The sequence below is a fragment of the Aeromonas rivuli genome (assembly GCF_020149575.1).
In the GTDB taxonomy this organism is placed as follows: Bacteria; Pseudomonadota; Gammaproteobacteria; order Enterobacterales; family Aeromonadaceae; genus Aeromonas; species Aeromonas rivuli.
Genome location: NZ_CP079742.1, coordinates 619,146 through 842,257 on the forward strand (window position 1 = coordinate 619,146; position 223,112 = coordinate 842,257).

Genomic DNA, 223,112 nt, shown 5'->3' on the forward strand with positions numbered 1-223,112 from the left:
AGGCGCTCTACCGTGCCAAGTCAGCTGGCCGTGCCTGCAGTCGGCTCTTCGAACCGCAGTCGTTGCCCACGGAGCAAATTTCCACCGTCTAGGCCATGGCCTCCCGCTCAGGGACTGCTAGAATGACTCTCTTTTTCGATGCAGAGCTGCCCATGATCCTCTCCCGTTTTCAAGGCCTGGTCTTCGACCTGGACGGTACTTTGGTTGATTCCATGCCGCTGCACCTGGCGGCGTGGGAGCATGCTTCCCGCGAATTTGGTTTCAAGTTCGATGGTGACTGGTTTTATGAACTGGGCGGCATGCCGAGTCGCAAGATAGCCCTGCTGGTGGCCGAAGAGCAGCAGATAGCGCTGGACCCCCTGGAAGTGACGCGCTGCAAGACGGCCCACTATGTGGCCAACCTGCATAAGGCGACCGTCTTCCCCGCCATGCTTGAGCTGGTGCAGGCCCATCATGGTCATCTGCCCATGGGGGTGGGCACTGGCTCGCCCCGCATCAATGCCGAGGCCGTGTTGCGCAATACCGGCCTGGATCGCTACTTTCCCGTGGTGGTGACCGCGGATGATGTCATCCAGCACAAGCCACATCCCGATACCTTCCTGCTGGTCGCCGAGCGGCTCGGGGTCGAGCCTCGCGGCTGCCTGGTGTTCGAGGATACCGGCATAGGCCTGGCCGCCGGGCAGGCTGCCGGCATGCAGACCTGTCTGGTCAAGGACGGGGTGCCGGCTGCATTGCCGGACTGAGCCATATCGGATCGTTCATGGGATTGCTCGCTATCTTGAAAGGCAATGCGCGCGCAAGCGCACCCTCAAGGTGGTCAGGGTGTTGGATAACCAACGGGAGCGGGCTCGGTCATAACTGTCATGGTGGCGGCTCGGCCATCACACAGGGGCGCTGGGTGTGCAAACGATGCCGAGTCGACCCCGCCTCGCTGAGGGCGATAGGGGATCTCTGAGGGGAAACGGGTGGTCTACTCCCCGGCGGGACAGGTTGGGAGGGGAGTAGACATATCTGTCACGGATTGACGCAAGTCGCGACTGCGACCGTCACGCGGGCCTCTGTGACAGAGAAAGCTCTGGCTTACTGCTCGCTGCTGCCACCCTGATCGTTATTGTCATAACGGCCGGGGGCGCCATGGGGACGCGGTGCCATGGAGACACGGGGCTTGCGGGCGCGCTGAATATTGACCTGGGGGCGACCCGAGTGCATGGCGATGGTGGAGATCTTGGCCTTGTACACCAACTGCTGGTTGCCATGGGCGTCGGTCAACAGCACGCTGTACTGGTCAAAGCCACTGATGGTGCCTTCCAGCTTGATGCCGCTCACCAGGAAGATGGCAACCTGACTGCGGTTTTTACGAAGCCAGTTGAGAGCGGAGTCTTGCCCATTCCCGAGGGAGAAGGCCTGCTCTATGGTGGCGTAGCTGGGGGATTCGGTTGTCATAAATTATTGTCCCGCGGAAAAAAAGTGGCGTTTGATTGTGCTAAATGGCCACTGGCTTGTCAAAGTCATTCTGTTGCCACCTCAACTATGGGGTGAGATAGGGACTGGCAGCCTGGGCGCCCTGCTGCGATAATCGCGCTTTCACGGTCCGTGATGGACCCAGACAGAGATATTCATTTGCCATCAAGTTCCGAACTGAGCCCATATCGTGCCGATCCAACCGCGTGCGAAGAGTGTGATTTGCTGGCTCCCGCCACCGAGTTGGCGCTGGGCGAGACGCAACATTGTGTCCGCTGTGGTCACACCTTGACTAGTCACCTGCCGGATCAGGCGAGGCGACCGCTCGCCTATGGCCTGGCAGCCATCATCATGTTCGTGCTCACCAACTGCTTCACCTTCATGTCTTTCTCCGCCAAGGGGCTGGGCCAGGAGATGAGCTTCCTGCAGTGCATCACCACCCTGGTGAATGAAGGTTACCTGTTTCTGGCCGCAGTCCTCAGCATGACGCTGATCGGTCTGCCCCTCGTCTATATGGTGTCGACCATGCTGGTGCTGTGGCGACTCGATAAACCCATGCACAGCAACGCATTGCGCTCCCTCGGACGTTTGCTGTGCCGGATCAAGCCCTGGTTGATGGTGGATGTGTTCCTCATCGGGGTACTCATCTCCCTGGTCAAGTTGATGGGCATGGCCGACATCAAGATGGGCCTCTCCTTCTGGGCCTTTGTCGGTTATACCCTGCTGCTTATCAAGACGATTTCATCGCTGGATCGCATGTGGTTCTGGCAGCGACTGTTTGGCCCGAGCGAGCCCCGTGAGCTGGATCCCGCACTGGGTGCCCGGGAGGCGGGTCTGGTGGGTTGCCACGTCTGCGGTGCCCTCGGCGAATGGGGGCAGCATAGCTGTCTGCGCTGTGGTGCTCATCTGCACAGCCGCAAACCCGGTGGCATGGCACGTACTTGGGCGCTGCTCATCACCTCGGCCATTCTCTATATACCTGCCAACCTTTATCCCATCATGGACACCGTCTTCCTCGGCGATATCAGCCCCTCGACCATACTCGGCGGCGTTGTGCTGCTGTGGGGAATGGGCTCCTATCCCATCGCCGCGGTGATCTTCATCGCGAGCGTGGTGATCCCGCTTGCCAAGATATTGGCCCTGTTCTGGCTCTGCTACCGGGTACAGACCGGGGACGGTGCCTCGCCGCTCGGTAAACTCAAGCTCTATCGCATGACGGAGTTTGTCGGTCGCTGGTCCATGATAGATGTGTTCGTGGTGGCCATACTGGCAGGCCTCATCCGGCTCGATAATCTGATGACCATTTATCCCGGCCCCGCCGCCGTCGCCTTTGCTGGCGTGGTGCTGATCACCATGGTGGCCGCCATGAGTTTCGATTCCCGCTTGATCTGGGATTTACAACAAGGAGAACGCGAACGTGAGTGAGCGTAAGACAGTGAGAAAAGTCGGTTCCGACTTCCTCGGTTCGGCGGCGGCGATCTGGATGGTGCCTCTGGTGGCCCTGCTCATCGGTGCCTGGATGCTGTTTCAGCACTGGTACTCCCAGGGGCCAAGCTTCCAGCTGACCGTGGCCACGGCCGAGGGCATAGTCGCGGGCAAGACGGTGATCCGCTCCCGTGAGGTCGACGTGGGCCGCATCGAGGCGGTGGAGCTCAGCGATGACTACAGCCATGCCATCATCACGGCGCGTCTCTCCAACAATGCGGCCAATATGCTCAAGGGGGATACTCAGTTCTGGGTGGTCAAACCCAGGGTTGGCCGTGAAGGGGTCTCGGGTCTGAGCACCTTGCTGTCCGGCGCCTATATAGAGCTCTCTCCCGGCAAGAAGGGCAAGGCGAAGTCGCGCTATGAGATCCTCGACAAGCCGCCACTCGCCTCCCTCGATGCCAAGGGGCTCAGGCTGACGCTCAACAGCACCGAGACCCGCTCCCTCAGTGTGGGCTCCCCCATCCAATATCAGGGCTACACCATAGGCCAGGTGGAGGAGGTGAAATTTTTACCCGAGAAGAGTGAGCTGGAATACCAGATCTTCATCAATGCGCCCTACGATGTGCTGATCACCAACAACTCCCGCTTCTGGATGACTCCAGGCTTCGAGGCATCGCTGACCAGCGAGGGGATGAAGGTGAAGATGGACTCCCTGGAGGGGTTGCTCGATGGTGGCATTACCGTTGGCTTGCCGGCTGGCTGGGTTCCGGGCGGTGCGGTCAAGAGCAAGGACTCCTTCACCCTGTTCAAGGATCAGGGCAGCGTGTTGGCCGGTAGCCTCAATCAGTTCATTGACTATGTTTTCTTGTTCGAAGACAGCCTGGCGGGTCTGCATCCCGGGGCTGCGGTGGAGTATCGCGGCGTGCGGGTCGGTACCGTTATATCGTCCCCTTATCTCATCGATGACAAGGCGACCCAGATCTTCAAGAGCAAGGTGATCCCCGTGCTGGCGCGCATCGAGGTGCAGCGTCTCTCCCACCGTTATGCCAACGCCGAGCGGGAGCAGTGGCGCAAGCTGTTCAGCACGCAATTCAAGGAAGGGCTCAGAGCCACACTCAAGACCGCGAGTCTGCTGACCGGTGGCAAGGTGATCGATCTCAACTTCTACCCGGATGCCCCCGCGTTTGCCGCGCGCCAGATGGCAGGTACCGAGGTATTCCCCACCACCCAGGGCGGTCTGGATCAGATAGAGCGCAAGGTGAACCTTATCCTCGACAAATTTGTCGATATGGATATGTCCACGACCCTGGCTCAAGTCAACAGCAGCTTGGCGAACCTGGACAAGACCATGAAGAACGTCAGCTCCCTGAGCGCCAATCTGGACAAGTTGACCAGCCAGCAGTCGACCCAACAGTTGCCAGCCTCCCTCAACGAGAGCCTGCTACAGCTCAAGGAGACGCTGCGCAGCTACGATGGGGCCTCCCAGACCAATCAGGATCTGCGCCAGTCGGTGCAATCCCTCAACCAGCTGATGCGCGAGCTGCAGCCCCTGGTGCACTCTCTCAACGAGCAGCCGAGTTCGCTGATTTTCGATCGCACTCGCCCCCAGGATCCTGAACCCAAGCGAGGTACCGAATGAAATCACTCTTCATGGCCCTGGCCCTGACCGGTTTGCTGGCCGGATGCAGCAGCGCCCCGGCGCTGCACTACTACTCTCTGGATGCCGACGGCACACCTCAGGCCGCGCCAGTCAGCCGGCCTCAGCATCAGCTGGTGCTGCGCCCGGTTCAGCTCTCGGATCAGCTCGACAATGTCAGCCTGGTCTATCAGCTGGAAGGGAAGGAGCTGCTCTTTACCGAGTACCAGCGTTGGGCAGGCTCGCTGGATGGTCAGCTGAACCAGCTGACCCAGAATGGCCTGTCTGCCCGCCTGCCCGGCTGGGTGGTACGTCAGGATGGCGCTCGTCAGGGGCCTGTGCTCAGTATCAGCGTACAGCGCTTCCAGGGTCGTTTCGATGGCCGCGCCGTGCTGAGCGGACGCTGGCGCCTGCTGGCCGAAGATGGTCGGGTGCTGCAGGACAACCCCTTCCATATGGAGCGCGTGCTGCCCGCCGATGGCTATGGTACCTTGGTGGGAGAGTTGGGGATGGGTTGGCAACAGCTGCTCGATCAGATTGCTGCCGAGCTGCGCAAGGGCTGAGCTCAGCCACCTGTTGCGCAATCACAGAAAATAAAACGGGAGGCCAAGCCTCCCGTTTTTTTATCACTTCAGTCTGGCTTATTGTGCGACTTCCGAGATGCCTTCGACCTTGATTTCGACCCGGCGATCCGGGGCCAGGCAGACGATCAGTTCACGTTTGGATCCGCTGGCGCAGCTGTCGCCGGTGACAGGGTTGCTCTCACCCATGCCTTGTACTTGCACCTTGTCGGCGGGCAGGCCCTTGCCGACCAGGTAGTCGGCGACTGTGCGAGCCCTGTGCTCGGAGAGCGTCTGGTTGTAGCCATCAGCGCCGAGGCGGTCTGTATAGCCCATGACGGTGGCAGTGCCATCCTTGGGTCTGGCGGCTTCAATCTGGCTATAGAGGGTATCCAGAGCCTGGCTGGCTTCCGGCTTCAGGGTCGCCTTGTTGAAGTCAAACAGCACATCCGAGCTGAGGCTAAAGCTTTGTGTCACCGGGGTCGGCGCCGGGACGGGTGCGGGTACCACGGCGGCTTCGGGGGCCTCCTGGCCAAAGCGATACAACATGGCAACCGAGAGCAGACCGTTGTCGAGTTCGAGCCCGGTATGATCCATGTCCATATCACCCAGCGGCGTGGTGTATTGGTACTCGAAGCGGGCGGCCCAGTTGCGATCGATGGCGTACTCGGCACCCAGAGCGCCGACAAAGGCAGCCCCATCATCGTTATCCAGCTCTCTGCTACTGGTCCAGGCATAGGCGCCACCGAGGCGACCATACAAATCCAGGCGCTCGGCGACCGGGAAACCGATCTTCATGGTCAGCTGTGCCATCTGGGCCGTCACTTCATCATCACCCTTCAGGGTGGGATCTATCTTGTCGGCGACATCATATTTGTACTTGCCGAGCCAGTCGTACCCCAGCTCTATCCCGAGATTCTGATTGATCTGATAACCGGCGAAGGCGCCAGCCCCCAGAGCATCGTCGTCCTCATCGGTAATGTTGAAGTTATCTCTGATGGTGTCATTGTGATCGACACCATAGAAGTTGGACCAACCCAGCTTTGCGCCGCCATACCAGGTATTGTCTTGTCCTGCCGCCTGGGCGTTGGCCGCCAGCAATCCAGAAACAATCAATGTAATCAATGATTTATTCATATCGTGCCTCTGCAATTTCATGTGAGGGAGGTTTGCCTCAATGGCCCTCCCTTATGGGTCCGGCGGTCATGGCCGTGGGACAGATTAAAGTTAGTCGCTTTTGGAAATGTCGCAACTAACTGAAATAACAATAATTGTTAATGTGCGGGTCTGAGCGCTAATCAACAAACAGGGGGCTGGTCAGCCCCCTGTGTTTTACATCTCCGTTGGCGAGCGTCGCTGCTAGTTGGGCAGGAATTCGTACTGGCTCTCGATGAAGGCAGCGGCCCGCTCACCCAGGGCGGCATGGACGACTCGGGTGGGATGAACCTGATCCCAGTACATCTTGCCCTCGCAGTCAGGGGCGGTCGCCTTGCGCGCCATCGGGCTGGTGACGGCCTGAGCCAGCAGGGGGTTACCCGCGATGGCGATCCGCTCCTGCGGGCTGAATGCACTGAGGAGGGCGTCATCGCTTGCGCTGCTGGCGGCAAACGGCTTCCACACATAACCACCGTCGTAACAGGCGTGCTCGGTGTCGCTCAGCCCGAAATTCTGTGGCTCACGCAGCATCTCGTCGAACTGCTTGTCTATCTCGAACAGCCGTACCAGGCCGGTCGGTGCGAGCTGGCGCGCGAGATTAAGCAGCAGGGCGTTGTGGTATTGGGAGACATGGCTGGCGGCCTGGACGACCTGCTGGCTACGGGCCGAGGGGTTCTGACCCAGGTCCGGCAAGTTGAACAAAAGCACCTGCTTGGCACCATTGAGCACGATGCGGTTGGCGGCGTCACTGATGGCATCGCGCACCCGCTTGGCGTCGGTCTCACTGTTCCAGCCGTACGCGAGGTAGTCGTTGGCGCCGACCCAGATGATCACCAGATCGTCCGGTTGGAAGCCGTCTTTTTTCAGAAACTGGGTGACCTCGTAATCCAGGTTGTTGATCACCTGATATTGGGGGTGCCAGGAGATCTTGTTGTAGGCGACGGCGGTGGCGCCCCCTTCGGCCTCATTCGCGATCTTCAGGCCGGGAAACTGTGCATCCAGATGCTCAAGCCAGACGGGGCCGTTGGAGAAGCGCCCCTGATAATAGGGTGGGCTGGAGGGAAGATAACCGCGCATCTTGCCATACATCTTGCCGGTGTCGGACAGGCTGTCACCAAAGACGACAATGCGGGAGAAGGCGGGACGTGGCTCGGCCGCCTGGGCGGTCCAGGCCAGCAGGCCCAGCAGGCAGATAAAACAGGCTCTCATCATGGGGGTTCTCATCTCTGGAGGCAGGCTGTCCTGCGATAGTGCTCAGATCTCGCCATTTTGCGAGTCATTTGAGAATGATAACCCTGTCGAATTTAATTCAACAATCATTGATTTGTCCGCAAGCGATTGCGGTCACACCCCGATCCCCCAAATGGGGTGGCTTCACATATGTTTCACGCTCCCTCTGACATCATGCCTCCATAGCCGCTGTGGCAACCTGTGAAACCTGAGGAAACTGACATGAAAACATTGAGCGCTCTTACCCTGCTGGCCCTGGTCTCTGTATCCACCTCCACCCTGGCCGCCTACACCGGACCTGCGGAGCAGAATGTGGTCACTGTCATCCAGCTCAAGGATGTTGCCGATGACAGCTGGGCGACGGTGGAAGGCAAGCTGGTCAAGCACCTGGGCGGTGAGAACTATCTGTTCCGCGATGCCAGTGGCGAGGTGGAAGTCGAGATCGATGCGGACGTATGGCGTGGCCAGGAAGTTGGCCCGGATGACTCGGTGCGTCTGCGTGGCGAAGTGGATCACAGCTGGAACAAGACAGAGCTGGAAGTGGAGCAACTGGAGAAGGTGGGAGCCACCCCCCAGAGCAAGGGCGGTTTCATCTCCAAATAGTGCACGGCGCTGGCGATAAGTTGATGTTGATATGAAAAGGGCGCTCCTGGAGCGCCCTTTTGATGTTTTCAATCGTCCGGTTGGGGGATTGAGGGGTGGCCCCTTCAACCCGCCCGGCTGGGCACGGCTCGCTTGAACCCTTTCTCGGCCTGATCGACCTTGTAGAGGTAACGACGCGCTTCCGCTTTGGGATGCTGCTCGGTCAGGACCTGATAGACGGCCTCGGGGGAGAGGCGGTTGATCATGCCGGGTGCGGCCTTGCGGTCGCGGGAGAAGGTATTGAGTACGCCGCCCGCCCCCCCGTTATAGGCGGAGATCACGGCGTAGCGCCGCGAACGGGGATCGGCGATGTCGACCAGGTAGACGGTCTGCAACAGATGCAGATAGGCGGTGCCCACGTCTATGTTGTAGGCCGGGTTGAACAGGTCATCCCGGGTCGGTTGACCACTCTTGCCCTTGACCCTGACATAGACATCGCGCCCTGCGGTCGCGGGTATCACCTGCATCAGGCCATAGGCATTGGCATGGCTGACCGCATAGGGGTTGAAGCTGCTCTCCGTCTTGATCACCGCATAGATAAGGCTCTCGGCGACCCCGTATTTGCGGGAGGCATCGCGGATGATGCTGGCGTACTTGTAGCCACGCTTGTCTTCGTGGTTCGCCACCATGGGGATATCGACGTAGAAGATGTTGCGAATGCCGAGGGTGCGCTTCTTCATGGCGGTGCTGAGCAGGTAATCGGCATAGCGCTCGGCACGCCAGTCGAAGCGGATCGGCTGGCCATTGTTATCGAGCACCTGACCATAGAGGAAGGGCTCGCCGCCGGGCAGTATTTCTCTGTCCGAATAGAGATCCACCTCAGCCGGATCGTCCGGGGTGAGCAGTGTCTCTATGATGGCGCGGCGCAGATGGGACTTGGGATCCAGCCCCGAGACGGTCTCTATCATGATGTGGCCACTGGAGAAGTCGATGTGGGCACGGCTCTTGTATTCATCCGTGTATTTGACGTAGTCAAACTTGCCCGCAAACAGCGCCTCCCGCCCCCATATCTCGTTCACGTTATGGGAGAGGGCGCTGATCATGTGCTCGAAGCCGCGCACGTCCTTGCCGTTGACCAGGTTGTCATCCTGATCATCGCTGGATTTAGGGGGGGATGAGCAGGCACTGAGCAGCAGGGTGGCGCACAACAACCAAAAAATTCGGCCCATAGGATCCTCGAAAGGGGCGGCCAGGCCGCCCGTCACTCACTGGCTGTGGGCTAGGCGAGGCATCATCGCCGACACGTCACCGACGAGGGGGATTCCGCCTGGCTCACAGGTACAACACATTGGCTGCGATCTGGGCGAGGTGTCACCGTCAGCCTGGATCACAGCTACAGCATATTGGCTGTGATCCAGGTGAGGTGTCACCGACGATGGGTATTCAGCCCAGATCACAGGTAGCACTCACTGGCTAGGAGGGGTGTAACCTTCAATGTCGACTTCACCCGCTTCAAACAGGTAGCTCACCATCTCTTTCTCCAGCAACTGACGATGCTCGACGTTCATCATGTTGAGCTTCTTCTCGTTGATCAGCATGATCTGTTTGCGCTGCCATTCGGTCCAGGCTTCCTGGCTGATGTTGTCGAAAATGCGTTTGCCAAGTTCACCCGGGTAGAGTTGGAAAGCCAGGCCGGGGGCCTCTTTTTTCAGGCGTTGGCAAAAAACGGTACGGCTCATATGGACCTCTGTGGTTGCAAGTCGGGATAGCCCAGCAGGCGCGCGGTGGCGGCGGCCAGACCGACCTCATCTGGATGGCACAAGTTATACCAGAGTCGGGTATCGGCTTCCATGAGCGAGGCGGGTGGCGCCTGCTCAAGTTCGATGAGCAGGGGGCGGATATCCAGATGAAAATGGCTGAAAGTGTGGCGAAATCCGGCCAGCTCCCGATAGGGTTGCCCGGTCAGTCCCAGCCGGTTCAGGCAGGGGTCAACCGCCTCCAGGCTGTCAACCTGAGGGAAGCAGTAGAGGCCGCCCCATATCCCCTGGGGGGGGCGCTGCTCGAGCAGCAGTCGATTGCCCTGGCGGATCATCAGCATGATGCCGTTGCGGGCCGGGATGCTCTTTTTCGGTTTGCTGTTGGGGTAAGCGATGGGGTTGCCCTGCGACAGCCCCTGGCAATCGGCCTGCACCGGGCAGCGTTCACAGGCCGGTTTGCTGCGGGTGCAAATGGTGGCGCCCATGTCCATCATGGCCTGGTTGTAATGGGCGACCCCCAGCCGTGGTGTGAGTCGGGTCGCCAGCTCCCACAGATCATTTTCCACCGGCTTCTGACCGGGCCAGCCGGGCAGGGCCAGCCAGCGGGTGAGCACTCGCTTGACGTTGCCATCCAGGATCGCATGAGGCTGGCCGAGGGAGAGGGAGAGCACGGCGCCCGCCGTGGAGCGACCAATGCCAGGCAAGGCGACCACCTCGTCAAACTGTTCGGGGAACAGGCCCTGGTGCCGGTCGCGGATCTGCTGGGCCGCCTTGTGCAGGTTGCGTGCCCGGGCGTAGTAGCCGAGCCCGGTCCAGTGGTGCAACACCTCATCGATGGGGGCATCGGCCAGGGCCATCACGTCCGGGAAACGCCCCATGAAGCGCTCATAGTAAGGGATCACGGTGGCGACCTGAGTCTGTTGCAGCATGATCTCGGAGACCCAGACCCGATAGGGGGTCTTCTCCTGCTGCCAGGGCAGGGTCTTGCGTCCATGGATCTGATACCAGTCCAGGATACGGTTGGCGAAGGTGGTGTCGCTCGGTGTGCTCACATTGTGCTCATGTTATCTAGCTGAGAGCGGAAAGGAGTAACGGACGGCGGCCATGGCCGGAGCCCCGTACAAGGGCTGGCTGGTGCAGCGCGTTGACTCGCATTGCTCTCATCTTGTTGATTAAAAAGGGGAGCTCTGAGGCTCCCTCTCTTGTGTTTGCCGCGTTGAACGAACCTGACCCGGCAGCCTGGTCGCGGCGGACGGGATTACCCCAGCCAATCCTGCAAGGCCTTCAGGCTGACGGATTGGCCGGCCACGCCGAGGACTATGTAGTCCTGGGCAATGGCTTGCAGGATGACGCCGGGCGCCACCTCGTTGCCTTCCCGCACCTCACGGCCATTGATCACCACGCTGCGCTTGGCCGGATTGGAAGAGTAGAGGTGCGCCCCATAGGCGAGCCGAGGGATCTGCTGACGCAGTGCCGGAGGCAGTGCCGCAATGGGGACGACCTGGGACGCCGCAGACTGGGTCTGAAGCGGGGCGGACTCTGGCTCGGGCTCCAGCGGCACATTGTTGAGGGCGCTTTGCAGCAGCGCGGCGAGATCCTGGTTGCCGGGTTCGTGGATCACCTGTTCCTGGGCCGGCTTGGGCTGAACCACGGGTTCGGGCAGGGGGGGCGGCAGCGGGCGGGTGATCATCTCCCCGGGTTCGACCCGCATGAAAGGCGCCGTGACTATCTCCTTGACCTCGACTCTCTCTTCTATGGGGCGGTTATGAAGCAGATGCCAGCCATAATTGGCCGCGGCCCCCATGGCGATGGCCAGCGGTGCCAGCAACCACCAGATCCAGGCGCGGTTTGGTTCTTCTTCCCGGGTGACCGGCAGCCCCATGGCGGGAATATGGGGGGCGTGCTGGGGGGCATCGGCCCGTCGCAGGGCCTTGAGCAGGGTCGACATCAGGCAGTCACTCCAGGGAGAGGGCGGACGGAGGCAACATGGTTCGCTGCCAGGATGGCGGTTGGGGCTCGCATCAGGAGGCATCCTCCAGCTTGGGCATGGGTTCACCGGCCAGCACGTTCAGGTGCAGCAAGGTATTGCTACCGGCGATACCGTCCGGATTGAGCCCCTGTTCACGCTGGAACTGCTGCAGCTTGGCCTTGAGCGCGCCATCGAAGCGCTTCACCTTGCGCTCGGGTTGCTGCAAGGCCCGGCTCAGAGCATTGTCGAGCCACTGTACCTGCTCGGCGCCAGCGTTGTTGCCAATCAGGGCCACCCCACCCTTGGGCAGGCGCCACAGCAGGGTGTAACTGCCCCCCCAGTTGTCTTCAAGCCATTGGCGTTCCACCTGCCAGCGCTGCTTGCCGATCAGCAAGGATGCCTTGTCTGGGCCGAGCTGGGTGAGGGTCGCGTAATAGAGACCGCCGTTCTCATCATTCAGACTGATGAGTGCCGGGTATTGCAGGGCTTGCAGCTCCAGGAGGGAGGCCTCGCCCTCCTGGCAGCGCAGCCCGGCGCGGGGGGCATTGTCACAGATGGCCTCCTCCAGACTGGTCTGATAGCCCCACACCTTGAACAGATTCTGCATGGCGACATCGGGCTCGATGGCCTGATTGATGGCACGGGTCAGCTGCTCCTGCTGCTCGGCGCTGTTGTCGACCTTGACCGGCACTTCCACCTTGACCACGGGACGCTCGGGGAAGATGCCGACGAACTGCCAGCCCCACCAGCCGAGGGTGACCAGCAGGGCGCCAGCCAGGGCCACGGTCAGCCCGGATTGCCAGCTTCCTTCGTCGCGAATGCCACTCACTTCATAGGCCGCCACACTGATGTCCTTGTGGCTCACCTTGTGGCTGGCCCGGGCAAAGGCGCCGATCAGGGCGCGGTCGCAGATGAGGTTGATGAGCCGCGGTATGCCGCCGGAGAGCCGGTGCAGGGTGGCGAGGGCCTTGGGGGTGAAGATGGGTTGCACGCAGCCCGCGACCTGGAGACGAAAGCGCACATAGGCATCGACGTCCGTGGCCGAGAGCGGCAACAGGTGATAACGGGCCGTGATGCGCTGGGCCAGCTGACGCAGCAGAGGCTGGCGCAGCATCTGTTGCAGCTCGGGTTGGCCGATGAGTACCACCTGCAGCAGCTTCTTCTCGTCGGTCTCCAGATTGGTGAGCAGCCGCAACTGCTCCAGTACCCCGGGCAGCAGGTGCTGCGCCTCATCGACCAGTACCACGCTGCGCTTGCCCGCCGCCAGATTGGCGAGCAGATGGTCGCGGATCAGATCAAACAGTGTCTTGAGGCCGGCATCGGCGCCATAGGGCAACTGATACTCATCACAGATGGCCGCCAGCAGATCCCGTTCGGTGAGCGAAGGATTGAGGATGTAGGCTATCTCGGTGTCGGCGGGCAGCTGTTGCAGCAGGCAGCGGGACACAGTGGTCTTGCCGGTACCCACCTCGCCGGTGAGCAACACGAAGCCTCCGCCATCTTGCAGGCCGTAGTTGAGATGGGCGAGCGCCTCCCCGTGCCGTTCACTCATATAGAGATATTTGGGATTGGGCGAGATGGAGAAGGGCGCTTCCGACAGACCGAAGAACTGTGTGTACATAAGGATCCATTCCATTGTTATGGCGGCAGGTTAAAGCCTCACCGGGGTTATGTCAAAGACCCGAAAACCCCGGCAAGCAGGGGCCATCGTGCCCGAGGGGCAAAGCCGATATAATCGGGGCAGCATCCATGAGGGAGGGAGTCGATTTGCAGATCTATCTGGTAGGGGGGGCGATCCGGGATCGCCTGTTGGGATTGCCGCAAGGGGACAGGGATCATCTGGTGGTCGGGGCCACGGTCGAGCAGATGCTGGCGCAAGGTTACAGCCAGGTCGGTCGCGATTTTCCGGTGTTCCTGCATCCCAAGACCCATGAGGAGTACGCGCTGGCGCGCACCGAGCGCAAGCAGGGCCAGGGCTACACCGGCTTCGTCTGCCATGCGGCGCCCGATGTCACGCTCGAGCAAGATTTGCTGCGCCGGGATCTCACCGTCAATGCCATCGCCGAGGATGAGTCTGGCCAGCTCCATGACCCCTATGGTGGTTTGCAGGATCTTGAGCAGCGGCTGCTGCGCCATGTCTCCCCTGCTTTTAGCGAGGATCCCTTGCGCGTCTTGCGGGTGGCCCGCTTCGCGGCGCGCTTCCATGCCCAGGGCTTCGTGGTGGCGCCAGAGACCCTGGCCCTGATGCGCGAGATGACAGAGGCGGGGGAGCTGGCCCACCTGACCCCGGAGCGGGTCTGGAAGGAGCTGGAGCGAGTATTGATGGGGCCAACCCCGGCGGTCTTCTTCGAGGTATTGCGCTCATGTGGCGCCCTCAAGGCGCTCTTCCCCGAACTCGATGCCCTGTTTGGGGTACCGGCGCCCGCCAAGTGGCACCCGGAGATTGATACCGGCATCCACACCCTCATGGTGCTGGAGCAGGCTTGCCAGCGCTCCTCCACCCTGGTGGTGCGCTTTGCGGCCCTGTGTCACGACTTTGGCAAGGGGTTGACCCCCAAAGAGTTCTGGCCCAGCCATCATGGCCACGGTCAGAAGGGATTACCGCTCATTCGTGATTTTTGCGAGCGCTTCAAGGTGCCTGGAGATTGCCGGGATCTGGCGCTCTTGGTGAGCGATCTGCACACCCATATCCACATCGCCTTCGAACTCAAGCCCGCCACCCTGCTCAAGGTGTTCGACAAGGCGGATGCCTGGCGCAGGCCGGAGCGCTTCGCCCAGCTGCTCGATGCCTGCCGCGCCGACTTCCATGGCCGTACCGGCTTTGAGGAGCGAGTCTATGCCGAGCCGGATTATGTGGCGCAGGCGCTCGAAGCGGCTCAGGCCGTGCCGGTCAAGGAGATAGTGGCGGCAGGTTTCAAGGGGGAGGCGATCCGCGAGCAGCTCGCCAAGCGGCGGCTCGATGCCATCAGCCGGGTCAGGGACGAGTGGACCTTCCTGGACGAGACATGAGGCTGCCAGGGTCAGGGGAACGCTGATAGGGCACCGTCCCTGGAGAGTGGGAGATGAGGATAAAAAAAGCCCGGGTCATTGACCCGGGCTTTTTGCTGGCGGAGTGGCCTGTATCAGGAGAAACAGGCTTCCAGCACATAGAAGATAACGATGGCCAGAATGGCACCCGCGGGCAGGGTGATGACCCAGGAGACCACGATATTGCGCAGCACGCCCAGGTTCAGGGCCGCGATACCGCGGGCCAGACCCACCCCCATGACGGCACCCACCAGTGTCTGGGTGGTGGAGATGGGCAGGCCGGTACCAGAGGCGATCACCACGGTGGCCGCGGTCGCCAGCTGGGCGGCGAAGCCACGGCTCGGGGTCAGGTGGGTGATGCCGGTACCGACAGTCGCCATCACCTTCTCGCCCATGGTCGCCAGGCCAATGACGATGCCTATCCCACCCAGGGGCAGGATCCACCAGGCGATCGAGGAGTTGCCGGTGATCTGGCCTGCACTCTCGACGGTGGAGACCACGGCGGAGAGCGGGCCTATGGCGTTGGCGACATCGTTGGAGCCGTGGGCAAACGCCATGGCACAGGCGGTGATCACCATCAGGATGCCAAATACCTTCTCCACGTTGGCGAAGTGCATCTTGTTGTCATCGACCGGGTTGTAGTTCTGTCTACGAATGTAGAACCAACCCGCAATGGCCAGGGCGATGGAGATGCCCACGGAGAGCAGTATGCCCTCACTGTTGCTCAGATGCAGACCAACGTGGGACAGCCCCTTCTTGATGGTCACCAGACAGATGACCAGCGCGGTCAGAAACATGTAGAAGGGGACGTAGCGCTTGGCGTTGCCCAGGGGATCATCGGTGTTGAAGATGAGCTTCTGCACGCTGATGAACATGAAGTAGGCGATGACGCCGGAGAGCGCCGGCGTCACTATCCAGGAGCCCACTATGCCGCCGAACTTGCTCCACTGCACCGCTTCCGGACCGACGCTCACCACGGCAAAACCAACGATGGCGCCAATGATGGAGTGGGTGGTGGAGACGGGCCAGCCGAAGTAGGAGGCCAGGATCAGCCAAAGACCCGCCGCCAGCAAGGAGGAGATCATACCGAGCACCAGAATGTCCGGGCTATCGGTGAAGGCGTTGGTATCTATGATGCCATTGCGTATGGTGGCAGTGACTTCACCACCGGCCAGATAGGCCCCGGCGAACTCAAAGATCATGGCGATGATGATGGCCTGACGGATGGTCAGGGATTTGGTGCCGACCGACGTGCCCATGGCATTGGCAACGTCATTGGCGCCAATACCCCAGGCCATCAAAAAGCCGAACAAGGCCGCCACGATCACCAGAGTGGTGCCGTAATTCGCGATAATGTCCATTAGTAATTTTTACCCAGTCAGTCGATTAGGAACGAGCCAGCATCAGTTCCAGACGGGCGCCTACACGCTCAGCCTGGTCCGCCAGATCACCAACCCATTCGAGGATCTTGTACAGGAAAATAACGTCGATCGGATTGTAGTTGTGCTCCACAGTCTGGAGTTTCTGCCGCAAACCAATCTGCATGGTATCAGTATCGTCCTCGATCAAATCCAGCTGATGGATCATCTCGGCAACCATCTCAACTTCACGTCCCTTGAAGCCGGTTTCGAGCAGCTCATCGAGTTCTCCGATGGCTTTTTCGGCTTGGGCGGTCGCATCGATACAGCGTTTGAGATAGGCCATGACGTCGGCACGCATCTCGGTGGGGAATTCCATATGACGGCCCAACATGCGGCCGGAAATGTCCTTGGCACGATTGGCTATCTTGTCCTGTTGGGTCAAAAGCTCCAGCAAGTCGGTGCGCGCAACCGGCAGAAACAGACCGCGAGGCAGTTTCAGACGAATTTCACGCTTGAGGATGTCGGCTTCTTTTTCCAGTTGGGAGATCTGCTGACGAATGCGTTCGGCATCACCCCAACGACCATCGGCGATGGCGTCAAAGAAGGGGATAAGTTGCTGAGAACACTCGTGAACTTTCACAATGTGCTTTTGCAACGGCTTGATGGGCGACTTGGCAAAAAGCCCTAAAATAGTATTTACTGGCATGGTAAAAACCTGTGTCGGTGAAAAAACACTCGATACGATTCTATGAGGCGCGCATGGTAACCGAACTGCGCGACCAATAAAACAGCGAACTTCATCTTAACGTCACGCAGGCAGTATATCCGCGCCGTCTGGTGGCCGCCTCCCTAAACTCCCTTTTTGCCCGGAAAACCTATGCAAACCGAGATTGAAATCAAATTTCTCATCGCTAGCGCCCCCCATGATGACTTGGGGCATAAGCTGAATATCATTTTGAATTCACTCACTATTTTCTCTCACTCCCAGGCATTGCTCGGCAACACCTACTTTGATACCGCAGACTTGGCGCTGCGTCGGCTCGACATGGGGCTGCGTATCCGCCGCAGCGATGATTTCGCTGAACAAACCATCAAGTGTCGGGGCCAGGGAGTGGGGGGGTTGCATGCCAGACCTGAATATAATGCCCCTGTCATGGGGGACTCGCCGAATTTGGGCGATTTTCCTGCCACTATCTGGCCCAAAGGGGAGGATCTGGCCGCCTTGCAGGCTGCGCTGTTGCCCCAGTTTCGAACCGATTTCCTGCGCCGCCACTGGCTGATCGCCTATGAGGGAGCAGAGATAGAGCTGGCCTGGGATCAGGGGGAGATAGCGGGCAAGGGGGGATGTGAGGCTATCGATGAGTTGGAGCTGGAGCTCAAGACGGGGTCGACGGCGGCCCTGCTCGCCCTGGCAGAGCGCCTGGGGGCCATTCCCGGCTTGAGACTGGGCGTGCAGTCCAAGGCCCAGCGCGGTTATCGTTTGGCGGGGCTGGGCAAGGCGCTGGTGCCGCGCGCCATCCCCTCAGTGGCACAGTGGGACGCCCTGTCGCTGCATCAGCGAGTACAGGCAGGCCTCGAACATTGGCAGCATCATGAGCAGATCTGCGCGCTGCAAGAGGATGTGAGCGGCTGGCCCGGCCTGATGGCGGGTCTGGCGCTGATAGCCAAGGGGCTGGATGGCGCTCAAGAGCGTCCGGAGTGGGCCCAGCGTCTGACCGATACCCGGGCCGAGCTTACGAGCCTGGATGAGGCAGGGCAAGCGACCTGGCTGTCTCGGGCCGATTATGTACCGCTACAGCTTGCCATCATTGCCTGGCTGCAATCCTGAGCAAGGGCGTCCCCCGGGCGGCACTACTTTTCTACTCGCCGAGTTAATAGCCAGGCAGCAAAAAGGAGTGAGGCCATGCCCCACTCCTTTTGTCTGTCTGGAGCCGGTGTTGTCTGCCCGGATGGGGCGTTAGCGTACCTGGGTGTAGATCTTGGCGGTGCTGGTGATGCTGGCGCTCCCCTCACAGGTCTGATCGAGCAGCGTGCGCTCGCAGGGTTCTCCGTTGAGTTCGATGCAGAAATCGAAGCGGGTCTGGCTCTTGAGGGTTTGATGGCTCTTGTTGAATTCGGTCGGCTGCCACTGCCAGCGGGAGAGGGCCTCGATGGCGGCATCGGAGTAACGCTCATCGGTGCGTGACACTATGCGTATCTGGGCCGCCTCGCCGCTCGGGGTGATCAGATATTCCAGGGTGGTGCAGCCCATCTCACCGGCGGCGACCGCCTCCTTGGGATAGCGGGGCTCCACTGTGCGGCTGGGCTGCCAGTTGGCGGAGACTTCACTGGCCGAACTGAGTGGTCTTGGGCCGAAATCCAGCGATGGGGATTGCTGGCTACAGGCGCTGACTCCCAGTAGTGCGACGCTCAATAGAGTGATCTTGTTCATTTGCTTCCCTTCATGGGCCCTGGCGCCCTCTCCTGCTTATCATTTTGATTATTAATAAAATATCACGCTTCGATTGAAAACCTTTGGCTGTCAAAAATGATAAGGAAATCGTGAAAAGGCGGTTTTCCCAGCAGTTTCACATCAGTAATAACCGGGATCTTCCTTGCTGGGCCTGGTCTTGAAGCGACGATGCAGCCACATATACTGCTCGGGGGCTCGGCGCACGGCGGTTTCAATTTCCCGATTGACCCGCGCGGCATCCGCCAGCTCATCCCCACTAGGATAGTCCGCGAGTGGCGCCCCTATATTCAGTTCGTACCCCTTGGCGGTACGAATGTTGTAGCAGGGCAGGGTGACGCTGTTCTTGACCCGTGCCAGGGTGGCGGTACCTGTGATGGTGGCGGCCTTCTCGACCGCGAAGTAGGGCACGAAGACGCTGGCATGGCTGCCGTAGTCGTGGTCCGGTGCGTACCAGAGCGCATCCCCGTTGCGCAGCGCCTTGATCATCCCCTTCACGTCGGTGCGATCGACCAGGTACTTGTTGGAGGCGCAGCGGCCATGGTACTGGGCATACTCCAGCACCGGATTGGTATTGGGGCGATAGACGCCGACCCCGGGCCTGACCAGGCCGAAACAGCGGGCGTTGAGTTCCAGAGTCAAGAAGTGGCAGGAGAGCAGCAACATGCCCTGGCCCTTGGCCACGGCGTTGTGGACATGCTCTTCCCCCTTGACCGTCATCAGCTTGCGCATGCGCCAATCCGGCCAGAACCAGGCCATACCCACCTCGAAGATGGCGCAACCTACGCTGTCGAAGTTCTGCTTGAGCAGCACCTCGCGCTCGTCCCGGCTCAGTTCGGGCAGGGCCAGCTCAAGATTGCGACGGGCAATTTTCACCCTGGACTTGAGCAGACGGCGGGCGAGGGCGCCCAGGCCACGACCTAGCCACATCTGGGTACGCCATGGCAACAGGACCAGCAACCAGAGCAGGGAAAGCCCTAACCAGCTGCCCCAATAGCGGGGGTGAAATAGAGGAGGGGTGAGGCGGGGAGTATTATCTTGGGCCATGAAGATTCTCGTGTTCGCAAACTCAGTCGGGGGATTCTAGCCGAAAAATACGGCCGCTGGCGAATGGCGCGGCCAATGGCGTTGTTAACACGGCGCCAGAGACTGTGATAAAATCCTCTGCTGATTTTTCCGGTTGTGAGAGTCGATACAGATGAAGATCACCCTGCCCGATTTTGAAAAAGCCCGCGTACTGGTTGTCGGCGATGTCATGCTGGATCGCTACTGGCATGGCCCCACCGGTCGTATCTCGCCGGAAGCGCCGGTACCCGTGGTCAAGGTAGAGCACATCGAGGAGCGCCCGGGTGGCGCGGCCAACGTGGCGCTCAACTCGGCGGCCCTCGGCGCTCACGCCGTGCTGCTGGGCCTGACCGGGCAGGATGAGGCCGCCGATGCGTTGGCGAGCCAGATGGCCGGGGTCAAGGTGGCCTGCGACTTCGTGCGCCTCAGGGACTATCCCACCATCACCAAGCTGCGGGTATTGTCACGCAACCAGCAACTGCTGCGCCTGGACTTCGAGGAGGCCTTCCACGATGTCGACGCCTCGCTGCTGATGGGCAAGGTCGAGCAGGCGCTGCCTCATGCCGATGTGATGATCCTCTCCGACTATGGCAAGGGCGCGCTCAACGATGTGCCGGGCATGATAGCCCGTGCCCGTGCCGCCGGTATTCCGGTGCTGGTTGACCCCAAGGGGACCGAGTTCGAGAAGTACCGTGGTGCCACTTTGCTCACCCCCAACATGTCCGAGTTCGAGGCGGTGGTGGGCAAGGTGAAGAGTGAACAGGAATTGGTCAGCCGTGGCTTGGAGCTGGTCAAGCGCTTCGAGCTGGATGCCTTGCTGGTGACCCGCTCCGAGAATGGCATGACCCTGATCCGTGCAGGACAGGAAGAGTTGCATCTGCCCGCTCAGGCCCATGAGGTCTATGACGTGACCGGGGCCGGTGACACCGTCATCTCGACCCTGGCTACCGCTCTGGCCGCCGGCAAGACCCTGGACGAGGCGTGCGCCCTGGCCAACACCGCCGCGGGCATAGTGGTCGGCAAGCTTGGTACCTCCACCGTCAGCCCGGTCGAGCTGGCCAATGCGCTCTACAACGAGCACGAGACCGGCTTTGGTGTGCTCTCCGAGCAGCAGCTCAAGATAGCGGTCGATGCCGCTCGTCGTCGTGGCGAGAAGGTGGTCATGACCAACGGCTGCTTCGATATCCTGCACGCCGGCCATGTCTCCTATCTTGCCAATGCAGGCAAGCTGGGGGATCGCCTGATCGTCGCGGTCAACACTGATGAATCCGTGCGCCGCCTCAAGGGGCCGGGCCGCCCGGTCAATCCGACCGAGCGTCGCATGACCGTATTGGCCGCCCTGGGTGCCGTGGATTGGGTCGTGCCCTTTGCCGAGGATACCCCCCAGCGCCTGATCGCCGAGATACTGCCGGATCTGCTGGTCAAGGGGGGTGACTACCAACCCGAAGAGATCGCCGGTTATGACGAAGTGACCGCCAATGGCGGCGAGGTGCGAGTCCTCAACTTCGAGGATGGCTGCTCTACCAGCGACATCATCAAGACCATTCGCGAACGCGGATAAGCGATAGTCAGCCCTGAAAAACCGGCCAAGGCTGGTTTCTAAGGGCTGTTATTCAGCGCGGTTGTTCGCCCGGGATGGTGAGCGGCACTCATAAAAAAGGCGACCTCAGGGTCGCCTTTTTCGTTAGTGCAGGGTCAATCAATAGGTACGGCTGGTGCTCTTGGGGGCATCGGCTGGGGCAATCATCAGGCCCTGGTTGACCTCTACGATGTCTTTCTGTTCCAACACGCCAGCCGCCTGCTTGAGGGCGAGGATGCTGAGGATGTAGTTGTAACGTGCCTCGGAGAGCTTCTGCTTGGCGTCATACAGCTTGCGGGTCGAGTCGAGCACGTCGACTATGGTACGGGTGCCCACTTCATAACCGGCTTCGGTCGCCTTCAGGGCGCTCTCGGCGGAGATCACCGACTGGCTGTAGGCACGGACCGAGCCGATGCTGGCGTTCACGTTGTTATAGGAGGAACGCACGCTGCTCTGCACGGAGCGGAAGCTGCGCTCAAGCTGCTCGCTGGCTGCCACATAGTTGTATTGGGACTGTTTGACCTGGGAGGTCGTCGCGCCGCCGGTATAGAGCGGCAGCTTGAAGGTCAGCCCTATGTTGGCCTGGTTATCGTTACCGTCCGAGTTCATGGTCTCGTCCTTGTAATCGTAATAACCGGTGTTCAGACCGGCGCCCAGATCCAGGGTCGGCTCATGACCGGTCTTGGCCAGATCGATCTGCTCCTTGGCGATGTCTTTGCCGATGCGGGCGCTGTGCAGCTCCAGGTTCTTGTCCAGGGCAACTTCCAGCCACTTGTCAGAATTGAAACCGGTTTTTTGCGGCGTGAAGCGGTCGGTGTTGAGCACGTCCAGATTGCGGTGATCGACACCGGTTAGCTCACGCAAGGCTTCGTAGCTGTTATCCAGGTTGTTTTCGGCATTGATCTCGTCGGCAAGGGCCTGGTCACGAGAGGCTTCGGCTTCGTGCACGTCGGTGATGGCGGTCAGACCCACTTCGAAACGCTGCTGGGTCTGCTCGAGTTGACGCTCGACCGCGGCCTTGTTGGCGCGCACGAATTCCAGGGTGTCCTGGGCATTGAGCACGTTGAAATAGGCCTGGGAGGTCCGCACCATCAGACGCTGGTATTCCAGGTTGTAGGTGACGTCAGACTGGGTGGCGCTCTTCTCGGTCAGGTCCAGGTTGACCCAGTTGCTGCGACGGTAGATGGACTGGTCCAGAGAGAGGCTGCCGGTGGCATTGCCATTGGTCTGGGTGTCGCTCTTGTTGGCCAGGTAGTTGAGACCGGCACCCAGGTTGATCTGGGGCAGCAAGGAGGCGCGAGACTCATTGATCTTCTCGAAGGCCTGGTCGCGGCGGGCCTTGGACTCCAGCAGCTGGGTGTCCTTCTGTTGCGCCTGGGTATAGATGTCGAGCAAGTTTTCAGCGTGGGCACTGGCGCTGAGGCCGAGCAGGACCATGACTGACAGGAGTGTTCTGTTCATAGATTCTCTTAACCTTATGTATTAACTCGAAGCTGCCACTGGATGTAGGAAAGATATTGTCACCAACCAAACTGGATTTCAGCTTAATCGAGTCACTATCTGCAAAATTTCACGAAAGCCGTCCGGTTCTGACCCGAAGAAAAGGAACAAAAACAGCGGGGTTTTTCTCCCGCGAACGCCTAGCCAAATGCCCTGTGACTGCTAAAATCCATCGCTCATCGATATCAAGGATGAGTGAATGAATGTTCATTCATGAACTCGGATTTTATGGTCTAACCGGGCCAAGTCAAGCCGACGGGAGCAGCAGATGTCGCAGCAAGCCTTGCCAGATACCGTCCATTATGGCGTGGAAGATGTAAAAATCATTGAAAAATCAGTAGGGTATAACGGTTTTTTCAAAGTGAACGTCTATCGTTTGCAGCACAGGTTATTTGCCGGGGGCTGGAATGAACCCATAGTGCGCGAGCTGTTCGAGCGGGGTCATGCCGCCGCGTTGTTGCCCTATGATCCGGTGCGCGACGAGATAGTGCTGGTCGAGCAGTTCCGTATCGGTGCCATCGAGACCAGTCCCACTCCCTGGCTGCTGGAGCTGGTGGCCGGCATCATAGACGAAGGGGAGACCGCCGAAGTTGTGGTGCGCCGGGAGGCGGTGGAAGAGGCGGGCATCGAGGTGGGTCGCTGTGAGCATGCCATCAGCTATCTGGTGAGCCCCGGTGGCAGCACGGAGCGCATCGAGGTGTTCGTGGGCGAGGTGGATGCCAGTCAGGCCCAGGGTCTGCATGGCTTGGCCGAGGAGGGGGAAGACATCCGGGTGCACAGGGTGAGCCGCGAGCAGGCCTATGCCTGGCTCAAGGAGGGGCGTATCGACAACGCCGCTTCCGTCATCGCCCTGCAGTGGCTGGCCCTCAATCACGGTGAGCTGCGTGCGCGCTGGCTGGCTGGGCGCTAAGGTGGCGCTCACCCTGCAGCAGGCTAAGCGCTATGTGCCTGATTTGATGTCCTTGCAGCGTACCTGCGAGGTTAACTATATGGCGTTGATGAAGTTGCTGCCTCCCGGCGGCAGCGTAGGAGCCGAGCGCCGCTATCAGGTCGGCAATGGCCTGCGGTTCCAGCTCACCGTCAGCGAGGAGAGCCGGTTCACCAGTCAGGTGATCCTGGCTCAGCACAACCCTGAGTTACCGGACTATTTGCAGACTCGCATAGAGATTCGTTTGTATCATGATGTGCGAATGGCGGAAGTGTGTGCGGCGCAACAGATTTCCAGGTTGCAACCACGTTATGATTACCCCAATACAAAAATGCACCAACGGGATGAAAAAGAGCAGGTAAATCTGTTCCTCGCCGATTGGCTCAAGTTTTGTCTCAGGCACGGTACCAGTCTGATTAACATCCTCTAGTTGAACCAATAAAAAGAAGCGTGATCTTGGACACAGAGCTACCTCAGGCGCCCGACGGCAGTGTGCGCCTGTTACAGATAACCGATACCCATCTGTTCGCCAGCGGTGAAGGCAGTCTGCTGGCCGTGCGGACCGCCGACAGCCTGGCTGCCGTACTCGAACGGGTTCAGATCAATGCCCATCAGTTCGACCTTATTCTGGCGACCGGGGATCTCTCCCAGGATCACAGTCCGGAATCCTACCAGCGTTTTGCCTCCATGATGGCGCCCCTGTCGCGCCCCATCTACTGGCTGCCCGGCAATCACGACGACGGCCCCCTGATGACCGAGTACCTGCATGCGGCCGGGATCAGCGAGGCCAAGCAACTGGTGGGGGATCACTGGCAGATCATACTGCTCGACACCCAGGTGCGCGGCAAACCCCATGGGGTGCTTGGGGATCACCAGTTGGCGGCCCTGGATCTGGCCCTGCGCCAGCACCCGGAGCGCCATGCCCTCATCGCCTTGCATCATCAGGCGGTGCCGGTGGGCTGCGCCTGGCTGGATCAGCACAACCTCAAGAATGCCGATGATCTCTTCGCCGTACTGGCGCGCCATCCGCAGCAAAAAACCATCCTGTTTGGCCATGTCCATCAGGAGTTTGACGAGGTACACAGGGGAGTGCGGCTCATCGCCAGCCCCTCCACCTGCATCCAGTTCAAGCCGCTCTGTGAGGGCTTCACTCTGGATGAGTCGGGCCCGGGTTGGCGTTACCTGACCCTGCACCCCGATGGCCGTATCGCCAGCCAGGTGTGGCGCCTGCCCCTGGGCCAGTTTGTACCCGACCCGAATGCCACCGGTTATTGAGGGGCTGATATGAACGTGGTGCTACTTTATCCTTGGGATGTCAACGCGGCGCCAAGGTTGCTCGGAGGGGCACGATGAGTTCAGTGTTGCTTTATCTGCACGGTTTCAACTCCTCACCCGGTTCGGCCAAGGCGCACCAGATGGCCGATTGGCTCGCCGAACACAGGCCCGACATCGAGGTGCTGATCCCGGCGCAGCCCAATACCCCGGCAGCAGCCTGGGCGGCCATAGAGCAGACCATCGCGGCCGCGCAGGCCCGCCACGGCGACCGCCTCAGGCTCGGCGCCGTGGGCAGCTCCCTGGGCGGTTTTATGGCGACCCGGGTGAGCGAGCGCTATGGCTGCCGCGCCGCCTTAATCAATCCGGCGGTACGTCCCCATGAGTTGCTGCAAGATTTCTTGGGGCCACAGACCAATCCCTATACCCATGAGCGCTATGAACTGCTGCCCCGGCACATGGACGAGCTCAGGGCGCTGGCGGTGCCGGTGACGGCACCGGATCGGCTCTGGGTGCTGCAACAGCAGGAGGACGAGGTGCTCGACTATCGCAAGGCGCTGAGCGAGTACTCCTTTGCCCGGCTCTCCCTCGAGTGCGGTGGCGATCACAGCTTCGTCGGCTTCGAGCGTTTCCCGGCCCAGATAGTCCATTTTCTGGGGCTCTGAATCATGGCTCCCGACACCCACCCTCAGTCAGACCCCCAAGAGAGCCATCACCCGGACTCGCGATCCGGCCCAGACCAGCCTCGGCTGGCTTCTTTTCTGGAACAGGTACTGGCCACGGCCCAGGCCGGACTGACCTACTCCAGGGATCCCTTCGACATAGGGCGCTTTCATGCCTTGCGCGATGCCACCGCTGCCCTTATCGCCGAGCAGAGTGCGCAGGATCCTGTGCGGATTGCTGACTGGATTGCCCTGGATAGCGGCTATCCGACCCCCAAGCTGGATGTGCGCGCCCTGATCCTCAACGAGCAGGGGCAGCTGCTGTTGGTGCGCGAGCGCAGCGATGGTTGCTGGACCTTGCCCGGCGGCTGGTGCGATATCGGTGACTCACCGGCGGGGGCCGTGGTGCGAGAGGTGGTCGAGGAGACGGGCTTGGTCTGTCGCGCCGTGCAACTGCTGGCGCTGTTTGACAAGCTCAAACATCCCCATCCGCCGCAGCTGCCCCATGCCCACAAGGCCTTCTTCCTGTGCGAGGTCGTGGGGGGGCAACTGCTCACCGAGACGGACGAAACCCAAGACGCCGCCTACTTCCCCATCGACGCCTTGCCCGAGTTGTCGCGCCATAGGGTGGTGGCGTCACAACTGCGTACCTTGCATGCCCATGTGCAGCAGGGGCGGTGCGAGACCCTGTTCGACTGATCCGGGAGTCCATCCCGTGGCAAGGAGGCCATATGATCAAACGCATCGGCAATACCCCCATTCAAGAGAGACACAGGGCCAGCTGTCATTGCGGGGCCGTGGTGCTGGAGCTCAGTCTGCCGGACGGCGTGGTGGATCCACGGCGCTGTGACTGCTCTCTGTGTCGGCGGCGCGGCGCCATCGTCGCCTCGGTACCGCTCTCTGGCATCCGCATACTGCAAGGGGAAGAGGTACTGCGCTGCTACCAGTTCAATACTCGCACCGCCCGCCACTATTTTTGCGGGAGATGCGGCATCTATACCCATCATCAGCGCAGATCCAATCCAGCCGAGTATGGCTACAACCTCGCTTGCCTCGACGGTGTCAATCCGTTCGAGCTGGGTGAGGTGCCGCTGCGGGACGGGGTAAATCACCCGGCCGACCAATAAGGGTGCCAGCTGTTGCTGTAGCGACCCGAATGGCTGTGTTAACCTTGGCAAGCCTGCCCCGGTGCAGGTCATAACGGGTTTCTTCAGCCCTTCTTCGCCAAACAGGGAGCACGCCAGTGATGACCCCTTCAGCACTGCCCGATCTTATCCTCGGCGCCTCGCTCTATTTTCCGCCCCTGTTCAAGGCGGTGTTGCTCGGGCTGCTCGGCTGGCTGCCGCTGCATCGTCTGGTGCGCGACTGGCTCTATGGCGGTGATGTCTGGCACCCCATGCTGATGGATCTCTCCCTCTTCGTACTCGCCGTGTGCGGCGCTCTCTGGATCTTGCTACATGGCTAAATCACCGCTGGCGACCCTCAAATATCTATCTACCCTGCTGGTCTGCGCCCTGGCGCTGGGGGCCGCCTGGTGGTTGTGGAACTACTACATGCAGGGCCCCTGGACCCGGGATGGCAAGGTGCGGGCCGAACTGGTCAGCGTCACCCCCGAGGTGTCGGGCAAGCTGCTCGATATCCGGGTGCAGGACAACCAGTTGGTAAAGCAGGGAGAGCTGCTGTTTCGTATCGATCCCGAGCCCTATCGCATCGCCGAACGCAATGCCATGGCCGCTCTGAGCAAGGCGGAGTCCGACTTTGCCAAGGCCAGTCACGAGGCGAGCCGCAGACGCAACCTGGCGCGCAATGTCATCTCGGCGGAGGCGGTGGACGAGGCCAGGCTGAATCAACAGGCGATGCAGGCAGCCTTTGAGGTGGCCAAGGCCAACCTGGCCCAGGCGCAGTGGTCCCTGGCCAAGACGGATATCCATGCCAGCACCGATGGCTACATCACCAACCTGCAAACCCGGGTTGGCAACTATGCCAGTGCGGGGACTCCGCTGGTGGCGCTGGTCGATACCCACTCCTTCTATGTGCTGGGCTATTTCGAGGAGACCAAGCTGCGCCATATTCGTATCGGCAGGCGGGCCGAGATAGTGCTCTACAGCTCGGACAGGCCCTTGACCGGCACCGTGGAGAGCATCGGGCGCGCCATCCATGATCAGAGCCTGGCGTCAGGCTCCGGACTGCTGGTGGATGTCAAACCGAACGTGCCCTGGGTGCGCCTCGCCCAGCGGGTGCCGGTGCGCATTCGACTCGATGAGGTGCCAGCGGATGTCACCCTGATCGCCGGTACCACCGTCTCCATTGCCATCCATGACTGATATCCCCCTGCTTGTGCCCCTACCGGGCTGCTGCGCGGGCTTGTGCCCTGACGACGGCAGGAGGCGGTGGTGAGGCTGGCGCTGCCTCGCTGGCGCCAGAGCCCCTGGGGCAAGGCGAGCGCCGATCAGTGGCGTTATGCCCTGCGCAATGGCCTTGCCATGTGTCTGGCACTCTGGCTCGCCTTCGTGCTGCAACTCGACTCCCCTTACTGGGCCATGACCTCGGCCGCGGTGGTGAGTTTTCCCACGGTGGGGGGGGTCATCAGCAAGAGCCTGGGCAGGGTGCTGGGCAGCCTGATGGGGGCCATGGCGGCCATCCTGATCGCCAGTTATGGTCTGGCCGATCCCTGGCTGTTCAGCCTGCTGATCGCACTCTGGATAGGCCTCTGTACCTATATCTCCAACCACTATCAGAACAATGTCTCCTACGGCTTCGCCCTGGCGGGCTACACCGCGGCCATCATTGCGTTCTCCTGCGTCAACGTCGATGACTCTCTCTACATCTTCGACATCGCCCAGGCGCGAGTGAGCGAGGTGATCACCGGCATCCTCTGCGGCGCCTTCATGATGATGCTGCTGCCGAGTACCGGTGATGGCGAGACCCTGCTCGGCTCCCTGCGCCAGAGCCAGACCCGCCTGCTCGAACATGCCCAGCTGCTCTGGCAGGGGCAGAGCAATGCCGATATCCGCCAGGCCCACCAGGGCATCATCAGCCAGATCCTCACCATGAATGTGCTGCGTATCCAGGCGGTGTGGAGCCATCACAGGTTCAGGCGCCACAACCGGTTGTTCAACTTCCTGCTCCATCGCCAATTGCGCATGACCAGCCTCATCTCCGGGGTGCGTCGCCTGCTGCACAACTGGCCAGCGCCCCCTGCCGGGCTCAATGAGTTGCTCGCCGCGCTGCTCAAGGCCCTGGCCGCCCCCGATTGCGACAAATACCGCATCGCCCGCCTGCTGGCACCCCTGGCCGGGAGTGAGGATTATCGCACTCGGGTGTTCTGGCAGCGGCTGCGCCACTTCTGCTGGTGCTATCTGGAGGCGCAGCGCTGGCTGGACAGGCTGGTGCAGGCCAGGCAGAGAGGGCAGGAGGAGCCAGTACAATGGCCCGCCCCTCCCAGACTGGCTTCCCTGACCATGCACACCGACAGCTATGAGGCTGCCTATAACGGCGCGCGCACCTTTCTCTGTGTGCTGCTGGGCTGCATCTTCTGGTTCCAGACTCAGTGGGATGGGGGCAGCGCGGCGCTGACCCTGCTCTCGATCAGTTGCGTGCTCTATTCGGCGGTGCCTGCGCCTCTGAAAAGCGTGACCACCATGCTGCAGGCCATAGTGCTGCTCAGTCTGGTCTGCTTCCTGGTGAAGTTCGGCCTGATGATCCGGCTGGAGGCGCTCTGGCCCCTCATCTTGTTGCTGCTGCCCGTCCTGATAACCATGCAGCTCCTCAAGTTGCAGCGGCCGGCCAGCGCCGCGCTTTGGGGTCAGTTGATCGTGATGCTTGGATCCTTTCTCGCGATCTCGAATCCCCCCAGCTATGACTTTCTGGGTTATATCAACGGCAGTCTGGCCCAGATGCTGGGGGTGATGGTCGCCGGGCTGGCGTTTCAGATCCTGAGACCGAGCTCGGATGGCCGCAAGAGCCGCCGCCTGATGCGCCGTCTGCGCCGGGATTTCATGGATCAGCTGCGCACCCGGCCGCAGCAGAGTGAGCACGAGTTTGAATCCCGCATCTATCACGCCATCAGCCAGCTCAGCCAGAGCCAGGATCAGCAGGCCCGGCTCTGGGTGCTGCGCTGGGGGGTGGTGTTGCTCAACTGCAGCCACATCGTCTGGCAATTGCGGGACTGGCGCGGGCTCAATCCTGCGCTCTATCCGGTGCGGGATCGCTGCATTCGCAGCCTGAAAGGGATCTTGACCGAGGGGGGCGTGCAGCAGGCACACCTTGCCAGCACCCTGACCGAGCTGACGCGCCTGGATGGGCTGCTCGCCCGCGATCCGGACAGGGAGTCCCGGGCGCTGGCCGGGCTCATCTGGCGGCTCTCCAGCTCCCTCTCCCAGCTAGAGCAGGCGCTGCCCAGCGACTGAGTCGGGTCTGGGTCGGGACGGATTTTCCCTCCTGGCAGCAAGGGGGTTGCAAAGGGATGGCCTCCTGCCTTGGCTGCCATTTCTCTCGATCCGGTCACTCTTTGCCGTCGTCTCGTTTGTCCAAGGCCCTCGCAAGAGTTAAGATTCTCCCCAAACGTCAATTCGCAAGGCCCTCCATGTCCACTCAATACAATGCCGATGCCATTGAGGTCCTCAATGGCCTCGAACCGGTGCGTCGCCGTCCCGGCATGTACACCGACACCACCCGGCCCAATCACCTCGGCCAGGAGGTCATCGACAACAGCGTCGACGAGGCGCTGGCGGGCCATGCCCGTACCCTGGAGGTGACCCTGTTTGAAGACCAGTCCCTCGAGGTTGTCGATGACGGACGGGGTATGCCGGTCGACATTCACCCGGAGGAGGGGGTCTCGGGGGTGGAGCTGATCCTCTGCAAGCTGCACGCGGGGGGCAAGTTCTCCAACAAGAACTACCAGTTCTCAGGCGGTCTGCACGGGGTGGGCATCTCGGTGGTGAACGCCCTCTCCGATCGGGTCGAGGTGACGGTACGCCGGGACGGCCAGGTCTATGACATCGCCTTCGAGCGCGGCGACAAGGTGTCTGATCTGACCATCAGCGGCACCTGCGGACGCCGCAACACCGGCACAAGGGTGCGCTTCTGGCCAGAGGCGCGCTATTTCGACTCGCCGCGCTTCTCGGTCTCCAAGCTGGAACACCTGCTCAAGGCCAAGGCCGTGCTCTGCCCCGGCCTCACCATCAAGTTCCTCGACAAGAACACCGGTATCAAGCTGGAGTGGTGCTACGAAGATGGCCTCAAGGATTATCTGGTCGATGCGGTCAAGCAGTTCACCTGCCTGCCGGAGCAGCCCTTCGTCGGCTCGTTCAGTACCGATCAATCCGCCGCGGACTGGGCCCTGTGCTGGTTGCCGGAAGGGGGCGAGTGCCTCGCCGAATCCTATGTGAACCTGATCCCCACCGCCCAGGGCGGCACCCACGTCAACGGCCTGCGCCAGGGGCTGCTCGACGCCATGCGCGAGTTCTGCGAGTTCAGAAACCTGCTGCCGCGCGGGGTCAAACTGACCCCGGAAGATATCTGGGATCGCTGCGCTTACATCCTCTCCATCAAGATGCAGGATCCCCAGTTTGCCGGTCAGACCAAGGAGCGGCTCTCGTCCCGCCAGAGCTCGGCCTTCGTCTCCGGGATAGTCAAAGATGCGTTCAGCTTGTATTTGAACAGCAACACCGAGCTGGCGGAGCAGATCGCCGAGATCTGTATCTCCAGTGCCCAGCGCCGGCTGCGCGCCGCCAAGACGGTGGTGCGCAAGAAGATAACCCAAGGCCCGGCTTTGCCCGGCAAGCTCACCGACTGCAACTGCGCCGATCCCATGCAGGGGGAGCTGTTCCTGGTGGAGGGTGATTCGGCGGGCGGCAGCGCCAAGCAGGCGCGGGATCGAGAATTCCAGGCGATCATGCCCCTGCGTGGCAAGATCCTGAACACCTGGGAGGTCGAAGCCGGTCAGGTGCTCGCCTCCCAGGAAGTGCACGACATCTCTGTGGCCATCGGCCTCGATCCCGACTCCGAAGATCTCAGTGGCCTGCGCTACGGCAAGGTGTGCATCCTCGCGGATGCGGACTCGGACGGTCTGCACATCGCCACCCTGCTCTGCGCCCTGTTTGTTAAGCATTTCAGAACCCTGGTCAACAAGGGCCACGTCTATGTGGCCATGCCGCCGCTCTACCGGATAGATATCGGTAAAGAGGTGTTCTACGCCCTGGACGAGGACGAGAAGAACGGCGTGCTGCAGCGGGTCGAGGCCGAGAAGAAGAAGGGCAAGGTGATGGTGACCCGATTCAAGGGGCTGGGTGAGATGAACCCGAAACAGCTGCGGGAAACCACCATGGATCCCAACACCCGCCGCCTGGTGCAGCTCACCATGGGCGAGCTGGAGGAGGGGGACGAGACCCTGCAGCTGATGGACATGCTGCTGGCCAAGAAGCGCTCCGGAGATCGCCGGGAGTGGCTGGAAGAGAAGGGCAACCTCGCCATCATCTAAGCCAATGGTGTCCGTCGCCAGTCGACCCGAATTTCAGGCGCCCCACCCGGTGGCGCGCCCCAGCAAGAGCACAATCCTATGAGTGATGCTATCGAGCTCAGTCTGTTGGATGAAGTAGAGCGCCAACCGGCTCTATAACCGAAAGAGAACAAATCTATGAGCGATCTAGAGCTCAGTCTGGATGGGGTAGAGCGCCAGCCGATGCGCGCCTTCACCGAGCAGGCTTACTTGAACTACTCCATGTACGTCATCATGGACCGGGCTTTGCCCCACATAGGCGACGGCCTCAAGCCGGTGCAGCGGCGCATCATCTACGCCATGAGCGAACTGGGGCTCTCCGCGCTCTCCAAGCACAAGAAATCCGCCCGTACCGTGGGTGACGTGCTGGGTAAGTACCATCCCCACGGCGACAGCGCCTGTTACGAGGCCATGGTGCTGATGGCCCAGCCCTTCTCCTACCGCTATCCGCTGGTGGATGGTCAGGGCAACTGGGGGGCGCCGGACGATCCCAAATCCTTCGCCGCCATGCGTTACACCGAGGCGCGCTTGTCGCGCTTCTCCGAGCTGCTGCTCTCCGAGCTCGGCCAGGGTACGGTTGAGTGGACGCCGAACTTCGACGGCACCATGAAAGAACCCGTGGTGCTGCCGGCTCGTCTGCCCCACATACTGCTCAACGGCATCACCGGCATCGCGGTGGGCATGGCGACCGACATTCCGCCCCACAACGCCCGGGAAGTGGCCCATGCCTGCGTGGAGCTGCTCGACAACCCCAATGCGGGGCTGGATGTGTTGATGCAACACATCCAGGGGCCGGACTACCCGACCAATGCCGAGATCATCACCCCGCGCGATGATATCCGCAAAATCTACGAGACCGGCAAGGGCTCCATCAAGCAGCGGGCGGTGTGGAACGAGGAGGATGGCGACATCGTCATCACGGCGCTGCCCCATCAGGCCTCCGGCGCCAAGATCATGGAGCAGATCGCCGCCCAGATGGTGGCCAAGAAGCTGCCCATGGTCACCGACCTGCGCGACGAATCGGATCATGAGAACCCGACCCGTCTGGTGATCATCCCCCGCTCCAACCGGGTGGATGTAGAGGCGCTGATGGCCCACCTGTTCGCCACCACGGACTTGGAGAAGAACTATCGGGTCAACCTCAACATCCTGGGGCTGGACAACAGACCCCAGGTGAAGACCCTCAAGATGATCCTCGCCGAGTGGATTGTCTTCCGTCGCGAGACGGTGCGCCGTCGCCTGCAGTACCGTCTCGACAAGGTGCTGGCCCGCCTGCACATCCTCGAAGGCTTGCTGGTGGCCTACCTCAACATCGACGAGGTGATCGAGATCATCCGTACCGAGGATGAGCCGGGCAGGGTGATGGTGGAGCGCTTCAACATCAGCGAGACCCAGGCCGAGGCGATCCTCGAACTCAAACTGCGCCATCTGGCCAAGCTCGAAGAGTTCAAGCTGCGCGCCGAACAGGACGAGCTGGCCATAGAGCGCGACAAGCTGGAACTGCTGCTGGGCTCGGAGCGCCGCCTCAATACCCTGCTCAAGAAAGAGCTGCTGGCGGATGCCGAGAAGTACGGCGACGATCGCCGCACCCCGCTGGTGGAGCGTGCCACCGCCGTGGCGCTCACCGAAAAAGAGCTGACCCCGAGCGAGCCGGTCACCGTCATCCTCTCAAGCTCTGGCTGGGTGCGGGCCGCCAAGGGCCACGACGTGGACGTGGCAGGCCTCTCCTACAAGGCGGGGGATGGTTATCTGGCTCATGCATGTGGCCGCAGCAACCAGCAGGCGGTGTTCCTCTCAAGCCTTGGCAGAACCTACGCGCTGGAGGCCCATGGTCTGCCATCGGCCCGCAGTCAGGGGGAGCCGCTCACCGGCCGCTTCGCCCTGGGGGCTGGGGAAGAGGTGCGCCATCTGGTGATGGGCAACGAGGGTGAACCCTACCTCATCTGTTCCGATGCCGGTTATGGTTTCGTCTGCACCTATGACGATCTCATCGGCAAGAACAAGAACGGCAAGGCTCTGCTCAGCGTGCCGGAAGGGGGCCTGGTGATGGCACCCCAGAAGATCGGCTCGCCGGAAACCGATCTCTGCATGGCCATCTCCAACGAGGGGCGCATGCTGCTGTTCCCGCTCAGCACCCTGCCGGTGCTCGGCAAGGGCAAGGGCAACAAGCTGATCAGCATTCCGTCGGCGCGGGTCAAGGCGCGGGAAGAGTTTATGGTGATGGCCGCCATCATACCGCAGGGGCAATATGTCACCCTGTTCGCCGGCAAGCGCAAGCTGACGCTCAAACCCTCGGATCTGGACTACTACCGCGGCGAGCGCGGCCGCCGCGGCGCCAAGCTGCCCCGCGGCTTGCAGCGGGTGGACAGGATAGAGATTGAACCCGCAGCCGGTGAACCGGTAGTGGGGGAAAATCAGGAAGGGTAATTAGCAGAAAGGGCGCGAAAGCGCCCTTTCTCTACATTAAAAATCAAAAAATAGGTGTTAAGCTGTGTGGTTTAGACTTGAGCTGGTAGAACTCTGCGGTATAAACAGACCGTCTGCTATGAGCGAGAAATAGACCTAATACTTTCAAAACATGACAATATAGCCAAACAACATATCAAATAAACCCTAACTGATTAAAAATCTTTTTATAGATATCGCGTACCACTTTACTTTTATTTTCGTGATATTTTTGAATGTCAAAGCTGCAACCAGTTATTGCTTCAAATTTGGCATCAGCATATAGTTTGCAGTCCTTCTCTGACTGTCTAAGCCAATCTCGAAAAAGCAAGTGACGGACTGTTTCTGGAGTGTCACGAGTGAAAACATGTAGGTTAACTCTAGGATTATTATAATGAAAAAGACGATGACCATGAAAGCGGGGTTCACGAACGATTAGCCTATACCCAAGACTTTCAAGCGCTAATAGATACGTTTTTTCATCAGCAGCATCGGCAACCGTCAGATCAATATCAATAACGGGTTTGGCAGCGAGACCAGGTACTGCCGTAGAACCCACATGATCAATTTTTAGTAGATGCGAACCTAATTTGTTCTTAATTTTAGATGCCAGTGTTGAATATATGTTCGGCCACAAAGGATCATAAGCAACGACTACTACATTCTCAATCGGCGGTACGCCATTAACAAAATAGCTATCCTGAGGATCAATGACATAATGCTCCATTATCTCTTTTGGACTAACCATAAACGGATACCTATAGACCATACAAATTATAACGATAGCGTACCGGATATGAATCTGGATGTCTCTCAAACATCTGCTCATTGCACAGACCTGCCAGGGCCGTAGGTTTGATTAGCGAAGCGTAATCAGACGTTCGCGAAAACAGGTTGCCGCCATTCTGCTGGTAATTCATCTGCTCTCTATACCCATAATCACGAGACTGCGTTGTGGCCGATTACGCTTCGCTAATCGACCCTACTTGATTCAACTCTCTGCTGCTTGCCGATTGTTGCTGCCTTGATGGCTTGCTCCCCCTCATCCCCAGCCCTTCTCCCCTTGTTGATGGAAAAAGTGGGAGAAGCAAGTAGGGTGCAATGAACAACGTGAATTGCACCGCTATTGTTCGCTCCTATGTTGCCGGTGCAATGCGCTGCGCTTATTGCACCCTACGTATGGCTGTAAAGGCGGTAGGCTGATTTCTCGGAATGGAATCAGACGCCGGTGAAGATCAGCTGCCACAGTCCTGCTGGTAACCCTCCCTTTTCTCCCTCTTTGCCTATTGCCGCAGGTCAAGGATATGGCCGATTAGGCCTCGCCCATCCCCCCGCTCGCTAACCTTGAAGGAAGCAGCACAGTGCCAGGAGGCCAGACATGGAAACGGAGAAAGCCATAGGGCTTATCGAGGCTCACGGGGTCTTTCACGGGGATCACTACAGCTTCAACAGCGGCGAGTTCGTACAGTAGTGCCAGCAGGATGCCCATCAGACCCTCAGCCTGGAGCAGGCCAATCACGAGCTGCCCCCTTCTGCATCCGGGTCGGCTATGCAGAGCCGATCAGGTCGTGGCGTTACTATCTCACCTGATGCTCACGAAGCGGGCAGAGGCGAGGCAAGGGCCTCGCCTTTTATATGCGCTGGGTAATGGCGAAAGGAGCCAGCAAGGCTCCTTTCCTGTGATCATGCCCCGGCCTGTTGCTGGTCTTATATGCCAGCCTGGCCAGCACGCAGCAGCACCATGACGGTAAACAGCAGCCAGTCATTGATGATGTGTGCGCCGGTCGATACCCAGATATTTTTGGTGATGAGGTAGCCACTGAGCAGCACTATGCGGGCTGTGCCGATCACCAGAAAACATTGCAGAAAATTCCAGTCATAAGTGGGCAGGTGCATGGCCCCGAAGATAAGGGCGGTACAGAGCCAGGCTGCAAGCAGCGCCCGCTTGCGAGTCATGTTGAGTCTTTCGTGACAGAACCAGAGGACAGCAAGAAAAGGCAGTATGGAGACCACCTCCTCGCCAAAGAGCTGGGGCGCCGTTTTTACATAAAAGAGAATGCGCGCCGTATTAGAGGCCTCTGTCAGCATGGCGCTGACCGGGTTTTCACTCATCTTGAACAGGTGCTGCAGTACCAAGGCAACGGCGACCGAAACCAGGATGTTGACGCTGGCAATCGCCAGTATCAAGAGGAGATCCCGCCCCGTCGGCGTTCGAAACAGCGATCGCCATGCCTTCCCCGCCACCATGGCGAGCACGGCCAGGGGGATGAGAGGAAACAGGATGGCGGGGACAAAGTCGCCCACCGTGGTTTTATAAAACGCTATGGGGGCCGTCAGCACTGCGAAGCCCAGCGCTACGCCAAGCAGGATCAACACCCAGCCACGGGTGGATAATGCATGAGGCTCTTGGCGATAAAAAGGGAAGTCCCCGGCACTTCTACGCTCGAAACCAAAGCTATCGCCGTCGTTCAATACCGGCTTTGCTGCAGATTGGTGCTCACCCATGCTGACCCCCGATAGTTCATTCAGTTGGCATGGAGACAACCCTACACCAAGTGGGGCACCTGAGCGGCCACGCCAGCCTCTTTATTTAACGGCCAATCATCAAGCTGTTATTGCGGCCTTCCTGGCCGTCGTCTCTTCAGCCCCTGGCATCATGATGCGCTCCACCAATGTCACCTATGTTGCCGGTGCCATGGGCTGCGCTTATTGCATCGCCGAAGTATTAATTATTGAAATTCCAGGCGATGGGCAGCTCAAGGTCGAAGACAAGCTCATCCCCTCCCAGGCGAAAGGCCACCCTGGTCTGGTGCTGGTCATATTCGTTGATGATGAGGCAGCTCTCGGCGAAGTTGGACTCGTAGTTGAGGTGGGCCAGCCCCTTGCTGCCATCTTCATCGAGTTCGATGCTCAGCACCCGCAGCGGGTTCTGCTGGCTCAGGTTGACTCTGGTGTCCCCCACGTCCACCAGCCGCTCCAGCAGGGGGAAGAAGTCCTGCTTGTGGGCCTCGATGGCTTGGGCGATGGCCTGCTTCAACGCGGTTTGATTGGCAAAGGGGCCGAGGAGGCGATATTGAGTCTGGATGCGTTCCTGGGTCATGCTCTTCTCCTTGAAAGGTTGTCTTGAATGAGCTCGCGGGCTTGGGTTGTGAAAATATGGGTTGCGAAACTATGGGTTGCGAAACTATGGGCTGCGAACGTAGGGGCTCTGAGAGTATGCCCTAACCCTACGTAGAGTCCCATGTTGTGAGAGAAGCGTCGGTGTATGTGCGCTGTGCTCACAGGGTCGCGGCCCTGCATAGCAGACCGGCTGATGGCTTATCTTGTTGCAGCCTCACTGTTCTTGCGAGTCAACGCTGACAAACGGGCAAAACAACGCCCGGCGGGCCGGGCGTTGGGTGACGATGACATGGTGGCGGCAGTCGCCGTCAGAAGTCGTGGTAGAGCGGCCAGCCGAGCAGGGGGTGCTTGAGACCGGCGCGCATCTCGATATTGTCGAGCTTCTCCGGCGAAGCACCCTCTTGCTGCAACTGCTGGTACTGGCGCACGAAGCCCAAGGTATGGAGCAGGTTGGGGACAAAACCCCGGCTGAGATCCTGACGCAGCCCTGCGGTCAGGTCGCTGGGCAGTTCGCTCAGCAACAGTTCAAGCTGGGCGGCCAGATAGTCGGTATCGAACCAGCGCTCTTGCAGCACGATTTCCCGGGCCAGGCGGCGCTTGAGATCCTGCTTGACCTTCAATGGCGCGGCGCCGCTGCCCTGACCGCAGAGGATGCGGTAGAGCAGGGCCTCGGCCAGCTTGTCCTCCAGGGTGGGGTGGTCATTCTCGTAGGCATAGAAGTGGCTGTCCATCAGGGCCATCAGGCGGGCCTTGTCATGTTCCAGCTGCGCCTTCTCGTACTCCTGCCAGCCTTGCCACTCTTCCACATCCGGCGGGCTGGATATTTTATCGAGCAGACGGGCATCCACATCGCCAAAGAGGTTATTGGCGCCCAGTTGCTTGGGGCTGACCGAAATCAGCATGGACCAGCCTTTCTGGAACGGTTTGATGGGCCCTTCCGGGGCCTGCAGCAGGGCGAGCGCCCGGGCTGTGTCCCGCCCGGACAGCTCCTGCAGCCCCAGGCTGATGACGCCAATCACGTCGTGGGCGGCTTGTTCGAGCAGATGCATCTTGTACTTGTTGTAGTACTTGTCGGCGAATTTCAGGCTCATCAACACCGCCTTGCCCTTGATGGCGGCCAGTTGCTGGGGGCTCAAGCGTTCACTGTCAGCACCAAAGCGCAGTACCTGGCTGAGGAAGGGGCCCTGATTGGCCTCGCGAATGATTAGCTGCGTTACCTGTGACATCGAAACGTCCCTTAATCCAGAAAGCTGAACATGTCGTCCACTTCGCTGTACTCGTCGCTGACCTGGTTCTTGTCTTTGGCCTGCATCACCAGCTCGGCGGCAAACTTGTTGATGATGCCGTCCCAAGTGCTGTTCTCGTTGCGCAGCAGGGCCTTGATGGCCTGCTCCACCTCGGGTGCCTGCTGGCGGATCAGCATCAGCAAGCTGCGGGGATCGTCGAGGGAGTAGTCGTGGGCATCCTCGCTCAGCTGGCGGTCACTGTAGGAGAGTGCCTCTTCCAGATCTTCCTCTTCGGCGTGGAGCAGGTCCGTCATGCCCTCTTCATCATCAAGCTGCTCACCGCGGTAGAACTCGATGAAGGGGATGGCGAGGTAGAAGAGACCGGCGGGATCCTCGGCGATGCACTCGAGGATCTCGCGCTGTTTGGCCTCGCTCTCCTGGGTGCGGATCAGGTAGTTGAGAAAGTCGAAGGTGTGCTGTTGCAGCTCCTCGGCATTGTTCTTGATGGCCTCTTCCCAGTAGAGGGGCTGCTGGCAGACGATGTCGCGGATCCGCTCCGGGGTCATCAGCTCGGAGATGATGGACGGGAAGGAGATATCATGCTGGCCGTTGATCTGGGTCAGGGTGACGATATCAATATTTTCAATGACTTCGGCCAGCTGATCGTCGGACATTGTCATGGCGATCAGCTCGAATCTCTCGCTGGCCTGCTTGGGCTCGATCACGGCCAGTTCTTTGATCTCGATGGCGGCAATTTCAATCAGACTATTCATTCTTTACCCCAAGTTGCCTCAAATTAGAAACGCACTTCGTCGTACATATCCTGCTCGCCCTCTTCGTCGCTGCCGTCATAGTCAGCGTCGGCGTTTTCTCCCTCGTCCTCATCCTCATCGCGGGGCATGGCATAGTCGTCATCGCGGGCGCCACGGGGCAGGGGGTTGTCCAGCAGATAGAGCACGGCGCAGGCTTCGATAAGGGTATCTTCGCTCTGGGCGCGTACTGCCTTGACCAGGGGCAGGTCGGCGTTGTTGAAGGCAACTGACACCTTGAATTCGTCCCAGCTGGGCTGCTCCCCTTGGCCAATCCAGTTGCGCCAGGCGGGCTTGGCCTGGGCAGAAAACTGCACTCGGCCATAGAGGGCCAGTGGCAGGTATTCGGGCATGAATTCCAGCATGCTCATGTCGGCCAGCAGCAGCGCTTTCATCTTGCCGGTGAACTGTTCCAGCGCCTTGGGCTGGTCCACATCACGGTAGGATTCGATGTTCTCGCTGGCGTCACTCATCAGCGCCTTGATACGCGCCAGATCCAATGTCTTTTTCATACAGCCTCAGGGATAGAATTGATCCCATAACTCCTGCATGGCAGAGGTCGGGTCGGTCACAATGACGTTGTTAAAGTCTTTGATGAAGGCGGCTTTTTTCTTGGGGTCCGAAAGAACCTCGTAGGCCTGCTTCACCTGTTGCAGCAAGACGGCTGCGCGCGCTTGTTCTTCGTCGGTGGCCCCGAGCAGCTTGTCGGGGTGATACTGGTTCGACAGTCGTCGATACGCTTTCTTGATGTCGTTTTCGTTGGCGTTGGATTTTACACCCAGCACCCGAAAGTAGTTGTTCATGGCAGATCCTGCATCACTGGCAACAGAGAAGTCACAATGCTGGCCCTGGCTGGTCGCTGAGAAAACCAGGTACGGCGAAAAACCCGTCATTTTAACGGAAATAGCGCGGCACTGCCATGAATAGGATCTGATCGGCCAAATGAACTTGGCGCGGGCGGAAATTGGTCACTTGTCTCCCTTTGTGCCACCCGAAGAGGGGATGACCGGGCTGGCGACGGGGCGCGGGAACCTTTGCATTGGCCGAGGGTCAAATCGCGCAGGTCGTCTCAATGGCAGCGCCCCCGTCCGACCCGCCATCATTGGCCCGGTCGATGAGATAAAAGTGCAAATGAGGAAAACCACATCATGATGAAACGCTACTTTCTACCCCTGATGCTGCTCAGCAGCCTGGCGGTGGCCGCTGATGCCGTGCCCGGTGAGCCGCTCATCAAGGGGGAGATCAGCAAGGCCCAGTTTATGGCGAGTGCCGAAAAGCGCTTTGCCAGGCAGGATCAAAATGGCGATGGGGTGATCTCGGTTGCCGAGAAGGAAGCCACCCTGGCCAAGATGGAGGCGGCGATGAAGCAGGCTGGCAAGGCTGTGCCGGAGCGAGTGGGTAACATCAAGCCGAGACGGGAAACCACCAAGGCGCAATTTGTGCAGCGTCAGGAGAAGCTGTTCGCCCATCTGGACAAGAATGGGGACGGAGTGATCAGCGAAGCGGAGCGAGCGGACACCAGGGCCAGCTTGCAGAAACGGGCACAGCAGTCAGCCCCTTAAGCGGGTCGTCCCCAACGGATATAAAAAAAGAGCCCGGTTCATCACCGGGCTTTTTTATATTGGACTGGATTACCAGCTGGCCCACAGCAGCCGCAGCTTCAATCCCCAACGACTGCTCCAGCCAGTGGTAGTGCCGACCACCTTGCCATCCTTGAGGATCAGAAAGCTGGGGGTGACGCTCACCTGCCAGTGAGCGGCCTGTGCGCCCTGCTCGTCGTTATGGGTCGGGAAGCTCAATCCCTTGCTGGCCATGCCGCGGCGCAGTTGCTCATCGTTGCCCGAGCGCAGCGCCACCGTCAGCACGTTACCGCCGTCTTGCCACAGCTGCTCCACCGTCGGGGTGGTGAAGCGGCACACCCCGCACCAGCTCGCCCAGTAGTAGATCAGCAGCGGCTTGTCCCGGCTCAGGGCCTGCAAGTCCGCCGTGCTGCCATCTTGCAGGGTGAGAGCGGGAAGCGGGCTCCCCGCGGGCAGGGTCGGCCCGCGCCAGAGATCCAGCGCGGTCGTGAGGATGACGGCAAACAGCAGTAGCCACAGCGCCTCCTTGCCCCAGCGCCGCCAGCGTGAAGGCGGGTTGTTAGTCTCAGTCATGGGTCCCCTTAGCTCTGCTTGGCCAACTCGGCCAAGACCAGGTTTTCGAGCTCGTCATAGGAGATGGCCCCCGGCACCAGCTGGTTGCCAATCAGGGTGGCCGGTGTGCCCTGTACGCCGAGCAAGGTGCCCAGACGAAGGCTGGTGCGCAGCTCCTCGGTCGCCTTGTCTTCTGGCTTGAGGGTCACATTGCCGGTGGCGGCCAGGGCCTTGTTGATGTCCGCCTCGGTCAGCATGCCCTGCTTGCTCATCAACTTTTCATGGAGCGGCAGGAAGCGAGCCGGATCCTGCTGCCAGAGGGTCAGGCTGTACTGGGCGGCCTTGGCGGAAGTTTGCCCCTTGAAGGGCAGCAATTTGATCACCAGGCCGAGATCCGGATGCTCCTTGAGCAGACGGGTCAGGTGCGGATCGAACTGTTTGCAGTAGGGGCAGTTGTAGTCGGTGAAGGAGACCAGGGTCAGCTTGGGGTTTTTGGCCCCCAGGCGCGGGCTGGTCGGGCTCATGAACAGGGCCTGCTGGTTGCCCTTGATGATGTTGCCAAGCTGGGCGGCTTGATCCGCGGTGTTCTGTTTCTCCCAGGCATCGGCCGCCTCATCGAGGATCTTCGGGTTGGTCACCAGGGTCTCGCGGATCAGCTCCTTGATGCGCACCTCCTGTTCCGGGGTGAAGGGAGTGGCGTGCAGGGTGGGGGCGAGCAAGGCGCCGAGCAGACTCAGGGTGATCAGGGTAGGTTTCATCATCTTTTCCTTAGAAGCGAGTGGTGCCAGCCTTGATGAGGCCAGCATTGTGCAAGGTGGTGAGCAGGTCGGCTTTGTCGAGCAGGGGGGAGAGCACTTCCCCCTTGGGCAGGCCGGGACCATAGATCTGGTTGAAGGGCACGGCCACGGCGCCCCGGGCCCGCAGGAAGGCGGCCAGGCTGTCGTTGGGCCGGGTCCAGTCACCGCGCAGGGCAACCACATCCGGGGCCGAGAGGGCGCTTTGCACCTCGTCTCGTAGCAAGACGTTGTATTTATTGGCTTTGCAAGTCACGCACCAGTCGGCGGTGACATCGATAAAGACCCGCTTGTTATCCGCCAAAGCCCGTTGCAGTGCCGATTCCGACAGGGGCTGCCACTGCACCGTCTCCCTTTGAGGGCTATTTGGCGCCGTGAGGGCGCCGCCGAGCAGCAGGGCACCGCCAATCAGGGTCGAGAGTGCCAGGGTCAGGGTGACACCGCGCATGCCATGGCGCCAGCCGATGGCGATGAGCAGGATCAGCAGCACAGCGGCCATCAGCCAGCCGGTGGTGAGCGTGCCGAGGTGTGCGGAGAGCAGGCTCAGCAGCCAGAGGCTGGATCCCAGCATCATCAGGCCGAGCACTATGCGCAGTCGTCCCATCCAGGGGCCGGGTTTTGGCAACCAGAGTGCGAGGCGCGGCCAGGCCGCGATGGCGAGCCAGGGCAGGCTCATGCCAAGCCCGAGGGCGGTAAAGATGAGCCAGAGCTGAGCCAGGGGCGCACCGAGGGCAAAGGCGACTGCCGTGCCGAGGAAGGGGGCCGAACAGGGGGTTGCCAGCAAGGTGGCGAAGCTGCCTTGCAGGAAGTGGCCGCCCAGGCTGTTGTCGCCGGTGGTTGCGAGCCGGGTGTTGAACCGACTGGGCAGTCGGAACTCGAACAATCCCAGCAGGTTGGCGCAAAACAGCAGGGTCACCACCACCATGAAGCCGATAAACCAGAGGCTCTGGAACTGAATACCCCAGCCGACCGCCCCCTGAGTGGCGCGCAGCAGGGTGCTCATGAGGGCCAATGCCCAGAAGGAGACCAGGATCCCGGCACTGGCGGCCAGAAATTGCAGGCGAATGGGTCTGCGCTCCCGCGTCTCAAGCTGCAGCACTGACCCCAACTTGAGGGCCAGTACCGGCAGTACGCAGGGCATCAGGTTAAGGATGAGGCCCCCGAGCAGCGCAATGCCGACCAGCCAGAGTAGCGAGTGACCACTGTCAGGCCCGGCCGCTGGCAGCGCCAGGGGGGCGCTGATGGGTGTCTCCCCCTGCCAGGCCTGTTCGCCATCGACCAGCAGCACGCCCTGCAGCCTGCCTTTGAGATCCGGGGCATTGCCTTGCCAGCCATCGCTGACCGGGATGCGAGCCAGCAGACGCTGGCCTTCGACCTGCAGCTTGGGCTCGCCAAACTCGGCCTCTGCCTGACCGTCGAGGAAAATCGCCGGCTGCTGCCAGCCCTGGGGCCGCTCGGCAATGAGTTGCAGCTCATTGGCGCCATACCCGGCCTCGAGCCGGATGTCGCTCGCCATCGATTGGGGCAACTTGCTCATGGCCTGGGCATAGGCAAAATCAAAGCCCGCGGGGGCCGCCTCACCCAGCGCCAGCTGGAAGGGGAAGTCGGTCAGTATGCAGACGTTGCTGCAGGTGGAGAGGCGCAGTATGCCGCTCAAGGTGCTGCCTGTCGGCGCACTCAGGGTCATGGGGAAGCGGACGTCCCCCTGATAACCCTGGGTGCTGAGCCCGGCGACCTCGAAGCGCTGCGGGGTCGGCCAGTGCCACTGGACCTGGGTTGGCTCTTGGCCTTGCCAGAGGATCTGGGGGGCGATGCCACCCTGGCCCGGACTGCGCCAATAGCTCTTCCAGCCGGATCCGAGCTCGACCTCGAGCAGCAGGCGGCTCTGGGCCGGGTGGCTGAAATCCCCTTGCAGCCGGACTCGGGCGTGGTCGTTTTGTGGGCTGGTCAGCCAGCCGCTGTCAGCGGCGACGGCTATCGTCTGCCAGCCAAGGCAGATCAGCAGCAGCGCCGTCTTGATCAATCTAGTCATCGATGTGTCTCGCAATAAATAAGTTGGGATCCGTCTAAAGTGGCGGATAACTCATTCGCGCAGCACGCAGAGCTGGAGGTGCAATCGGAGTTTGGGGGCTCTGCCATTCCTGGGTGGCGGCAGGGGGGGGCTATAGCGCCACAGGGGGGGCAGAACGGCAATGATGAGGGCGACGACGAAAAAGATAAGCTCGGCGGCATTGAGCTGGGTGGCGCTGAGCCACTTGCCCTTGAGCTCGCAACTGCTAGGCTGCGGGCTCTCCTGGCTCTGGCCCGTTTCGTCGGGGGACGTGAGGGCCTGACAGCTGAGCGCCTGGTCGAGTTGGGCCAGTTTGAGCAGGGGCTGGGCGGCGCAGTTGAGCAGCAGTATGCACACCAGTAGCAGGAGTCGTGTTGCTGTGCGCTGTGGTTGCGTCATACCGGGCCCATCGTCTAAAGAGGGCCACATCCTAACGGGCCGCTCTTGTCGATACAAGCCGTTGGGTCATTTTGGCTTCATAAGAGGCTTTTTACGGTGTCAGACCACATGGAGAACGCGGCTGGGAGCAAGGTGACAGCGCCATGTGGTCACCCAGACGGGGCCCGGTTTTGTTTGGCTAACACTTGTTCACCCAAAGCGGCCTCAGTATACTGCGCCGAATCTTGTCTAGAGGTGTTCGATGCTCAAATTTGCCCGTATTCTGCTGCTTGGCCTGCTACTTGTCGTCTGGTTCATCCTGGCCCTGCTGCTCTGTCTGGTGCGCCCCGGTCATGCCAACAACGTCTACGTCTTCGCTCGCATGTACCATGCCGTCTGCCCGCTGATCGGCGTCAAGGTGACGTTGACCATGCCGGATGAAGTGAAAACCGTCGGCCCCGCCGTCTATGTCTGCAACCACCAGAGCAACTTCGACATCTTCACCGTGACTGGCGCGGTGCGCCCCGGCGTGGTGGCGGTGGGCAAGAAGAGCCTGCTGTGGCTGCCCTTCTTCGGTCTCATCTTCTGGCTGTCCGGCAATGTGCTGATCGACAGATCCAACCGCTCCCGCGCCATTGGCACCATAGGTCAGGTGGTGGATCGCATCAAAGGTCGTGGCACCTCCATCTGGATGTTCCCAGAGGGCACGCGTTCCCAGGGCCGTGGCCTGCTGCCGTTCAAGGCGGGCGCCTTCCACACAGCCGTGCAGGCCGAGGTGCCAGTGGTGCCCATCGTCTGTTCCAGCTACTTCGGCCAGATCGATCTCAACCGCTGGGACAATGGCGAGGTGCGCCTCGAGATGCTGCCGCCCCTGTGCAGCAAGGAGCATGGTGCCGCCGGGATCCGCGAGCTGTCCGAACAGTGCCGCGAGCAGATGAGCGCCAAGTTGGCCGAGCTGGATGCCGCCATCGAGCGGGATCGCGCCGCCTGATGAAGGTTCAGGGTGTAAAAAAGGGAGCCACTGGCTCCCTTTTTTATTGGTGATTTTCGCCATCTTTTTTGGTTAAAAACGCTAACCCATGGTTTGGTTTTCGGATCTTAATCCCATATCTGATTGTAAGTTAACGAAAAAATATTCTGGCACGGCTCTTGTAACACTGATGGCACGAGAAACTGAAACCAGGGGCCCAGGCCCATTCCATGACAAGGAGCCAGACCATGAGTGTATTTAGCCGCCTCAGCGACATCATCAACGCCAACCTGCACAGCCTGCTCGACAAGAGCGAAGAGCCCGAGAAGATGATCCGGCTCATGATCGAAGAGATGGAGCAGGTGCAAATTGAGATGCGCACCCAGGCCGCCCGTCTCATTGCCGAACAGAAACAGCTGGAACGCCAGCAGAGTGCCCTGAGTCAGCAGATGCAGGGCTGGGCTGCCAAGGCCGAACTGGCCATTGGCAAGGGCCGTGAAGACCTGGCCCGTGCCGCCCTTGGCGAGAAGCTGGCGGAAGGCAAGCGACTGGCGCAACTCGAACTGGATCAGGGGCGTCTGGCCGAGGTGCTGGCCCAGCTCAATGGCGACAGCGAGCGGCTGGGGGCCAAGCTGACCGAGGCGCGGGAGAGACAGAAGTTGCTGGTCCTGCGCGAGCAGACGGCCCACAGCCGGATCCGCGCCCGTGCGCAGATCGACCATAGCCGCATGCATGAACTGATGGCTCGTTTCGACGGCGTGCAGGGCCGGGTCGATCAGCTGGAAGCCCAGCTTGAAGCAGCGACCCTGGGTCAGAATCCGTCTCTGGAAGCGCAATTTCGCGAGCTGGAACTCAATGACGAGATAGAGCGTGAGCTGGCGCGTCTGAAAGGCCAGAAGGTGGAGGTGTAATCATGACGCCCTGGCCGAAAGACCTGGCACATCGCAAGTTGACCGGCGTCTGCGCCGGCATTGCCAATCGGTTGGGGCTCTCCAGAGTGACGGTGCGGATAGTGGCGCTGCTTGCCCTGATCCTGCTGCCGCCATTTGCCTTGGCAGCCTACCTGTTGGCGGTGCTGCTGATGCCACCGCGCCATGAACTGAAGCGCTGGCTGGATTGACCCTGCCCATACCCCATGAAGAGCAGCCCGGCTGCGAGGAGTAAATATGTTGGAATTTCTGGTGTTGCTGGCGGTGCTTGTCGTGATGGCCATGGCCGGGTTCACCGTGCTGGCCATGGTGGTGGTGAGCGGGGTCTTCATGATTTTCGGGGCCCTGGCAGGCATGATAGGCCTGGTGTTCAAGCTGGCGCCCTGGATATTGCTGGGGCTGGTGGTCTACTGGTTGCTGGGCAATCGGCGTCGCACCAGCCGCCCCAATCATTACCGTTGAGGCCTGGTTTGCGAAGGGCGATGGGGCAGAGACGCCCTGGATGACAATGCCTGGCGCAGAGCACTCAGGATACATGGTTGACCATCACTGGCTAAGCGTGCCCCGCCAGTGACAGCTCTCCTTCTCTGGCCACCGATAGCGGTGGCCTTTCTTATGATGGCAATCCATCCGGTGTGAGCGCGGCATCGGGTTCTCGCTTGTCTTCCCGTCGGGTTGCACTGGGCGAGGTGAGCAGCCACTGCTGGCTCAAGGCATGCCAGTGGTCGGGGTGCAGGATCAGTTGCTCCTTGATGGCCTTGTTCTGCTGCTTGAGCCGGTATTCGAGACGCAGGGCCGCGCCCCGCTCCCCGACCTCCTGTCGCCAGGCTAGGATGAGGGGGCCTTTGCCGCGCAGCGCCCGTGCCCCTGTCCCGCGTTGATGCTGGGTCAGGCGGCGATCAGGATCTGTGCTGATCCCTGTGTAGAGGCTGCCGCTGCGGGTGCGCACCATATAGATAAACCAGATGGCACTCGCCCCTGGGGGGGTGACATCGGCAGATGGATGTCCCCTGGTCACGCAGATCGCTTCATCAGCGGCGCTGTCTGGTTCAAACGGGAGGCGTTCACTCATCTTGTACTCTGCTCTCGAACAGCGTCATGGCTCTGGGTGAGGGCATTATCGCAGCGCACCCTCAGGGAGCAAGGGTTCCATGGCAGAGCAGGCCGCCGCTCAAGGGGCATGGGCCTTGCGGTTCAACCTGTGCAGGGGCAGCAGGCTGATCAGCAGACCCGCCCAGACGAAGGCGAAGCCCACCATCTTCACGGGGTCTGGCTGCTCCTGGAACCAGAAGATGGCAAGCAGGAAGGCAAGGGTCGGCTCAATGTATTGCAGCAGGCCCACGGTGCTCATGCGGGTGCGCAGCACCGCATAGCAGAACAGGCCAACCGGCACCAGGGTGGCAGGAGCGCTGCCCATCAGCAGCAGGCGATCTCCCCAGTCTCCCTGAATGAAGGTGCCCTGGCCCTGCCAGACGAGCCAGCCGATGCACAGCAGGGCCAGGGGCAGTTGCACCAGGGATTCGAGATAGAGGCTGGTGCTCGCCTCATAGTGCACCTTCTTCTTGAGCAGGCCATAGAGGGCAAAGTTGGCCCCCATGATGAGGGAAAACCAGGGCAGCTGACCGTAGGAGAACAGCATGTAGGCCAGCCCTGCCAGCGCCAGGGCAACCGCCAGGTGCTTCTGGGGAGTGAGCCGCTCACCGAGAAAGATCACGGCGAAGGCGATGTTGAATAGCGGGGTCATGAAGAAGGCGAGGCTGGTGGCCAGTACCTGACCCGTGGTCAGGCACCAGGTAAACATGCACCAGCTGACGGACATGATGGGACCGGCCAGCAGGATCAGACCGAGCTGGCGGGGTTCCTGGCGCAATCTTCCCCAGGGCAGCCGCTGGCCGAGCAGGCTAAACAGCAGGGCGAGCAGCACCACGGACCAGAGCACCCTGTGGGAGAGCAGCTCCCACATGTTGACCTCGGGCATGAACTGGTAATAGAGGGGCAGCAGGCCCCAGAGCGCGAACGACAGGGCCGCACAGCCCGTCCCCATCCAGCTTTTCATTCTCTTCCGTTTATTAAACTAAACAATCTGGGCCGCATGATAGGCTGCCTCTAGCGGGGCGGCAAGGGGCAGCCAGGACAAAAGATGTGGGCGAGAGGGGCGCTGGCACCATGGCTGCGCCCCCTGCCAGCAACTGGTATCATGGGGTCATGAACCGACTCGACGCGCTATTTGAACAGATCCGCGCCTGCCGCCTGTGCGAGGCGCATCTGCCCCTGGGACCCAACCCCGTGATCCGGGGGAGCGAACAGGCCCGGTTGCTCATCATAGGACAGGCCCCCGGTACACGAGTGCATGCCAGCGGCATCCCCTGGGACGACCCCTCCGGCGAGCGGCTGCGGGATTGGCTCGGGCTGGCCCCCGCCGATTTCTATGATGAAAAGAGGGTAGCCATCATGCCCATGGGCCTCTGTTACCCGGGGCGTGGCAAGTCGGGGGATCTGCCCCCTCGTCCCGAATGCGCCCCCACCTGGCACGACAAGGTGCTGATGCTGATGCCCCATGTCGAGCTGACCCTGCTCATCGGCCAATATGCCCAGCAGCGTTACCTCGGCAAGGCCCGCCATGGCACTCTGACCGAGACGGTGCAACACTGGCGTGACTATGGGGAGGCCTGGTTGCCGCTGCCCCATCCCTCTCCGCGCAACACCCTCTGGTTGCGCAAGAATCCCTGGTTCGAGACCGAGGTGGTGCCCGAGTTGCGCACCCGCATCCAGGCCCTCTTTCCCTGACGCTCGTTTCCCCTAGCTGACAGGCTCCGCCAGGGGTTTGGCTTTGCTCTTTCGCGCCATGGCAGCCAGGGGAATGATGATGCACAGACAGCCAACCAGCAGGGGCAGGCCGGGCTGCTCGTCAAATAGCCAGGCGCCGATGACCACAGCGGCCAGCAGGCCAGTGTATTCGGCGGAGGCAATCTTGCTCGCCTCCGCCTTGCGATAGGCCAGCACGCACAGACCCGCATAGACCATGATCAGCGCCGAAGATCCAAATGCGGGCCAGAGCAGGTGCCACTGCCAGGGGGTAGGATCCCAGCAGGCCAGGGCGAAGATGATGGGCATGCTCAACACATTGGTGAAGAACAGGGTCTGGGCTATGGGTTGCTGCAGGGGCAGGCGCTTGATCAACAGGTTGTTGAGGGCCAGGGAGAGCGCCACCCCGAGCGCCGCCAATGCGGCCCAGTTCACTTCGGTCGGGCGCAACACTATCAGCACGCCGATGAACCCCATCAAGGCGGTCAGCACTTTTTGCCGGGATATGGCTTCCCCCGCGATCCAGACCGCGAGAGGCACCATCAACAAGGGGGCCGCGTAGAAGAGGGCGTTGGCGGTGGCCAGCGGCAACTGGGTCAGGGCTATCACCATGAGGCAGACCCCCCCCGCCCAGATGTGGGCGCGCAGCAGGTGCCACTTGAGGGCGACCGGCGGGTGGCGACGCCAGGACCAGAGCAACCAGGGGGCGAGCAGCAGTGCCGCCGAGAGCTGACGAAAGAGGACGAATTGGAAGATGGGCTGATCAGGAGCCAGCACTTTGACCAGGACGTCGGAGAAGACGGCGATGAGGTTGCCGAGGACTAGATAGAGCATGCCTGTCGATACTGAATTCATACCACCTCCTGACTTGATGGGATCAGGGTAGCGGCGGGCTCACTATTGGGTAAAATGATAAATAATCACCATCTATGAGATTTATAGATAATGAAGCTCCCCCCGCTGCGTGCCGTGCAATATTTCGAGGTGGTTGCCCGCCTGCTCAGCTTCTCCCGCGCCGCCCTCGAGCTCAATGTCAGCCAGAGTGCCGTCAGCCATCAGATCCGCCTGCTGGAAGACTTTCTCGGCGAGCGATTGCTGCTGCGCCAGGGGCGGCTCTTGTCCCTGACACTGCAAGGAGAGATCTATTTTGAGGGCATCGCCGCCGGGCTTGGCCAGATAGCCCAGAGCAGTGCCCAGCTCAGGGGCGGAGCCCAAATGCAGCTGCGGCTCGCCGTCTACAGCTCCTTCGCGGTCAAGTGGCTGATCCCCAGGCTGGCCGGGCTGCGCCAGCTCTACCCCGAGCTGGATCTCAGCCTGGAGATGGTGGCCGAGGATCCCGAACTCTCCGATCGGGTGGCCGATTGCTTCATTACTGTCTGCCCCAATGGGCGCGGCTATAGCCATGATCGCATCTATCAGGAACGGCTCTTCCCGGTGTGCAGCCGTCGGCTGTTGCAGCAGGTGGAAGGGGAGTGGCCCGGCGCCATCTGGCAGTTGCCGCTGCTGTCTGTGCAGTCCATCTACAAGTCGCGAGGGGAGGATTGGCAGCGTTGGGCCGAAGCGGGCGGTATGAGGGTGCCGGAGGGGGTGCGGATGCATCACTTCAGCCATGTGTTGCTGGCCATGGAGGCGGCGGCCTGGGATCAGGGTGTCACCTTCGTTAATGACTACATGGTACGGCCGGATGATCCCCAGCTGGTGCGCCTGCCGGTGCATCAGCTGGAGACGGGGGATGCCTTCTACTTCACCTGCAAACGAGGGCGGGCCCATGAGCCCGCCATCAGCCGCCTGCGCCAATGGCTGCTGCTGGAAACCTGTCAGAGCCTGCCATCGCCTTAATCAGCGGTGCGAAGGATAGCTGACCATCAGGCCTTCTTGAACTGGCTCAGCACGAACAGACTGGTGGCGCAGACCACCACGGACGGGCCTGCCGGGGTATCCTGGAACCAGGAGAGGCTCAGGCCTCCCAGCACGGCCAAACACCCGATCAGGGCGGCCAGGCCTGCCATCTGCTCCGGGGTCTGGCTGAAGCGGCGCGCCGTTGCCGCCGGGATGATCAGCAAGGAGGTGATGATCAGCGCCCCGACGAATTTCATGGCCACCGCGATGACCAGGCCAATGAGCAGCATCAACACGCAGCGCAGCACATCGACCCTCACCCCTTCCACCCGCGCCAGCTCTTCCGAGATGGTCATGGAGAGCAGGGGATCCCAGAGTCGCCACAGGGTGAGCAGTACCAGGGCGCCGCCGCCGTAGATCCAGACCAGATCCACCGGCTGGACCGAGAGCAGATCGCCAAACAGATAGGCCATCAGATCGACGCGGACATTGTCCATGAAACTCAAGGTCACCAGTCCCAGGGAGAGGGCGCTGTGGGCCAGGATGCCGAGCAGGGTATCGGTCGCGACCTGTTGATTGCGGCTCATGACCACCAACAACATGGCCATGGCGAGGCAGCAGACCACCACGGCCAGAGTGAGGTCCACTTGCAGCAAGATGCCAAGGGCTATGCCAAACAGGCAGGCATGGGAGAGGGTGTCACCAAAATAGGCCATCTTGCGCCACACCACGAAGCTGCCCAGGGGCCCGGCCAGGAGGGCGATGCCGAGACCGGCGGCGAGGGCATATAACAGAAAGCTGTCCACGTTAAGATCCTTACTTGCAGTCGGTTGGCCAAAGGAGATTCAGGCCGGGTTTGGCGCCATATTTATCCGTGCTTTGCATTCTCGTCGGCTTATTTGCGTGACGGCAGGCGGATGAGCGGGGCAGGCTCGGCATGTTCATGCTGGCCATCGCAGTGGTGATGGTGGGTATAGACGGCCAGCACCTCCTGCTCGGGTCGGCCGAACAGGCGGGCAAACTCCGGATGGCGAGCCACGCTTTCCGGTTCCCCGTGGCAGCAGATGTGACCATTCAGGCAAATCACCTCATGGGTACTCGCCATGACCAGGTGCAAGTCGTGGGAGACCATGAGCACGGCACAGTCGAACTCGGCCGCCAGCTTGCCGATGAGGGCATAGAGTTCGATCTGACCATTGATGTCGACCCCTTGCACGGGTTCATCCAGTACCAGCAGCTCCGGCTTGACCAATAAGGCGCGGGCCAGCAGTACCCGTTGCATTTCACCGCCGGAGAGCTTCTGCATTCGGTTATCGAGCAGACTCTGGCCACCGACCCGGGCAAGGGCCTCCTCAATGGAGAGGCGACCATTCTTGCCGAGCTGCAGGAAGCGGCGCACGGTGAGCGGCAGTGTGGGATCCAGGTAAAGTCGTTGTGGCACATAACCGACCCTGAGCCCGCCACTGCGCACAATGTGCCCGGAATCGGGCTTGAGCAGGCCCAGTACCAGCTTGCTGAGGGTGCTCTTGCCCGCACCATTGGGACCGACAAGGGTGGTGATTTTGCCTTTATTGAGGGTAAAGGAGACCTTGTCGAGCACGAGACGTCCGTCGAATGAGAGACAGACGTGCTTCAGCTCCACCAGTTGGGTCATGACAGCTCCGGGGTTTACAGCCAGTGAGAGTTATAATATAACAATCGCGTTTTCTGTTATATTATCACATTCATCTGTCCTGACGAGATCCCTATGCGAATTCTTGCCCTGCTCACCGCGCTGCTCATGATCAGCCTGCCGGTGCGTGCCACCACAGTCTTGACCACCATCAAACCCTTGGGTTTCATCGCCGCAGCCATCACGGATGGGGTCAGTGAGCCCCAGGTATTGCTGCCGACCGGCGCCTCTCCCCATGATTTTTCTCTGCGCCCCTCGGACATTCGTGCCATCAAGCAGGCGGATCTGGTGGTCTGGGTCGGCCCTGAGCTGGAAGGTTTCATGAGCAAACCCTTGGCGGGTCTTCCCCACGTGCTGACCCTGACCCGGGTCAAGGGCATGCCATTGTTTGATTATGCCAACCAGGCAGGCGAGTCTCATGAGGGGCATGATCATGACGATCACGGCCATGAAGGTCACGAAGGCCACCATCATGAGGGGGTGGATCCCCACATCTGGCTGGGCCCGGATCAGGCAAGGGTGATAGCCCAGGCGCTGGCGGATACCTTGAGTGCCCAGGATCCGGCCAATGAGGCCCGCTACCAGGCGAATCTGATCACCTTCAACCGCAAATTGGCCGAGAAAGAGCAAGCCATAGCGCCGCAAATGAAGGCCGTCAGTCAGCAAGGTTATTTCGTGTTTCACGAGGCATATGGTTATTGGGAGCGTCATTATGGCATGCGTTCCCGAGGCCACTTTACCGTCAGCCCTGAGCGACGTCCTGGTGCCCGGACTCTGGTCGAGATTCGCAAGGCACTGGAGGAGAAGAAGGCCACCTGCATCTTCGCCGAACCCCAGTTCTCGCCAGCGGTGATCGAGTCGGTGGCCCGTAATACCGGCGCCAAGGTACTGTTGCTCGATGAGGTCGGGGAGGACGTGGTGTCAGGACCGGATGCCTATCCACAATTTATGCAGCAATTGGCCGATGGCTTTGCACAATGCCATTAGATGGGGTGTCTATACTGACCATCAACACAATTTAATGAGCACCGTTTAAATGAGAAGGATCTCTCTGTTGATATGCAGTGGCTTGCTGGTCAGCTTGCCACTGCAGGCTTCCCAGCTTTCCACCTATCTGGCCGAACCCCAGTTGCAAGCCAAGATGGCCGATGTCTATGGCAAGGCGGCAGTGAAGCGGGCAGAGGCGTATGCCCGTCTGCTGAGCCCTCGGGCTGGCACCACTGATCAGCAGAAAATTGTCTTGGTAAACAACTACTTCAATAATCTCACCTATAGTGAGGATCCCAGGTTGTGGGGCATGGATGATTATTGGGCCAACCCGCTCGAATTCATCGGTGCCCGGGGAGGGGATTGTGAGGATTACAGCATTGCCAAGTATTACACCCTGATGGAACTGGGTGTCGAAGAGAAGAAACTGCGTCTCGCCTATGTCAAGGCGGTTGATTACAACGCGTTTCATATGGTGACGCTCTACTTCCCCACTCCCAAGGCCGACCCTTTGGTGCTGGACAACATCAAAAGCAGCATATTGCCAGGCAGTAAACGTCCCGATCTCATTCCCGTCTACAGCTTCGATGCCAAGAGCATCTGGGTCATGAAATCACGCCGTGATGGAACCCTGGCGGGCAGTGCCGATCGACTGGCCCAGTGGACCTCCATGAAAACCCGCTTCTCCAGCGAGCATCTGCGCTCCCCCCGTCGCCAGCTATAACTTCCCAGCCGCCTTGAGCTCCGCAAAATAGCGGGCAGCTCCGGGATGCTGCGGCGCCATCAGCACCGGACCTATCTTGTTGCGCGCTCTGTGAAACAGATTGGCGTAGCCATATGTCTGTTCGTTGAACGGGATCTGTTGATTCAGCATGGCTTTGGTGAGCCGATAGACCTGATCCTCCGGGACATCCTCCCGACTGACCAAGGTTGCGGCGATGGCGAAGGTTGGGACTGGCTTGGGGTTACCAGGATAGATGCGTGCCGGGATCTGGCTGCGCTGATAGTAGGGGAGGCCCTTGATGAACCGGTCGCGTAGCTCGCCCTCTATGGACAAAAAGGTAATGGGGCAGCGTTTCGCCGCTTCCAGGGTCATGCGGTTCGGATGGCCTATCACCAGCGCGAAAGCATCAATCTGCTTACTGCACAAGGATTCTGGCAGGTTGGCAACGCTCTTCAGATCGAGATCCTGCTCCTTGACGCCCAGCAGTGCCATCAGCGCCAGTGCCGTCTTGCGGGTGCCCGAATGCTTCAAACCAAAGTCGATAGGTGCCAGTTTGAGCTGTTCGAGTCGAGTGATGTCGCCATCGGCCCGAACCACCAGGGTGAAGGGCTCGGCGTGAGTGGCGAACAGGGTTCTCAAGTGAGCTTGAGGAGCCCCTTCAAAGGCGCCGACCCCTTTGCTGGCCTGAAATAGCCAGTCTGACTGGACTATGGCGTAGTCACTCTCCCCTTCTTTCAACTGCTTCAGATTTTCCAGGGATCCCGCTGTTGCCTTGGGTCGGCAGCTGAGGCTCTCATCCTGCTCATGGGCCAGGCGGCAGAACTCCTTGGCCATCTGGTAGTAGATGCCTTGTTCGGATCCCGTGCCTATCTCGATGTGGGTGGCTGCCTGCAGGGATGGCACCAGTAGCAGAGGGAGCAGGGGCAGGATTTTCATGATGATGCTCCCGTGGCGTAGCCATCGATACCCCAGGCCCGCAATATGTTGATGTCCGTGATGGAGCTGGCCTCTGCCAGCAAGGTATAGCCGGATCCATGGAGGCTCTGGCTGACCAGGTTCCAGTAGAGGGGGGAGTTGGTGACAGCAAGGCTGATGAACGCGGGATAGACAGGGTCGAGCTGGTTCAGCACCTCGTTGTTGATGGGAATGCCGCTAAAGGCCAACTCCAGTCCCGCGCCTTCCAGTGCCATGAAGGTGGCCATGGCACTGGCTGGCAGGGTGGTTATATCCCAACGCCAGTCGATGAATCTCCCCTTGGGCGCCTTGATGAGTCCGTTCTGCAATTGGGGCCATTGAGGATGACTGAGCAGACTGAGCGGCAGGGAGAGCCCTTCACATTCCTGACCTAGCCAGTAAGTGATGGCTTGCTGCAACTTGATGAGAGGCGTCTCGCCAGAGAATGGCTGGCGGGGCAACAAGCGCCGATAGAGCAGTATGTCCCCTTGGGTGGAGTAAAAATGCTGTTGTTGCCACTCCTCATCCACAGGGTGAAGGTTGAGCAGGGGAAGATGACTGCTTGCCTCCTGCTGCTTGCCTAGCTGGGTGATCTTGAGCCGCTGTTGCAGCATGTCCCGTTTGCGCTCCGAGACGAGCTGGTTGACCGAGCTGGCCACATCCTTGAGCTCCTTGAGCCAAGGGATGGGCAACTCAGCGCCATATTGACGCTTGCGGATCAGGCCCAACTGCTGATTGATCTCGGTGAGTGGGCGCAACAGACGCTTGCAGATCCAGGGAATGAGCAGGCTGAAGACGATCAGGCCGCCCAGCAGCGCCAGGCCAGTGCGGCTGACGGCATTCCACAGGTGTTGGTAGGCGTAGCCACTGTGTCCCTCCAGCGTCAGTGTCCCCAGCATGCGCCAGCCGTCGGTCAACTCCTGTTCGACCTTGACCGGCGGCATGGCGATGAGACTGGGCAACCAGGCCGGGATACTCTGCTGGGTACTGGTAAAGACCTTGTGGAACAGCATCTGGCCATCCGGGTCGACTAGGGTGATGGCACTGACGAAACCACCGTCAAACATGGCATTGACGATGGTTTCAGCCAATACCTTGTCTTCATTGAGCAAGGTACCCTGCAACACCAGACCGAGAGCTGTGATGGCCGTTTCAAGATTGGCTGACATCTGGTCGAGGATGGATTGGCGGACCGTGGTGATTTCGAGCATGAACAGTAGAGCGGCGCCAATCAGAAACAGGACGAGGATGATCCTGTTTAACAATTTCGCTAACGACATATCCACTCCCTGGAAAAAGTTGCGCAACATGGCCCTTGGCGGGTCGATCAGGATCTGATCTGGTTCTTAAAAGTAGGAAAAAATGGGAGAAAAGTGATGATATTTTCTGCCAAAAACCACAGGTTATGAATAAAATGTGTTTTTGGTGCGTCTTGCAGTGAACTTTTCACGAAATCATGGGTCGAATGTGCAGCTTTATGCGATTTTATAACAACGACACGACCCAATAACACTCTCAGAACTAATGACAGGATAGCGGATGAAACGTCTTCGTCCCTTGGTAGCCAGTGCTGCCAACTGGGAACCACCGGTTCCCCGCAAACATTTTTATGCCATGTTGTTGCTGACGGGATTGACCCTGTCGGCAGTGGCCATACTGCCTGCGCCAGGGGATATTCTGGAGCGCCCACTGCGCCTGGAACTGCCCATTTCGGCTCATGGCACCGCCACCAATGAAGACAACACCGAATTTAACGCCATCCCGGATCATGAGCTGATCGATCCCGTGGCCCCCGAGGATGACATTCCCGCCGATACTGGCCCCGAGTGGCAAGACTACCGGGTACGCAATGGTGAGAACCTCACTACCATCTTCAACACCCTTGGCCTGTCGACCACCACTCTGTACAAGGTGCTGGATGCAGACAGCAAGAACAATCTGGCCCGCCTCAAGCCAGGGCAGACCATAGAGTTGCTGATCGATCAGGACAACATACTGCAAGAGATGAAGATCCGGCTCAATATCAAGCAGTCTCTTGAGCTCAAACGGGTCGATGACAACTACAGTGCCAACATGGTCACCGAGGCCGTGGAGTGGCAGAAGCAGAACTTCAATGGCGTCATCAATGGCAGTTTCTACGTCAGCGCCCGTAATGCCGGCGTCCCGGCCAGCCACATCAAGAAGATTGCCAACTTGTTTCAGTGGCGCCTCAATTTTGCCAGCGATCTGAAGAAGGGTGACAAGTTCAAGGTATTGATGCAGCAGGAGACGGTGCAGGGCAAAAATACTGGCAACAGCCAGCTGCTCGGGGTCGAAGTACTCAGCAATGGCAAGAGTTTCTCGGCTTGGCTGGCGGAAGATGGCAACTATTACGATGCCCAGGGACAGAGCCTGGAGCGCGGTTTCCGCCGCTATCCAACCCACAGCCGCTATCGCATCAGCTCGACCTTCAACCCGGCCCGCCGCCATCCCATCACTGGCATGGTGCGCCCTCATGAAGGTACGGACTTCGCCGTACCGGTCGGCACGGCCGTGCTGGCAACCGGGGATGGCGTGGTCGTCAAGGCGACCCGTCACCCCTTGGCTGGCACCTATGTGGTGATCAAGCATGGTCGCACCCTGAGCACCCGTTACCTGCACCTGAGCAAGCTGTTGGTCAAACCGGGTCAGCGGGTGAAGATGGGGGACAGGATAGCCCTGTCCGGCAACACAGGGCGATCCACGGGTGCGCATCTGCACTATGAGGTACGACTCAACAACCGCCCCGTTAACCCCATGACGGTCAAGTTGCCCATGTCCGAAGCCCTGAGCGGCAAGGCCAAGCGCCAGTTCCTGGCCAAGGTACAGTCTTACAAGAAAGAGCTCTTGGTGAGCTGAGTTCCCGTGACGGCCAAGATCCCTTTAATTGCCATAAAAAAGAGCCCGTCGGGCTCTTTTTTATTGGCTGTCCCGCCTTGGGCTTGGGTGCTCAATAGCCCTTGTCGAAGTCGATGCGACCATCCAGAGGCTGGCCATCGATGAGGCGGATATAGTTGCGCACGAAAATCTGGGCCACGTCTTCGGGAAAGCTGTAGGCGCTGTTATGGGGGGTGATGATGAGGTTGGGGGTCGACCAGAGCGTGCTGTCGGCGGGCAAGGGCTCTTGCTCGAAGACATCCAGTACTGCCTGGGCAAGCTTGCCGCTCGCCAGGGCATCGAGCAGATCCTGAGTGTGAATAGCGCTGCCACGACCGACATTGAACAGTATGGCGCCGGGCTTGCAGTGTTCGAAGCGCTCCCGGGTGAATAGGTGGTGCGTCTCGCGGGTCGCTGGCAACACGCTTACTATCACATCGCTCTGGCCCAGTAATCGATTGAGGGCGGCCAGCTGGTACACCTCATCAAAGCCTGCCCGTTCATGACCACTGCGACTGACACCGAGCACCCGCATGCCGAAATGCTTGCCGGTCTGTGCGATATGCTGGCCTATGCTGCCGGTACCAAGCACCAGCAGTGTCCTGCCCTTGAGTCCTTGATAGGGGTGGCTCTGCCAATGCTGCTGCGCCTGTTGCTCTTGGTAGCAGGGTAGATGACGAGTCAGGCTGAGCAGGTGGCCGAACACATATTCACTCATCAGAGGGCCGAAGATGCCGCGCACGTTGGTGAGCTGATAATCGTGACGGCAATCGTTGCCCAGCAGTACATCAACACCTGCGTAGCTCGATTGTACCCAGCTCAGCTTGTGTGCCCGCGCCAGCAAGGGTTTGGCACGAGCAGGCTCGGCGAGCAGGATGTGAGCCTCGCCGATGAGGGGCTCTGCCTCACTTGGGCTGTCGGCTCGCAGGATGCGAAGATGCGGCAGGCGAGCGGCCTGCAACAGGCGCTGGTAGTGGGCATTGTCCTGACTGAGCAGCAGCAGGGTACGTTGGCTCATTGGCGAATTCCTCATAAGGCGCGCGGCGAGGGAGGGGAGGCCGCTCTCTTCATCTTACCCGACTTGCCAGGGCAACAACGTCGACCAGCTCGCTTTTTCGTTTTCGCCGCGTCCCCCCGTGGGCTACAATCTGCCCCACATTTTATGAAGGATCTCCTGCCGTGTTTGGTGACAAGTTTTATAAGCGACTGGCCGAGTTACAACCTTGGCAGCAAACCGTCTATACCCTGGCCCTGGCCGAGCGTATGTATCCGAACTATGCCCTGTTCGCCCAGGCCTCGGGCTTTGGTGATGCCAAGGCCTATCGCCATGCCCTGGATCAGATGTGGAGCTACCTCACGGTCAAGAGCTCCCGGGTCAACCTGGGGGCTATTCTGGAGGCGTTTGAGGTCTATATCCCCGAGCCAGGCAAATTCGAATCCTACGGCGCCTATCCGGCACTGGATGCCTGCGTGGCCTTGGGCTGTGCCTATAACTCGGTGATCTGCCGGGTGGGTGAAGAGGCCATGGATGCCAGTCACGCCTCGGTCGGGACGGTAGCCGGTTTCATCGAACTGCTGGAAGAGCGGGATCTCACCGAAGAAGAGCTCTACGAGCATGAATACATGGAGGCGGAACTGGAGTTCCAGGTCGAGTTGCTCAAGCGAGTTGCTCACGAGCGTGACAGCGACCGGATCCTCGCCATCAAAGCCTTTGCGGCCCAGGACGGCGTCTCCAATATCGGTATCTCGCTGGAAGAGTAAGACGATAGTGCGATGAGATTGAAAAAAGCCCCGTCGGGGCTTTTTTCATATGCACCGTTCAGTCGGTGAGGGGATTCACGCTCAGCACGGGGGCGGCATCTATGCCGCTGGCATTCATCATGTGGGAGATGCGTTGCAGGGAAGAGAGCAACAGGGTCTGCTCCCACACTTCCAGCGCCTGAAAGCGCTGAATAAAGTGGACTTGCAGGGGGGTCGGAGCCTGAGCCAGCAGCAATTGACCCTGTTCGGTCAGGGTGGCATGTACCTTGCGCTTATCGGTCTGGCTGCGAACTCTCTGCACCAGGCCGCGGCTTTCCAGCCTGTCCATGATGGTGGTGGCGGTCGCCTGACTCATATTGGTGTGGTTGGCCAGCTGGCGCATCGAGATCTGCCCCAACTCATTTATTCCTTTGAGCAGCAATAATTGTGGTGCCGTTAGACCCGCCTCCTTGATCAACCGCTTCGAGTGCATATCGATGGCTCGAATGATTTGGCGCAGCGCGACCAAGACTTCATCATGTTTTTCCATGGTATCAGACCACTAAAGAGGCGTTGTTGGGAGCGGATTCTCGAACTAATCAATGCTTGGGTCAAGTGGCCTATGAATGACTTAGTTTCAGCTCAAAGCATTTTTATGGTATTTTATGCGGCCTTTACCAAATTTAAACCCGATATTTGAGGAACAAGATGATGACAAACGATCTGGACATCAAGTCTCTGGTTAGCGAGTTAACCGTGGTGCGTGTGCGCTATGAGTTGCCCGACACCTCTGCGTTCATTCGCTATCAACCCCGTTACGATGAGGATCCTAACACCCTCAAAGTACACCACTATGATGGTGAGCTCCCTCTCTCCTGTACCAACACCGGCCGCTTCACCCTCAAGGAGCTGGTCAACGAGATGCGGTATGCCTATGTGCTGGTGCATCTGTTCCCCAATGAGAGCGCCATGAACTTCTACCTCTCCGGTCTGGACAACGGTCTGGCCCAGCTCGAGTTCATTGGCGGTAGCTATGACTTCAACCGCCTCTGGATCAGTAGCGGTATCTCCAACATCGGTATCCCCATGGCGATCTTCCTTGGCAAACGCCATGCGGTAAATGGTCAGCCTTCGGTCAGTCTGGTCGATCATCGTGACGACAGTGCCGGCAAGCTGGTCTATCGGGCCATCGGCGGCGCCGGTGACCATGTCGGTGAAGATTTTTACAATCAGGACTAAGGAGGGTCAATGAGAGCGACCAAAGGGATATTCAAAGGCCTTAATTCAACCATGGCGACCACGGCCCTGACCGTGATCACCCTCTTCCTGCTATTCGGGGTCTTCGATCCGGACACGGCGGCATCCTGGTTCAGTGGCGCCAAAGACACCATCATCGCCAGCTTCAAGTGGTATTACATCCTGGTGGTGGCGCTCTTCCTGTTCTTTGCCATCTATCTGATGTTCAGCCGCTTTGGCAGCATCCGCCTGGGGGATGATGATCAGGAGCCCGAGTATGGCTACTTCGCCTGGTTCTCCATGCTGTTCAGTGCCGGCATGGGGATAGGGCTGGTGTTCTGGAGCATCGCCGAGCCGATGTTCCACCTGCAGGCCAACCCTTTCATCGAAAAGGGCATGACCCCCGAGGCGGCGCAGATTGCCATGCGGGTTACTTTCTATCATTGGGGTCTGCACCCCTGGGCCATCTACGCGATCGTCGGTCTCTCCCTGGCGTTTTTCAGCTACAGACGCAAGCTGCCCCTGGCCATTCGTTCCGTGCTCTACCCGATCCTGGGTGACAGGATATATGGCTTCTGGGGTCATGCCGCCGATGTGCTGGCGGTGTTCGGCACAGTGTTCGGGGTCGCGACCTCCCTCGGTCTGGGGGTTGCCCAGATGAACACGGGTCTCAATCAGCTCGTTGGGATGGACGTCTCCCAGACCAATCAGCTGTGGCTCATTGCGGGTATCACCCTCATCGCTACCCTGTCGGCAGTCTCGGGGGTGGGGCGTGGGGTCAAGATACTGTCTGAGCTCAACGTCTGGCTCAGCATCCTGATCTTGCTGGTGTTTGTCGTGATGGGGCCGACCACCTACATCCTCAACTCCTATGTGCAGAACATCGGTGACTATCTGCAAAACCTCATCAAGTTGAGTTTCTGGACCAATACCGAGGCGAACGGCACCTCTGCCTGGCAATCCTCCTGGACCGCCTTCTACTGGGGCTGGTGGATAGCCTGGGCCCCCTTTGTTGGCATGTTTATCGCCCGCATCTCCAAGGGGCGTACCATACGTGAGTTCATCCTGGGCGTGCTGCTGGTGCCCTCCCTGCTAGGCATGTTCTGGTTGACGGTGTTTGGCGGTACCGCCATTCATCTGGAGTTGTTCGGTGCGGGCGGTGTGGCCGAGGCCGTCAACCAGGATGTGACCCAGGCCCTCTACAAGACGGTAGACATGCTGGATTGGGGCACTGTGGGCCTGATTGCCAAGGGGATCCTGACCCTGCTGATCTGTACCTACTTCATCACCTCCTGTGACTCGGGCACCCTGGTGATCACGACCTTGCTCTCCATTGGTGAGAGCGAGCCGCCGATACGTCACCGCGCCGTCTGGGGCATAGGTCAGGGGCTGGTCGCGGCCATCTTGCTGATGTCGGGAGGATTGGCGGCCTTGCAGGCCGCCAGCATCATCGCCGCCTTGCCCTTCTCGGTGATCATGCTGGCCATGTGCTACTCGCTGATCCTCGGTCTCAAGCAAGAGAGCCAGCGGCAGGTCGAGTACCGCCAGAACCTGAAGCGACACGATGGCTCTAGCTATATGAGCCTGAAAGAGCGTATAGGCCCGGGCACCTGATGAAGCCCTGATGCCTGTGAATGCAGGCATCTCATCCAAAAAAGGGGAACCCGACGGGTTCCCCTTTTGTTTGCGCATGCGCCGCCCGGCGCAACGCGGCTGTCAGAGCAGTTGCTTGAGGCGATAGATCAGCTCCAGGGCCTGGCGGGGGGAGAGGTCATCCGGGCGTATCTGTGCCAGTTCCTCCACGGCCGGGTGAGGCTGTGGCAAGGGCTGTGGTGGAGGGAGGCTGCCCGCTTCGCCCGTCACCAGCGGAGTGCCACGTTCCAGCTCGGCCAGCTTGTGGCGCGCCTGATGGATCACCGACTTGGGCACCCCGGCCAGGGCTGCGACTTGCAGGCCGTAAGAGCGACTGGCTGCGCCCTCTTGCACCGCATGCATGAAGGCGATGGTGTCGCCGTGCTCCACCGCATCCAGATGGACGTTGGCAAGGTTTGGCAGCAGCTCGGGCAGCTTGGTCAGCTCGAAGTAGTGGGTGGCAAACAGGGTGTAGGCCCCTATCTTGCTGGCCAGCTGTTCGGCACAAGCCCAGGCCAGGGAGAGACCATCATAGGTGCTGGTACCGCGACCTATCTCGTCCATCAGCACCAGACTCTGGGCCGTGGCGTTGTTGAGGATATTGGCGGTCTCGGTCATCTCCACCATGAAGGTGGAGCGACCCGAGGCAAGATCGTCCGAGGCGCCGATGCGGGTGAAGATGCGATCGATGGGACCGATGCGGGCGCTGTCGGCCGGCACATAAGCGCCAATATGCGCCAGCAGCACGATGAGGGCGGTCTGGCGCATATAGGTAGACTTACCCCCCATGTTGGGGCCCGTGATGATCAACATCTGTCGGCCCTGTTTCAGGCTGACCGGATTGGCGATGAAGGGATCCTTCATGACCTGCTCCACCACGGGGTGGCGGCCGCCCTCGATCAGGATCTGATCCTCGTCGGTCAGGGTCGGACACTGATAATTGAGGGTCTCGGCTCGCTCCGCCAGGTTGGCCAGTACGTCCAGCTCGGCCAGGGCGGCGGCAGACTCTTGCAGCTCGGCGAGATGGGACAGCAGGGTGTCGAGCAGCTCTTCATAGAGCCGTTTTTCCAGGGCCAGAGCGCGACTCTGGGCGGTCAGGATCTGATCTTCGTATTTTTTGAGCTCATCGATGATGTATCGCTCATTGTTTTTCAGGGTCTGACGGCGGATGTAGTGGGCGGGCACCAGGTGGCTGTTGGCCCGGCTCACCTCGATGAAGAAGCCATGCACCCTGTTGTAACCCACTTTAAGGGTGTTGATGCCAGTCTCCTGCTTCTCCCGCTCCTCGATGCGACCCAGTACGGCGGTGGCCCCATCGGCCAGATCGCGGATTTCGTCGAGCTCGCTGTTGAAGCCCTCGCGGATGACGCCGCCATCGCGGATCAGTACAGGCGGGGTCTCCATGATGGCCCGCTCCAGCAGATCCAGCAGCTCCGGGAAGCAGGCGGCGCGATCCCGCAGTCGCTGCACCGCTTCGTGCTGGCTGCCTGCCAGCAAGGCTTGCAGGTGTGGCAGCTGGGTGAACGCCTGGCGCAGACGGGTCAGATCCCGAGGGCGTGCGGAGCGCAGGGCGAGGCGGGCCAATACCCGCTCCATGTCGCCAACCTGGCGCAGCAGGGCACCCAGCTCGTCATAGAGGTTTGCTTCTATCAGCTCGGATATGGTGCTCTGGCGGCCGCGCAGCAGCACCCGATCGCGGATCGGCTGATGCAACCAGCGCTTGAGCAAACGGCTGCCCATGGGGGTCTGGGCGCGATCCAGCACTTCGCTCAGGGTATTTTCGTAGCCGCCGGCCAGATTCTGGGTCAACTCCAGGTTGCGGCGGGTCGCGGCATCCATGATGACGGCGTGATCCGGTTGCTCAAGCCTGACTCCACGAATGTGAGGCAGGGCGGTGCGCTGGGTGTCTTTCACGTACTGCATCAGGCAGCCGGCGGCGCACAGGGCTACCTCACTCTTGTCGACCCCAAAGCCCACCAGATCCTGAGTGCCAAATTGCTGGCACAGCAATTTGCGGGCCGTGCCCAGTTCAAACTCCCACTCGGGGCGACGGCGCAGGCCGCGGCGTCCCGCTATGTGGTGCATGAACGCGAAAGATTCCGGATGGAGCAACTCGGCCGGGTTGGTGCGTTGCAACTCGGCCAGCAGGGTCTCTTCCTTGTCGAACTGATTGATGAAGAAGCGGCCCGAGCTGATATCCAGGGTGCCAAAACCGAACTGACGACCATCGTGATAGAGGGCGGCGATCAGGTTGTCCTGGCGCTCGTTGAGCAGCGCCTCGTCGGAGACGGTGCCCGGGGTAACGATGCGGATCACCTTGCGCTCGACCGGCCCCTTGCTGGTGGCCGGATCCCCCACCTGTTCGCAGATGGCCGCCGACTCGCCGAGTTGCACCAGCTTGGCCAGATAGCCTTCGATGGCGTGATAGGGCACCCCTGCCATGGGAATGGGAGTACCGGCGGATTGACCACGCTTGGTCAGGGAGATGTCGAGCAACTGCGCAGCCCGGCGGGCATCGTCATAGAAGAGCTCATAGAAGTCGCCCATCCGGTAGAACAGCAGTATCTCAGGGTTCTCGGCCTTGAGGCCCAGGTACTGCTGCATCATGGGCGTATGTTGGCTAAGGGCTGCGTTGGGAGCCCCTGTTTGGGCGGATAATGCGTTCATGTTCGATCCCGGATGGTGGCCGAGTGGCCTGTGCAGATACGGCTATTATGGGGGGCCATTCTACACAGAAGGCGGGGATGGGGGGAACCCAACCTGATGGTGCCCAAGGCTGACTCTGTTGCGATAGCCCGGGCCGGGATAGCATAATGCAGGCTCGATAACGGGAGGTGCCATGACCCTTGATAGAGAGATTGTTTGCCTTGCCGAGGAGCTGGGCCCGGCCCTCATCGGCCGTGGCTGGCTGGCTGCCACCGCAGAATCGTGCACCGGGGGCGGGGTTGCCTATGCCATCACCGAGATAGCGGGCAGCTCGGCCTGGTTCGATCGCAGCTTCGTCACCTACACCAATGAGGCCAAACAGCAGATGCTGGGGGTCAGTGTCGACAGCCTGGTGCGTCACGGCGCCGTCAGTGAGGCCGTGGTACTGGAAATGGCCAGGGGCGCCCTGGCGCGATCCGACGCCCGCATCAGCGTCGCCATCAGCGGCATCGCGGGGCCGGGCGGGGGGTCTGAGGATAAACCGGTCGGCACCGTCTGGTTTGCCTGGGCCGAGCAGGGAGGGCGTCAGCGCTCGCTGCTTGCCCGTTTCGAAGGGGATCGCCATCAGGTGCGACAACAGGCGATCAGACAAGCCCTGTCCGGTCTCTTGGCCCTGCTCAAGTAAAAGGGGTTGATACTGTATGAATAGACAGTATACTTAGCCCAACTTCACCTTATCACGATTTCCAGCGGAGATTGGCATGGATCAGAACAAGCAGAAGGCACTGGCGGCAGCGCTGGGTCAGATTGAGAAACAGTTTGGTAAAGGCTCCATCATGCGTCTGGGCGACAGCAAGACCATGGACATTGAAGCCATCTCTACCGGCTCCCTCTCCCTGGACGTGGCGCTCGGCATCGGCGGTCTGCCCTGCGGTCGTGTGGTCGAGATTTATGGCCCGGAATCATCGGGCAAGACGACCCTGACGCTGCAAGTCATTGCCGAGGCCCAGAAGAAGGGCAAGACCTGTGCCTTCGTCGATGCCGAGCACGCGTTGGATCCCATCTATGCCGCCAAGCTGGGCGTCAACGTCGATGACCTGCTGATCTCCCAGCCGGATACCGGCGAACAGGCGCTGGAAATCTGTGACATGCTGGTGCGTTCCAACGCGGTCGACGTCATCATCGTCGACTCCGTTGCCGCCTTGACGCCCAAGGCTGAAATCGAAGGCGAGATGGGGGATTCCCACGTCGGCCTGCAGGCTCGCTTGATGTCCCAGGCGCTGCGCAAGCTGACTGCCAACATCAAGAATGCCAACTGCCTGTGTATCTTCATCAACCAGATCCGCATGAAGATCGGCGTCATGTTCGGCAGCCCCGAGACCACCACGGGTGGTAACGCCCTCAAATTCTACGCCTCAGTACGCCTGGATATCCGCCGGATCGGCGCCATCAAGGAAGGGGACGAGGTGGTCGGTAACGAGACCCGCGTCAAGGTCGTCAAGAACAAGGTGGCCCCGCCCTTCAAACAGGCCGAGTTCCAGATCTTCTACGGCGTGGGCATCTCGAAAGAGGGCGAGCTGGTGGACTTGGGCGTCAAGCACAAGCTGATCGACAAGGCCGGTGCCTGGTATAGCTACAATGGCGAGAAGATAGGCCAGGGCAAGGCCAACGTCATGAAGCTGTTTGCCGAGAACAAGACGATGGCTGCCGAAATCGAAGCCAGACTGCGTGAGCTGCTGCTGGCCAAGGACGGGGGGCCAAACGAGAAGGCTCCAGTGGCCGCTCTCGACGAGCTTGAGCCCGAAGACGAACAAGAATTTGAGTAACAGACAGGCCGGGCTAACCCCCGGCCTTGTTTTTATGGGCGAGGGAGCCATGACGGAACAGCCTGAGTTGTCATTTGAAGAAACATTCGCCGCCGCCCGCGCCTACGCCATGCGCAGTCTGGGCAGGCGGGAGAGTGCCGAGTCCGAGCTGCTGATGCGTCTGCGCAAGCGGGGCTATGACGAGACGGTGAGTCAGGCCGTGCTCGATTATTGCCGCGATCACCAGTGGGTATCCGATGAGCGTTATGGCGCCATGGCGGTGCGGGCCGGAGCGGCCAAGGGGCATGGTCCCACCAAGATCCGCTTCGATCTGCGCCGCAAGGGGCTCAGTGATACCGAGTTGGAGCTGGCGTTTGATCAACCCGAACTGGACTGGTTCGAGCTGGCCCTTGCCCTGTTGCAGCGCCGCACCGATGCTGCTGTTCTCAAGGAGTTCAAGGTGCGGATGAAGTGGCTCAAGTACCTGCTGGGACGAGGTTTCAATCAGGATCAGGCCCGTTATGCGCTGGATACTCTGCTGGCCGAGAGCGAGGCGGACGACGACTGAATGGCAATCGTGATGGCTTGCTCAGGCCGGGAGTTGCGCTTTCCCTCGTCATGTTAAGTCAATCCCTTCTTGGTGTGAGGCTCATGCCTCTTGTTCCCATGCCGCCATGCGCCCTTCCCTGATCTGCCGCCGGCCACCCCTGCTGCTCTCTCTTTGGCGTTTTGTCTTTGACGTTTTGGCCGTGACATCTTGGTGACGGCTTCCTGGCCAACCTTCTAGGCTATGGCGTCGTGACGCTGTCCGCTGGTGATCGTCATGGGCCTGTCTTGCCGCTTTTGGGGAGTCTGCGCTGCATGTTCGGGTTTCTCGTCAGCCTGGATCTGAGCCCAGTCCGCCGCTTTTTTAGGACGTTATGCCTTGCATGTCGCCTGGGGTCTCTTTTCACCGGCTTTTTCGGGGACGAGGAGCCTGTGGGTTTTACTTTGCCCCGTAGAAAACTTACATTAAGGCGATTAAAAGTCCGTATCTGAATCAAGCAGGATTTTCCATGTATATGTCCACATCAGAGATCCGCAACGCGTTTCTCGAGTACTTCCGCTCCCAGGGGCACCAGGTGGTGTCGTCCAGCTCACTGGTTCCGCACAACGATCCAACCTTGCTGTTCACCAATGCAGGGATGAATCAGTTCAAGGATGTCTTCCTCGGTGCCGACAAGCGCGCCTACAACCGGGCGACCAGCTCCCAGCGCTGTGTACGTGCGGGCGGCAAGCACAATGATCTGGAAAACGTGGGTTATACCGCGCGTCACCACACCTTCTTCGAGATGCTGGGTAACTTCAGTTTCGGCGATTACTTCAAGCAGGATGCTATCCGCTTCGCTTGGGAGTTCCTGACTGGCACCCTGAAGCTGCCCAAAGAGCGCCTGCTGGTCACCGTCTATGAGACCGATGACGAAGCTTTCGAGATCTGGGCCAAAGAGATTGGCGTGCCGACCGATCGCATCGTGCGCATCGGTGACAACAAGGGCGCAGCCTTTGCCTCCGATAACTTCTGGCAGATGGGTGATACGGGTCCTTGCGGTCCCTGCACCGAGATATTCTACGACCATGGCGATCATATCTGGGGCGGCCCTCCCGGCTCACCGGAAGAAGATGGCGATCGCTTCATCGAGATCTGGAACGTGGTCTTCATGCAGTTCAACCGCCAGGCCGATGGCACCATGGAACCGCTGCCGCGCCCCTCCGTGGACACCGGCATGGGGCTGGAGCGTATCGCTGCCATCATGCAGGGCGTGCACTCCAACTATGAGATCGACATCTTCCAGGCACTGATCAAGAAGGCGGCCGAGATAGTGGGCACCGAGGATCTGAGCAATCAGTCCCTGCGCGTCATCGCCGACCACATCCGCTCCTGCGCCTTCCTGATTGGCGACGGTATCATGCCCTCCAACGAGGGGCGCGGCTATGTACTGCGCCGCATCATCCGTCGCGCCGTGCGCCATGGCCGCAAGTTGGGTGCCACCGATGTCTTCTTCTACAAGCTGGCCGCCGAGCTGGCCGTGCAGATGAAAGACGTGGCCACCGAGTTGAGCGCTCAGCTCTCCCTGGTCGAGCGGGTACTGCGCATCGAAGAGGAGCAGTTTGTCCGCACCCTGGACAGGGGCTTGTTGCTGCTCGAAGATGTGCTGGCCAACCTGGGGGATGCCAAAGTGATCCCGGGTGACGTGGTGTTCAAGCTGTATGACACCTATGGCTTCCCGGCGGATTTGACCGCCGATGTGGTGCGTGAGCGCGAGATCGGTATCGATGAAGAGGGTTTCCACACCGAGATGGCGAAGCAGCGTGCTCGCGCCAAAGAGGCCTCCAGCTTCGGTGTCAATTACAACGATGTGCTCAAGCTCGACTTCGAAACCCCCTTCACCGGTTACCAGGCCCTGACCGAGCAGACCAAGGTGCTGGCCATCTACAAAGATGGCGTCCAGGTGAGTGGCCTCATCGCGGGTGAAGAGGCGGTTGTGGTACTCGAGAAGACCCCCTTCTACGCCGAGTCCGGCGGTCAGGTGGGCGATACCGGCATCATCAAGGTGGATGACGGTATCTTCGCGGTGACCGACACTCGCAAGGCGGGTAAAGCCATTATCCATACCGGTTATCTGGAGCTGGGTACCCTGGAAGAGGGTGCCGCCGTGGTGGCAGAAGTCGATGAAGAACGCCGTCAGGCCGTGGCGTTGAACCACTCGGTGACCCACTTGCTCCATGCGGCCCTGCGTCAGGCATTGGGGGATCATGTGACCCAGAAGGGATCCCTGGTCGGTGCCGAGCGGATGCGTTTTGACTTCTCCCACTTCGAAGGCTTGACCATGGCGACCATTCGTCGCATCGAGGAGCTGGTCAACGCCCAGATCCGCGCCAACCATGACATCGCTACCCAGGTGATGGATCTGGAGGCGGCCAAAGCCGCTGGTGCCATGGCACTGTTTGGCGAGAAATACGAAGATGACGTGCGGGTAGTGCGCATGGGCGATTACTCCACCGAGCTGTGTGGTGGTACCCATGCCAAGCGCACCGGCGACATCGGTTTCTTCAAGATCATCGCCGAGAGCGGCATAGCGGCGGGTATCCGCCGTATCGAAGCCGTGACCGGCAAGAGTGCCATCGATTTCCTGCACCAGTTGGCCGAGCAGATAGAAGAAGCGGCTGCGCTGATCAAAGGCGATCAGTTCTCCCTGGGTAGCAAGGTGCGTCAACTGCTGGACAAGTCCAAGATGATGGAGCGCGAACTGGAGCAGCTCAAGGCCAAGCTGGCAGCCCAGGCGGGCAGTGACCTGCTGAGCCAGGTCATCGAGATCAAGGGCCAGAAGGTGCTGGTAGCCGCACTGGATGACGTGGATCCCAAGTCCCTGCGCGGCATGCTGGACGAGCTGAAGAATCGGATGAAGTCCGGCGTCGTGCTGCTGGCCACCAGTGACGAAGGCAAGGTCAACCTGATCGCTGGCGTCACGTCGGATCTGACTGGCAAGGTCAAGGCGGGTGAGCTGGTCAATCTGGTTGCCCAGCAGGTCGGCGGCAAGGGGGGCGGTCGTCCTGACATGGCGCAGGCGGGTGGCACTCAACCGGAGGCCGTGCCGGCGGCACTGCAATCCGTTCACTCCTGGCTGGAAGAGCGCCTCTAATTAGGGCGAGGTGATCTGTGGCACTCTATGTACAGAAGTTCGGTGGCACCTCGGTTGGCACCCTGGAGCGGATCGAAGCGGTCGCTGAGCGGGTCGCTCATACCAGACTGCAGGGGCATGATGTGGTGGTGGTGGTCTCCGCTATGTCGGGGGAGACCAACCGTTTGCTGGGCATGGCCCAGCAGCTGGATCCTGACGCCAATCGGCGCGAGATGGATGTGCTGGTCTCCACCGGCGAGCAGGTCACCATTGCCTTGCTTGCCATCGCGCTGAACCGCCGTGGCTGCCAGACCGTCTCCATGACCGGGGATCAGGTGCGCATCCACACCGATTCGGCCTATGGCAAGGCCAGGATCACCCACATAGATACCGCATCGCTGCAAGGCGAGCTGGCCAGTGGCAAGGTGGTGGTGGTGGCAGGCTTCCAGGGTCGTGATGAGCACAATGCCATCACGACCCTGGGCCGGGGTGGTTCCGACACCACAGCGGTGGCGATTGCGGCGGCCCTCAAGGCCGATGAGTGTCATATCTTCACCGATGTAGACGGTGTCTATACCACGGATCCGCGTATCGAGCCCAAGGCTCGGCGCCTCTCGACCATCACCTTCGAGGAGATGCTGGAGATGGCGAGCCTGGGGGCCAAGGTGCTGCAGATCCGTTCGGTGGAGTTTGCAGGAAAGTACCGGGTACCATTACGGGTGCTGTCGAGCTTTATCGATGGCGAGGGAACCTTAATCACATATGGAGGTGAGAGGATGGAAGCTCCCCTGGTATCGGGCATTGCGTTCAACCGCAATGAGGCCAGTCTGACCATTTTGGGGGTGCCGGACAGGCCCACCGTTGCGGCTCAGATCCTCGGCCCAATCAGCGATGCCAATATCGACGTGGACATGATTGTTCAGAATACGTTGGGGGATGGCACTGCAGACTTTACCTTCACGGTGAATCGCGATGACTATCGCCGTGCCCGTGCTCTGCTTGAGCTGACGGCCAGCGAGCTTGGCGCCGCCTGTGTTCAGGGCAATGGTGAGATAGCCAAGGTCTCTATTGTCGGGGTGGGGATGTGGAATCATCCCGGCGTGGCCCGCACCATGTTCAAGGTATTGGGTGAGGAGGGGATCAACATGCAGTTGATTTCAACCTCAGAGATCAAGATTTCCGTGGTGATTGACGAGAAGTATCTGGAGCTGGCAGTACGCTCCCTGCATGGGGCCTTCGGGCTGGATCAGGAGCCGAGTGAACAGCCTCTGGGTAACAATCCCGGATTGATTTAGTTTCAACCATTTACCATATCGGTATCTTTGTAAGATAATGTCGATTATCGATACAAATACAAAACAGAATACAGGAGCAAGCGAATGCTTATTTTGACTCGTCGTGTAGGGGAAACCCTGATGATAGGTGATGAAGTGACAGTGACCGTACTGGGCGTGAAAGGCAACCAGGTCCGTATCGGCGTCAACGCACCGAAAGAAGTCTCTGTACACCGCGAAGAGATCTACATGCGGATACAGGCCGAGAAAGTACCGGGCCAACCCAACTTCTAAGCCGCTTTTCATAGCAGCATCAAGGCGACACCTCAGTGTCGCCTTTTGTTTTTCTGGGGGGCTCAACCTGCCCGTCAGGGGCGTAAACAGTGGGATAAGTATCGATTTTGTTTGAATATTCCGCTCTTTGACCAAATGCTGAGCGAACAGGCTTTTTTCTCCAAAAAAGTGTTTGACTAAAAATCCCTGTGAAGTATTATCAGCCCCGCAAACGGAGAGGTGGCCGAGAGGCTGAAGGCGCTCCCCTGCTAAGGGAGTATGCGGCTTATACCCGCATCGGGGGTTCGAATCCCCCCTTCTCCGCCATTTGCGCCCGTAGCTCAGCTGGATAGAGTACCTGGCTACGAACCAGGTGGTCGGAGGTTCGAATCCTCCCGGGCGCACCATATTAAGACTCAAGCAAGAGTCATGTGTTGACCATCAGCAAGTCGACACTTTAGAAAAGGCTTACTGATAAGTAAGCTTTTTTTATCGCTTTAAAAACAGGGCGCCCGTAGCTCAGCTGGATAGAGTACCTGGCTACGAACCAGGTGGTCGGAGGTTCGAATCCTCCCGGGCGCACCATTTAAAGCAACACCAAAAGTTTATGAGCGCCCGTAGCTCAGCTGGATAGAGTACCTGGCTACGAACCAGGTGGTCGGAGGTTCGAATCCTCCCGGGCGCACCATATTGAAAGCAGTACAAAAAGTTTGTGAGCGCCCGTAGCTCAGCTGGATAGAGTACCTGGCTACGAACCAGGTGGTCGGAGGTTCGAATCCTCCCGGGCGCACCATATTAAGAAGCAATGTCAAAAGTTGATGAGCGCCCGTAGCTCAGCTGGATAGAGTACCTGGCTACGAACCAGGTGGTCGGAGGTTCGAATCCTCCCGGGCGCACCATACAGACAGCCTCGACTCAGGTCGAGGCTGTTTTTTTATGGATCTTTTCCGGCCCACTCCAATCCCTGTCACTCCCGTGGCCCTCGCTTGTCGCATACCGGGAAGAGGGGCTGACAACCCTGCTGCCCGCCAGCCCATCCTTCATCGCAACCCCTATCAGCGAGCCTTGTGGCTTGTGGCGCTATCCAAGGGTGTACTCCCTTCCCAGAGCCCCGCGCAAGGCCATGGGCGGCGTTCTGCTGGCCCTGCCCCACTCTCCAGGCGTTCCCCCTTCTGGCATGGCTCAGCGACCCTTTGCGCCTTGAGCCGGCCGGGAATAGTGCCCAGGCCTGGGCTCTCTTCAGGCAAGGTGTGTGGCGGCGAGGGGAGGGGGGAAATCGGTGGCGGGTGGGCCAGGGCAAGCATTGTGCTGACGCGGGAGCCAGCCAGGGCGGATAAGCAAAGAGGGATGCCGTGGCATCCCTCTTTGGGTCAGATCGAGCCAAACGAGCTTCTACTCAGGTTTTGAGCCACTTGCGGATGCGGTTGGCATCTCCTATGGGAGTGCGCTTGCCAAAGGAGTTGAGCAGGACAATGGCCAGCTCCTTGTTGTCCGGTTTGGCACGCATCAGCAGGCAGCGGCCCGCTTCATTGGTAAAGCCGGTCTTGGAGAGACGCACATCCCAATCCTGGTTCTTGACCAGGGGGTTGGTGTTGTTGAAGTGCAGGCTGTATCCGGGCACCGCGAAGCGCATCTCCTGCTCGCTATCCTGGGTGAACTGGCGGATCAGCGGCTGGCGATAGGCGGCCGCGATCAGCTTGGCGAGATCCTGGGCGGTGGAGACATTGGCACTGGAGAGGCCGGTGGCATCATGGAAGCGGCTGTTGCGCATCCCCAACTGTTTGGCTTTGGTGTTCATGGCCCGCACGAAGGCGGCACGCCCTCCCGGGTAATGGCGAGACAGCGCCGAGGCCATGCGGTTTTCCGAAGACATCAGTGCCAGATGCAAGGCATCGCGACGACTGATCTTGGTGCCCATGCGCACCCGGGAATAGGTGTGCTTGATGGCATCGCGATCGTTGCTGTTGACGGTGAGGGTCTGGTTGAGATCCTGCCTGGCATCGAGTACCACCAGCGCCGTCATCAGTTTGGTGAGGGAGGCGATGGGGCGGCGACTGGTCGCGTTCTTCTGATAGAGCGTCTTGCCGCTGCCAACCTCCATCACCAGGGCGCTGCTCGACTGCAATTGCAGTTTGGCAGGATTGGGCGCGGCCATGACCAGGGCGGGCAGCAAGAGGCTGGCCAATGTACTCAACAACGTCAAGGTGCGCATCTGACCCCTCATACGACTACTCCATCCAACTCCAGAAAAAGGCGGTAGATTCACGCATTTTTGCTGCGGCTTTACAAGGTCGCTGGGGGCTATTTTATTAATAATCGTGATTAAAAAAGGCCATGTTGCCATGGCCTCTTGCTTCAGGGTTTGTTTTGCTCCGGCGTGGCCTTGCGCCGCACCAGCCAGCGCCAGATCAGCGCCACCAGACCGGCAGCGAGCAGCACCAGCGGCAGGTAGAGAATGATGCTGAGGAACTGAGTCTCATATTGGGCTGCCAGCTTGGTATGGCTCAGGTAGTAGCCCAGACTCACCAGCGGGCTGACCCAGAGGATGGAACTGACCAGATTGACGACCAGGAAGCGTCCCTGGGGGATCTCGGTCGCACCGACTATGTAGGGATAGACGGTGCGCACGAAGGCGATATAGCGCGCGGTGATCAGGGTCAGGATGCCGTACTTGTTGAGCAGGTAGAACACCTTCTCCTTGTGTTTGTCGTCCATGTGGGACATCAAACGGTGATAGGTCTGGGTGTGCCCGAGGAAGCGGCCCTGCATGTAACCGAGCCAGGTACCGACGAAGGTCGCGACGATCAACAGGGGCACCACCCAGGGGGAGATCACCTCCTGATAGATGAGTACCCCGGTCAGGATGAGCAAGCTGTCACCGGGCAGAAAGGCGGTAGGAATGAAGCCGTTCTCCAGCACCAGGAAAGTCAGCAGCACACAGCACACCATGAAGGCCATCCTGGGATCTGACAGGGTGGCGAGATCCTGGGTCATGAAGGCGTGCGCCAACTGGGAAAACTGCTCCATCATAATACCTACTCCACGGCCTCGGCCGACTGCTTGGTTGAGGTTGCCAACACTTTATCGATACGCAGACCATCCATGTCGACAATCTCCAGCTGCCACTGATCCAGGGAGACCAGATCTCCGGTCTGAGGCACTCGTCCCAGCAGCAGCATGATGAGGCCGCCCAGGGTGTGATAGTGGTGATCCTCTTCTTCCGGCAGGCGGTTGATCCCCAGGCAATCCTTGAGCTCTGGCAGAGGAATGAGGCCGTCGAGCAGCAGGCTGCCGTCGGCGCGCTGAAAAATCCAGTTGTCCTGCGCTTCACCCTGCTGGAAGTCCCCCGCCAGCGCCTCGAGCAGATCCTGCTGGGTCACCAGCCCCTGCAACTCACCATATTCGTCCACCACCAGCACCATGTGCTCGGCGTGACCACGGAAATGGTTGAGCAGCTCCAGGCCATTGAGGGTCTCAGGCAACAGGCTGCCATCCTGGGTGAGGGCCGCCAGATCGATGGTCTCGCCGCGCACATAGGCATGGAGCACCTTGTTGACGTTGAGGATGCCAACCAGGTTGGAGAGGCTGCCGTCACACACAGGGAAGAAGCTGTGGCCATACTCCACCATTCGCATCAGGTTGACCTCGGTGGGCAGGGCCAGATCCAGATAGCGGATGTCGCTGCGGGGCACCATGATGGACTCGAGACGGCGCTCATCAAGGCGAAACACATTGCGTAGCATGGTGCGCTCATGGGCCTCGATGACCCCGGTCTCGGAGCCCTCCTCCAACATGGCGTGGATCTCTTCCTGAGTGAGGTGACTGTTGTTCTCCTGGCTGACCCGCAGCAGTCGCAGACTGGCATGGGTCGAGGCGGAGAGCAGCCAGACGAAGGGGCGAGTCAGGGTCGCCAGCCACAGCATGGGGCGCGCCATCAGGCAGGCGATGCGCTCCGGGCTTATCTGGCCGAGTCGTTTGGGCACCAGCTCACCGATGACGATGGAGAGATAGGTGACGATGACCACCACCAGCACGGTAGCGAGCAGGCTGCTGCTGCTGGGGGTCAGGCCCCAGCCCTGCAGCCAGATGGCGAAGGGTTTGGCCAGCACGGACTCACCATAGATGCCGTTGAGCAGACCTATGCTGGTGATGCCAATCTGCACCGCAGAGAGGAAATGGGTAGGATCATCGGCCAGGCGCAGGGCGATGGCGGCAGAGTGGCTCCCCTCGGCGGCGAGCTTGGTGAGTCGCGCCTTGCGGGCCGTGACGATGGCGATTTCAGACATGGCGAAGAGGCCATTGAGCACAATCAATCCAATCAGGATCAACATTTCCATACGGTAAGCTAACTCCACATAATGAACACTGCGGCAGTGTAATGAATTTGGCGGGGATCCGCTTGTAAAAACGATGGCTGTGAGGCGCCCACAAAAAAGCCCCCTGCTGGCAGGGGGCTCAATATGGCGGTGCGAATGGTGAGGGTGCCGCTTACAGGGCGGCGATTTCCACCTGCTGGGCTTCCAGCTTGGTGAGCTGGAGACGGTAATCTTCCAGCTTCTCGCGCTCCTTGGCGATGACCGCATCCGGCGCCTTGGCCACGAAGGCCTCGTTGCCGAGCTTGCCTTCGATACGGCCGCACTCACCGACCAGACGGGCCACCTCTTTGGCCAGACGGGCCAGCTCGGCCTCCTTGTCGATGAGACCGGCCATGGGGATCATCAGCTCGGTATTGCCGATCAGCTTCTTCACCGACAGCGGGGCGACATCACCTTCGCTCATCACGCGGATGGACTCCAGGCGGGCCAGGGACTTGAGGAAGGCCTCGTTGTCACCGGCGCGCTGGCCATCCTTGCCATCGCACTTGAGCAGCACGTTCAAGGCAACGCTCGGCGCCACGTTCATCTCGGCGCGGATGTTGCGGATGCCGACGATGAACTCCTTCACCCACTCACTATCCGCCATGGCGGTTTCGTCTACCTTGGCGGCGTCGAACTCCGGGAAGGCCTGCAGCATGATGGTGTCGGCATGGACCCCGGTCAGCGGCGCCACCGATTTCCAGATGGTCTCGGTGATGAACGGAATGATGGGGTGCGCCAGGCGCAGCAGGGTTTCCAGGACGTTGACGAGGGTGTGACGGGTGGCACGCTGCTCGGCCTCGGAACCCTTGCCCAGCACCGGCTTGGTCAGCTCCAGATACCAGTCGCAGAACTGGTTCCAGATAAATTCGTACAGGATGCCGGCGGCCATGTCGAAGCGGTAGGTATCGAGCGCGGTGCGGAAGTCGCGGATGGCGACCTGCAGCTGGGACTGGATCCAGCGATCCGCCAGGCTGTACTGCATCTCGCCGCCAGCCAGACCGCAATCCTGCTGTTCGGTGTTCATCAGCACGTAGCGGGAGGCGTTCCACAGCTTGTTGCAGAAGTTGTTGTAGCCATCCAGGCGCTTCATGTCCCAGTTGATGTCACGACCGGTGGAGGCCAGCGCCGCCAGGGTGAAGCGCAGGGCGTCGGTGCCGTGGGCCTCGATCCCTTCCGGGAACTGCTTGGTGGTCCGCTTGCCGATCTTCTCGGCCATCTGCGGCTGCATCATGTTGCCGGTGCGCTTCTCCAGCAGATCCGGCAGCGAGATGCCGTCGATCATGTCGAGGGGATCGAGCACGTTGCCCTTGGACTTGGACATCTTCTGGCCCTCTTCATCCCGGATGAGGCCGGTGATGTAGACGGTCTTGAAGGGAACCTGCGGGGTGCCATCCTCGTTCTTGATGAAGTGCATGGTCATCATGATCATCCGGGCTATCCAGAAGAAGATGATGTCGAAACCGCTCATCAGCACATCGGTCGGGTGGAAAGTCTTGAGCGCCTCGGTGTTGTTCGGCCAGCCCAGGGTGGAGAAGGTCCACAGGGCGGAGCTGAACCAGGTGTCGAGCACGTCTTCGTCCTGACGCAGCACGGTCACGGACGGAATATTGTGTTTGGCGCGCACCTCGGCCTCGTCGCGACCGACATAGACCTTGCCGGCCTCGTCATACCAGGCCGGGATGCGGTGACCCCACCACAGCTGACGGGAGACGCACCAGTCCTGAATGTCGCGCATCCAGGAGAAGTACATGTTCTCGTACTGCTTGGGCACGAACTGGATGCGGCCATCTTCCACTGCAGCGATGGCATCTTTGGCCAACGGCGCGGTGCGCACGTACCACTGGTCGGTCAGCATGGGTTCGATGGGCACGCCGCCACGATCGCCATAGGGCTGTTGCAGCACGTGTTCTTTGGTTTCGCTCAGCAGACCCAGCTCGTCCAGCTTGGCCAGGATGGCCTTGCGGGCGGCGAAACGCTCAAGGCCGGCGAATTCGCTCGGCAGGGCGGCGTCATAGGCGGTGCTGGGGTTGCCGTTGCAATCGACCACTTCGGCCTCGGCACGCACGTGAGCGTCCAAGGTGAAGATGTTGATCATCGGCAGGTTGTGGCGCTTGCCGACTTCGTTATCGTTGAAGTCGTGGGCCGGGGTGATCTTCACGCAGCCGGTGCCCTTCTCCATGTCGGCATGCTCATCGGCGACGATGGGGATCAGACGGTTCACCAGCGGCAGCAGGATGTGTTGGCCGATCAGCACCTTGTAGCGCGGGTCTTCCGGGTTCACGGCAACGGCGGTATCACCCAGCATGGTCTCCGGGCGAGTGGTGGCGACGATCAGGTGATCCTGGCCATCGCTGGTTTTTGCACCGTTCGCCAGCGGGTAACGCAGGTGCCACATGTGGCCCTTGATCTCGCGGTTTTCCACTTCCAGATCGGAGATGGCGGTGTTGAGCTTGGGATCCCAGTTCACCAGGCGCTTGCCACGGTACATCAGACCATCTTCGTAGAGGCGCACGAACACTTCTTGTACGGCTTCGGAGAGACCCTCATCCATGGTGAAGCGCTCGCGCTCCCAATCCACGGAGTCGCCCAGGCGGCGCATCTGGCGGGAGATGGTGCCGCCGGACTCTTCCTTCCACTGCCAGATCTTGTCGATGAAGGCTTCACGGCCGTAATCGTGGCGGGTCTTGCCCTCTTCGGCGGCGATCTTGCGCTCCACCACCATCTGGGTGGCGATGCCGGCGTGGTCACAACCCGCCTGCCACAGGGTGTTCTTGCCCTGCATGCGGTTGTAGCGGATCAGGGTGTCCATCAGGGTCTGCTGGAAGGCGTGGCCCATGTGCAGGCTGCCGGTGACGTTCGGCGGCGGGATCATGATACAGAAGGAGTCTTGGCTGGTGTCACCGTGGGGCTTGAAGTAACCCTGGGATTCCCAGTGCTGATAGAGCGCCTGTTCGATGGCATTGTGGTTAAAAGTCTTTTCCATGGTCTCGCCGTATGCTGATAGGTTCTGATGGATAAAAAAGGGGGCAGTCAGGGCTGCGCCGGATTGTGCGCTGCAAGTGCGGGCTGATCTCTCATCTCGAGTTGATGACCGGCCTGGCGGTACTCTTTGTAGCGCTCGCGGGCTTGCTGCTTCTGCGTGTCGTCAGTGGGGACAAAATCTACCACCTGAGGGAAGTTCCCTGCAAACAAAGGTGCCTCCCAGGCCAGATTGATGAGCCGGGCATAGCGTCGTTTGGGGGGCTGATGGCCTATTTCCACCGGGGCCTGACCCGCTTCACCTTGCAGCTGATGGGGCACGAAGCGATCCGGCGGTAGCTGCCAGAGCAGCTCGTCGAGTCGTTCGGCCTGGGCCTGGCTCGCACAGTGCAGATAGAGGTGACCGCTGCTCCAGCCCTCGGCTGCCAGCTCGCAGGCGAGCCGTTCGCAGGCGCTGACGCCAGCTTTATCCGGTTCGCTCATCAGGTAGAAGGTCACTTGGCTCATCAGGTTGGGTCCCGTGTGGCGGTGACTGCGCTTGGCGCAAGCCAGGCTGCGCGCCGCAGATCTCTTGGCGGGTGCGCATCGGCTGCGCATCCTGCCTGTTTTGTAATGAAACAAGGAAGAGGCGGGCCTCTTCCTTGTGAGTCAAGGGTAACAGGGGCCAACAAGTGGCCGCCAGGGGTTACTCTTTTTCTTCGATGTCCACCCCGGCCCGGTTGAGCAGGAACTGGGTGAGCAGGGGCACCGGACGACCGGTGGCACCCTTGTCCTTGCCGCTCTTCCAGGCGGTACCAGCTATATCCAGGTGAGCCCAGTTGTACTTCTTGGTGAAACGCGACAAGAAGGCGGCAGCGGTGATGGTACCGGCCGGACGACCGCCGATGTTGGCCATGTCGGCGAACGGGCTCTCCAGCTGTTCCTGGTACTCGTCGAACATCGGCAGGCGCCAGGCGCGATCGCCGGCCTGCTCCGAGGCGCCGAGCAGTTCATGGGCCAGCGGGTTGTGATTGGCCAGCAGACCGGAGGTGTGATGCCCCAGGGCGATGATGCAGGCACCGGTCAGGGTGGCGACATCGATCACAGTGTCTGGATCGAATCTGTCCACATAGGTCAGCGCATCGCACAATACCAGACGGCCCTCGGCATCGGTGTTGAGCACTTCGATGGTCTGGCCGGACATGGAGGTGAGGATGTCACCCGGGCGATAGGCATTGCCACCGGGCATGTTCTCGCAACCGGCGAGGACGCCGATGACGTTGATGGGCAGTTGCAACTCGGCCAGGGCATGCATGGTGCCGAGCACGGAGGCGGCGCCGCCCATGTCGTACTTCATCTCGTCCATGCCATCGGCCGGCTTGATGGAGATGCCGCCGGAGTCGAAGGTCAGCCCCTTGCCGACCAGCACTATGGGCTTGGCATCGGCGTTGCCCTTGTACTCGATGATGGCCATCATGGCTTCGTTTTCGGAGCCACGGGCCACCGCCAGGTAAGAGTTCATGCCGAGTTCGGCCATCTCCTGCTCGCCCACGACTTTGGTGGTGATGTTGTCATAGGCATCGGCGAGGCGACGGGCCTGGGAGGCGAGGTAGGCCGGATTGCAGACGTTGGGCGGCATGTTGGCCACATCGCGGCAGACCCGCACCCCTTTCGAGACGGCCAGACCGTGGGAGATAGCTTTCTCGCCTATGGTCAGTTCCCGACGCGTCGGCACGTTGAACACCAGCTTGCGCAGCGGGCGACGTGGCTCGGCTTTATTGGTCTTGAACTGATCGAAGCTGTAGAGGCCGGCCTTGGTGCTTTCTACCGCCTGGCGGACTTTCCAATAGGTGTCACGACCCTTGACGTGCAGCTCGGTCAGGAAGCAGACCGCTTCCATGGATCCGGTTTCGTTGAGGGTGGTGATGGTCTTGTTGATGATCTGTTTGTACTGGCGTTCATCGAGCTCCCGCTCCTTGCCACAGCCCACCAGCAGGACGCGCTCGCTCAGCACGCCCGGTACTTGATGCAGCAGCAGCATCTGGCCTGGCTTCCCTTCCAGGTCACCACGGCGCAGCAGCGAGCTCAGGTAGCCATCGCTGATCTTGTCCAGTTGTTCGGCCACCGGAGAGAGGCGGCGGGGCTCAAATACACCCACCACGACGCAGGCGCTGCGTTGCTTCTCAGGACTGCCACTCTTTACACTGAACTCCATGGAATCTCCTACATCCTAAAGACAAAAGGCACCTTTTATTGAATAATGCAGTGCTTGTTGGGTATCAGAGGCGGAGCGAACAGCCACAGGCTCCGCAGTTCAAACTGGTAAAAATCCAATATAGGGCCCTATTTTTCAGGCATTCGACTAAAAACACAAGTTTACTTGGGAATGACTGTGATCGTTTTCCGATATTTGTTCAGGGAAACCCTGAAAACCCAGCTGGCAGTATTGTTCGTGCTGCTGCTTATCTTTGTCAGCCAGCAATTTATCAAGATCATTGGCGATGCCGCCGATGGCGAGGTGCCGACACGCCTCATATCGACGTTGATGCTGCTCAACCTCCCCAATATGGCGCTGTTGATGCTGCCAATCAGTCTGTTTTTGGCCATCTTGTTTGCTCACGGCCGTCTCTATGCCGAAAGTGAGATGACGGTGATGCATGCGGTGGGGGTCAGCCCGCGCCGCGTCATGGTGACCACCATGATATTGGCTCTGCTGACCGCCCTGGTGGCGGGCTTCAACACCGGCTGGGTCGCGCCTCTCGCCAAGGAGCGCGAGTATCAGGTCATCGATGAATTCAAGGCCGATCCCGGTATCTCCTTCCTGCAGGCGGGCCGCTTCATGGAGCTCGATGGCGGCAAGTTAGTGGCCTATATCCAGGATCTCAATGACAAGGGCTCCGTGTTGCATAATATCTTCGTGTTGCAGCGGGCCCAGGGCACGACCCCCCCTTCGATAGTGATAGCGACTGAAGGGCAGGTGACGGTGGATGAGAACGGCCTGCAGTGGCTGACCCTGAAGGATGGTTCCCGCTACGAGGGCAACTTCAATGGCAAACAGTTCCAGAACTCAGATTTTCGCGAGTACAGCCTGGTCATCCGTCAGCAGGAGGCCGAGCACTCCAACCGTAAATCGGCAGCCAAGCCAACCATGGAACTGTTCGGCACCCAGGATAACCAGCTGATGGCCGAGTTGCAGTGGCGTATTTCGCTGCCGCTCTCCATCCCTGTGCTGACCTTCCTGGTGGTGCCCCTGGCCCGGGTCAACCCGCGCCAGGGTCGCTACGCCAAGCTGCTGCCGGCCATCTTGCTCTATCTCTCCTACTTCCTGTTGCTGTCGGCGGCCCGCTCGGCCATCGACAGTGGTCGTCTCCCCCATTGGCCCGGCATGTTCTGGGTACCGATAGCCTATTTGCTGTTGATCGGGGTGCCGCTCAACTTGCAGGGCACCGCCTGGTGGAATGGGGTCAAAGGGCGACTCTTCAGCAGGGGGTCGGCGTGATGCGGTTACATAGGGATTTCCACTGATGTTTGGCACGCTCGTTAGGCATGCCCATGGGGTCGCCTTTATGTCGAACCTCTTCTGTGCTCGATATTCCAGGCGAAAAAGCATGATGCTGCAATATAGGAACCTCTGCTGATGTTTGGCATTCTCGATAGATATATCGGTCGGGTCATTTTCATGTCGATCCTGCTGTGTGAGGTGACCCTGGTCGGCCTCTCTGCGCTCATCAAGTATGTGGAGCAGCTCAAGTCGGTCGGCGACGGCAACTATGACATGGTCAATGCCTTCTACTTCGTGATGCTCTCCATGCCCAAGGAGGCGGTACTCTTCTTCCCGCTGGCGGCGCTGCTGGGGGGCTTGATTGGTCTGGGCCAGCTGGCGAGCAGCTCCGAGTTGGTGGTGATGCAGGCCGCCGGTCGCTCCAAGCTCAGCATAGTGATTGCGGCGCTCAAGACCGCGATCCCGCTGATGCTGGTGTTCAGTCTGGTGGGTGAGTATGTGGCTCCCATCGCCAAGCGCACCGCCGATGACATCAAGGCCGGTGCCATGTCCGAGGGGCGACTGACCGTATCAGCCTCCGGGGTCTGGGCGCGGGATGGCAATAACTTCGTCAGTATCAACGGAGTGCGCAACGATGGTGCCCTGACCGGCATCACCCTCTATCGCTTTACCCCGGATCGCAAGCTGATCGATGTGGTGCAGGCACAGGAGGGGATGTTCGAGCAGCACCACTGGCTGCTGAAGTCTGTCCATGCGACCCGCTTCGACGATCCGACCCGGATCATCAGTGAGGTGCACCCCCAGATGACCTGGACGTCAGATCTGACCCCCAAGCAGCTCGGTGTGGTCAGCATCGATCCAGAGAACCTCTCCATCTCCGGTTTGCGGGACTATGTCGGTTATCTGGATGCCAACAAGCAGGATGCGGGGCGCTACAAACTGGAGCTGTGGCGCAAGCTGCTGGCCCCCCTGTCAGTGGTCTCCATGATACTGCTCGCCTCCTCCTTCATCTTTGGGCCCTTGCGCTCGGTGAGCATGGGGGCGCGGATGTTGATGGGCATCATGACCGGCTTCGTGGTCTATGTGAGCGATCGGGTGTTTGGCCCGATCAGCCTGGTCTATGCGGTGCCGCCCATCATAGCGGCAGTGGCGCCCAGTCTGCTGTTTGGCGGCATCTCCCTCTATATACTGAACCGCAGGCGCTAAGCGTCATCAGGCAAGCACCGCTGGAAACAAGAAAGGGCACCTGGGTGCCCTTTCTTCATCTGACCATTCCTATTTATTAAGCATGTTCAGGTTCTCTTGCTTGCTCAGCACTATCACTTCGCACTCTGCCCAGATGTCCTGGAATGCCTTGGGGCGATGGCGGTCAAACAGACACATCAGATTGCCCAGGCCAAAGGCGGCAGTGGCCAGCCGAATGATGGCCTGGGTGATGCGGATATTGCTGCCGTCCACATTCTGGATGCGCAACCGCCAGGCGCGCATGCCGATGGTCTGACCGGCCCGGGTCCAGAACCAGACATAGAAGCCACAGATCACCAGCGCCAGCCAGGCACTGTAGAGGGGGCTGGTGAGCAGCCAGCTGGCATCCTTGCCTTCGGGAAGGGTCGCCAGACCGGTCGCGAGCAGCAGTTGGGCGACCCCCATGCCGAGAAAGCCGGCGATCACCAGCAGCGAGATGACCACCAGGTAGTCATAGAGCAGGGCGCCGAGGCGGCGCAACAACCCGGCGGAAGGGTGCGTATGCACAGGGGGCGTTGCCTGGGGGGGGTGGACTGTCTTGCGCTTGGCCATGGGGGACGTTTCCATTAAAAAGTTGAGGGCATTCTAAGTAACTGGGCGATCAACGGCAAGGCGTTGAATAAATGAGCAAACGAGAAGGGGGATACGAAAAACCCCTTGCATGCCGAAGCGCCATTCGTATAATCCCTCGCAGTTGCCCGGGTGGCGAAATCGGTAGACGCAGCGGATTCAAAATCCGCCGTTGCAAGACGTGTCGGTTCGAGTCCGACCCCGGGCACCATTCCAGAATTCAGTGACAAAAGGCCATCCTCGCGGATGGCCTTTTGTTTTTCTGGATCCCGTTGCAGGGCCCTGACGCCAGGCTTGATTTTGTGTCTTCATCTGTGATGCCTCTTCTGGCTTACGCCATGCAACCACGCCAGAGGCGCTCTCGTTCGCAGTCAACAAGTCAACAAGCCTCCACACCACAAGCAGGCAGTGCCACCTCCCCGCAGCCATGCCCCGTGGCTGCTGAGTGGGCGTCAAGCCCGCCTGGTCTTTTCCCCTCGCAGCCAGTGCGACTGGGTTCCCCTGGTCCTCCCGGCGCCCACAACCAAGGCTTTGCGCCATTTAAGTGCATCTCCGGATGCTGCCCGGTCGAGGTGCAATCCTGAATGGGTTGGCGCGCCCAGCGCACCATCATGGTGCTAGTATTTCTCTTTATCTTTTTAATGCACTGATAATAAAGAAGTTTATTAACTGGCCTGTTTTATGCTTCCGTCCATCAGCTTGCCATGTTGCCGCACCAATAAGGGCACAGCAGTCAAGACGGCGATGGAAGGGATGGCCGGGTATGTTTTATATGAGCCACCGGATCCACATGTTCATCAGCAAGGCGAACCGATCCGGTGCAGGAAAGGCAGGGAAGGAGATGGCGATATGCTCAAGAGATTCATGATGACAGGCCCGCTGGCGTTGACCGCCTTGCTGGCCGCCCCAAGCTGGGCACAGGATGCGGTCGTGGCCACAGCCCCAGTCGCTGCCATGACCATCAACAAAGGGGATAATGTCTGGATGCTGCTGTCGGCGGCGCTGGTGATCCTGATGTCGATTCCGGGCCTGGCACTGTTTTACGGTGGATTGGTGCGCAGCAAGAACATGTTGAGCGTACTGATGCAGGTATTTGCCCTGTTTTCCCTTATTTGTGTGCTGTGGGTGGTGTATGGCTACTCGCTCGCCTTCACCGAGGGCAACAGCTTCTATGGCTCCTTCGACAAGCTGCTGCTCAAAGGGGTGACCCCTGACTCCATCGCTGCCACCTTCAGCAAGGGAGTGGGCATCAGCGAATTCATCTATGTCGTGTTCCAGGGGGCCTTCGCAGCCATCACCTGCGGTCTGATCGTGGGGGCCTTCGCCGAGCGCATCAAGTTTGCCGCGGTGCTGCTGTTTTCCGTGCTCTGGTTCACCTTCTCCTACATCCCGCTGGCGCACATGGTGTGGTACTGGGCAGGTCCTGACGCTTATACCACTCTTGAGGCCGCCACCGCTGCCACCGCCACCGCGGGTTACCTGTTCCAGCATGGGGACCTCGATTTCGCTGGCGGCACAGTGGTGCACATCAACGCGGCCGTGGCCGGGTTGGTCGGGGCCTTCATGGTCGGCAAACGCCTCGGTTATGGCCGTGACGCCATGACGCCCCATAGCCTCACCATGACCATGATCGGGGTCTCCCTGCTCTGGTTTGGCTGGTTTGGTTTCAACGCAGGCTCTGCTCTGGAGGCCAATGGCACGGCCGCCCTGGCCTTTATCAACACCTGGCTGGCCCCGGCGGCGGCGGCGCTCTCCTGGACCCTGGCCGAGTGGCTGATGAAGGGCCGTCCCTCCTTGCTGGGTGCGGCCTCTGGTGCCGTTGCCGGACTCGTCGTGATCACCCCGGCCGCCGGTTTTGTCGGTGTGGGCGGCGCCCTCATCATGGGGTTGCTGAGCGGGGTCGCTGGCCTCTGGGGTGTACATGGTCTCAAGCGACTGCTGGGTGCCGATGACAGCCTGGATGTGTTTGGCCTGCACGGGGTGTGCGGCATCCTGGGGGCGCTCTTGACCGGGGTCTTCGCCAGCCCGGATCTGGGCGGTACCGGGGTGTGGGACTATGTCACCAATCAGGTGGCGCCAGATTACTCCATCCTGACCCAGGTCAAGATCCAGGCCATAGGCGTTGGCGTGACCATCCTCTGGTCCGGTGTCGTCGCCTTCCTGGCCTACAAGCTGGTGGATATGACCATCGGGCTGCGGGTAAAAGAGGATGCGGAGCGCGAAGGGCTGGATGTCACCAGCCATGGCGAGAAGGCCTACAGCCAGTAAAAACATCAAGCCACAGGATCTCCATGCCGCCGCCGGTCCTATCCGGCGGCTTTTTTATGGCCGCCAAGGGGCCGCAGCTCGGCCCAGCGTTTGCTGATGGCGCTGCTTTATGCCTGGCGATCTGCCCGGTTCACCGCTCAGCTATTTCCGCTATGGCAACGTTTTATGCCTGCAATTTGGCCGGATCTCCGCTAAACTCTGCCACCCTTTATTTGGGGTAGCCGGGCCAGCCCTGCTTCCACCCTTTCTTCTATGCCTTCGGAGCCGCTCATGCCGTTAGTGGGACACCAACATCAGATCGATATTCTGGAACTGACCGACAAAGGGGATGGCAAGGGTCGCCTGTTCGATCGCCCCCTGTTCGTCGAGGGTCTGCTGCCCGGTGAGCAGGCGCTGGTCGAGCTGACCGAGGTCAAGCCGAACTATCTGCACGGCAAGCTGGTCGAGCTGACCCAGGCTTCCGCCGACAGGGTCGCCGATTTCTGCCCCAATACCGAGTGTGGCGGCTGCCAGGTCAGGCCGCTGGCCTATCCGGCCCAGCTCAAGCTGAAACAATCCCTGGTGCAGAGTGCACTGGATCAGGTTGGGCTGACGACTCAGGTCAATCCCATCCTCGGCATGGACAGCCCGTTCGCCTATCGCAACAAGGCGCAGTACGCCGTGCGTGGCAGCGAGGCCGGCGCCGAAATAGGCTTCTACCGCACGCACTCCCACACGCTCATCACCGCCGACGACTGCGCGGTGCAGGACTCCCTGCACGTGGAACTCAACGCCCGGGTGCGTGGCTGGATGCGCGCGCACGATATCGCCGCCTATGACGAAGTGGCTCACACCGGCTGCGTGCGCAACCTGATGACCCGCAAGGGCTTCAAGAGCGGCGAGCTGATGGTGGTACTGGTGACCCTGGGTGAAGTGCTGCCCTTCGAGGCCGAACTGCTGGCGGTGCTGGCGGATCTGCCCATCACCACCCTAGTGCAGAACATCAATGACGAGCGCACCAACCGTATCCTGGGGACGAGCAACCGCGTGCTGCTGGGGGAAGGGGTGATCCGCGACAAGATCCACGAGCTCGAATTCGAGATCTCGCCGCTCTCCTTCTTCCAGAACAACCCGAGCCAGACCGATGTGCTCTACTCCAAGGCGCTGGAATACAGCGAGTTGACCGGCAACGAGACTGTGTTCGACATCTATTGCGGCATCGGCACCATCTCCCTGTTCCTGGCAGCCAAGGCCGCCAAGGTAGTCGGCATCGAATCGGTGGAGAGCGCCATCAGCGATGCCCGTCGCAACGCCGCCCTGAACGGCATAGAGCACACCGAATTCCACGTGGGCAAGGCCGAGCAGCTGATGCCCGAGCTGCACGCCCAGGGCGTGAGCGCCGATGTGGTGGTGATGGATCCCCCCCGCAAGGGTTGTGACAAGGCGGTGCTGCAGACCCTGGTCGCCATGGCGCCGCGCCGTCTGGTCTATGTCTCCTGCAACCCGCAGACCTTGGCACGGGATCTCGCCTATCTGGTCAAGCAGGGCTTCGTGCTGGATGAAGTGCAACCGGTGGACATGTTCCCGCACTCCATGCACGTGGAAGCGGTTGCCCGTCTGAGCCTGCCAGCGAAAGACTGAGCGAGTATTGGCGCGGAGAGATTGACATGTTCCTCCTCCGCGCCATGTCGGTAGATGCCGTCACACGCTTGAGCTTGCTGGCCAAGGCATGATTTGAATTAGCCAGATGGCTCTGATAAAAACGACTCCACATGGAGTCGTTTTTTATGGCCGCTCGCAAGCGGGTTAAAGGGCAGGGAGCCTGATATGAGCATTCGTTTGGCCGAGGCGGAAGATGCCGCCGCCCTGGATCACTTCTTTCAACAGCTGGATCGGGAGACCCGTTTCATGCTGTTCGAGGCGGGGGAGCGCCCATCCGATATCGAGGGGCAGCGCCAGCGGCTCGAGGCCATGGCGGCGGCCCCCAATCAGGTCATGTGGCTGCTGGTGCTGGACGGGGAGGTGGAGGGGTTTGCGCTGATGATCGGAGGCGGCTTGAGGCGCAATCGACACTGCGCCCTGGTGGTGATGGGGTTGCGGTCGAGTGCGCGCGGGCTGGGGTGGGGTGAGCGTTTGCTACGTACCCTGATCGCCGCCGCGCCGGGTTGTGGCATCAGCCGGCTGGAGTTGGGAGTGATGGCCCGTAACGAGGCGGCTCATGGGCTCTATCGCAAATGCGGCTTCATCGACGAAGGCATTCGGCGCAACGCCTATCGACTGGATGATCGCGATGTCGACGAGATCAGCATGGGTCTTTTATTGCCGCCAGACGCGCCATGACGCCATCTATTTAGGAGCGCCAGGCGTTAAGCGCATGGCAACAGCGTGTTAAGAGTGGACAGAGACAAGGAATCGATCATGAAAGCTATCTTGTTGCGTTGGCTGGCCCGTTACGATGTTTGGAGCCAGCGCTGGGGCCTATCCCCTGAGTATCGCCGTTGCTGTACGCCTCAGCGCAGGGAGGCCAGAGCCGATTGTCCCAAGCCGGTGCCGGTTGAAAAGCAGTCAGCGCCATGAGTGGCCCTGGCTGAACGGCATGTGGCGGTTAATCGACTCCCCGGGCCATGCGTTTGTGGCCTGCTGGGCCGGGGGGATCCCCCGAGCTAAGCTCAGATTAAGAGTGTTCCGTCCCTCACTGGGTCGGTAACCCGCCTCCTTTCTTCTCTTTATATAGCGAGCCCTGTTCTATGCGGTCATTTGACAGCCACTGCCACCTGGATTTCCCCGACTTTGATCAGGATCGTGCCGCTCTGCTGGCTGAGTGTCGCCTGCGGGGCGTGGCGGGCTTCATCATCCCCGCTATCGGTGCCGGCAACTGGCGGCGGGTGATGGCGCTGGCAGCGAGGGAGCCCGACATCTTCTTCGCTCTCGGTGTGCACCCATGCTTCGTGGCCGATCAGCCAGAGGATGTGATGGCGCAGCTAGCTGCCCTGGCCGCTGTACGACCGGCGGGTCTGGTTGCCATAGGGGAGTGCGGTCTGGATGGGCGCTCCCATCTGGTCCAGGAGGGGCAGTTAGCCCTGTTTGAGGCACAAATCAGGTTGGCCATGGGGATGGATCTCCCCCTCATCGTCCATTCGGTGCGAGCCAACGACGATGTGCTCAAGCTATTGCGCCGTCACAAGCCGGCCAGGGGAGGGGTCATTCATGCCTTCAGCGGCTCTTTGCATCAGGCGGAGCGTTTCTGGCAACTGGGTTTCAAGTTGGGTATTGGCGGTACCATCACCTATGAGCGGGCCAATAAAACCAGAGAGGCGGTAGCGGCCATGCCGCTTGAGTCTCTATTGCTGGAAACGGACTCCCCAGACATGCCATTGTCGGGGGCGCAAGGGGAGCGTAATTCGCCACTCTCTCTATTAAGGGTGCTTGATGAATTGGCAAATATAAAACGTTTGCCTGTCGAGTATGTTGCAAGGGTGTTGTGTGAATCCACATCCCGCAGTTTTCATCTCCATAAATAAATCATTAACATTAATTCAACCTGGCAATGCTCGTGGGTGAAAAAGCACGGGGATAAAAATCGTTTGCGGTCTAATTTAGCGCCAGTTAGTCGATTTGATGCTTACAAAATGTGACCGCCCTTATACTTTGTCGCGAGCCAGTTAGTATAATGCGCACCCTTGATTGATAAGTTTGGGACACAACTTATTAACAAGTTGGAAGGTGCTACTACGAGGAAGATAACAATGAGTTTGATCATGGGTCTGGTAGGGATGGCGACGCTCATCCTTATCGCGGTGCTGTTCTCCAGCAACCGCAAGGCAATCAACATCCGTACCGTGGCAGGTGCGTTTGTTATTCAAGCCGGTCTGGGGGCATTCGTTCTGTATGTTCCGGTTGGCCGCGATATTCTGGTCGGCGTCTCCAGTGCCGTTTCCAGCGTCATTAGCTATGGCCAGGATGGTATTAATTTCCTGTTTGGTGGCCTGGTCAGCGATAAGATGTTTGAAGTATTTGGTGGTGGTGGCTTTGTATTTGCCTTCCGCGTTCTGCCAGTCATCATCTTCTTCTCTTCCCTGATTGCCGTTCTCTATTACCTCGGCATCATGCAACTTGTCATCAAGGTGCTGGGTGGCGGACTGCAAAAAGTGCTGGGTACGTCCCGTACTGAATCTCTGTCTGCGACTGCCAACATTTTCGTTGGTCAGACCGAGGCCCCGCTGGTGGTGCGTCCCTTCATCGGCAAGATGACCGACTCCGAGCTGTTTGCCGTCATGTGTGGTGGCCTGGCCTCCGTAGCCGGTTCCGTACTGGCCGGTTACGCCGCCATGGGCGTCAAAATGGAATACCTGATTGCTGCCTCCTTCATGGCTGCCCCGGGTGGTCTGTTGTTCGCCAAGTTGATCGTGCCTGAGACCCAGAGCCCGAACTATGACGAGAACAGCGCCGATGGCGACTTGGATGACAAGCCAGCCAACGTGATCGATGCCGCCGCAGCCGGTGCTTCCTCCGGTATGCAACTGGCCCTGAACGTCGGCGCCATGCTGCTGGCCTTCATCGGCTTGATCGCCATGATCAACGGTATCTTCTCCGGGATCGGTGGCTGGTTCGGCTATCCTCAGCTCTCTCTGGAACTGCTGCTGGGCTGGTTGTTCTCCCCGCTGGCCTTCCTGATTGGTGTGCCTTGGAGCGAAGCGACCGTCGCCGGTTCCTTCATCGGTCAGAAGCTGGTGGTGAACGAGTTCGTGGCCTATCTGAACTTTGCTCCTTACCTGAAGGATGAGGTGCTGATCAATGGCGTGGCCATGTCCGACCACACCAAGGCGATCATCTCCTTCGCCCTGTGCGGTTTCGCGAACCTCTCCTCCGTGGCTATCTTGCTGGGTGGTCTGGGTTCCATGGCACCGAACCGTCGTGGTGACATTGCGCGCTTTGGTCTGAAAGCCGTGTTGGCAGGTTCCCTGTCCAACCTGATGTCTGCAACCATTGCAGGCTTCTTCCTGGCCCTGTCCGCGATCTAAGTACGGCTGACAAGCCTTAAGCCGAACGCCACAGCATATGCTGTGGCGTTCGCATTTGGGGAGCTGACAACCGTTTTCCTCCCTAAACTCATCACAAGAAGTGAGTCAAACCGGAGGTTCTATGAACGAAGTGTTACTGGCCATGGTTGCCGGCTTCATCGTCGGCCTGTTGTTTTCTTTCCTCAAATTGCCGATCCCGGCACCACCGGTATTATCCGGGGTGATGGGTATCGTAGGAGTCTACCTTGGTGGTGTCGCCTACTCTTGGGTGTTGACTCGCTTCTTCTCCTGAGAAGGAGAAAGTGATGGATTTGCCTGGTGTGAGATACCTCTGGAATTGGCAAATCCGGCTTGCAAACAGGGGGTATCTCGGCTGAAATAGGCATTGCCAGCAGGGTGCTGGCATTGACTAATGCCCGATGGGATCGGGTGTTGGCGGTCAAATGGAATTGATTGGGAATCAGGGTCTGATGTGCATGACCTTTCTCAAGTCTTCATGGAACCAAGTCCGCACTTTTGTAAGAAAGTGACAGGGCTCTTGCCTTATTTACAGTCTATTGCCCGTGCAGTCGCACTGTATTTCCATGCCCGCATGCTGGGTGGAACCTGTCGGCCAACTGCGTCTTCGCAGCTGACTCGTTTGCCTCATGGGGCCCAATCAAAGACTTTGGAGAATTTCATGACCGATCTGAAACTGGCTGCCCAACGCGCCTTGAACCTGATGGACCTGACCACCCTGAACGATGACGACACCGATCAGAAGGTGATCGACCTGTGCCGCAAGGCCAAGTCTCCGGCCGGCCTCACCGCCGCCGTCTGTATCTATCCCCGCTTCATTCCCATCGCACGCAAGACCCTGCGTGAGATCGGCGCTGCCGACGTGCGCATCGCCACCGTGACCAACTTCCCCCATGGCAACGACGACATCGAGATCGCCGTGGCCGAGACCCGCGCCGCCGTGGCTTACGGTGCCGATGAGGTGGACGTGGTGTTCCCGTACCGCGCCTTCATGGCTGGCAATGAACAGGTTGGCTTCGAGCTGGTCAAAGCTTGTAAGGAAGCCTGTGGCGACCAGGCACTGCTGAAAGTGATCATCGAGACCGGCGAGTTGAAAGAAGAAGCGCTGATCCGTCGTGCCTCCGAGATCTGCATCGATGCCGGTGCCGACTTCATCAAGACGTCCACCGGCAAGGTGCCGGTCAATGCGACCCCGGAAGCGGCTCGCATCATGATGGAAGTGATCAAGGCCAAGAACCCGAAAGTCGGCTTCAAGCCTGCTGGTGGCGTGAAAGATGCCGCCGTGGCCGGTCAGTACCTGGCCATGGCCGAAGAGATCCTGGGCAAGGATTGGGTCTCCCCGCGCACCTTCCGCTTCGGCGCCTCCAGCCTGCTGGCCAGCCTGCTGGCGACCCTGGGCCATGGCGACAAGCCTGCCAATACCAGCGGTTACTAAGTTGCACAGAGGGCGAGCGCGGCTCGCCCTGTTATGCCCCTGCCCAGCCATGTGTGGGCAGGGATAACGGCTTATGTGACGCCTGCAATGGCGGAGGGAATGAAAGATGTTTTTGCCTCAAGAAATTATTCGCAAGAAGCGCAACGGTGAAGCGCTCACTACCCAGGAGATTCAATTCTTCGTCCAGGGCATTACCAACAACAGCATCGGCGAGGGTCAGATCGCGGCCCTGGCCATGGCGGTCTACTTCAAAGACATGACCATGGATGAGCGGGTAGCACTGACCTGTGCCATGCGCGACTCCGGCATGGTGCTGAACTGGGAGAGCCTGAACCTGGGTGGCCCCATCGTCGACAAGCACTCCACCGGCGGCGTGGGTGATGTCGTCTCCCTGATGCTGGGCCCCATGGTCGCCGCCTGCGGTGGCTTCGTGCCGATGATCTCCGGCCGTGGCCTGGGCCACACCGGCGGTACCCTGGACAAGCTGGACGCCATTCCCGGCTACCAGACCTCGGTCGACAACGATCGCTTCCTGAAGGTGGTGAAAGAGGCCGGCGTGGCCATCATAGGACAGACCGGCGATCTGGCCCCGGCCGACAAGCGTATCTATGCGGTGCGTGACATCACCGCCACCGTCGAATCCATCGCCATGATCACCGGCTCCATCCTCTCCAAGAAGCTCGCCTCCGGGCTCGAAGCCCTGGTGATGGACGTGAAAGTGGGCTCCGGCGCCTTTATGCCGACGTTTGAGGCATCTGAGGAGCTGGCCAAGAGCATAGTGGCGGTGGCCAACGGTGCCGGCTGCCGTACCTCTGCGCTGCTAACCGACATGAACCAGGTGCTGGCCTCCAGCGCCGGCAATGGGGTGGAAGTGCGCGAGGCTGTGCGCTACCTGACCGGTGAGTACCGCAACCCGCGCATCCACGAAGTGACTATGGCGCTCTGTGCGGAGATGCTGATCTCCGCCAAGCTTGCGAGCGACGAGCAAGACGCCCGTGCCAAGCTGCAGGCGGTGCTGGACAACGGCAAGGCCGCCGAGATCTTCGGTCGCATGGTGACCGGCCTCGGTGGTCCGGCGGATTTCATGGAGCGTTACGACAGCTACCTGCCCAAGGCTGCCATCGTACGCCCTGTGTACGCAGACCATGCCGGTTTCGTGACCGCCATGGATACCCGTGAACTGGGCCTGGCCGTGGTCGCCATGGGCGGTGGTCGTCGCGCCGCCGGTGACAAGCTCGATTATGCGGTTGGTCTGACCGACTTTATCCGCCTGGGGCAGCGCATCGAGGCTGACAAGCCGCTTGCCCTGATCCACGCTCAAACAGAAGCTCAATTTGCCGAGGCTGCCCGCATGGTGCAGGCTGCCATCAAGATCGGCGACACCCAGCCAGAGGCACTGCCCGAGGTTTACCGTCGCATCGGTCTGGCCGATTTGTAACAGGGGGAACACCCATGAAACGTACCTTTATTCTGATGATGGACTCTTTCGGTATTGGTGCCGCCGCCGATGCCGACAAATTCGGAGATATCGGCGCCAACACCCTTGGCCATATCGCCAAGGCCTGCGCCGCCGGTGAGATAGAAGGCCGTGGCGCCCTCAACCTGCCCAACCTCAACAAGCTGGGTCTGGGCCATGCCGGTGAGCAAGCTTCCGGCTACTTCCCGGCGGGCTTGAAGAAGGATATCGAGGTGGTCGGTGCCTACGGCTTCGCTCAGGAACTCTCCTCCGGCAAGGACACCCCGTCCGGCCACTGGGAGATCGCCGGCGTGCCCGTATTGTTCGAGTGGGGCTACTTCAAGGATCACCACAACAGCTTCCCCCAGGAGCTGCTGGACGCCATCGTCGAGAAGGCGGGCCTGTCCGGTTATCTGGGCAACTGCCACGCCTCCGGCACCCAGGTGCTTGATGACTTGGGTGAGGAGCATATGCGGACCGGCAAGCCGATCCTCTACACCTCTGCCGACTCCGTGTTCCAGATCGCCTGTCACGAAGAGACCTATGGCCTAGAGAAGCTCTACGAGCTGTGCCACATAGTGCGCGAGCTGCTGGAGCCCTACAACATAGGCCGGGTCATCGCCCGTCCGTTCGTGGGCAGCGGCAAGGGCAACTTCAAGCGTACCGGCAACCGTCACGACTACTCGGTACTGCCGCCGGCGCCGACGGTGCTGGACTACATGAAAGAGGCGGGTGGCCAGGTGGTCTCCATCGGCAAGATAGCCGACATCTATGCCAACCAGGGCATCACCAAGCAAGTGAAAGGCACCGGTCTGGCCGAGCTGTGGGACAGAACCCTGGAAGAGGTGAAGGCCGCCGGTGACAACACCATAGTCTTCACCAACTTCGTCGATTTCGACTCCTCCTACGGCCACCGCCGTGACGTCAAGGGCTACGCCGATGCGCTGGAGTATTTCGACGCCCGTCTGCCGGAGTTGTTCGAGATACTGCAAGATGGCGATGTGGTGGTGCTGACCGCCGACCATGGCTGCGACCCTACCTGGGGCGGTACCGATCACACCCGTGAATACATTCCGGTGCTGTTCTACGGCAAGCCGGTCAAGGCCGGTTCCGTCGGCCGTCGCGAGACCTTCGCCGACATCGGTCAGAGCATCGCGGCCTACCACGGTCTGCCCAAGCTGCAATACGGCACCAGCTTCTTGTGATGCCGCCCCTGGGCCGGGCCGTGGGGCTGATCCTGCATGGCCTGCCCAGGGTGCAGCAGGGTATCTGCTTCCTGTAATTTACGCGCCCGCCGCCTCGGTGGCGGGCAACCAATAAAGACAATAAAACTCAACCTAGTGTGAAGGAATCAAGAGAATGGCAACTCCTCATATCAATGCGAAAGATGGCGCCTTTGCTGACACAGTACTGATGCCAGGGGATCCCCTGCGCGCCAAGTACATCGCCGAAACCTTCCTGGAGAACGTCGAGCAGGTATGTGACGTGCGCAGCATGCTCGGCTTCACCGGCACCTACAAGGGCCGTCGCATCTCCGTCATGGGTCACGGCATGGGTATCCCGTCCTGCTCCATTTACGCCACCGAGCTCATCAAGGACTATGGCGTGAAGACCATTATCCGTGTCGGTTCCTGTGGCGCCGTGCGTGAAGACGTGAAACTGCGTGACGTGGTGATCGGCATGGGTGCTTGCACCGATTCCAAGGTCAACCGTCTGCGCTTCAAGGATCACGACTTTGCCGCCATCGCCGACTTCGACCTGGTAGCCAATGCCGTGCAAGCCGCCAAGAACAAGGGCGTACCGGTGCGCGTGGGTAACATCTTCTCCGCCGATCTGTTCTACACCCCGGATCCTTCCATGTTCGACGTCATGGAAAAATACGGCATCCTGGGTGTCGAGATGGAAGCCGCTGGTATCTACGGCGTGGCCGCAGAGTACGGTGCCAAGGCACTGACCATCTGTACCGTCTCCGATCACATCCGTACCGGTGAGCAAACTACCTCCGAAGAGCGTCAACTGACCTTCAACGACATGATCGAAATCGCGCTGGACTCCGTGCTGCTGGGCGACTGATCCCGCGGCTTCGGCTCCATGCAAAACGGCGACCTCAGGGTCGCCGTTTTTTTATGATATCGAGCCGCTGATCGACAACAGCAATGCCATGTCTGTTGGCCGATGACGAGACTGGCTGGCCTAAACGCCAGAGCGCAACGCGGGGCCAAAAGGCCCCGCATCATCTCCTGTGCTCTCAATCACGTCGCTCTGGGCCCATGCTATTTGCCAAGATCCGATAGTAGATAAAGCGCCCTAATCACCCTCTTGGCTCACCACCAGCGACCAGCTCTTATCGGGATCGAACAGCTGGATCGCCTCAGCGGCCGTTGCCGTGTCTGCCCCCAGATCCTTTTGATAAACCCGCCCCTCGTGATTCACCATGAAGCTCATCACCCCGCTGTTGGCATAGTCGGCCGGCCAGGCGATCAGGGCGACACCGTCTCTTAATTGCCCTTCGACAAAGTACTCTTTGCTGCCCCCATTGGCTGCGGCTCCTTGGGCATACAAGATACGGTAGTAGTAGCCATGATAGGGAGTGCGTTGACCGACCACGGCCTTATAGCCCTCTGCCGCGGCACTGACGACCTCCTCTCCGGCCGGGCTTGCTGGTTCCCCCTCGGCCACAGGCCAATAGAGTCCATTTTGTTGCCCTGCATCACTGCGTAGTTTTGCCGCAAAGATCCCCGCTGTCTGGCCATCATGCCCCATGGCGGCGTACTCTATCTGCGCGTCGATAAAGCCACGGCACACCGCAATCGCCCCCAACTCATTCCGACCGATGCGGCGATAGGCGATCTCTTTGGCACCTGCTGCGCCATCGAGATACCACTTGCCATCTGCGGCCACGAGGGGGATGGGCAGTGGCCATTCCGACTCCCCCACGACCAGCAGCATTTTATCCTTACCTTCGGCCACCAGTTGGTGCTTGCTCTTGAAGCTCGCGACGAAGGCGGTGCGATCATTGGCATCGGCCACCTCATCCCCCGAGGTGATGGCCTCCTCACTATTTTCGCCGAGCAACAGCGTCAGTGCGGTGACATCGTTCCGCTCCAGGGCCGTGATCAGGGCCTGCACCGCCTCATCCGGGGTGGCGAAGGTGCGCGGTGCCATGGCGCTTGCATCGCTGGCGCAGACCAGGGTCAGCAGGGCCAACCCCCATGAGGGGGCCCAACTCCATTTCAACAAACGCTTCATTATCGCGTACTCCGTCTGGGTTGAGTGTTGCGCCCGGCATGCGCGCTCCTAGCCACACTTTCGCGCCCCCGCTGGCTGGCGGCGCGCTCGGTTCTGCCCGTATTATGCACCCCTTGGAAGGCACTCCTTGAGGTGGAGGCCGCAGGTGCTCTGCGTGTTGCCGTCTGCGCCGTGCTCTTGTGGTGAGTGGCGCGTGGCTGGACATAGCCGCGATCACGGGCTCCTGCGGTCTGTGGCGTGATTTGCTGCCGCTTGACCTTGTCTCCTGCATAGCTGCCCTGGCGCGGCGTGCGCTGGACCACATTCGCCTCCCTGCTCACCTGTCTAGCGTCGCGTGTCGCCTTGGCAGTTTCGCTGTTGAGCTGGCGGTTGGCTCCCGCATAAGTTCCCTTGGGCGCGGTTACGCGCGCCTCCCTGTTCACTTCATTGACTACGCGTGGTGCGCCGGCGTATTCGCTTTTAGGTTGGCGATTGGCCCCCGCATAGCTCCCTTTCGGTGTGGCATCTCGTCGGCTCCCTGCCGCGTTATTCAGCGAGCGTGGCTTCAAGGTAGCCAGCTCAGCACGCTGGGGACGTGCCGCCGTGATGGGGCTGTCGGCTTGGCGCAGGTAGTTATTGGGGCCGCGCTCAAACTTGTTGAAGTAATCGTCCCCCTTGGTGTTGATATAAATATTGTTGTTAGAGCCCCGCTGATAGTTGACCGGACGGTTGTACCCGCTGGCGGGACGGAATCCATTGCCATAGTTGGGGTGATAGCGATAGGGAGCGTAACCGCCGGGATAATCAGATCCCCACCGCGGGTAATAATAATCGCCCTCATCATCGTCGTTGAAGACCTCGTTGACCAACATGCCCGCACCAAAGGCGAGCAAGCCCGTCAAGACCATATCACCGCGGTCGTATTCATCATCGTTGTCGTCCACCACTGTCGTGGTCGTTGTCGCAGGCACGGTCGTTGTGGTGGTTGCTGTGGTCACCGGTGCTGAGGTCGGCCCGGCAGCTGGCGCGCTATAGACGGCGGTTGGGTCGTATTGCGGGACGTAAACGACGTCAGGGTTGGCAGGCGCAATGGTGACGATCTGCTGATTGTTCTGTTCATCCTTGGCCACTTTCATCTGTTCTGAGTCTTTCAGGTTGCCCACCTCCAGCGCCTGTTGGCGCAGGCGCTGAACGGCTGCCAGCACGCCCGGCTCATCGGCCAGGAAGGCACTGCCCAGCTCAGTCGTCCACTCCATCTTCAAGCACATCATGTCCATGACGGTTGGGAAGTGCATCAGCGACATGGTGGGCGGCGTAAAGCCCAGCGGCGCAATGGCGGCGGTCAGCTCTTTCCCCTTGAGATCGGGGTGGGCGACCAGCCAGTTGCCGGCATCGAGCACCTCTTGTGGATTGGTGGCGCTGGCCAGCACCTGAGCCAATACCGCATCCGGGTAAAGCGCTACGGGGGCAAGCAGGGTCTCGAGCGCCTCCGGGGTATATTTCGATGCTTGCGTGTTAATAGGTTGAGGCTGCGCTTGCGGTGCGATCGCAGCGCTGACTGTGCTGGCTGCGCTGGAGGCCACGCTGGGCTGGACATTTTGCGTGACGGGGGGAGGCTCCTCCTTGCAGGCAGCCAATACCGTGCTGAGGGCGATCAGGGCCGCCAACGCGCTACGGCGAAATAGGGGTTGCTTCATGACCTTGCTTCCTTCTGCTGGAGTGGCTGATGCGCCTCTTGCCTGATGATTTCCACACATGTTGTATCTCAATGCATTCAATGCGGGCGTTTCATACCGAAAACATAAACCACGAATCGAGATCACACCCAACACCGGCTGGAAAGGCGTGAAAAATTCGTATGCTCCTGTCTCAAGCTACGCCTGAACACCTTAACCTGACCAAAATCAGATGGACACATCTGAGAAGTTTCGGGGGTGATCGAGATTCAATCAATGCACTTTGGGATGGAGATGATCTAGGCGCAGCACAGTTGGACGCCGATGCGGCGCAAATGGCTGGACAGGCTGGTCAAGGCACTGCGGCATGAAGTGATGGTGGATCGCCATGTCGTCAACGAGCGTGTCAGCGACGACGGCGGAACCAAGCGACGCGATACTCTGCTCGCTCAGCTGCTCGAACAGCCGGGGGTAATAACAAGCTCAACGGGTTTCGCGAACGGCGCCTTATTCGATGCCGGGTGGCGGGGCGTTGTCGGTGGAGGCCTGGCTCTGCACCGATCTCTTCTTGTGCTTGCGGACCCGCATGTAGTTGCGGCGCACCCCGTAGGAGATGAGCAATCCCGCCAGCAGCATCACCAGCAGCATCAGCCGCTGTTTCTCCTGATTGACCTTGAGCTGGTTGTCTTGTTTGGCCAGCATCTGCTGCTCTTCCAGGGTGATCCTCAGGTAGCCGAGGGTCTTGTCACCGTCGAGGATCTCCTCGACATAGGGCAAGCGCCCCTTGCCCTGCTTGGGTTGCGTCGCGTTATCCGTGCCTATGGGGAGCAGGCTGTCGATAGGCAGGGCTTGGTCCGATTGGGCCAGTGGCACGCCACGAGCATCATAGAGGGTGACATCGAGGATCTCGGGAGATTGCGCCAGCTCCTCGGCGAGGCGCTCCAGTTCGTTCTCGTTGTCCTCCTTCAGCCAGCGGCGCATGTCGCGGCTGGCATAGCTGACCAGAGCCTGGGCCCGGGTGCGGGCCTCATCATGCAGGGCAGCCTGGCTGGCACTTTGCATGTGGATCAGCAGTGCCAGGACCCAGGCGCCGAGGGCGATACCGGCGCCGAGACTCAGCAGACGTTTGACTGGCATATGACGCAAGGGGCTCTCCTGATTGCGGGTGCTGGCGGGATCTTGGCGCTTGCCTGTATAAAAAGCAATACGCTACTCTGGCCCGCACTGCTTATCTCCCCGACATCCAAGGAAGGTTTTTTGCTCATGTTGTTGTCCCACTTACCTCAAGCCCCCACCGATTGGGCAGCCCAGCTTGCCTCTTTTCCCCTGTGGGAGCTGCGTCTCGATAGCCTGGTTGGCACTCGCCATCCCTTGACGGGGGGCTGGCTGGTACTGTTCGGCCATGATCTTGGCGCCCGCCACCTGCAGCAACTGGCGCCCCTGCTGGCCCTGGAGGGAGTGCCTGCCTGCCTCTATCCTGTGACCCGTATTGCCGGTGTGCCCTTGTTGCTGATCGGTACCGACAGCTTCTCCACCGCCCTGGCCGACGTCATCCGGCAGGAAGCCTGGACCATAGACATCTGTCATCTGGAAGCCTTGCCGACCTTGAGCGAACCGGGCCTGCTGGTGATGGACATGGACTCCACCGCCATACAGATGGAGTGCATCGACGAGATTGCCCGCCTGGCCGGGGTGGGGGAGCAGGTGGCTGCGGTGACCGCCGCCGCCATGCAGGGCAAGCTGGAGTTTGCCGACAGCCTGCGCAGCCGGGTGGCGCTGCTGGCTGGTGCCCCGGTCAGCATACTGGATGAGGTCGCCGTGAACATGCCCTGGATGCCGGGGCTCAAACTGATGGTCGATACCCTCAAGCAGGCGGGTTGGACCCTGGCCATCGCATCGGGCGGCTTTACCCGCTTCGCCGGCGAGTTGCAAGGGGCTCTGGGTCTGGACGCGATTTTCGCCAACGAGCTGGAGGTCGCGAATGGTCATCTGACCGGTCAGGTAGCCGGGGCCATTGTGGATGCGCAGGCCAAGGCCCGGGTGCTCAGTCAGCTCGCCACCGAACGCGGTATCGCCACGGCCCAGACGGTGGCGGTGGGAGATGGCGCCAACGATCTCAACATGATGGCGGTCGCCGGACTCGGCATTGCCATCCACGCCAAGCCTCTGGTGCGTGCCAAGGCGAGCGCCAGCCTGGATCATCACGACCTGGAGGGGGTCATCTGCCTGCTTGGGGCTCGCGCCTGCGCCACGACACGTTGGGATGGCTGAGTCCACACCAGGGAGGATGTCATGATGGAACTGCTGCAAGACTCTCATTACGTCGCATGTGGGGCGCACAGACTTCACCTGCGCCAGATAGGCCCCACGCTGGTTAGCCAGGCCGAGCCTGTGCTCATGGTCCATGGGGCCATCGAGAATGGTCGCATCTTCTATACCGAATCGGGCAAGGGGCTGGCTTGCTTCCTGGCCCGGCACGGTTATCAGGTCTATGTGGCCGATTTGCGAGGCCGTGGCCAGAGTGAACCCAGTATCGCCAAGGTGCAGGATCATGGTCAGCATGAACTGATCACCGAGGATCTGCCCACCCTGCAGGCCTGGATAGCGGCCCGTCACCCCGGTCACAAGGTGCACTGGGTGGCGCACTCCTGGGGGGGGGTCTTGATGGCCTCGACCCTGGTACGGTTTCCCGACTTGGCCGCGGGGATAGCCAGCCTGCTGTTCTTTGGCAGCAAGCGCGGGGTCTCGGTGCAGAACCCCGAACGCTGGTTGAAGGTGGATCTTTTCTGGAACCGGCTCGCGCCCTGGCTGGCGCGCCGTCGTGGTTTTCTGGCTGCACGGCGCTTGAAGATAGGTGCCGACGATGAGCCGCTGCGCTACCTGGAGGAGACGATCCCCTGGGTCAAGTGCGGCCCCTGGCAGGATCCTTATGATGGCTTTGCCTATGATGAGGCCGCCGAGCGGGTCCCTTGGCCGCCGCTCTGGCTCATCTCGGCCAAGGCGGATCGGGTGCTGGGTCATCCCGAAGATGTGCATCGTTTCGGCGCTGAACTGGGCGTCCTAGCCCGGCCCCGTCATACCCGCCTTGGCCGGGACAGGGGAAATCGGCTCGATTACGACCACATCAACATGTTGACGGCGCCCCAGGCCATCGACGATCACTTCCCCGAGATCCTCCGCTGGCTGAGTCACCCGGCGGCCAGCTAAGTGGCGCACGTGAATTGACAGAAGAGATCCCAGGGGCCACCTGACAAGACGCGGATCAGCCAGCTGATCCGCGTCTTGTTATCTCATCATCGAAAGCGGGCCACCTGCCCCGGCTCCCTCAGGGCTTGGCGGGTTCCAGCCCCAGGCGCAGCAGGGTAGCCTGGGTGGTATCGGTCAGCTCGCCGACCCCGACCACGCTCCACAGCTCGTCCTCCAGCCGCTTGGCTTTATGAATGGCGAACTTGGCGATGTAGTCCAGTTCGCTGGCGATGAAGTTGGTGTCCGGTCGGCCGGTGCGCGACAGCCCCATCTGCACCGAGTAGAACTCTCCCTTGAGCCTGGCATGGCGAATAAAGTCCCGCTTGGCCCCAATGTCGACCAGGGTGCTGGCCGCCACACTGTGGAACTGGGGGGCGCCATTGGCCAGCCGCTGCCAGCTGATATAGATCTCGACCTCCCTGGGCAAATCTTCCCGCGCCATGGCGCGCAGGGGATCCAGCATCAGCTGGCGCAGCAGATCGCCCTGGAGCAGGGGGTAGAGATTGCCCTGCTCGGGGGCCTCTGCGCAGGCTTGCAGCAGGCGAGCCAGGGAGCGGGGCCGAGGGGCCAGCGCCAGGGTCGCGGGTTTGATGCTGTTTTTGCCCTTGTTGATATAGATGGGGTTGCTGAACACGTGGTGACTGTAAATGTTGCGCAGGGCCCGGGCCAGGCCACGATACCGACGCAGCCCCTGTGCGGTTTTCAGCTTGGTGCGGTTGCTCTCGATCAGCAGGCTGAAAAACTGGCGACCACTGTGGCGCTCGGGTTCCCCCTCGATGCAGAGGTGCAGCACAGTACGGCTCTGATTGAGGTTGACCAGCCGATAGCGCAGGGTCTGCAGATCCAGGTTCTTGGTGAGGGGTTGCAGCCTGGGCAGGGAGACAGTGACCAGATCACCCTTGCTGCCGGGGAAGGGGCTCTCCAGCTCGACTTGCATGCCGTGGGCCGAGATATCGCGGGTCCAGCCGACACAGGCTTGCTCGTCCAGGCGCAGGGCGACCGCAGTCTTGTGCAGGTAGCGAGCCTCGCGCCTGAGCTGGACATAGTGCAGGGTCTCCACCTCGAAGAGGGCCGGGTTTGGCTCGTGGCCGAAGCGCTGCAAGGCATTGGCATTGTGTTGATGCTGAGGTTGAGCCAGGTATTCATCCCGCACCGGTTCGCTCGGGATCTCCTGTAATAGCCCAACATAGCCGAGCCGCTCTAACCGGGTGCGCAGCAGCTTGTCCTGGCTCAGGGGGATCTCCTGGGTCGGCAGGCTACTAATGTCGGCCTCGGTCAGGGTGCAGGGGTCGAGGGAGAATTTGTAAACCCGGAAGCTGGGTCTCTTGGCCGCCACTTGAAAGAAGAGGTCGCGCAGCCCGCTTTCTGCCAGTTCCTCGGCGGTGGCGGAGAAGAAATAGAGGTGGCTGCGCACCGCGTGGGTGAAGCTGTAGATCAGGGTCTCGCGGCACTCATCGCCACTGGGCAGCAGAGCGTTCAGACGACGGGGGGGAAACAGGCCCGCCAGGGTCCCTTGATTCTTCTCGTCGCGCCAATATTCGAGCAGGTGCAGGTTGTTCTCGCTCTTGAGCACCACCTCGAGCCGTGGCGCCTCACCGAGACTCTGTTTGCTGAAGAAGAGCGGCAAGCCGCTCATCCGGGGCAGGAAGAACTGCTCGTAGCCCTTGATGATGGCCGCCGACAGCAGGTGATCCACGCTGACTCTATAACGGCCCTTGTTGCTCTCAATGAAGCGAGCCAGGTACTCATCGAAGCGCGCATTATCCCCCTCGCGGATCAGCCGCAGCCAATATCTGTCATCACGGCTCTCCTGACCCAGGATGCGATAACCCACCCCTTTGGCGAGGCTGGGGTGGGGGGACTCCTTGTCCAGGCCATGGAAAAACACCTGGACCTTGTCCCCAGATTCGAAGCGCGGCAGATAGGGCACCGAGACCCGGATGCCGCCGATGGAGAGATCCGAGCTCTTGGCATTGACTCGCTCACCGCTGACCAACGCCAGTTCCAGGGGGGAGCTGAAGTGCATCCTGTCCTGGCTGCGTCCGACGTAGCTGGCGAAGGTGATGAGGTTGACATCGAGTTGGCGCAGCTGACCCGGCTGATGCTGGCTCGGGGGCAGGCTCCGGTTGTGGGCCCTGCGCTGCCACGCCTGCATCGCCTCATAGACCCCCAGGGTGTAGCGATCCCGGTAGAGATAGCAGTGGGACTGGAACTGGGCGATGGCCTCATCGGGCATGAAGTGGGTAACCCCGGCAAACTCGAATACCCGGCAGGCCTGCGGCCAGTCGGGGCGCATGTCGAGCACCCGGCGACTGTCGGCGCCGCGTCGGTTGAGTTCCATCTTCAGGAGAAAGCGGGTATTGCTGCTCTGTTCGGCGGTGAGACGCAAGAAGATCTCTTCAAAATCGGCTTCCCGCTGCAGGGTAATGAGTTGATCTATGAGCGGTTGTTGTTCGGCTAGGTCCATGTGTTCCTGCTACGGAAAGTCAATTTTCCGGTTCCGGGTTTGATCTGTCGGGCTGAACCGAGTATATCAAGCAGGCATTCATCCTGTCCCCGAGTTATCCATGGCCAAAAATAAAACAGCTTACGTCTGCTCCGAGTGTGGCGCCGCTTTCAGCCGCTGGCAGGGCCAGTGCGGCGAGTGCAAGGAGTGGAACACCATCACAGAGGTGCGTCTTGGCACCGCGACCCCGGGCGCAGGGGCTCGCTACGGCGGCTATGCCGGTGCCATCGGCAGCAAGGTACAGACCCTGGCCGAGATCGCCACCACCGAGATCCCCCGTTTCAGTACAGGTTTCAAGGAGCTGGATCGGGTGTTGGGGAGCGGCGTGGTGCCGGGATCGGCGGTATTGATCGGCGGCAGCCCCGGAGCGGGCAAGTCGACCCTGCTGCTGCAAGTCATGTGCGGGCTGGCCGAGCGGATGAAGACCCTCTATGTGACCGGGGAAGAGTCCCTGCAGCAGGTCGCGATGCGGGCCAGTCGCCTGGGGTTGCCCACCGACAAGCTGCGCATGTTGTCGGAGACCAGCGTCGAGCAGATCTGCCTCATCGCCCAGCAGGAGCAGCCCCAGTTGATGGTCATCGACTCCATCCAGGTGATGCATGTGGCGGACGTGCAATCCGCGCCGGGTTCGGTCTCCCAGGTGCGGGAATCTGCGGCGTTGCTGACCCGCTACGCCAAGCAGAATCACGTGGCCATCTTCATGGTGGGTCATGTCACCAAAGATGGCACCCTGGCGGGTCCCAAGGTGCTCGAACACTGCATCGACTGCTCCATCATGCTCGATGGTGGCCACGACTCGCGTTTTCGCACCCTGCGCTCCCACAAGAACCGCTTCGGTGCCGTCAATGAACTTGGGGTATTCGCCATGACGGGGCAGGGGATGAAGGAGGTGAGCAACCCTTCCGCCATCTTCCTGAGTCGGGGTGAGGAGCAGGCACCTGGCTCTATCGTCATGGTGATCTGGGAGGGCACAAGGCCGCTGCTGGTGGAGCTGCAGGCGCTGGTGGATTACTCCCAGCTCTCCAACCCGCGCCGGGTGGCCGTGGGCATGGATCACAACCGTCTCGCCATGCTGCTGGCGGTGTTGCACCGTCATGGCGGTTTGCAGATGGCGGATCAGGACGTCTTCATCAACGTGGTGGGCGGCGTCAAGGTCGAGGAGACCAGTGCGGATCTGGCCCTGCTACTGGCCATGGTGTCGAGTTTTCGCGATCAGGCTCTCCCCAAGGATCTGGTGGTGTTCGGCGAGGTGGGGCTCTCTGGGGAAATTCGTCCGGTACCCTCGGGTCAGGAGCGGCTGCAAGAGGCGGTCAAACACGGTTTTCGCCGCGCCATAGTGCCCTTTGCCAATGCCCCCAAGCACCCTATCGAGGGGATGGAAGTGGTGCCGGTCAAGAAGCTGGCGGATGCGCTGGAGGCGCTCTGAGCGAGAGTGGGGCGATGAAAAAAGGGCGCAGGCGCTCTTTTTTCAGCTGAATAGCGGGCGATTGATCCCAGCGGCGCGAGACGCCGGTCAGGGGTGGGGATGCGCGAGGTGCTCGGCCAGCAACTGCTCCAGCTCTCGATGGAGCAGGGCTTCGTCTCCCACATTGAGTTCGATCATGCGCTTGAGGTGGCTGGCGCTGTCGATGTCGATATGGTGGCAGTAAAAGCCGAGGCGATGGTCATCCTCATGACTCAGTTCGACTTCCATGGTCAGCATGATGTCACTGTCGGCCAAGGTAAAACTGAGTCGATAGTCTCGATCCTCGCCGGGATGCCAGACGCTGGGACGTTCCAGCAAGGCCCCCTGCAGGGAGACATCGACCAGTTGGGTCGTCCAGGTCTGTGAGCCCTGACTCAGGCTGGCCTGGGCCGCATAGAGTACGCGTGAGAAGCGGCGACGCTCTGTCATTATCAATTCCTGCCTTGTGGTATCCCGCGCCTGAGTGTAATCCAGTCAACCTCTCTTGAATTTGCGCTGGCTCCGATATTGCGACTCAATCGGGTTGAGAGCTCAGAGTTTCGACCACCTGCAGGGCGGAGATCAACCTGTCTTCGTACTTGAACCTGTCTTCCAGTACCGGTCCCAGCTTGTTGAGATCCTCATCCAGACTCAGGAGCTGGGCTTCGTCGGCATCACTGTATTTGTCGTTGAACTCGAGGGCAAATTCGGTGCAGCTGCGAATATGGGGGTAGATTCGTTTGGCTAGCTCCAGGCTGTCGCCACTGGCTTGCTCGAAGGCGTTGACCACATGGTGATAAATCTCGAAGTGGCCGGCACTGACATAGTCGACGAGCTGTTCGCAAAATTGCTGCAGCTCGGGACAACCGGGCAGGCAGCGCTGCTGTTTGCTGCGTGAAGGGCTGAGCCCGGCAAGACGGATATATTCAACCAGCAGGGCCTGCCTCGCCTCGAGCCAGTCATCGATCGCCTTGTGCTTTCCTGCCAGCGCGTCTTTGGTCTTTTCCAGTTCAGTTAACATAGTCCCTCCATGGGGCATTAGCTGGGAGCACTCTGGCTCCGGCCTCCTGAGTGACGACAGCAACGGCCATCAGGAAAGTAGATCTAAGCTCAACCTCAATGTAAGGATATTGTTACCTCATCCGGGGGGACTGTGACAAGCACCTTCCATGGTCTGCTCATCTTTGGTGCTGCTGTGGTCAGAATAAGCCGTACCCTGGCTGGATCTGTGACTTTTTTCGCACTTCTTGATGAAAAGCCCAGCATTTGAGTCCGCCGTCTGGATAAAGCCTTTGCCTGAGTCTTTTTTTTTGCATAGAGTGACCAAGTGCTAAATGCCCGATCATAAAGGAAATGTTATGAACAAAGCTCAACTTGTCGATGCAATTGCCGCCAAAGCGGATCTGAGCAAAGCTCAGGCTAAAGTGGCCCTGGAAGAGATCATCAACGGTATCACCCAGAGCCTGAAAGAAGGTGATGCAGTCCAGTTGGTAGGTTTTGGTACCTTCAAGGTGAACCATCGCGCTGGCCGTACCGGTCGCAACCCGCAAACCGGTAAAGAGATCCAGATTGCTGCCGCGAACGTGCCCTCCTTTGTGGCCGGCAAGGCGCTCAAAGACGCCGTCAAGTAATCTCCCAAAACCCGGCGCTCGCCGGGTTTTTTCTTCCCGCTGTCACCGCTTTTCGTTTCGGATACACTCAAGTTATACAGCTCGCTGTAGTGGAGGTAGACGATGGAACAGAAAAACGCCATTCGGCAGGTTGCCGTCCCCTGGGCTCCGTCCCGTCAACTTCCCCCGGGTCTTGTGGTTGCCGAACTGCATCAAGATATTTGGGGTGACTCCTTGACCGTGGTACTTGGCCGCGCGCGCAGTATCGACTTGCCTCCTCTGATCCTGTGCCGCGTGCACTTTCGCCATATCCTGGCGGTGCGGGTGATGGAGGATTGCGATCTGGCGGAGGGGAAAGAGAGTCACAGCATCGAAGAGCAGATCCAGCTCATCACGCCGTCGCGCTTTGCCAGCTGGTTCCATCAGGAATCCGATGGCCTGCATCTGGATGATGACATTCAGCACTACCGTATCTCGACCTGGGACTACTGCGCCGATGTGCTCACCTCCCACTCCCCCGAGCTGCAGTTCGTCGATCCCGAGCCTTGATGGCAGGAGCATGATAGAAAAAGGGGCATCAACGGATGCCCCTTTTGTTGTCCGTCATCTGTGGCCAGCGGGTCAGTCCACGTAGAAGGTCTGCTGGAACTTGAGTGTTTCCTGCCGACCGTCCGCCATGATATTGATGGTGAACTGGTAGGTGTCTTCATTGCGATAAGGCAGCACGGCCAGATAGTAGATGGCATCCCCCTCCTTCACTTGCTGGAAGCTGAGGGTGCGAAGGGTGCCAGTCAGGTTCTTGGCCTCACCGGTCAGGCCCGCCGCCAGCGCCTTGCCGTTCTTGTCCTGCACCGCAATGTTGAGGATGCCGTTGTAACGGCTGCGCTCCAAGCCATAAGCCTTGGCGACCTCAGGAGTGAGGAAGCTGGAGTTGAAGGCGTTGTAGTGAACCTGCCAGGGACCGAGAGCCTGCATCTGCTCCGCTCGCAGCGGCAGCGTCATCAGGAGGGCCAACAGGCAAACCCATGCTGTTTTCATCGTGTCATCCTTCTCATCGAATTAGCGTGGAGCCGCAGGGATCAGCGCGGCTATCTCGGCCGGGATCTGCCTGGGCGCGCCGATCGCCACCGTCTTGTGGCGACCCAGTTCGCCCCGCAGCAGCCGTATCTGCCCCTTGGCGACCCTGAACTGCTTGGCCAGAAACTTGATGAGATGGGCATTGGCCTGCCCATCGACCGGCGGTGCCGTAATGGCCACCTTCAGCTCCTCACCATGCAGGCCCACTATCTGATCCCGGCTCGCCTTGGGTTGAATGACCAGGTGCAGCACCAGTGCATCATTCTGCCAGGCGATGGCAGGCATCAGATCATCCACCACAGCTGACCAAACAGATCCCCCAACAGATAGTTTACGGCCTGCAAGCCGATAAAGGCGACCAGGACGGAGAGATCCAGACCGCCGAGGGCCGGCAAGATGCGGCGAATGGGGGCGAGGAAGGGTTCGGTGAGCTGATGCATCACGTATTCGATGGGGTTGCGACCCTGGCTGACCCAGCTCAGGATGGCGCGGATCAGCAGGATCCAGAAGATCATGGAGCCCGCTTTTTTCAGCACGGTCAGCAGGGCGAACAGGCCGAGGGTCAACCAGTCGGCGACCATGACGTTCATGGCCTTGAGCAGGGCCAGCTTGGCGAAGGCTATCAGCAGAGCCAACACCACAGAGGCGAGATCCAGGCTACCCAGGCTCGGGATGAGGCGACGCATGGGCACCACCAGCGGGTTGGTCAGCTTGACCACCATCTGGCTCATGGGGTTGTAGAAATCGGCCCGCGCCCACTGCAACCAGACGCGCAGCAGTACCACCATGAGGTAGAGATCGAAGACGGTGTTAATCAAAAAATAAGCAGTGTTCATCTGGACTCCTGATTTAGAAGAGGGTTTCCATCTCGGCGGCGCGGGTCACGGCAGCCTGCATGGCGTTGGCGGTGAGCGGCAGCAAGCCTTGCTCCTGGAAAGTGCGAATGGCCTCGGCCGTGGTGCCGCCCTTGCTGGTCACCTGTTCACGCAGGCTTTGCAGCGACAGCTGAGGATTTTGCTCTACCATGGCGGCGGCGCCAAGGGCAGTCTGCTGCACCAGCAAACGAGCCTGCTCCGGACTAAAGCCCATGACCTCGGCCTGTTCGGCAATGGCCTGCATAAACAGGAAGAAGTAGGCAGGGGCACTGCCAGCGGCGGCGATGACGCCATTGATGCCGGACTCTTGCTCGACCCAGAGGGTCTTGCCGACCGATTGCATCAACTGCTCGGCAAAGTGGCGATCCTCGGAGGCTATGGCGGCAGGGGCATAGAGGCCTGTCATGCCCAAGCCCAGCAGGGAGGGGGTGTTGGGCATGGTGCGGATGATGCGGTGATGACCGCCAGCCATCTCGCAGAGGCGATCGACCTTGATGCCGGCGGCAATGGAGATGAGCAGCTTGCCCTCCAATGAGCCCAATTCACTGACCAGATTCGCCAGCATGGCAGCCATCAGCTGCGGCTTGACCGCCAGTACGATGACGTCGCTCATTCTGGCGACCTCGGCGTTATCCTGGCTGACACCGATGCCAAATTGCTGGACCAGCGCATCGAGTTTGGGACGGCTGGGGTTGGCGGCCAGGATCCTGTCTGTCGGATAACCCGATTGATGAAGGCCGGCTATGATGCTGCGGCTCATGTTACCCGCCCCGATGAAGGCGATGGTTCTGTGTTGCATCAAGCTCTCCTGCTGATGATGTCTGTGGGCCTGACGCAGCAATGAGCCCCATTTTTCAGGTGACCAGGCGTCAGGCTCTCCGGTGAATGATGTTCCAGGGCGCCTGTCAGGGGTAGTCGCGGGCACCGAAGATGGCGGTGCCGACCCGGACCATGGTGCTGCCGTGCAAGATGGCGAGCTCCAGATCTTCTGTCATGCCCATCGAGAGGGTATCGACCGTGGGATATTGTTGCGCAAGCCGGGTGAACAGAGCCTGCATGCGCAGCATCTGTTGTGCCAAGACGGCGTGATCCTGAGTGTGCTGCGGTATGGCCATCAGACCGCGCAACACCAGGCGTTCGGATTGATTGACCAACTGGGCCAGCCGGAAAATCTCTTGTTCCGAAGTACCGGATTTGCTGCTCTCTCCGCTAATATTGATTTGCAGACAGATATTTAGCGGCGCAAGCTGCGCCGGTCTCTGCCGAGAGAGCCGCTCGATCAGCTTGTCTCGATCGACGCTTTGCACCCAATCGAATCGCTCTGCCACCTGCTTGGACTTGTTCGACTGCAAGGGGCCGATAAAGTGCCATTCTATATCGGCATAGCCCGCCTGGTCGCGCAGTGAGTCTATCTTGCTGCAAGCTTCCTGGGCATAGGATTCACCGAAACAGCGCTGTCCGGCACCATAGGCATCCTGGATGGCCGCGAGGGGTTTGGTCTTGCTGACCGCGAGCAGGCGGATCTGGTCAGGGTGCCGTCCGGCCGCGTCGGCGGCCAGCTGAATGCGTTTCCTGACCTGAATAAGCTGTTGGAAAATCTGGCTCATATTTCGTTAACGATCTTGTGATGGGAGAATGACAAGTCTATGGATATCACAGAGTTATTGGCCTTTAGTGTAAAACATAATGCCTCGGACCTACACCTCTCGGCCGGTGTGCCACCGATGATCAGGGTTGATGGCGAGGTGCGCAAGATCAATTTGCCAGCCCTGGATCAGCGAGAGGTGCACGCCCTTATCTATGACATCATGAACGACCATCAGCGCAAGGAACTGGAAGAGCATTTTGAGGTCGATTTCTCGTTTGAGGTGCCCAACATGGCACGCTTCCGGGTCAACGCCTTCCAGCAATCCCGCGGCGCTGGCGCAGTGTTCCGCACCATCCCCAGCACGGTGTTGAGTCTGGAAGAGCTCGATGCCCCCGATATTTTTCAGAAGATTGCCGAATATCCACGGGGTCTGGTGCTGGTGACCGGGCCAACCGGCTCGGGCAAGTCCACCACCCTGGCGGCCATGGTCAATTACATCAACGAGAACTTCCATCACCATATCCTCACCATCGAGGATCCCATCGAATTCGTGCACGAAAACAAGCGCTGCCTGGTCAACCAGCGTGAGGTGCACAGGGACACCAAGAGTTTTTCCAATGCCCTGCGCTCAGCGCTGCGGGAGGATCCGGACATCATACTGGTGGGGGAGATGCGCGATCTGGAAACCATACGCCTCGCCATGACGGCGGCTGAGACCGGTCATCTGGTGTTTGGCACCCTGCACACCTCCTCGGCGGCCAAAACCATAGACCGCATCATCGATGTCTTCCCCGGTGCGGAGAAAGACATGGTGCGATCCATGCTGTCCGAGTCACTGCGAGCCGTTATCTCCCAGACGCTGCTCAAGCGCATTGGGGGCGGACGGGTCGCTGCCCACGAAATCATGCTGGGGATACCGGCGGTGCGTAACCTTATCCGTGAAGACAAGGTGGCCCAGCTCTACTCCGTTATCCAGACAGGGATGGTGCACGGCATGCAGACCATGGATCAGAGCCTCAAGCAGCTGGTGGGGCGCGGGACAGTGGCCTCCCTGGATGCCAAGGCCAAGGCGGTGGATCCCAATTCTATCTAGGAGCGCTTATGAAACTCGAGATGTTGTTGGTACAGCTGGTCGAGCGACAAGGCTCGGATTTGTTCATCACAGTGGGCAGTCGCCCCATGGTCAAGGTAGACGGTCACCTGCACCCCCTCGACGATAGGGTGTTCGATGAGGAGCAGGTGCTTGCCTTGATCCGGGAGACCCTGAGCCCGGAACATCTCGCGCATTTCATGGCGACCCAGGAGGCAAACTACGCCATTCACCGACCTGAGCTGGGGCGATTTCGGGTCAGCGCCTTCTGGCAGCAGGCCCTGCCGGGCATGGTGCTGCGCCGTATCGAGACCCGGATCCCGACGTTTGAGGAGCTGGGCTTGCCCGATATCCTGAAAGAGATCGGCATGGCCAAGCGGGGGCTGGTGTTGTTTGTCGGGGCGACGGGAACCGGGAAAACCACTACCCAGGCGGCCATGATTGGTTATCGCAACCAGCACAGCGATGGGCATATCCTGACGGTGGAGGATCCGGTGGAATTCGTGCACCAGCATGGCCGCAGCCTCATCACCCAGCGGGAGGTGGGCATTGATACGGCCTCTTTCGATGCCGCCCTCAAGAGTTCCTTGCGTCAGGCTCCGGACGTCATCCTCATCGGCGAGATCCGCAGTCAGGAGACCATGGAGTTCGCACTGCAATTTGCCGAGACGGGTCACCTCTGCCTCGCGACCCTGCATGCCAACAATGCCAATCAGGCCATAGATCGCATCCTGCATCTGGTGCCGCCCGAGAAGCATCGTCAACTGCTGTTCGATCTCTCCTTCAACCTGAGAGGCATCATTGCCCAACAGCTGTTGCCTGCCCTCGATGGCCAGCGGCGCTGCCCTGTGTTCGAGGTGATGCTCAATACTCCCATCATCACCGACATCATCCGCAAGGGAGAAGTGCATCGCCTCAAGGAGGTGATGACCAAATCGACCGAGCTGGGCATGCAGACCTTCGATCAGGGGCTCTTCCAGCTATTCATGGCCGGCCGCATCGGCCTCGCGGAGGCGTTGGCCCACGCGGATTCCGCCAATGACTTGCGCCTGCAGATCAAGTTATCGGGCAAGGATCCTCTGGATTCTGGTACGCTGGAGGGCGTAACCGTAGATGATTAGGGGCCTGGGGCCCCTCCCTTGAGATAGGATCGTTATGCTGATTGTGGTTTCCCCGGCCAAGACGCTGGATTTCGAGTCGCCGCTGGCGACCTCCCGCTTCACCCAACCCGAATTGCTGGATCACTCCGCCCATCTGATCGAGCGGGCCCGGCAGTTGAGCCCGGCTCAGATAGCCAGCCTGATGAAGATCAGCGACAAGCTCTCCGGCCTCAATGCCGCTCGCTTTGCCGAGTGGCAGCCGGATTTCACGCCGGCCAATGCTCGCCAGGCGATTCTGGCGTTCAAGGGGGATGTCTATACCGGGCTGGCCGCGGAGGATTTCGAGGAGGGGGATTTCACGTTTGCGCAGGCGCATTTGCGCATGCTGTCCGGCCTGTACGGCGTGCTGCGTCCTCTGGATCTGATGATGGCGTACCGCCTCGAGATGGGGATACGGCTCGACAACGAGCGCGGCAAAGATCTCTACCAGTTTTGGGGCGACATCATTACCAGGCAGCTCAATGGTGCGCTGGCGGCGCAGGGGGATGGGGTGCTCATCAACTTGGCGTCTGATGAGTATTTCAAGTCGGTGCGTCCCAAGGTGCTCAGCGGCCAGATAGTGACTCCCGTCTTCAAGGATGAGAAGAATGGCCAGTTCAAGATCATCAGTTTCTATGCCAAGAAGGCACGGGGCATGATGGCCCGCTACATCATCAAGCACCGTCTGACCCGGGTCGAACAGCTGACCGGTTTTGATAGCAATGGTTACCGCTTCGTGGCGGAGGAGTCGGACGAACGCACCCTGATGTTTAAACGTTCGGAAAATTAATTGAATTAAGGGGGAACCAATCACCAGACCCCGGGTCTGAATATGTGAATCCTCTGTTGTAAGCACTTTTTATTGGCCGACGTTTATGCGTCGGCTTTTTTCTGCCTGTTCGCCACCCATTGCAGCATATTCCTGACACTGCACCCGGCAAGACCCCTCGGCAAGACCCGGTTCCTCGGGGCACAGAAAAACAAACGGCCATCCGAAGATGGCCGTTGTGAGCGGGCGCCTGGTTACTTCTTTTTCTTCTTCGCCGACTTCTTCTTGGCATCCTTGGGTTTTTTCTTCTTCACCGGCACGCGGGCTTCTTTGTGCTTGGGGCGCAGGTCGTCGATCACCCGGCGCTTGAGGCGCTCCTCGGTGTAGCGTTCAATCTTGGCGACGATGGCCATGTCATGGGCTTCCACCAGGCTGATGGCGCAACCACGGTTGCCGGCGCGGCCGGTACGGCCGATGCGGTGGACATAGACGTCGGTGCCGTAGGGCATGTCGTAGTTGATGACATGGCTGACGTTGGGCAGGTCGATGCCGCGGGCGGCGACGTCGGTGGCGATGAGGAAGGGGACTTCCCCCGCGTGGAACTTGCGGATCGACTCGATGCGCTTGCTCTGCTCCATCTCACCACGGATCCAGGCACAGGAGATGCCAGCCGCCTGCAACTGGCCGGAGAGTTCGGCCAGGCGCTCACGGGTGCGCACGAAGACGATGGCCTTCTGGGTTTCGGGATCTTTCAGAATGTGGATCAGCAGCGCCAGCTTGTGGTTGGCGTCATCGGCCAGATGCACCCACTGGGTGATGGGACGGCGCTCGCTGCGCGGCGGCTCGGCATGCAGCTCGACCGGATCCTTGAGGATCTCGTTGGCAAACTTGGTGAGACCGGCCCCTTCCAGGGTGGCGGAGAAGAGCATGCTGTGTTTGCGATAGCGGGCCTCTTCGACGATGCGGTTCACATCCTTGATGAAGCCCATGTCCAGCATGCGATCCGCTTCATCGAGCACCAGTATCTCGATGTCGTGCCCCTCGAACTCTTCCCGCTCAATATATTCGAGCAGGCGTCCCGGGGTGGCGACCACGATGTCGGTGGTCTTGGTCAGGGCAGGCAGCTGCTCGTCATGACTGACGCCACCGATGATGGTCTCGACACTGATGTGAGTGTGCACGGCCAGGGCCTTGGCGTGAGCGGTGATCTGCAAGGCCAGCTCGCGGGTTGGGGTCAGGATAAGCATGCGGCAGGGGCCCGGCTTGCGGCGCGGGAAGTCGAGCAGATGCTGCAGGGCAGGCAACAGGAAGGCGGCCGTTTTGCCGGTGCCAGTCGGTGCCGAGGCCAGGATGTCACGACCCTCCAGTGCGGGTTCCAGCACCATCTGCTGAATGGTGGTTGGGCGGGTAAACCCCATCTCGGCCAGGGCCCGGTTGAGGGCGGGATTCAGGTCGAAATCATCAAAGGATTGGCTCATGGCAATGCTCGGTCATTAAGGAAACGGCAGATTATAGGCGATTATGTCGTCGTCTCCTATGGCTGGCGACGGGAACTGGCTATAATCGCCGACCCTTTTTACCCAGAGTTGGGGGCCATATGGGCCTAAGCCGCGGTTTTACCTTCAAACAGTTTCATATCGACCATGACCGCTGCGCCATGAAGGTGGGTACGGATGGCATTTTGCTCGGTGCCTGGGCGCCGCTCGATGGGGTGACACGGGCACTGGATATCGGCAGCGGTAGCGGCCTCATCGCCCTGATGCTGGCCCAGCGCAGTGACCCTGATTGCGAGATAACCGGGGTGGAGATCGACAAGGAGGCGGTCATTCAGGCACGAGAGAATGTGCTGGCTTCGCCCTGGTCCGCCCGGGTGCAGATGCAAGGGGGCGCCATACAGCAGCATGAGGCAGAGCCCTATGACCTCATCGTCTCCAATCCCCCCTATTTTGGCGCGGGTCAGCCTTTTGTGGATCCCGCCAGGGCCCAGGCGAGGCACAGAGGAGCACTCGATAGTCGGGACCTGCTTGATGCCTGCTCCCGTTTGCTGTCACCCCGGGGACGAGTCGCCATGGTGCTGCCGACGGCGTTTGCTGATGAAATAATATCCGTTTTGCCGAACTATGATCTGCATGAACTTTGTTATGTAGCTGTTATCACCAGGGAGGGAAAAGCGGCAAATCGTGTTTTACTGCAACTAAGCAGAGAATTAAACAGGTGTGAGCGGGGTGAGATTGTGATCCATTCTGCTGATGGCGGCTATTCCAACAGATATATCCAACTGACCGCCCCCTTCTATTTGAAGATGTAAATTTCGTCTTGAACTATTTTTTCACATCATTATGCTGACACTTAAATGAGCACCCGCGCCAGACCAGCTAAAACCACTGGTTATGCTGAAAAAACAAGCGGGGCTCCTTTTTTTTGCCCAGGAACAACCCAGGCAATGACCAATAAAAAACTATAACAAGCAATAGTTTACAAGACAGACGAGGTTGAACTTGACGAAATCACTGACATTGTCCGATGTACTCGGATTAGGCTTTATGACCTTCGCCTTCTATCTGGGCGCCGGTAACATCATATTCCCGCCCCTGGCGGGCTTCCTCGCTGGCGAGAACATGACCCTGGCTATGTTCGGCTTCCTGGTCACCGCCGTTGGCCTGCCGCTGATCACCATCCTGGCCGTTGCCAAGGCTGGCAACGGTTGGGCCGGCATGACCAAGCTGCTGCCGGCTGGCATTGCCACCGCACTGGCGGTTGCCATCTACATCATCATTGGCCCGGCCTTCGCCGCTCCCCGCACCGGTCTGGTTGCCTACGAGATGGGTCTCAAGCCTTTCCTGGGTGAGATGGGCGCGCAAGGATTGATGGCCTATACCATCGCCTTCTTCGGTGTTGCCATCCTGGTCTCCCTCAATCAGGGCCGACTGATGGACGCCATCGGCAAGTTCCTGACCCCGGTGCTGATGCTGTTGCTGATCGTTCTGGCGGTCGGGGTATTCGTGGCTCCTCAGGGCAGCATGCCGAGCGCCGTTGCCGATTACCAGCATGATGCCTTCGTCAAGGGGATCCTGGAGGGTTACAACACCATGGATACCCTGGCCTCCCTGATGTTCGGCGCCCTGATCGTCGACATCTTGCGCAAGAAGGGCATCCATGACTACCAGAGCCAGTTCAAGTATCTGGCCATCGCCGGTGTCATCTCTGCCGTCGGTCTGTCCGTGGTCTATATCTCCTTGTTCCAGCTGGGTAATACGGCAGGCGGTATCGCCACAGATGCCAGCAACGGTGGCGCCATCGTCAGCGCCTATGTGCTGAGCCTGTTTGGTCAGCCCGGTCAGTACATTCTGGCTGGCATCATCACCCTGGCTTGCTTCACCACCGCGGTGGGCCTGATCTCTGCCTGTGCCGACTTCTTCCACAACCTCACCGGCATGAGCTACCGCAAGCTGGTGGTCATGCTGGGGGCTGCCTGTGCCCTGGTGGCCAACGTGGGTCTGGCTCAGCTGATCAGCCTCTCCATCCCTGTGCTGGTGGCTATCTACCCGGTCGCCGTTGCCCTGGTGCTGGTGACTTTCCTGAAGGGTTACTTCGGTCGCCCCCGCCTGACATTCCGTCTGGTGCTGACCGTGGCCTTCGTGTTCGGTTGCCTGGATGGCCTGGGAGCCGCCGGCATGAAGATGGATGCCTTCGCCTTCCTGCCGCTGTTTGACAAGGGACTGGCCTGGTTGCTGCCAACCCTGGTTGCCTGCGGTCTGGGTGTCATGGTGCGTGGCAATGAGAAGCTGGTGGCAGACGCGGCTTGATTGCCCGGATGTGACCATTGAAAAAGGCCAGCTGCTGCTGGCCTTTTTGCTTTTCGCGGTATCACCGTCTTGAGCCTGCCGCAGCCCTGATCCCTGGCTTGCATCTCACGGCGACGCCTCGACGTGCGCACCAGGCGATGCCATCGGGAGATACGGGTTAGAGGGCTCCAGCCCGGGAGCGCAGGCTCTGCACCGCCGGGCACCATGAAAAAGGCCAGCGCGATGCTGGCCTTTGCTGTGATGCATGTTTGCTAGGACTGACCTGCTGGCCAGGGAGACTAGAGGCTATCTGCGGGCAGTGGTTTGCCATCCAACCCATACCAGTGGAACCGCGTCTCGCCGGCGTGCCAGGAGAAGGTGGCCCAGGGGTGCTTGCTCTCCCAGCGGGGGAAGGCGATGTCCACCTTGTTATCCTGGTAGCGATAGATGGAGGTACTGAGCTCGATATCCGAGAGGATCAGCAGCAGAACCCAACCGATAAAAAACCACTTCAACAGTGTCCACATGGTCGTTACTCGAAGCAGATTTCGATGGTGGCCCGGCCATACTCAGATTCGAACGGCATCATGATCTTGCTGCCATCCGCCTTGTGGGTGATGGTGTGATTCGGGCCTGAAACGATCACCGGGGTGGCCATGTCGAACTCATAGCCTTTTTCGCCCAGCATCCGCTTGGCGCCACCAGTGACCATGTTGGTGATCTCGCCGACCATGTCGGTGACCTCTTCGTTGATATGGGTCGGGGCTTCCCCCAGCATGCGGCGCATGATCTCCAGTGCCAGTCCCTTCTCGAAGCTGATGGAGAGCGAGCCCCTTGTCTGGGGGCCGACCATGCCAATGAGGCCGGAGACATCACCGCGGGCCAGCTCGTCGAGTTTGCGCTTGGGCTTGCCGGGGGTCAGTTCGAGCTGAGCCATGGTGGAGAGCACATTGAGCAGGGAGAGCAGGAACGGATTGACAAAATCAGCCTTCATGTTGACTTCCTACAGGAGGCACGCAGCGGACGCACTGTCCGTGAGCCTCAATGGTCTTATTGGTAATAGTAAAGCCATGCTGGCGGGCCTGCTCGGAGAATGCATGGTCGATGGCATCATCATGCAATTCGACCACATCGCCGCAGCGATCGCAGATCAGCAACTGCATGGGGTGGGCATGGTCGAAATGGCAGCAGAAGATAAACGCATTGAGGGACTCAACCTTGTGGGCGAAGCCCTGATCGAGCAGGAAATCGAGGGCTCGGTAGACGGTCGGCGGCTTGGCATTGGCCTCGGTCTTCTGCAACTGGGCCAGCAGATCATAGGCGCTGATGGCATTGCCATGGGCGGCCAGCAGGCGAAATACCTGGCGTCGGGTCGGAGTAAAGCGGATGCCTCGTTGTTGGCAGAGACGCTCGGCGGCTTGTAGGAGTTGGTCTTGATTCATGATCACGCTAATGCCCTGTATCGTCTGCGGATACTAACATAGGGCCTCTTCGCGCGTGGCGTCAAAATTGATTTTGTGATGAGTGCCACGTCCTGAGGATGGCGAGGTCAGCGCCACTTAGATTGGCCTGCGACAGGGCCAACTGGCGCAGGCCATCAGGGTTATCAGTCACTGACCCCGGCGGCCGGGCTTTACGGGTGAGCGGACTCGGTTTGTTGGCTCTCCTGTGTGCCGAAAACAGCATCAACATGGGTTGCAAGCCGATGAAGCTGAACAACAATACCCCGATGATGATCTTGATCCACCAGGCGTTGAGTGTGTCGTCGACGTGGATGCAGGCCTGGAGCAAGCTCTGGATAAGGACGCCACACAGCGAGCCAAAGACGGTGCCGACGCTGCTATCTGCATTCTCCGGCTCTTGGCGTCGGACTGTCTGCCAAAGGTTCGGGATTCCCGGTATACTGCCGCTTCGCCCTTATGTTCCCTGACGGTACCGCGATAGCGTAATTCGCCTTTGCTGGTCTGAGGTTTTCTATTGTGTCGCCGGCCATAGATACTTCGTGGAGTACAGCTGCCCCATGACATGGTGGGGACAGATAGGGGGCAGGTTCAATCAACAAATGTCTGGAAACACCCGTAAATGACGCAGCAACAAATCAGTGAAAACCTCGTGACATCAGGCTCTGAGGCCATATCTGGCAAGCCTGGCCACCGCCAGACATTCTCGATTGCCCCCATGCTGGACTGGACCGACCGGCACTGCCGTTATTTTCATCGCCTGATGAGCAGTCAGACCCTGCTCTACACCGAGATGGTGACCACGGGCGCCATCATTCATGGCAAGGGTGACTATCTGGGGTACAGCGAGCAGGAGCATCCGCTCTCTTTGCAGCTGGGGGGCAGCAACCCGATAGACTTGGCTCACTGCGCCAAACTCGCCCAGCAGCGTGGCTATGACGAGATCAACCTGAACGTGGGTTGCCCCTCGGATCGGGTGCAGAACGGCCGCTTCGGGGCCTGCCTGATGGGGGAACCGGCACTGGTGGCCGACTGCGTCAAGGCGATGCGCGACGTGGTGGATATTCCGGTGACGGTGAAGACCCGGATCGGCATCGACGATCAGGACTCTTACGAGTTTTTACAGGCCTTCATCGAACAGGTGCGGGATGCCGGTTGCGACACCTTCATCGTCCATGCCCGCAAGGCCTGGTTGAGTGGTCTGAGCCCGCGAGAGAACCGGGAGATCCCGCCTCTGGACTATGAGCGGGTCTATCGGGTCAAACGAGACTACCCCGCGCTGACCATCGCCCTCAACGGGGGGGTCAACGCCCTCGCGCAGACCCTCGATCATCTGCAGCAGGTGGACGGGGTCATGATGGGTCGCGAGGCTTACCAGAATCCCTACATCCTGGCCGACGTCGACCGCCAGCTGTTTGGCCAGACAGGCTCCGTGCCCTCCCGCCATGAAGTGGTACACATGATGCTCCCCTACATAGAGCAGGAGCTGGCCAAGGGCAACTACCTCTCCCATGTGACCCGCCACATGCTGGGGCTGTTCCAGAACATGCCGGGTGCACGGGCCTGGCGCCGCCATCTGAGCGAGAACGCCTGCAAGCCGGGAGCGGGTATTCAGGTGGTGCTGGATGCCATGGCCAAGGTATCGGAATATCGCGCCGAAGGGGTGCTGTGAAGATGAATGGCCCTCGCTTCACCGGATCCTGGCTGCACAAGGGGCTGGTACGCCTCTGTGTCGGCATGATGGCTATTCTCGGCATCAAGTTGAGCGCCCTCTACCTGCTCGGCGCCGCCCTGGTCTTTGGCTTGCACCGGGATCACTTCTTCGATTGAGTGCCAGCACGCAGACAAACCCCGCCTTGAGCGGGGTTTTTTATTGCCGCCAACCCAGGCGGGCGCGCTGCGATCAGTGCTGTATGGGGAGGAGGCAGGTCGGCGGTTAAATGGGCTCAGCCCTGATCGGGGATGAAGTCATGGATCTCGCCGCGTCTGGGTTTGAAGCGGGGGTCGGCGCCATTGCTCTGCTTGGCCAGGGCCATGCTCTGACAGAAACTCTCCCCCTTCTCATATTCGGCGCGGACCAAGTCGATGGCGCGCTCCGCCTGGCGGCGATCTTGCTTGCTCGCCTTGCGATCGCTGAACACTTGCTGCTGATTCAGCATCCAGTGCTGGAAGGCCTGACGGCACGTGTCTTCTTTATTCTCTTGGGGAGCGGCATGGGTGACAGCCAGCGCCAAGGGGCTGAACAGGGATAAGAGCAGGAGGATGCGTGGCATGTTGGCTGAGTAAATTATCACTAAGTGGCTGATTAGTACTTATTTTATGGGGTAATGTTGCCCGGGTACAGGACAAAGATGACGAGACCTGGCACCTGGGTCTGTCCCACCCGGTGGCCACGCTGTGGCGGCCACCGGGTTGGGCGGCTTAGTGGGCAAGCAGGTAGAGCTGGCGACTGTAGGCCACATCTTCCGGGTTGTTGATGGGGTACCCCTTGAGCCAGGGTTTGATCAGTCTGGCATTGGTGTACTGGTAGATGGGGGCGATGGGGGCCTGCTCCTGCAACAGGGCCTCGGCCTGATCGAACAGCTGGCTGCGGCTGGCCTGGACCGTATTGCGCGATGCCTGATCGAGCAGGGCATCGTAGTCGGGGCTGGCGAAGCGGGCCATGTTGCCGCTGTTGCTGCTGCGCCACAGTTCGAGGAAGGCGGAGGGGTCGTTGTAGTCGGCGACCCAGGAGGAGCGGATCACCTGGAACTGGCCATGCTGGCGACTGTCGAGATAGCTCTTCCACTCTTGATTGGTGAGTTGCACCTTGGCGCCGAGTTTCTGCTTCCACATGCTGGCGATGGCCAGGGCCAGCTTCTTGTGCAGCTCGGCGGTATTGTAGAGCAGGGTCAGCTCCAGAGGATGGGCCGGGCCATAACCCGCCTCGGCCAGCAGCCGTTTGGCCTCGGCGTCGAGTTCAGGCTGGCTCAGGGTCGAGAGCGTATTTGGCTTGGGGGTGAAGTGGGCAGTCACATCCGGGGTGAAGTGGTAGGCCGGTTTCTCCCCAGTACCCAGCACCTTGCTGGCGATGAGCTGCCTGTCGATGGCATAGGAGAGCGCCTTGCGGACCCGCACGTCATCGAGGGGCGCCTGGCGGGTATTGAAGGCGTAGTAGTAGGTGCCGAGCTGCTCCGGCGTGTATACCTCGGCCGGGATCTGCTTGATCAATCGGGCGTACTGCTCCTTGGGGAAGGATTCGGTGATGTCGATATCCCCGGCCAGATAGCGCTGGGTCGCCGCGCTCTCCTGATTGATGGGCAGAAAGGTCACCTTGGTCAGCACTGTGTGGGCCCTGTCCCAGTAGTGGGGATTGGGCCGCAGTTCGAGCCGCTCGTTGACCACGCGATCGGCCAGTATGAAGGCGCCATTGCCGACCAGCTTGCCGGGCTGGGTCCAGGCACTGCCCTCGCGCGCTATGCTGGCCTCATGCAAGGGCGAGAGGCTGGGGTGGGTCAGCAGATTGAGGAAGTAGGGCACCGGCTGGGACAGGGTCACCTTGAGTGTGTGGTCACCGACGGCCTCGACCCCGAGCTGGTTGGGGCTCAGTTCACCGGCCACTATCTTGTCCACATTCTCGAAATGGGCCAGCTGGGCGAACCAGGCGAAGGTGGCGGCCTCTTTGGGGTCGACCAGCCGGCGCCAGCTGTAGACAAAATCGCTGGCGGTGACCGGGTCCCCGTTTGACCAGGCGGCATCCTTGCGCAGCTCGAACAGGAAGTGCTGGTTATCATCGCTGCGCCAGTGCTGGGCCACCCCTGGCTGGACGCTACCATCGGCCCCTTGGGTCAGCAGTCCCTCGAACAAGTCCCGTACCACCTGCAACTCTGGCAAGCCGACCAGCTTGAGGGGGCTCAGGCTGCTGGGCTCATCCTTGAGGTGGCGTACCACAGTCTGCTCGGCGGCGAGCTTGGCTGCTGATGGCACATCGGCGGCCTGGGCTGTGCCCACGGTCAGCAGTAACAGCAAGGGGCGCCATAGCGTCATGGTCGGATCCTTAAATGTGAGGCGAGGAGAAAAGTCGGCGATAAATGCTCGCCTGTTGTTGGGGAAACATGATATCCCCAATGCTGGTCAAACCGCTAGCGGTCACCAAGGCTCTTATGGACCCTTTTCGGGGGTGAACAGTATGGGGTGGGGGAAGAGGATGAGACTAGGGTGGTTATTAGCGGGGTTGCTGAGCCAGGGCGCCTGGGCACTGGATAGCTGTCAGCCGAGCAGCCCGGTGGGAAGCTGGTGCCAGGTGAGCATAGCCAAGCTGCATCCGACCCAGGCGGGCGTCGGCCAGCTGCAGGTGGATGAGACAGAGCGCGAGCTGGTGGGCAAGTCAGCCAAACAGCTCGACAAGTTGATGAAGAAGAAGGAGATCCCCATCGTCATTGCCCCGGATGGCGGCTATTGGCTGGTGGACAGGCATCACCTCACCACGGCGCTTTGGCAGTCGGGGGTCAAGGAGGCGAGGGTCAAGGTCATTGCCCGCCTGCAAGACAAGGACTCCTTCTGGAGTCAGATGCAGAACAATCACTGGGCCTGGCTCAAGAATGAGCAGGGGCAACCCCTTACTCCCCAGCAGTTGCCGACCCGCATAGGTTCACTGCCTGACTACCCCTACCGTACCCTGGCGGGTCTGCTGCAGGATGCCGGCTATTTCCAGAAGGAGAAGCGGGTCTATTTCGTCGAGTTCGCCTGGGCGAGCTGGCTGGGTCAGCAGATGCAGTGGCAGCCCATCAATCAAGCCAACCTGGCGGCCAGCTTGCAGCAGGCCAAGCGGCTTGCCTGCAGTCGCGGCGCCGATGCGCTGCCCGGCTACCCTGGCAAGCAGTGCAGTACCAAGCCCGCACGTAGCTGAATTGCCCTGATCCACGCCTCGGGCAGATCCGCGTCGATAAAAAGCGCCACCTCAAGGGTGGCGCTTTGCATGGGGGCGAGCACGGCTATCAGGGGACCGGCAGACTGGGGCCATCCAGGTATTCGGGCAGGAACAGGCTGATCTGCGGCACATAGGTGATCAGCATGAGGAACAGCAGCAGGAAACCGACCCAGGGCAGGCAGGCGCGGATCACCCAGCCCATGCTCTGCCCCGTGATCCCCGCGGTCACGAATAGGTTGAGCCCCACAGGGGGCGTCAGCATCCCTATCTCCATGTTGATCACCATGATGATCCCCAGATGGATGGGGTCTATGCCCAGCTGCATGGCAATGGGGAACAGGATGGGCGCCATGATCAGCACGATGGCCGAGGGCTCCATGAAGTTACCCGCCAGCAGCAGCAAGATGTTGACCACGATGAGGAAGCCCCAGGCAGGCAGACCCCAGGCGATGATGGTCTCGGCGATGGCATGGGGGATCCGCTCGGAGGTGAGCACGTGGGCGAACAGCATGGCATTGCTGATGATGAACAGCAGCATGATGCTCACCTTGGCGGCATCGCGCACCACATGGCCCACCTCCCCGTTGAAGGGAGACTTGAGCAGGGAGAGCGGCAACAGCACCAGATTGCGCAGGCTGGCGGCAGCCAGAGACTCCCCCGGATTGCGCCAGGGGATCCCCTTGAGCGGTCCTATGTCGCGATAGCCATAAACGGCAATGAAGAAGGCGTAGACTGCCGCCACCGCAGCGGCCTCGGTCGGGCTGGCAACCCCACCGTAGATGGATCCCAGCACCAATATGATGAGGAAGAGGCCGCCGAGGGCCTTGCCACCGCTGCCAAGCAGGGTGACGACCCCCGGGAAGGGCTGGCTCGGCAGGCCCTTGATGCGAGCCACCACATAGATGACCACCATGATGAGGCCCCCCATCATGAGCCCTGGCAGGAAGCCCGCCATGAACATGCGCGATGCCGATACCTCGGTCGCCGCCGCATAGACCAGCATGACGATGGAGGGGGGGATCAAGATCCCCAGGGTGCCTGCGTTGGCGATCACCCCGGCGGCAAAGGCCTGGGGATAGCCGGAGCGCACCATGCCGGCGATGACGATGCTGCCGATGGCGGCCACGGTCGCCGGGCTGGAGCCGCACACGGCGGCAAACAGCATGCAGGCCATGACGGAAGCCATGGCGAGGCCACCACGGATGTGACCGACGGAGTCCATGGCGAAGTTGATGATCCGCTTGGCCACGCCACCGGTCGACAGGAAGGCCGACGACAGCACGAAGAAGGGGATGGCGAGCAGGGTGTAGTGCTCGGACGTCGCCTCGAACAACTTGAGCGCCAGGGAGGCGAGAGAGTCGTTGGAGAAGAGCAATATGGTGGCCACGCTGGAGAGGCCGAGGGCCACCGCGATGGGCATGCCGAGCAACATGGTGAGGATCAGCAGGGTAAACAGGGTCAGGGTTGCCATGGTGCTTATACCTTCTGATTCGGATCGTTGTCGATGAGGTGCATGCTCTCGCGCGCCTCATCGGCCAGGGCAAAGCCCTGCATCTGGCCGCGCCATACCATGACGCCGACCCCGAGGAAGCGGAAAAACAGCAAAGCCAGGCCTATGGGCAGAATGCTCATGGCCTGCCAGCGCAGAATGGGCAGATCCTCCATCTCTATGCCGATCATCTTGAGCTTGGTCAGATAGATCCAGGCGCCATAGAAGTAGAAACCGCAGTAGAGCAGACAGAGACCAACGGCCAGCAGGGTGAGGCGGCGTTGCCAATGGCCGGGCAGCACCTTGATGAAGGCATCTACCCCGATATGGGCGCCGACTCTCACCCCCCAGGAGGCGCCGAACAGCACCATCCACGCGCAGAGGTTGAGGGTCAGCTCCTGGGCCCAGAGCAGGCCGGTGTCGAAGAAGAAGCGCAGTACCACTTCGATGAAGACCAGCAGCGTGGTGCTGACCAGAAGCAGACCTATGATGGTCTCCTCCAGCTGATAAATGAGTTTTTTCATAGGATCGTCCCTGAGAGGGCCCCTACCCTTTGCTGGCAGGGGCCTTCTGGTTCCTTACTGCTGATTGGCGGCGACGGCGGCGTCGATGAGTTGCTTGCCGATGGCCCCTTCAAATTGCTGCCAGACCGGTTTCATGGCCTCGACCCACTGGCTGCGCTCGGCATCGGTCAGGGTGATCAGCTGGCTCTTGCCGGAGGCGAAGATGGCGGCCTTGTCCTCGCTGTCTTTCTCGGCGGCAATCTTGTTGCCGAAGGTGACCGATTCGTCCAGGGCCTTCTTGAGCTCGCTACGCACATTGTCTGGCAGGCCGTTCCAGAAGTCGGCGTTGGTGACGATCAGGTAATCCAGCACCCCGTGGTTGGTCTCGGTGATATAGGGCTGCACCTCGAAGAACTTCTGGGAGTAAATGTTGGACCAGGTGTTCTCCTGGCCATCGATGGCCTTGGTCTGCAGCAGGGTGAACACCTCGGCGAAGGGTTTCTTCACCGGCACGGCCTGGATGGCTTCAAACTGGGCGGCCAGCACGTCCGAGGTCTGGATGCGGAACTTCTTGCCCTTGGCATCGGCCGGGGTCTTGAGGGGGTTGCTGGCGGAGATCTGCTTCATGCCGTTGTGCAGGTACCCCAGACCCACCAGGCCATATTTTTCCAGGGAGCCCAGCATGGCCTGGCCCTCCTTGCCCTGCTGGAATCGGTCGACGGCGGCCATGTCATTGAACAGGAAGGGCAGGTCGAAGATCTGCAGCTGATCCGTGTATTTCTGGAACTTGGAGAGGGAGGGGGCAATCATCTGCACGTCACCGAGCAGCATGGCTTCGAGCTCCTTGCCATCCCCGAACAGCTGGGAGCTGGGATAGACCTTGACCTCGACTTGTCCCTTGAGACGCTCATCCACCAACTGCTTGAAGTGGTTTGCCATCTGGCCTTTGGGGGTGTTGTCCGCCACCACGTGGGAGAACTTGAGTTCGATGGGGGCGGCGAAGGCCGTCGAGATGCCGAGGGCCAGGGTGAGGGCGGCGGTCAGGGCGCGGGTTCTGAATGTCATTGTGTTCATCCTTGTGTGTGGGTCAGTGCATTCCCACTCAACAAGGCAACTTGCGTGCCAATTGCAACATTTTTGCAACATTCCAGAAGGGCCGGGCCGTGGCGGCCCGGGGGCGAGATGAGTGCGCCGCGAAAAGGGGTGGCAATCCCCCCATCTCCCTGCTGGCATGGGTGGGGTTTCGCCAATTCTCGCAGGAGATCGAGGTTGGGATCCGCCCCTGGACGCGCTGAGGCAGGGTCGCCGGGGTCTCTTTCAGCCAGGGCGTACCGACTGGCAGTGCGGCCTGGGAGCGTTATGCCCCCTCGCTGGCCTCGTCTCCGAGTTTGTAATCCTGCTTGTCGAGGCCATATTTACGCATCTTGTCGTACAGGGTCTTGCGGGGCAGGCCGAGTACCTCCTGAACCTCTTTCAGGCGACCGCGATGCTGGCTGAGGGTGTCGGTCAGCAGTATGCGCTCGAACCGGTCGACCTGCTCGGCCAGGGTCAGGGCCTCGCAACCCAGGCTGAGATCGGCAAAGGCGCCCTCTTCCCCCATCAGTACGCAGCGTTCGGCCAGGTTGCGCAGCTCGCGCACATTGCCCGGCCAGTCGTGGGCCAACAACCAGGCGCGCTGCTCTGCGCCAAGGCGCGGCGGTGCCAGCTGATAGCGGGTCGCCGCCACCCGCAGGAAGTTTTCAAACAGCAGGGGCACATCCTCCTTGCGCTCCCGCAATGGGGGGATATCGACCCTCACGACATTGAGCCGGTAATAGAGATCGGCGCGAAACGTGCCCTGCTCGACCAGTTTTTTCAGATCCATCTTGCTGGCGGCCAGTACCCTGATATCCAGCGAGATCAGCTGGTTGGTACCGAGTGGCTCGACCTTTCTATCTTCCAGTACCCGCAGCAGTTTGATCTGCAGCGCCATGGGCATGCTCTCAATCTCGTCGAGGAAGAGGGTGCCCTTGTCGGCCCAGACTATCTTGCCGACCCGTCGCTTCTGGGCGCCCGTGAAGGCGCCCGCCTCGAAGCCGAACAGCTCGCTCTCTATCATGGTCTCGGGCACGGCGCCGCAGTTGATGGCGACAAAGGGCTCGGCGGCCCGTATCGAGTGATCGTGCAGGAAGCGGGCGACCAACTCCTTGCCACACCCCGTCTCGCCCATGATGAGCACGTCGGCGGGGGCATCCTTGATGTGGGTGAGGATCTGGCGCAGCCGCTTGATGGCCGGGTGGGTGCCGAGCAGCCTGGGGCCCGGCCCGCTCTGGGCCTCCAGCTCGCTGCGCAGCTCGCGGTTTTCCAGCACCAGACGCCGCTTGTCACAGGCGCGGCGCACGACCTCCAGCAACTGCTCGGTGCCGAACGGCTTCTCGATAAAGTCGTAGGCGCCGAGGCGAATGGCCTGCACCGCCGTCGAGATATCCCCATGACCGGTGAGCAGGATCACCGGCAGCTCGGGGTCACGGCCCATGATCTCCTCGAGCAGGGCGATGCCGTTCATGCCGGGCATGTTGATGTCGCTGATGATGATGCCGGGCCACTGCGCCTTGATGTGAGGCAGCGCCTCGGTGGCGCTGGCGAAGGTGGTGACCTGCCACTGGGCCAGCTCCAGAGTCTGGCCGAGGGAGAGACGCAGGTGGTGTTCATCGTCGATCAGCATGACTTGGTTCATGTCGGCCTCCTTGAGGGCGCTGTGGCCCGGGCTGTGCGGGTGAGATGGCGAAGGGTGAGCGCAGCATCATGGCAGGAGCAAGTCTGCTTCACAGGGGGCTCCTCAGGCTGGGGTCAACCGCGGGCAGCGTGATGGTGAAGCGGGCTCCGCCTCTTGGGTCATTGGTGGCGTCCAGGGTGCCGCCAAAGGCGGTGATGATGCGCAGGGATATGGTCAGCCCCAGCCCCAGCCCCTGGGACTTGGTGGTATAGAAAGGGGCAAACAGCTGCCTGGCCTCGACCTGGAGGCCGGGGCCATTGTCGATGACGGCGATGCTCACCTGCTCCGCCCGGCTCTCCACCTCGAGCCAGACCCGGGGAGGGCCGCTGCTGGCGCAGGCCTGCAGGGCATTGTGCAGCAGGTTGACCAGCACCTGTTCGAGCTGGACTGCATCGGCGCGCACATAGAGGGGCTCGCTGGGTAGGCGGGTTTCGACCAGCACTCCCTGCTTGATCATCTGGCCGTGCAAGAGGGAGAGGCTGGCGTGAACCACGGGTTGCAGCGCCACCGCCTGCAGCCGCTGCTCTCCCTTGCGGGCGAACACCTTGAAGCGGGCCACCAGCTCGCTCATATGGTGGTTTAGATCATTGATTTGCAGCAGGTTGTCGCGGCAGCTATCGAGACGGCCCTGGTCGAGCAGCTGCAAGGCATTCTCGCCATAGGCCCGCATGGCGGCCAGGGGCTGGTTGAGTTCATGGTTGATCCCGGCCGACATCTCGCCGAGCAGGGCCAGCTTGGCGGTCTGTACCAGCTGCTCCTGGGTATCGACCAGCTCTCGCTGGGTCTGACGGAACTTGTCCAGGGTGGCGACCAAGTCCTGGTTGCTGGTGGAGAGGGCCTTGGTGCGCTGGTTGACCTTGTGCTCCAGCAAGTTGTTGAGCCGGGCCAGGCGGGCGCGACCGAGCAGTACCTGGCGCCAGTAGAGCCAGATCATCAGCAGCAGCAGGGAGACCAGGGTGAAGCTGGCCAGGGCCTTGGCGATGATGGGGCGCAAGTCATGGAGTGGCTCCAGGGTATAGAGGTGCCAGCCGGCAGTCGGCATGGCGGTGCCGGTGAACAGATAGCCCTGGCCCCAGTGCCACTCGCTCTGGCTGCGCAGCAGGCCGAGGGAGGCGAGATCGCTCAAGGGGGCGCCCAGTTTGTCCCCATATTTACGCTCCTCGGCCAGAATGTGGCGGGTTGCCTGATCGAGCCGAACCAGGGGGCGATAGAGCCAGTCAGGCTGAGAGGCGAAGAAGACGACACCGTATTCGTCGGTGAGCAGGTAGTCGAGATCGCTGCGGGCCCAGCGCTCATCGATCAGGGAGAGCGCCACCTTGACCACCACGACCCCGAGCCGGCGATCGCCATCTTGGACCGGATAGGAGAAGTAGTAGCCGCGCCGCCCCGACCGTTGACCCAGGGCGAAGTAGCTGCCGGGTTTACCCTGCATCGCCTGGCGAAAATAGGGGCGGAAGTGGTAGTTATCGCCGACAAAGCTGTCCTGTTGCCGCCAATTACTGGCGGAGAGCACCTCTCCCTGCTCCGTCATCAGATAGATGGCATCCGTCCCCAGGATCTCGTTGTACTGCTCCAGCAGGGGGTGGAGGCGATAGGGAGGAAACTGCAGCAGCAAGGTCTGTTTGAGCTCGCTGCGGGTGGCGATCAGGGCCGGCAAGCGGCGGTACTTGTCGAGCTCGCCCAGCAGCTGCCCCGCGAGCCGTTCATTGTCGAGCAGTGCCTGCTGGCGCAGGCTCTCCAGTCCCCATTGGCGCGCCGTGAAGGCGATCATCACCATCAAGGTGACCCAGAGGCCGATCAGCAGGCCCCGACTTCCATTGTTCATCATGCCCTTCCTTAGGTTGGCATCATCTTAACCTGCCTTGGGATGAGACAGGGCGACGCCGATGACAGAGTGTGATGGGGGCAACAGGAGCAGAGATCCTGCACAATCTGTCAGCTTGATATTCATTCTCGTTTAGGCATCATGATAGGCCTCATTCAAGTAAGGAGGTCTCTCATGGCACAGACACTCACCAGGCCGGATGACACTGAGGCGCACTGGCAGCGTTACATGATAGAAGCCGAGCACTCCTTGACACAGGGGGCGCTAGGCTCCGCGGTCTGCCTCTATCAGCAGGCCCTTGGCGTCATCTCCGAGTCCGTCGATGAGCAGAGCAAACCCGTCACCATCGACCTCGAAGAGCTGGCCACCATGCGGGTTGCCACCTGCCATCGTCTCGCCGACTTCTGGCGTGCCATGGGGGAGCCCAACTACGAGTTGCGCTACCTCAAACTTGCCGCCGAATTGGTGACGGCACTGGTGCCCCAGTGCCCCCACAAGGGCTGCGAGTCCCTCATCAGTGAGCTGGGGTGCTGCCGCGCCGCTCTGCTTGGTTTCCTGCGTCGCCACCCCAACCCCGAGATAGCCAGGCTGATCCAGAGTCAGGACATCTTGCAAGGTTGCGAGCTGATTGGACGTTTTCGTCTCAACTGATCAACCTCACCCGGGTTGAGCGGGCGGGTTGCGACGGGTTTATCCCCTGGTGGCCAGTTTGCGGGCGATGCGCGCTTGCGCCTCTTCCCCCTGCAACGCCAGGGAGAAGGCGCGCGCCTCCGTGTCGATGACGAAATGAACCGCCTGCCTGAGCTCTTGTTTGAGCAGGGCCTTGCTTCTTTGCAGGGCAAGGGGAGGCTTGTCGGCGAGCCGCTCGGCCTGGTGTTTGGCATGGGCCAGGAGATCGCCCGGGGCCAGCACCTGGTTGGTCAGCCCCAGCTCCAGCGCCTCCCGGGCCGAGAGTGGCTCTGCCAGCAACAGCAGCTCGCACGCCTTGAGGTGACCCACGGCCCGGGGCAGCAACAAACTGGAAGCAAACTCAGGCACCAGACCCAGCTCGACGAAGGGCAGTTGCAGCCTGGCGTTATCTGCCAGATAGACCAGATCGCAGTGCAGCAGCAGGGTGGTGCCTATGCCCACCGCCGCCCCTGCCACGGCGGCAACCAGCGGCTTGGGGAAATCGGCAAGGGTGTGCAGGAACTGCAAGATGGGGTCATCCTCGCCGAGGCTCTCCTTGCCGATGAAATCGCCGAGATCGTTGCCGGCGGTGAAGCAGTCCTGTTGGCCCTGCAGCAGCACTACTCGCACGTCCGCGTCCAGCGCGGCCTCGCGCAATTGCTGGGTCAATGCTTGATACATGGCGCCATTGAGGGCGTTGCGTTTGGCGGGGCGATTAAAGGTTAGGGTCAGTACCCCCTGCTGGCGCTGGCTGATGATGGGGTCGTTCATGTCGCAATCCTTGGCTGGTGGTCTGTTCAAGCTCCGCGCTTGGCAGTAAGCTTTTCCTTTCTTAACAAGTTCATAAAAGGATTTCAACCATGTTAAAACGCATGTTTTATGCGGCTGTCTCCCTGTTGCTGGCGACCCCGGTGCTGGCGAACGTGACTGCCAGCGACGGTTATGTACGTCTGCTGCCCCCTGGCTCCCCCAACACGGCGGCCTTCGTGGTGCTGAAAAACGACGGTGATGACCCGGTGAAACTGACCGGCGCCAGCTCTCCAGAGGTGGCTCGCGCCGAGCTGCATACTCACCTCCATGAAAATGGCGTGATGCGTATGCGTCAGGTCGAGAGCATCGAGATCCCGGCCAAGGGAGAGGTGGCGCTCAAGCCGGGCAGTTTTCACATCATGCTGTTCGATCTCAAGGATCAACCCAGTCAGGATACCCCCTTCCCCCTGACCCTGAGTCTGGATAATGGTCAGACCCTGGGTCTGTTGTTACCGGTGAAACCGGTCGAGCCTTCGGCGGGTATGCAGCACTAATCCGGGTCAGATCTGGGTCAGAATTGGTCGCTGTGTGGATAATCTTGCTAGGTATTGGGGATAAGCGAGGTAAAATGCGGGTCTAATCCCGCATTCTCTGGAGTTTAATAATGAAAAAGACACTGTTGGCCTCTTCCCTGCTTGCCCTGATGAGCACCTCTGCCATGGCCGCCGATGACTGGCGCTTTGCCGTCGGCAGCGATATCTGGAATGCCGAAGGTAGCGGTCACGTCAACGACATCGGGGCCAACGGCAGCTTTGATGACAAAAACAACTGGAGCGGTTACCTGCAGCTGGAGCATGGCATCATCCTACTGCCCAATGCCAAGTTTGAAATGTCCGACCTGAGCTCCAGCGGCGGCGCCTTCGACAACGATCTGCAAGCCTACGATCTGAGCCTCTACTATCGCCTGTTCAACAACGATCTGTTCCAGATCGATCTGGGTCTGACCGGTCGTCGTTATGAAGGGGACTTCAATACCCAGCACTACTCCTATGACAAAGACGTGCTGATGGCTTACAGCAGCGCCGAAGTGCGTCTGCCGGGTACCGGCTTCTCTGCCTTCGGCGATGCCCGGGTGCAGGATGCAGACAACTATGACTACCGTCTGGGTGGTGCTTACAAGTTCTCCTCCCTGCCGCTCAAGCTGCGCGCTGGCTGGCGTCAAGTCGATGTCGACTTTGACAAGGTTGATCAGCGGATAGATGGCTGGTTCGCTGGCGCCGAATTCAGCTTCTAATTTCACCGTAACGAGGGTTCCTCATGGGCAACATCATTGTGACGGGGGCGGGGTCTGGTCTGGGCCGAGCCTTGACGAATGGACTGGTGGCCCGCGGTCACCGGGTGGCCATGATGGGACGCCGTTACCAGAAATTGCAGGATCTGGAGGCCGAACTCGGTCAGGCCGTGATCGGCATCGCGGCGGATCTCTCCCACCACGAAGAGGTGGAGATGGCCTTCGCCGCTGCGGTGGAGTGGGGCGGTCTGCCGAGTCTGGTGATCCATTGCGCCGGGGTCGGTGAATTTGGCCCGGTCGGCGTCTATACCGCCGAACAGGTGCGCCGGGTGGTGGAGAATAATCTTGTCTCCACCATTTTGGTGGCCCAGCAGACGGTGCGGCTCATCGGGGAGCGGGGCGGCATACTCGCCAACGTGCTCTCCTCGGCCGCGCAGGTTGGCAAGGCCAACGAGAGCCTCTATTGCGCCTCCAAATGGGGCATGCGCGGCTTTCTCGAATCCTTGCGCGCCGAGACCAAGGGCGGCCCGTTGCGCTTGGTCAACCTCTATCCAAGCGGCATTCGCAGTGAATTCTGGGACAACTCGGATCACGTGGACCCGAGTGGTTTCATGACCCCGGAAGACGCTGCCGAATACATGCTCGATGCCCTGGAGGCGCGCAGCAGCTGCCATGTGACCGACCTCTTTATTGGTCGCAATTAGGCACTGTTGCCTGGAGACGCTGGATCACCAGACAACAAAAAGCGCGCCGATTGGCGCGCTTTTTTATGGGCGTTGGCGGGGATTAACGGCCCAGCTTGGCCTTGATCATGGCGACGATGTCGGTGATGGCCACTTCCTGCTTCTCACCGGTACGGCGGCACTTGTACTCCACCACGCCGCTGTCCAGGCCACGATCGCCGATGACGATGGCGTGGGGGACGCCCAGCAGCTCCATGTCGGCAAACATCACGCCCGGGCGCTCTTTACGGTCATCGAACAGGGTGTCGACCCCGGCGGCTTTCAGCTCGGTGTAGAAACGCTCGGCCAGTTCGGCAACCCGTACCGATTTGTGCATGTTCATCGGAATGATGACCGCTTCGAACGGTGCTATGGCATCCGGCCAGATAATGCCGTACTGGTCATTGTTCTGCTCGATGGCGGCAGCCACCAGGCGGGAGACCCCGATACCGTAGCAGCCCATCTCCATGGTGACGGACTTGCCGCCCTCGTTGAGCACGTTGGCCTTCATGGCTTCGGAGTACTTGGTGCCCAGCTGGAAGATGTGGCCCACTTCGATGCCGCGTTTGAGCAGCAGCTTGCCCTGGCCGCAGGGGCTGGGGTCCCCTTCGACGACGTTGCGCAGATCGGCCACTTCGTAAGCGGTGATGTCACGATCCCAGTTGGCACCGGTCAGGTGGCAGCCAGTCTCGTTGGCGCCACAAACAAAATCGCTCAGCTGGGCGGCGCTGCGATCGACGATGATGCGACCGGCAAAGCCGACCGGACCGATGGAGCCTGCCTCGCAGCCTGCCGCGGCGAGGATCTGCTCGTCGCTGGCGAAGGTGAGCGGGTTGGCCACCCCGGCCAGCTTCTCTGCCTTGAGCTCGTTGAGCTCATGGTCGCCGCGCACTATCAGGGCAATCACGGCCTGCTTGCCGTGCTCGTCCGTATCAGCCAGTACCAGCAGGGTCTTGGCGATGGCGCTCGGTGCCAGGCTCAGGAAGGCGGCGACCTCATCGATGCTGTGCACCGCCGGGGTAGCGACCTTGGTCAGGGCTTGGGTCGCGGCAGCGCGCTCACCGGCCGGGGCCAGGGCTTCGGCCATCTCGATGTTGGCGGCGTAGTCGGAGCTGTCGGAGAAGGCGATCAGGTCTTCACCGCTCTCGGCCAGCACCTGGAACTCATGGGAGCCAGTGCCACCGATGGAGCCGGTATCGGCCTGCACCGGGCGAAAGTTCAGGCCCATGCGGGTGAAGGCGGTGCAGTAGGCGGCGTGCATCCGCTCGTAGGTCTCGATCAGCGAGGCCTTGTCGATGTGGAAGGAGTAGGCATCCTTCATCAGGAACTCGCGACCGCGCATCACACCGAAACGGGGACGCACTTCATCGCGGAACTTGGTCTGGATCTGATAGAGGTTCAGGGGCAGCTGCTTGTAGCTGTTCACCTCGTTACGGACCAGGGCGGTGATCACCTCTTCGTGGGTCGGGCCCAGCACGAAGGCACGGTTGTGACGGTCGGTCAGGCGGCACAGCTCGGGGCCGTAGTCGTCCCAGCGGCCGGATTCCTGCCACAATTCGGCCGGTTGAACCACCGGCATGGACACTTCGACAGCCCCTGCGTTGTTCATCTCTTCGCGGACTATGTTCTCAATCTTCTTGAGTACACGCAGACCAGAGGGCAACCAGGCGTACATGCCGGAGGCCAGTTTGCGGATCATGCCGGCGCGCAGCATCAGCTGATGGCTGACAACCTCGGCGTCGGACGGAGTTTCCTTGAGGGTAGAAAGCAGATAATGGCTGGTACGCATCGCGATGAACCTTAACGTGAGACGGGCCGCCGGGCCCTGGATAAATGCAAGGGCGGAATTTTAACATGGGTCACTGCCCTAATGCGATTATCTGTTCGCGATAGCGCACCAATGCGGACTATTTCTCTGTTCGTCATCGCGCAGGAGTGCGCCCACTGGCTGGCGATGGCCTATGAGGGGGCGGGTGATAGGAGAAAGGCAGAAAAAGGCGGCCTGGATGCCGGCCGCCTTGCTAAGAGGAGGGCGCCAGGATCAGCCGAGATAGTCGATCATGATCTTCGATATCTTGCCATCCAGGCCATTGTGGTAATGGCTGGTGACGACCACATTGCCCCCATCCAAATTGGCGCTGCTGTTGAAGCTGCTGACGACGACGGAGTCGGCAATGGGCCCCTTGATCAGGATCTGGGCCCAGTCATCGTCGGTGCTGGCTGACGGACTGTCATACACCTTGATCAGGGTGATGCCGGGGAGGCCCTCCAGCTTCAGGGAGCGGGCTTCATCATTGCGAAAACCATGGTCTCCGCTCTGGCAGTTGATGTTGTAACTCGCGCCACCACTGAGGGTGTTGCCGACCTGATCCTGAGTGGCGCCATTGCCTTCCCAAAAGCTGATACGTCCATTAGCCATCTTGCTCTCCTTGCGCAGTGATGCGCGTGACAAAGGTGGAAGAATACCGATGAGTCTCATTTAGATCTCACCGGCGAGTTCAGACTAGTCAGTTCGGGGCATATAGCCAGTCCCTATTGATGATTTTTTTCGTAATTAATTGAATCTAAATGAATTAAATATGGAGGTTTAGCCGGCCCCATCATGGGTTCAGCTTGAACGCATACCTTCTTAAGGGTCCTGTCCGCGATAAAAGCACGGAAAGAGGAGAGTGGGGAGGCTGGCATATGCTGGATACTTATCCAGTTATTCTTTATGCTAGGGGCCACTTTATGACGAGCTGTTTTGGTTGAGGAGACAAGCCGTGATCGGTCGCTTGAGAGGCATTGTAATTGAGAAGAATCCCCCCGAGGTGTTGCTCGAGGTGGGGGGCGTGGGCTATGAGGTCCAGATGCCCATGAGCTGCTTCTATGACTTGCCCGAGCTTGGCAAGGAGGCGATCGTTCAGACTCACTTCGTGGTGCGTGAAGATGCCCAGCTGCTGTATGGCTTCAACCACAAGCAGGAGCGCGCCCTGTTTCGCGAGCTGATCAAAACCAATGGCGTCGGCCCCAAGCTGGCGCTGGCCATCCTCTCCGGCATGACGGCCAGCCAGTTCGTGCTCAGCGTCGAGCGCGAGGAGATAAGCACCCTGGTCAAGTTGCCAGGGGTCGGCAAGAAGACCGCCGAGCGCTTGGTGGTGGAGATGAAAGACAGGCTCAAGGGCTGGGTCAGTCACGACCTCTTCTCGCCAGCGACTATCAGCCTGCCCGCCCAGGAGAGCAGCCTGCGCGCCCCCGATGCGAGCGAGGAGGCGGCCAGCGCCCTGGTCGCGCTCGGTTACAAGCCGGCTCAGGCGAGCCAGATTGTGGGCAAGGTCGCCAAGGAGGGGATGTCGGTGGAAGCCATCATCCGCGAATCCCTGCGTAGTCTGGTGTGAGGTAAGAGATGATCGAAGCAGACCGCCTCATCTCGGCCACGGGTGTTCGTGAAGATGAGGTCATCGACAGGGCTATTCGTCCCAAGAAGCTGGCCGACTATACCGGCCAGGATCCTGTGTGCGCCCAGATGGAGATCTTCATCGAAGCCGCCCGCCAACGTGGCGAGGCGCTGGATCATTTGCTGATCTTTGGCCCACCGGGTCTGGGCAAGACCACCCTCGCCAATATCGTGGCCAATGAGATGGGGGTGAACATCAAGACCACCTCGGGTCCTGTGCTGGAGAAAGCTGGGGATCTGGCGGCGCTGCTCACCAACCTCGAGCCTAACGATGTGCTCTTCATCGACGAAATTCACCGACTCAGCCCAGTGGTGGAGGAGGTGCTCTATCCGGCGATGGAAGATTATCAGCTCGACATCATGATAGGAGAGGGGCCCGCGGCCCGCTCCATCAAGCTCGACCTGCCCCCCTTCACCCTGATTGGCGCCACCACCCGGGCCGGCTCCCTCACCAGCCCGCTGCGGGACAGATTCGGCATCGTCCAGCGGCTGGAGTTCTACAACGTCAAGGACTTGACCGACATAGTCGCGCGTAGCGCCCGCTGCCTGGGCCTTGAGATGACCGACGATGGCGCCCTGGAAGTGGCGCGCCGCTCCCGTGGCACCCCCCGCATTGCTAACCGATTGTTACGCCGGGTCCGTGATTTCGCCCAGGTGAAATCCGATGGCCGCATCGATGGCCCCATTGCGGCCCGTGCCATGGACATGCTGGACGTGGATAACGAAGGTTTCGACTTCATGGATCGCAAGCTATTGTTGGCTGTGATTGACAAGTTTATGGGCGGACCTGTCGGGCTGGATAACCTGGCTGCCGCCATCGGTGAAGAGAAGGACACTATTGAGGACGTGCTTGAGCCCTACCTGATCCAGCAGGGTTATCTGCAACGTACTCCAAGAGGCAGGATTGCGACGGTTAGAGCCTATGCCCACTTCGGTCTGCAGCGACCCGCTGAGAGCTGAAAACGGCTGGTTCGACACAAAACCGTCCTCTGGGGCGGTTTTTTTATGGGCGGGCATAAAAAAGCCCACACGCACAGGCGGTGGGCATAAAAGACAATTCAGGGTGGATGTTCACAGACAGTGAGTGCGCCTGGACACAAGCCGGGTAAGGCAAAAACGGTGAGTCGTCGCGAGACTCAGAGTCGGTTCATTTGATACAGCTGAACGAAAGAGATCTTGTAATAACGGATCGCTTTAGTAACAAACTTTTTCATCTTGGTATCCCTCTGTCAGATTCGAAATGGTCATCAAAAACGCACTGGGAACCCTGATTAACCGGCCTGTATCCAAGGGATTGCCCTCACTGCGGGGCGCATTGTAGGAGGAGGTTCATGAAGGAGCAAACAAGAAAAATTGTCACTTTCGGATTAGTTTTATTAATTCATTTTCTGGCGATTCAAACTAGCATGAACATGCGTTTTTATCGGTTTTTCAGTAATTTCGCATCGAGGCATCATCTTGGACAGAAATGAGTAGGTCTATATTGATGCAACGATTTATTTAATAGGTTTTATCGTGGCGCGCAATTTGTAAAAATTGATTTAAATCAATAAATTAAAATCTTTGTGAATGTGTGACTTTGCTCTCAAAGTGGATGTAATTTAAGCGTAAAAAACCCTTTGAAACACATGTATTGACACTGGTTTTACATTGATTTCAATCAAATAAAGATGATATAAAACAGTCGTCATCATGGGCGAGAATAAATACCAGCTGCTTGTTTTGTAGTTGTTAAACATTAGCTTTATTTGTTCTTAGTTATTGCCTTGTTGTTAATATTTGGTCGTGACCTAACAATGCGGTTGTGAAGTGATGCAGTACGCAGCGGGTTCGGGAGCACCAACGGAAGCTTTGTTCTTAAATACACCTAAAATAGCCGTGCCAATAATCGGTGAGGAAACATCATGATTGCTGAGCATGTGGTAGACCTATCGCGGTTCCAATTTGCTGCGACGGCCCTTTATCACTTCCTGTTTGTACCCCTGACGCTGGGAATGGCCTTCATTCTTGCGATCATGGAATCTGTCTATGTCATGACCAATAACCCCGTTTACAGGGACATGACCAAGTTCTGGGGCAAGTTGTTTGGGATCAACTTCGCCTTGGGGGTCACAACGGGTCTGACCATGGAGTTCCAATTCGGGACTAACTGGGCCTACTACTCCCACTATGTCGGCGATATCTTCGGGGCCCCGCTGGCCATCGAAGGCTTGATGGCCTTCTTCCTCGAGTCCACCTTCGTCGGTATGTTCTTCTTCGGTTGGGATCGCCTCACCAAGCGTCAGCATCTGGCGGCAACCTGGTTGATGGCGTTGGGAACCAACCTCTCCGCGCTCTGGATCCTGGTCGCCAACGGCTGGATGCAAAACCCGGTCGGTGCCGAGTTCAACTTCGAATCCATGCGCATGGAGATGGTGAGCTTCGCGGATCTGGTGTTCAACCCGGTAGCTCAGGTCAAGTTCGTGCACACGGTCGCGGCGGGCTACACCACGGGTGCCATGTTCGTGCTGGGCATCTCCTCCTATTACCTGCTCAAGGGGCGGGATGTGGCGTTTGCTCGTCGCTCCTTCGCCATCGCGGCAGCCTTTGGCATGGCCTCCATCCTGTCTGTGTTGATCCTGGGTGATGAGTCCGGCTACGAGACAGGTGAAGTACAGAAGGTGAAACTGGCCGCCATCGAGGCGGAGTGGGATACCCATCCGGCCCCGGCTTCCTTCACCCTGTTCGGCATTCCGAACCAGGAGGAGATGCGCACCGATTACGCCATCAAGATCCCGTATGCCCTCGGCATCATCGCCACTCGCTCCCTGGACGAGCAGGTGACCGGCATCAAGGATCTGAAGAGCGAGCATGAACTGCGGGTGCGTAACGGCATGACCGCCTACGAACTGCTGACCAAGCTGCAATCTGGTGACAAGTCGGAAGAGACCCGTGCCCGTTTCGATGAAGTGAAACAGGATCTCGGTTACGGTCTGCTGCTCAAGCGCTACACCAATGACGTCGTCGATGCGACCGATGCCCAGATCAAGTCCGCCGTGGATGATTCCATCCCCCATGTGGCGCCCCTGTTCTTCGCGTTCCGCATCATGGTTGCCTGTGGCATCGCCATGCTGCTGCTCATTGGTATCGCCTTCTATGACAGCACTCGTCACCGTATCGGTCAGCGCAAGTGGCTGCTCAAGGCGTTGCTGTGGGGTATACCTCTGCCCTGGATTGCCATCGAGTGTGGCTGGTTTGTGGCCGAGTATGGCCGTCAGCCCTGGACCATAGCGGAAGTGTTGCCGACCTTCGTGTCTGCCTCCAACATACCCGCCTCCGAGATCTGGTTCTCCCTGATAGGCATCTGTCTGTTCTATTCGGTACTGCTGGTCATCGAGATGTACCTGATGTTCAAGTATGCGCGTCTGGGCCCTAGCAGCCTCAGAACCGGCAAGTACCACTTCGAACAGCTCCAGGCATAAGGGGATCGACTCATGTTTGATTACGAAATGTTGCGTCTGGTCTGGTGGGTGCTGGTCGGTGTCTTGCTGATCGGGTTCGCTGTCACGGATGGTTTTGATATGGGGGTGGGCGCACTGCTCCCCTTCGTCGGCAAGAAGGATGTTGAGCGTCGAGTGATGCTCAACACCATGGGGCCGCACTGGGAAGGTAACCAGGTCTGGCTGGTCACTGCGGGTGGTGCGCTGTTTGCCGCCTGGCCCATGGTCTATGCGGCAGCCTTCTCCGGCTTCTACATCGCCATGATCTTGACCCTGATGGCGCTCTTCCTGCGTCCGGTCGGCTTCAAGTACCGCTCCCTGCGTGAAGATGCCAAATGGCGCAACAACTGGGATTGGGGAATCTTCATCGGTAGCGCCGTGCCGCCAGTGATCTTCGGGGTGGCCTTCGGCAACCTGCTGCAGGGGGTGCCGTTCAGCTTCAACCAGTTCCTGATGCTGACCTATCACGGCAACTTCTTCGGCCTGCTCAACCCGTTTGGCTTGCTGGCCGGTCTGGTCAGCCTGTTCATGATCGTGACCCAGGGTGCCACCTGGCTGATGATGAAGACCGAAGGTGAAGTGCTGGCTCGCTCCCGTACCGCCGCCATGATCTTCTCCCTGTTGACCCTGGTGACTTTCGCGCTGGCCGGTGTCTGGGTCAGTGGCATGGATGGTTATGTGGTGGTCAGCGGCGCGGCGACCGATGCGGTGACCAACCCTTTGCATAAGGAAGTGGTGGTGCAGGCCGGTGCCTGGATGCAGAACTACAGCCTCTATCCCTGGATGATTGCTGCCCCCGTGCTGGGTCTGGTGATGAGCCTGCTGACCGCGCTTGTGGCCAAGCTGGGCAAGGGCTGGTTGGCGTTCCTCTGCTCCTCCCTGGCTATCGCGGGCATCATACTGACCTGCGGCTTCTCCATGTTCCCCTTCGTGATGCCTTCGAGCCTGGAGCCGTCACAGAGCCTGACCATGTGGGATGCTACAGCCTCCTTCAACACCCTTAAGGTGATGACAGTGGTTGCTGCCATTTTTGTGCCGACTGTGCTGGCGTACACCATCTGGACCTACATCAAGATGTTTGGCCGGGTGAGCAACAAGCACATCGAAGACAACCAACAATCGCTCTACTAAGAAGGTGCCCTGATATGTGGTATTTCACCTGGATCCTGGGTCTGCTGCTGGCTTGTGCGTTTGGGATCATCAATGCGCTCTGGCTGGAGCACACCGAGAACCTGGATCGCACGATCGATGAAGAGAAGTGACCAACTGGCCCGGCTGGCCGCTCCCCTTGAGCGCCAGCCATGGCAGGGTCTGATGTTACTCGCGGCGGCCCTGTTGGCCGCCGCCATTTTACAGGCCCCTAATCTGATTGCGGCCAACACCAGTGCTCATGGTCACTGGGTGGCGCCCTGGTTGATGTGGGCAGTCAGTTGCGGCGTCATGCACGGGCTGGGGTTTCATCCCCGCAGCCTGCCGGGCAGGGTGTTTTTCTGTCCCTGGCTCGCCTGGCCAAGCCTGCTTTATGGGCTCTGGCTGACACACAGTTACTTCCTGCCATAAAAACAGGGGGAGACAGGATTTCCCTGTCTCCCCCTGCTTCTTTCCTATTCACCCCTGCGCTATGATACCCCCCCATCAGACTGTCGAATGGATCACAGATTGTTATGGGTGAAGTCTCTGAGTTTCCGGTACGGGTCTACTACGAAGATACCGATGCCGGGGGCATCGTCTACAACGCCAATTATCTCAAATTTATGGAGCGGGCCCGCACCGAGTTTCTGCGTGCCGGTGGTATCGAACAGGACGTCCTGCTCGGACTGGGGATCGCCTTCGTGGTGAGCCGGACCGAGATCGATTTTCGCGCCGCAGCCCGCTTCAACGAATTACTGACCGTAATAACGCAAGTGACTGAAGTGAGACGCGCCTCCATGCGCTTCTCGCAACAGATACTGGCGGCTGATGGGCGACTGATCACCCAGGCCATGGTACAGATAGCCTGTGTCAGTCACCCGCTTATGAAACCTGTTGCAATACCTGAAAATGTGAAGGGAGTGCTGTTAAGTGCACGCTGAAATTTCGTTTATTGGTCTGTTCTGGCAAGCCAGCCTCTTGGTCAAGCTGGTGATGTTGACCCTGATGGGCATGTCTGTGGTCTCTTGGGCACTGATTATCCAGCGCGCCAAGGTTATCAAGGCTGCCAACCTGGCATCCGAGCAATTCGAGGACAGATTCTGGTCCGGGGTGGATCTCAACCGCCTCTATCAGGAGTCCTCCTCCCGCCGCGATGATATCGAAGGCATGGAAGACATCTTCTACTCAGGCTTCAAGGAGTATGCCCGTCTGCTCAAGGCCGGTGCCCGGGGTCAGGATGCGGTGATGGACGGTACTTACCGTGCCATGCGGGTGTCGTTGTCTCGCGCCGTGGACGAACTGGAATCCAACCTGCCGGTACTGGCGACCGTCGGCTCCATCAGCCCCTATATCGGCCTGTTTGGTACCGTATGGGGCATCATGAATGCCTTTATCGCCCTGGGACAGGTACAACAGGCGACTCTGCAGATGGTGGCACCCGGCATCGCCGAGGCGTTGATCGCCACCGCCATGGGCCTGTTCGCCGCGATCCCGGCGGTCATCTTCTACAACCGCTTTACCAACAAGGTCGAGCGACTGGAAAACGCCTACGCCAACTTCATGGATGAGTTCACCACCATTCTGAACCGCCAGATAGCACAGCAGCAACAGGGTGATCAGTAATGCAAACCTATCAGCGGATCCGGCGCAAGAAGGTGGCCGAGATCAACGTGGTGCCTTACATCGACGTCATGCTGGTGCTGCTCATTATCTTCATGGCGGTGACGCCGGTGATCACCCAGGGGGTGAAGGTGGATCTGCCCCAAGCGGAGTCTGAGCAACTGCCGGAAGATGCCAAGTCCCCCTTCATCGTCAGCGTCAACGTCGATGGCGAATACGTGGTCAAGGCGGGTGAAGCGGATGACGAGCCGGTACCTGCGGGTTCGCCCGAGGCTATCCAGCAATTTATCACCGAGAAGGCCATGGGGTATCTCGCGGTCAACCAGGGTGCCCCTGTGGTGGTGGCTGGCGACAAGGCCGTGCGCTATGAAGAGGTGATACTGTTGATGGTCGCCTTGAAGAAAGCCGGCGTGCCCCAGGTTGGTCTGATGACGGATCCGGTGAACTGACGGAGATGGATGTGAAACGTGGTATTTCCAGTTATCTCATCGTCTCGCTGCTGCTGCATCTGATCATCGGCATCATCTTGCTGGTCGGTGTCGATTTCAGCAAGCCGAAGCGGCCTGCCTCCTCGGCCCAGATAGTCAACGCTGTGATGCTCGATGACGAATTCCTTGCCGAGCAAGCCGCGAAGATCCAGCAACAGCAAGCACAACAGCAAAACAAGCCCGCCGTGAAGGCCGATATCGATCAGGCTAAACAGGCTCGCGAGCTAGAAGAGGAGCGGCTGAAGAGCGTCGAAACCAAGCGTAAGGCCGCCGAAGAGGCGACCCGCAAAGCCGAGACCGAGAAACAGAAGAAGCAGGCCGAGCAGAAACAGGCCGAAGCGCAAGCTCAACAGGCTGAACAGGTCCGCAAGCAAGAGGAGCTGAAGACCAAGAAGGCCGAGACAGAACGCAAGGCGGCCGAAGAGGCGACCAGCAAAGCCCTGGCCCTGAAGAAGAAACAAGAGCAAGAACAGAAGCAGGCTGAGGAGAAGGCCAAGGCCGCCAAGAAAGTAGAGGCGGACAAGCAGGCCAAAGCAGAAGCGGACAAGAAGGCGAAAGCGGAGGCCGAGAAGAAGGCCAAGGCAGACGCGGACAAGAAAGCCAAGGCGGACGCCGAGAAGAAAGCCAAAGCCGAGGCCGATAAGAAGGCCAAGGACGAGGCGGCCAAAAAGGCAAAAGCTGACGCAGACAAGAAAGCGAAGGAAGAGGCTGACAAGAAGGCCAAAGCCGATGCCGAGCGCAAGCGCAAGGCAGCCGAAGAAGCCAAGCTACAGGCACAACTAGAGGCTCAAATGCAGGCGCAAATGGCGGCTGAGGCCAGCTCTAGAAGTCAGGCAGCGGCGGCAGCGGCTCAGGGTGAGGTCGACAAGTATGCCGCGCTCATCAAGGCCACGGTCGAGCGTTACATGATTTTGGATCCCACCATGCGGGGCAAAACATGTACTATCGGTGTGAAGCTTGCCAGCAGTGGCTTCGTTATTTCGGTCGACAATGGTCAGGGTGATCCCGCCGTCTGTCGTTCGGGTCGAGCCGCCGTACTGAAGGCGAACCAGCTGCCCGTGCCCAAGGATCCTGCGGCATTCGAGCAGCTCAAAGAATTCAATCTCAAATTGGAACCGAGTATTTAAGCCATGATAAGAAAAGTATTTTTTGCTTTGGTTGGCTGCTTGCTGATGGGCCAGAGCGCCCAGGCGGCGCTGGACATCGTCATCACAGGTGGTATCGACAGCGCCCGTCCCATCGCCGTGGCTCCCTTCAAGTGGAGTGGTGAGGGTCAGTTGCCTCAGGATATTGCCGAGGTGGTCTCCAATGACCTGATGCGCAGCGGCAAGTTCAAGCCGCTGGCTCGTGGCCAGATGCCGCAGACCCCGAGCAGCAGTGGCGAGATTGATTTCGCGCCCTGGGCCTCGCAAGGGGTGGAAGCCGTGGTGGTGGGCACCATAGCCCCTGCCGGCAATGGTTCCTACAAAATCAACTTCGAACTGGTCGATGTGCTCAAGGGGCAGCTAGCCAAGACCCAGGGCGGAGAAGCCAATGGTTACGTGCTCGACAGTCGCATGGCCACCATTCCCGGTGCCCAGATGCGTCAGTTTGCCCACCGTATCTCCGACATCGTCTATGAGCGCCTGACTGGCGAGCGTGGCGCCTTCCTGACTCGCCTGGCCTATGTGGCGGTCGATCAGGGTGCCCAGTTCCCCTACCAACTGCGTATCTCCGACTATGACGGTTACAACGAGAAGGTCTTGCTGCGTTCCCGCGAGCCGCTGATGTCTCCGGCCTGGTCGCCGGATGGCAGCAAGCTGGCTTATGTCAGTTTCGAGAATCAGAAGTCCGAGATCTATGTGCAGGATATTTACAATCAGCAGCGCAGTCTGGTCTCCAGCTTCCGTGGCATTAACGGGGCGCCAGAGTGGTCGCCAGATGGTCGCCGATTGGCTATCGTTCTGTCCAAGGATGGTCAACCGGATATCTATATCATTGATGTTGCTAGCAAGCAGCTGACCCGGGTGACCAATAGCCGCACCATAGACACCGAACCCTCCTGGACGGCAGATGGACAAAGTTTGGTATTCACCTCTGAACGTGGTGGCAAACCCCAGATTTATAGCGTAAATTTGGCGACTGGCGCCACTCGTCGCATCACCTGGGAAGGGGATTCTAACCAGGGTGCGTCCATGACAGCGGACGGCAAGTCCATGGTAGTGGTCACCCGGGAACAGGGACAATATCGCATCGCTCGGCAGGATATGGAAAGCGGAGCCATGTTGGTATTGACCCAGAGTGCATTGGATGAGTCGCCAAGTGTGGCTCCTAATGGCAGCATGATCATCTACTCCACCATCTATCAGGGGCGCAAGAGCCTGGCTCTGGTCTCGACGGATGGTCGCTTCAAGGCAGTATTGCCGACAAGCAGCGGGGAAATACGTGCGCCAGCTTGGTCGCCCTTTCTGAATTGATAATAAATTCAATTGTTTTTTGTTTTGTTATAAAGGTTTAAGGAAATAGCATGCAACTCAATAAACTGCTCAAGGGTCTGGCCATCGCACTGCCACTGTTCACCCTGGCTGCCTGTAGTTCTTCTTCCGACTCCGACGCTTCCGGCGCCGAAGCGGGTATGACCGACGGCATGGGTGGTGTACAGACTGGCTCCGCCAATGGTCTGTTGTCACCGGAAGAGCAGATGCGTCAAAAGTTCGAAGCGCTGCAGCGCGACAACGTCATCTTCTTCCCGTACGACGGTTACGATATCCAGGGTCAATACGCCGACCTGCTGGATGCCCACGCCAGCTACTTGCGTGAGCGCCCGTCCGTCAAGGTACTGATCGAAGGTCACGCCGATGAGCGCGGTACCCCTGAGTACAACATCGCCCTGGGCGAGCGTCGTGCCAAGGCCGTAGCCAAATATCTGCAAACCCTGGGTGTGCAGGCTGAGCAGCTGTCCATCGTCAGCTATGGCGAAGAGAAGCCGCTGGACTTGTCTCACACCGAGGATGCCTTTGCCAAGAACCGTCGTGCGGTTCTGGTCTACTAAGGTTTCATTCGGATGAATCTTGTGTATAAAAATGCGGCCATTTCGATGGCCGCACTTCTATTTAGCATGGGGGCCCACGCCGCGGCGCCTGTGTCCGATCTCTCTGGTGGCGACAGTGCCGTCACCGCCGCCTTCGGCAGCAATGCGGGCGCCATTGTGCCCTCAGGCAGCCTGGAGGACAGGGTGGCGCTGCTGGAGCGCACCCTCAATGCCCGCCTGCGTCTACAGGCCGACTTGCAGCAGCAGGTCGACTCTCTGCAAGGAGAGGTGGCCGACTTGCGTGGTCAGCTGGAGCAGCAGACCTACAAGATGGAGCAGTCCCAGGAGCGCCAGCGCCAGCTCTATCAGGAGCTCGACAAGGTCAGCAGCCAACAGGCCGCTCCGGCCGCAGCTGCCGCCGCCACGGCGGCAACGGCCAGCGCCGCGAGTGCCGCGACCTATTCCAGTAACCAGGATGAAAATCAGGCCTATGATTCGGCCGTGAATCTGGTGCTCAAGGATAAGAACTACGACAAGGCGATCCCGGCATTCCAGGGGTTCATCAAGCAGTTCCCGGATTCGAGCTATGTGCCCAATGCCCACTACTGGCTGGGGCAATTGCTGTTCAACAAGGGGGACAGGCCCGGTGCCACTGCCCAGTTCAAGACCCTGGCTGACAAGTACAGCAAGTCTCCCAAGCGTGCCGATGCACTGGTCAAGTTGGGCATGATAGCTCAGCTGGATGGCAACAAGGCGCAGGCAAAAAGTTACTACGAGCAGGTGATCAAGGGCTATCCCAACACCTCGCCAGCACAGCTCGCCAAGCAGAGCCTCGACAAGCTGTAACATTGCGCTAGGTGGTTGTTTTCGTAACACTCTTGTAAATGTGACAGCAGTTTGTACGCACAGTGAGCAAACGGATTTAAATTAAGAATTTTCTGTTGCACCAAGAATTTAAATCCGTATTATAGGCCGCCGTCAGCGTCGGTACAGTCATGTGCCCGATGCGATGGTGGTATGGGTCGTTAGCTCAGTCGGTAGAGCAGTTGACTTTTAATCAATTGGTCGCTGGTTCGAATCCAGCACGACCCACCATTCTCCACTCCAGAGTGGAAAGCAGTATCCCAGGTCGTTTAGCTCAGCTGGGAGAGCACCTCCCTTACAAGGAGGGGGTCACTGGTTCGAGCCCAGTAACGACCACCAAGTTTGTAAGCAGTACAAATGATTTAGATGGGCCGTTAGCTCAGTCGGTAGAGCAGTTGACTTTTAATCAATTGGTCGCTGGTTCGAATCCAGCACGGCCCACCATCATTTCCCATCATTGAGATGGACAGTTTCCCAGGTCGTTTAGCTCAGCTGGGAGAGCACCTCCCTTACAAGGAGGGGGTCACTGGTTCGAGCCCAGTAACGACCACCAAGTTTGTAAGCAGTAAATGATTTAGATGGGCCGTTAGCTCAGTCGGTAGAGCAGTTGACTTTTAATCAATTGGTCGCTGGTTCGAATCCAGCACGGCCCACCATCATTTCCCATCGTTGAGATGGACAGTTTCCCAGGTCGTTTAGCTCAGCTGGGAGAGCACCTCCCTTACAAGGAGGGGGTCACTGGTTCGAGCCCAGTAACGACCACCAAGTTTGTAAGCAGTAAATGATTTAGATGGGCCGTTAGCTCAGTCGGTAGAGCAGTTGACTTTTAATCAATTGGTCGCTGGTTCGAATCCAGCACGGCCCACCATCATTTCCCATCGTTGAGATGGACAGTTTCCCAGGTCGTTTAGCTCAGCTGGGAGAGCACCTCCCTTACAAGGAGGGGGTCACTGGTTCGAGCCCAGTAACGACCACCAGTTTGTAAGCAGTAAATGATTTAGATGGGCCGTTAGCTCAGTCGGTAGAGCAGTTGACTTTTAATCAATTGGTCGCTGGTTCGAATCCAGCACGGCCCACCATCATATCCCATCGCCGAGATGGACAGTTTCCCAGGTCGTTTAGCTCAGCTGGGAGAGCACCTCCCTTACAAGGAGGGGGTCACTGGTTCGAGCCCAGTAACGACCACCAGTTTGTAAGCCGTACGTTGTAAGCAGTAAGTGATTTAGATGGGCCGTTAGCTCAGTCGGTAGAGCAGTTGACTTTTAATCAATTGGTCGCTGGTTCGAATCCAGCACGGCCCACCATCATTTCCCATCGTTGAGATGGACAGTTTCCCAGGTCGTTTAGCTCAGCTGGGAGAGCACCTCCCTTACAAGGAGGGGGTCACTGGTTCGAGCCCAGTAACGACCACCAAGTTTGTAAGCCGTACGTTGTAAGCAGTAAGTGATTTAGATGGGCCGTTAGCTCAGTCGGTAGAGCAGTTGACTTTTAATCAATTGGTCGCTGGTTCGAATCCAGCACGGCCCACCATCATTTCCCATCGTTGAGATGGACAGTTTCCCAGGTCGTTTAGCTCAGCTGGGAGAGCACCTCCCTTACAAGGAGGGGGTCACTGGTTCGAGCCCAGTAACGACCACCATATTCCAGGCCATCGAGATGGTCACACAAAAAGGCCCGCACGTTTGTGCGGGTCTTTTTGTTGTGGGCGCGCTTGAGCCCTCTGACGGTGATTGTGATTTGTTGATGGGTTTGTGGCCGGCTTCTGGTTATAATTTTGGCCTTTCCAAGCCCTGATGGAACAGTCGCAATGAGCAATGCACTGAGCAGTATCCCTCCCGCGGTTGAGATGGATTACCCCTTCCCGGCCAAACCCGTCCCCTTGAGCCAGGCCGAGAAGAGCCGCTTCATCGAGGAGATCAAGGCGCTGTTGATTGAGCGCCAGGCCGTGCTGATCGCCCACTACTACACGGATCCCGAGATCCAGGCCCTGGCCGAAGCCACCGGTGGTTTCGTCGGTGACTCCCTGGAGATGGCCCGTTTTGGCCGGGATCACGCAGCCCAGACCCTGATCGTGGCGGGGGTGCGTTTCATGGGGGAAACGTCCAAGATCCTGAGTCCCCACAAACAGGTGTTGATGCCGACCCTGAAGGCCGAGTGTTCCCTCGATCTGGGTTGCCCGATTGAGCAGTTCTCCGCCTTCTGCGATGCCCACCCGGATCATATCGTCGTCGTTTATGCCAACACCTCGGCTGCGGTCAAGGCACGGGCAGACTGGGTGGTGACTTCCAGCATTGCGCTCGAAATCGTCGAACATCTCGATAGCCAGGGCCACAAGATCATCTGGGGCCCGGACAGGCACCTGGGCGCCTATATCGAGAAGAAGACCGGTGCCCAGATGCTGCGCTGGCAAGGGCACTGCATCGTCCATGATGAGTTCAAGGCGAGCGCCCTGCGTGCCCTCAAGGCCCAGAATCCGGACGCGGCCGTGCTGGTGCACCCGGAGTCCCCGGCTTCGGTCATCGAGCTGGCCGATGCGGTGGGTTCCACCAGTCAGCTGATCAAGGCGGCGCGGGACTTGCCTCAGAAGAAACTGATCGTGGCGACCGATCGCGGCATCTTCTACAAGATGCAGCAGGCTTGTCCGGACAAGGAGATGGTCGAGGCACCGACCGGTGGTGACGGCGCGACCTGCCGCAGCTGTGCTCATTGCCCCTGGATGGCGATGAACGGCCTGGCGGCTATCAAGGATGCGCTCACCGATGGTGCCGAGCAGCATGAGATATTGGTCGACGAGGCCCTGCGCATCAAGGCATTGATCCCCCTCGATCGCATGTTGGACTTTGCTGCCGAGCTCAAGCTGAAGGTACAGGGTAACGCCTGACAGGCTGCCCATGAGGCTAACCAGCCGCCATGAAAGAGGGCACTCCAGGGTGCCCTCTTGCTATTGGCTGATCGTTAGCAAATCACGGTCGAGAAGCTGTGCTCTTCATCCGGCGCGACGGTCACGCCAGCATCGGCCGTGATGGCGGCTTCGACGCAGAGGTTGGAGTGATAGCCCTCATCGCCCGCTCTGGGGTCAGATGATCACGGTGGAGAAGCTGTGCTCTTCATCCGGCGCGACGGTCACGCCAGCATCGGCGGTGATGGCGGCTTCGACGCAGAGCATGGTGCGGTAGCCATCGTTGCTCATGTCGGCCATGGCGGTGGCCCCTTCCAGCCAAGGGGTCCAGACCACAATGCTGTCGTGGTTGCCGCTGACCACCTGAGTGGTGCGATCGCCATCCTGAACCCGGATCATGGCCTCGGGTTGGTGGTAGACCCGATCAATAGCCGCTGTGAGCGTCAGAGCGCCCTGTTGCTGCGCATCCTGGCCGGTCAGCTTGTCGGCGTAGGGTTCGCCCAGGCCTTGCACCTCGATGGCCTCAGGGGCGCTCACCTGCAAGTAGGTGTGCAGGGCGGCGTTATAGACGATGGGCGCCGACCCTGTGCTGCGGGTTGTCAGGACCAGGGAGAGCTCGCGGCCGACCAGTATATCGAGTTCCAGCTCGAAGGGGTGGGGCCAGAGTGCCTGTGTGGCATCGCTATCGGTCAGGGAGAGATGGACCAGGGTGCCATCTTCGTGATCGCTCACCCCATCCAGTGTCCAGAGGCTGGTACGGGCGAAACCATGGGCTGGTTTGCCGTTGCCTACCCGGGCGGGGGAGGGGCCAAACCAGGGCCAGCAGACAGGTATGCCGCCACGGATAGGCTTGCTGCCATCCAGCACGGCCTTGTCGCTTAGCCAGAGGGATGCTGGCTCACCATGGCGTTGATAGCGCAACACATGGCCACCAAACAGGCTGATCTCGGCCTTGGCGACCCCATTGTCGATATAGAGCAGGGGCAGGCCGGACGCGTTGTTGACTAGCTGGCAGTTGGCAGTCAGGGGACGGAGGGATTGCATGGGAACTCCTTGAGGATCCGGCGATGATTCGACGACCCAACAACAGTGTGCAGATAACAAAAAAGCGGCCAATGGCCGCCTTTTTTACGCTACGTGATGGCGCATCCCAAATTACTTGGAGATGTGAGCGATCAGGTCCAGAACTTTGCTGGAGTAGCCCATTTCGTTGTCGTACCAGGATACAACTTTCACGAATTTGTCGTTCAGTGCGATACCGGCTTTGGCATCGAACACGGAAGTCTGACGCTCACCCAGGAAGTCGGTGGAGACCACTTGATCTTCGGTGTAGCCCAGCACGCCCTTCATGGAGCCTTCGGAGGCTGCTTTCATGGCTGCGCAGATTTCGGCGTAGGTGGCGGCTTTCTTCAGGTTGACGGTCAGGTCAACAACGGACACGTCCGGAGTCGGTACGCGGAACGCCATACCGGTCAGTTTGCCGTTCAGCTCAGGGATGACCACGCCAACAGCTTTGGCTGCACCGGTAGAGGACGGGATGATGTTCTGAGCCGCACCGCGGCCACCGCGCCAGTCTTTGGCAGACGGACCATCAACGGTCTTCTGGGTAGCAGTGGTAGCGTGGACAGTGGTCATCAGGCCGGATTCGATACCGAAGGTATCGTTCAGAACCTTGGCGATCGGGGCCAGGCAGTTGGTGGTGCAGGAAGCGTTGGAAACGATGTCCTGGCCAGCGTAGGTAGAGTCGTTAACACCCATGACGAACATAGGGGTAGCGTCTTTGGACGGGCCAGTCAGTACGACTTTCTTGGCACCGGCAGCGATGTGCTTACGTGCAGTGGCGTCGTCCAGGAACAGACCGGTAGCCTCGGCAACCACGTCAACACCGATGGCATCCCATTTCAGGTTGGCCGGGTCACGCTCAGCGGTAACACGCACGGTTTTACCGTTAACAACCAGGTTGCCGTCTTTGACTTCAACGGTGCCATTGAAACGGCCGTGAGTGGAGTCGTACTTCAGCATGTAAGCCATGTAGTCAACGTCGATCAGGTCGTTGATACCAACAACTTCGATGTCAGCGCGCTCAGCGGCCAGACGGAAAACGAAACGACCGATACGGCCAAAACCGTTAATACCTACTTTGATAGTCATAATTGGTTACCTAACTGTTCAGTAGTCAAAGAAAATTCCGTTTGTAAATTTACTAGAACTCACCGGTGAGTCAACCAACAATCTGCTCGAAATTGCGCTATATCATGAAAAACTGTGAAATTTATTTTCTGTTTATGTAACTGACTACCAGTTTTTGTCGAAAGAGATAACCCAAATAGTGCCTACTCTGTCACACAACCCCCGGGTCAGATGTGTGAAAATGGCGGCGGTTTGGCGTGGCCAAAGAGCCAGTTCGCCTGTAAGACCCATAAAAACTAAACAAAATAGTATAGACAGAATCCACAGCGGGAATTCTCAAACTATGACCACCCTGATAGAACAGCTGGCTGCCGCCAAAGGCATTGCCAGCGAGTATGTTGATGCCTGGGGCCAACCGGCCCAGGTATCCCAAGAGAGCAAGGCCGCCATGCTGGGGGCCATGGGCTACCAGGTCGATGACGACGCGACGCTTACCGCCCAATTGGAACAGGAGTACCGCCAGCACTGGTTGCGCGCCCTGGATCCCGTGATGGTGGTGCGTGAAGGCGAGCCCATCGTGCTGGAGTTGCGTCTGCCCATTGATTTTGTCAACGACACCCTCAGCTGGCAGCTGGCGCTGGAGCAGGGGGGCGCGTTGTCCGGTCAGCTCACCCCGGTCGAGGGCGAACTGGTCGGCGTCGCCGAATTTGAAGAGATGGAGTGTCAGGCCTATCGCGTGGCGTTGGCGGTGCAGCCCGAGCTCGGCTATCACCAGCTGACACTGCTGGAAGAGGGCAACGACGAGCCCCTGGCCAGCATGCGGCTCATCGTCGCGCCCAAGGCGTGCTATAAACAGGCGCCCATCGCCAACGGCCGCAAGGTGTGGGGGCCGAGCGTGCAGCTCTATTGCCTGCGCAGCCGCACCAACTGGGGCATTGGCGACTTCAGCGATCTGGGCTTGCTGGTCGAGCGCGTGGCTGGCTGGGGCGCACACTTCGTCGGTCTGAACCCCATTCATGCCCTCTATCCGGCCAATCCGGAGAGTGCCAGCCCCTATAGCCCCTCTTCCCGTCGCTGGTTGAACCTCATCTACATCGACGTGGAAGCCGTGCCTGAATTCCAGGCCAATGCGGCCCTCAAGGCCGAAGTCGCCTCATCCTCCTTCCAGCAGCAGCTCGCCTCGTTGCGCGCCAAGGAGTACGTGGACTACAGCGGCGTCACCGCCATCAAGCTACCCATGCTGCGCCAGGTGTTCGATCAGAGCCCGTTGAGCGGCACCCGCCTCGCGGCCTTCGAATCCTTCGTCGCAGCCGGTGGTGACAGCCTGCAGCAGCAGGCGAGCTTCGACGCTATCCAGGCCAGCCTCTATGCAGAAGGTCAAAATGCCTGGGGCTGGCCAGTCTGGCCCGAGGCCTTGCAGGATTACCACAATGCGGAGGTCGCCAGCTGGGTGGCCGCCCACAGCCAGGAGGTGAGATTCTACCTCTACCTGCAGTTCCTGGCCGATGAGCAGCTCGCCGCGGCCGATGCCAGGGCCAAGGCGGCCGGTATGGTGATGGGGATCTACCGGGATCTGGCGGTGGGGGTCTCCGAAGGCTCGACCGAGATCTGGGCCAACCGTGAACTCTATTGCCCGAAAGCCTCGGTCGGTGCGCCGCCCGATATCCTGGGGCCACTCGGCCAGAACTGGGGTCTGCCCCCCATGAATCCGAGCCAGCTCTTTGAAGCGGCCTATCAGCCCATGGTGGACATGTTCAGGGCCAACATGCGTTCGTGCGGCGCGCTGCGCATCGACCATGTCATGGCCTTGCTGCGGCTGTGGTGGGTGCCGCCTGGTGCCTCTGCGGCCAAAGGGGCCTATATCTACTACCCGGTCGATGACCTGCTTGGCATACTGGCGCTGGAGTCCCACCGCAATCAGTGTCTGCTGATAGGGGAAGATCTCGGCACTGTGCCTGAGGGCATAGATGTGACCCTCAAAGAGAATGGCGTCCACTCCTACAAGGTGTTCTTCTTCGAGCGATCCAAGGAGGATGGCGGCTATATCTCCCCTGCCCACTACACCGAGCAGGCGATGTCGGCCCTGACCACCCACGACATGCCGACCCTGAAGGGGTTCTGGCATTGTGACGATCTGGCGCTCGGCAAGGAGCTGGGACTCTACCCGGACGAGGCGGTACTCAAGACCCTCTATGCGGATCGCCACCAGGCCAAGCAGAGTATCCTCGACAGTCTGCATGGCCATGGGGTCATCTCCCCCAACGTCAGTCATGACGTCAACTGGGTTGGCATGAATACCGAGCTGAACCATGGTTTGCAGATCCACATGTCCCGTGGCAGCTGCGCCCTGTTCAGCACCCAGCTGGAAGATTGGCTGGAGATGGACAAACCGGTCAACGTGCCTGGTACCAGTTACGAATACCCGAACTGGCGTCGCAAGCTGTCGGCGGATCTGGAAGATCTGTTCGAGAGCGAGTCGCTCAAGGCGTTGGCGGCTCGTATGAGTCAGGCCCGCGATGAGGCCAGTCGTTGAGTCGTTTTTCCATGACTCGCTCACATCCGCTCGGGCCCTGGCCCGGGCGGATGCTCTGCTATGAAAGGATGTCCCTATGCTCGTTGAACGCTTGGCTGCGGCCCGTTGTGCCGATCCCTTCTCTCACTTAGGCCTCTGCGCGAATCCGGACGGACCCGGTCTGAGGTTGAGGGCCTGGTTGCCCGATGCCATCGAGGTCGGCGTCAAGGATCTCAAGTCGGGCAAGCTGGTCACCACCCTGACTCCCAGTGACCCATCGGGTCTTTTTGAAACTGTTTTCACCCGCCGCAAACTCCCCTTTCCCTATCAGCTCATCGCCCGCTATGCCGATGCCAGCCACGACATCATCGATCCCTATCAGTGCCAGGATGCCGCCTGGCACGGCCTGGCCGAACTGACCGCGGCCCCCGAGCATCTCTATCAGACCCTGGGGGCTCAGCTCACCACCATCACCCACCTCGGCCAGTCGATTGCCGGGGTGCGTTTCGCCGTCTATGCCCCGAGTGCCACTGCTGTGAGCCTCATCGGCGACTTCAACCTGTGGGATGGTCGTCGTCACCCCATGCAGCGCAGCCTGTGTGGTCACTGGGTACTGTTCGTGCCCGGTATGCAGGCCGGGGCACGCTACAAGTTCGAGCTCAAGGATCTGGCGGGCAATCGGCTGCCCCACAAGAGCGATCCGGTCGGCTTCTACTGCGAGCAGTATCCGTCGTTCGCCTCGGTGGTCTACGACCATGAACAGTACCAGTGGCAAGATGGCGACTGGCAAGCCCGCTGTGGCGGTGACAAGCGCGAGCAGGCACTTTCCATTTATGAGCTGCATGTGGGCTCCTGGAAGCGCCACCCCAATGGCGACAGCCTGAGTTGGCGCGAACTGGCGGTGGATCTGGTGGGCTACGTCACCGACATGGGCTACACCCACATCGAACTGCTACCGGTCTCGGAGCACCCGTTCAGCGGTTCCTGGGGTTATCAGCCGGTGGGCATGTTCTCTCCGACCAGCCGCTTTGGCAGTGCCGATGACTTCAAATTCTTCGTCGATGCCTGCCATCAGGCGGGAATTGGCGTCATCCTGGATTGGGTGCCTGCCCACTTCCCGTCCGATGCCCATGGTCTGGCCCGCTTCGATGGCACGCCGCTCTACGAGTACGAGGATCCGCGCCGGGGCTGGCACCCGGACTGGAACTCCTACATCTATGATTTTGGCCGGGACACGGTGCGCCAGTTCCTGGTGGCGAGCGCCCTCTACTGGCTCGACAAGTTCCACATCGATGGCCTGCGGGTCGATGCGGTCGCCTCCATGCTCTATCTGGACTATTCGCGCAATGCCGGGGAGTGGGTACCCAACGTCGATGGCGGCAACCACAACTACGAGGCGATCAGCCTGCTCAAGTGGTTCAACGAAGCAGTCTATGGTCAGTATCCCAACGCGGTGACCATAGCCGAGGAGTCCACCGCCTTCGCCGGCGTTTCTCGTCCCACCTTCCTGGGCGGGTTGGGGTTTGGTTTCAAGTGGAATATGGGCTGGATGCACGACACCCTGAGCTACATGCAGAAGGAGCCGGTGCATCGCCGTTATCACCACAACGAGATGACCTTCGCCATGGTGTACCACTATGACGAGAACTTCATCCTGCCGCTCTCCCACGACGAGGTGGTGCACGGTAAACACTCCCTGCTCTACAAGATGCCGGGGGATGAGTGGCAGCAAGCCGCCAACCTGCGCGCCTACATGGGGTACATGTACGGTCATCCGGGTAAAAAGCTCAATTTCATGGGCACCGAAATCGCGCAGAGCAGCGAGTGGAACCATGATGCCCAGTTGCCCTGGCACCTGCTGCACTTCCCGAAACACGCGGGCCAGCAGGCGCTGATCCGCGATCTCAACCAGCTCTATCGCCAGGAAACTGCCCTCTTCGAGGCGGATCATGAGCGTCAGGGATTCCGCTGGCTGGATCATAACGATGCCGACAACAGCATCCTGGCCTGGCTGCGCGCCGACTTGAATGGCAACGGATCCGTGCTGGTCGCCAGCAACTTTACCCCGGTACCGCGTCAACACTATCGACTCGGTGTGCCGGGCGCTGGCCGTTATCGGGTGCTGCTCAACACCGACAGCGAGCATTACTGGGGCAGCAATTATGATGTGGGTTTGGATTTTGTCGCCGAGTCGACCCCCTGGCAGGGCATGAGCCACTCCATCGAACTGGACTTGCCACCGCTTGCGACCTTGTTCATCAAACAGGAGTCTTGATGGTCAATATCGAGAAGGGAAGCGGCCAGCGCCTCGGGGCCTGGCTGGATGAGACGGGATGTCAGTTCTGCGTCTGGGCACCGCAAGCAGAGCGGGTCGAGCTCTGCCTCTATGACGAGCAGGAGCAGGAGACGGCTTGTCTGGTGTTGCCCGGGCAGCGTGGTCAGTACCGGTTCGGCCATGTCAGCGGCATAGGGGCGGGTCAGCGTTACGGCTATCGCCTCTATGGCGAACCTCAGGATGGCCTGCTGTTTGATGGCGACAAGCTGCTGATAGACCCCTATGCGCGTGGGCTCTCCCGCCCGCTGCGCTGGGATACCGAGAGTTACGAGGGGGATAGCGCGGCCATGCAGGCCAAGTCGGTGGTGGTCCGGGATGATTTCGACTGGCAGGGGGTGACCAAGCCGACCATTAGCCCGGCGCAGACCCTGATTTATGAAGCCCACGTCAAGGGCTTCACCAAGCTGCACCCTGCCATCCCGGAGGCCGAACGGGGCACCTATCTGGGGCTCTGCCATCCCCTGATGCTGACCCACCTCAAGTCGCTCGGCATCAGTTCATTGCAACTGATGCCGGTGGCGGCCTTCATGGCCGAACCCAGGCTGGAGGATCTGGGGCTCACCAACTATTGGGGCTACAACCCGGTCGCCTTCTTTGCCCCCGAGCCGCGCTACGCCGTGCGGGACGCTGTGACCGAGTTCAAGACCATGGTGCGCGAGCTGCACCGGGCCGGGATAGAGGTGATCCTGGATGTGGTCTACAACCATACCGCCGAATCGGGGTTTGACGGGCCAGTGCTGTCGTTCAAGGGGCTGGATAACAGCGGCTATTACAGTTTCGAACCCGGCGCCCATGGCCCGGATTTCAACCGTTATGCCAATGTCACCGGCTGTGGCAACAGCGTGAATCTGGATCACCCCAACAGCCTGCGGCTGGTGCTCGATGCCCTGCGCTACTGGGTGACCGAGATGCAGGTGGATGGTTTTCGCTTCGATCTCGCGGTGACCCTGGGGCGGGAGGCGGGGGAGTTCGAACCCATGGGGGCCTTCTTCAAGGCGCTGCTGGCCGATCCCGTGCTCGCCGGGGTCAAGCTCATCGCAGAGCCCTGGGACATTGGCCCGTTCGGCTACCGACTCGGTCAGTTCCCGAGCCAGTGGCAGGAGATCAACGATCGCTACCGGGATACGGTGCGCGCCTTCTGGCGTGGAGATGGCGGCAAGATGGCGGATCTTGCCACCCGCTTGATGGGCTCGCGGGATCTCTTCCCCAAGAACTGGCGCTCGCCGCATACCAGCATCAACTACCTCTGCTACCACGATGGCTTCACCCTGGAGGATCTGGTCTCTTACAACCAGCGCCACAACCAGGCCAATGGCGAGGATAACCGGGACGGTCACGGCAACAACCTCTCCAGCAACCACGGGGTGGAGGGGCCGACGCTCGATCCCAGGATCAGCAGTCTGCGGCTCCAGCAGAAACGCAATCTGATCGCCACCCTGTTGCTCTCCCAGGGTACCCCGCACTTTCTCGGCGGTGATGAGATGGGACGCAGTCAGCTCGGCAACAACAACGCCTACTGCCAGGACAACCAGATAAGCTGGGTCAATTGGCAATGGCGGCCGGAGGATGAGCGGCTGCTCGCGTTCACCCGGCAGATGGTGGCGCTGCGGGCCAGCTCCGAGGTCTTCTCCAACTTGCGGCTGTGTGACGACAGCTGGAATGGCGCCCAGGAGCACTGCCATCGCGTCGACTGGTATCACCCGGACGGTCATCCGCTCACGGATCAGGATTGGCAGGCGCCCATGGGCCAAGCCTTCGCCATGGATATTGGTTCTCTGGATGAGGAGGGGGAGCGTTGGCTGGTGCTGTTCAATGCCAGTGGTTATGACATCCAGTTCCGTCTGCCGCCCCCGGGGGAGGGGATGGAGTGGGTGCAGACCATAGACACGGCCACCAATGATGGCTTGCCCTTCCTGCCCGATGACATCAAGCGTCAGGTTGCCGTGGGGAGGGCTCACGCCCTCAAACTGCTGGAGCGAGTCAGTCCGCCACTCGACCCTGTGGGTCATCATGCTCCCTGAATCCCGGTAGGCTGATCCTGGCAGATCAGCGGGATCAGCGGTTTTATCTGCCAAGGGGATCACAATCTCGCTTTTCCGGATATTTTGTGGGGTGGAGTCGGGGGCGTTGGCTGGTTATGCTGTGGCCCCTGTCTCACAGACCCTGCGCCGTGGAGGCAAGATTTGAGTGCAAATAACCCTGAAAACTGGCGCCACACCTTAAGCCCCGAGCAGTTCCATGTCTGCTGGGAGCGGGGCACTGAACAGCCTTACAGCGGCGCCCTGCTGCACAACCGCAAGAGTGGTGAATACCTCTGCACCTGCTGCAAACAGGTGATCTTCCCCTCGAGTGCCAAGTTTGATGCCGGTTGTGGCTGGCCCTCGTTCGACAGAGCCCTCGACGGCAGGGTGGATTACCGCAACGATGGCAGCCACGGCATGAAGCGAGTCGAGATCAGCTGCGCCGGTTGCGGGTCTCACCTGGGGCACGTCTTCCCGGATGGGCCAACCGAGACGGGGCAACGCTACTGCGTCAATAGTTTGAGCCTGGATTTTCAGGCCGACGAACCTTAGCAGGGCGTACAGACGAGAGATGAAAACGGCGACGCTGCCCGGCAGCGTCGCCGTTTTTTATGGGCGATGGAAAAGCCAGTCCCAGCGTCGGGCAGGCGCCGCTGTGGCGAGACGGACTCAGGCCAGCAGGCTGTTGTAACCGGGCAGCAGGGGCAGGCAAGTAAGTCAGGCCAATAGCAGGCTGCAGCCGAGCAGCAGGGCGGCCAGAGCCAGTATGGGCAGCTTCATCACCCGCAGCAGGAAGAGGCCGACTGCGGCCAGTGCGAGATCTCTCGGGGCCAGTACCGCGCTCTGCCAGATGGGTTGATAGAGGGCCGCCAGCAGCAGCCCCACCACGGCGGCGTTGATACCCGCGACGCCCCCCGCCAGCCGGGGCCTGGCCAGCAGTGCCTGCCAGCAGGGACTCAGGGCCCAGAGCAGCAGGAAGCCCGGCAGGAAGAGCGCCAGGGTCGCGAGCAGCGCGCCGAGCAGCGCCTGCTGTGGCAGCATCAAGGCCCCCAGATAGCTGGCCAGGGTAAACATGGGGCCTGGCACCAATTGCGCCAGGCTGTAACCGGTCAGGAACTGGCTGGGGCTCAAGGCCTGGCCCGCGCTCTGCTCGAGCAGAGGTAGCACCACATGGCCACCACCGAACACCAGGCTGCCCGCCCGGAAGAAGTCGGCAACCAGGCGGCCCGGCTCTGAACTGGCCAACAAGGGCAATCCGAGGAAGAGCAGCGTGAACAGGATCAGGCTGGGCCAATGAGGTCCCTGCCAGGGGGTGGACTGGGGGGCGGCGACCTTGGCCAGACGGGCACAGAGCAGGGCCCCGGCCAGCATCATCAACAACTGGGTGAGGAGACCCGGCTGCCACCAGAGCGCGGCCGCCGTTGCCACCATGATCCCTTGAGTCAGGGCGCTTTTGCAGAACTGACGCGCCATGCTGAGCACGGCATCGGCGACCACCACCAGCGCCAGCAGCTTGAGGCCATGGAGGGCGGCGTCCAGCCAGAGATTTTTCGCAAGCTGACCCAGGCCCAGGGCGGCGAGGATCAGCAACAGGAAGGAGGGCAAGGTGAAGCCTACAAAGGCCGCCAGTGCGCCCCCCAGACCGGCTCTGTGGCGGCCGATGGCAAAGCCGAGTTGGCTGGAGGCCGGTCCCGGCAGCAGTTGGCACAGCGCCAGCTGTTGGGCGAACTCGGCCTGACTGAGCCAACCGAGCCGCTCGACGAAGGTGCGCTGGAAGTAGCCAATGTGAGCAGCCGGGCCGCCGAAGCTGGTGCAACCCAGCCAAAGAAACTGCAGAAAAACCCCTGTCATCCCTGAACTCGCATCCTGATAAAACCTGCATGATACAAGAGTTTCATGAATCGCAGATAACAAGGGCGCGGGCCCTAGCCCTGCAGATTCAGGCGCTTGCCGGCAGGTAGCAGGCACCAGCCAGCCAGCAGGCGATGGTCACTCTGTCGGCTGGCCCGGTTGCGGCAGATAGCAGCGTCCGGCCAGCCAGCAGGCGATGGTCACTCTGTCGGCTGGCCTGGTTGCGGCAGATAGCGGTGCCCCGCCAGCCAGCAGGCGATGGTCACTCTGTCGGCTGGCCCGGTTGCGGCAGATAGCAGCGCCCGGCCAGCCAGCAGGCGATGGGGATTAGGTCGGCTGGCCCGGTTGCGGCAGATAGCAGCGCCCCGCCAGCCAGCAGGTGATGGTCACTCTGTCGGCTGGCCCGGCTGTGGCAGATAGCAGCGTCCCGCCAGCCAGCAGGCGATGGGGATTAGGTCGGCTGGCCCGGTTGCGGCAGATAGCAGCGCCCGGCCAGCCAGCAGGCGATGGACTGGCGACTGGCATCGAAGTGGGGCTCGGGTAGCGCGCGGGGATCGCACCAGACCCAGCCCTCGCACTTGTCCGGCTCCAGCAGTTGCGCCTCCCCCTCCACCTCGGCCAGCAGGGTGACAGAGATGTAGTGCAGTCCGCTCTCGCGCCAGGTCTCCAGGTTGTTGGTGACGGCGATGACGCTGGGGTGCGTGATGAGAAAACCTGTCTCCTCGGCCACCTCCCGGATGGCCGCCGACTCGAAGCTCTCGCCAAGTTCCAGATGGCCGCCGGCGATGGACCAGTAGGGGGCGTGGCTGCCCTTGCGCTTGCCAAGCAGCACCTGGCCCTGATGGTTGACGAGGATGACACCGACCCCGACGCGAGGATAGGGAGTGGACATAAGAAGAGCTCCTTGCCGAAACGGGATGACGCTATAAAAAACGGGCCCACCTTAGGACGGATGGGCCCGTTTCGCAAGTTGCCGCTGGATGATCCCGGGGACACGGTAGCTTGCCGTTTCTCTATCTGCCAATCAGATGGCTATCGCGATATCACATCTGCTTGGCAGATGGTAAATACACGGCCAGGGGCCCCACTGTGGCTGGCAGGCCGTCAGTCCAGCTTGATCTGCATCTTGCCGGCGCTGTGCCCCTCGACGTGCGGCTGGCTGTTAGCCCAGCTTGACCAGCATCTTGCCGGTGTTGCGGCCCTCGAACAGCCCGATAAAGGCTTGCGGCATGCTGGCCAGCCCCTCGCTGATGGTCTCCTCGGCCTGCAGGGCGCCAGCCTCGAAGGCGGGGATCGCCTCGGCCAGGAAGTCCCCGTAGTGTTGCCAGTGATCGGAGACCAGCAGCCCCTGCATCAGGATGCGCTTGCGGATCATCTGGGCCAGGTTGCGCGGGCCGCTCCCTTGGCCGTTGCTGTTGTACTGCTCGATGAGGCCGCACAGCACGATGCGTCCGTGCAGTGCCATGTTGTTGAGGGCCGCGTCCAGCATGGCGCCCCCCACGTTCTCGAAATAGACCTGAATGCCATCCGGAGCGAGGCGGGCCAGCTCGGCGTCGAGATCCGGCGTCTCCCGATAGTTGATCACCGCATCTGCACCGAGCGTCTTGAGGTAGGCGACCTTGTCGGCGGAGCCGGTGGAGCCGATCACCCGGGCTCCGGCCCGCTTGGCAAGCTGCACCGCCATGGTGCCGACCGCGCCCGAAGCGGCCGAGACCAGCAGGGTCTCACCGGCCTGCAGGCGGGCGACCTTGTGCAAGCCCGCCCAGGCGGTCATGCCCGGCATGCCGAGGGCGCCGAGGAATAGTTGGGATGGCAGCGCCGTGGCGGGCAACCGGGTCAGTTGCTCCCCCTTGGCGACGAAGGCGTCTCGCCAGCCCAGCATGCTGCTCACCCGGTCACCCACCTTGAAATCGGGATGGCGCGACGCCTGCACGGTGCCGATGGCACCGCCGTCGAGGGCGCTGTTAAGGGCGAAGGGCGGCACATAGCTCTTGGCCAGGGACATGCGGCCCCGCATATAGGGATCCACCGACAGCCACTGGTTGCTGACCTGGACTTCGCCCTCTTGCAGAGGAGGCAGCAGGATCTCGGTCAGGGTGAAATCGGCCAGGTTCGGCAGGCCGGACGGGTAGCGCAGCAGTTGGATCTGGCGGCTGATCTGGTTCATTTGGTCTCCTCCAGCAGTTGGCCGTTGAGCAGCAGGCGAGTGGCGACATTGCCGCGCATAGCATTGGAGAAGGGGCAGGTCTGGTGCGCCTGACGCACTATCTGCTCGGCATGACTGCCTGTGAGTGTGACGTCCAGTTCGATGGCGAAGGTGAAGGTACCGTCGGCGCGAGCCAGCAGATCGACCGTGGTGGCGACGGGAGCCGTGTCGAGCGGCGCTCCCAGGGCCTTGGCGACATGGAGCAGGGCATTGGAGAAGCAGGCGGCATAGCCGGCGGCCAGCAACTGCTCCGGGTTGTTGCCCTGGCCGTTGCCGCCGAGGGCGCTTGGCAGTGCCAGGGCCAGCTGCAGTGTGCCGTCCTGGGTGTGAACTTCACCGTTGCGGCCGGCCTGGGCCAGCGCCTGGGTGCGATAGAGGCTCTTCATAGTGGTGTCTCGCTTTCATTTGTGTGCAAAGTAAATTCAGGCTAATACCGCACCGGGCTTTTGACAACTACTTTGTGTGCAAAATATTTGGGTAGAGAGTAATGTCGGGTATACTGGCGGCATAGCCAGCGAGGTAGTGTCATGAGCGAATTGAAGAAGCAGGTCTGTTTTGCACTCTATAGCGCCTCCAATGCGGTGATGCGTGCATATCGCCCCCTGCTGGATCGGCTGGATCTCACCTACACCCAGTATCTGGTGATGCTCTCCCTCTGGGCCGAGGATGGCGTCAGTCTCAAACAGATTGGCCAGGATACCGGGCTGGATGCGGGCACCCTGACCCCCATCGTCAAGCGGTTGGAGAGCAAGGGCTGGCTCACCCGCAGCGTGTCGGCCGAGGATGAACGGCAAAAATGCGTGGTGCTGACCGAGGCGGGTCGCGCCTTGCAGGGCGAGGTGCGCGCCAGCTGCCTGGCCGACAACTTGCGCAATCAGGTGGACTTGAACGATGCTGAACTGACCCAGCTCAAGGGACTGTGCGATCGCATTTCGAGCCAGCTGGGACGCTAGTCAGATCAGACGATGAGGAGTTCAGGGATGATAAGGATAAGCAGATTGGCCCCCCTGCTGGGGCTCTTGCTGGTGGCCTGTGGCGGCACGGGTCAACATAGCCGCCCTCTGGAGATAGATGATGCCGACGCCTGGCGCGCCATCTGCAAGGATGGTACCCGTGTCAAGGCGGTGCGTGAGGAGGGGATCTGTGACGATCACCATGGGCTGGCCATGTGGATGAATAAGCCAAGGGAGGCGGCCATGGCAGAGGAAGCCACCAAGTGAGGCGAGATCCCCATCACAAAATGACGTAACCGACCGCTTTGGTCGGTTTTTTTCGCGATCCTGTTAACAGTTTGTCCCATCGTTCATGGTGCGCTCACTTTTCTCTTCGCATACTGGCTCCATCAGCCCCACGTGAGGAGTACCAGAAATGCAACATTGGGTCGGACTCTCCATCCTATGGGGGCTAGCCAGTTTCGGAGTGCAGGCCGATTTCATCGAGAGCCGGGATCCGGTGGAGCCGCTGTGGCACGCCCAATCCGAGGTCGAGATGGAGGGCTACTTGATAGAATCCCTTGGGGAGAGGCGCTGGGTATTCGATACCGGTTCGGACAGCCTGCTGGTTGAGCTGCCCCAGGGGCAAGCCGCCCAGACGGATGAGCGATTGGTGCTCAGTGGCGCGCCCCGCCAGGCCGCCGAAGGCTGGCTGCTGCAAGTCGAGGATGTCACTGCGGCATCGAGCTGACCGGTCAATGGGAGATCAATAGCGAAGAGGAGGCCCAGGCCTCCTCTTCTTCATGATGTTGCATCGTCATCAGCGGCTTGTCAGCCTCAGCCCAGGTGGTTCAGGGGCAGCGCCGTCTTCTGCTTGATGCGGCGCAGCACGAAGCTGGATCGTACCCCGGTCACCCCGGGAATGTGGGTCAGCTTGTCCAGCAGGAAGTGCTGATAGTGCTCCATGTCGCGCACCACCACCTTGAGCTGGTAATCCGCATCGTTGCCGGTGATGAGGTCGCATTCGAGCACTTCCGGCAGCGCCGAGATGGCGGTATCGAAGTTCTCGAATCGCTCAGGAGTATGTCTGTCCATGGAGATGTGGATATAGGCGGTGAGAGTCAGCCCCAGCTGGCGGGCGTTGAGCAGCGTGACATGGGCATCGATCAGGCCCGCATCCTCCAGTGCCTTGACCCGTCGTGAGCAAGGGGAGGGGGAGAGGCCGACCAGCTCGGCCAGTTCCAGGTTGCTGATGCGACCATTCTCCTGCATCAATTCCAGAATATGACGGTCGATACGATCCAGTTTCAGCATACTTTGTCACCCTGTCGCAATGTTTTGTTGTCTTTGGCTAGATTAAGGGTGAGTCATTGCAAAAACAATCGAAAATAACCAACTCTTCGCAACCACTCACCCGGGGCCTCCGGGTAATATGAACTCATCAAACGGTGGTCAGGCAGTGGCAGCATCCAGCCCCTGCGGCGACGAGTTCAACCGGACTTCGAGCACCACAAGACGTCACGCCTCATCGGGCCATGACAGACAGATGCGGGCTTACCGGTCCGTAGCAAACAACAAAGCAGGCCTCCCGGCGCCTGCTTTGTTGTTTTTGGTCGCCTCGGGGCTGGCTGACTCGGCTCAACGGCTTACTGCTCAGGGGCCGCATTGTGAGCCGGGGGGCTGATGCGATAGAGGCAGCGGTGATCGCCGCTGAGCAGATATTGCTCCCGCTCGACCCGGGCCGGGGCCAGCAACTCGGCGAAGATGGCGAGTTCGCTGCGACAAAAACCCAGGCAACCCCGTGCCGCGACACAAATAGGGCAGTGACTCTCCCACAATAGCCAGCTGCCATCCTCCTCTTTGCTCGCCTCGGCCATATAGCCTTCCCGGGTACGCAAGACCGCGAGCTCGACCACCCGCTCTGGCAAGGAGAGCCCGACCAGCTGCGCCCGATAGCGTCCCAGTTGCTGCTGCTCACGCTCGGCAATCACCTTGTCCAGCCCGCTCTCCCCAAACAGCTGTTGCACCGTGTCAATCAGGCGCAGGGTCAGCTCGCCATGGCCATCCGGGAAGCGCTGCCAGGCCTGTTCGGTCAACAGCCAGAGCCGGCTCGGCCGTCCCCGTCCCCGGGCCTCATCCCTGAAGGTCACCCAGCCGTCGTTCTCCATGGCATGCAGGTGCTGGCGGGCACCCATGGAGGTCATCTGCAGCTGCTCGCCGAGGGCCGCCGCGCTCTGGGGGCCTTGGGTTTTTAACAGGTGAAGTATCTTGTCGGTGCTGGCGTTCATGGGTTACCCGCTGTTATCTGCAACGGCTTCTGAGGGCGGTCTTTTCCAGGCGTTGCTGCCTGGGTCGCTCATCTGCGCCGGTACTCATAGGGTCATTATGGGTAGAGTGATTTTTTAAATCAATAATTCACTTTACAAAACATGCCCTGCTCAGCAGTATAAATAAACTTATAACTTTACTTAATGGTGAGTGCGATGGAGAGCCGCAGAGACAAGGTGAGTCTGTGGGTGCTGGTGATGACGGTGACCCTGGCGGTGGCAGGCTTTAGCTTGCCCTCCCCGGTGTTGGCGCCCCTGATGCTGGATCCGGCGCAAGGCATGCTGGCCCCTGACGCCTCGGACTGGAGCCGCAAGGTGTGGCTGGGGGTCGTGATGGGGCTCTACCCCCTGTTCCAGTTGCTGGGGGCGCCTTTGCTGGGCCTATTGTCGGATCGCTATGGCCGCAAACCCATTCTGATGGTCTGTCTGGTCGGTGTCCTGGCGGGTTATGCCTTGATGGCACTGGGGATCGCCTGGCGATCCCTGCCGATCTTGCTGCTCAGCCGGGTGCTGGAAGGGTTCTTCAATGGTGATATCGCCATCGTGCAGGCGATGGCGGCGGACATGAGCACGACCAAGACCAAGGCCCGCAACTTTTCCATGATCAATATCGGCATGAATCTGGGCTGGGTGCTGGGTCCCATGATTGGGGGTTATGCCGCCGTCATCTCCGGGGATTACAGCGTGGCGGCCTGGTTGGCGGTGGCCATGACCGCGGCCAACTTGCTGCTCGCCCTCTGGTTATTGCCCAACCGGCCTCCACTGCCTGAGGCTGCCACGGCGCCGCGCCTGTCGAATCGCGCCCTGCTGCTCGCACCTGCCTTGTTGCCTTACTTCGCCTTGACCCTGATGAGCTATGGCGCAGTGCAACTCTACTTCAGTTACTTCAATGTCTGGTTGGTGGAAGAGCTGACCTGGGATCCGGCGCAACTGGCGCAAGGGGCCGTGCTGGTGAGCGTGCCGCTGATGTTGGGTTCCTGGCTGGGGGGTTGGCTCTCGCGACACTGGCGCGGCAGCTCCCTGGGGATAGTGGGTCATCTGCTGATGGCGGTGGGCATGTTGATGTTCATCCTGCCGAGTCAATGGTGGGGCTTGGCGCTCACCTTCATTCCCGCCGGTATCGGCATGAGCCTGGGGGAGTTGGCGACCTCGGTGGCCATCTCCAATCGCAGCTCGGCCGAACAGCAGGGCCAGGCCATGGGGCTCTACCGTGGTCTGGCGGTGAGCAGTGAAATTGTCGCCGTGGTGCTGGGCAGCCTGGTACTGCTGGCGGGCAATCAGTGGCCCTTCTATCTGGCGGCGGCCTGTTCTGTGCTCTGTGCGCTGGGTTTCTATGCTCTGCGTCGCCGGGCAAACAGGGACAGGCAGATCACAGAATGGGCCTCTCAGGCCTGATGGGGCTTGCATCCCGGGGGCGACTCTGGGAATTTATCCCCTCTTGTTTCGCCTGTTTGGAGGGAATATGACGCAGTACAGAGCCATAGCGCTCGATATGGATGGCACGCTGTTGACCCGGGATCACCAGATTTCGAGCGCGACCCGGCAGGCGCTGGCCGATGCGCGTGCCCAGGGCATCAAGGTGCTGCTGGTCACGGGCCGACACTTCATGACGGCGCGTCCCTTCCATCATGAGCTGGGGCTGGATACTCCCATCATCTGCAGCAACGGTGCTTATCTCTACGATCCGCTCGGGGATCGCATCCTGAGCGGGGATCCCCTTGCCAATGAGCCCCTGGCCACGTTGCTGGCCGCCATGGCAGAGGAGCAGGTCGAAGCCCTGGCTCACCTCTCTCAGGGGATTGGCCACCTGGGTTGCGAGCCTTATGTCACCCGGGTGCGCAGCTGGTCGGCCAGCGTGGAGGAGCAGCATAGAGTGCAGTTCCTGCCCCAGAGCAGTGCCCAATTGCTGGCCCAGCCCGAGGTGTGGAAGCTGGAGCTGTTCAGCCAGGAGCCCGCTCACCTGCATGATTTTGCCAGTCGGGTGATCGAAGGGTTGCCCTTCACCCAGGATTGGGCGGCGCCCTATGCGGTCGAACTGGTCAAGCCCGGTTGCAGCAAGGGCAACCGGCTGGCCCAGTGGGCGGCGGGGGAGGGGATCGCCATGAGCGAGGTGGTGGCCTTTGGCGACAACAACAACGACATCAGCATGTTCGAACAGGTAGGGCTGGCGGTCGCCATGGGCAACGCGGCGCCGCAGATCCAGGGGCTGGCTCACAAGGTCACCGCGGATCACAACGAGGATGGCATCGCCCTGGGCCTGGCGCGCTGGGTGCTTTAGTTGCGCCAGCTTGACCCTTGATAGCAAGAGGCCGATGCAGTGCATCGGCCTCTTCTCATGGGGCTGTGGCCAGAGCGCATCGGGCTCGGCGCCATGGGTGCTGCGAACTTACAGCTTGAACTCTATCACCCTTGGCGGATAGCGCAGCCGGCTGTATTCGTCGCGCAGGGCCCTGTCGCGACGTATGGCGCGCTCCCGTTGATAACGGTAGCTGTCACGCTGGGCACTGTCGTTCTCCTTGCGGATCAGTTGTTCCAGCTGATAGATGTCTTGCTCGTTTTGGGAGATGGCATTGGCAAGCTCATTGAGGCGGGCGGCAAGCTGATACTCCTGGTGGCCCCGTTCAAACTGGCGCAGGAAGGTCTCGTCATTGGGGCAGACCCCTCGGTACTCCTCCCCATCTCGTCCCTTGCGATAGGCCAGCTCGGGGATACAGTAAAGCTCGAGTCCCTTCTTATAACCCCGCTGCCACTCCCCCTGATCGACCTTGATGCCATATTCGCCACAGCTTGCGCCATAAGCCTTGCTCGCATCCGGTCCCTTGCCCTGCTCGCCATCGGCAAAGCCCTGGTTATACCAGCTCATGGCGGCGCACTCCTCCTGGGAGAGGCTGCTGCAGGCGCCCAGTAACAGGCAACAACCAACGACAAGCCCCTTGGCCAGTGTCTGTTTCATCATCTAAATGCTCCTTGCTGCGCCGCATTGCGGGCATGCCATCAGATGGCGCATTCTAGGAGCCGGCTCGTCCGGGGACAAGAGGGGGCTGGACGGTTTTCCTGGGCGGATCGGCCTGTGGGAGCGGACGCTGCGATGAGGTGGTCGGCAAACCTTTTCTTACCGGTCACATGGGGGTAAACTTGCGGCCACTTTTTAACAGCAGTGCAACAGCAACCATGAAAGTCCTGACCGTCGACTACCGGGCGCCAGACGCCGCCCAGCGCTTCACCGAATCCCTGCGTACCACCGGCTTCGGTGTGCTGACCAATCACCCTATCCCCAAGGAACTGGTGCAGGGTATTTACGACAACTGGTATCGCTTCTTCATGAGCGAACAGAAACAGGACTTTCTGTTTAACCGGGAGACTCAGGATGGCTACTTCCCGCCGTCGGTTTCCGAGGTGGCCAAAGGCCAGAGCCAGAAGGACATCAAGGAGTACTTCCATCTCTATCCCTGGGGCCAGATGCCCGAGGAGCTGAAGGCGCAAGCCATGGAGTACTACCAGCTGGCCAACAACCTGGCCGCCGAGTTGCTGGGGTGGGTCGAGCAGTACACGCCGGGTGAGATAGCCGCCAACTACAGCTGCCCGCTCTCCTCCATGATAGAAGAGAGCCATAAGACCCTGCTGCGGGTGCTGCACTATCCACCCTTCGATGGCACCGAAGCACCGGGCGCCATTCGCGCCGCCGCCCATGAAGATATCAACCTGCTCACCATCTTGCCCGCGTCCAATGAGCCGGGTCTGCAGGTGATGGGGTCCGATGGGGAGTGGATGGATGTGCCCTGCGACTTTGGCACCCTGATCATCAACATCGGTGACATGCTGCAGGAAGCGTCCGCCGGCTACTACCCCTCCACCACCCATCGCGTCATCAACCCGGCTGGCGGCAGCGCCAACAGGTCACGGATCTCTCTGCCGCTGTTCCTGCATCCGCGTCCGGATGTGGTGCTTTCAGAGCGCCACACGGCTCACAGTTATCTGATGGAGCGGTTGCGCGAGCTGGGCGTGATCTAAGCCTGCAGCCCCTGTCATGGCAGGTCAAAACCGGAGCAAATGTGCTCCGGTTTTTGTTTGTTAGCAGCAAAGCAATTAAATCTGAATTTTATTGGTGAAGTGTGCCAATAAATCGAATTTATACCCGTTTTTGTTGATTGTGATTGCGCAGCCCCTCCCTTACTCTGGCCGCCGCTTTTCGCTAGCGGCCCTGTGGGCCCTGGCCTCGACCCCGGAGTTCATATGCAGCAGTCCCAATGGTCATCCCGGCTGGGTTACATTCTCGCCGCCGCAGGTTCGGCGGTGGGCCTCGGCGCCATCTGGAAGTTCCCCTATGTCACAGCGGCCAACGGCGGTGGCGCCTTCCTGCTGGTGTTCCTGCTGTTCAGCTTCACCCTGGGGGTGGCCGTGCTGATGGGGGAGACCCTGCTCGGCAGCCGGAGTCGGCGCGGTGTGGTGGGTGCCTTGGCCAGCCTGCTCGGCAAGCGCTGGCGCTGGCTCGGGGTCATGGGCCTGCTCTGCAGCCTGCTCATCTTCTGTTTCTACAGCGTGGTGGGAGGCTGGACCCTGGGTTACACCGGCATGGCACTGGCCGGCAGCCTCAACAGTGGGGATGGCGCCGCGCTGACCGCCCGCTTCAATGACTATGTGGGGGATCCCGTCTGGCCACTGCTGACCCACTTGCTGTTTGCCGCGCTCACCTGGTGCTGCGTGCAGGGCGGGGTGCAAAAAGGGGTGGAGCGAACCTTGCGCTGGATGATGCCGAGCCTGCTGCTGATGATGATGCTGCTCGCCGTGGTGGGGCTGACCCTGCCCGGCGCCATGGATGGGGTACGTCACTTCCTGCTGCCGGATTTTAGCAAGCTCGGCATGAACGGGGTGCTCGACGCCCTGGGTCTGGCCTTTTTCTCCCTCTCCATCGGCCTTGGCATTCACACCACCTATGGCGCCTATCTGCCCGACAGTGAAGGGGTGGGGCGCTCCAGCCTCTGGGTGGTGCTGCTGGCGAGCCTGATTGCCGTGCTGGCCGGCTTGATGATCTTCCCGGTGCTGGCGGCGACGGGCATCGATCCTGCGGCCGGGCCGGGTCTCACCTTCATGACCATGCCTGCGGTGTTCCAGCAGCTGCCCTTCGGCCAGGGGCTGGCGACCGTCTTCTTCGCCTTGCTGGTGGTGGCGGCGCTCTCTTCGGCCATCTCGCTGCTCGAGCACCTGCAATGCTTCGTCAGCGAGAGCTGGGGCTGGAGCCGCCGCGCCAGCTGCACCCTGATAGTCGCCCTGGTGATGGTGGGTGGCATACCGGTCAGCCTCTCCTTCGGCCCCTGGTCCCAGATCACCCTCTTTGGCCGCAACATCTTCGAGTTGCTCGATTTTGTCACCTCCAACGTGCTGATGCCGCTGTTTGGCCTGGGGTTGACCCTGCTGCTTGGCTGGAAACTGGGGCGGCAAATCCTGCCCCGGGGGCTGACGCTCTCCTGGCAACGCTTGTTGCTCGGCTGCTGGCGCTGGCTCGCCCCCTTGCTGATCGGCGGCATCCTGATCCGCGGTCTGGTGTGAGGTGGCGCGTCAAGACCGGGTTGAGCCAGTCGACGCGGCTGGGCGCCAATGGCCTGGTTAAGGGTTCGCCAGAGGAACGGCTGGTTTTGGGTAGCACGACTCGATCAAATACTGCTCAAATGGATGAAAGTATAATTTTCAACTAATTCAGTGCAAAAACACTGACTGGATCTGTCAACTTGCCTTGCCATGGTTTAGGCTGTCGCCTCGTTTTCTCGATGGTCTCTATCCCATGTCACTTCGTCTGGTTCGGTTTGGTCGATTTAGTCGCGCCGACTAAAGGGGTGAGCTTGCAGACATCAGTTATCCGGATTTCATTGCAAGGGTCGCCTCAGGGCGGCCCTTTTTGTTATTTGTCCATCATGGAGTCAATCATGTTGTCCTCAAGGGAGTTGGTATGAGCCAGGTGCAGTGGTCTTCTCGTCTCGGTCATGTGCTGGCCGCCGCCGGTACGGCGATAGGTCTCGGCGCTATCTGGAAGTTTCCGTATGTGACCGCCACCAATGGCGGTGGCGCCTTCCTGCTGCTGTTTCTGCTGTTCAGTTTCACCCTGGGGGTGGCCGTGCTGGTGGGGGAGACCCTGCTCGGCAGCCAGAGCCAGCGTGGGGTGCTCGGCGCCTTCAAGAAGCTGGTCGGGCCTAACTGGCGCTGGATGGGCTACATGGGCATCTTGTGCGGCTTTTGTATCTACAGCTTCTACAGCGTGGTGGGGGGCTGGACGGTCGGTTATGTGGGGCTGGCGGCCATGGGCCGCCTCAACCTGAGCGAGGGCGAGGCGCTGACGGCCCTGTTCAACGGTTATGTCAGCAATCCCTGGTGGCCGGCGCTGACCCACTTGGTGTTTGCGGGTCTCACCTGGTGGTTCGTGCAGGGCGGTATCCAGAAAGGGGTCGAGCGGGCGCTGCGCTGGATGATGCCGGCGCTGTTCATCATGATGTTGCTGCTGGTGGTGGTCGGCCTCTCTCTGCCCGGCTCCATGGCCGGGGTGCGCCAGCTGCTGCTGCCGGACTTCAGCAAGCTGAGCGGCGAGAGCGTGCTCGACGCCCTGGGGCTGGCGTTCTTCTCCCTCTCTATCGGACTCGGCGTGCATACCACTTATGGTGCCTATTTGCCCAACAGTCAGGGTGTGCTGCGCTCCGGGGTCTGGGTGGTCACCCTGGCCAGCCTGATCTCGGTGCTGGCCGGTCTGATGATATTCCCGGCACTGGCGTCGACCGGCATCGATCCGAGCGCGGGCCCGGGCCTCACCTTTATGACCATGCCTGCGGTGTTCAACCAGCTGCCCTTTGGCCAGGGCCTGGCCCTGGTCTTCTTCCTGCTGCTGCTGGTGGCGGCGCTCTCCTCCTCCATCTCCATGCTGGAGCATCTGGTGCGGTTCACCTGCGAGGAGTGGGGCTGGTCGCGGCGCAGCGCCTGCCTGGTGCTGACCCTGATGATCATGGCGACCGGGGTGCCGGTCAGCCTCTCCTTCGGGATCTGGTCCGAGGCGACCCTGTTTGGCAAGACGTTGTTCGAGCTGCTCGATTACCTCACCTCCAACCTGATGATGCCGCTGTTTGGCCTGGTGCTGACCCTGCTGCTCGGCTGGCGACTGGGGGACAAGATGCTGCCCGACGGCGCCCATCCGCTGGCGCGGTTCGCGTTGCTCTGGTGCTGGCGGCTGGTCGCGCCGCTGCTGATCGGCGGCATCTTGCTGCGTGGTCTGCTCTAGGACGGGCCACTCGTGGTGAAAAAGGGTTGGCCGGTGGCCAACCCTTTTTTGATCCTCTGAGCGGCTAGATGCCGCCGCTGACCCCGGCGTTATTGCAGGCCGGGCCCCTTGACCGAGAAGGGGCAGTCACGCTGGTTGATGAGCCGCTCTCCCTGGCCGCTGGCTCCCTGCCAGCGCAGCACGAGCTGGCCGAGCAGGCCCAGATGGCGCAGCTCAAATTCGTAATCCAGGCAAGGATTGCCGAGGGGGAGGGTCGTCACCCCGTGGGGCAGGCGGTAGTCGTAGCTCAGCCGTGGGCCATCTACCAGGGTTTGCCGCACCGGGATCAGGCCCTGGGGGCCCGCTGTCTGGGTCGTCAGCGCCTGGCGCAGAGTGAGCGGTGCATCTATCGCTTTTTGATAATGGAGGCTGTTCATGGCGGCGAGCTGCTCTTCCAGCCGTTGCAGCTCGTTATCCAGGCCACCGATGACCTGCTCCAGCTGTTGTTGGCGGGCGGGCATCGCGCAACCGGCCAGCAACAGGCTGATGAGCAAGAGGGGAATGCGGGTCACATGCATGGGCTCTCCGTCGAGCGCATCGTGCTGAACACCATCGACTCGCACGGAGGGCGATTGCGGGAAGGCAGGGTGCACAGCGGGTTGAACGGCCACTGACTATAGCAAGGAGTTTGCAGGGGGGGCAGCGCGCAGCAGCCCGGCGAGGCGATCCAGTCCCTCTGCCACCTTGGCATCGGTCGCTGGCTGACTCAGGCTCAGGCGTACCCCCTGAGGGGCAGCAAACTGACCGGCGGCAAAGTGCTCACCACTCGCGACCCCGACATCGAGGGCGTCGGCGGCCTGCGCAAACTCCTGGCTGCGCCAGGGTTCTGGCAGGGGGAGCCAGGCATGCATGGAGCCGGGTTGCCAGCGCGCGCCCGGCAGCAGGTGGCGAAGCAGCTCGCCGCGTCGGGTCAGTACCCGGCGCTGCTGGGCGATGAGGGCCATCACCTGGCGCTCGCTGACCAGCTTGCAGGCCAGTTCGATCAGCAGCGGGCTGACCATCCAGCTCGAGAGCCGCATCGCCTGGGCGAAGGCGGCACGCAGGGCGGGTGGTGCGAGCAGGAAGCCGACCCGCAACCCCCCGCAGGCAATCTTGGCCAGGCTGCCGAGGTAGATGACCCGCTCCGGCGCCAGGTTGACCAGGGGCGTCAGCGGTGTCTCGGGCAGCAGGCCGTTGACGTCATCCTCGATGATGAGCAGGTCGTGACGGCGGGCGAGGGCGATGATGGCCTCGCGCCGGGCCAGGCTCATGATGGCCGTGGTGGGATTTTGCAGGGTAGGGGTCAGGTAGAGCAGCTTGGCACGACGCTGGCGGCAGGCCGCCTCCAGCGCCTCGGGCAGCAGTCCCTCTTCGTCCATGGCGAGCCCCACCACCTGACTCTTGAGCTGGCGCGCGTTACCGAGCAGACCCGGGTAGCTGAGCCCCTCGCATAAAATGGTCTCACCCACACAGCTGGTGGCGAGCAGGGCCAGCATGATGCCGTGCTGGGCGCCGTGACTGAACAGCAGCCGCTCCTCGCTGCCCGCTATGCCCTGTTCCCCCAGCCAGTCGACGAACAGCTGGCGCTGATCCCCCCGCCCCGCCTCCTTGTCATAGCCGAGCAGGCTATTGAGATCTCCCCCGGCCAGGGACTCGATCAAGGGACGGAAGATGGCGGCCCGATCGAGCTGGACCGGCAGGTTCTGCCACAGCTCGATGCGTCCCTCCTCCTCGTTGCGGATCACCCAGTCACTGGCGGCATCGTTGCCCTTGACCCAGGTGCCATGTCCCACCTTGGCCGCCAGCAGGCCACGCCGCTCCGCTTCGCCATAGGCGCGGGTGATGGTGCCAACGGTGACCCCCAGCCTGTCGGCCAGCGCCCGGTGGGTGGGCAGCCGGGTGTGGGGAGTCAGCTCACCGTTGCCGATGGCTTGTTCTATGGCCTTGACCAGCTTGAGGTAGAGGGGGCCTTCGAAGGTCGAGAGCTCGGGTGTCCAAATTGTCATGGTGACAATAAATCCATTGATCCATTTGTATCGTCAATATAGCGTGATATTCAGCCTGTTCACAACCCAGAAGTGCACATTGTACCGATACAATGTGACAAGAAAGGAGTCACCTCATGACCATTGAATGGTATGCCACCCTGTTTGGCTTTGCCCTGCTCACCTGCGGCACCCCGGGGCCCAACAACTTGATGTTGACGGCATCCGGCGCCAACTTCGGGGTACACCGCACCCTGCCGCACCTGTTCGGTGTGGTGGTCGGCCAGCCGGTATTGCAGCTGGTGCTGGCGCTAGGCTTCTACCCGCTGTTCGAGCGCTGGCCCCTGCTCAAGCTGAGCCTGCAGGTGCTGGGCAGTCTCTATCTGCTGTGGCTGGCCTGGCGTATCGCCGTGGCCGGTGCGCCCGGCGATCCGGCCAGGCGCGCCCGCCCGCTGACCCTGCTGGAAGGGCTGGGCTTCCAGTTCCTCAACCCCAAGGCCTGGATGATGGGCATCTCCGCCATCAGCTTGTTCAGCCTGCCGGGTAGCGACTACTGGCCGAGCCTGTGGGGCATCATGTCCGTCTTCCCCATGGCGGGGCTGCCGGTCTGCTTTGCCTGGGTGCTGTTCGGCCATCAGCTCAGTCGCTGGATCAACTCGGACCGAGGCTGGCGCCGCCTCAATGGCAGCCTGGGGGCGCTCACCGCCCTGTGCGTGGTGATGCTCTGGTATTGATGGCTGCCTGATCAAGCATGCAAAGAAATGCATTGCCAGCCTTGTCGTCAGGGCAGAGGCTCTGCATATTAGAAGGCTTGCCCCATATCGGGTTGTTGGTATCAAAAGAGGTTGAGATGGATCTGAACTGGTTGTTGCCCCTGGCGGGTTTTGCATTGATCACTTGTGGTACGCCGGGTCCCAATAACATGCTGCTCACCAGTGCCGGGGCCGCTCAGGGATTTGGCCGCAGCGTGCCACTGCTGGTGGGGGTGGTGGGGGGCATCAATCTGATGATCCTGGCCACGGCCCTTGGCCTGGGGGTGTTATTTGAGCGGGTGCCGCTGCTTCACGAGGCGCTCAAGGTAGCTGGCTCCCTCTATCTGTTGTGGCTGGCCTACAAGGTGGCGACGGCCAATGGCCCCGCCGAGGGGAACCGGCCGCTGATCCCGGCCCATCAGGGCGCCCTGTTGCAACTGCTCAATCCCAAGGCCTGGATGATGGCGCTCTCCGCCATCAGCGGCTTCACCCTGGCGGGGGAGGCCTACTGGCCCTCGGCGTTCTGGGTACTGGGCATCTTCTTCCTGACCGGTCTCTACACAGGAGCATTTTGGGTACTGTTTGGTGCTCAGGTGCGCCGCTTCATTCACACGGCCCGCGGCTGGCGTCGCTTTAACCTCGGCATGGGGATCGCCACGGCGGCTTGCGTGCTGATGATCTGGATCTAGGCTCTGAAAGCAATCTGTTTTGTTGCTGGCCCTGCGGGGCCTTTTTTGTCCGTATAACGCACCGCAACCCAGAGGGCGAGGCGGCGCGAGAGGAGAGGCGAGCGAATGAAATGCATAGGTGTGTTAGGGGGCATGAGCTGGGAGTCGAGCCTCAGCTATTATCAGGCGCTCAATCGCGGCGTCAGGGGGCGGCTCGGGGGCCTGCATTCGGCGCGGGTGCTGCTGAGCAGCGTCGACTTTGCCGAGATAGATCGGTTGCAGCACGCCGGAGACTGGCCCGCCACCGCCCGGCTGCTCGGCAAGGCGGCCCAGAGTCTGCAAGCGGGCGGGGCCGACTGCCTGCTGATCGCCACCAATACCATGCACAAGGTGGCCGACGAGATAGCCGCCGCCATCGACATTCCTCTGCTGCATATCGCCGATGCCACCGCCCTGCGGCTGATTGAAGATGGCATCGGCACAGTGGGACTGCTTGGCACCCGCTTCACCATGGAGCAGGATTTCTACAAGGGGCGCCTTCGGGACAAGTTTGGACTCAAGGTGCTGGTGCCAACGGCGGCGGCCCAGGCGAGGGTGCACCGCATCATCTATGAGGAGCTCTGTCTGGGTGAGATAAAAGAGGCATCCAGAGCTGACTATCTGGCCATCATCGGGGAGCTGGCGGCGGCGGGGGCCGAGGCGGTGATCCTGGGTTGTACCGAGATAGCCCTGCTGGTCGGCCCGGAGCACACCAGAGTGCCGCTCTACGACACGGCGGCTCTTCACGCCGAGGCCGCGGTGGCCTGGGCGCTGGACTCATCCTCCTGACGCTGGCGGCGGTGGGTTGGCTGCCCACCGACATTTCGATGAAAATTGTTATCAATTGACTCTCTTGTTAGCCTCCTTGCCCTTGTCTTGATGCCGGTCAGATCGCATATCACTCTTTGTGGCATAGTCCTCGGGGTAAAAGTGTGTAAAATTGCGCCCTGAATTTTGGCCGACTCTTTGGCCAGCCTCCCTCTCAAGTAAGGCGGAACCGGTGACAGAAGTAGACAGATTCGCAGACATTCGCCCCTATCATGATGACGAAGTTCCCGCGGCCATTGAGCGTCTCATCCAGGACGATGAGTTCATCGGTGCCATCGCCAAGTACCGTTTCGGCGCGCTGATGAACTGGTTCGGCTGGGCGCTGCGCCCGCTGATCCGTTACTTCCTGCGCAGCAAGTGGCGCCATGTCACCACAGTGCACCAGGTGCAGATGGGGGTGACTCGCTACATGAACCGCATGATAGGCAGCTCCACCAAGGGGGTGACCTTCTCCGGCATCGAGCACCTCAAGCAGGGGCAGGGCTATCTGTTTGTCTCCAACCACAGGGACATCGCCATGGATCCCGCCTTCGTCAACTGGGGGCTGCATACCCATGGCTTCGAGACGGTGCGCATCGCCATCGGTGACAACCTGCTGCGCAAACCCTGCGCCACCGAGCTGATGAAGCTCAACAAGAGCTTCATCGTCAAGCGCTCCGCCAAGGGGCCGCGAGAGATGATGAAGGTGCTGGGCGAGCTGTCGGCCTACATCGGTCAGTCGGTGCACGAGGGGCACTCCATCTGGATAGCCCAGCGGGAAGGGCGCGCCAAGAATGGGGATGACAAGACGGATCCTGCCATCCTCAAGATGTTCTACGTCGATGGCAAGAAGCAGAAGATCCCGTTCGCCGACTACATGCGCAGCCTCAACATAGTGCCGGTCAGCATCAGCTACGAGCTGGATCCCACCGACAAGGCCAAGGCGCGCGAGCTCTACGAGAAGTCCGTCAACGGCAGCTACGAAAAGGGCGAGTTTGAGGATATCGAGAGCATAGTGGCCGGTATCGTCGGCCAGAAGGGGCGGGTCCATGTCGCCTTTGGTGCGCCCATCACCGAGGGCTTCGAGGACCCGGATCAGCTGGCGGCGCTGATCGACAAGGCCATCTGGGGCAACTATCGCCTCTTCCCCGGTAATTACCTGGCGGCAGATGTGCCCAACAAGGCCAACACCCTGGAGCAGGCGGCATTCTTGACCCGCCAGTCCGAGGTGCCCGAGGAGCACAAGGCCATCTGGCGCGCCATGTACGCCAAGCCGGTTGAGAATGCCAGCAAGGTGCAATGAATCAGGCGGCACACTAAAAAAACGGGAGCTTAGGCTCCCGTTTTTGCGCCTGGTCAAAGTTGCTGGCAATCGAGTAGTGAATAATATTGTTTCAGCTGGTACGATCATCGGGTGAGTGAGCGGGTATCCCTTGGCAAGTCACGGGCGACTGTGCAACAGTGGTTCGGCACCAACCGGATGACCCTGACTCCTCTCGGTCTGCATGGATGGCAGACGGCGCTAGACAAGGACCTTTAACGGGTCCTTTTTCATTGGCAGGCAAAGATAGAAGGCGAATACACCTAAGGATGCGCATCTCATGATCACCGGCAGTCTGGAAACCTTACAACGCACCCCCTTGCCCACCCCGCTGGCCCGCATCATGGCCGAGGTGGTGAAAGAGGTCGCGCACTGGCTGAATGCGCCCCTTGGCAAGACCGAAATCGATGGATTGCGGCTGTTTTGCCTGGTGAGCGAGGAGCTGACGGAGCCCGTCGCCGCGCGCCGAGGTGAGTTTCATGAACAGTATCTGGATATCCAGCTGCTGCTGCGTGGTGAGGAGTGGATCGGCGTCGGGCCTCATGCCTACGTCAATGACGGCGCCGATCACCCCCATCCCGATCTCTGGTTCGTCGATGACGAACAGACCAGTTATCTGGCGTTGCAGCCCGGCGACTTTGCCATCTTCTGGCCGGGAGAACTGCATCGCCCTCTCTGTACCCTGACCACCCCCGCCAAGGTGAAAAAGTTGGTGGTCAAGGTTCACAAGGATCTGCTGACAGCGTGCTAGTCAGCCGTGCGGGGGCCAGGCTCCCGCCCACGACGAGGCCGGTTCCGAAGAACGGTGGCTTGTCCCCCTTGAAGAGTCGATGAGTGCGCCAGGCACTCACTGCATTGAAAAATTGGGCGCACTTTCCTGCGGCCATAAGCCCCCGGCAGGGGAAATCCCATCCCTCGCGGATGACACGACACTGTCGGCGTAACGCCGGCTCACAGGAAGATGTAGACGATGAGCAAGTTGGTACTGATCCTTAACTGCGGTAGCTCTTCCCTGAAATTTGCCGTCATGGATGCCACAACAGGCGAGGACATGCTGTCCGGCCTGGCCGAATGCTTCAATCTGGATGATGCCCGTATCAAATGGAAACTCCACGGAGTCAAGGGTGAAGCCATGCTGGGGGCGGGTGCCGCTCACCAGGCGGCCCTCGACCACATAGTGGACCAGATCCTGCCCCAGGATCCCTCTCTGGCCGAGCAGTTGGTGGCCATCGGCCATCGCATCGTGCACGGTGGCGAGCAGTTCTCCCGCTCGGTGCGCATCGATGATGCCGTCATCGCCGGTATCGAAGCCGCCATTCCGTTCGCGCCCCTGCACAACCCGGCCCACCTGATCGGCATTCGCGCCGCATTGAAGGTGTTCCCGGCGCTGGCCGAGAAGAACGTGGCCGTGTTCGACACCGCCTTCCACCAGACGCTGCCGCAAGAGGCCTACCTCTACGCGCTGCCCCATCACCTCTATCGCGAGCACGGCATCCGCCGCTACGGCGCCCACGGCACCTCTCACCGCTTCATTGCCGAAGAGAGTGCCAAGGCACTGGGCAAGCCGCTGGCCGAGCTCAACATCATCAACTGCCACCTCGGCAATGGCGCCTCCGTCTGTGCGGTGCGCAACGGTGAGTCGGTTGATACCTCCATGGGGCTGACGCCGCTGGAAGGACTGGCGATGGGGACCCGCAGTGGTGACATCGATCCCGCGGTGGTCTTCTTCATGCACGATCAGCTCGGTTACAGCGTGGACGAGATCAACCACGTCTTGACGAGAGAGTCCGGTCTGCTGGGCCTGACCGAAGCGAGCAGCGACTGCCGCTATGTCACCAGCAACTATGCCACCGACGCCGGCGCCAAGCGGGCGCTGGATGTGTTCACCTACCGGGTGGCCAAGTATGTCGGCGCCTATGCCGCCGCCATGGACGGTCGTCTCGATGCCCTGGTGTTCACCGGTGGTATCGGCGAGAACGCCGCCATGGTGCGCGAGATGGTGCTGGACCGTCTGGCCCTGTTCGGCTTCAAGGTAGATAAAGAAGCGAACAATGCCGCCGTGCTCGGTGGCGAGGGTCCCATCACGGCCGAAGGCAGCCGTCTGGCGCTGGTGATGCCTACCAATGAAGAGCTGGTCATTGCCCGTGACGCCCTGGCGCTGGTTGGCTGAGACTCTCTCTTTTCGACAGCAACGCCGGCCATGAGCCGGCGTTGCTGTTTAATTTGTCAGCCGATTTGACATATGTCGCCAGATCCGTAGTCTGACCGATTCACAGCAACCCTCCCCGCAGCATAGAGAGGATATGAAGGCATGAGAGAGTCACTATTTGCCTGGTTAAACTCACAAGGCATCACGACCACCGGGCCCATGGCACTGGCGCTGACGGTTGGTTTTATTCTGCTGACCTCTCTGCTGTTGCACCTGGTGTTGCACCGTTATGTGCTGGTGGTCCTGACCAAGCAGCTCGGCCGCTGGCTGCAAGTCTGGCTGCCGCCCCAGTTGCAGCAGAAGATGTTCGATCGCTTCGCGTTTGCCTTGCAGGGCGCCGTGCTGCTGGCCCAGGCCGAGATCTGGCTGGCGGGTTATATCGAGAGCCTGCACCTGATGGAGACGATCGCCCAGATCTGGATCCTGTTATTCCTGTTGCTAGGCAGCTTCTCGGTGCTCGACTGCATTCTGTTTATCAGCCGCCGCGCCCCTGTCGGCAAGACGCTGCCCCTGCGCGGCATCTTCCAGGGGGTCAAGCTGGTAGGTAGCATCCTGGTCGGTATAGTGATGCTGGCCCTGCTGATGGGGAAATCGCCGGTCATCTTGTTCAGTGGCCTGGGCGCCATGACCGCCGTGCTGATGTTGGTGTTCAAGGACCCCATCCTCGGCTTGGTGGCCGGGATCCAGTTGTCGGCCAACAGCATGCTCAATGTCGGCGACTGGTTGCAGATGGACAAATACGGTGCCGATGGTGAGGTGATCGACATCGGGCTCACCACGGTCAAGGTCTCCAACTGGGACAAAACCATCACCACGATCCCGACCTATGCGCTCATCTCCGACTCCTTCAAGAACTGGCAAGGGATGACGGAAGCTGGCGGACGTCGCATCAAACGCTGCGTCAATATCGACATCACCAGCGTGCGTTTCCTCGAGCACGACGAGTTGCTCAAACTCAGTCATGCCAAGTTGCTTGCCCCCTATCTCAGCCACAAGGAGCAGGAGCTGTCCCGCTACAACCAGCAGCTGGCCGGCGAGCTGGCTACCCCGATCAATGGCCGTCATCTGACCAATCTGGGCACCTTCCGCGCCTATTTGCAGGCTTATCTCCAGGCTCACGCCTCCATCCGCAAGGACATGACGTTGATGGTGCGTCAGCTGGCACCCACTCCCGATGGGGTGCCGCTCGAGATCTACTGCTTCACCTCGACCACGGCATGGGCCGAATATGAGGGGATCCAGGCCGACATCTTCGATCATCTGTTTGCGGTGATAGGGGAGTTTTATCTGCGCCTGCACCAGACGCCGACCGGTCATGATCTGAGGTCATTGCAGGGATCGGGCGTGGGCAGAAGCAGACTCGGTCAGAGCGCCTGATTATCCTGCCATTTGCCAGTTGAATTTTTAGCCGGACCGGAGAAGAATAGCGGGCCGTTTTTAGGCGGTCGGTGCGGCCGGAGCCCGCCGGAGCCAGTCATCATTACAGGACAATTATGAACAGCCTTCGCTTTACCCTGACCAGCCTGCTGCTTGGCCTGGCCGTGACCAGCCTGCCGGCCTGGGCCCTCGAGTACCCGCTGCCGACGGCCAACAGCCGTCTGGTCGGTGAGAATGAGCAATATGTGGTGCCAGAAGGCAAGGGAACCCTGGAAGACATCGCCGCCAAGTATCAGCTTGGCCTGACCAACCTGATGGAAGCCAACCCCGGTGTGGATCCCTTCCTGCCACTGCCGGGTAGCACACTGACCATTCCCCATCAGCTGATCCTGCCCGATGCGCCCCGCGAGGGGATCGTCATCAACGTGGCCGAGATGCGTCTCTACTACTACCCCAAAGGCCAGAAGGTGGTGGAAGTGCTGCCGATCGGCATCGGCCAGCTCGGCACAGATACCCCGGAAAACTGGGTGACCAGCATACAGCGCAAGCGGGCCAATCCGACCTGGACTCCCACCGCCAAGGTGCACAAGGAGTATGCCGAGCGGGGTGAAACCCTGCCTGCGGTCTGGCCAGCTGGCCCGGACAATCCCATGGGACTCTACGCACTCTATATCGGCAACCTCTATGCCATTCATGGCACCAATGCCAACTTCGGCATAGGGCTGCGGGTCAGCCACGGCTGCGTGCGACTGCGCAATGACGACATCGAGTATCTGTTCAAGAAGATCCCGGTCGGCACGCGGGTCCAGTTCGTCAACCAGCCGGTCAAGGCCAGTGTCGAGCCCGATGGCACCCGCTATCTGGAAGTGCATCAGCCCCTGTCACGTACCGAGGAAGAGATGGCGTCCAAGGCACCGGCACCCTTGCCGATGACCCCGATGATTACCCGCTTCCTGGCCAATGCCGACAGCGATTCCCAGCGCGTCAAACAGGCGCTGGAACAGCGTAGCGGCATACCGCAGGCCATCAGCCTCTAAGGCGTTGCCAAGCAGGATCCCTGGCAGACAGTGCTGCCCGGGATCCCGATGACCCCAGCCCCTGCCAATGCAGGGGCTTTTTGTTGTGATGATCAGCACAATATCCGGATTTTAAACCGCTGATTAGGCAGTTAATTAGATGAAAAACGTTTTACAACTGTTTTTTATTTGTTAAAAACAGTTGAGAAGAGAGGATCGGCTGATTAAGCTAGGGCGTTTTTTAAAGGAGGGTTCGTCCATAGAACGCACCCCGGAGTCACACAAGGGAGTATTGCATGACAGCTAGCACACCTATGTTAATCACCTTTTTGGTGTACATATTGGGGATGGTGCTGATAGGTTTTATCGCCTATCGCGCCACCAAAAACTTCGATGACTACATCCTCGGTGGCCGTCGTATGGGGAGCTGGGTGACCGCGCTCTCCGCCGGCGCCTCCGACATGAGTGGCTGGCTCTTGATGGGGCTGCCGGGTGCCGTCTACCTTGGCGGCATCTCCGAGGGCTGGATCGCCATCGGCCTCATCATAGGGGCTTACTTCAACTGGCGTCTGGTGGCGGGCCGTTTGCGAGTCCACACCGAGAAGAACAACAACGCCCTGACCCTGCCTGACTACTTCACCTACCGCTTCGAAGACAAGAGCCGGGTGCTGCGCATCCTCTCCGCCGTGGTGATCCTGCTGTTCTTCACCATCTACTGTGCCTCCGGTGTGGTCGCCGGTGCCCGCCTGTTCGAGAGCACCTTCGGCATTGATTACGATACCGCGCTCTGGATTGGCGCCGCTGCCACCATCACCTACACCTTCTTCGGTGGCTTCCTTGCGGTGAGCTGGACCGATACCGTCCAGGCGACCCTGATGATCTTCGCCCTGATCCTGACCCCGGTGTTCGTGCTGATCGCGGTGGGCGGTGTCGATACCGCCATGGTGGAGATCGCGGCCAACAATGCCAGCCATCTCGACATGTTCAAGAACCTGGATGTGATCGCCATTATTTCCCTCATGGCCTGGGGCCTGGGTTACTTCGGTCAGCCCCACATTCTGGCCCGCTTCATGGCGGCCGGTTCCCATCAGACCATGGTCAATGCCCGTCGCATTAGCATGACCTGGATGGTGCTCTGCCTCGGCGGCGCGGTCGGTGTCGGCTTCTTCGGCCTCTCCTACTTCGCCAGCTTCCCCGAGCAGGCAGCCGGAGTGAGTGCCAACCCGGAGCGGGTCTTCATCGAGCTCTCCAAGATACTGTTCAACCCCTGGATTGCCGGTATCCTGCTCTCCGCCATACTGGCGGCGGTGATGAGTACCCTGAGCTGCCAGCTGCTGGTCTGCTCCAGCGCCATCACCGAAGATCTCTACAAGCCCTTCCTGCGCAAGAATGCCACTCAGGCTGAGCTGGTCTGGGTCGGTCGTTGCATGGTGCTGCTCATCGCCGTCATCGCCATCATGGTGGCCCGCAACCCGGAAAACCGGGTGCTGGGGCTGGTCAGCTACGCCTGGGCAGGCTTTGGTGCCGCCTTCGGCCCGCTGGTGCTCTTCTCCGTGCTCTGGGCGCGCATGACCCGCAACGGTGCCCTGGCGGGCATGCTGGTCGGTGCCATCACCGTCATCGTCTGGAAACAGTTCGGCTGGCTGGGTCTGTATGAAATCATCCCAGGCTTCGTCTTTGCCAGCATCGCCATCGTGCTGTTCAGTCTGCTGGACAAGGCGCCTTCCAAGGCCATGGTGGAGCGCTTCGATGAGGCCGAGCGGGAGTTTCAGGCCCCTATGCCTGACGCCATCCCGGTGAAATGACCTCAGTGACAGCCAACAAAAAGCCCCGCAACTGCGGGGCTTTTTCATGGCGGCGCGGGCCTATTGGCTTCTGACCCGGCACTGCAGGGTGGGTTGGTCATAGCGCTCCAGCCTGGCTTCGTCCCCCTTGGTCAGCAGCGTGAGATTCTGCCCCTCATAACGGGCGCCGCTGGCGCTGGGGGCTTCAAAGGCGAGCACCTGCGACTGCTGTGCCCCTTCGCTCAGGTTGATCACGGCGGCAGGCCGCTTGGCCTCGTTGTAGAAGTAGGTCGAGAGCCGGATCTCGCCGTCGCACTGGTAGTCAACCGGCGTCGGCACCATCAGTTGGCCCCCCTTTATCTGCAACTCTGTGATGCGCAGCTGGTAGCTCTCCTCCACGCATTGGCGCGAGTCGTTCTCTTTCCAGCACTCGTTGCGCCCCTTGATCCAGCCGCGCTGCATCGCCTTCTCGGTCTTCTGCTGCTCGGCCGACAGCTTGGCCAGCGCCTTGGGATAGAGGGCGGCGAGTTCGTTATCCAGCGCCGCCAGCCCGGCATCCTGGCAGACAAGCTGCTCGGTGGTGCCGTGGGCCTTGGCGCAGTCAAAGGAAGGGGTAGCGGCACTGACCAGCAGTGGCATCAAGGCGAGGGTGCCAAGCAACATCTTGTTCATCGAAAAGGCTCCAGCAAGAGGGGATTCCCACTTACTACAGCACAAGGGCGCCGGGCCGCCGAGGACTTTTTTACCCCAGGCTCCCTTGCCCGTCTCTCTGGGCCCCGCTTCCGACAACCCTAGTCACCAGGGCCCACAACAGGCAGGGTGCCGTGGCCTTCGTCTGCGCTTATGTGCGCCGCCGCGCCAGCCGCTGCGCATCCTGGCGGGCCGCGGCCGCCGCCCGGCCCAACCAGCGCTGTCGCTCCCGCTCGCCCGAGGTATGGACAGGCCCCAGATGCTGGCGATGAGTCAGCTTGATGCCGCACAGCCCCAGCACGGGCTTGTCGAGGGTGCGCTCGACCGGGGAACCCAGCCACCAGCGGTAGTACCAGAGCGGGCTGTCCATGGTGAGCAGCAGGCGCGCCGTCTTGCCCGCCAGCAGGCGATCCGGGTGCACCTTGCCCTTGACATATTGGAAGGCGAAGCCGGAGAGCAAAGTGCGATCCAGCAAGCCCTTGAGCCGGGCCGGCAGGTGGCCCCACCAGAGGGGGGCGACGATCACCAGATGCTGGGCCTGCTTCAGGCTCTGTTGCAATGCCAGCAGATCGGGTTCGAGGGGCTGCGCCTCGTCATAGCCATGGTGCAGATCCGGCTCGAAGGCGAGCTCCCCCACGTGATGCAGGGTGACCTCTGCGCCGCCCTCCTCGGCGCTGCGGGCATACTCCCGGGCCAAGGCATGGCAGAGGCTGTCGGGTTTGGGGTTGCCGTTGATGATAAGCAGTTTGGGTGTCATGGCGTGGCTCCTTGAAGTGAGCCCCCATTACACCCCTTGTCCCATGGGACAGAGTCAAGCCACCTTGTGCGCCCGTCCTGCAAGCCCTTGCTCAACCTGTAGGAGCTGCGCGCTCTGGCCGGGGGCGCCATAGCGGCAGGGGTGCTGCGCCAGCAGCGCGGCGCACTGGGTCAGGGAGTGATGCTGGTGCTGCAGCCTGGCCACCTCGGCCGCGATCTGGGCCAGCTTGCCCGCGATAAGCTGCTCCACCTTCTGCCAGGGAAACTCGGCGAGGCTGGTGAGCCCTGCCAGCAAGGGAACCAGCTCGCTCAGCTTGCAGCCGAGCTGCTGAGCCTGGCGAATAAAGCCGACCCACTCCAGGTCTTCGGCCCGGTAGACGCGATATTTGCCGCGCCGCCTGGGCTCGGGCAGCAACCCGAGCTGCTCGTAGAGACGGACTGCCTTGGGGGTAGTGCCCGCCAGCCGGGCAAATTCGCCGATATACATCTTGCTGCTCGCAAAGGTTGTTCGAGTAGGGGCTCACTATAGGTCAGTGGCTGGCGGGATTGAATCCCCTAGAGGGCGGTGGAGCCATTGGGCAGCGCTGCGGTGGCAGAATTTTGACAGGGGACACCCACCTTGCCAGGCAAGTCTTTTATCGAGACGGTGGGGGGGCCAGATTACTGTTAACGCCCGCATTTGCGGCTGGTTTGAAGCGCAGCGGAAAACCAGTCCGTCAACTTGCGCTTGTTAAATTTATACTTTAGTTTCACGCGCCTCATGCGCAAGTCCAGAATCCTCTGCAGCCTCTTTGAAGAGGGAATCTGCTTTAGTATAAGCTTCTGACAGTTCTACTCTATTCTCTTTAAGACAAAACAGTAGAACACCGATGGCTGCACTACCCATAAAATACAAAAATGACAAAGTATTTTTTCTATGCTGGTCAAGTGATTCTTGATCACTTGGTATGCTTCCTGGGCTAAAGGTCCCAAGGTGGAACAGCGTCCCATAAAGAGTCCCATGCAATGCTTCTGACGCATCACCGTATATCATCAAAACATGTAGTAATAAGTTCCTACCAGACTTCTCATCCAAAAAAACGGCTCTTTTTTCAATGTTCAATTTTGTCCATCTTGGAATTTCCCGCCCATTTTCACTAGTAAATCTTTCTACAGCGTCCCTATAATCTTGCGGAAGTTCATATTCTCCGCCGGAAAATTCAAGACTTACTTTTTTCTGACCTCCAATTTCTATCTTCCTAGAAAGGCCGCGAGCAGCCTTGTTTTTTGTGTAAGCAACGAATGATTCGTACTCGTCTTCAGGAGAATAAAGGAGGTAGCAAAAATTAATTACTCTTTCTAGTAGAGCTCTTGAAATTATATAGCATTGATTTAATCGATAATTTTTTGCCAAAATATCTAGCGATATGGAATCTTCAATTATTGAGGCAAAAATAGGATAGAGTTTGATTGCTCTCTCATTCTGACACTCTCTTACTGATATTTCATATGTAATAAGTAGCTCAATATGCTTATGAAAGCACTCCCTCCATAGAAGCATGCCTTCTTCTGTTTCCATATCTTTATAGTTAGGCAATGTACGATTCCCTTAGAATTTAACGCCTCAATAACCGGCGCAGCTTTGCTGCGTCCGGCGCCGAAAGCGCGAAGTTGATTGATTTGTTATATTATTGCTTGCCATACGAAAGATACTATCCGTAAGCGACAGATATTGTTACCTGCTCTGCAGACAGCATTTCATTTACCTCTTGTAGACTATTCAACGCTTGCTTTAACAAGAAACTATGAAAAACCTTAAAATTGTAAAGAAATAAGTATAGGCCACCTTTATTTTGACTCCATTGAAGAATAAACTCTTCTTGATCATAATCATCTTCAAGTTCAATTTTATGAACTATGACTCCCTCAGAACCATAAGGTAAAAAGTATCTAGGGTCATTATTGGGGAAGTGATTGCCAGAGCCATTGAAATCAAATAATACATTTGGTTGATGGTAGCTATTCGCAGCCGCATCATACCTTAATGGATTGGAAACCGTGCCATTCCATTCACAGTGAATCCTAGCCCCTCTAGTGGGCTGGGTATTGGAGTGCTCACCAAGAATCCCTAAGAAATTCATTCCTGCATCATAGTGCCCTGGATTATTTTTTGTTAAATAGTAACCGGTGCTAATTATATTGAGTGCGCGAGCTGGGCTGGTGATATGAATAATTTTTGGCATTAAAACACTTTTTTAATTTAAGGGAAATATTCCCAGTAAAACATGAATATAACGCCGTGCTCTGCGGGAGGAGCGAAGCGACGATCCGCAGCAGCACATTGTTATGGCTTGCTGTCTCATTTTTCTTTGCCTTTAGCCATGACCATTACTGGTACACCTTCGGGTGGTAACTCATCTTCGACTGAACGCCACCTAGCTTCATAAGCAGTTACCCAAGTTTTAGCTTCTCTTCGTTCTTTCTCTACCCAAGCAGGCCTGTAATAGAGACGCAAAACAATACACACGATTGCATTAGTAAATCTAAACCTTGGATTATTAGTTGGATAGTTAGATCCTTCGGGTAGATCTGATTTTAAACTTGAACAGAATCCTTTAATTTTCTCCGTCTGGAACGATAGTCCATGCTTTGCATGCGCAAATTCATTCCTTACTTTACGAATTAAACTTATTTCTTGATACTCGAATTCATCTATTAGGCCCAATGCAAAGCAAGTTTCGATTTTTGAAGAGAATGTACCTAATGGAGCATTACCCTCGGTAAGCAATTTTTTAGACGATTTACCCTCGATAAAAATGCCTGCAATGTTTCCAGTAGCTTTTCATCGATTAATGCAGCGCCAACTAAAGGGAGGCCTCTATCCGTTTCCTTTTTTAGTTCTTCGACAAACTTCGCTAAGTCTTCTGCATGATCTAATCTCATTCGAGCTTAATTCTCCTTATGGTCATAACAGTGATTAGATGGAGGGCGGTACTAACACATTAATACCGCCTTCTATCTAACTCCGCTTCACTTTGCTTCAGGGCTTTATAAATAATATTTTAAATCAATGAGTTACCTGCCTACCTCTGAAGCTGGCTGTATTCGCTCGACCTCTTCTTTTTGCACAACCATTACGACTGTATAGAAAATCAGTGTGACCTTGGCCATGGCAGACGCTGGCATGGCTACCGCACTGGATTTCAGCCTCCAGTCTGCTGCGCGTTACCTGCGGGTGGGTTGGCATGGTTCATGGGGAGACTCCGACGAAGCGTGTGTTGCCAATTGGCTATATTAACGACCCATCAGCGAAGGGAAAGGAGGAAATGGCGAATTGCCGGGCAAGATCAACAAATGAACGGCGGCCCAGAAGCCTGGCGCCCGGGCTGGGTAGGGGATAGGGGAAGGGGGCGAGCGGCCACCTGCTGGTGTTTCTTCTCCTGCCCCGCAGGGAATGGCTGCCCGGCACCTGGCCGGGCGGGGGCTCAGTTGCCCGGGATCTCGTTGCAGGTGAGGGCCAGCTGGCCATAGCGCTCCAGCGTCGCGTCGTTTCCCTTGGCCCAGAGGGTGAGGTTTTGCCCCTCGTACCGGGCCCCGACTCAGGCTAGTGCCAATGTCTGGCGGTTGCGCCACAGCCGTTCATGGAAGAAGAAGACGACGGTATTGATGGCAGGCTCGATCAACGCCATGACGCCACCGGTCAGCAGCTCGCCGCTCAGCAGGTAGGCGACGGCGAAGGCCACCGAGAAGTGCACCAGAGCGAAGCTGCTGGTCTTTGCCTGCAGGCTGTGATCGGGTTTGGCTCTGTGCCAGGCGCGATCGTGGAAGTAGAAGGCGACGGTATTGACGGCGGGCTCGATCAGGGCGATCAGGCTGGCGGTGAGCAGTTCGCCAGTCAGCAGGTAAGCCACGGTGAAGGCGACACCGAAGTGCAGGATGGCAAAGCTGATGGTTTTTTTCATGATGGTGTCTCCTCTGGCGATGAGTGCAGTATCACCCGGAATGACATCAAATGAAAACTATTCTCATCTATTGACTGCATAGGAAAAACCTATCGACCGAGGCCACCAGATTGGGGCGTTGACTGGATCTATGGCGACGATAGAGTGTGCCTTTGCCATGAAAAAGGAGCTTTCATGACCATCAATGCCAACATTTATGTGCTGTTCATCTTGCTGCTGATGATCATCGTCGGCGTCGTGGCCTGGCGACTTGCCCGCCGCAAGAGTCGGCATCCTGTGCTTATCACCTTCCTGTGCGTGCTGCTCTGCCTTGCACCACCCTTCGCCCTGCTGGCGCTGCTCATTTTGGCGCTCTGGCGAGATATGCCCGTCCGGGCCTGAGTCGTCACCCCGGCAACGGCAGAAATAGAAAAGCCCCTTTCGGGGCTTTGTCATGCTTGCAGTCGGTGAGGACTCAATCCTCGGCCTTGTTGAGCCACTCCACCTTGTACTGGGCGCCGGCGCCCTGGGCCAGCTTGGCGCACAAGGGTTTCAAGAAGGCTTCTATCTGCTCGGCCAGCATCCAGGGGGGGCTGACGATCAGCATGCCTGAGCCATTCATGCCCCAGTCGCTGGTTTGACCGGCCACTTCCAGCTCGGCGACCAGGACGTTACCGAAGTTTTCCCGTTTGATGGCCCTGAGCATGTCGCGGGACTTGTCCGCCTCCTGCCCGAGGATGGGATACCAGAGGGCATAGATGCCGGTGGCCCAGCGCTTCTGGGCCTTTTTCAGGGTCTCGACCACGGCGAAGTAGTCTTCTTTCAGCTCATAGGGGGGATCGATCAGCACCAGCCCCCGGCGCGGAGTCGGTGGCAGCAGGGCGACCAGTCCCTCGAAACCATCGCGATGATGGACGGCGACGCGAGGGTCATAGCCCATGTTGGCGCGAAGATCCTCCACCTCGTTGTTGTGCAGCTCCATCAGGGCCAGCTTGTCCTGCTCGCGGATAAGGCGGCGCGACAGCTCGGGAGAGCCCGGATAGTAGTGCAGCTCACCGCTGTTTCCTTCTTGAGCGGGGTTCATCTCTTCGATGACGCCAAGATAGGGGGCCATGGCCGCCCAGTCGCTTCGCTCTCCCCACAGCCGCCCTATGCCGTCGGCATACTCGGCCTTCTTCTGGGACCAGTCGCCGCGCAGATCGTACAGGCCACCACCGGCATGGGTATCGAGCACGATGAAGGGTTTGTCCTTCTTCTTGAGAGACTCGATGATCAGGGCCTGTACGGCATGTTTAAGGACGTCGGCATGATTGCCTGCGTGGAAGGCGTGGCGATAGCTCAGCATATTAGGTCTCTCAATGGCCCCTGTTCGGCGCCCAATAAAGTCAGGTAGTTCATCAAATTGTGGCCAGGCTCCCGGCGTGGGGGCGAGGCGCGCAGGCATTGCAGCAGCACACCCTGCTGCAACTGTTCCAGCTCCAGTTCATGGGCCAGCATGGCCTGATACTCATCCTCATCCAGCCGCGCCTTGGCGCTTTGGCGCAGGGCGCGCCAGGGGGCGAGCACGGCCTCGGTCTGCATCAGCGCCGGTTGCAGATCGGTGAGATCCACGCTGAGCTCGGCAAGATCCAGCCAGTGCAGCAGCAGGGCCAGGTTGACGTTGCCCCCCTGGTTCTGCACGGTGAGCCAGTCCTGGCTGCGCTGGCCATAGACCTTGCCGCTCCAGTGCCAGAAGCGCAGCGGACTGGGCAGGCCGCTGCCGTCGCTCATCAGATCATTGCTCAAGGAAGGCTGACTCCATGGTTTCCAGCTCTTCGCTGAGCGCCATCCAGGCCATCTCCACCTCTTCCAGCTCCTCCTTGATGGGGCCCTGGGATTTGAGCAGCTCGGAGAGCCGCGCCTTGGCACTCTCTTCGTAGATGGCAGGATCGGCGAGTTGCTCCTCCACGGCGGCCAGCTTGTTCTGCAGTTTCTCCATGCTCGCCTCGAGCTTTTCCAGCTTCTGGCGCAGGGGGCGGGTCGCTTGCCGGAACTCCGCCTCACGCCGTTTCTGATCCTTGCGACCCAGGGCCGAGTTGGCGGTCACCACCCCATCGCCGGGCTTGGCATTGGCCTCTTTTTCCTGTTCGCCGAGCCACTTGTGGTAGTCGTCCAGATCGCCGTCGAACGCTTCGACCCGGCCGCCGTGCACCAGATAGAAGTCATCGGTGGTGGTACGCAGCAGGTGACGGTCGTGGGAGACCACCACCATGGCGCCTTCGAAGCCTTGCAGCGCCATGGTCAGGGCGTGGCGCATCTCCAAGTCCAGGTGGTTGGTCGGTTCATCGAGCAGCAGCAGGTTCGGCTTTTGCCAGGTGACTAGGGCCAGCACCAGTCGGGCCTTCTCGCCACCGGAGAAGGGGGCCACCTTGTCCAGGGCCTTGTCGCCATGGAAGCCGAAGCTGCCCAGATAGTTGCGCAGCTCCTGCTCTGTCTTGTCCGGGGCGAGGCGAACCAGGTGATCGAGGGGGGTGTCGTCCAGACGCAGGGTCTCGAGCTGATGCTGGGCGAAGTAGCCGATGCTGACCCCGGCGCTCACTTCGAGCTTGCCGGACAGTGGCGGATTGGAGCCCGACAGCATCTTGATGAAGGTCGATTTACCGGCGCCGTTGCGCCCCAGCAGGCCGATGCGCGAGCCGGGTACCAGGTTGAGTTTGATTTTCTCGAGGATCACCTTGTCGCCATAACCGGCGCTGAGGTTCTCCATGACGATGAGCGGAGTCGGCAGGGCGGACGGCTCGCGAAATTCGAAGCTGAATTCGGAATCGGCGTGGGCAGGCAGGATCTTCTCCATCCGTTCCATGGCCTTGAGGCGACTCTGGGCCTGGCGGGCCTTGGAGGCCTTGTAGCGGAATCTGTCCACATACTCCTGCATGTGGGACATCTCCCGCTGCTGCTTCTCATACATGGACTGCTGCTGGGCCAGCTGCTCGGCGCGCTGCAACTCGAAGTCGGAGTAGCCGCCGGTGTATTCGTTCAGGCGACCATTCTCGATGTGGATGATGCGATTGATGACCGAATCGAGAAAATCCCGGTCGTGGGAAATGAGCACCAGCGTGCCCTGATAGCCCTTGAGCCACTTCTCCAGCCAGATGACGGCATCCAAGTCCAGGTGGTTGGTCGGTTCATCGAGCAAGAGCAGATCCGAGCGGCACAGCAGGGCCTGGGCGAGGTTCAGGCGCATGCGCCAGCCACCGGAGAAGCTGCGCACCGGCGAGCCGAGCTGTTCATCGCTAAAGCCCAGGCCGTGCAGCAACTCGGCGGCGCGGGCGCGGATGCTGTAGGCGCCTATGGTGTCGAGCCTGCCGTGCAGCTCGGCCACCAGCAGACCGTCGTCATCCTGCTCGGCCTTGGCGAGCTGGGCTTCGAGGGCGCGAAACTCTTTGTCGCCGTCGATCACATAGTCGAGGGCCGAGCAGTCCAGCGCCGGGGTCTCCTGGGCGACACCGGCTATCTGCCAGCCGACCGGCAGCGAGAAGCTGCCGCTGTCTATGGTGAGTTCACCGCGGATCAGGGCGAAGAAGGTGGATTTGCCACAGCCGTTCTTGCCCACCAGGCCCACTTTGTGGCCCGGATGTATGGTGGCGGAGGCGTTGTCCAGCAGCTTGCGGCCGCCGCGGATCAGTTCGATTTGACTGGCAACTATCATGGGTGGGATCTGCTTGCTCGAGAATGAAGAATAAAACCGGTGCAGATATTACCATGACAGGGATCTGCGCGTGCGGGAACCGGGATAAAACTGACGGGATGTTACGTGAAATGAGGGGGATTTGCACTTGAGCCGACTGGTGCGCAGCCGATAAAGATGTCATAAAAGGGGAGCCTGGGCAGCCTTGCCCCTGGCCCCGCTGTCGGGACAGGTATCCCGGCCCAGGATAAGGAGTCTGCCATGCAGGTTGAAACCATAATGACGACCCGGGTCGTGACCGTTGAGATGGACGACCGCCTGAGCGTCATCAAGGAGATCTTCGAGCAGGCCCATTTTCGCCATTTGTTGGTCATCGAAGAGGGACAGATGATCGGCATCATCTCCGATCGGGATCTGCTTCAGGCACTGAGCCCCTATCTGGACTCTGCCGCGGAGCAGAGCCGCGATACCGAGACCCTCAATCGCCGCGCCCACCAGATCATGACCCGGGATCCGGTCACTGTCTCCTCCCACCAGACCCTGGCCTATGCGGCCCGGCTGATGCTGGACAAGAAGGTCTCCTGCCTGCCGGTGCTGGATCAGGGGCAACTGGTCGGGGTGCTGAGCTGGAAGGATCTGCTCAAGGCCGCGCTCGAGGGTGGCAGCCTCTAGCGCTGTCGCCACTGGCCAACTGGGCACTGGCTCAACAGTCAGCATGACAAAGGGCTCCGTGGAGCCCTTTTTATTGTCTTGTCATTTATCCCGGCGATCAGGGCAGGGGCTCGACCAGCAAGATGTGGGAGTCTGTGCCCACCACCTTGACCCGGCTACCCGCGGCCAGGTTGCTGGCGCAGCGCACCGTCCAGACGGTGTCATCCAGATGCACCCGGCTCATCCCCTGGCTGACATCATCGAGCAGCGTCAGCTCCCGCCCCATGTAGCTCTGCATCCGTTCGTTGATGGGGGCGGCCGCATCGCGGCTCGAGCGGTCGCGCTTGTGCTGCCAGCGCCACCAGGCCCAGGTGGTGATCAGGGATTGCAGGGCGAACAGCAGCAGTTGCCATTGCCAGCCGAAGGGCCAGAGCAGCAACAAGATCCCCACCTCAAGCGCGGCTATGCCTGTCCAGAGCAGGAAGCCGACCGAACCCAGCACCTCGATGGCGAGCAGCGCGAAGCCAAGCCCCAGCCAGTGCCAATGGGTCAGGCCTGCCAGCAGTTCGATCATTTTTTCTCGCCCTTGTTGAACAGCTCTGCCATGCCGGCTATCGAGCCTATCAGGCTGCCCGCTTCCAGCGGCATCATGATGATCTTGCTGTTGGGGCCTTCACCGATCCGGGCCAGGGCCTCGGTATATTTCTGGGCGACGAAGTAGTTGACCGCCTGCATGTCCCCCTCGGCGATAGCCCGGGAGACCATCTGGGTTGCCTTGGCTTCCGCCTCGGCGGCCCGTTCCCGCGCCTCGGCGGCGAGGAAGGCGGCCTGGCGTTCCCCCTCGGCCTTGAGGATCTGGGACTGCTTCTCCCCTTCCGCTTTCAGGATCTTGGACTGACGCACCCCTTCGGCTTCAAGCACCTCGGCCCGTTTCTGGCGTTCTGCCTTCATCTGGGCATTCATGGCTTCGACCAGAGCCATGGGGGGACGCACATCCTTGATCTCTATCCGGGTCACCTTGATGCCCCAGGGGGCGGTGGCGGCATCCATGGTGCGCAGCAGCTTCTCGTTGATGGTGTCGCGCTGGGAGAGCATCTCGTCCAGCTCCATGGCACCGAGCACGGTCCGCATATTGGTCATGGTGAGATTGCGGATGGCGCTGGTGAGATCGTTGACCTCATAGGCCGCTTTACGGGCATCGACGACCTGCACGAAGCTGATGGCGTCTATGGTGACGTTGGCGTTATCCCGGGAGATCACCTCCTGGGCGGCGATGTCGAGCACCTGTTCCATCATGATGATCTTGTGGCCGACGCGGTCCACATAGGGGATCAGCAGATTGAGGCCGGGGGAGAGGGTGCGGGTGTAACGGCCGAAGCGTTCCACGGTCCAGTTGAAGCCTTGGGGCACTATCTTGATGCCAGCCCCCAGGGTCGCTATCACCAAGAAGACAAAAATCCCTAGGACTATCAGTGACTCATTCATTATCAGCTCCTTATGAAACACAGTGCGCTAGCCTATGCCTTCGCCTGAAACACCACAAGCTTAGGTTTATTCTGACTCGCCCAGCTGTCGTTTTAATTACCAAAACGTCTTAAAAAGCATTTTTTATTATTTTGAGGGATAAGTAAGCCTGCCTATAGTCCCCTGAGTTAAGCAGTATTGAGGGATGCGTCGAGATGGATTACTTACCTATGTTTGCCAAGTTGGAAGGCCGCCCGGTACTGCTGGTGGGTGGGGGCGAGGTGGCCCTGCGCAAGGCGCGCCTGCTGCTGGCTGCGGGTGCCAGAGTGACGCTGGTTTCCCCTCTTCTCGCCACTGAATTTGATGAACTGGCGGGCCGTTTCAACCATCTGCCAGTGCGGTTTGAGCCCGCCCATCTTGCGGGGCAACTGCTGGTGGTGGCCGCCACCGACGATAACGAGGTCAACGGCCTCGTCTATGAGAGCGCCACCGAGCTGGGTCTGTTCGTCAATGTGGTCGATGACCCCGCCCGCTCCAGCTTCATCTTCCCCTCCATCATAGACAGGTCTCCCATCATGGTGGCCGTCTCCAGCGGCGGCAAGGCCCCGGTGCTGGTGCGTCTGTTGCGCGAGCGGCTCGAGAGCCTGCTGCCCCGCCATCTGGGTGGCTTGGCCGAGCTCTCTGGCCGGGTGCGTGAGCGCGCCAAGCAGCTGCTTGGGTCACTCTCGGATCGCCGCCGCTTCTGGGAGCGGGCCTTCGCCTCCAATGCCCTGGCGGGGCTTATCGAGAAGCAGGATTGGCAAAGTGCCGAGGCTTGGCTCAATGAGGGGCTGGACAAGGCGCAGCGGGAGCTGGGCGAGGTGGTGCTGGTCGGTGCCGGCCCCGGCGATCCTGGCTTGCTGACCCTCAAGGGCTTGCAGCAGATCCAGCAGGCGGAAGTGGTGCTCTATGACCAGCTGGTCTCCCCCGAGATCCTGGATCTGGTGCGCCGTGATGCCACCCTGATCTCGGTGGGCAAGAAGGCGGGGGATCACAGCGTGCCCCAGGACGAGACCAATCGCCTGCTGGTGCAATACGCCAAGGCGGGCAACCGGGTGGTGCGGCTCAAGGGTGGCGATCCCTTCATGTTTGGTCGCGGCGGCGAGGAGCTGGAGGTGCTGGCAGACGAGGGGATCCCCTTCTCCGTGGTGCCCGGCATCACGGCGGCGGCAGGCGCCACCGCCTATGCGGGCATACCGCTCACTCACCGTGACCATGCCCAGAGCGCCGTCTTCATCACCGGTCACTGCCAGAAAGCGGGCCAGGAACCCGACTGGCAGCAGCTCGCGGCCACCAACCAGACCCTGGTGATTTACATGGGGCTGATGCGCTCCGAACACATTCAGCAGCAGCTGATTGACCATGGCCGCAAGGCTCAGACGCCGATCGCTATCATAGAGCGCGGCACCCAGGCCCGGCAGAAGGTGTTGACCGGCACCCTGGGGGAGTTGGCCAGCTTGGCTCAGCGGGCGGCAAGCCCCTCCCTCATCGTCATCGGCGAGGTGGTGTCACTGCGCGACCGACTCGCCTGGTTTGGCGAGAAAAGTGGCGAGAAAAGTGGTGAGAAAAGCGCAGAGACAAACGCTGAGCCAAGTGGCAACGACCTGAAACTGGTCAGCCTGGCCTGACCCTGACAGACCCGATTTGATTTGCCGGTGAGGCGCGAGCCTTATCGAACTGAACCCGAACCGCGCTCTGACCAAGCGCGTTAGCCAGACCAGAGGACCCGACATGGACCGTGAAAGATTGACTCATTTGCAGCAACTGGAAGCCGAGAGCATCCATATCATCCGCGAGGTGGCTGCCGAATTTGAAAACCCGGTGATGATGTACTCCATCGGCAAGGACTCCTCCGTCATGCTGCACCTGGCCCGCAAGGCCTTCTATCCGGGCAAGATCCCCTTCCCCCTGCTGCACGTGGACACCAACTGGAAGTTCAAGGAGATGATCAAGTTCCGGGACGAGACCGCCAAGAAGTACGGGCTGGATCTCATCGTCCACAAGAACCCGGATGGCCTGGCCATGGACATCAACCCCTTCGTGCACGGCAGCGGCAAGCACACCGACATCATGAAGACCGAGGGGCTCAAGCAGGCGCTCAACAAGTACGGTTTCGATGCCGCCTTCGGCGGTGCCCGTCGGGACGAGGAGAAGTCCCGGGCCAAGGAGCGGGTCTACTCCTTCCGTGACAAGTCCCACCGCTGGGATCCGAAAAACCAGCGCCCGGAGCTGTGGCGCGTCTACAACAGCCAGGTCAACAAGGGGGAGAGCATCCGGGTCTTCCCGCTCTCCAACTGGACCGAGCTGGACATCTGGCAATACATCTATCTCGAGAACATCGACATAGTGCCGCTCTACTTTGCCGCCATGCGCCCCGTGGTGGAGCGCAGTGGCATCAAGATCATGGTGGATGACGAGCGCATGCCCATAGGCCCGGATGACGAGGTGAAGCAGGAGCTGGTGCGCTTCCGCACCCTGGGTTGCTACCCGCTGACCGGTGCCATCGAGTCCGATGCCACCACCTTGCCGGAGATCATCGAGGAGATGCTGCTCACCACCTCGAGCGAGCGGCAGGGACGATTGATTGACCACGATCAGGCCGGCTCCATGGAGCAGAAGAAGCGTCAGGGATATTTCTAAGGAATCGCATCATGAACAACCATATTCAGACCGCCATCAGCGAACAGGGCATTGAAGCCTACTTGCACGCCCAGCAACACAAGAGCCTGCTGCGCTTTCTCACCTGCGGCAGCGTGGACGACGGCAAGAGCACCTTGATCGGTCGCCTGCTGCATGACTCCCAGCAGATCTATGAAGATCAGCTCAAAGCCCTGGAGTCCGACAGCCAGAAGCTCGGCACCACAGGCGAGAAACTCGATCTGGCGCTGCTGGTGGATGGTTTGCAGGCCGAGCGCGAGCAGGGCATCACCATAGACGTCGCCTATCGCTATTTCTCGACCGCCAAGCGCAAGTTCATCATCTCGGATACCCCGGGCCACGAGCAGTACACCCGCAACATGGCGACCGGCGCCTCCACCTGTGATCTGGCCATCATCCTGATCGACGCCCGCAAGGGGGTGCTGGATCAGACCCGTCGCCACAGCTTTATCGCCAGCCTGCTCGGCATCAAGCAGTTCGTGGTCGCGGTCAACAAGATGGATCTGGTGGAGTTCAGCCAGGAGGTGTTCGATCGCATCAGTAGCGATTACCGTGAGTTCGCCAAGAAGCTCGCTGTGGATTCTATTCAGCTAGTGCCGGTCTCCGCCCTGGACGGCGACAACGTGGTCAATGCGAGCGACAAGCTGGCCTGGTATCAGGGCGAGACCCTGCTCTCCTTGCTGGAGAGCGCCGAGGTGGAGCGCGAGCTGGAACGCCACCCGGTGCGCCTGCCGGTGCAGTATGTCAGCCGTCCCAATCTCGATTTTCGCGGCTTCGCGGGCACCCTGGCCTCCGGTATCCTGCGAGTCGGCGACACCTTGGCGGTGTTGCCATCCGGCAAGCAGAGCACTGTGAAGCGCATCGTCACCTTCGACGGCGATCTGGAATATGCCCTGCCGGGTCAGGCCATCACAGTCACTTTTGCCGATGAAATAGACATCAGCCGCGGCGACCTGCTGGTGGATGCCGCGAGGCAGCCCCGGGTGACCCAGAACGTACTGGCCCACATCGTCTGGATGGGGGAGGAGTCCCTGCAGCCGGGCCGGGTCTACGATATCAAGCTGGCCACCAAGAAGACTCGGGGTCAGGTCGAGGTTGTGCGCCACCGCATCGAGATCAACAAGCTCGACGAGCTGGCGGCTTCCGAGCTCAAGCTCAACGAGATCGGCCTGTGCGAGCTGAGCCTGACCGACCCGGTTGCCTTTGATCCCTACACGGATATCCGCGACACCGGCAGTTTCATCCTCATTGACCGGTTGACCAACGTCACCGTCGGGGCTGGCATGATAGTGGAAGGGCTGGCCGCAAAAGCGGTGGCCGGGCAGTACAGCGAGTTTGAAGTTGAATTCAATGCCCTGGTACGCAAGCACTTCCCGCACTGGCAGGCGCTGACCATCGCCAACGGCAAGGAGTAAGTCCATGACCTGGCAACAATCCCTGGTGCTGGGTCTGCTGGCTGCCCTCATTGTCCTGTTGATCCAGGGTAAACTCCGCCCGGCGCTGCTCTTCTCGGGCGCCGTGCTCATCACCTATCTGAGCGGGCTGGCGGACATCAACGCCGTGGTGGCGGGTTACACCAACAGTGCCTTGCTGACCCTGGTGTTGCTGCTGCTGGTGTCGCTCGCGGTGGAGAAGACCCGGGTCATGAGCTGGTTCGCCAATCTGGTGGGCACGGGGTCGTTCAACAAGGTGCTGGTGAAGCTGTGGTTCTCCACGGCTTTCCTGTCGGCCTTCGTCAACAACACGGCGGTGGTGGCCTCCATGCTGGGGGCGGTCAAACGCAATCCCAACCATGCACCCTCCCGCTTGCTGCTGCCGATGTGCTTCGCGGCGACCTTCGGTGGCGTACTGACCCTGATCGGCACCTCCACCAACCTCATCGTCAACAGCTTCCTCATCAAGATGGGGGCCGAGCCCCTTGGCATGTTCGACTTCTTTATGGTGGGAGCGGGGACCCTGCTGACCGGCCTTATCGCCGTGCTGCTGTTTGCCCGCTATCTGCCGGAGCAGGATACCGAGATGAGCCGGGAATCTGGCTATTTTCTCGAGGCCAAGGTGGGCGCAGGCTCGCCCCTGGCCGGGCGCAGCGTCAAGGAGAATGGGCTGCGCAGCCTCAAGAGCCTCTATCTGGCCGAAATCATTCGCGGCAATCAGGTGATCTGCCCGGTGCAGCCGGAGCACGAGCTGCACGAAGGGGACATGTTGCTGTTTTGCGGCGACGTGGAGAGCGTCGGCGTGTTGCAAGAGCTCAAGGGGCTGGAACTCTATGGCCAGCACCGGCTCAACGGCCAGCATCTGGTGGAGGTGATCGTCAGTCACAGCTCGCGGCTGGTGGGGCAATCCATCAAGGATGCCGAGTTTCGCACCCACTTCGATGCAGTGGTGCTGGCGGTACGCCGGGGCGAGACTCAGCTCACCGGCGGTCTGGGCCAGATTGAATTGCATGCCGGCGATACCCTGCTGCTGGCCCCCGGCCCCAAGTTTGCCAGCAACAAGTCCCTCTCCCGGGAGTTTGTGGTGGTGAGCGGACTGGAAGCCTCCACCCGGCTCGATGGCAAGCGCAGCGCCGCCGTGGTGCTGGGCTTTCTCGGGGTGCTGGCGCTGTCGGTGCTGGATCTAGTGCCCCTGTTCAAGGGACTGTTGCTGATGCTGGTGGCGCTGCTGTTCACCCGTATCCTGACCCTGGACGAGATCCGCCGCCGCTTTCCGCTGGATATCTGGCTGGTGGTGGGGGGCGCGCTCGCCATCGCCGATCAGCTGGAGAGCAGTGGTCTGGCCAAGTTGATTGCCGACGCCTTGATGGGGGAGTTCAATGGTGCCAGCCCCATCATCGCCTTTATCGGCATCTACTTCTTCACTCTGGTGCTGACCGAGTTGATGAGCAACAACGCCGCCGCTGCCCTGGCCTTCCCCATGGGCTATCAGCTGGCGCTCAGCATGGATGTTTCCACCATGCCGTTCATCCTGGCGGTGCTGTTTGGTGCCAGCTCCAGCTTTATATTGCCCTATGGCTATCAGACCAATCTGATGGTCTATGCGGCGGGCAACTACAAGATGCCGGACTACCTCAAGCTGGCCCTGCCGGTCTCCCTGGCCTACAGCATCGGGGTGATTATCATGGTGCCCCTGCTGTTTCCGTTTTGATGGGGGCGGGTGATACCGGCAGGATCATGGGAAGCGATGCAAGGCATTGAGATGCGCAGCAGTGGGCAGCGGCAAGCCGCCCATTGATGGGCAGCGGCTTGGTTGTGGGAAGTCAGAAGAGTTTCAGCGTGGCAGCGTCAATGCCAAACAAGGAGTTTTAGATGAGCAATATCGTGTGGCACGACCATGCCGTCAGCAAGCAGAGCCGCTCTGAATTGAAGGGGCAGAAGCCGCAAGTGATCTGGTTTACCGGCCTGTCCGGGGCGGGCAAGTCCACCCTGGCGGGGGCCCTGGAACAGGCGCTGGCGGCCGAGGGCAAGCACACCTATCTGCTGGATGGCGACAATGTGCGCCACGGCCTGTGTGGGGATCTCGGTTTCGACGACGCCGCCCGTCAGGAGAACATCCGCCGGGTCGGCGAGGTGGCGAAACTCATGGTGGATGCGGGCCTCATCGTGCTCACCGCCTTTATCTCACCGTTCCGGGCCGAGCGGGCGCTGGTGCGCAATCTGCTCGGCGCCGATGAGTTTGTCGAGGTATTTGTCGATGCGCCGCTTAGTGTGTGTGAAGAGCGCGACCCCAAGGGGCTCTACAAGAAGGCTAGGGCGGGCGAGATCACGAATTTCACCGGCATCGACTCCGCCTACGAGGCCCCGGAGCAACCCGAGATCCACCTGCTCAACGCCGGTAAACCGGTGGCTGCGCTGGTGGATGAGCTGTTGACCGCCCTGCGGCAGAGGGGATTGATTGACTGAGGTTGATTGTCAGCACCGAATATGGATAAACAAGGGGGCATTGGCCCCCTTGTTTATTTCCTGCCAACCATTCCCCGTGTCTCTGTCGTCATTTATCCGCGGAGCGTTTTCGAGACCGTAGGGTGCAATAAGCTCAGCGCATTGCACCGCGAACCTTGCGGTTGCCTCTCTGCCGAGAAAGTTCGATGCGGCTACCATACCTTCGCCGCCGGGATCTCGCTGACGTTGGCCATGTAGCACGGACCGAGTCGTTTGGCTTCAAAAGGAAATCATTTTGTTGTAGGGTGGATTTCATTTGAGGCAATGGAACTCAGATGTCAAAGCATGCAGCCAAGGTTGGTAACATCGGCACTGACCATGAAGGATTTCATCCAACAGCTATTACGGCAGGCTCGCCAGATGTCTTGATCGACGGCATACCCGCCGCCAGGGTCGGCGATCCACTAGCTCCTCACGACAAGCCTAATCACCCACCACACCCACGCAAGATCTCATCTGGCTCATCAACTGTGCTCGTCAATGGCAAGCCCTTGGCCATCACCGGTGGCTCAGTCGATTGTGGTGGGATAATCATTGGGTCTGGTACGGTTGTTGTGGGGGACATGGCTCCACTGAATCGCTCCGGCTTCTCTAGACACTTTTGAGCCGTTCGAAATATTGCTTTTCACACTCTACTGGCGATAGCCCGTTGTTGAAACTGTGCCGGCGTTTGGGGTTGTAAAACATTTCAATGTAATCGAACACATCCTGCCGGGCTTCCTCACGATCCACATAGGTTTTGCGACGGATACGCTCGCGTTTGAGGAGCTGGAAGAAACTCTCCGCTACCGCGTTATCATGGCAATTGCCGCGCCTGCTCATGCTGGCCTTGAGCCGGTTTTCCCGCAAAAAATCCTGCCAGTCATAGCTGCTAAACTGGCTCCCTTGGTCGGAATGAACCAGCACTTCTTGTTCGGGTCGCCGTCGCCACACCGCCATCAGTAACGCACTGATGGCCAGCTCTCGGTCGATCCGCTGCCCCATCGACCAACCAATGACGTGTCGTGAGAACAAATCCAATACCACAGCCAGATAGAGCCAGCCTTCATGGGTGCGAATGTAGGTGATGTCCGTTACCCAGACCTTATTGGGCTCGGTCACATCGAACTGACGTTCCAAATGATTCGGTGCAACCACCGTTGGCCGGCCACCATAATGGCCTGGACGGCGGTGATAGCCGGTTTGTGAACGTAACCCTTCATGTCGCATTAATCGCGCCACCCGGTGCTTGCCACAGGTCTCGCCCATTTCTCGCAGGTCATCCCGGATCTTGCGATAACCATAGACGCCCCCGCTTTCTAGCCAACATTGCTTGATCTGGCCCAGGAGGCGTTGATCCTCCTGGGCTCGGGTAGATAAGGGCTGCCGCTGCCAAGCGTAATAACCGCTCGGATGGACATTCATCATCCGGCACAGCCTGCGGACGGGATGCGTGGACTCGTGCTCCCGGATGAAGGCGTACCTTACCCTGACAGCTTGGCAAAGTACGCGGCGGCCTTTTTTAAGATATCTCGCTCATCGGTGACGCGGCGCAATTCGGCCTTGAGACGGCGGATCTCGGCTTGCTGGCTGGACTCATGCTGCTGCACGTCGGGTTGGCTATAGCGTTTGATCCAGGCGTAAAGACTGTGGCTGGAAACACCGAGTCGCTCGGCGACCTCTGCCACTGGGTAATGGCGCTCAGTCACCTGCTTGACGGCGGCCAGTTTAAATTCTTCCGTGTAACGTTGCTGCTTGCTCATAACACCTCCTGAATGACCTCAGTTTGAGGCTCTTGAGGTGTCTAGGAAAGTAGGGGCGATTCAAGCTTGTCTCCGAAGAAGGCACACCATTATCGAACACGCCTTACTTTGTTGAACTACCTGGTGGGGAGACAATGCAAGGTTTTACCGATCTTAACGGTTGTGTTCCACGCATCAAGACAGAGAAAGAGGATGTCTTGCGTACATATTTTGGTGTTGTTGCTTTAGAAAGGTGGAAGCAATGAGTGATATGACGAACTATGTATATAAGAAGCCAATTAATACAAATGAAGAGTCTGGCTCGGTTCATGAAGTAACATCAACATGGATGCCAGCAAGGGCGTTCTTTTTTTCTGTTGTTGAGCCTATTGGGAAAGAAGGGTTTCTCGTCAGAAAAATTTACAGCTCTATGGATGACCCATTCCTGCAGCAGAAAAATCTTCCAAAATATCAAGCGTTGATGGAGGTATTCCCTGAGCGGTATGGGCTGAATCCGAAGAATATTAATTCAAGTGTTACTGTCGCTGAGCATGTTATGGGAAATAACATGTCTAAATATAGTTCGACTAGTGTACTGTTCCCTGGTGGTTCGCCGAGATTTAATGGAAAATCTATATTTATAGATATTCATAAGGCTCTGCAGTCAGGTACGACGATAGTACAAACAAGTGAAATAATTAGTGAGTTGGAAAAATATAAAAACTTATATCCAAAGCAAACAAAGCGAATAGATAAAATTTCAGGCTACGTGCAGAATATTGACAAAGAAGCATTGCTAGTGGGAAAAGTACCGGCCAAAGCAGTGTTTAATGAGAGTTCGTTGGCTATCACTCAAAAAATGGTGCAAGCGGGACGAGTTGTTAAGGTCTTTGGATTCGCTTTCACGGCATATGACTTGGGAAAAGCCTCAAAAACTTCGGTAGAACTCGGTAGTGTTAAGCCCATTTCAGCTGAGGTGGTCCGGCAAGCCGGTGGATGGGGTGGGGCAATCGCTGGGGCTAAGGTTGGCGCGGTCACAGGGGCGGCTCTTGGGATCGAGACTGGTCCTGGTGCCATCATAACTGGCCTGGTTGGCGGTATTGTCGCTGGTGCGGCAGGGTACTACGGTGCAGACTGGATAGCAGATCATATTTATGAAGATTAAATTGATGAGTATTCTGAACAATCTGCTAGGGAAGCCGCGATCCCCAGAACCGTTGGACATGAAAGATATTTTCAGCGGTTCAGGTTTTTCTGAGGCACCACGTCATGCTTACAAAGGGTATCCGACTCCACTACCGCCAGATGCGGTGATTGAAGCATATCTTGTTCGTTTCCTTGTATCGGAAGAGAACCTGAGTCGCCTTTTCCTGATGTTCGAGAAGGCAGGTTATGTGGTCAATCCGGGGCAACATACCCAAGTCATGGAGAGGTCGCAGGAGCCTATTGGTAAAAAGGTAATGCTTTTTTTACACCCCTCATTTTCGGGAACTGTTGTCTCGTGTGCAAGTGATGACCTCGATGTGCTTGAAGCACTCCAGCAGACCAGGCTAGCTCCGCCTCTCCCGGCAGACTCATTCCCATGGATTGATCCCGAAGGTTTGGGATCCCTGCAGGGCGACATCGAATACTGGTGGATGCATCTTTGGTTGCCATTTTGGGTGTCATTGAACCAAGAAGAGCAATTAGCCTTGGATCTTGAACCAGAATGGCGTGAATTCATCGAGAATCATCAACCATAGTCCCCCCAATAACTGCTTGCTCTCGCCTTTTCCATTTTTACGCTTTGCGCACTATCCCTGAATATACAGATAATGGGGCAGTCACCATTTTAAGTGGGGTGTAGCGGGGGAAGGCCTGCTTGGCGAGGTCTAGGGCCAGCAAGCCGTGGCTCGCCAATGGCTGAAGGACGGCGAAACCTCGTCAGGGACAACGCTTTCGCATCCTGTGCGGCGCAGCCACAGCAAGCGACGAGGCGCTTGGGTGAGATCTTAAGAGGGGGCATCAGCCCCCTTCGTTTTCCTGGGTCGGGGCTGTGGTGACGCTCACCTCCATGGTGAGCCCCTGACCGAGCACGGTTTTCAGATCTTGCAGGTACTCCTCCAGCGGCAACTCCTGTAACAGCTGGGCCAGTTCGTTGCCCACTGGCGTCAGACGGTAGTAGAGCAGGGTGATGTTGCTCAGCTTGTGTTGCAGGCGCCAGCACTGATTGCCAAATGCCAGCTCGACCCCGTCGGCAGGCAGGGGGCCGGATTCCAGTTCGCCCCTGTGCAACAGGCCGAGTTCAAAGAGCTGCAACAGGGCACCATAGGGGAGCCGGTATTTGCCAAGGCCAAGGCGGGTCACCTTGGCGCGGGTGAGCAGGCTGGCGCCCTTGTGCAGCCCCAGCAGCAGACGCTGCTCATCGCTGCCCGCATAGTGGCAGGAGAGCGCGCAGACTCGCTGAAACAGCATGGCTTCGCGTTGGGTCATCTCCTTGAGGGTGGCCAGGGCGCGGATCGAGAAGCGGCCCGGTGTGGCGACCTCGATGGCAAAGATGCGACCCCACAACTGCTGCATGGGCACCATGCTGATATCTTCGGCCAGTTGCAGGAAACGGGTCAGCCAGTCGCTGTCCATCTCGCCGCCGGCGGCGCTCTCCTCGCAGTGGCGGGACGCCATCACCATGATGGCTTCCAGGTTGCGCTGGCGCGCCGCCTGATCCGCAAGTTGGCGAAAGCTGGCCCTCTGCTCGAAGGTGCTGTCGGTGTTGCGGGTCAGCATGCCGTCTATGCCGCGGCTGCGGGCCAGACGCAGGGTCTGCTCCTGGCTGCTGAGGATGGCACTCTCTTTCTTGGGTGGGGGCAGATCGGCCATGGCGGCTCCATGCACAATGGGACTGGGGTCAGATGTTACTCTAGTTGGCCCGACCGGTAATACCCCCGTGCGGCAGGTTGGGACTCAGTAAGCAGAACGGCCCCGAGGGGCCGTTTTGCGAGTACCTGAATGACGGCGACCGAAGCCGCCGCGACTACTCCTCGTAGACGGCAACCTCGACCGCTTCCATGCTGTAGCCGGTGTTGGCCATATCCTGACTGGTGCTCACCGTCTTGATCTTGCCCTTGACCCAGATGGCATCCCAGAGGTCATCCACGGGGGCGCCTTTGGGGTAGCTGACATAGACCACCTGATTGGTGGGCGGGGGCGGCACATGAATACAGGCGCCAAAATAGGGCACCAGCAGGAAGGCGGTGACCTTCTTGGCATCCCCCTCCAGCGGCACCACGAAGCCGGGCAGGCGGATCTCCTGACCATCCAGTGCCTTGTTGACCTCCCCGACCGGCTGCGGCACCGAGCTCATGTCGCCATCATGGGGCACCGGCGGGGGCGGCAGCACGCTCTGGCCCGGCGGCAGCAGGGCATCCCAATCCAGGGTCTTGAACGGTTCGGCGGCCTGGGCTGGCAGCACCAGCAGGCCCGCCAACAGCACCATGAGTCTCAACATCATCTTCTGTCCTTCTCGATTCTTCACACGCGGATACTCATGCCGTCGCTCAGGCTGTAGCGATAGGCACGGGCGGCAGGCAGCAGGCCGATGATCACTCCCGCCAGCCAGACCAGCCCCAGCAGTTGCCACTCATAGGCGCTTGGCAGTGCCAGGCCAAGTTGCAGGCCATAGTGGCTGAGCAGCCAGGGCGAGGCAAGCCCCTGGCCCAGATAGAGGGCGGCGACGCCAAGCACTATCCCTAAGCTGGTCAGGGCCATGGCCTCCATGGTCAGCAGGGTAAACAGGTGCCCCGGGCCTGCGCCAAGGGATCTCAGTATGGCGAGCTCGCGGCGCCGTTCGTTGAGCCCGGCCAGCAAGGTAGTGAGCATGCCGATGAGCCCGGCAACCACCACGAAGGCGGCGATGACGGAGAGCGCCGTCTCGGCCACGCTCATCATGGCCCACAGCTCCTGCAGGGCTGCCCCAGGCAGGATCGCCATCAGCGGCTCGCTCGGGTAGGTGTTGATGGCGCGCTGCAGCTGGAATGCCAGGATGCGGTTGCTCAGCCCCACCATGAAGGCGGTGATGGTCTTGGGGGTGAGATCCTGCTCCAGCGCCTGATCGGCGGTGACATTCTTGCTGTGACGACCCGTGTCCCAGCCCAGATGGATCGCCTCTATGCCCGCCAGCGGCACATGCACGGTGCGATCGATGGGGGTCCCCGTCGGCGCCAGTATGCCCACGACGGTGAAGGGCAGGTTGTCATGCTGGCTGAACGAGGTATTGCCGGCGCCATGGGCGATGACGATGGACTGGCCTATGTGGTAGCCGAGCTTGGCCACCACCTGGGCGCCGAGCACGGCCTCGAACGGAGTCTGGAAGGGGCGCCCCTCCCGCATCACCAGGGCTTGCTGGCGACCGTATTTGAGGTGCTTAAAGTAGTCGCCATTGGTGCCCAATACCCGGAACCCCTTGTGGGAGTCGCCGAGGGAGAGGGGGATGGTCCAGGCGATGCCGGGCCTGTCCTTGATGGCCTGGTAGGAGTCCCAGCCGACATTATTGGTGGGATTGCCGATCCGAAATACCGAGTAGAGCAGCAGGTTAACCTGGCCGGAGCGGGCGCCGACGATGAGATCCGTGCCCGAGACGGTATTGGCGAAGCTCTCGCGAGCCTGCATGCGCACCCGTTCCACGCCAAGCAGCAGGGTGACGCTGATGGCGACCGCCAGCAGGGTGAGACCGGCAGTCAGCCGCCGGGCCCAGAGACTTTGCAGGGCAAGTTTTAGCATGTGGCCCTCCGATTGAGCTGATGCAGATCTTCCACTCGGGGAAACAGGGGTTCGAGATGGGGATCGTGACTGACGAAGATGAGGGTGCTGCCCTGCTTGTCGCACTCCTCGAATAACAGGCGGATGAAGGCGGCCCTGTTGTCGGTATCGAGCGCCGAGGTGGGTTCGTCGGCGATCACCAGCTGGGGTGAGCCGATCAGGGCGCGAGCGGCGGCAACCCGCTGCTGCTGGCCGATGCTCAGGGCATGGACAGGTCGCGTCAGGGCATCGCCGGGCAGTTGCAGTTCACCGAGCAGACGACGCGCCTCTTGTTCGGGCGAACCCTGAAGTCTGGCGCGCTTCTGTGGCGAGAAAGTGAGTGCTGTGGTGACATTGTCCAGCACGCTCAAAAAAGGCAACAAATTGAATTGTTGGAAGATATAACCCAAATGGTCGGCGCGGAAGCGATCCCGCGCCCGACCTGAGAGCTGGGCCAATGGCTGGCCCAGCACCTCGAGTCTGCCCTGGTTGGCTATCTGGATCCCCGCCAGCAGGCCAAGCAGGGTCGATTTTCCCGAACCTGAGGGGCCCTTGATGAAGACACGCTCCCCCTGTTCTATCCGTAGAGAGGGCAGTTCGAGTACGGCATCCTGACCCGGCCAGGCGAATGCGAGATCTTTGATCTCAACCACGGCAGTCGTCATGGGATCACCAGTTCACTGTGTTGGCGGTAGGAGTCAGCTCGGCGGCGGTCTGGCCGCTGGGCAAGATACCCTGCACCGTCAGCTTGCTGAGACTGGGATATACCGAGAACAGCTTGGCAGTCAGGCCATTGAGTCGATCCGGGGCTGTGCAGTTGTAGGTATAGATGGCGCCGAGATCGGCATGTTCATGCTGTTCATGGGCGGCGTCATGGTCGTGACCTTCATGTGCTTCGTGGCCTGCATCATGGTCGTGGTCTGCATGATCCTCGTCGTGGGCGGCGTCATGGTCGTGGTCTGCATGATCCTCGTCGTGGGCGGCGTCATGGTCATGCCCTTCATGATCCTCTTCCGGTTGGGGTGCCTTGATCTCCTGATGCGCCAACTGGCACGCGGCGGCCGGGGCTATGCCAAACAGGGTCTCCGGCTGCTTGAGCTGGGCGAGGGCCTTGGCATATTGTGCCTTTTCCTCGGCTGTGGTGGCGGCGTGCTCAAAACCGACCAGGTCGGCGGCCGGGGCCTGCAGCTCAATCATCAGCTGATTGCCATCGACGACAAAGTTGAGCAGGCCATGGCCATGTTCATGGGCGCCATGGCTGTGGCTCTCTTCATGTTCGTGATTGGCCTGGGCGCCAAAGGTGGCCAGCGCCAGCAACAAAGTTACAGCTTTCATTATTCATCCTTTAAAACAATAAGATAAGAGGGTTATGGCTTAACAGAAAAAGGATGAGGGTGGGCCGCGAATGGGCTGGGTTGGTGCCGATGGCAGGCTGGGGTTGAGGATGGGAAGGGGAGTGTATTCGGTGCAGGGGGGCGATGGGATGAGTGCGAGCGGGCTGGCGGGGATGGCAAGTTTACCATCCAGGTGCAGGGCGCAGATCAGGCAGTGGTGACTGTGATTCGGCAGGTCGGCTTCGAGCGGATGCTGGGCGAGGGCGGGTTGTAGCCACAACCAGCTAAACAGCAGTATCCAGACTCTAATGGTAACGCGACCCATAAACCCTTGATAAGGGGCCCAAGGGGCCCCGTCTGATTCAGAGATGGGACTTGATAAGCTCCATCACTGTGGTGATCTCATTGGCAGTGAGCTGGCCATCTTTGGCAAACAGCACCTTGCCCTCTTTATCCAGCAGCACGATGGCTGAGCTTTCCGGTGTCAGCTCCCAGGCGTTGCGAGCCATGCCCTTGCTGTCCAGCACCATGGCCGACCAGGGGAACTCCTTCTTGCTATCCTCGGCACTGCTCTTCACAAAGCCGGAGGTGCCCCAGATGGCATCATTGCTATTGATGATGGTCACTGTCTGGTAGCTGTCATGGGGCAGTCTGGCCTTCTTGATCGCCTCTATCATGGGGGCGTTCAGCTCCTTGGCGCTGGAACGACCCGCGATGTGCTGGATCAGGAACACCTTGCCAGCCAGCTGTTTGCTCTGCCAGGGCCGATAGACGATGTCCTGCCCGCTGACCAGCAGTTCACCCTGCTCGGCGATCTGCACCAGAGGGACTGGGGTCGCCTCTTTGAGGTTATGAGCCAGGGCCAGGGTCGGCAGCAGCGCCAGAGTAAGCACGAGATGTTTCATCCGGATGACACTCCTTTGTTATGTTATAACGATTTTATGGCTGAGGAAATGGGTTCTCCTCATCCTAAACTGATCGGATCTGTTTAAAAAGTGTTAAATAATCGAAGAGTTAGCGCTGTGAGCCCTTAGGACGCACCAGAGTCATGATAGCGGCGGGATTCATCCAGACTGGTTGGATCTCTTGCTCAGTAGAGTGGTTCGCTGACGAGTGGGATACGTGCCATCGCCATCTGCTGCACCATCATGGGGGAGCCGGTGAGCAGCACATGTTTCTGGTTGTTGATGACCACCACATCCCCCGGCAGGCCACTGTCTGCCGTGATGGCGAGCCACGCGGGGGAGACGCTGCCGATGCTGGTATCGGGATAGATGATGCTGAGCATGAATTGAGGGGCCAACTCGGTGAGCAGGCTGGCCATCAGCAGCGCCTTCTCATCGCTGTCGGCCTGGTTGCCCTTGAGTGCCTGCAGGGGAGGATTGAAGTGATCCATCTGCTCTGATGGGCTGGGGATAACGTTGAGCCACTCCTGAATGAGTCTGACTGAGGCGGCAAGATCCGGTGCGGCAAACTGATTCGCCAGGGGCTTGAGCGAATCCTTGAAATGGTAAAACAGCTGGGAGTAATTGGGCCTCACACAGGGCAGTTTGATGTTGGCGGGATGGACACAGGGCAGCACCATCATCTTCTCGAAGGCATCTTCCTGATATTGTTCATAAGCTTGCCAGAATTCCCGCGATTCAGGGCTGTTATCCCGGGTTGTGAAGGCCTGTTCCAGGCTGAGGAACTTGGTGGCCGTGTCGGGGCTATTTTGGTTGATCTGGCTGAGGCTGTTGTAGAGCCTGGGGCTGATATAGGCGTACAGCGTCTCTATCGGATGATTGAGGGAAGCATCGAGCAGCACCATCTCGTGCTGGCTCTTTGCCAGGGCCTTGTCATCGGTTTGCAGCTGGAAATGTTGCTGCTTGCCGTCGGCGGATTGCCACTGCCAGTCGAGTTTGACCTCTCCCGCGTGCAAGGAGCCAGCCAGCATCATGCAAGGTACCAGCTTTGGTATGGATTTCATCATGATGCACCCCGTCGGTTGACCCTGATTAACAACTAGGTGACTTGATACGTTTTTGAGCTATGTTCGGGGAAGTTTTAGGATGAACTTTTGCTAACAGTTTGATTGAGTTTTAAATTTAATTGCGAAAATAAGTCACAAGGGAAACTGTCATGAGCCGATTATGGGGATTGTTATGGTTGTGCAGCCTGCCGCTCTGGGCCGGTCAGATAATCATCACCAAGGGCGATGAGAAGATAGATGCGTTTGCTCTGCGCGATCAGCTGGCTCGGGAGCACGAGTGGCAGGAGTGGTTGCGCTATCAGGAGGGGTTGAAATGGCTGGAGGTGTTACCGGTCAACTGTGAACTATCTCGTCAGCATGGGGGCGGTTATCGTTGTGGGGATGACTACTATCGCGCCTATCACCAGAACGGGCGTGATCTCTATATCAAGGGCGATCCTCAAGAGAGGGGGGCTGGTGCTGGCCAGAGGGGAAAGACCCCTTTAATCGACAAACCACAGGGATGAGTCACTGACCAGCCAGAGCAATCCCCGTCATGAAGGCGGATAGCACCAGTGTTGTGCTGAACGGATATCGCCAAACAAAAAGGCGCCCGCTGGGCGCCTTTTTCGTGCATAAGCTGCGTGACTCGCGACTTATTGAGCGGCGTAACGCTCGGCAGAGGTGACGATCTCGGCTTCGGCGGCGGCTTTGTCGCCCCAACCTTCAACCTTGACCCATTTACCGGCTTCCAGCTCTTTGTAGCGCTCGAAGAAGTGCTGGATCTGGGCTTTCAGCAGCTCGGGCAGGTCGTTCACATCCTTGATGTGATCGTACTGCTTGGTCAGCTTGGAGTGCGGTACGGCAACAATCTTGGCATCTTCGCCAGACTCGTCGGTCATCTTCAGCACGCCAACCGGGCGGCAACGGATCACGGAGCCAGCCAGCAGCGGGTAAGGAGTCGGAACCAGCACATCGACCGGATCCCCATCCAGGGACAGGGTCGCGTTCACGTAGCCGTAGTTGCACGGGTAGAACATGGGGGTGGACATGAAGCGGTCAACGAAGATGGCACCGCTGTCCTTGTCGACTTCGTATTTGATCGGATCGGCGTTCTGGGGGATCTCGATGACAACATAGATATCTTCGGGCAGGCTCTTGCCGGCCGGTACCAGGTTCAGGCTCATGAGGGTTCCTTCAATGATATTCGAGTCAAGTTTGCAGGCCGATATTATAGCGATGTCCCGTCAAATGACCATATATGCGCGCCATTGCGGCCAGTTTGACCGGTTGGGGACCCGATTCCCCACTCATGCATCCCCGGCAGGGGACCGCTGAGCGCACATTTCGCAGCCAGAATCGCCATTTTTCACCTTGGGTGCTCGGGCTTGTCGCACTATCTGCGCCTGCCTCTGCCAAATTGGTGTCATCTTGCTAGAATGCTCGCTCTCTCTACTGGAACGGGAAGCGGTATGCACATTCACATCCTCGGTATCTGCGGCACCTTCATGGGTGGCGTGGCTGTACTGGCCAAGCAGCTGGGTTATAGGGTCACGGGTTCCGATGCGAACGTCTATCCCCCCATGAGCACCCAGCTCGAGCAGCAGGGCATAGAGCTGACCGAGGGCTATGATCCGTCCCAGCTCGAACCCGCCCCGGATCTGGTGGTGATAGGCAACGCCATGAGCCGCGGCAACCCTTGCGTGGAGTATGTGCTCAACCGCAATCTGCCCTATATCTCAGGCCCCCAGTGGTTGTTGGAGCATGTGTTGCAGGACCGCTGGGTACTGGCCGTCGCTGGTACCCATGGCAAGACCACTACCGCCAGCATGCTGGCCTGGGTGCTGGAATATGCCAAGCTCGAGCCCGGCTTTCTCATCGGTGGTGTGCCCGGTAACTTCCCGGTCTCGGCTCGTCTGGGCTCGGCTCCCTTCTTCGTCATCGAGGCGGACGAGTACGACAGTGCCTTCTTCGACAAGCGCTCCAAGTTTGTTCACTACCGGCCGCGTACCCTGATCATGAACAACCTGGAGTTTGACCACGCCGACATCTTTGCGGATCTTGCCGCGATCCAGCGCCAGTTCCATCACCTGATGCGCATGGTGCCCGGTAACGGCCGCGTCCTCTTCCCCCAGGCCGATGCCAACCTGACGGCGGTACGCGACCTGGGCTGCTGGAGCGAAGTGGAGCTGGTGGGTCAGGACGACGCCAAGTGGCGAGCGGTCAAACTGGCGGCAGATGGTTCCGTGTTCGAGGTCTGGCTCGATGGCGTCAAGCAGGGCGAAGTGCACTGGGAGTGCATCGGTGATCACAACGTCAACAACGGCCTGATGGCCATCGCCGCCGCCCGCCATGCGGGGGTCGTGGTCGAGCACGGCATTGCCGCCCTCTGCCAGTTCAAGTCACCCAAGCGGCGGATGGAACTCAAGGGCGAGGTGGCGGGTATCAGCGTCTATGATGACTTCGCCCATCACCCGACCGCGATCGCCACTACCCTGGGGGGGCTGCGCGCCAAGGTAGGCAAGGCGCGCATCCTGGCGGTGCTGGAGCCGCGATCCAATACCATGAAACTCGGTGTCCACAAGCAGGAGCTGGCGGCCTGTTTCGAGGGGGCGGATGAGGTGCTCTTCTTCCAGCCAGCCAATATCGGCTGGGATCTGGGGGAGGTGACGGCCCACATGCAGGTGCCGGCCCGGGTGTTTGACCAGATCGATACACTGCTCGATGCCTTGCTGGACATGAGCCAGAGCGGTGATCATATCCTCATCATGAGCAACGGCGGATTCGGCGGCATTCACGACAAGTTGCTGGCCCGCCTCCATGCGCGGCAGGCTCAAGCATGAAGCGCATCACCCTGGCCCTGACCGGCGCCTCCGGTGCCCCTTATGCTTTGCGCCTGCTCGAGTGTCTGGTGAAGGCTGACTATCAGGTGTTTGTGCTGGCATCCTCGGCGGCGCGGGTGGTGCTCAAGACGGAGCAGGGCACCGATTGGCCCGCCTCTCCCCAGGCACTCTCCCTCAAACTGTGCAGCGACTTCGGTGCCAAAGAGGGGCAGATTGTCGCCTGCGGCAAGGATGAGTGGTTCTCTCCTGTGGCATCCGGTTCGGCGGCCCCCAAGCAGATGGTGGTCTGCCCCTGCTCCATGGGCACCGTCTCGGCCATTGCCCATGGGGCGTCCGACAGCCTGCTGGAGCGGGCGGCGGACGTGGTGATCAAGGAGCGGGGCCAGCTGATACTGGTGCCCCGCGAGACCCCTTTCTCCGCCATCCATCTGGAGAACATGTTGAGCCTTGCCCGCCTCGGCGTGACCATAATGCCCGCCGCACCGGGGTTCTATCATGAGCCGAAAAGCATCGAGGATCTGGTGGACTTCATGGTGGCGCGCATTTTGGACCATCTGGGCATTGAACATACCCTGACCGCCCGCTGGGGTTACGGTAATCCGTGAATATCCGATGAGAGGCGCTGCGGCTTGCCCCTCGATGATCTGAATGTTCACCACAACAAAACGGCGCCCAGGGCGCCGTTTTTTCGTAGTGAGTCGTGCTCAGGGCTGAAGGGGCGCCGTCACGTACTTGAACAGAAACTCAGTCACCTCGTCGCGCACCGGGCGTTGGGGCGAGTTGATCATCTGCATCATGACGTAACCAAAACCGGTCAGGGAGCGGGCCAGATCCTGGGCGCTCAGCACGCTCTGGATTTCCCCTTTATCCATGGCGGTCTGCAGCACAGGGGTGATGCGCTCCAGTGCCTTGTCGAGCAGCAGGGCATAACGGGGCCAGACTTCTTCCCGTACCGAGGAGCTCCACTCCAGCCAGATGTTGGCGTGATCCGGCCTGTCATAGGCCGCATCCACGAACAGCTGCACATGACTGTGAATGCAGTCACGCACCGGGCGATTGCCCGCATAGGCCTGTTCCAGCATCTGGTGCACGAACTGCTCTATCTCGGTGAGCACCTCATCCACGAGTTCTTCACGGGTGTTGAAATAGTTGAAAACGGTGGCAACTGACACCTTGGCTTGTTCTGCTATCTCGGCATGACCCGCACGGCCAATGCCGCGACGGGAGAATACCTCAATGGCACATTCCATGAGTTGAGTACGACGGGCCTCCGGTGAAAGCCGGGTTCTCCGTCTGATTTCTGCGCGTGGTTCCATGATTTTTTCATCTAATAGTTATTGATTATGGTGTTTATAGTATGGTCACCGATAATGCCCGAGGGCCTGCTAACTCTAACAATTAAAATAAGCCGATAAAAGCATCACGTATGCCTGACGCCTCCCGCCCTGGGTGGTAGAATCAAGGGTTTTGTAATCAATGAATGGTCAGCCATGGCTGACCACTATGGAGTATGTGATGAAACACAACGTCGAGGTGATGATTTCCGAGGCCGAAGTGGCCGCCCGGATTGCCAAGCTGGGTGAAGAGATCACCGCCCGTTATCAAGGTTCGGATGAGGTGGTCATGATTGGCCTGCTGCGTGGTTCCTGCGTCTTCTTGGCGGATCTCTGCCGTCAGTGCGAACTGCCCATCACCCTGGATTTCATGACCGCATCCAGCTACGGCTCCGGCATGCACAGCACCCGTGACGTGCGTATCCTCAAAGACCTGGATGATGACATCAAGGGCAAGGACATCGTCATCGTCGAAGACATTATCGATACCGGCTACACCCTGAACAAGGTGCGCGAAATTCTCTCCCTGCGCGAGCCCAAGTCCCTGGCCATCTGCACCCTGCTGGACAAACCGTCCCGCCGTGAGGTGCACGTACCGGTAGACTGGATCGGCTTCTCTATTCCTGACGAATTCGTGGTAGGCTGCGGCATCGATTACGCCCAGAAGTATCGTAACTTGCCTTTCATCGGCAAGGTGGTACCGCAGGAGTGATGTAGCCACATTGCTCATGCCAGCAGGCGGCCTCGGCCGCCTTTTCTGTCTCATAGATTCGAGGTGGCGATGGGCCATCAGGGGTTGTCATGAACGCACTGGAAATCAGCGGACTGAAAAAGACCTATCAGGGGGGCGTCGAAGCCCTTAAAGGCATCGATCTGACCGTCAAACAGGGGGACTTCTTCGCACTGCTCGGCCCGAACGGGGCGGGCAAGTCCACCACCATCGGCGTGATCAGCTCCCTGGTCAACAAGAGCGCCGGCAAGGTGAAGGTATTTGGCCACGACATAGACAGCAGTCTGGAGATGGCCAAGGCTCAGCTCGGCCTGGTGCCCCAGGAGTTCAACTTCAGCCAGTTCGAGAAGGTGAGCCAGATTGTCACCCACCAGGCCGGTTTCTACGGGGTGCCCAGGGCCGAGGCCAAGGTGCGCGCCGAGAAATACCTGCGCCAGCTCGACTTGTGGGACAAGCGTGACATGGCCGCCCGTACCCTCTCCGGCGGCATGAAGCGCCGGTTGATGATAGCCCGCGCCCTGATGCATGAACCCAAGCTGCTGATCCTGGATGAGCCGACCGCCGGGGTGGATATCGAGATCCGCCGCTCCATGTGGCAGTTCCTCAAGCAGCTCAACGAGCAGGGCGTCACCATCATTCTCACGACTCACTATCTGGAAGAGGCCGAGATGCTGTGCCGCAATATCGGCATCATCGACAAGGGCCGCCTCATCGAAAATACCAGCATGAAAAACCTGCTCGGCAAGCTGGGACGGGAGACCTTCCTGCTGGATCTGGTGCCAGGCAGCCAGGTACCGGACTTACCCGAGTTCAATGGTCGCATGCAGGATGAGCACACCCTGGAGGTGGAGCTGGAAAAGAGCCAGTCCCTCAACAGTCTGTTCAGTCAGCTCTCCGCCCAAGGAGTAGAGGTGCTGAGCATGCGCAACAAGGCAAACCGGCTGGAAGAGCTGTTCGTCAATTTGGTAGAAGAGGGCCGCAAAGCATGAGTTTCAAGAACGATTGCATTCCCTTGGTTGCAGAGGGTTATAAGAGCATGACTTTCAAGAACAATCACATCGCCTTGATCGTAGAAGAGGGTCGTAGAGCATGAATCCCATGACCTATTACATCGCCTTCAAGAGCATCCTGGCCAAGGAAGTGAGCCGCTTTACCCGGATCTGGATCCAGACCCTGGTGCCGCCAGCCATCACCATGAGCCTCTATTTTGTCATCTTTGGCAATCTGATCGGCTCGCGGATCGGCGACATGGGGGGCTTCAGCTACATGGAGTTCATCGTGCCCGGCCTCATCATGATGTCGGTCATCACCAACTCCTACTCCAACGTCGCCTCCTCTTTCTATAGCGCCAAGTTCCAGCGCAACGTGGAAGAGTTGCTGGTGGCGCCGGTGCCGAACTACATCATCATCGCCGGCTATGTGGGCGGCGGTGTGGCCCGCGGTCTCTGTGTCGGTCTCATCGTCACCCTGGTCTCCCTGTTCTTCGTGCCGCTGCAGGTCCACCACCTGTTCAGCGTCTGCTTCACCGTGCTGCTGACCTCGATCCTGTTCTCCCTGGGGGGGCTGATCAACGCCGTGTTCGCGAAGTCGTTCGATGACATCAGCATCATCCCGACCTTCATCCTGACGCCGCTCACCTATCTGGGGGGCGTTTTCTACTCCATCAGCCTGCTGCCGCCCTTCTGGCAGGGGGTCTCCCAGGTGAATCCGATCATCTACATGGTGAACGCCTTCCGCTACGGCTTCCTCGGCATCTCCGACGTGCCGCTCGGCACCGCCTATCTCATCATTATCGCCTTCATCGTCGCCCTCTACGGGCTGGCCTGGTGGCTCATCTC

218 protein-coding genes, 21 tRNA genes and 1 pseudogene (2 of these 240 cut by a window edge) are annotated in these 223,112 nt (G+C 59.8%); 140 read left to right on the forward strand and 100 right to left on the reverse strand.

Features of this window, described 5'->3' with window-relative positions:
• Together KYK33_RS02880 and KYK33_RS02885 are read left to right on the forward strand one after the other, a co-directional pair.
• Positions 1-92 carry the end of a GGDEF domain-containing protein gene (locus KYK33_RS02880; protein WP_224431969.1) on the forward strand. 1,606 nt of this gene lie to the left of the window's left edge, so only the last 92 of its 1,698 coding nucleotides appear in the window; its start codon lies beyond the left edge, outside the window; it ends in the stop codon at positions 90-92.
• Between the two features lie 60 nt (positions 93-152).
• Entirely contained in the window at positions 153-743 is a 591-nt protein-coding gene (locus tag KYK33_RS02885; protein ID WP_042041942.1) for an HAD family hydrolase, read from the forward strand.
• A 337-nt stretch (positions 744-1,080) separates the two neighbouring features.
• On the opposite strand, the gene hfq is transcribed toward KYK33_RS02885, so the two are convergent.
• Positions 1,081-1,443 carry an RNA chaperone Hfq gene (gene hfq / locus KYK33_RS02890; RefSeq protein WP_005895045.1) on the reverse strand — a complete coding sequence of 121 codons (363 nt, stop codon included), beginning with the start codon at positions 1,441-1,443 and terminating at the stop codon, positions 1,081-1,083.
• Between the two features lie 153 nt (positions 1,444-1,596).
• On the opposite strand from hfq, the gene KYK33_RS02895 reads away from it, so the two are divergent.
• Genes KYK33_RS02895 through KYK33_RS02905 form a run of 3 tightly spaced genes read left to right on the forward strand, consistent with a single transcriptional unit; the run spans position 1,597 to position 5,088 of the window.
• Positions 1,597-2,886 carry a paraquat-inducible protein A gene (locus tag KYK33_RS02895; RefSeq protein WP_224431970.1) on the forward strand — a complete coding sequence of 430 codons (1,290 nt, stop codon included), beginning with the start codon at positions 1,597-1,599 and terminating at the stop codon, positions 2,884-2,886.
• The gene (pqiB, locus tag KYK33_RS02900) at positions 2,879-4,528 is read left to right on the forward strand and encodes an intermembrane transport protein PqiB (RefSeq protein ID WP_042041723.1); all 1,650 of its coding nucleotides are present in this window, start codon (positions 2,879-2,881) and stop codon (positions 4,526-4,528) included. The genes KYK33_RS02895 and pqiB overlap by 8 nt, the downstream gene beginning before the upstream one ends.
• Entirely contained in the window at positions 4,525-5,088 is a 564-nt protein-coding gene (locus KYK33_RS02905; protein WP_224431971.1) for a PqiC family protein, read from the forward strand. Before pqiB ends, KYK33_RS02905 begins: the two co-directional genes overlap by 4 nt.
• Before the next feature lie 78 nt (positions 5,089-5,166).
• Here the strand turns inward: KYK33_RS02905 and ompA are convergent, their stop codons facing one another.
• Positions 5,167-6,222, reverse strand: a complete 1,056-nt coding sequence (gene ompA, locus KYK33_RS02910) for a porin OmpA (RefSeq protein WP_224431972.1) — start codon at positions 6,220-6,222, stop codon at positions 5,167-5,169.
• 222 nt (positions 6,223-6,444) lie between these two features.
• A complete protein-coding gene (locus KYK33_RS02915) occupies positions 6,445-7,449 on the reverse strand; it encodes an SGNH/GDSL hydrolase family protein (RefSeq protein ID WP_224432930.1) in 1,005 nt (334 codons plus the stop codon).
• Between the two features lie 243 nt (positions 7,450-7,692).
• Here KYK33_RS02915 and KYK33_RS02920 point away from each other — a divergent pair, with 243 nt between their 5' ends.
• Entirely contained in the window at positions 7,693-8,073 is a 381-nt protein-coding gene (locus tag KYK33_RS02920; RefSeq protein ID WP_224431973.1) for a YgiW/YdeI family stress tolerance OB fold protein, read from the forward strand.
• A gap of 104 nt (positions 8,074-8,177) precedes the next feature.
• Here KYK33_RS02920 and mltC read toward each other — a convergent pair whose 3' ends face one another.
• The 5 genes from mltC to KYK33_RS02945 form a co-directional block, all read right to left on the reverse strand.
• Positions 8,178-9,281, reverse strand: coding sequence for a membrane-bound lytic murein transglycosylase MltC (gene mltC / locus KYK33_RS02925; protein ID WP_224431974.1), 1,104 nt, complete (start codon positions 9,279-9,281; stop codon positions 8,178-8,180).
• A 237-nt stretch (positions 9,282-9,518) separates the two neighbouring features.
• Complete coding sequence (locus KYK33_RS02930) at positions 9,519-9,791, reverse strand: oxidative damage protection protein (RefSeq protein WP_005895067.1); 273 nt, start codon at positions 9,789-9,791, stop codon at positions 9,519-9,521.
• The gene (gene mutY / locus KYK33_RS02935) at positions 9,788-10,861 is read right to left on the reverse strand and encodes an A/G-specific adenine glycosylase (protein WP_224431975.1); all 1,074 of its coding nucleotides are present in this window, start codon (positions 10,859-10,861) and stop codon (positions 9,788-9,790) included. The genes KYK33_RS02930 and mutY overlap by 4 nt, the downstream gene beginning before the upstream one ends.
• A 206-nt stretch (positions 10,862-11,067) precedes the next feature.
• Positions 11,068-11,757: a GspB family T2SS assembly factor variant ExeB gene (exeB, locus tag KYK33_RS02940; protein WP_224431976.1), complete on the reverse strand. Its 690-nt coding sequence runs from the start codon at positions 11,755-11,757 to the stop codon at positions 11,068-11,070.
• 73 nt (positions 11,758-11,830) lie between these two features.
• Positions 11,831-13,399, reverse strand: coding sequence for an ExeA family protein (locus KYK33_RS02945; RefSeq protein ID WP_224431977.1), 1,569 nt, complete (start codon positions 13,397-13,399; stop codon positions 11,831-11,833).
• A gap of 146 nt (positions 13,400-13,545) precedes the next feature.
• Between KYK33_RS02945 and KYK33_RS02950 the strand changes: the two genes are divergently transcribed.
• Entirely contained in the window at positions 13,546-14,787 is a 1,242-nt protein-coding gene (locus tag KYK33_RS02950) for a multifunctional CCA addition/repair protein (protein ID WP_224431978.1), read from the forward strand.
• A gap of 113 nt (positions 14,788-14,900) precedes the next feature.
• Here the strand turns inward: KYK33_RS02950 and KYK33_RS02955 are convergent, their stop codons facing one another.
• Both KYK33_RS02955 and KYK33_RS02960 read right to left on the reverse strand, forming a co-directional pair.
• Complete coding sequence (locus tag KYK33_RS02955) at positions 14,901-16,166, reverse strand: inorganic phosphate transporter (RefSeq protein WP_042041709.1); 1,266 nt, start codon at positions 16,164-16,166, stop codon at positions 14,901-14,903.
• 25 nt (positions 16,167-16,191) lie between these two features.
• Positions 16,192-16,872 (reverse strand): TIGR00153 family protein, encoded by a 681-nt coding sequence (locus tag KYK33_RS02960; protein WP_224431979.1) that lies wholly within the window; start codon positions 16,870-16,872, stop codon positions 16,192-16,194.
• 171 nt (positions 16,873-17,043) lie between these two features.
• On the opposite strand from KYK33_RS02960, the gene KYK33_RS02965 reads away from it, so the two are divergent.
• The gene (locus KYK33_RS02965) at positions 17,044-17,994 is read left to right on the forward strand and encodes a CYTH domain-containing protein (RefSeq protein WP_224431980.1); all 951 of its coding nucleotides are present in this window, start codon (positions 17,044-17,046) and stop codon (positions 17,992-17,994) included.
• Between the two features lie 129 nt (positions 17,995-18,123).
• On the opposite strand, the gene KYK33_RS02970 is transcribed toward KYK33_RS02965, so the two are convergent.
• Complete coding sequence (locus KYK33_RS02970) at positions 18,124-18,597, reverse strand: energy transducer TonB (RefSeq protein WP_042041705.1); 474 nt, start codon at positions 18,595-18,597, stop codon at positions 18,124-18,126.
• Between the two features lie 141 nt (positions 18,598-18,738).
• A complete protein-coding gene (gene lpxL / locus KYK33_RS02975) occupies positions 18,739-19,662 on the reverse strand; it encodes an LpxL/LpxP family Kdo(2)-lipid IV(A) lauroyl/palmitoleoyl acyltransferase (RefSeq protein WP_042041704.1) in 924 nt (307 codons plus the stop codon).
• A 151-nt stretch (positions 19,663-19,813) separates the two neighbouring features.
• On the opposite strand from lpxL, the gene hldE reads away from it, so the two are divergent.
• Complete coding sequence (gene hldE / locus KYK33_RS02980) at positions 19,814-21,241, forward strand: bifunctional D-glycero-beta-D-manno-heptose-7-phosphate kinase/D-glycero-beta-D-manno-heptose 1-phosphate adenylyltransferase HldE (protein ID WP_042041703.1); 1,428 nt, start codon at positions 19,814-19,816, stop codon at positions 21,239-21,241.
• A 138-nt stretch (positions 21,242-21,379) separates the two neighbouring features.
• Here the strand turns inward: hldE and tolC are convergent, their stop codons facing one another.
• Complete coding sequence (tolC, locus tag KYK33_RS02985; RefSeq protein WP_224431981.1) at positions 21,380-22,720, reverse strand: outer membrane channel protein TolC; 1,341 nt, start codon at positions 22,718-22,720, stop codon at positions 21,380-21,382.
• Positions 22,721-23,027: 307 nt separating this feature from the next.
• Between tolC and nudF the strand changes: the two genes are divergently transcribed.
• From nudF to parC, 11 genes are all read left to right on the forward strand, one after another.
• The gene (nudF, locus tag KYK33_RS02990; protein ID WP_224431982.1) at positions 23,028-23,669 is read left to right on the forward strand and encodes an ADP-ribose diphosphatase; all 642 of its coding nucleotides are present in this window, start codon (positions 23,028-23,030) and stop codon (positions 23,667-23,669) included.
• A 1-nt stretch (position 23,670) separates the two neighbouring features.
• Positions 23,671-24,117, forward strand: a complete 447-nt coding sequence (locus KYK33_RS02995) for a DUF1249 domain-containing protein (RefSeq protein ID WP_224431983.1) — start codon at positions 23,671-23,673, stop codon at positions 24,115-24,117.
• Between the two features lie 26 nt (positions 24,118-24,143).
• The gene (gene cpdA, locus KYK33_RS03000) at positions 24,144-24,962 is read left to right on the forward strand and encodes a 3',5'-cyclic-AMP phosphodiesterase (protein ID WP_224431984.1); all 819 of its coding nucleotides are present in this window, start codon (positions 24,144-24,146) and stop codon (positions 24,960-24,962) included.
• A 74-nt stretch (positions 24,963-25,036) separates the two neighbouring features.
• Positions 25,037-25,624: a YqiA/YcfP family alpha/beta fold hydrolase gene (locus KYK33_RS03005; protein ID WP_224431985.1), complete on the forward strand. Its 588-nt coding sequence runs from the start codon at positions 25,037-25,039 to the stop codon at positions 25,622-25,624.
• Between the two features lie 84 nt (positions 25,625-25,708).
• On the forward strand, positions 25,709-26,320 hold the full coding sequence (locus KYK33_RS03010) for an NUDIX hydrolase (protein WP_224432931.1): 612 nt from the start codon (positions 25,709-25,711) through the stop codon (positions 26,318-26,320).
• Between the two features lie 32 nt (positions 26,321-26,352).
• On the forward strand, positions 26,353-26,748 hold the full coding sequence (locus tag KYK33_RS03015) for a GFA family protein (RefSeq protein ID WP_224431986.1): 396 nt from the start codon (positions 26,353-26,355) through the stop codon (positions 26,746-26,748).
• 119 nt (positions 26,749-26,867) lie between these two features.
• A complete protein-coding gene (locus tag KYK33_RS03020; RefSeq protein ID WP_005894245.1) occupies positions 26,868-27,086 on the forward strand; it encodes a DUF1656 domain-containing protein in 219 nt (72 codons plus the stop codon).
• The gene (locus tag KYK33_RS03025) at positions 27,079-27,945 is read left to right on the forward strand and encodes an efflux RND transporter periplasmic adaptor subunit (protein WP_224431987.1); all 867 of its coding nucleotides are present in this window, start codon (positions 27,079-27,081) and stop codon (positions 27,943-27,945) included. Before KYK33_RS03020 ends, KYK33_RS03025 begins: the two co-directional genes overlap by 8 nt.
• Positions 27,946-28,020: 75 nt before the next feature.
• On the forward strand, positions 28,021-30,030 hold the full coding sequence (locus tag KYK33_RS03030; RefSeq protein WP_224432932.1) for an FUSC family protein: 2,010 nt from the start codon (positions 28,021-28,023) through the stop codon (positions 30,028-30,030).
• 176 nt (positions 30,031-30,206) lie between these two features.
• Entirely contained in the window at positions 30,207-32,102 is a 1,896-nt protein-coding gene (parE, locus tag KYK33_RS03035; RefSeq protein WP_224431988.1) for a DNA topoisomerase IV subunit B, read from the forward strand.
• A 156-nt stretch (positions 32,103-32,258) separates the two neighbouring features.
• Positions 32,259-34,547, forward strand: coding sequence for a DNA topoisomerase IV subunit A (gene parC / locus KYK33_RS03040; protein ID WP_224431989.1), 2,289 nt, complete (start codon positions 32,259-32,261; stop codon positions 34,545-34,547).
• Positions 34,548-34,722: 175 nt separating this feature from the next.
• Here the strand turns inward: parC and KYK33_RS03045 are convergent, their stop codons facing one another.
• The 7 genes from KYK33_RS03045 to atcJ form a co-directional block, all read right to left on the reverse strand.
• Positions 34,723-35,292, reverse strand: a complete 570-nt coding sequence (locus KYK33_RS03045; protein WP_224431990.1) for a GrpB family protein — start codon at positions 35,290-35,292, stop codon at positions 34,723-34,725.
• A gap of 980 nt (positions 35,293-36,272) precedes the next feature.
• Positions 36,273-37,070 carry a CPBP family intramembrane glutamic endopeptidase gene (locus tag KYK33_RS03050; RefSeq protein WP_224431991.1) on the reverse strand — a complete coding sequence of 266 codons (798 nt, stop codon included), beginning with the start codon at positions 37,068-37,070 and terminating at the stop codon, positions 36,273-36,275.
• A gap of 220 nt (positions 37,071-37,290) precedes the next feature.
• Positions 37,291-37,665: a hypothetical protein gene (locus KYK33_RS03055; RefSeq protein ID WP_224431992.1), complete on the reverse strand. Its 375-nt coding sequence runs from the start codon at positions 37,663-37,665 to the stop codon at positions 37,291-37,293.
• Between the two features lie 328 nt (positions 37,666-37,993).
• Positions 37,994-38,911 carry a cold adaptation protein AtcC gene (atcC, locus tag KYK33_RS03060; RefSeq protein WP_224431993.1) on the reverse strand — a complete coding sequence of 306 codons (918 nt, stop codon included), beginning with the start codon at positions 38,909-38,911 and terminating at the stop codon, positions 37,994-37,996.
• Positions 38,912-38,922: 11 nt separating this feature from the next.
• Complete coding sequence (gene atcB, locus KYK33_RS03065) at positions 38,923-39,684, reverse strand: cold adaptation protein AtcB (protein WP_042041683.1); 762 nt, start codon at positions 39,682-39,684, stop codon at positions 38,923-38,925.
• A gap of 23 nt (positions 39,685-39,707) precedes the next feature.
• A complete protein-coding gene (gene atcA / locus KYK33_RS03070) occupies positions 39,708-40,232 on the reverse strand; it encodes a cold adaptation protein AtcA (RefSeq protein ID WP_042041682.1) in 525 nt (174 codons plus the stop codon).
• Between the two features lie 6 nt (positions 40,233-40,238).
• The gene (gene atcJ / locus KYK33_RS03075) at positions 40,239-40,523 is read right to left on the reverse strand and encodes a cold adaptation protein ActJcold adaptation protein ActJ (protein ID WP_042041681.1); all 285 of its coding nucleotides are present in this window, start codon (positions 40,521-40,523) and stop codon (positions 40,239-40,241) included.
• A 345-nt stretch (positions 40,524-40,868) separates the two neighbouring features.
• Here atcJ and KYK33_RS03080 point away from each other — a divergent pair, with 345 nt between their 5' ends.
• A complete protein-coding gene (locus tag KYK33_RS03080) occupies positions 40,869-41,282 on the forward strand; it encodes an EF-hand domain-containing protein (protein ID WP_224431994.1) in 414 nt (137 codons plus the stop codon).
• A gap of 69 nt (positions 41,283-41,351) precedes the next feature.
• Here the strand turns inward: KYK33_RS03080 and KYK33_RS03085 are convergent, their stop codons facing one another.
• Genes KYK33_RS03085 through KYK33_RS03100 form a run of 4 tightly spaced genes read right to left on the reverse strand, consistent with a single transcriptional unit; the run spans position 41,352 to position 45,095 of the window.
• Entirely contained in the window at positions 41,352-41,873 is a 522-nt protein-coding gene (locus tag KYK33_RS03085; RefSeq protein WP_224431995.1) for a protein disulfide oxidoreductase, read from the reverse strand.
• A gap of 8 nt (positions 41,874-41,881) precedes the next feature.
• A complete protein-coding gene (locus tag KYK33_RS03090; protein WP_224431996.1) occupies positions 41,882-42,610 on the reverse strand; it encodes a DsbA family protein in 729 nt (242 codons plus the stop codon).
• Between the two features lie 10 nt (positions 42,611-42,620).
• The gene (locus KYK33_RS03095; RefSeq protein WP_224431997.1) at positions 42,621-44,678 is read right to left on the reverse strand and encodes a protein-disulfide reductase DsbD family protein; all 2,058 of its coding nucleotides are present in this window, start codon (positions 44,676-44,678) and stop codon (positions 42,621-42,623) included.
• Between the two features lie 51 nt (positions 44,679-44,729).
• Positions 44,730-45,095, reverse strand: coding sequence for a hypothetical protein (locus tag KYK33_RS03100; protein ID WP_224431998.1), 366 nt, complete (start codon positions 45,093-45,095; stop codon positions 44,730-44,732).
• A 241-nt stretch (positions 45,096-45,336) separates the two neighbouring features.
• Here KYK33_RS03100 and KYK33_RS03105 point away from each other — a divergent pair, with 241 nt between their 5' ends.
• The 4 genes from KYK33_RS03105 to pspG all read left to right on the forward strand — a co-directional run bounded on the left by KYK33_RS03105 (position 45,337) and on the right by pspG (position 47,435).
• Positions 45,337-46,065: a 1-acylglycerol-3-phosphate O-acyltransferase gene (locus tag KYK33_RS03105; RefSeq protein ID WP_224431999.1), complete on the forward strand. Its 729-nt coding sequence runs from the start codon at positions 45,337-45,339 to the stop codon at positions 46,063-46,065.
• A gap of 227 nt (positions 46,066-46,292) precedes the next feature.
• Positions 46,293-46,955 (forward strand): phage shock protein PspA, encoded by a 663-nt coding sequence (pspA, locus tag KYK33_RS03110; RefSeq protein ID WP_224432000.1) that lies wholly within the window; start codon positions 46,293-46,295, stop codon positions 46,953-46,955.
• A gap of 2 nt (positions 46,956-46,957) precedes the next feature.
• Complete coding sequence (locus KYK33_RS03115) at positions 46,958-47,164, forward strand: PspC domain-containing protein (protein WP_224432001.1); 207 nt, start codon at positions 46,958-46,960, stop codon at positions 47,162-47,164.
• 46 nt (positions 47,165-47,210) lie between these two features.
• Positions 47,211-47,435, forward strand: coding sequence for an envelope stress response protein PspG (pspG, locus tag KYK33_RS03120; RefSeq protein ID WP_042041668.1), 225 nt, complete (start codon positions 47,211-47,213; stop codon positions 47,433-47,435).
• 151 nt (positions 47,436-47,586) lie between these two features.
• Here pspG and KYK33_RS03125 read toward each other — a convergent pair whose 3' ends face one another.
• Together KYK33_RS03125 and rarD are read right to left on the reverse strand one after the other, a co-directional pair.
• Entirely contained in the window at positions 47,587-47,925 is a 339-nt protein-coding gene (locus KYK33_RS03125) for a GIY-YIG nuclease family protein (RefSeq protein WP_224432933.1), read from the reverse strand.
• Between the two features lie 219 nt (positions 47,926-48,144).
• Positions 48,145-49,029 (reverse strand): EamA family transporter RarD, encoded by an 885-nt coding sequence (gene rarD, locus KYK33_RS03130; protein WP_042041667.1) that lies wholly within the window; start codon positions 49,027-49,029, stop codon positions 48,145-48,147.
• Positions 49,030-49,178: 149 nt separating this feature from the next.
• Here rarD and KYK33_RS03135 point away from each other — a divergent pair, with 149 nt between their 5' ends.
• Positions 49,179-49,760, forward strand: coding sequence for a uracil-DNA glycosylase family protein (locus tag KYK33_RS03135; protein ID WP_224432934.1), 582 nt, complete (start codon positions 49,179-49,181; stop codon positions 49,758-49,760).
• A 12-nt stretch (positions 49,761-49,772) separates the two neighbouring features.
• Here KYK33_RS03135 and KYK33_RS03140 read toward each other — a convergent pair whose 3' ends face one another.
• Entirely contained in the window at positions 49,773-50,633 is an 861-nt protein-coding gene (locus KYK33_RS03140) for a DMT family transporter (protein WP_224432002.1), read from the reverse strand.
• A gap of 90 nt (positions 50,634-50,723) precedes the next feature.
• Here KYK33_RS03140 and KYK33_RS03145 point away from each other — a divergent pair, with 90 nt between their 5' ends.
• The gene (locus tag KYK33_RS03145; RefSeq protein WP_224432003.1) at positions 50,724-51,617 is read left to right on the forward strand and encodes a LysR substrate-binding domain-containing protein; all 894 of its coding nucleotides are present in this window, start codon (positions 50,724-50,726) and stop codon (positions 51,615-51,617) included.
• Between the two features lie 26 nt (positions 51,618-51,643).
• On the opposite strand, the gene znuB is transcribed toward KYK33_RS03145, so the two are convergent.
• Both znuB and znuC read right to left on the reverse strand, forming a co-directional pair.
• On the reverse strand, positions 51,644-52,423 hold the full coding sequence (gene znuB, locus KYK33_RS03150) for a zinc ABC transporter permease subunit ZnuB (RefSeq protein WP_042041663.1): 780 nt from the start codon (positions 52,421-52,423) through the stop codon (positions 51,644-51,646).
• Between the two features lie 89 nt (positions 52,424-52,512).
• On the reverse strand, positions 52,513-53,271 hold the full coding sequence (znuC, locus tag KYK33_RS03155) for a zinc ABC transporter ATP-binding protein ZnuC (RefSeq protein ID WP_042041662.1): 759 nt from the start codon (positions 53,269-53,271) through the stop codon (positions 52,513-52,515).
• Positions 53,272-53,364: 93 nt separating this feature from the next.
• On the opposite strand from znuC, the gene znuA reads away from it, so the two are divergent.
• Both znuA and KYK33_RS03165 read left to right on the forward strand, forming a co-directional pair.
• Positions 53,365-54,276 carry a zinc ABC transporter substrate-binding protein ZnuA gene (znuA, locus tag KYK33_RS03160; protein WP_224432004.1) on the forward strand — a complete coding sequence of 304 codons (912 nt, stop codon included), beginning with the start codon at positions 53,365-53,367 and terminating at the stop codon, positions 54,274-54,276.
• A 49-nt stretch (positions 54,277-54,325) separates the two neighbouring features.
• Positions 54,326-55,000 carry a transglutaminase-like cysteine peptidase gene (locus KYK33_RS03165; protein WP_224432005.1) on the forward strand — a complete coding sequence of 225 codons (675 nt, stop codon included), beginning with the start codon at positions 54,326-54,328 and terminating at the stop codon, positions 54,998-55,000.
• On the opposite strand, the gene KYK33_RS03170 is transcribed toward KYK33_RS03165, so the two are convergent.
• Positions 54,995-55,936 carry a TAXI family TRAP transporter solute-binding subunit gene (locus KYK33_RS03170; protein WP_224432006.1) on the reverse strand — a complete coding sequence of 314 codons (942 nt, stop codon included), beginning with the start codon at positions 55,934-55,936 and terminating at the stop codon, positions 54,995-54,997. The genes KYK33_RS03165 and KYK33_RS03170 overlap by 6 nt on opposite strands.
• The gene (locus tag KYK33_RS03175) at positions 55,933-57,234 is read right to left on the reverse strand and encodes a LapD/MoxY N-terminal periplasmic domain-containing protein (RefSeq protein ID WP_224432007.1); all 1,302 of its coding nucleotides are present in this window, start codon (positions 57,232-57,234) and stop codon (positions 55,933-55,935) included. Before KYK33_RS03175 ends, KYK33_RS03170 begins: the two co-directional genes overlap by 4 nt.
• A gap of 259 nt (positions 57,235-57,493) precedes the next feature.
• Between KYK33_RS03175 and mepM the strand changes: the two genes are divergently transcribed.
• The gene (gene mepM, locus KYK33_RS03180; RefSeq protein WP_042041653.1) at positions 57,494-58,831 is read left to right on the forward strand and encodes a murein DD-endopeptidase MepM; all 1,338 of its coding nucleotides are present in this window, start codon (positions 57,494-57,496) and stop codon (positions 58,829-58,831) included.
• Positions 58,832-58,922: 91 nt separating this feature from the next.
• Here the strand turns inward: mepM and KYK33_RS03185 are convergent, their stop codons facing one another.
• On the reverse strand, positions 58,923-59,867 hold the full coding sequence (locus tag KYK33_RS03185; RefSeq protein ID WP_224432008.1) for a D-2-hydroxyacid dehydrogenase: 945 nt from the start codon (positions 59,865-59,867) through the stop codon (positions 58,923-58,925).
• Between the two features lie 161 nt (positions 59,868-60,028).
• Between KYK33_RS03185 and KYK33_RS03190 the strand changes: the two genes are divergently transcribed.
• Positions 60,029-60,610 (forward strand): YjaG family protein, encoded by a 582-nt coding sequence (locus tag KYK33_RS03190; protein ID WP_042041651.1) that lies wholly within the window; start codon positions 60,029-60,031, stop codon positions 60,608-60,610.
• A gap of 58 nt (positions 60,611-60,668) precedes the next feature.
• On the opposite strand, the gene KYK33_RS03195 is transcribed toward KYK33_RS03190, so the two are convergent.
• The gene (locus tag KYK33_RS03195; protein ID WP_224432009.1) at positions 60,669-61,139 is read right to left on the reverse strand and encodes a MarR family winged helix-turn-helix transcriptional regulator; all 471 of its coding nucleotides are present in this window, start codon (positions 61,137-61,139) and stop codon (positions 60,669-60,671) included.
• 161 nt (positions 61,140-61,300) lie between these two features.
• Between KYK33_RS03195 and KYK33_RS03200 the strand changes: the two genes are divergently transcribed.
• Entirely contained in the window at positions 61,301-61,828 is a 528-nt protein-coding gene (locus KYK33_RS03200; RefSeq protein ID WP_042041649.1) for a hypothetical protein, read from the forward strand.
• Positions 61,829-61,837: 9 nt separating this feature from the next.
• Positions 61,838-63,439, forward strand: a complete 1,602-nt coding sequence (locus KYK33_RS03205; RefSeq protein ID WP_224432010.1) for a BCCT family transporter — start codon at positions 61,838-61,840, stop codon at positions 63,437-63,439.
• Positions 63,440-63,541: 102 nt separating this feature from the next.
• On the opposite strand, the gene mutS is transcribed toward KYK33_RS03205, so the two are convergent.
• On the reverse strand, positions 63,542-66,124 hold the full coding sequence (mutS, locus tag KYK33_RS03210; protein WP_224432011.1) for a DNA mismatch repair protein MutS: 2,583 nt from the start codon (positions 66,122-66,124) through the stop codon (positions 63,542-63,544).
• Between the two features lie 172 nt (positions 66,125-66,296).
• On the opposite strand from mutS, the gene KYK33_RS03215 reads away from it, so the two are divergent.
• The 12 genes from KYK33_RS03215 to KYK33_RS03270 all read left to right on the forward strand — a co-directional run bounded on the left by KYK33_RS03215 (position 66,297) and on the right by KYK33_RS03270 (position 74,013).
• On the forward strand, positions 66,297-66,788 hold the full coding sequence (locus KYK33_RS03215) for a CinA family protein (protein WP_224432012.1): 492 nt from the start codon (positions 66,297-66,299) through the stop codon (positions 66,786-66,788).
• A gap of 76 nt (positions 66,789-66,864) precedes the next feature.
• The gene (gene recA, locus KYK33_RS03220; RefSeq protein ID WP_042041645.1) at positions 66,865-67,929 is read left to right on the forward strand and encodes a recombinase RecA; all 1,065 of its coding nucleotides are present in this window, start codon (positions 66,865-66,867) and stop codon (positions 67,927-67,929) included.
• Positions 67,930-67,978: 49 nt separating this feature from the next.
• Entirely contained in the window at positions 67,979-68,476 is a 498-nt protein-coding gene (locus KYK33_RS03225; RefSeq protein WP_396021378.1) for a regulatory protein RecX, read from the forward strand.
• Positions 68,477-68,963: 487 nt separating this feature from the next.
• Positions 68,964-71,588, forward strand: a complete 2,625-nt coding sequence (alaS, locus tag KYK33_RS03230) for an alanine--tRNA ligase (protein WP_224432013.1) — start codon at positions 68,964-68,966, stop codon at positions 71,586-71,588.
• A gap of 17 nt (positions 71,589-71,605) precedes the next feature.
• Positions 71,606-72,862 (forward strand): aspartate kinase, encoded by a 1,257-nt coding sequence (locus KYK33_RS03235; protein ID WP_042041641.1) that lies wholly within the window; start codon positions 71,606-71,608, stop codon positions 72,860-72,862.
• Between the two features lie 84 nt (positions 72,863-72,946).
• Positions 72,947-73,135: a carbon storage regulator CsrA gene (gene csrA / locus KYK33_RS03240; RefSeq protein WP_005315760.1), complete on the forward strand. Its 189-nt coding sequence runs from the start codon at positions 72,947-72,949 to the stop codon at positions 73,133-73,135.
• A 213-nt stretch (positions 73,136-73,348) separates the two neighbouring features.
• Positions 73,349-73,441 (forward strand) — tRNA-Ser (locus KYK33_RS03245).
• A 3-nt stretch (positions 73,442-73,444) separates the two neighbouring features.
• Positions 73,445-73,521, forward strand: a tRNA-Arg gene (locus KYK33_RS03250).
• 101 nt (positions 73,522-73,622) lie between these two features.
• Positions 73,623-73,699: transfer RNA gene (locus KYK33_RS03255), tRNA-Arg, on the forward strand.
• A 26-nt stretch (positions 73,700-73,725) separates the two neighbouring features.
• Positions 73,726-73,802: transfer RNA gene (locus tag KYK33_RS03260), tRNA-Arg, on the forward strand.
• A 28-nt stretch (positions 73,803-73,830) separates the two neighbouring features.
• Positions 73,831-73,907: transfer RNA gene (locus tag KYK33_RS03265), tRNA-Arg, on the forward strand.
• A 29-nt stretch (positions 73,908-73,936) separates the two neighbouring features.
• Positions 73,937-74,013, forward strand: a tRNA-Arg gene (locus tag KYK33_RS03270).
• Positions 74,014-74,510: 497 nt separating this feature from the next.
• Here the strand turns inward: KYK33_RS03270 and pbpG are convergent.
• The 6 genes from pbpG to pepA all read right to left on the reverse strand — a co-directional run bounded on the left by pbpG (position 74,511) and on the right by pepA (position 82,645).
• Positions 74,511-75,326, reverse strand: a complete 816-nt coding sequence (gene pbpG, locus KYK33_RS03275) for a D-alanyl-D-alanine endopeptidase (protein WP_370736606.1) — start codon at positions 75,324-75,326, stop codon at positions 74,511-74,513.
• A gap of 143 nt (positions 75,327-75,469) precedes the next feature.
• Positions 75,470-76,141, reverse strand: coding sequence for a DedA family protein (locus tag KYK33_RS03280; RefSeq protein ID WP_042041933.1), 672 nt, complete (start codon positions 76,139-76,141; stop codon positions 75,470-75,472).
• A gap of 8 nt (positions 76,142-76,149) precedes the next feature.
• Positions 76,150-77,451, reverse strand: a complete 1,302-nt coding sequence (locus KYK33_RS03285; RefSeq protein ID WP_042041638.1) for a hemolysin family protein — start codon at positions 77,449-77,451, stop codon at positions 76,150-76,152.
• Between the two features lie 151 nt (positions 77,452-77,602).
• Entirely contained in the window at positions 77,603-80,455 is a 2,853-nt protein-coding gene (locus tag KYK33_RS03290; protein WP_224432014.1) for a valine--tRNA ligase, read from the reverse strand.
• Positions 80,456-80,502: 47 nt separating this feature from the next.
• Positions 80,503-80,958: a DNA polymerase III subunit chi gene (locus KYK33_RS03295; protein WP_224432015.1), complete on the reverse strand. Its 456-nt coding sequence runs from the start codon at positions 80,956-80,958 to the stop codon at positions 80,503-80,505.
• Positions 80,959-81,136: 178 nt separating this feature from the next.
• Entirely contained in the window at positions 81,137-82,645 is a 1,509-nt protein-coding gene (gene pepA, locus KYK33_RS03300) for a leucyl aminopeptidase (protein ID WP_042041634.1), read from the reverse strand.
• Between the two features lie 171 nt (positions 82,646-82,816).
• On the opposite strand from pepA, the gene lptF reads away from it, so the two are divergent.
• Complete coding sequence (gene lptF / locus KYK33_RS03305; protein ID WP_042041633.1) at positions 82,817-83,929, forward strand: LPS export ABC transporter permease LptF; 1,113 nt, start codon at positions 82,817-82,819, stop codon at positions 83,927-83,929.
• 138 nt (positions 83,930-84,067) lie between these two features.
• Positions 84,068-85,138: an LPS export ABC transporter permease LptG gene (lptG, locus tag KYK33_RS03310; RefSeq protein ID WP_224432016.1), complete on the forward strand. Its 1,071-nt coding sequence runs from the start codon at positions 84,068-84,070 to the stop codon at positions 85,136-85,138.
• A gap of 69 nt (positions 85,139-85,207) precedes the next feature.
• Here lptG and KYK33_RS03315 read toward each other — a convergent pair whose 3' ends face one another.
• On the reverse strand, positions 85,208-85,729 hold the full coding sequence (locus KYK33_RS03315; protein WP_224432017.1) for an RDD family protein: 522 nt from the start codon (positions 85,727-85,729) through the stop codon (positions 85,208-85,210).
• 144 nt (positions 85,730-85,873) lie between these two features.
• On the opposite strand from KYK33_RS03315, the gene KYK33_RS03320 reads away from it, so the two are divergent.
• From KYK33_RS03320 to deoD, 11 genes are all read left to right on the forward strand, one after another.
• Positions 85,874-85,958: transfer RNA gene (locus KYK33_RS03320), tRNA-Leu, on the forward strand.
• 638 nt (positions 85,959-86,596) lie between these two features.
• The gene (amt, locus tag KYK33_RS03325) at positions 86,597-88,015 is read left to right on the forward strand and encodes an ammonium transporter (RefSeq protein WP_224432018.1); all 1,419 of its coding nucleotides are present in this window, start codon (positions 86,597-86,599) and stop codon (positions 88,013-88,015) included.
• A gap of 270 nt (positions 88,016-88,285) precedes the next feature.
• Positions 88,286-89,635: a 23S rRNA (uracil(1939)-C(5))-methyltransferase RlmD gene (rlmD, locus tag KYK33_RS03330; protein ID WP_224432019.1), complete on the forward strand. Its 1,350-nt coding sequence runs from the start codon at positions 88,286-88,288 to the stop codon at positions 89,633-89,635.
• Positions 89,636-89,821: 186 nt separating this feature from the next.
• The gene (locus KYK33_RS03335) at positions 89,822-90,334 is read left to right on the forward strand and encodes a GNAT family N-acetyltransferase (protein ID WP_224432020.1); all 513 of its coding nucleotides are present in this window, start codon (positions 89,822-89,824) and stop codon (positions 90,332-90,334) included.
• A gap of 407 nt (positions 90,335-90,741) precedes the next feature.
• On the forward strand, positions 90,742-91,515 hold the full coding sequence (locus KYK33_RS03340; RefSeq protein ID WP_224432021.1) for a TatD family hydrolase: 774 nt from the start codon (positions 90,742-90,744) through the stop codon (positions 91,513-91,515).
• Positions 91,516-91,740: 225 nt separating this feature from the next.
• Positions 91,741-93,015: a NupC/NupG family nucleoside CNT transporter gene (locus KYK33_RS03345; RefSeq protein WP_042041624.1), complete on the forward strand. Its 1,275-nt coding sequence runs from the start codon at positions 91,741-91,743 to the stop codon at positions 93,013-93,015.
• A gap of 121 nt (positions 93,016-93,136) precedes the next feature.
• A complete protein-coding gene (locus KYK33_RS03350; protein ID WP_042041623.1) occupies positions 93,137-93,307 on the forward strand; it encodes a XapX domain-containing protein in 171 nt (56 codons plus the stop codon).
• 387 nt (positions 93,308-93,694) lie between these two features.
• Entirely contained in the window at positions 93,695-94,468 is a 774-nt protein-coding gene (deoC, locus tag KYK33_RS03355; protein ID WP_224432022.1) for a deoxyribose-phosphate aldolase, read from the forward strand.
• Positions 94,469-94,574: 106 nt separating this feature from the next.
• The gene (deoA, locus tag KYK33_RS03360) at positions 94,575-95,906 is read left to right on the forward strand and encodes a thymidine phosphorylase (RefSeq protein ID WP_224432023.1); all 1,332 of its coding nucleotides are present in this window, start codon (positions 94,575-94,577) and stop codon (positions 95,904-95,906) included.
• Positions 95,907-95,920: 14 nt separating this feature from the next.
• Positions 95,921-97,129 (forward strand): phosphopentomutase, encoded by a 1,209-nt coding sequence (locus tag KYK33_RS03365; RefSeq protein WP_224432024.1) that lies wholly within the window; start codon positions 95,921-95,923, stop codon positions 97,127-97,129.
• A 154-nt stretch (positions 97,130-97,283) separates the two neighbouring features.
• Positions 97,284-97,997: a purine-nucleoside phosphorylase gene (deoD, locus tag KYK33_RS03370; protein WP_042041615.1), complete on the forward strand. Its 714-nt coding sequence runs from the start codon at positions 97,284-97,286 to the stop codon at positions 97,995-97,997.
• 234 nt (positions 97,998-98,231) lie between these two features.
• On the opposite strand, the gene KYK33_RS03375 is transcribed toward deoD, so the two are convergent.
• From KYK33_RS03375 to KYK33_RS03385, 3 genes are all read right to left on the reverse strand, one after another.
• Positions 98,232-99,173 carry a DUF2950 domain-containing protein gene (locus KYK33_RS03375; RefSeq protein WP_224432025.1) on the reverse strand — a complete coding sequence of 314 codons (942 nt, stop codon included), beginning with the start codon at positions 99,171-99,173 and terminating at the stop codon, positions 98,232-98,234.
• Positions 99,173-100,849, reverse strand: coding sequence for a DUF3300 domain-containing protein (locus tag KYK33_RS03380; RefSeq protein WP_224432026.1), 1,677 nt, complete (start codon positions 100,847-100,849; stop codon positions 99,173-99,175). The genes KYK33_RS03375 and KYK33_RS03380 overlap by 1 nt, the downstream gene beginning before the upstream one ends.
• Before the next feature lie 486 nt (positions 100,850-101,335).
• Positions 101,336-101,974 (reverse strand): AhpA/YtjB family protein, encoded by a 639-nt coding sequence (locus tag KYK33_RS03385; RefSeq protein ID WP_224432027.1) that lies wholly within the window; start codon positions 101,972-101,974, stop codon positions 101,336-101,338.
• Between the two features lie 117 nt (positions 101,975-102,091).
• Here KYK33_RS03385 and serB point away from each other — a divergent pair, with 117 nt between their 5' ends.
• Both serB and KYK33_RS03395 read left to right on the forward strand, forming a co-directional pair.
• Positions 102,092-103,099, forward strand: coding sequence for a phosphoserine phosphatase SerB (gene serB / locus KYK33_RS03390; RefSeq protein WP_224432028.1), 1,008 nt, complete (start codon positions 102,092-102,094; stop codon positions 103,097-103,099).
• A gap of 24 nt (positions 103,100-103,123) precedes the next feature.
• On the forward strand, positions 103,124-104,035 hold the full coding sequence (locus tag KYK33_RS03395) for an alpha/beta fold hydrolase (protein WP_224432937.1): 912 nt from the start codon (positions 103,124-103,126) through the stop codon (positions 104,033-104,035).
• Between the two features lie 118 nt (positions 104,036-104,153).
• On the opposite strand, the gene KYK33_RS03400 is transcribed toward KYK33_RS03395, so the two are convergent.
• A complete protein-coding gene (locus tag KYK33_RS03400) occupies positions 104,154-106,541 on the reverse strand; it encodes a PilZ domain-containing protein (RefSeq protein WP_224432029.1) in 2,388 nt (795 codons plus the stop codon).
• A gap of 100 nt (positions 106,542-106,641) precedes the next feature.
• Between KYK33_RS03400 and radA the strand changes: the two genes are divergently transcribed.
• Positions 106,642-108,006 carry a DNA repair protein RadA gene (gene radA, locus KYK33_RS03405; protein WP_042041609.1) on the forward strand — a complete coding sequence of 455 codons (1,365 nt, stop codon included), beginning with the start codon at positions 106,642-106,644 and terminating at the stop codon, positions 108,004-108,006.
• An 87-nt stretch (positions 108,007-108,093) separates the two neighbouring features.
• On the opposite strand, the gene KYK33_RS03410 is transcribed toward radA, so the two are convergent.
• Positions 108,094-108,474 (reverse strand): PilZ domain-containing protein, encoded by a 381-nt coding sequence (locus KYK33_RS03410; RefSeq protein ID WP_224432030.1) that lies wholly within the window; start codon positions 108,472-108,474, stop codon positions 108,094-108,096.
• A gap of 85 nt (positions 108,475-108,559) precedes the next feature.
• On the reverse strand, positions 108,560-109,045 hold the full coding sequence (locus KYK33_RS03415) for an Rsd/AlgQ family anti-sigma factor (RefSeq protein WP_042041607.1): 486 nt from the start codon (positions 109,043-109,045) through the stop codon (positions 108,560-108,562).
• A gap of 337 nt (positions 109,046-109,382) precedes the next feature.
• On the opposite strand from KYK33_RS03415, the gene hupA reads away from it, so the two are divergent.
• Both hupA and KYK33_RS03425 read left to right on the forward strand, forming a co-directional pair.
• Positions 109,383-109,655 (forward strand): nucleoid-associated protein HU-alpha, encoded by a 273-nt coding sequence (gene hupA, locus KYK33_RS03420; RefSeq protein ID WP_005305063.1) that lies wholly within the window; start codon positions 109,383-109,385, stop codon positions 109,653-109,655.
• A gap of 102 nt (positions 109,656-109,757) precedes the next feature.
• Positions 109,758-110,183, forward strand: a complete 426-nt coding sequence (locus tag KYK33_RS03425; RefSeq protein ID WP_042041606.1) for a hypothetical protein — start codon at positions 109,758-109,760, stop codon at positions 110,181-110,183.
• 72 nt (positions 110,184-110,255) lie between these two features.
• On the opposite strand, the gene KYK33_RS03430 is transcribed toward KYK33_RS03425, so the two are convergent.
• The 5 genes from KYK33_RS03430 to KYK33_RS03450 all read right to left on the reverse strand — a co-directional run bounded on the left by KYK33_RS03430 (position 110,256) and on the right by KYK33_RS03450 (position 113,193).
• On the reverse strand, positions 110,256-110,672 hold the full coding sequence (locus tag KYK33_RS03430) for a DUF4426 domain-containing protein (RefSeq protein WP_042041605.1): 417 nt from the start codon (positions 110,670-110,672) through the stop codon (positions 110,256-110,258).
• Between the two features lie 21 nt (positions 110,673-110,693).
• On the reverse strand, positions 110,694-110,996 hold the full coding sequence (yggU, locus tag KYK33_RS03435; RefSeq protein WP_224432031.1) for a DUF167 family protein YggU: 303 nt from the start codon (positions 110,994-110,996) through the stop codon (positions 110,694-110,696).
• Complete coding sequence (locus tag KYK33_RS03440; RefSeq protein ID WP_042041603.1) at positions 110,996-111,547, reverse strand: YggT family protein; 552 nt, start codon at positions 111,545-111,547, stop codon at positions 110,996-110,998. The genes yggU and KYK33_RS03440 overlap by 1 nt, the downstream gene beginning before the upstream one ends.
• A gap of 13 nt (positions 111,548-111,560) precedes the next feature.
• Positions 111,561-112,385 carry a pyrroline-5-carboxylate reductase gene (gene proC / locus KYK33_RS03445; RefSeq protein WP_224432032.1) on the reverse strand — a complete coding sequence of 275 codons (825 nt, stop codon included), beginning with the start codon at positions 112,383-112,385 and terminating at the stop codon, positions 111,561-111,563.
• Positions 112,386-112,491: 106 nt separating this feature from the next.
• Positions 112,492-113,193, reverse strand: a complete 702-nt coding sequence (locus tag KYK33_RS03450; protein WP_224432033.1) for a YggS family pyridoxal phosphate-dependent enzyme — start codon at positions 113,191-113,193, stop codon at positions 112,492-112,494.
• A gap of 39 nt (positions 113,194-113,232) precedes the next feature.
• On the opposite strand from KYK33_RS03450, the gene tapT reads away from it, so the two are divergent.
• Genes tapT through yaaA form a run of 3 tightly spaced genes read left to right on the forward strand, consistent with a single transcriptional unit; the run spans position 113,233 to position 116,193 of the window.
• A complete protein-coding gene (gene tapT, locus KYK33_RS03455) occupies positions 113,233-114,267 on the forward strand; it encodes a type IVa pilus ATPase TapT (protein ID WP_224432034.1) in 1,035 nt (344 codons plus the stop codon).
• 8 nt (positions 114,268-114,275) lie between these two features.
• A complete protein-coding gene (locus tag KYK33_RS03460; protein ID WP_224432035.1) occupies positions 114,276-115,385 on the forward strand; it encodes a PilT/PilU family type 4a pilus ATPase in 1,110 nt (369 codons plus the stop codon).
• A 34-nt stretch (positions 115,386-115,419) separates the two neighbouring features.
• Entirely contained in the window at positions 115,420-116,193 is a 774-nt protein-coding gene (gene yaaA, locus KYK33_RS03465) for a peroxide stress protein YaaA (RefSeq protein WP_042041596.1), read from the forward strand.
• 233 nt (positions 116,194-116,426) lie between these two features.
• On the opposite strand, the gene srmB is transcribed toward yaaA, so the two are convergent.
• Entirely contained in the window at positions 116,427-117,650 is a 1,224-nt protein-coding gene (gene srmB / locus KYK33_RS03470) for an ATP-dependent RNA helicase SrmB (RefSeq protein WP_224432036.1), read from the reverse strand.
• A gap of 119 nt (positions 117,651-117,769) precedes the next feature.
• Between srmB and KYK33_RS03475 the strand changes: the two genes are divergently transcribed.
• Positions 117,770-118,480, forward strand: coding sequence for a tRNA1(Val) (adenine(37)-N6)-methyltransferase (locus tag KYK33_RS03475; RefSeq protein ID WP_224432037.1), 711 nt, complete (start codon positions 117,770-117,772; stop codon positions 118,478-118,480).
• A 235-nt stretch (positions 118,481-118,715) separates the two neighbouring features.
• Entirely contained in the window at positions 118,716-119,978 is a 1,263-nt protein-coding gene (gene brnQ, locus KYK33_RS03480; protein ID WP_263480042.1) for a branched-chain amino acid transport system II carrier protein, read from the forward strand.
• A 278-nt stretch (positions 119,979-120,256) separates the two neighbouring features.
• Here the strand turns inward: brnQ and KYK33_RS03485 are convergent, their stop codons facing one another.
• From KYK33_RS03485 to zur, 3 genes are read right to left on the reverse strand one after another with little or no spacing between them, the layout of a single operon-like run.
• Positions 120,257-120,484 carry a hypothetical protein gene (locus KYK33_RS03485; RefSeq protein ID WP_042041591.1) on the reverse strand — a complete coding sequence of 76 codons (228 nt, stop codon included), beginning with the start codon at positions 120,482-120,484 and terminating at the stop codon, positions 120,257-120,259.
• Between the two features lie 5 nt (positions 120,485-120,489).
• On the reverse strand, positions 120,490-120,951 hold the full coding sequence (locus KYK33_RS03490; protein ID WP_042041590.1) for a chemotaxis protein CheX: 462 nt from the start codon (positions 120,949-120,951) through the stop codon (positions 120,490-120,492).
• Positions 120,941-121,399 (reverse strand): zinc uptake transcriptional repressor Zur, encoded by a 459-nt coding sequence (gene zur / locus KYK33_RS03495; RefSeq protein WP_042041928.1) that lies wholly within the window; start codon positions 121,397-121,399, stop codon positions 120,941-120,943. The genes KYK33_RS03490 and zur overlap by 11 nt, the downstream gene beginning before the upstream one ends.
• Positions 121,400-122,039: 640 nt before the next feature.
• On the opposite strand from zur, the gene dusA reads away from it, so the two are divergent.
• The gene (gene dusA, locus KYK33_RS03500; RefSeq protein ID WP_224432039.1) at positions 122,040-123,089 is read left to right on the forward strand and encodes a tRNA dihydrouridine(20/20a) synthase DusA; all 1,050 of its coding nucleotides are present in this window, start codon (positions 122,040-122,042) and stop codon (positions 123,087-123,089) included.
• A gap of 2 nt (positions 123,090-123,091) precedes the next feature.
• Positions 123,092-123,247, forward strand: coding sequence for a hypothetical protein (locus KYK33_RS03505; RefSeq protein ID WP_198135254.1), 156 nt, complete (start codon positions 123,092-123,094; stop codon positions 123,245-123,247).
• Between the two features lie 116 nt (positions 123,248-123,363).
• On the opposite strand, the gene KYK33_RS03510 is transcribed toward KYK33_RS03505, so the two are convergent.
• A complete protein-coding gene (locus tag KYK33_RS03510; protein ID WP_224432040.1) occupies positions 123,364-123,690 on the reverse strand; it encodes a hypothetical protein in 327 nt (108 codons plus the stop codon).
• Positions 123,691-123,838: 148 nt separating this feature from the next.
• A complete protein-coding gene (locus tag KYK33_RS03515; RefSeq protein ID WP_224432041.1) occupies positions 123,839-125,443 on the reverse strand; it encodes a peptide ABC transporter substrate-binding protein in 1,605 nt (534 codons plus the stop codon).
• A 160-nt stretch (positions 125,444-125,603) separates the two neighbouring features.
• On the opposite strand from KYK33_RS03515, the gene KYK33_RS03520 reads away from it, so the two are divergent.
• Entirely contained in the window at positions 125,604-126,305 is a 702-nt protein-coding gene (locus KYK33_RS03520; RefSeq protein ID WP_224432042.1) for a ParB-like protein, read from the forward strand.
• 88 nt (positions 126,306-126,393) lie between these two features.
• Here KYK33_RS03520 and KYK33_RS03525 read toward each other — a convergent pair whose 3' ends face one another.
• The 5 genes from KYK33_RS03525 to KYK33_RS03545 all read right to left on the reverse strand — a co-directional run bounded on the left by KYK33_RS03525 (position 126,394) and on the right by KYK33_RS03545 (position 132,901).
• Complete coding sequence (locus KYK33_RS03525) at positions 126,394-127,797, reverse strand: TRAP transporter large permease (protein WP_224432043.1); 1,404 nt, start codon at positions 127,795-127,797, stop codon at positions 126,394-126,396.
• Between the two features lie 5 nt (positions 127,798-127,802).
• The gene (locus KYK33_RS03530; protein WP_224432044.1) at positions 127,803-128,339 is read right to left on the reverse strand and encodes a TRAP transporter small permease; all 537 of its coding nucleotides are present in this window, start codon (positions 128,337-128,339) and stop codon (positions 127,803-127,805) included.
• Between the two features lie 54 nt (positions 128,340-128,393).
• Complete coding sequence (locus tag KYK33_RS03535; protein ID WP_042041582.1) at positions 128,394-129,383, reverse strand: TRAP transporter substrate-binding protein; 990 nt, start codon at positions 129,381-129,383, stop codon at positions 128,394-128,396.
• Positions 129,384-129,675: 292 nt separating this feature from the next.
• Positions 129,676-131,034, reverse strand: coding sequence for a sigma-54-dependent transcriptional regulator (locus KYK33_RS03540; protein ID WP_224432045.1), 1,359 nt, complete (start codon positions 131,032-131,034; stop codon positions 129,676-129,678).
• Positions 131,035-131,122: 88 nt separating this feature from the next.
• Complete coding sequence (locus tag KYK33_RS03545; RefSeq protein ID WP_224432046.1) at positions 131,123-132,901, reverse strand: ATP-binding protein; 1,779 nt, start codon at positions 132,899-132,901, stop codon at positions 131,123-131,125.
• 171 nt (positions 132,902-133,072) lie between these two features.
• Between KYK33_RS03545 and KYK33_RS03550 the strand changes: the two genes are divergently transcribed.
• Entirely contained in the window at positions 133,073-133,549 is a 477-nt protein-coding gene (locus tag KYK33_RS03550) for a DUF2753 family protein (protein ID WP_224432047.1), read from the forward strand.
• A 39-nt stretch (positions 133,550-133,588) separates the two neighbouring features.
• Here the strand turns inward: KYK33_RS03550 and KYK33_RS03555 are convergent, their stop codons facing one another.
• Positions 133,589-134,338 (reverse strand): enoyl-CoA hydratase-related protein, encoded by a 750-nt coding sequence (locus KYK33_RS03555; protein WP_224432048.1) that lies wholly within the window; start codon positions 134,336-134,338, stop codon positions 133,589-133,591.
• Positions 134,339-134,427: 89 nt separating this feature from the next.
• On the opposite strand from KYK33_RS03555, the gene KYK33_RS03560 reads away from it, so the two are divergent.
• The 3 genes from KYK33_RS03560 (at position 134,428) to KYK33_RS03570 (ending at position 136,312) form a co-directional block, all read left to right on the forward strand.
• On the forward strand, positions 134,428-134,871 hold the full coding sequence (locus KYK33_RS03560) for a copper chaperone PCu(A)C (RefSeq protein WP_224432049.1): 444 nt from the start codon (positions 134,428-134,430) through the stop codon (positions 134,869-134,871).
• Positions 134,872-134,981: 110 nt separating this feature from the next.
• Positions 134,982-135,611, forward strand: a complete 630-nt coding sequence (locus KYK33_RS03565) for a TIGR04219 family outer membrane beta-barrel protein (protein ID WP_042041576.1) — start codon at positions 134,982-134,984, stop codon at positions 135,609-135,611.
• Between the two features lie 23 nt (positions 135,612-135,634).
• Positions 135,635-136,312, forward strand: a complete 678-nt coding sequence (locus KYK33_RS03570; protein ID WP_042041575.1) for an SDR family oxidoreductase — start codon at positions 135,635-135,637, stop codon at positions 136,310-136,312.
• 82 nt (positions 136,313-136,394) lie between these two features.
• Here the strand turns inward: KYK33_RS03570 and KYK33_RS03575 are convergent, their stop codons facing one another.
• Positions 136,395-138,119 (reverse strand): proline--tRNA ligase, encoded by a 1,725-nt coding sequence (locus tag KYK33_RS03575; RefSeq protein WP_224432050.1) that lies wholly within the window; start codon positions 138,117-138,119, stop codon positions 136,395-136,397.
• 252 nt (positions 138,120-138,371) lie between these two features.
• Positions 138,372-138,749 (reverse strand): hypothetical protein, encoded by a 378-nt coding sequence (locus KYK33_RS03580; protein WP_224432051.1) that lies wholly within the window; start codon positions 138,747-138,749, stop codon positions 138,372-138,374.
• Between the two features lie 343 nt (positions 138,750-139,092).
• On the opposite strand from KYK33_RS03580, the gene ruvA reads away from it, so the two are divergent.
• From ruvA to nadA, 28 genes are all read left to right on the forward strand, one after another.
• Positions 139,093-139,707 carry a Holliday junction branch migration protein RuvA gene (gene ruvA, locus KYK33_RS03585; protein ID WP_042041573.1) on the forward strand — a complete coding sequence of 205 codons (615 nt, stop codon included), beginning with the start codon at positions 139,093-139,095 and terminating at the stop codon, positions 139,705-139,707.
• A gap of 8 nt (positions 139,708-139,715) precedes the next feature.
• On the forward strand, positions 139,716-140,726 hold the full coding sequence (ruvB, locus tag KYK33_RS03590; protein WP_042041572.1) for a Holliday junction branch migration DNA helicase RuvB: 1,011 nt from the start codon (positions 139,716-139,718) through the stop codon (positions 140,724-140,726).
• A 944-nt stretch (positions 140,727-141,670) separates the two neighbouring features.
• The gene (locus KYK33_RS03595; protein ID WP_224432052.1) at positions 141,671-143,227 is read left to right on the forward strand and encodes a cytochrome ubiquinol oxidase subunit I; all 1,557 of its coding nucleotides are present in this window, start codon (positions 141,671-141,673) and stop codon (positions 143,225-143,227) included.
• A gap of 12 nt (positions 143,228-143,239) precedes the next feature.
• A complete protein-coding gene (cydB, locus tag KYK33_RS03600) occupies positions 143,240-144,376 on the forward strand; it encodes a cytochrome d ubiquinol oxidase subunit II (RefSeq protein ID WP_224432053.1) in 1,137 nt (378 codons plus the stop codon).
• A gap of 14 nt (positions 144,377-144,390) precedes the next feature.
• Positions 144,391-144,507: a cytochrome bd-I oxidase subunit CydX gene (cydX, locus tag KYK33_RS03605; protein ID WP_042041569.1), complete on the forward strand. Its 117-nt coding sequence runs from the start codon at positions 144,391-144,393 to the stop codon at positions 144,505-144,507.
• Positions 144,494-144,805: a cyd operon YbgE family protein gene (locus KYK33_RS03610; RefSeq protein ID WP_224432054.1), complete on the forward strand. Its 312-nt coding sequence runs from the start codon at positions 144,494-144,496 to the stop codon at positions 144,803-144,805. Before cydX ends, KYK33_RS03610 begins: the two co-directional genes overlap by 14 nt.
• A gap of 104 nt (positions 144,806-144,909) precedes the next feature.
• Positions 144,910-145,317 carry a tol-pal system-associated acyl-CoA thioesterase gene (gene ybgC, locus KYK33_RS03615; protein WP_042041566.1) on the forward strand — a complete coding sequence of 136 codons (408 nt, stop codon included), beginning with the start codon at positions 144,910-144,912 and terminating at the stop codon, positions 145,315-145,317.
• Entirely contained in the window at positions 145,307-145,999 is a 693-nt protein-coding gene (tolQ, locus tag KYK33_RS03620; protein ID WP_042041565.1) for a protein TolQ, read from the forward strand. Before ybgC ends, tolQ begins: the two co-directional genes overlap by 11 nt.
• Complete coding sequence (gene tolR / locus KYK33_RS03625; protein ID WP_005908538.1) at positions 145,999-146,445, forward strand: protein TolR; 447 nt, start codon at positions 145,999-146,001, stop codon at positions 146,443-146,445. Before tolQ ends, tolR begins: the two co-directional genes overlap by 1 nt.
• A gap of 5 nt (positions 146,446-146,450) precedes the next feature.
• Positions 146,451-147,611: a cell envelope integrity protein TolA gene (tolA, locus tag KYK33_RS03630; RefSeq protein WP_042041563.1), complete on the forward strand. Its 1,161-nt coding sequence runs from the start codon at positions 146,451-146,453 to the stop codon at positions 147,609-147,611.
• 3 nt (positions 147,612-147,614) lie between these two features.
• On the forward strand, positions 147,615-148,940 hold the full coding sequence (gene tolB / locus KYK33_RS03635) for a Tol-Pal system beta propeller repeat protein TolB (RefSeq protein ID WP_042041562.1): 1,326 nt from the start codon (positions 147,615-147,617) through the stop codon (positions 148,938-148,940).
• Between the two features lie 50 nt (positions 148,941-148,990).
• Positions 148,991-149,515 carry a peptidoglycan-associated lipoprotein Pal gene (gene pal, locus KYK33_RS03640; protein ID WP_042041561.1) on the forward strand — a complete coding sequence of 175 codons (525 nt, stop codon included), beginning with the start codon at positions 148,991-148,993 and terminating at the stop codon, positions 149,513-149,515.
• 12 nt (positions 149,516-149,527) lie between these two features.
• The gene (ybgF, locus tag KYK33_RS03645) at positions 149,528-150,340 is read left to right on the forward strand and encodes a tol-pal system protein YbgF (protein ID WP_224432055.1); all 813 of its coding nucleotides are present in this window, start codon (positions 149,528-149,530) and stop codon (positions 150,338-150,340) included.
• A gap of 173 nt (positions 150,341-150,513) precedes the next feature.
• Positions 150,514-150,589 (forward strand) — tRNA-Lys (locus KYK33_RS03650).
• A gap of 32 nt (positions 150,590-150,621) precedes the next feature.
• A tRNA-Val gene (locus tag KYK33_RS03655) sits at positions 150,622-150,697 on the forward strand.
• A gap of 29 nt (positions 150,698-150,726) precedes the next feature.
• A tRNA-Lys gene (locus KYK33_RS03660) sits at positions 150,727-150,802 on the forward strand.
• Positions 150,803-150,835: 33 nt separating this feature from the next.
• A tRNA-Val gene (locus tag KYK33_RS03665) sits at positions 150,836-150,911 on the forward strand.
• Between the two features lie 27 nt (positions 150,912-150,938).
• A tRNA-Lys gene (locus tag KYK33_RS03670) sits at positions 150,939-151,014 on the forward strand.
• Positions 151,015-151,047: 33 nt separating this feature from the next.
• Positions 151,048-151,123 (forward strand) — tRNA-Val (locus tag KYK33_RS03675).
• A 27-nt stretch (positions 151,124-151,150) separates the two neighbouring features.
• Positions 151,151-151,226: transfer RNA gene (locus KYK33_RS03680), tRNA-Lys, on the forward strand.
• A gap of 33 nt (positions 151,227-151,259) precedes the next feature.
• Positions 151,260-151,335 (forward strand) — tRNA-Val (locus tag KYK33_RS03685).
• Between the two features lie 26 nt (positions 151,336-151,361).
• Positions 151,362-151,437 (forward strand) — tRNA-Lys (locus tag KYK33_RS03690).
• Positions 151,438-151,470: 33 nt separating this feature from the next.
• Positions 151,471-151,546, forward strand: a tRNA-Val gene (locus KYK33_RS03695).
• A 40-nt stretch (positions 151,547-151,586) separates the two neighbouring features.
• Positions 151,587-151,662 (forward strand) — tRNA-Lys (locus KYK33_RS03700).
• A 33-nt stretch (positions 151,663-151,695) separates the two neighbouring features.
• Positions 151,696-151,771, forward strand: a tRNA-Val gene (locus KYK33_RS03705).
• A 41-nt stretch (positions 151,772-151,812) separates the two neighbouring features.
• Positions 151,813-151,888, forward strand: a tRNA-Lys gene (locus KYK33_RS03710).
• Positions 151,889-151,921: 33 nt separating this feature from the next.
• A tRNA-Val gene (locus KYK33_RS03715) sits at positions 151,922-151,997 on the forward strand.
• A 168-nt stretch (positions 151,998-152,165) separates the two neighbouring features.
• Entirely contained in the window at positions 152,166-153,239 is a 1,074-nt protein-coding gene (gene nadA, locus KYK33_RS03720) for a quinolinate synthase NadA (protein ID WP_224432056.1), read from the forward strand.
• A 195-nt stretch (positions 153,240-153,434) separates the two neighbouring features.
• Here the strand turns inward: nadA and KYK33_RS03730 are convergent, their stop codons facing one another.
• Positions 153,435-154,301 (reverse strand): D-hexose-6-phosphate mutarotase, encoded by an 867-nt coding sequence (locus KYK33_RS03730; RefSeq protein ID WP_224432057.1) that lies wholly within the window; start codon positions 154,299-154,301, stop codon positions 153,435-153,437.
• Between the two features lie 111 nt (positions 154,302-154,412).
• On the reverse strand, positions 154,413-155,408 hold the full coding sequence (gene gap / locus KYK33_RS03735) for a type I glyceraldehyde-3-phosphate dehydrogenase (RefSeq protein WP_033129683.1): 996 nt from the start codon (positions 155,406-155,408) through the stop codon (positions 154,413-154,415).
• Positions 155,409-155,730: 322 nt separating this feature from the next.
• Here gap and malQ point away from each other — a divergent pair, with 322 nt between their 5' ends.
• The 4 genes from malQ (at position 155,731) to msrB (ending at position 162,807) form a co-directional block, all read left to right on the forward strand.
• Positions 155,731-157,920, forward strand: a complete 2,190-nt coding sequence (gene malQ, locus KYK33_RS03740) for a 4-alpha-glucanotransferase (protein ID WP_224432058.1) — start codon at positions 155,731-155,733, stop codon at positions 157,918-157,920.
• 76 nt (positions 157,921-157,996) lie between these two features.
• Entirely contained in the window at positions 157,997-160,174 is a 2,178-nt protein-coding gene (gene glgB / locus KYK33_RS03745) for a 1,4-alpha-glucan branching protein GlgB (protein ID WP_224432059.1), read from the forward strand.
• The gene (gene glgX, locus KYK33_RS03750; RefSeq protein ID WP_318010410.1) at positions 160,174-162,255 is read left to right on the forward strand and encodes a glycogen debranching protein GlgX; all 2,082 of its coding nucleotides are present in this window, start codon (positions 160,174-160,176) and stop codon (positions 162,253-162,255) included. The genes glgB and glgX overlap by 1 nt, the downstream gene beginning before the upstream one ends.
• 162 nt (positions 162,256-162,417) lie before the next feature.
• Positions 162,418-162,807: a peptide-methionine (R)-S-oxide reductase MsrB gene (gene msrB / locus KYK33_RS03755; protein WP_224432060.1), complete on the forward strand. Its 390-nt coding sequence runs from the start codon at positions 162,418-162,420 to the stop codon at positions 162,805-162,807.
• Positions 162,808-162,972: 165 nt separating this feature from the next.
• Here the strand turns inward: msrB and chrA are convergent, their stop codons facing one another.
• The 4 genes from chrA to KYK33_RS03775 all read right to left on the reverse strand — a co-directional run bounded on the left by chrA (position 162,973) and on the right by KYK33_RS03775 (position 166,698).
• Entirely contained in the window at positions 162,973-164,106 is a 1,134-nt protein-coding gene (chrA, locus tag KYK33_RS03760) for a chromate efflux transporter (protein WP_224432061.1), read from the reverse strand.
• A 451-nt stretch (positions 164,107-164,557) separates the two neighbouring features.
• Entirely contained in the window at positions 164,558-164,998 is a 441-nt protein-coding gene (locus tag KYK33_RS03765) for a nucleotide triphosphate diphosphatase NUDT15 (protein ID WP_224432062.1), read from the reverse strand.
• A 270-nt stretch (positions 164,999-165,268) separates the two neighbouring features.
• Entirely contained in the window at positions 165,269-166,273 is a 1,005-nt protein-coding gene (locus KYK33_RS03770; protein WP_042041161.1) for an NADP-dependent oxidoreductase, read from the reverse strand.
• Positions 166,270-166,698 (reverse strand): organic hydroperoxide resistance protein, encoded by a 429-nt coding sequence (locus KYK33_RS03775; protein WP_042041159.1) that lies wholly within the window; start codon positions 166,696-166,698, stop codon positions 166,270-166,272. Before KYK33_RS03775 ends, KYK33_RS03770 begins: the two co-directional genes overlap by 4 nt.
• A 141-nt stretch (positions 166,699-166,839) precedes the next feature.
• Here KYK33_RS03775 and KYK33_RS03780 point away from each other — a divergent pair, with 141 nt between their 5' ends.
• From KYK33_RS03780 to KYK33_RS03790, 3 genes are all read left to right on the forward strand, one after another.
• Complete coding sequence (locus KYK33_RS03780; protein ID WP_042041158.1) at positions 166,840-167,265, forward strand: MarR family winged helix-turn-helix transcriptional regulator; 426 nt, start codon at positions 166,840-166,842, stop codon at positions 167,263-167,265.
• 36 nt (positions 167,266-167,301) lie between these two features.
• Complete coding sequence (locus tag KYK33_RS03785) at positions 167,302-167,532, forward strand: hypothetical protein (protein WP_396021389.1); 231 nt, start codon at positions 167,302-167,304, stop codon at positions 167,530-167,532.
• Positions 167,533-167,680: 148 nt separating this feature from the next.
• Entirely contained in the window at positions 167,681-167,995 is a 315-nt protein-coding gene (locus KYK33_RS03790) for a hypothetical protein (protein ID WP_042041156.1), read from the forward strand.
• 86 nt (positions 167,996-168,081) lie between these two features.
• Here the strand turns inward: KYK33_RS03790 and KYK33_RS03795 are convergent, their stop codons facing one another.
• Positions 168,082-168,558: an Lrp/AsnC family transcriptional regulator gene (locus KYK33_RS03795; protein WP_005904753.1), complete on the reverse strand. Its 477-nt coding sequence runs from the start codon at positions 168,556-168,558 to the stop codon at positions 168,082-168,084.
• Between the two features lie 332 nt (positions 168,559-168,890).
• On the reverse strand, positions 168,891-169,532 hold the full coding sequence (locus tag KYK33_RS03800; protein WP_224432064.1) for a helix-turn-helix transcriptional regulator: 642 nt from the start codon (positions 169,530-169,532) through the stop codon (positions 168,891-168,893).
• Between the two features lie 195 nt (positions 169,533-169,727).
• Between KYK33_RS03800 and KYK33_RS03805 the strand changes: the two genes are divergently transcribed.
• The gene (locus KYK33_RS03805; RefSeq protein ID WP_224432065.1) at positions 169,728-170,966 is read left to right on the forward strand and encodes an MFS transporter; all 1,239 of its coding nucleotides are present in this window, start codon (positions 169,728-169,730) and stop codon (positions 170,964-170,966) included.
• A 67-nt stretch (positions 170,967-171,033) separates the two neighbouring features.
• Entirely contained in the window at positions 171,034-171,849 is an 816-nt protein-coding gene (locus tag KYK33_RS03810) for a Cof-type HAD-IIB family hydrolase (RefSeq protein ID WP_224432066.1), read from the forward strand.
• A gap of 108 nt (positions 171,850-171,957) precedes the next feature.
• On the opposite strand, the gene KYK33_RS03815 is transcribed toward KYK33_RS03810, so the two are convergent.
• Positions 171,958-172,527 carry a DUF2799 domain-containing protein gene (locus KYK33_RS03815; RefSeq protein WP_042041152.1) on the reverse strand — a complete coding sequence of 190 codons (570 nt, stop codon included), beginning with the start codon at positions 172,525-172,527 and terminating at the stop codon, positions 171,958-171,960.
• A gap of 215 nt (positions 172,528-172,742) precedes the next feature.
• Here KYK33_RS03815 and KYK33_RS03820 point away from each other — a divergent pair, with 215 nt between their 5' ends.
• The 3 genes from KYK33_RS03820 (at position 172,743) to KYK33_RS03830 (ending at position 176,829) form a co-directional block, all read left to right on the forward strand.
• Positions 172,743-173,582, forward strand: a complete 840-nt coding sequence (locus tag KYK33_RS03820) for an isopenicillin N synthase family dioxygenase (protein WP_042041151.1) — start codon at positions 172,743-172,745, stop codon at positions 173,580-173,582.
• 222 nt (positions 173,583-173,804) lie between these two features.
• Entirely contained in the window at positions 173,805-175,118 is a 1,314-nt protein-coding gene (locus KYK33_RS03825) for a sodium-dependent transporter (RefSeq protein ID WP_224432067.1), read from the forward strand.
• 397 nt (positions 175,119-175,515) lie between these two features.
• Positions 175,516-176,829 carry a sodium-dependent transporter gene (locus KYK33_RS03830; protein ID WP_042041149.1) on the forward strand — a complete coding sequence of 438 codons (1,314 nt, stop codon included), beginning with the start codon at positions 175,516-175,518 and terminating at the stop codon, positions 176,827-176,829.
• 89 nt (positions 176,830-176,918) lie between these two features.
• On the opposite strand, the gene KYK33_RS03835 is transcribed toward KYK33_RS03830, so the two are convergent.
• Both KYK33_RS03835 and KYK33_RS03840 read right to left on the reverse strand, forming a co-directional pair.
• On the reverse strand, positions 176,919-177,386 hold the full coding sequence (locus KYK33_RS03835) for a hypothetical protein (protein ID WP_224432068.1): 468 nt from the start codon (positions 177,384-177,386) through the stop codon (positions 176,919-176,921).
• A 96-nt stretch (positions 177,387-177,482) separates the two neighbouring features.
• Positions 177,483-178,853: an aminotransferase-like domain-containing protein gene (locus KYK33_RS03840; protein ID WP_224432069.1), complete on the reverse strand. Its 1,371-nt coding sequence runs from the start codon at positions 178,851-178,853 to the stop codon at positions 177,483-177,485.
• Positions 178,854-178,969: 116 nt separating this feature from the next.
• Here KYK33_RS03840 and KYK33_RS03845 point away from each other — a divergent pair, with 116 nt between their 5' ends.
• The 9 genes from KYK33_RS03845 (at position 178,970) to putP (ending at position 188,826) form a co-directional block, all read left to right on the forward strand.
• Entirely contained in the window at positions 178,970-179,566 is a 597-nt protein-coding gene (locus KYK33_RS03845) for a LysE family translocator (RefSeq protein WP_224432070.1), read from the forward strand.
• Positions 179,567-179,682: 116 nt separating this feature from the next.
• Positions 179,683-180,273: a LysE family translocator gene (locus KYK33_RS03850; protein ID WP_042041144.1), complete on the forward strand. Its 591-nt coding sequence runs from the start codon at positions 179,683-179,685 to the stop codon at positions 180,271-180,273.
• Between the two features lie 105 nt (positions 180,274-180,378).
• Complete coding sequence (locus tag KYK33_RS03855) at positions 180,379-181,080, forward strand: aspartate/glutamate racemase family protein (protein ID WP_224432071.1); 702 nt, start codon at positions 180,379-180,381, stop codon at positions 181,078-181,080.
• Positions 181,081-181,291: 211 nt separating this feature from the next.
• Positions 181,292-182,401, forward strand: a complete 1,110-nt coding sequence (locus KYK33_RS03860; RefSeq protein ID WP_042041141.1) for a 1-acyl-sn-glycerol-3-phosphate acyltransferase — start codon at positions 181,292-181,294, stop codon at positions 182,399-182,401.
• Positions 182,402-182,699: 298 nt separating this feature from the next.
• A complete protein-coding gene (locus KYK33_RS03865) occupies positions 182,700-183,170 on the forward strand; it encodes a YhcH/YjgK/YiaL family protein (protein ID WP_042041140.1) in 471 nt (156 codons plus the stop codon).
• Between the two features lie 219 nt (positions 183,171-183,389).
• Positions 183,390-184,589 (forward strand): acetate kinase, encoded by a 1,200-nt coding sequence (locus KYK33_RS03870; RefSeq protein ID WP_224432072.1) that lies wholly within the window; start codon positions 183,390-183,392, stop codon positions 184,587-184,589.
• 141 nt (positions 184,590-184,730) lie between these two features.
• Positions 184,731-186,005, forward strand: coding sequence for a mechanosensitive ion channel family protein (locus KYK33_RS03875; protein WP_224432073.1), 1,275 nt, complete (start codon positions 184,731-184,733; stop codon positions 186,003-186,005).
• A gap of 116 nt (positions 186,006-186,121) precedes the next feature.
• Positions 186,122-187,042 carry a L,D-transpeptidase family protein gene (locus KYK33_RS03880; protein WP_224432074.1) on the forward strand — a complete coding sequence of 307 codons (921 nt, stop codon included), beginning with the start codon at positions 186,122-186,124 and terminating at the stop codon, positions 187,040-187,042.
• A 275-nt stretch (positions 187,043-187,317) separates the two neighbouring features.
• On the forward strand, positions 187,318-188,826 hold the full coding sequence (gene putP, locus KYK33_RS03885) for a sodium/proline symporter PutP (RefSeq protein WP_224432075.1): 1,509 nt from the start codon (positions 187,318-187,320) through the stop codon (positions 188,824-188,826).
• A 60-nt stretch (positions 188,827-188,886) separates the two neighbouring features.
• Here the strand turns inward: putP and KYK33_RS03890 are convergent, their stop codons facing one another.
• The 8 genes and pseudogenes from KYK33_RS03890 to KYK33_RS03925 all read right to left on the reverse strand — a co-directional run bounded on the left by KYK33_RS03890 (position 188,887) and on the right by KYK33_RS03925 (position 194,192).
• Positions 188,887-189,477, reverse strand: a complete 591-nt coding sequence (locus KYK33_RS03890; RefSeq protein WP_224432076.1) for an MliC family protein — start codon at positions 189,475-189,477, stop codon at positions 188,887-188,889.
• A 169-nt stretch (positions 189,478-189,646) separates the two neighbouring features.
• Positions 189,647-190,252, reverse strand: coding sequence for an NAD(P)H-dependent oxidoreductase (locus KYK33_RS03895; protein WP_224432077.1), 606 nt, complete (start codon positions 190,250-190,252; stop codon positions 189,647-189,649).
• A 54-nt stretch (positions 190,253-190,306) separates the two neighbouring features.
• Positions 190,307-190,738, reverse strand: coding sequence for a MerR family transcriptional regulator (locus KYK33_RS03900; RefSeq protein WP_224432078.1), 432 nt, complete (start codon positions 190,736-190,738; stop codon positions 190,307-190,309).
• Positions 190,739-190,987: 249 nt separating this feature from the next.
• Positions 190,988-191,827, reverse strand: coding sequence for a DUF5677 domain-containing protein (locus KYK33_RS03905; protein WP_224432079.1), 840 nt, complete (start codon positions 191,825-191,827; stop codon positions 190,988-190,990).
• A gap of 115 nt (positions 191,828-191,942) precedes the next feature.
• Positions 191,943-192,473, reverse strand: coding sequence for a hypothetical protein (locus KYK33_RS03910; RefSeq protein WP_224432080.1), 531 nt, complete (start codon positions 192,471-192,473; stop codon positions 191,943-191,945).
• A gap of 116 nt (positions 192,474-192,589) precedes the next feature.
• Positions 192,590-193,018 (reverse strand): MltR family transcriptional regulator, encoded by a 429-nt coding sequence (locus KYK33_RS03915; protein ID WP_224432081.1) that lies wholly within the window; start codon positions 193,016-193,018, stop codon positions 192,590-192,592.
• A gap of 697 nt (positions 193,019-193,715) precedes the next feature.
• Positions 193,716-193,826: pseudogene (locus tag KYK33_RS03920) on the reverse strand (MliC family protein); the annotation flags it as partial.
• 3 nt (positions 193,827-193,829) lie between these two features.
• On the reverse strand, positions 193,830-194,192 hold the full coding sequence (locus tag KYK33_RS03925; RefSeq protein WP_224432082.1) for a DUF2061 domain-containing protein: 363 nt from the start codon (positions 194,190-194,192) through the stop codon (positions 193,830-193,832).
• 174 nt (positions 194,193-194,366) lie between these two features.
• On the opposite strand from KYK33_RS03925, the gene KYK33_RS03930 reads away from it, so the two are divergent.
• Entirely contained in the window at positions 194,367-194,573 is a 207-nt protein-coding gene (locus KYK33_RS03930) for a hypothetical protein (protein ID WP_224432083.1), read from the forward strand.
• A 73-nt stretch (positions 194,574-194,646) separates the two neighbouring features.
• On the opposite strand, the gene KYK33_RS03935 is transcribed toward KYK33_RS03930, so the two are convergent.
• The 3 genes from KYK33_RS03935 to KYK33_RS03945 are packed head-to-tail and all read right to left on the reverse strand — an operon-like array spanning position 194,647 to position 197,859.
• Positions 194,647-195,516, reverse strand: a complete 870-nt coding sequence (locus KYK33_RS03935) for a 23S rRNA (adenine(2030)-N(6))-methyltransferase RlmJ (protein WP_224432084.1) — start codon at positions 195,514-195,516, stop codon at positions 194,647-194,649.
• Complete coding sequence (locus KYK33_RS03940) at positions 195,510-195,941, reverse strand: DUF2390 domain-containing protein (protein WP_042041177.1); 432 nt, start codon at positions 195,939-195,941, stop codon at positions 195,510-195,512. The genes KYK33_RS03935 and KYK33_RS03940 overlap by 7 nt, the downstream gene beginning before the upstream one ends.
• A gap of 4 nt (positions 195,942-195,945) precedes the next feature.
• Entirely contained in the window at positions 195,946-197,859 is a 1,914-nt protein-coding gene (locus tag KYK33_RS03945) for an ABC transporter ATP-binding protein (protein ID WP_042041123.1), read from the reverse strand.
• Between the two features lie 240 nt (positions 197,860-198,099).
• Here KYK33_RS03945 and KYK33_RS03950 point away from each other — a divergent pair, with 240 nt between their 5' ends.
• Positions 198,100-198,510: a CBS domain-containing protein gene (locus tag KYK33_RS03950; RefSeq protein WP_224432085.1), complete on the forward strand. Its 411-nt coding sequence runs from the start codon at positions 198,100-198,102 to the stop codon at positions 198,508-198,510.
• A 97-nt stretch (positions 198,511-198,607) separates the two neighbouring features.
• Here KYK33_RS03950 and KYK33_RS03955 read toward each other — a convergent pair whose 3' ends face one another.
• Positions 198,608-199,063: an NfeD family protein gene (locus KYK33_RS03955; RefSeq protein WP_042041121.1), complete on the reverse strand. Its 456-nt coding sequence runs from the start codon at positions 199,061-199,063 to the stop codon at positions 198,608-198,610.
• On the reverse strand, positions 199,060-199,974 hold the full coding sequence (locus KYK33_RS03960; RefSeq protein WP_042041119.1) for an SPFH domain-containing protein: 915 nt from the start codon (positions 199,972-199,974) through the stop codon (positions 199,060-199,062). Before KYK33_RS03960 ends, KYK33_RS03955 begins: the two co-directional genes overlap by 4 nt.
• A 194-nt stretch (positions 199,975-200,168) precedes the next feature.
• On the opposite strand from KYK33_RS03960, the gene cysG reads away from it, so the two are divergent.
• From cysG to KYK33_RS03990, 6 genes are all read left to right on the forward strand, one after another.
• Positions 200,169-201,620 (forward strand): siroheme synthase CysG, encoded by a 1,452-nt coding sequence (cysG, locus tag KYK33_RS03965; protein WP_224432086.1) that lies wholly within the window; start codon positions 200,169-200,171, stop codon positions 201,618-201,620.
• A gap of 67 nt (positions 201,621-201,687) precedes the next feature.
• Complete coding sequence (cysD, locus tag KYK33_RS03970; protein ID WP_224432938.1) at positions 201,688-202,632, forward strand: sulfate adenylyltransferase subunit CysD; 945 nt, start codon at positions 201,688-201,690, stop codon at positions 202,630-202,632.
• An 11-nt stretch (positions 202,633-202,643) separates the two neighbouring features.
• Positions 202,644-204,065 carry a sulfate adenylyltransferase subunit CysN gene (gene cysN / locus KYK33_RS03975; protein ID WP_042041116.1) on the forward strand — a complete coding sequence of 474 codons (1,422 nt, stop codon included), beginning with the start codon at positions 202,644-202,646 and terminating at the stop codon, positions 204,063-204,065.
• 4 nt (positions 204,066-204,069) lie between these two features.
• Positions 204,070-205,794: an SLC13 family permease gene (locus tag KYK33_RS03980; RefSeq protein ID WP_224432087.1), complete on the forward strand. Its 1,725-nt coding sequence runs from the start codon at positions 204,070-204,072 to the stop codon at positions 205,792-205,794.
• Positions 205,795-205,955: 161 nt separating this feature from the next.
• Complete coding sequence (gene cysC / locus KYK33_RS03985) at positions 205,956-206,549, forward strand: adenylyl-sulfate kinase (protein WP_224432088.1); 594 nt, start codon at positions 205,956-205,958, stop codon at positions 206,547-206,549.
• A gap of 314 nt (positions 206,550-206,863) precedes the next feature.
• Positions 206,864-207,193, forward strand: coding sequence for a type VI secretion system PAAR protein (locus KYK33_RS03990; RefSeq protein WP_224432089.1), 330 nt, complete (start codon positions 206,864-206,866; stop codon positions 207,191-207,193).
• On the opposite strand, the gene KYK33_RS03995 is transcribed toward KYK33_RS03990, so the two are convergent.
• Positions 207,180-208,330, reverse strand: a protein-coding gene (locus tag KYK33_RS03995; RefSeq protein WP_224431203.1) for an IS3 family transposase whose coding sequence is annotated in 2 segments (ribosomal slippage) — positions 207,180-208,096 and positions 208,096-208,330 — 1,152 coding nt in all. Because the reading frame shifts where the segments join, the coding sequence is not laid out codon by codon here. The genes KYK33_RS03990 and KYK33_RS03995 overlap by 14 nt on opposite strands.
• 241 nt (positions 208,331-208,571) lie before the next feature.
• Between KYK33_RS03995 and KYK33_RS04000 the strand changes: the two genes are divergently transcribed.
• On the forward strand, positions 208,572-209,474 hold the full coding sequence (locus tag KYK33_RS04000) for a glycine zipper family protein (RefSeq protein WP_224432090.1): 903 nt from the start codon (positions 208,572-208,574) through the stop codon (positions 209,472-209,474).
• Positions 209,464-210,051 (forward strand): hypothetical protein, encoded by a 588-nt coding sequence (locus KYK33_RS04005; RefSeq protein WP_224432091.1) that lies wholly within the window; start codon positions 209,464-209,466, stop codon positions 210,049-210,051. The genes KYK33_RS04000 and KYK33_RS04005 overlap by 11 nt, the downstream gene beginning before the upstream one ends.
• 262 nt (positions 210,052-210,313) lie before the next feature.
• On the opposite strand, the gene KYK33_RS04010 is transcribed toward KYK33_RS04005, so the two are convergent.
• From KYK33_RS04010 to KYK33_RS04040, 7 genes are all read right to left on the reverse strand, one after another.
• Complete coding sequence (locus KYK33_RS04010) at positions 210,314-211,165, reverse strand: TIGR03899 family protein (protein WP_224432092.1); 852 nt, start codon at positions 211,163-211,165, stop codon at positions 210,314-210,316.
• Positions 211,166-211,319: 154 nt separating this feature from the next.
• Entirely contained in the window at positions 211,320-211,793 is a 474-nt protein-coding gene (locus KYK33_RS04015; protein ID WP_396021390.1) for a DUF3299 domain-containing protein, read from the reverse strand.
• Positions 211,794-211,816: 23 nt separating this feature from the next.
• Positions 211,817-213,064, reverse strand: a complete 1,248-nt coding sequence (locus KYK33_RS04020) for an ABC transporter permease (protein WP_224432094.1) — start codon at positions 213,062-213,064, stop codon at positions 211,817-211,819.
• Positions 213,058-213,747, reverse strand: coding sequence for an ABC transporter ATP-binding protein (locus KYK33_RS04025; protein ID WP_224432095.1), 690 nt, complete (start codon positions 213,745-213,747; stop codon positions 213,058-213,060). Before KYK33_RS04025 ends, KYK33_RS04020 begins: the two co-directional genes overlap by 7 nt.
• A 4-nt stretch (positions 213,748-213,751) precedes the next feature.
• Positions 213,752-214,417: a DUF2796 domain-containing protein gene (locus KYK33_RS04030; protein WP_224432096.1), complete on the reverse strand. Its 666-nt coding sequence runs from the start codon at positions 214,415-214,417 to the stop codon at positions 213,752-213,754.
• Positions 214,418-214,778: 361 nt separating this feature from the next.
• Complete coding sequence (locus KYK33_RS04035; protein ID WP_042041107.1) at positions 214,779-215,321, reverse strand: YtfJ family protein; 543 nt, start codon at positions 215,319-215,321, stop codon at positions 214,779-214,781.
• 185 nt (positions 215,322-215,506) lie between these two features.
• Complete coding sequence (locus tag KYK33_RS04040; RefSeq protein ID WP_259270260.1) at positions 215,507-216,385, reverse strand: hypothetical protein; 879 nt, start codon at positions 216,383-216,385, stop codon at positions 215,507-215,509.
• A 152-nt stretch (positions 216,386-216,537) separates the two neighbouring features.
• Between KYK33_RS04040 and KYK33_RS04045 the strand changes: the two genes are divergently transcribed.
• Positions 216,538-216,894, forward strand: coding sequence for a hypothetical protein (locus KYK33_RS04045; RefSeq protein WP_224432098.1), 357 nt, complete (start codon positions 216,538-216,540; stop codon positions 216,892-216,894).
• A 129-nt stretch (positions 216,895-217,023) separates the two neighbouring features.
• On the opposite strand, the gene ppa is transcribed toward KYK33_RS04045, so the two are convergent.
• Positions 217,024-217,554: an inorganic diphosphatase gene (ppa, locus tag KYK33_RS04050; protein ID WP_042041105.1), complete on the reverse strand. Its 531-nt coding sequence runs from the start codon at positions 217,552-217,554 to the stop codon at positions 217,024-217,026.
• A gap of 285 nt (positions 217,555-217,839) precedes the next feature.
• Between ppa and mpl the strand changes: the two genes are divergently transcribed.
• Both mpl and KYK33_RS04060 read left to right on the forward strand, forming a co-directional pair.
• Positions 217,840-219,210 (forward strand): UDP-N-acetylmuramate:L-alanyl-gamma-D-glutamyl-meso-diaminopimelate ligase, encoded by a 1,371-nt coding sequence (gene mpl, locus KYK33_RS04055; protein WP_224432099.1) that lies wholly within the window; start codon positions 217,840-217,842, stop codon positions 219,208-219,210.
• Positions 219,207-219,815, forward strand: coding sequence for a flavin prenyltransferase UbiX (locus tag KYK33_RS04060; RefSeq protein WP_224432100.1), 609 nt, complete (start codon positions 219,207-219,209; stop codon positions 219,813-219,815). Before mpl ends, KYK33_RS04060 begins: the two co-directional genes overlap by 4 nt.
• 99 nt (positions 219,816-219,914) lie before the next feature.
• Here KYK33_RS04060 and KYK33_RS04065 read toward each other — a convergent pair whose 3' ends face one another.
• A complete protein-coding gene (locus KYK33_RS04065) occupies positions 219,915-220,526 on the reverse strand; it encodes a TetR/AcrR family transcriptional regulator (RefSeq protein WP_042041101.1) in 612 nt (203 codons plus the stop codon).
• 199 nt (positions 220,527-220,725) lie between these two features.
• Between KYK33_RS04065 and hpt the strand changes: the two genes are divergently transcribed.
• From hpt to KYK33_RS04080, 3 genes are all read left to right on the forward strand, one after another.
• Positions 220,726-221,256 carry a hypoxanthine phosphoribosyltransferase gene (hpt, locus tag KYK33_RS04070; protein ID WP_005897830.1) on the forward strand — a complete coding sequence of 177 codons (531 nt, stop codon included), beginning with the start codon at positions 220,726-220,728 and terminating at the stop codon, positions 221,254-221,256.
• A gap of 89 nt (positions 221,257-221,345) precedes the next feature.
• Positions 221,346-222,263 (forward strand): ABC transporter ATP-binding protein, encoded by a 918-nt coding sequence (locus KYK33_RS04075; RefSeq protein WP_042041100.1) that lies wholly within the window; start codon positions 221,346-221,348, stop codon positions 222,261-222,263.
• A 100-nt stretch (positions 222,264-222,363) separates the two neighbouring features.
• Positions 222,364-223,112 carry the 5' portion of an ABC transporter permease gene (locus KYK33_RS04080; protein ID WP_042041099.1) on the forward strand. Its footprint extends 25 nt past the window's final position, so 749 of the gene's 774 nt are visible here — the first part of the coding sequence; the start codon lies at positions 222,364-222,366; its stop codon lies off the right edge, out of view.

What these genes read in the sequence shown, in the direction of transcription:
- KYK33_RS02885 (WP_042041942.1), top strand. Translation starts at nt 153, where the DNA reads ATGATCCTCTCCCGTTTTCAAGGCCTGGTCTTCGACCTGGACGGTACT.
- hfq (WP_005895045.1), bottom strand. Translation starts at nt 1,443, where the DNA reads ATGACAACCGAATCCCCCAGCTACGCCACCATAGAGCAGGCCTTCTCC.
- KYK33_RS02895 (WP_224431970.1), top strand. Translation starts at nt 1,597, where the DNA reads ATGGACCCAGACAGAGATATTCATTTGCCATCAAGTTCCGAACTGAGC.
- KYK33_RS02905 (WP_224431971.1), top strand. Translation starts at nt 4,525, where the DNA reads ATGAAATCACTCTTCATGGCCCTGGCCCTGACCGGTTTGCTGGCCGGA.
- ompA (WP_224431972.1), bottom strand. Translation starts at nt 6,222, where the DNA reads ATGAATAAATCATTGATTACATTGATTGTTTCTGGATTGCTGGCGGCC.
- KYK33_RS02915 (WP_224432930.1), bottom strand. Translation starts at nt 7,449, where the DNA reads ATGAGAGCCTGTTTTATCTGCCTGCTGGGCCTGCTGGCCTGGACCGCC.
- KYK33_RS02920 (WP_224431973.1), top strand. Translation starts at nt 7,693, where the DNA reads ATGAAAACATTGAGCGCTCTTACCCTGCTGGCCCTGGTCTCTGTATCC.
- mltC (WP_224431974.1), bottom strand. Translation starts at nt 9,281, where the DNA reads ATGGGCCGAATTTTTTGGTTGTTGTGCGCCACCCTGCTGCTCAGTGCC.
- KYK33_RS02930 (WP_005895067.1), bottom strand. Translation starts at nt 9,791, where the DNA reads ATGAGCCGTACCGTTTTTTGCCAACGCCTGAAAAAAGAGGCCCCCGGC.
- exeB (WP_224431976.1), bottom strand. Translation starts at nt 11,757, where the DNA reads ATGTCGACCCTGCTCAAGGCCCTGCGACGGGCCGATGCCCCCCAGCAC.
- KYK33_RS02945 (WP_224431977.1), bottom strand. Translation starts at nt 13,399, where the DNA reads ATGTACACACAGTTCTTCGGTCTGTCGGAAGCGCCCTTCTCCATCTCG.
- KYK33_RS02955 (WP_042041709.1), bottom strand. Translation starts at nt 16,166, where the DNA reads ATGGACATTATCGCGAATTACGGCACCACTCTGGTGATCGTGGCGGCC.
- KYK33_RS02960 (WP_224431979.1), bottom strand. Translation starts at nt 16,872, where the DNA reads ATGCCAGTAAATACTATTTTAGGGCTTTTTGCCAAGTCGCCCATCAAG.
- KYK33_RS02965 (WP_224431980.1), top strand. Translation starts at nt 17,044, where the DNA reads ATGCAAACCGAGATTGAAATCAAATTTCTCATCGCTAGCGCCCCCCAT.
- KYK33_RS02970 (WP_042041705.1), bottom strand. Translation starts at nt 18,597, where the DNA reads ATGAACAAGATCACTCTATTGAGCGTCGCACTACTGGGAGTCAGCGCC.
- lpxL (WP_042041704.1), bottom strand. Translation starts at nt 19,662, where the DNA reads ATGGCCCAAGATAATACTCCCCGCCTCACCCCTCCTCTATTTCACCCC.
- hldE (WP_042041703.1), top strand. Translation starts at nt 19,814, where the DNA reads ATGAAGATCACCCTGCCCGATTTTGAAAAAGCCCGCGTACTGGTTGTC.
- tolC (WP_224431981.1), bottom strand. Translation starts at nt 22,720, where the DNA reads ATGAACAGAACACTCCTGTCAGTCATGGTCCTGCTCGGCCTCAGCGCC.
- nudF (WP_224431982.1), top strand. Translation starts at nt 23,028, where the DNA reads ATGTCGCAGCAAGCCTTGCCAGATACCGTCCATTATGGCGTGGAAGAT.
- KYK33_RS03005 (WP_224431985.1), top strand. Translation starts at nt 25,037, where the DNA reads ATGAGTTCAGTGTTGCTTTATCTGCACGGTTTCAACTCCTCACCCGGT.
- KYK33_RS03015 (WP_224431986.1), top strand. Translation starts at nt 26,353, where the DNA reads ATGATCAAACGCATCGGCAATACCCCCATTCAAGAGAGACACAGGGCC.
- KYK33_RS03020 (WP_005894245.1), top strand. Translation starts at nt 26,868, where the DNA reads ATGACCCCTTCAGCACTGCCCGATCTTATCCTCGGCGCCTCGCTCTAT.
- KYK33_RS03025 (WP_224431987.1), top strand. Translation starts at nt 27,079, where the DNA reads ATGGCTAAATCACCGCTGGCGACCCTCAAATATCTATCTACCCTGCTG.
- parE (WP_224431988.1), top strand. Translation starts at nt 30,207, where the DNA reads ATGTCCACTCAATACAATGCCGATGCCATTGAGGTCCTCAATGGCCTC.
- parC (WP_224431989.1), top strand. Translation starts at nt 32,259, where the DNA reads ATGAGCGATCTAGAGCTCAGTCTGGATGGGGTAGAGCGCCAGCCGATG.
- KYK33_RS03045 (WP_224431990.1), bottom strand. Translation starts at nt 35,292, where the DNA reads ATGGAGCATTATGTCATTGATCCTCAGGATAGCTATTTTGTTAATGGC.
- KYK33_RS03050 (WP_224431991.1), bottom strand. Translation starts at nt 37,070, where the DNA reads ATGGGTGAGCACCAATCTGCAGCAAAGCCGGTATTGAACGACGGCGAT.
- KYK33_RS03055 (WP_224431992.1), bottom strand. Translation starts at nt 37,665, where the DNA reads ATGACCCAGGAACGCATCCAGACTCAATATCGCCTCCTCGGCCCCTTT.
- atcC (WP_224431993.1), bottom strand. Translation starts at nt 38,911, where the DNA reads ATGTCACAGGTAACGCAGCTAATCATTCGCGAGGCCAATCAGGGCCCC.
- atcB (WP_042041683.1), bottom strand. Translation starts at nt 39,684, where the DNA reads ATGAATAGTCTGATTGAAATTGCCGCCATCGAGATCAAAGAACTGGCC.
- atcA (WP_042041682.1), bottom strand. Translation starts at nt 40,232, where the DNA reads ATGAAAAAGACATTGGATCTGGCGCGTATCAAGGCGCTGATGAGTGAC.
- atcJ (WP_042041681.1), bottom strand. Translation starts at nt 40,523, where the DNA reads ATGAACAACTACTTTCGGGTGCTGGGTGTAAAATCCAACGCCAACGAA.
- KYK33_RS03080 (WP_224431994.1), top strand. Translation starts at nt 40,869, where the DNA reads ATGATGAAACGCTACTTTCTACCCCTGATGCTGCTCAGCAGCCTGGCG.
- KYK33_RS03085 (WP_224431995.1), bottom strand. Translation starts at nt 41,873, where the DNA reads ATGACTGAGACTAACAACCCGCCTTCACGCTGGCGGCGCTGGGGCAAG.
- KYK33_RS03090 (WP_224431996.1), bottom strand. Translation starts at nt 42,610, where the DNA reads ATGAAACCTACCCTGATCACCCTGAGTCTGCTCGGCGCCTTGCTCGCC.
- KYK33_RS03095 (WP_224431997.1), bottom strand. Translation starts at nt 44,678, where the DNA reads ATGACTAGATTGATCAAGACGGCGCTGCTGCTGATCTGCCTTGGCTGG.
- KYK33_RS03100 (WP_224431998.1), bottom strand. Translation starts at nt 45,095, where the DNA reads ATGACGCAACCACAGCGCACAGCAACACGACTCCTGCTACTGGTGTGC.
- KYK33_RS03105 (WP_224431999.1), top strand. Translation starts at nt 45,337, where the DNA reads ATGCTCAAATTTGCCCGTATTCTGCTGCTTGGCCTGCTACTTGTCGTC.
- pspA (WP_224432000.1), top strand. Translation starts at nt 46,293, where the DNA reads ATGAGTGTATTTAGCCGCCTCAGCGACATCATCAACGCCAACCTGCAC.
- KYK33_RS03115 (WP_224432001.1), top strand. Translation starts at nt 46,958, where the DNA reads ATGACGCCCTGGCCGAAAGACCTGGCACATCGCAAGTTGACCGGCGTC.
- pspG (WP_042041668.1), top strand. Translation starts at nt 47,211, where the DNA reads ATGTTGGAATTTCTGGTGTTGCTGGCGGTGCTTGTCGTGATGGCCATG.
- KYK33_RS03125 (WP_224432933.1), bottom strand. Translation starts at nt 47,925, where the DNA reads ATGGTGCGCACCCGCAGCGGCAGCCTCTACACAGGGATCAGCACAGAT.
- rarD (WP_042041667.1), bottom strand. Translation starts at nt 49,029, where the DNA reads ATGAAAAGCTGGATGGGGACGGGCTGTGCGGCCCTGTCGTTCGCGCTC.
- KYK33_RS03135 (WP_224432934.1), top strand. Translation starts at nt 49,179, where the DNA reads ATGAACCGACTCGACGCGCTATTTGAACAGATCCGCGCCTGCCGCCTG.
- KYK33_RS03140 (WP_224432002.1), bottom strand. Translation starts at nt 50,633, where the DNA reads ATGAATTCAGTATCGACAGGCATGCTCTATCTAGTCCTCGGCAACCTC.
- KYK33_RS03145 (WP_224432003.1), top strand. Translation starts at nt 50,724, where the DNA reads ATGAAGCTCCCCCCGCTGCGTGCCGTGCAATATTTCGAGGTGGTTGCC.
- znuC (WP_042041662.1), bottom strand. Translation starts at nt 53,271, where the DNA reads ATGACCCAACTGGTGGAGCTGAAGCACGTCTGTCTCTCATTCGACGGA.
- znuA (WP_224432004.1), top strand. Translation starts at nt 53,365, where the DNA reads ATGCGAATTCTTGCCCTGCTCACCGCGCTGCTCATGATCAGCCTGCCG.
- KYK33_RS03165 (WP_224432005.1), top strand. Translation starts at nt 54,326, where the DNA reads ATGAGAAGGATCTCTCTGTTGATATGCAGTGGCTTGCTGGTCAGCTTG.
- KYK33_RS03170 (WP_224432006.1), bottom strand. Translation starts at nt 55,936, where the DNA reads ATGAAAATCCTGCCCCTGCTCCCTCTGCTACTGGTGCCATCCCTGCAG.
- KYK33_RS03175 (WP_224432007.1), bottom strand. Translation starts at nt 57,234, where the DNA reads ATGTCGTTAGCGAAATTGTTAAACAGGATCATCCTCGTCCTGTTTCTG.
- mepM (WP_042041653.1), top strand. Translation starts at nt 57,494, where the DNA reads ATGAAACGTCTTCGTCCCTTGGTAGCCAGTGCTGCCAACTGGGAACCA.
- KYK33_RS03185 (WP_224432008.1), bottom strand. Translation starts at nt 59,867, where the DNA reads ATGAGCCAACGTACCCTGCTGCTGCTCAGTCAGGACAATGCCCACTAC.
- KYK33_RS03195 (WP_224432009.1), bottom strand. Translation starts at nt 61,139, where the DNA reads ATGGAAAAACATGATGAAGTCTTGGTCGCGCTGCGCCAAATCATTCGA.
- KYK33_RS03200 (WP_042041649.1), top strand. Translation starts at nt 61,301, where the DNA reads ATGACAAACGATCTGGACATCAAGTCTCTGGTTAGCGAGTTAACCGTG.
- KYK33_RS03205 (WP_224432010.1), top strand. Translation starts at nt 61,838, where the DNA reads ATGAGAGCGACCAAAGGGATATTCAAAGGCCTTAATTCAACCATGGCG.
- mutS (WP_224432011.1), bottom strand. Translation starts at nt 66,124, where the DNA reads ATGAACGCATTATCCGCCCAAACAGGGGCTCCCAACGCAGCCCTTAGC.
- KYK33_RS03215 (WP_224432012.1), top strand. Translation starts at nt 66,297, where the DNA reads ATGACCCTTGATAGAGAGATTGTTTGCCTTGCCGAGGAGCTGGGCCCG.
- recA (WP_042041645.1), top strand. Translation starts at nt 66,865, where the DNA reads ATGGATCAGAACAAGCAGAAGGCACTGGCGGCAGCGCTGGGTCAGATT.
- KYK33_RS03225 (WP_396021378.1), top strand. Translation starts at nt 67,979, where the DNA reads ATGACGGAACAGCCTGAGTTGTCATTTGAAGAAACATTCGCCGCCGCC.
- alaS (WP_224432013.1), top strand. Translation starts at nt 68,964, where the DNA reads ATGTATATGTCCACATCAGAGATCCGCAACGCGTTTCTCGAGTACTTC.
- csrA (WP_005315760.1), top strand. Translation starts at nt 72,947, where the DNA reads ATGCTTATTTTGACTCGTCGTGTAGGGGAAACCCTGATGATAGGTGAT.
- pbpG (WP_370736606.1), bottom strand. Translation starts at nt 75,326, where the DNA reads ATGCGCACCTTGACGTTGTTGAGTACATTGGCCAGCCTCTTGCTGCCC.
- KYK33_RS03280 (WP_042041933.1), bottom strand. Translation starts at nt 76,141, where the DNA reads ATGGAGCAGTTTTCCCAGTTGGCGCACGCCTTCATGACCCAGGATCTC.
- KYK33_RS03285 (WP_042041638.1), bottom strand. Translation starts at nt 77,451, where the DNA reads ATGGAAATGTTGATCCTGATTGGATTGATTGTGCTCAATGGCCTCTTC.
- KYK33_RS03290 (WP_224432014.1), bottom strand. Translation starts at nt 80,455, where the DNA reads ATGGAAAAGACTTTTAACCACAATGCCATCGAACAGGCGCTCTATCAG.
- KYK33_RS03295 (WP_224432015.1), bottom strand. Translation starts at nt 80,958, where the DNA reads ATGAGCCAAGTGACCTTCTACCTGATGAGCGAACCGGATAAAGCTGGC.
- pepA (WP_042041634.1), bottom strand. Translation starts at nt 82,645, where the DNA reads ATGGAGTTCAGTGTAAAGAGTGGCAGTCCTGAGAAGCAACGCAGCGCC.
- lptF (WP_042041633.1), top strand. Translation starts at nt 82,817, where the DNA reads ATGACTGTGATCGTTTTCCGATATTTGTTCAGGGAAACCCTGAAAACC.
- lptG (WP_224432016.1), top strand. Translation starts at nt 84,068, where the DNA reads ATGTTTGGCATTCTCGATAGATATATCGGTCGGGTCATTTTCATGTCG.
- KYK33_RS03315 (WP_224432017.1), bottom strand. Translation starts at nt 85,729, where the DNA reads ATGGCCAAGCGCAAGACAGTCCACCCCCCCCAGGCAACGCCCCCTGTG.
- amt (WP_224432018.1), top strand. Translation starts at nt 86,597, where the DNA reads ATGCTCAAGAGATTCATGATGACAGGCCCGCTGGCGTTGACCGCCTTG.
- rlmD (WP_224432019.1), top strand. Translation starts at nt 88,286, where the DNA reads ATGCCGTTAGTGGGACACCAACATCAGATCGATATTCTGGAACTGACC.
- KYK33_RS03335 (WP_224432020.1), top strand. Translation starts at nt 89,822, where the DNA reads ATGAGCATTCGTTTGGCCGAGGCGGAAGATGCCGCCGCCCTGGATCAC.
- KYK33_RS03340 (WP_224432021.1), top strand. Translation starts at nt 90,742, where the DNA reads ATGCGGTCATTTGACAGCCACTGCCACCTGGATTTCCCCGACTTTGAT.
- KYK33_RS03345 (WP_042041624.1), top strand. Translation starts at nt 91,741, where the DNA reads ATGAGTTTGATCATGGGTCTGGTAGGGATGGCGACGCTCATCCTTATC.
- KYK33_RS03350 (WP_042041623.1), top strand. Translation starts at nt 93,137, where the DNA reads ATGAACGAAGTGTTACTGGCCATGGTTGCCGGCTTCATCGTCGGCCTG.
- deoC (WP_224432022.1), top strand. Translation starts at nt 93,695, where the DNA reads ATGACCGATCTGAAACTGGCTGCCCAACGCGCCTTGAACCTGATGGAC.
- deoA (WP_224432023.1), top strand. Translation starts at nt 94,575, where the DNA reads ATGTTTTTGCCTCAAGAAATTATTCGCAAGAAGCGCAACGGTGAAGCG.
- KYK33_RS03365 (WP_224432024.1), top strand. Translation starts at nt 95,921, where the DNA reads ATGAAACGTACCTTTATTCTGATGATGGACTCTTTCGGTATTGGTGCC.
- deoD (WP_042041615.1), top strand. Translation starts at nt 97,284, where the DNA reads ATGGCAACTCCTCATATCAATGCGAAAGATGGCGCCTTTGCTGACACA.
- KYK33_RS03375 (WP_224432025.1), bottom strand. Translation starts at nt 99,173, where the DNA reads ATGAAGCGTTTGTTGAAATGGAGTTGGGCCCCCTCATGGGGGTTGGCC.
- KYK33_RS03380 (WP_224432026.1), bottom strand. Translation starts at nt 100,849, where the DNA reads ATGAAGCAACCCCTATTTCGCCGTAGCGCGTTGGCGGCCCTGATCGCC.
- serB (WP_224432028.1), top strand. Translation starts at nt 102,092, where the DNA reads ATGTTGTTGTCCCACTTACCTCAAGCCCCCACCGATTGGGCAGCCCAG.
- KYK33_RS03395 (WP_224432937.1), top strand. Translation starts at nt 103,124, where the DNA reads ATGGAACTGCTGCAAGACTCTCATTACGTCGCATGTGGGGCGCACAGA.
- KYK33_RS03400 (WP_224432029.1), bottom strand. Translation starts at nt 106,541, where the DNA reads ATGGACCTAGCCGAACAACAACCGCTCATAGATCAACTCATTACCCTG.
- radA (WP_042041609.1), top strand. Translation starts at nt 106,642, where the DNA reads ATGGCCAAAAATAAAACAGCTTACGTCTGCTCCGAGTGTGGCGCCGCT.
- KYK33_RS03410 (WP_224432030.1), bottom strand. Translation starts at nt 108,474, where the DNA reads ATGACAGAGCGTCGCCGCTTCTCACGCGTACTCTATGCGGCCCAGGCC.
- KYK33_RS03415 (WP_042041607.1), bottom strand. Translation starts at nt 109,045, where the DNA reads ATGTTAACTGAACTGGAAAAGACCAAAGACGCGCTGGCAGGAAAGCAC.
- hupA (WP_005305063.1), top strand. Translation starts at nt 109,383, where the DNA reads ATGAACAAAGCTCAACTTGTCGATGCAATTGCCGCCAAAGCGGATCTG.
- KYK33_RS03425 (WP_042041606.1), top strand. Translation starts at nt 109,758, where the DNA reads ATGGAACAGAAAAACGCCATTCGGCAGGTTGCCGTCCCCTGGGCTCCG.
- KYK33_RS03430 (WP_042041605.1), bottom strand. Translation starts at nt 110,672, where the DNA reads ATGAAAACAGCATGGGTTTGCCTGTTGGCCCTCCTGATGACGCTGCCG.
- yggU (WP_224432031.1), bottom strand. Translation starts at nt 110,996, where the DNA reads ATGCCTGCCATCGCCTGGCAGAATGATGCACTGGTGCTGCACCTGGTC.
- KYK33_RS03440 (WP_042041603.1), bottom strand. Translation starts at nt 111,547, where the DNA reads ATGAACACTGCTTATTTTTTGATTAACACCGTCTTCGATCTCTACCTC.
- proC (WP_224432032.1), bottom strand. Translation starts at nt 112,385, where the DNA reads ATGCAACACAGAACCATCGCCTTCATCGGGGCGGGTAACATGAGCCGC.
- KYK33_RS03450 (WP_224432033.1), bottom strand. Translation starts at nt 113,193, where the DNA reads ATGAGCCAGATTTTCCAACAGCTTATTCAGGTCAGGAAACGCATTCAG.
- tapT (WP_224432034.1), top strand. Translation starts at nt 113,233, where the DNA reads ATGGATATCACAGAGTTATTGGCCTTTAGTGTAAAACATAATGCCTCG.
- KYK33_RS03460 (WP_224432035.1), top strand. Translation starts at nt 114,276, where the DNA reads ATGAAACTCGAGATGTTGTTGGTACAGCTGGTCGAGCGACAAGGCTCG.
- yaaA (WP_042041596.1), top strand. Translation starts at nt 115,420, where the DNA reads ATGCTGATTGTGGTTTCCCCGGCCAAGACGCTGGATTTCGAGTCGCCG.
- srmB (WP_224432036.1), bottom strand. Translation starts at nt 117,650, where the DNA reads ATGAGCCAATCCTTTGATGATTTCGACCTGAATCCCGCCCTCAACCGG.
- KYK33_RS03475 (WP_224432037.1), top strand. Translation starts at nt 117,770, where the DNA reads ATGGGCCTAAGCCGCGGTTTTACCTTCAAACAGTTTCATATCGACCAT.
- brnQ (WP_263480042.1), top strand. Translation starts at nt 118,716, where the DNA reads ATGACCTTCGCCTTCTATCTGGGCGCCGGTAACATCATATTCCCGCCC.
- KYK33_RS03485 (WP_042041591.1), bottom strand. Translation starts at nt 120,484, where the DNA reads ATGTGGACACTGTTGAAGTGGTTTTTTATCGGTTGGGTTCTGCTGCTG.
- KYK33_RS03490 (WP_042041590.1), bottom strand. Translation starts at nt 120,951, where the DNA reads ATGAAGGCTGATTTTGTCAATCCGTTCCTGCTCTCCCTGCTCAATGTG.
- zur (WP_042041928.1), bottom strand. Translation starts at nt 121,399, where the DNA reads ATGAATCAAGACCAACTCCTACAAGCCGCCGAGCGTCTCTGCCAACAA.
- dusA (WP_224432039.1), top strand. Translation starts at nt 122,040, where the DNA reads ATGACGCAGCAACAAATCAGTGAAAACCTCGTGACATCAGGCTCTGAG.
- KYK33_RS03505 (WP_198135254.1), top strand. Translation starts at nt 123,092, where the DNA reads ATGAATGGCCCTCGCTTCACCGGATCCTGGCTGCACAAGGGGCTGGTA.
- KYK33_RS03510 (WP_224432040.1), bottom strand. Translation starts at nt 123,690, where the DNA reads ATGCCACGCATCCTCCTGCTCTTATCCCTGTTCAGCCCCTTGGCGCTG.
- KYK33_RS03515 (WP_224432041.1), bottom strand. Translation starts at nt 125,443, where the DNA reads ATGACGCTATGGCGCCCCTTGCTGTTACTGCTGACCGTGGGCACAGCC.
- KYK33_RS03520 (WP_224432042.1), top strand. Translation starts at nt 125,604, where the DNA reads ATGAGACTAGGGTGGTTATTAGCGGGGTTGCTGAGCCAGGGCGCCTGG.
- KYK33_RS03525 (WP_224432043.1), bottom strand. Translation starts at nt 127,797, where the DNA reads ATGGCAACCCTGACCCTGTTTACCCTGCTGATCCTCACCATGTTGCTC.
- KYK33_RS03530 (WP_224432044.1), bottom strand. Translation starts at nt 128,339, where the DNA reads ATGAAAAAACTCATTTATCAGCTGGAGGAGACCATCATAGGTCTGCTT.
- KYK33_RS03535 (WP_042041582.1), bottom strand. Translation starts at nt 129,383, where the DNA reads ATGACATTCAGAACCCGCGCCCTGACCGCCGCCCTCACCCTGGCCCTC.
- KYK33_RS03540 (WP_224432045.1), bottom strand. Translation starts at nt 131,034, where the DNA reads ATGAACCAAGTCATGCTGATCGACGATGAACACCACCTGCGTCTCTCC.
- KYK33_RS03545 (WP_224432046.1), bottom strand. Translation starts at nt 132,901, where the DNA reads ATGATGAACAATGGAAGTCGGGGCCTGCTGATCGGCCTCTGGGTCACC.
- KYK33_RS03550 (WP_224432047.1), top strand. Translation starts at nt 133,073, where the DNA reads ATGGCACAGACACTCACCAGGCCGGATGACACTGAGGCGCACTGGCAG.
- KYK33_RS03555 (WP_224432048.1), bottom strand. Translation starts at nt 134,338, where the DNA reads ATGAACGACCCCATCATCAGCCAGCGCCAGCAGGGGGTACTGACCCTA.
- KYK33_RS03560 (WP_224432049.1), top strand. Translation starts at nt 134,428, where the DNA reads ATGTTAAAACGCATGTTTTATGCGGCTGTCTCCCTGTTGCTGGCGACC.
- KYK33_RS03565 (WP_042041576.1), top strand. Translation starts at nt 134,982, where the DNA reads ATGAAAAAGACACTGTTGGCCTCTTCCCTGCTTGCCCTGATGAGCACC.
- KYK33_RS03570 (WP_042041575.1), top strand. Translation starts at nt 135,635, where the DNA reads ATGGGCAACATCATTGTGACGGGGGCGGGGTCTGGTCTGGGCCGAGCC.
- KYK33_RS03575 (WP_224432050.1), bottom strand. Translation starts at nt 138,119, where the DNA reads ATGCGTACCAGCCATTATCTGCTTTCTACCCTCAAGGAAACTCCGTCC.
- KYK33_RS03580 (WP_224432051.1), bottom strand. Translation starts at nt 138,749, where the DNA reads ATGGCTAATGGACGTATCAGCTTTTGGGAAGGCAATGGCGCCACTCAG.
- ruvB (WP_042041572.1), top strand. Translation starts at nt 139,716, where the DNA reads ATGATCGAAGCAGACCGCCTCATCTCGGCCACGGGTGTTCGTGAAGAT.
- KYK33_RS03595 (WP_224432052.1), top strand. Translation starts at nt 141,671, where the DNA reads ATGATTGCTGAGCATGTGGTAGACCTATCGCGGTTCCAATTTGCTGCG.
- cydB (WP_224432053.1), top strand. Translation starts at nt 143,240, where the DNA reads ATGTTTGATTACGAAATGTTGCGTCTGGTCTGGTGGGTGCTGGTCGGT.
- cydX (WP_042041569.1), top strand. Translation starts at nt 144,391, where the DNA reads ATGTGGTATTTCACCTGGATCCTGGGTCTGCTGCTGGCTTGTGCGTTT.
- KYK33_RS03610 (WP_224432054.1), top strand. Translation starts at nt 144,494, where the DNA reads ATGAAGAGAAGTGACCAACTGGCCCGGCTGGCCGCTCCCCTTGAGCGC.
- ybgC (WP_042041566.1), top strand. Translation starts at nt 144,910, where the DNA reads ATGGGTGAAGTCTCTGAGTTTCCGGTACGGGTCTACTACGAAGATACC.
- tolR (WP_005908538.1), top strand. Translation starts at nt 145,999, where the DNA reads ATGCAAACCTATCAGCGGATCCGGCGCAAGAAGGTGGCCGAGATCAAC.
- tolA (WP_042041563.1), top strand. Translation starts at nt 146,451, where the DNA reads ATGGATGTGAAACGTGGTATTTCCAGTTATCTCATCGTCTCGCTGCTG.
- tolB (WP_042041562.1), top strand. Translation starts at nt 147,615, where the DNA reads ATGATAAGAAAAGTATTTTTTGCTTTGGTTGGCTGCTTGCTGATGGGC.
- pal (WP_042041561.1), top strand. Translation starts at nt 148,991, where the DNA reads ATGCAACTCAATAAACTGCTCAAGGGTCTGGCCATCGCACTGCCACTG.
- ybgF (WP_224432055.1), top strand. Translation starts at nt 149,528, where the DNA reads ATGAATCTTGTGTATAAAAATGCGGCCATTTCGATGGCCGCACTTCTA.
- nadA (WP_224432056.1), top strand. Translation starts at nt 152,166, where the DNA reads ATGAGCAATGCACTGAGCAGTATCCCTCCCGCGGTTGAGATGGATTAC.
- KYK33_RS03730 (WP_224432057.1), bottom strand. Translation starts at nt 154,301, where the DNA reads ATGCAATCCCTCCGTCCCCTGACTGCCAACTGCCAGCTAGTCAACAAC.
- gap (WP_033129683.1), bottom strand. Translation starts at nt 155,408, where the DNA reads ATGACTATCAAAGTAGGTATTAACGGTTTTGGCCGTATCGGTCGTTTC.
- malQ (WP_224432058.1), top strand. Translation starts at nt 155,731, where the DNA reads ATGACCACCCTGATAGAACAGCTGGCTGCCGCCAAAGGCATTGCCAGC.
- glgB (WP_224432059.1), top strand. Translation starts at nt 157,997, where the DNA reads ATGCTCGTTGAACGCTTGGCTGCGGCCCGTTGTGCCGATCCCTTCTCT.
- glgX (WP_318010410.1), top strand. Translation starts at nt 160,174, where the DNA reads ATGGTCAATATCGAGAAGGGAAGCGGCCAGCGCCTCGGGGCCTGGCTG.
- chrA (WP_224432061.1), bottom strand. Translation starts at nt 164,106, where the DNA reads ATGACAGGGGTTTTTCTGCAGTTTCTTTGGCTGGGTTGCACCAGCTTC.
- KYK33_RS03765 (WP_224432062.1), bottom strand. Translation starts at nt 164,998, where the DNA reads ATGTCCACTCCCTATCCTCGCGTCGGGGTCGGTGTCATCCTCGTCAAC.
- KYK33_RS03770 (WP_042041161.1), bottom strand. Translation starts at nt 166,273, where the DNA reads ATGAACCAGATCAGCCGCCAGATCCAACTGCTGCGCTACCCGTCCGGC.
- KYK33_RS03775 (WP_042041159.1), bottom strand. Translation starts at nt 166,698, where the DNA reads ATGAAGAGCCTCTATCGCACCCAGGCGCTGGCCCAGGCCGGCCGCAAC.
- KYK33_RS03780 (WP_042041158.1), top strand. Translation starts at nt 166,840, where the DNA reads ATGAGCGAATTGAAGAAGCAGGTCTGTTTTGCACTCTATAGCGCCTCC.
- KYK33_RS03790 (WP_042041156.1), top strand. Translation starts at nt 167,681, where the DNA reads ATGCAACATTGGGTCGGACTCTCCATCCTATGGGGGCTAGCCAGTTTC.
- KYK33_RS03795 (WP_005904753.1), bottom strand. Translation starts at nt 168,558, where the DNA reads ATGCTGAAACTGGATCGTATCGACCGTCATATTCTGGAATTGATGCAG.
- KYK33_RS03800 (WP_224432064.1), bottom strand. Translation starts at nt 169,532, where the DNA reads ATGAACGCCAGCACCGACAAGATACTTCACCTGTTAAAAACCCAAGGC.
- KYK33_RS03805 (WP_224432065.1), top strand. Translation starts at nt 169,728, where the DNA reads ATGGAGAGCCGCAGAGACAAGGTGAGTCTGTGGGTGCTGGTGATGACG.
- KYK33_RS03810 (WP_224432066.1), top strand. Translation starts at nt 171,034, where the DNA reads ATGACGCAGTACAGAGCCATAGCGCTCGATATGGATGGCACGCTGTTG.
- KYK33_RS03815 (WP_042041152.1), bottom strand. Translation starts at nt 172,527, where the DNA reads ATGATGAAACAGACACTGGCCAAGGGGCTTGTCGTTGGTTGTTGCCTG.
- KYK33_RS03820 (WP_042041151.1), top strand. Translation starts at nt 172,743, where the DNA reads ATGAAAGTCCTGACCGTCGACTACCGGGCGCCAGACGCCGCCCAGCGC.
- KYK33_RS03825 (WP_224432067.1), top strand. Translation starts at nt 173,805, where the DNA reads ATGCAGCAGTCCCAATGGTCATCCCGGCTGGGTTACATTCTCGCCGCC.
- KYK33_RS03830 (WP_042041149.1), top strand. Translation starts at nt 175,516, where the DNA reads ATGAGCCAGGTGCAGTGGTCTTCTCGTCTCGGTCATGTGCTGGCCGCC.
- KYK33_RS03835 (WP_224432068.1), bottom strand. Translation starts at nt 177,386, where the DNA reads ATGCATGTGACCCGCATTCCCCTCTTGCTCATCAGCCTGTTGCTGGCC.
- KYK33_RS03840 (WP_224432069.1), bottom strand. Translation starts at nt 178,853, where the DNA reads ATGACAATTTGGACACCCGAGCTCTCGACCTTCGAAGGCCCCCTCTAC.
- KYK33_RS03845 (WP_224432070.1), top strand. Translation starts at nt 178,970, where the DNA reads ATGACCATTGAATGGTATGCCACCCTGTTTGGCTTTGCCCTGCTCACC.
- KYK33_RS03850 (WP_042041144.1), top strand. Translation starts at nt 179,683, where the DNA reads ATGGATCTGAACTGGTTGTTGCCCCTGGCGGGTTTTGCATTGATCACT.
- KYK33_RS03855 (WP_224432071.1), top strand. Translation starts at nt 180,379, where the DNA reads ATGAAATGCATAGGTGTGTTAGGGGGCATGAGCTGGGAGTCGAGCCTC.
- KYK33_RS03865 (WP_042041140.1), top strand. Translation starts at nt 182,700, where the DNA reads ATGATCACCGGCAGTCTGGAAACCTTACAACGCACCCCCTTGCCCACC.
- KYK33_RS03870 (WP_224432072.1), top strand. Translation starts at nt 183,390, where the DNA reads ATGAGCAAGTTGGTACTGATCCTTAACTGCGGTAGCTCTTCCCTGAAA.
- KYK33_RS03875 (WP_224432073.1), top strand. Translation starts at nt 184,731, where the DNA reads ATGAGAGAGTCACTATTTGCCTGGTTAAACTCACAAGGCATCACGACC.
- KYK33_RS03880 (WP_224432074.1), top strand. Translation starts at nt 186,122, where the DNA reads ATGAACAGCCTTCGCTTTACCCTGACCAGCCTGCTGCTTGGCCTGGCC.
- putP (WP_224432075.1), top strand. Translation starts at nt 187,318, where the DNA reads ATGACAGCTAGCACACCTATGTTAATCACCTTTTTGGTGTACATATTG.
- KYK33_RS03890 (WP_224432076.1), bottom strand. Translation starts at nt 189,477, where the DNA reads ATGAACAAGATGTTGCTTGGCACCCTCGCCTTGATGCCACTGCTGGTC.
- KYK33_RS03895 (WP_224432077.1), bottom strand. Translation starts at nt 190,252, where the DNA reads ATGACACCCAAACTGCTTATCATCAACGGCAACCCCAAACCCGACAGC.
- KYK33_RS03900 (WP_224432078.1), bottom strand. Translation starts at nt 190,738, where the DNA reads ATGTATATCGGCGAATTTGCCCGGCTGGCGGGCACTACCCCCAAGGCA.
- KYK33_RS03910 (WP_224432080.1), bottom strand. Translation starts at nt 192,473, where the DNA reads ATGCCAAAAATTATTCATATCACCAGCCCAGCTCGCGCACTCAATATA.
- KYK33_RS03925 (WP_224432082.1), bottom strand. Translation starts at nt 194,192, where the DNA reads ATGAAAAAAACCATCAGCTTTGCCATCCTGCACTTCGGTGTCGCCTTC.
- KYK33_RS03930 (WP_224432083.1), top strand. Translation starts at nt 194,367, where the DNA reads ATGACCATCAATGCCAACATTTATGTGCTGTTCATCTTGCTGCTGATG.
- KYK33_RS03935 (WP_224432084.1), bottom strand. Translation starts at nt 195,516, where the DNA reads ATGCTGAGCTATCGCCACGCCTTCCACGCAGGCAATCATGCCGACGTC.
- KYK33_RS03940 (WP_042041177.1), bottom strand. Translation starts at nt 195,941, where the DNA reads ATGAGCGACGGCAGCGGCCTGCCCAGTCCGCTGCGCTTCTGGCACTGG.
- KYK33_RS03945 (WP_042041123.1), bottom strand. Translation starts at nt 197,859, where the DNA reads ATGATAGTTGCCAGTCAAATCGAACTGATCCGCGGCGGCCGCAAGCTG.
- KYK33_RS03950 (WP_224432085.1), top strand. Translation starts at nt 198,100, where the DNA reads ATGCAGGTTGAAACCATAATGACGACCCGGGTCGTGACCGTTGAGATG.
- KYK33_RS03955 (WP_042041121.1), bottom strand. Translation starts at nt 199,063, where the DNA reads ATGATCGAACTGCTGGCAGGCCTGACCCATTGGCACTGGCTGGGGCTT.
- KYK33_RS03960 (WP_042041119.1), bottom strand. Translation starts at nt 199,974, where the DNA reads ATGAATGAGTCACTGATAGTCCTAGGGATTTTTGTCTTCTTGGTGATA.
- cysG (WP_224432086.1), top strand. Translation starts at nt 200,169, where the DNA reads ATGGATTACTTACCTATGTTTGCCAAGTTGGAAGGCCGCCCGGTACTG.
- cysN (WP_042041116.1), top strand. Translation starts at nt 202,644, where the DNA reads ATGAACAACCATATTCAGACCGCCATCAGCGAACAGGGCATTGAAGCC.
- KYK33_RS03980 (WP_224432087.1), top strand. Translation starts at nt 204,070, where the DNA reads ATGACCTGGCAACAATCCCTGGTGCTGGGTCTGCTGGCTGCCCTCATT.
- cysC (WP_224432088.1), top strand. Translation starts at nt 205,956, where the DNA reads ATGAGCAATATCGTGTGGCACGACCATGCCGTCAGCAAGCAGAGCCGC.
- KYK33_RS03990 (WP_224432089.1), top strand. Translation starts at nt 206,864, where the DNA reads ATGTCAAAGCATGCAGCCAAGGTTGGTAACATCGGCACTGACCATGAA.
- KYK33_RS04000 (WP_224432090.1), top strand. Translation starts at nt 208,572, where the DNA reads ATGAGTGATATGACGAACTATGTATATAAGAAGCCAATTAATACAAAT.
- KYK33_RS04005 (WP_224432091.1), top strand. Translation starts at nt 209,464, where the DNA reads ATGAAGATTAAATTGATGAGTATTCTGAACAATCTGCTAGGGAAGCCG.
- KYK33_RS04010 (WP_224432092.1), bottom strand. Translation starts at nt 211,165, where the DNA reads ATGGCCGATCTGCCCCCACCCAAGAAAGAGAGTGCCATCCTCAGCAGC.
- KYK33_RS04015 (WP_396021390.1), bottom strand. Translation starts at nt 211,793, where the DNA reads ATGTTGAGACTCATGGTGCTGTTGGCGGGCCTGCTGGTGCTGCCAGCC.
- KYK33_RS04020 (WP_224432094.1), bottom strand. Translation starts at nt 213,064, where the DNA reads ATGCTAAAACTTGCCCTGCAAAGTCTCTGGGCCCGGCGGCTGACTGCC.
- KYK33_RS04025 (WP_224432095.1), bottom strand. Translation starts at nt 213,747, where the DNA reads ATGACGACTGCCGTGGTTGAGATCAAAGATCTCGCATTCGCCTGGCCG.
- KYK33_RS04030 (WP_224432096.1), bottom strand. Translation starts at nt 214,417, where the DNA reads ATGAAAGCTGTAACTTTGTTGCTGGCGCTGGCCACCTTTGGCGCCCAG.
- KYK33_RS04035 (WP_042041107.1), bottom strand. Translation starts at nt 215,321, where the DNA reads ATGAAACATCTCGTGCTTACTCTGGCGCTGCTGCCGACCCTGGCCCTG.
- KYK33_RS04040 (WP_259270260.1), bottom strand. Translation starts at nt 216,385, where the DNA reads ATGAAATCCATACCAAAGCTGGTACCTTGCATGATGCTGGCTGGCTCC.
- KYK33_RS04045 (WP_224432098.1), top strand. Translation starts at nt 216,538, where the DNA reads ATGAGCCGATTATGGGGATTGTTATGGTTGTGCAGCCTGCCGCTCTGG.
- ppa (WP_042041105.1), bottom strand. Translation starts at nt 217,554, where the DNA reads ATGAGCCTGAACCTGGTACCGGCCGGCAAGAGCCTGCCCGAAGATATC.
- mpl (WP_224432099.1), top strand. Translation starts at nt 217,840, where the DNA reads ATGCACATTCACATCCTCGGTATCTGCGGCACCTTCATGGGTGGCGTG.
- KYK33_RS04060 (WP_224432100.1), top strand. Translation starts at nt 219,207, where the DNA reads ATGAAGCGCATCACCCTGGCCCTGACCGGCGCCTCCGGTGCCCCTTAT.
- KYK33_RS04065 (WP_042041101.1), bottom strand. Translation starts at nt 220,526, where the DNA reads ATGGAACCACGCGCAGAAATCAGACGGAGAACCCGGCTTTCACCGGAG.
- hpt (WP_005897830.1), top strand. Translation starts at nt 220,726, where the DNA reads ATGAAACACAACGTCGAGGTGATGATTTCCGAGGCCGAAGTGGCCGCC.
- KYK33_RS04075 (WP_042041100.1), top strand. Translation starts at nt 221,346, where the DNA reads ATGAACGCACTGGAAATCAGCGGACTGAAAAAGACCTATCAGGGGGGC.